Raw genomic sequence first — 217247 nt, forward strand, 5'->3', positions numbered from 1 at the left:
TTCGAGCTTCGCTGATCCCTCAGGAGTCGCAGCTCTCCGCTACAATCAACGGAATCTCCCAACTATCAAATGAGGTGATGGAAATGATGACGAAGAATCAAGTTAATGAACGGGAACAGATGGAAATGCTTACAATCGAACAGTTAGTTCCACAAGACCATCTGGTTCGTAAATTAGATGCAGCAATTGATTTTTTCTTTCATTTATCCATTGGTTGAAGATCTATATTCATTATTTGGGAGACCCAGCATAGATCCAGTTGTACTCATTAATATGACATTCATTCAATATACCTTTGGTATTCGCTCGATGCGTCAGACCATCAAAGAAATTGAAACCAATATGGCCTATCTCTGGTTTCTTAGATTCGGTTTTCACACAGAGGTTCCGCATTTCTCTACGTTCGGAAAAAACTACGTTCGCCGTTTTGCAGATACAGATCTATTCGAACAGATCTTTTATCGAGTACTAAAGGAAGTCGCAGATCGTGGGCTACTTAGCTCGGAACATGTTTTTATCGATTCGACACACGTGAAAGCAAGTGCAAACAAACGGAAGTTCCAAAAGAAAGTCGTCCGTAAAGAGAGCAGAGCCTAGGAGCAAAAGCTTCAAGAAGAGCTCAACATAGATCGTGAGAAGATCGGGAAGAAACCATTACCACCAGAGAAGTTTGAAAAGGACGAGCATAAAGAAATCAAGGAGTCTACAACGGATCCGGAAAGTGGCTACTATGTAAAAGATGAGCGAACAAAGCAGTTTGCTTATACCTTTCACGCAGCCACGGATGAAAGAGGATTTGTGCTCGCAAATATCATCACTCCCGGTAATGTCCACGATAGCAATATGCTTCAACCGCTGGTCCAGAAAATTATCGATAAGGTAAAACGTCCACTGGCTGTCACCGCTGACGCTGCCTATAAGACACCAGCTATTGCAAACTTTCTCCTAGAAAATCAGATATTGCCGGTACTTCCTTATAAACGGCCTATGACAAAGGAAGGCTTCCTCAAGAAAAATGAGTACGTTTATGATGATCGATTGTTATCTTTATCCAGAAGGACAAGTGCTCAATTATCGTACGACAACGAAGGAAGGGTATCGCCAATACGCATCGGCACCTTCCATTTGTGCATCTTGCCCAGTAATCGATCAGTGTACGAAAAGTAAAAATCAACAAAAGCTGATACAGCGTCATATCTGGCAAGACTATCTAGATGTAGCAGAAGACTTGAGACACCATTATGAAATCAAAGAAATATACGGGAAACGCAAAGAGACGGTTGAACGAGTCTTTGCCGATGCCAAAGAGAAGCATGGTATGCGATGGACAACCCTGAGGGGACTTAAAAAAATGTCTATGCAGGCGATGCTTACTTTCACTGCCCAAAATCTGAAGAAACTTGCCAACTGGACATGGATCCCACCTGTAAGGGGAAATGCACATACATATGGAATGTCCTGTGGGACATCGAGTTGATTGGAGAGCAGGGCGGCGACTCCTGGGGGATCAGCGCAGCGCGAAGACCCCGCAGGAGCAAAGCGACGAGGAGGCTGAGGGCAAGCCCCCTGGAAAGCGTCCGACCGGAACGGAGATCAACGGCTCTTGACCAGTTGCAGTTTTATACGAACAAAAATCAAAAGGGTTGGAAATCATTTCGATTTCCAACCCTTTTGTCTACAGTCTGAAGCGTCTTTCTCGTATGAGAAGGACGCTTTTTACTTATTTCTTATTTTCTTTTGTCCAGTCCTCCATCTTGTTAAAGAAAGAGATCATTGCTTGCTTGTCCGTCATATCTGGAACGGTAGCGAGTAATACATCTGGTGTTGGCATCGCTTGTTCTGATGGTTTTTGTAAAATCAGTAAACTTTTTGACTGAGCTGCATTCTTGAATAGTGTTTGTGGCAATTGTAAAATTCCACGAATAATCGTATGTTTTTTCAAATACGTGTGCAATTCACCCGATTGTGCAGACTCAAACAGTGAAGACGGAACAATGAAAATGCCATATCCTTCTGGCTTTAGATGATGAATCGTTTGTTCAATGAACAAATGATGAGCATATGCATGCCCTTCAGCAGGCATCATTTCGAAATTCAATGCATTTTCATCATCTGGATAATAGCCTACAGGTAAATCACATACTGCCAAGTCAACTGGATCCACAAGTAATGGACGCAGTGCATCTTGTACATAAATGCGAATGGTTTGTTCCATAAGATCTGCACCTGCAACGATCAATCTCGCTAATAACTCATCGATTTCCACAGCGACTGAAGAAGCTGGCACTTCCAGTGAATTCATAACGGTTAGCAGTAAATTGCCGGTACCCGCTGCTGGGTCTAGCAATTGCACCATTTCTTTTTGCGGTAGTAGGAAACTCGAGATACGCGCGATTAGCATCCCAATCGCATCTGGAGTCATCTGATGGTGAGGCTGCACGTTTTGTCTCATACCTTTTAAAATCGCAAGTTGTAATCCACGTCGGATCTCCTCTTTAGTGACATTCCCTTGTAGTTCAGGACTTGTCGTGCCTTCCGCCCAATTTTGACACGCTACGATGAGCTGCTCTAAGTAAAGTGACTCATCTTTACTAGCTGCTTCATCTAAATAAGTGAATATTTGTTCTGTATTTGTTTTCATCTCTAATCCCTCTACTTCCTTCTTTTCAATCCGTTATCCTACTCAACAGCCGCCATGAAAAACCCATCCGACAGCCGGATGGGTTTTCTGCAGGCAACAGTTACCTTACATTTACGCCTTCAATTTCTCCACAGCTTCCAAAGCCTCTTGGTAGTCCGGGTGATCAGTTACTTCACTCACGTACTCTGAGTAAGTAATTGTGTTATCTTTATCAATAACAAAAATCGAACGAGCAAGCAGACGAAGTTCTTGTATCGCCACTCCATACGCCTCTCCAAACGAAAGTTCTCGGTGATCCGATAGAATCTGGATATTTCCGATTTCTTCTGTAGAACGATAGCGAGCTTGAGCGAACGGGAGGTCAACGGAAATCGTCATTACTTCCACAGCGTCTCCAAACTTTCCAGCCTCCTCATTGAATCTATGTGTTTGTTTAGAACACACACCCGTATCAATTGAAGGAACAACGCTTATTAAACGGATTTTCCCTTTAGAATCATCAAGTGTCACAGGTTGAAGATCATTTGCTAATACTGTGAAGTTTGGAGCCTTGTCGCCCGCTTTCAACTGTTTCCCGACCAATGTAACAGGATTATTCTTGAATGTGATTGAAGTCATTAAGATTCTCCTTTCAGTATCCATCTATCTTACTAGATAGACTGATCGCCTTGCAACTGGCGACTCTCATCAATAGGTACTGTTTTAGCTGCATTCAGTTTTTCATAAATTTGCTCGTGAACGACTTCTGTATCCGCGAACAAGTCATGCAATGCTTCTTTACGGGGCATGAAGATGACAAGTAAATACGGAATCAGCAACGTTTTTGAAATATAACGACCGATGACTTCACGGAACAGAAGAGTTGCCCAACCAAGTGGCTCTCCAGATTTTTTGACGACTCGGATTCCCATAATCATTTTTCCTGCTGTTTGACTGAAATACTTTGTCATGAGCAAGAAGTACGCTAGAAATAATACTAGTAAAATGATTTTGTAAGGACTGTATAACAAAAAAATTGGATCTTTTATCGGGTAGTCGACAACCCGAAAGATTGGTTTTACTAACAAACCGCTGATTGCACCAACAATAATGATATCAATCAGATACGCCCAAAAACGGATCCAAAACCCCGCTAGTTTCTTCCTGTATTCTTGTTTTTGTGTCACTAAGGATCGTTGCTCTATCGGTTCTTGTTGCAATCGGGTTTCTTCTACTCGTTCTTCCGGCTGTTCCATTTGTTCAGACATTGTGTCAACACCTCCCCTTAACGTTCACCATACAAATACATCATGCGCGGTGCTTGATAGTCAGTCAGAAGTTTTTGGATCAACTCTGTCTCCGCATTCTTCTTAAACAATCCAGAGACACTCGTTCCAAATAAGGATGAAAAGCTATCAGTTGGAGTATATTCAAATACAGTAGGATTATTAAACCCTTGTTCTGTGATTAATGCATCGATGACATCCGGTAATTTCCCATAATCATCTGCAAGTCCCGCCTCAATCGCTTGTCGACCATTCATAATTCTTCCATCTGCTACTTTTTTGACATCATCCACTGACATACCACGGCCATCTGCTACGATACCCACAAACCGCTCATAGGAGTCGTTGATCATTTCTTGTAGCATATCTCGTTCTGCTTTTGTCATTTCACGGTTAGGGCTCATCATATCTTTGTACGGCCCTGTTTTGATCGTATTGAAGTCAATACCGATTTTGTCTGCAAGCTCCGCATAATTTAAACTTTCCATAATCACACCAATTGAACCTGTAATAGTCTCTGGGTGAACAAAGATTTTATCAGCAGGGGCTGAAATGTAATAGCCTCCAGAAGCTGCCATTGACCCCATCGATACGTAGATTGGAATATCTCGATTTTTCTGGATTGCAACAATTTCATCATAAATATCAGATGACTCCACAACACCTCCACCTGGAGAGTCTACGTGCAAAACAATTCCTTGTATTGTTTGATCTTCCTGAATATCAGCTAACTGATTCAAGAGACTCTGGTGATTGTATCCTGCTGCAGCAAACGGTGATGCAGGTCCTGTGTCTTGAATCACCCCACTTACATCCAATACTGCAATGCGTTCATTCGAATCACCTTGGTCCAATATCGTTTCCTCATAACTCGCTCCTGCCATTGCAAAGCTATCTTCAAAAAGAGCGTTAAAGTCTCTAGTGAATATGTACGATAGCGAGTTAACACCGATTGAAACAACGACTAAAGCTGCAGCCGAAATTAGTGCAATCCATCGTTTCGTTGACATTTCAAATTCCTCCTTTAGTTCATACTACGTGTACGTTCCACCAAACAGAATGTTTCATCCAATTTAAGATTGGTGTGAAGATTCCTGTTTTTGCAGACGCATCAACGCTCGTTTGTTTCTTACATAACGATGTATTTCAGGTACTGTGAACACTAATAGCGCCGTCCATATGAATGCAAAACTGAGCCATTCAAACTTACCGAACGATTCTCCGTAAATAGCAACTCCAATGATGAGCATCATTGTTGGAGCGATATATTGAAGGAAACCCGTGACGTAGAGCGGTATGGAAGGTACACCTTTCGCAAAAAATACTAACGGTAAAGCTGTTGCAATGCCTGTTAAAATGAGCAAAAAAATTGTCAATGGATCAGTATCCATTATAACAGCATCTCCTGTTGAAAAAATCCAGCCATATGCTAGAAGTGCGATTGGAACTGTAAACGCCGTTTCAATGGCAAGACCTCTTGTCGCATCTAGTTTAATATGTTTTTTAATCAGGCCATACAAAGCGAATGTAAATGCCAGTACAAATGCAATCCACGGGAAAACACCATAATGGATAGTCAGAATCGTAACTCCCACCGCCGCCAGAACGAAAGCCGCCTTTTGGTTGCGATTCAATACTTCTTTTAAGAATATAATTCCTAACAATACAGAAACTAATGGATTTATGTAATAACCAAGGCTCGCTTGCACGATAAAGTCATGATTCACTGCCCAAATATACGTAAACCAATTGATGGTAACGAGAAACGAAGCGGCACAGAGACTCCAAAATTGCTTTTGGGTCTTCCAAAGTTCTTGAAAGTCAATAATCAACTTTTTGCCTTGTCCCATAATTAGGATTGCCAGAACGGTTAAGAGGAATGCCCAGATGATTCGGTTCACTAAAATTTCTCCGCTACTCACGTGATACAGGCTTTTCCAGTAGATCGGCATGAATCCCCACAATACATATGCGGTGAACACCCAAAGTGCTCCTTGTTGTTGAGTTTTCAATTGTTTCACCCCTTTTGTCAGCATTTAGCTGCACGAAATATCTCTCAATTATACGGGGGCATGTTAGCAAGGTAAAGTCTTTAGCAAAGAAAAGGACTGAGATCATTAAAATCTCAGTCCTGATACTTACATCGTCTCTTGTTTTCGAAGTTGGACACGCATAATTTTCCCTGAAGCAGTCTTCGGTAGTTCATCGACAAATTCAATTTTCCGGGGATACTTGTATGGTGCAGTAAGTTGTTTTACATGATCTTGCAATTCCTTCACAAGTGCACTATCGTCTTTTTTAGAGGAATCCCTTAGGACGATGAAAGCTTTGACAACAGTTCCCCGAACCTCATCTGGACTTCCGATGACCGCACATTCCTTAACAGCAGGATGATTCGTAAGGGCGTCTTCGACTTCAAATGGACCGATTGTATAACCAGAACTAATAATGATGTCATCTCCACGGCCTTCAAACCAGAAATAACCATCCTCATCTTTCTTAGCTCGATCACCTGTAATGTAATAATCTCCTCGGAACTGCATGGAAGTACGTTCTGGATCTAGTAGATACTCTTTGAACAACGCAGGCGTTGAAACATGAACAGCGATATCTCCAACTTCTCCAACTTGAGCAAGTTCACCATCGTCATTAACGATTTCCACACGATTTCCTGGCGTTGGTTTCCCCATGGAGCCTGGTCTTGCCTCCATCCCGACCATTGTTCCAACTAGTAATGTGTTTTCTGTTTGTCCATAACCATCTCTTACTTGAAGAGAAAATACATGTTCAAAAGTATCGATGACTTCTTTGTTCAATGGTTCCCCTGCAGATACGGCACTACGTAATGAGGACATGTCATAACTGCTCAGGTCTTCTGCTTTCGCCATGAATCGGTATTCTGTAGGGGTACAACACAATACATTCACTTGATATGTCTTGATCATATCCATGTAAGTTTTCACGTCAAATTTGCCATTGTATACGAGTCCTGTTGCACCACTTCCTAGAACAGCAAGGAACGGTGTCCAAATCCACTTTTGCCAACCTGGCGCAGCTGTTGCCCACACCATATCCCCCTCTTGAATACCAAGCCAGTTCTCACCAGTCGTTCTAAGGTGAGCATAACCCCAACCGTGTGTATGAACAACACCTTTTGGTTTGCCTGTCGTTCCTGAAGTATACGATAAAAATGCCATATCACTGTCTTTTGTTGGTGCTGCCTCATATTGATCTGATACATTTTTCATTTCTTCCGTTAAGGAAATACTACCTTCTTTTGCTTTTCCTACTACAAACAAAGTAACGTCTTCGATACCACTCACTTCTGTCAACTGACTTGTAAATGCTTCATACGCAACAATCGCTTTGGCTCCGCTATGTTCTAGGCGATATTCAATGTCTGATGCGCGTAACATTTCTGAAGAAGGAATGACCGCAATTCCTGCTTTTAAAGCTCCAATATAGGCCACATACGCTTCAATTAGCCTTGGGACCATTACCAAAAGGATGTCACCCTTTTTTAACCCATTCGCTTCATAAACAGAAGCGGCACGATTTGCGTCTTCTATTAACTCCTCATATGTATAGTCTTTTTGATTTCCTTCTGAGTCGACGTAAATCAATGCTTTCTTATTCGTTCCATCTGCATACTTTTCAATCTCAGATACGATGTTATAACTATCTGGTGCTAACAATTCTTCTCTTTTCATGAAGGCTCCCCCTTTTTAACAGTATAGTCAGTATACATCTAAAATTTATTCAATTCAAAAATAAATAGTGAGTCATGATTAAAAAGTTTCTTCACATACTAAAAAAACTGTCCCCACTTTTGGGGACAGTCCAATCAGTTACTTATTTTTGGTAACCGTTCATTTGTTGTTGAGCTTGACGTACCAATCGCTTTGTAATTTCTCCGCCTACGGAACCGTTGGCACGCGATGAAGCGTCTGCTCCAAGCTGAACTCCAAATTCTGATGCGATTTCGTTTTTCATTTGGTCAAGCGCTTGTTGTACACCTGGTACAAGAAGTTGGTTTGAATTGCCGCTGTTTGTGTTTGCCATGTCGATGTCACCTCCCTTGTGAACATAGAATGTACCGTTTGGGAAAATTCATGCACAGAAAGGAATTGGTAACTTTTTCATATTTTGAAATGCTCTAATGGAGGTGTTGATTAGCGCTTCAGATCGGCACTTTCAAAGTATGATGCACAACATATAAGTCCGAAAAACCTTATTGAATATGAAGCGAGCATGGCCACTCGCTACTATTCAAAATCGTTGGTTAACTACTTGGACACACATTCAACCAAATTCATTTACAACAGGTCTCCAAACTCATCCGACTTTTCTTCAACGAAACAGTCAATAATTTTACGATTTTGAATCGCTTCAGTAATCATTGGTTCGAAGTCGATGAAGCTTTCGTAGTACTCGACTTTTTCTAGACGCGGTTTCGTTTTTGGACTAGATGGCGTGAAAACCGTACAGCAATCTTCAAAAGGTTGAATAGATGTTTCATACGTACCGATTTTTTTAGCCATTTCGATGATTTCTAATTTGTCCGTTGCAATTAGCGGACGGAGTATTGGTGTCGAAGTAACTGCGTTAATGGCTGTAAAACTTTCGAGTGTTTGACTAGCCACTTGTCCTAAGCTTTCTCCAGTTACGATAGCAAGTGCACCAATTTCTTTACGTAGCTGATCTGCAATACGTAGCATAATTCTTCTTGTAGACGTGATCGATACGTTCTCAGGGACTTGTTTGACAATCGCTTGTTGTATTTCAGTGAATGGAATGACGTGCAATTTTATCTTCCCGCCATATGCACTAATTTGGCGTCCTAGCTCAACTACTTTTTCTTGCGCTTGCTCACTTGTGAAAGGTGGGCTTGCGAAATGAATTGCTTCTATAGTGACGCCACGTTTCATCATTAAGTAACCAGCAACAGGACTGTCAATTCCACCAGACAACATAAGTAATGATTTTCCGTTGGAACCTACGGGCATACCACCTGCGCCTTTAAATACTTTAGAAGATAGGAACGAACCACCTTCCCTAATATCAATATGAAGCAAAATATCTGGTTTTTTTACATTCACCCTCAGATTAGAATGGGCTGTTAAAACTGTACCGCCGATTTCTCTCTGCAATTCACCTGTTACTAATGGAAATGATTTGTCTGTTCTTCGCACTTCGACTTTGAATGTTTTCTCATCAGTGTCCTCAGTTTCAAAAATCGCAAGCGCTGTTTGTTGAATTGCTTCAACAGTGGACTCACATTTTGCAATCGGACTATAAGATTGAATACCCGCAACATCGGATAACCGCTCTATCGCTTGTTTCAGGTCCTCACTTGTTGCATATAAAAACATGCGATCACGTTCCGCTTTTAGTTTAACCGATTGTAAATCGTGAAGCACTTGCTTAATATTCGTGGTCAGCTTTTGTATAAATATTTTTCGATTTCGCCCTTTTAGCGACATTTCTCCGTATCTTATGAGAAGTTCATTCCATATCATGATGTTTCATCCCTTTCTTAATCACCTTTAAAAATTCTTTAATCACTTGAATGAGTGTGTCTATTTCTTCTTCTGAATTCATTTTACCGAAGCTAATTCGAATAACACCTTTACGGTAGTCGTCCGGAACTTGGATGGCTTGGATAACGTGACTTACTTTGTTTGTTTTTGAAGAACATGCACTGGAAGTGGAAACCATGATACCTTGTGCTTGAAAATAATTAACAGCAACTTCGCCAGTGATCCCTCTAAATGCAACTGTAAAAATATGTGGAGCTCCTTTTACAGGTGAACAGATCCTAACAAGTTTTTCAGCATCCAAAAGGTTGCGCAACCGATTACTCCATCGTTTATAGTTAGGTAGGTTATTTTCTTCGATTACTATTCGAACCGCTTTAGCAAAAGCTACGGCTCCAGCTACATTAGCGGTCCCGCTTCGAAAACCTTTCTCCTGACCACCTCCAAAACTGATTGCTGCAGGCTCTTTAAATTTTTTCGTTACTAAGCAGCCAGTCCCTTTCAACCCATGGATTTTATGCGCAGAAAGTGTCACCGCATCCACCCATCCAGGATATGGTAATGGAAGTTTTCCAAGGCTTTGTACACAATCCGAATGGAATATTGCTCGGGAATTCTCGCGGATTACTTTCGAACATGCTTCAATAGGTTGGATGGTCCCAATTTCATTATTCACGTGCATGATGCTCACTAAAATGGTATCTTTTCTAATTTTCTGCTTCAGTTCTTCCAGAGATACCTCACCTGCTTCGTTGACAGAAAGGAAGTCAATTTCAAATCCTTCCTGTTGCAAATGAAGACATGCATTTCGCACTGAATCATGCTCAATTTCGGTTGTAATAATATGATTTCCACGGTGCTTAAGGCTGTTTGCAAATCCGATAACAGCCAAATTATTTGCTTCAGTACCGCCAGAAGTAAAAATTACAGAACTTTCAGAGTCTCCAGCAAGGGTGGCAATTTGCTTTCTGGCAGATTCTAAAAGCTGTTCAGCTTTGTTGCCAGCTTGATGAAGTGACGCCGGGTTCGCATAATACGTGCGGTTCACTTGAGTAAATGTCTGAAGAACTTCCTCTTCTGGTATCGTTGTCGCACTATTATCCAGATAAATCATCTTGAACTCGTCCTTTCATGCAACTTAAGCGCACAAAGCCACCTGCACTCAATGTGCGGGTGGCTGAAGGGTACGCTTACTGTACGTGTTCTTGTATTAACTCTTCAATTCGCTTCATTGCACCAGGTTCCACTTCTTCAACAGCCGTGGCTGCTTCTTCCAGAGCTTTTGCATACCGGAATTGTCTGAAAGCCATTTCCGCCTCCAACAATCTGGCATGCATGGCCGGATAAGATGCTCGATATCGGTTTCCATATTGAATGATTTGTTCAGTTAACAATGCATTCTCTAACATTTCATCAATTCTCGACACGACTTCATGAACTTCTTTTTCAGCGTTGTTTATATAGTCTTCAACAAGTGCCATGTTGAGCGGAACTTCTTCTAAACCATTTTTAACAATAAAGAGTTGTTCATCCGCTTCTTCTAAACGGACTTCGATATCATCTGGCACCCCAGGAATATTCGCTTTCAGAAGTTTTCGTTCAGCTTCTTGTAATGTCCTCGCGAGTTCTTCCAGGCGTGTTCTAACAGTTATTTCATCCGTACGCAGGCTCTTAATACGTTCCTGGAACGCAATTGTTTCCATTTCTACGCGATCTAACGTTTCAGCGACTGTGCGTAAGTCTAGTGCAAGTCCTGAGTAGGCCGACTCTCCATTCTCACCTTGACTAGTCAGCAGTTCAAACCGCTTCGTAGCTTCCGAGAGGTCAACGAGGAAGCCTTTAGGAATCGCCGCTTCTTTTTCGTCCAATCGGTAACTTTGTTGCACGAATAACGCCTCATCTGCAATTTCCTTAGAAAACGACTTGACTACCACTAGTCTGTTTGCAACTTCTTCATAAGTCTGTTCCATATACTGACGTTCTTTCACTTCTTCTTCGAGTGCATCATAGAAAGAATCAAAGCTTTCATCAAATTCAGCTAAACGTTTTTGAACGGGTTGAACATCAAGAATTTCCACCTTACCAAGCAATTCTTCTGATTCACGCTCTATTGCTGCTAAAGATGATTTTAAGTTTAAGTGTTCTAAATAGTAACCGTCATCCATCATTTCAGCTACACCATTTCGGAGTTCCCGAATTGTAGATGGAAGTTTACTTTGCAATTCATTTAGTAATGAAGGAATCTCTCGTATCAGTGGGAACAACTCATTCGCTTTGGATGCAACCGCAATTACATTTTCCCTCGCTTGCAAATAATTTCCATTATCCGTTAAGTCATCATATTCTTCAAACGCAGGTTGGAAATATTCAAGTTCTTTTTCTAATGCTGGAACGGTTCTTCCAAAAGAATGCTGATGGGCTAATACAGATTTCCGGGCTTCCCTGAATTCTTCTCTTAAGGATTCCATCTCTACTCTGTTTTTTTCTTCACTGCCTATCAGTTCATTCAATTCCTGTAAAATTGAATTTTTGCGTTCTTCACACACATTTAGTTGTTGTTCGATGTCTTTTTCAATTCCAGTTGCTTTTTTAAAGCGGAATCGATCGACCATTTCTTCGGTATCAAATAGTAAGGAATCGATTTTAGGAACGAGCACATCGACGACTTCCGTCCATTCGTTGCGCCACCGTTCAAATTTCTCCTCTGTTTGACCTGTCATATTCAGCTGTTTGACTTTTGTCATTTCCTCAAATATCGGTTCATGCTGGATTTGAAGCTTTTTATGCTCCAGCTTGCTGATTTCCTGGATATGCTTTCGTCTCAACAAAAACATTGCAACAGCCAGCACAATCACTATGATGATTGGAATGATGAAGTAGTTCACCATTGTCCATCCCCCTATTCCGCAACGACTCTACAATTGATAATACCTTATATAGTAACACGTTTAAAGGATTTTCGTGTTGAAAAAGGGCGAATCTTCGTCGAAAATTTGTTTACTTGTGTGAAACACCTCGAAAAATGTATGATTCTATTAGATATCCTACTTTTTTTTAGGAACTAAATACAAAGAAATGAGGGAGCTTTTATGTTTATGGGGATCGAGTATTCGAAGGATTCAACAGAAAGTTATCGCCAACTTGCTGATCAGCTCCAACTTTTGTTAGATGGGGAAAAAAATCGCATAGCAAATTTAAGTAACGCCTCTGCCTTATTAAGTAATTTCTTAGAGCGTACCAATTGGACCGGTTTTTATCTAATGGAAGAAGGAGAACTTGTCCTTGGACCGTTCCAAGGCCTTCCTGCTTGTATTCGAATTCCATTGGGAAGAGGCGTATGTGGAACTTCCGCAAAAAACAGAGAGACCCTAGTTGTAGAAGACGTACATGCATTTGAAGGACACATTGCGTGTGACTCCGCTTCTCAATCTGAAATTGTGCTACCACTCGTGAAGAATGATGAACTCATTGGAGTATTAGATATCGATAGCCCGGATATCAATCGCTTTTCTGAAGAGGATCGTGTTGGCCTTGAACAGTTTGTAGAAGTTCTTTTACGACATATCTAGGTTTGACCCATTTAAACAAAAAGCAGCTGAGTGTATTCACTTCGCTGCTTTTTGTTTGCCTTAACATTCTTAATTAGAATGAGTTTGCTGCTCTTTAGTCACTTGCAGAAACGCTTGCTCTAAGTCTGCAATGAGATCATCAGCATGCTCTAATCCTGCCGACAATCTTAGGAGACCGTCACTAATCCCCATTTTTTCACGATCCTCTTCCGGTACTCCTGAATGGGTCATTGTTGTCGGGTGTTGTATCAGAGTTTCTGCGTCTCCCAAGCTCACCGCAATTTTGATCAGTTTCAAATGATTCATGAATGCTTGAGCTACAGGTTTGCCTCCTTTTATGTTAAAGGAAACAAGTCCTCCACCTGCTGTCATTTGTTTTTTCGCAATTTCGGCTTGTGGATTGCTGTCATCGAATGGGTAAAAGACGGCTTCCACCAGGTCTTGTGTTTTCAAATACTCCATCAGTTGGGTTGCATTTTTGCTATGCCTTTGCATTCGTACAGAGAGCGTTTTCAGCCCACGGATAAGTAACCAGGCATCGAACGGCGAAATAATACCTCCGTAATCTTTTTGTACACTTCCACGAATTTTATCAATTTCCGTTTTATCCTTACCTACAAGTAATCCCGCGATGACATCACCGTGTCCATTAATGTACTTAGTTGCACTATGCAACACAAAATCTACACCAAAGTCGATTGGATTTTGTAAATAGGGAGATGCAAACGTATTATCGACAACGATTTTTAACTGATGTCGTTTCGCAACCGCTACGACCGCTCGCAGGTCCGCGAGTTCCATAGTCGGATTGATCGGTGATTCAATGTAGATACAGACTGTTTCAGGCGTTACAGCAGCTTCTATCTCTTCTTCTGTTCCCATTGGAGTAAGGGTATGGGTAATGTTGTATTTCTGTTCCATAATACTAAGTAGACCAAAAGTGCAACCATAAATCCCACGTGAACAAACGATGTGATCCCCTGTTTTCGTCAGATGAGTCAGGATGGCACTAACAGCCGCCATTCCGGAACCGAATGCAAGGGATCCGGCTCCATTTTCTAGCAACGTCATTCGTTCTTCCAACACTCGGACTGTCGGATTACCTAATCTCGAATAGATGCCGCCCTCTTCTTCTCCTGCAAATCGCCTGGCTCCTTGCTCTGCTGTGTCAAAAGCATACGTCGATGTTTGATATAAAGGAACTGCTAAACTCCCATGATGCGAACTACTGTCATAGCCTGTGTGAACCGTTGCCGTATCTTTATGAATTTTTTCATTCACCCTGAATCATCCACCTTCCACTTATGAAGTAAACGCTTACATTCATTGTATGCTTAACGGTTGTAAAACTCAAAGAAAATCGGTACTTGCGCATCAATCTGCAAGTACCGATTCACTAACGATTATTTGATTTTTCCCACCTGTTTTTGCTGAGTAAAGTGCTTCATCGGTATTTTGAAATAATTGCTGATATGTCTCTTGGCGTGTCGAAGGTGCCCATACGCTAACTCCGATCGAAACAGTTACGGGTGGATTAGTAATTTGAGGCATTTTGAGCAACAACTGCTTTGCAAGACGCTCACCTTCAACAAGTGTCGCACCAGACAAGTAGACTGCAAATTCTTCGCCTCCCCAGCGTCCAGCGATATCATATTCTGTTATGCTTTCCTTAAGAAGTTCAGCCGTTTGTTTAAGTACACGATCTCCCACAGTATGACCGAACTGATCATTTACTTGTTTGAAATCATCCACGTCTAATAGAAGGAAAGCCCCGCCGACGCCTTTTTTAAATGCTGAGGACATATGCCGATCTAAGTACCCTCTCGCATATAAACCAGTCATCTGATCTTTGTTCGCAAGGTCCTGTAATTTCTCACGGAGCGCAGAGTTGGAAAGTGCAAGAGACGAGTGGCTAATAATCGCCTTCACTAGTTTGAAGTCTTCAAAAGTAAAATGGTACTTCTCCGTGTGCATCAGCAATGTATACCCCGCAATTTTTTCAGAAATGACTATTGGAGCAATCATTAGTGATCGATACGGAGTGAATCCCTCAATGTCATCGTTCTTCAAATCTGCTATAAATACAGCGCCATTTTCTTTTCTCACACGGCTCTCGGCATATTCCAAATAACGGCTCCCAGCCTGTGTTAGAAAGTACGAGGTCGTTTCTTTCGATAAAACTGGAGCTTCCTGATCCCTAAAATAGACAATAGCTACCTCTTCAGGTTCAAAAGTTTCTTTTAGTCGATTGTAAATATACGTAATCATTTCCTCGAACGAAAGTCGTTCCGTGAGCTTTTTAGAAACTTCATTCACTAATTGCAATTCACGGATCAATCTGTGGGATTGGTCGTACAAACTCGTATTTTCGATTGCATGACCTGCACTTTCTGAAATATTACGGACGAATTCTTTTTGCATAGGAGTAAATGTATAATGACGAGGTGCAGAAAGCTGGAGAATCCCATATGTCCCTTGCATGCCTTTAACGGGTGCACTTAGAATTTCAGCATCATGTTCAGCATCTTTTCCAAGCGTCAATTCTCCAGAAAGAAAAGCTTCAACAGTTGATGGAAGTTCATTGGGATAGTCGAATAACCTATACGGACAAGAAGAGGCCAACTGTTCTTGGGAAAGTATGAGATCCACTTGAATCGGACCAAAATTTTTAGAAACTGTGGATACAAGTTGTGATTGAATTACTCCTAAATCCATAGTTGAGTTAAATGTTTTAGTTGCTTCGAGTAAGCTTTGATAATTTTGGGAATGTTTGTGGAGTGATTGATATCCTTTAATGGTTTCAATGAGCCTACCAAGCAAAAGTTGGAACTTCTTGAAGAACTCAGATGATGCGAACGCATGCCACTCATCTGTTGACTTCACAAGAACCATTGCAACCGGCTCCCGTTTCTCATTTCTAATCATTAGTGTATCATCGGCAAAGTCTAACGGATTGTCTGTATCGGAAAAAGTTCCAGTTAGCATAGGTGACGTTAAGGTTTCAAGTACGCCAACACTGCTTCTGCTATCTTCTTTAAGCAAAGATGCGGCAGGATAGAATTGGTTCTCTTCATATAGAAAGAACTCTATTTTCGTCACATTAAAGTGAGTTGTGAACAGCTCTTCAAAAAGGCAGATGAATTCACTTTCTTTTACGTTCTTTATCACACCTACCATAAAATCCAGTAAGTTACTCTTAATCGATTCATATATTTGCTCATTTGTTTTCATATAGACACCCTCTATCTTTCAGTAAAAGCATCGAATAACTTACCTTCATTTTATAGTATCAAGATCCAAAATGCAACTTTATGACTAGTACAATATATCCATTTCGAATGATTTATTCTAGAAGGACTGAAGTCTCTTTTGAAATCACTTGACGTGGTCGTCCAATATTGGTATGATAGTCGTTGTGTAAAATAATTGCAGCAGTTGCGTGTTCTCTATTGCTCAGTCTGTTCCTCATTTTGAGGTGTATCCTGTAACCCTTGGCTGCAGAGGTGAAGATACATGAAAACAGAATGTCGTAGGGATTGAATGCATCTGGTCTTATTTTACAACAAAATAAAACCAACAGAGGAGGAGTCATTCATGGCTCGTTATACAGGTCCATCTTGGAAACAATCTCGTCGTCTTGGTATTTCACTAAGCGGCACTGGTAAAGAAATCGAAAAGCGTCCTTACGCTCCAGGTCAACACGGCCCGAACCAGCGTAAAAAACTTTCTGAATACGGTCTTCAACAACAAGAGAAACAAAAACTTCGCTTCATGTACGGTGTGAATGAGCGTCAGTTCCGCACATTGTTCAACAAAGCAGGTAAAATGCAAGGTATCCACGGTGAGAACTTCATGATCCTTCTTGAAACTCGCTTGGACAACATCGTTTACCGTCTTGGTCTTGCTCGCACACGCCGTGCTGCACGCCAACTCGTTAACCACGGTCACATCCTTGTTGATGGTAAGCGCGTAGATATCCCATCTTACAGCGTGAAGCCAGGTCAAGAGATTTCTCTTCGTGAAAAATCACAAAACCTTGACATCGTTAACGAATCAATCGAAATCAACAGCTACGTACCTGAATTCGTATCATTCAACGCTGACACTAAAGTCGGTTCATTCGTACGTCTTCCAGAGCGCAGCGAACTTTCAGCTGAAATCAACGAAGCTCTTATCGTTGAATTCTACTCTCGTTAATAGCAAGTCCCATCCCTTCCGGATTTTCCGGAAGGGATTTTTTGTTTTGTGGGGAGGGTGCATATTTCTTTCTTGAGCGCGTAAACGTTGCTCTTCCGCGCACAATCTTCTCCCTCTCGCGCGCATTCTGGTCTGGCTCGCGCGTAATTTCCCTGTCGTGCGCTTCTCCAGTCCTTCCTCGCGTATACATCGCTCTCCCGCGCACATTTCGGCCTGGTTCGCGCGTAATTTCCCTCTCGCGCGTATCTCCAGTCCTTCCGCGCGTAAACATCGTTCTTCCGCGCACAACACTCTTCCTTTCGCGCGCATTACGGTCTGGCTCGCGCGCGATTTCCCTCTCGCGCATATCTCCAGTCCTTCCGCGCGTAAACATCGCTCTCCCGCACAATCCTCTACTTTTCGCGCGCATTCTGGTCTGGCTCGCGCGCAATTTTCCTCTCGCGCGTATACATCTCTCTCCCGCGCACATTCCTCCGCCTTTCGCGCGCAATTTCCCTATCGCGCTTCTTCTGTTCTTCCGCGCGTAAACACCGCTCTACCGCGCACAATCCTCTACCTTTCGCGCGCATTCCGGTCTGCTCCGCGCGGAATCTGCCTCCCAGCGCGCTTTCTAACGGCTCCACGAACAAATCCCATAAAAAAAACAGAGAGAAAGGTTTTAACCTTTCTCTCTGTTTGATCGTTCATCTTATTTAAACATTACCATTATATACTTCTTCTTACCACGACGAACAATCGTAAATGCATCTTCTAAACGGTCAGCCGCGTTAACATCGTGCGCTGTATCCGTTACTTTGTCGCCGTTCAACGAGATTGCACCGTTGGTCACATCCTCACGTGCTTGACGTTTAGAAGGTGAAATCCCAGCTTCCACTAGCAACTCAACAATATTGTGATCTTCTTTCGCCATCTCGAATGTCGGTACATCTTTGAAAGCATCTTTCATTTCAGATGTCGTTAATTTCTTCAAGTCTCCACTGAACAGTGCTGCTGAAATACGGATCGCTTGATCGAGTGACTCTTGACCGTGAATTAGGCGAGTCATTTCTTCAGCCAATGTCTTCTGCGCTTTGCGCAAGTGTGGTTCATCTGCAACCGAACGCTCCAGTTCTTCAATTTCAGAACGATCCAAGAATGTAAATATCTTCAGATAATGCACAACATCCGCATCTGCTGCGTTGATCCAGAATTGGTAGAACTCATAAGGAGACGTCTTTGTGGCATCCAACCAGACAGCGCCACCAGCAGTTTTACCAAACTTTGTGCCATCGGATTTCGTAACGAGTGGAATCGTGATTCCGAATGCCTTAGCTTCTTCCTCGTGAGTCTTGCGAATGATTTCGAGTCCCGTTGTAATGTTCCCCCACTGGTCAGATCCTCCGATTTGCACGCGGCATCCGTAGTGATCATACAAGTGATTAAAGTCGATTCCTTGAATAAGCATGTATGTGAATTCTGTAAACGAAAGTCCTGTTTCTAAACGGGATGCCACGTTTTCTTTTCCTAACATGTAGTTAATATTCAACAATTTACCGTAGTCACGCAAGAATCCAATTGCGCTCATCGGTCCCATCCAGTCTTTGTTGTTGACTAGGCGCGCTCCGTTTTCATCAGCAAAGTCGAATAACCGCTCAAGCTGAACTTTCAAGCCTTTTACGTTTTCATCCACTTGCGCTTCAGTTTGGAGTTGTCTTTCATCCGCACGGAATGATGGATCCCCGATCATCCCTGTCGCTCCTCCGATGAGTAAAATTGGACGATGCCCGTGCAGTTGGAATCGACGAAGTGTAAGAAGTGGAACGATGTGTCCAATGTGCATGCTGTCTGCTGTCGGATCGACACCACAATAGAGCGATACTTTTTGTTCGTCTAGTAGCTTTGCCATCCCTTCTTCATCCGTTTGCTGGTAAAGCAAGCCTCTCCATTTTAAATCCTCTAATAAGTTTGCTGCCATGTAACTTCCTCCTCCATTTTCGATTCACAAATACAAAAAATCCCTACACAATCTAAAAAGATCATGCAGGGACGCTAATTGTACATGTAAGCGCGGTACCACCCAGCTTGAGATAATTATCTCCGCTTTATTAGCAATAACGCCGCTATCCGCGCAACACTCCAAAGCTGTAATTCGTGAACAAGGTACCGAGCAGCTTCCACCAACCGCTGCCTCTCTATACGGATCGCCTGCCACTACTGCGGCTTCTTCACTGTGAAGAGTAACTAAATCATATTGTAGTCGAAAATGGAAATTTGTCAAATAAATTCAGTCCATTACTGTTAGAATATGCTATAATTAATTAGATTTTTAGGAGGGAACGAATTGACAAAACAGGACAAAAAACGTGTTGAAGAACTTGAAGATAAATTCGAAGCGATGAAGAAAACCAAATGGGCAAAAAATACCCGGATTACCTCAGGCGTCATCTGGAATCTCTTTTTGCTTTTCTTAGTGATCGGTTTGACGTTAACGGTTTTCGGCGCTTCCGTAGGGGCAGGTTATTTTGCCTCGCTTGTTGAAAAGGAACCACTTCGTTCTAAACAAGAAATGCGTAGTGAAATTTTAAGTTATGAAGAAACATCCGAAATCTATACGAACGGAAAGTACTTAAGAAAAGTGCGAGCGGACATTGACCGGAAAGAAGTCAAACTCGAGGATGTCTCCCCTTACGTCATCAATGCTGTTTACGCAACAGAAGATGAATATTTTAGCACACATAACGGGATTGTCCCGAAAGCAGTTTTCCGAGGACTGTTCCAAGATGTCACCAATTCTGACAGTCAAACTGGCGGATCTACTCTTACACAACAGCTAATTAAAAACCAAATTTTAACGAATGAAGTCTCTTATGAGCGTAAAGCGAAAGAACTCTTGCTTGCGATGCGGTTAGAGCATTTCATGACCAAGGATGAAATTTTGGAATCCTATTTAAATATCATTCCATACGGTCGTAATTCTAATGGTGGAAACATTGCTGGAATCGAAGCTGCTGCGGAAGGAATCTTCAATAAGACCGCGAAAGAGTTGAATCTCGCTCAATCTGCATACATCGCTGGTATTCCCCAAGCTCCTTTTGCATATACACCATTTTACAATGGCTCAAATGGTTTGAAAGATGAAAAAGGATTAAAGCCAGGCATCAATCGAATGAAGACTGTGTTATTCCGAATGAAAGAAACAGAATATATTACCGAGAAGCAATACAATGAAGCGATTGCCTACGACATTACAAAAGATTTCAGAACTGCGGCTCCGGCACCTAAAAGTAGAGATGAATTCTTAACGGATGAAATACAGCGCAGTACCATCGCCATTCTTGCCGATATGATTGCAGAAGAAGATGGAATTGATGCTGACCGATTAAAAGAAGATAAAAAACTTAATGAAAAATATAGTATTTTAGCAGAACGTTCCATGAGAAATGACGGTTTCCGAATTCATTCGACTGTTGACTTAGCACTGTATAACGCGATGAACGATGTTTCGGAAAACTTTTCACAATATGGATTCACTACCGCAGTGAACTCCACCAATAAACAAACTGGAGAGAAGGTAACAGAGAAGTTGCCAGTTCAAGTCGGTGCAACATTATTGGACAATAAGACTGGTAAGATTTTAGCATTTGTCGGTGGACGTGATCATGAATTGGAAGCAACAAATCACGCAACACAAACTACCAGACAGCCTGGTTCTACTATCAAGCCATTACTCGTTTATGCACCGGCCATTGAGTATGGTGTCATCGGTGCTGGTAGCCCGGTAGTAGATGTGAAATTTAGAAGAGGAAGTTATGCTCCAGCCAACTTCATACCAACTCAGGAGCTTGGTATTATTTCAGCTCGCCAAGCACTTACGACTTCACAAAACTTAGCTGCACTTCGTCTCTATAATCAGATTCTTGACCGACGACCAGCAGAATTTCTAGAAAAAATGGGTTATACAAGCCTAGTGGAATCTGATTACGAAAACCTTTCTGCTTCATTAGGTGGTTTGAGATATGGTGGTACGGTCCAGGAAAACACAAGTGCGTATTCTACACTTGCAAACGGTGGACAACATGTAGACCCTTATATTATCGAAAAAATAGAAGATAAAAACGGCAACGTCGTCTACCAACATAAAGTTGAGCCTGTACAAGTGTTCAGCCCGCAAACTGCATATATTGTGACAGATATGCTTCGTGATGTCGCAACTAGCGGTACTGCAAAAGTGATGAAGAGTAAACTGAATTTCAACGTAGACATTGCTGCAAAAAGTGGTACGACGAACTCATTCAGTGACGCTTGGCTACTTGGTTATAATCCTAACGTTTCCCTTGGTGTATGGCTTGGTTATAAGTACCAAACCAAATCTCTCGAAAGTAGTGGAAACGCACAATATGGAACCGCAAGTTCACGTACAAACGCTTTATATGCACAACTCATGAATGCCATCAACCAGGCACGACCTGAAACGGTTGGTCAAAATGTTCGTTTCCAACGACCTAATGGTGTTGTGAATCGCTCATTCTGTGGTATTTCTGGTCTTGCTCCATCAGCTGCATGTTCAGCTGCTGGATTAGTCCGTTCAGATTTATTTAATGCGAATGTCATGCTCCCTAACAAAGCGGATGACAGCATCATTTCATCCTCTTCTGTATCCGTTAAAGGAAAGAGATATGCAGCATTGCCTTCGACCCCTTCTGAATTCATTACCGCTGGGGGCGTCGGAGTCAATCAAGAATTCATCAAACGGATGCTTGGACCTCTTGGGGGAGATGCGTCCAAGTTGTTCCCAGCACGATCAGCCTTTGCATCTAATGTCGTATCCGGTGCAATCTTCCCTGCGGATAGTGTTGCGCCTGCAGGTGTGACCGCTTCACAAAATGGCTCAGTATTGACATGGAGTGCGTCTCCTTCAAACGACGTCATTGGCTATTATGTCTACAATGGTGGAAAGCGTGTAGGGACAATCATTGATGGTCAGTCGCTCTCCTTCCCTATTGGAAGTGGATCTTATACGGTACGTGCTGTGGATATCACAGGACTAACTTCCGCACCTTCAAACGCAGTTACGACCGAGGCAGAAGCACCTGAACCGGAGACTCCTGATGATTCAACTAATGGATCAGGTGACAGTGGTGGCGACGGGAAACCAAAGCCTCCTGGTAATGGTGGGGACGACGGGAAACCGAAGCCTCCTACTAATGGTGGGGATGACGGAAAACCGAAGCCTCCTACTAATGGTGGGGATGACGGAAAACCGAAGCCTCCTGGTAATGGTGGGGACGACGGGAAACCGAAGCCTCCTGGTAATGGTGGGGGCGATGGTGACGGAGATGGTGGTTCAGACGGTGAATGATCTTTGCCGTCTTTTACCTTCATTGAAAATCGACTAAAAGAAAAGGCTGGACAGCTCCCAATGTGGGTCACTGTCCAGCCTTTTTTTCGTTTTTAGTCTTCCATTGTTGACAGATCGCCCGTCGGCAAATCAAGTTCCCATGCTTTTAGCACACGTCTCATGATTTTACCGCTTCGTGTCTTCGGAAGTTTGTCCTTGAACTCAATTTCTCTAGGAGCTGCATGACCAGCAAGCTCTTTTTTCACAAATTGCCGGATCTCTTCTTTCAATTCATCGGTCGGTTCGTATCCATCGTGTAGCGCGATGAACGCCTTAATGATTTCCCCACGGACCGGATCAGGTTTTCCAATGACACCCGCTTCAACAATCGCTGGATGTTCAATTAATTTACTTTCAATTTCAAATGGACCGACGCGCTCTCCACTCGTCATGATGACATCGTCTACACGACCTTGGAAGAAGAAATAACCGTCCTCGTCCATATAGGCAGAGTCTCCGGATACGTACCATTCTCCATTCAAGAAGTACGAATCGTACTTTTCTGGGTTATTCCAGACGGCTCTCATCATCGCTGGCCATCCTTTTTTCAACGCTAAGTTCCCCATTCGATTTGGTGGCAATACATTCCCTTGATCATCGACAATGGCTGCTTCAATTCCTGGAACCGGCTTCCCCATCGAACCTGGCTTCAGTGGAAGTGAGCCAAAGTTACAAATCATCTGGGCACCTGTTTCTGTCATCCACCACGTATCATGAATTCGCATGTTGAATGTCTCCATTCCCCAACGAACAACTTCAGGGTTTAACGGCTCACCCACTGACAAGATATGACGGAGCGAAGAGAGATCATGCCCTTCCATAGCAGCGCTTCCTGCTCCCATCAGCATACGGAATGCAGTCGGTGCGCTGTACCAGACAGATACACCAAATTCTTCAATAGCCCCATACCAGCTATCCGTTGAGAAACGTCCACCGACAATCAGATTTGTTGTTCCCGCCAATAATGGGCCAAAAATTCCATAAGCTGTACCTGTTACCCAACCTGGATCAGCAGTACACCAAAATACATCGTCTTCTCGAAGATCCAGTACCCATTTTGTAGTTTGAAGTTGTTGGATCATGGCTTCCTGTACATGGAGTACACCTTTAGGTTTACCTGTAGAGCCAGATGTATAATGCAACAATGTAGGTGATTCACGTTCTAACCATTCCACATTAAAATCTTTGGAAGCTTTCTCAAAATGTTTACTAAAACTGATTATTTTTCCTTCTTCTGTTACATCGTCCCCCACGACGAAGACAGTTTCAAGATTTGGCAAACGGTCAACAGGAATACGGTCAACCAGTTCAGGTGTCGTCACTATGGCTTTCGCATCACTGTCATCCAATCGATCATATACCGCACCTTCCATGAATGCTTCGAAAAGCGGTCCTACTATAGCACCGATTTTCAAAGCTCCTAAAAGAGCAAAGTATAATTCTGGGGAACGCGGCATGAATACAAAGATTCGGTCCCCTTTCTCTAAAGTTGAACAATTTTTCAATACATTTGCAGCTTTGTTTGAGTTTTTCTTCAAATCTCCAAATGTATAAGTTTCGTTACGTGAACCGTCTTTATAGTAGAGTGCAACCTTGTTTTTGCGGAATGAATCGGCATGTCGATCTACCGCTTCGTGCGCAATATTCACTTTTCCCGTTTCATACCAGCTAAAGGCTTTTTCAGCTTCTTTCCAATCGAAAGTAGCCGCCAATTTGTCATAGTCTTGCATTTGATAATCAGACTGTTGAGCCGGAATTGTTTTTAAAACCATAACAGAACCCCCTTGAATATGTACCAACACTTTTATTCTACATGAATTCCTCTTGAATTAGCAAACAAATAATATTTTTCCGACAGTTCTTCATTTTGTAAGAAATTTCATCAAAACGTTCATAGCTTTCATGTATACTGTAAGCAGATGGATTATCAGCATAAGGCGGTGAAATGGTTGGAACATGTTAAAACCTATAATGCGTTAGAATTGAAGCATAAAAATGGAGATCTTATTATTGAAGGACCCATTCGGACGTCCGATCTTGAAAGTTATGCTTTCCATGAAGGATTAGTGGCGTTTAGAGCACCTGCACAACAACACCAAGCACTCATTGGCATATCAAAATTGCCTGAAGGGCGAATTATTGTTGCTAGAGAACGAGACCAAATCGTAGGCTACGTCACTTTTTTATATCCTGATCCACTTGAACGATGGTCTGAGGGTAATATTGAAAACTTGATTGAATTAGGTGCGATTGAGGTTATTGCAAAATATCGGGGAGGCGGTGTCGGTAAAGCGTTACTGGAAGTCTCCATGATGGATGATGCGATGGAAGACTATATTGTCATTACAACCGAATACTATTGGCATTGGGACTTGAAGGAGACAAAGCTGAATGTATGGGAATACCGAAAAGTCATGGAAAAAATGATGAAACATGGAGGACTCGAGTATTTTGCAACGGACGATCCTGAAATTTGTTCGCATCCGGCTAATTGTTTAATGGCCAGAATAGGTAAACGCATCAAGCAAGAAGATGTTCAACGATTTGATAGCTTACGATTTAAAAACAGATTTCTGTACTAAGAAAGAAGGGACACTATGTTAATAGAAGAAATCATGAAAACTGAAGTCATTACATTAACACCCGATCATACGGTAAAAGAAGCTGCAGATTTAATGAGGACTCACCATATAAGGCATCTCCCAATCGTGGTCCAGGACAATCAACTCGTAGGTATTGTTACTGATCGGGACCTAAAAGAAATCTTACCCTTTGGAGACCAGCAGACAGAGAATCTTTCTACTGTGTATGATATGCCACTTTCTGCATGCATGGTAAAAAATCCGATTACAGGACACCCCATGGATTTCGTAGAGGAATCCGCTTTAGTGTTTTATCATAATCAGATTGGTTGTCTGCCCATTGTTTCCAATCAGCAGCTCATCGGAATTATTACAGAAACTGATTTATTGTATAAATACATTGAACTGACGGGAGCTCATCAGCCTGGTTCACAAATTGAAGTTCGTGTGCCTAACATTCCCGGAATTCTACATGAAGTGACTAAAGTGTTCAATGAATTTCAAACAAACGTTCAGAGTGTCCTAGTCTATCCAGACAAAGAAAATGAGTCTAATAAAATTCTAGTGATCCGTATCAAGACGATGAATCCAATTCCAATTATTGAAGGTCTTAAGGGACGTGGATTTGACGTTCTTTGGCCGAACTTCCCTGGGACAGATGTATGAAAAAAGATGCCGTTTTCATTTTTTCGGAAGATCAGCTAGGATACTCATTTTCTGACACACATCCATTTAATCAAAAAAGAATTTTGTTAACACTAGATTTACTAAAAAACTCGCATGCGATTAGTGATGAAGATATCATCGCACCACGTATAGCAACGGATGAAGAATTACTGTTAGTCCATGAACCCAAGTTTGTTGAGATGGTAAAAAAGGCAGGAAAAGGTGAAGTCGGAACTGAAATCGGTAGTGTCTATGGGATAGGTACAGAAGATACGCCAATTTTCCCCAATATGCATGAAGCAAGTGCCATGCTTGTAGGGGGTACACTGACAGCTGTCGATGAAGTGATGAATAACCGCGCCTGCTATGCGCTAAATCTTGGAGGCGGACTCCATCACGGATTCCAAGGGAAAGCTTCGGGATTTTGTGTATACAATGATAGCTCTGTTGCCATTCGTTATTTACAGAAAAATTATGGCGCTCGAGTTCTTTATATCGATACAGATGCTCATCATGGCGACGGGGTTCAATGGACTTTCTACGATGACCCTGATGTATGCACTTTGTCTATCCATGAAACAGGACGTTATCTATTCCCTGGAACTGGCCACGTAACAGAACGTGGGAACGGTAAAGGCTACGGGACATCGTTCAACTTCCCAATCGATGCTTTCACAGAAGACGACTCTTTTTTAAAAGTCTATGAAACCGCTTTCCGCGAAGTAGTAGAATGGTTCAAACCAGACGTAATTCTGACTCAAAATGGCGCCGATGCTCACTTTTTTGACCCGTTAACACATTTGTATGGCACGATGGAGATTTATAAAGAGATTCCAAGGATTGCCCGTGAACTTGCTGATGAATATTGCGAAGGACGATGGATCGCGGTAGGTGGTGGTGGTTATGACATTTGGAGGGTCGTTCCGCGTGCATGGTCTCATATTTGGTATGCTATGAAAAAAATTCCTCACCCGAATGGACCGCTTCCAAAAGAATGGCTGAATCGCTGGCAGCCAGAGTCCCCAGTTCCGCTCATCGAAACGTGGGAAGACCCAAATCCGCTATACAAACCGATTCCGAGAAAAGCAGAAATTGAAGAAAAGAATGCACAAGTCATGGATCGTTCACTACATTACATACGAAGTGAGCAACAACCAAGGTAGTTTGGACAATTATTCGATTGAAAAAGCACAAAAAAGCAGAGAGCTTACGCTTCTCTGCTTTTTGCATTTGAAATTCACTTGTATTGAGGGTTATTTGCCTTTTACAGAATCCCGATACTCCAATTGATATGGAAGAATCACTTGTTGCTGATTAACTTCTTCGCCGTTCATCAACTTCGTTAAAAGTCGCATCGAAACGGCTCCTAAATCATATAACGGCACTCGAACTGCCGTTAACTGAGGACGGACCGCACGAGCAAGAATGGAGTGCTGGAAACATATCAGCTCCAAATCATCTGGAACAGTAAGACCTGCATCTCTAATTCCGTTCATGATTCCTACAGCAATTTCATCATTGCCCGCGAATATAGCTGTTGGTGGTTCTGGCAGCTTTTTTAAACGGTTCCATACTTCATATGCATCATCGTATGTATTATCCGTTTCCACAATATACCCATCAGGAATAGATAATTCCGCTTCTGACATCGCGTCTTCATAGCCTGTCTTTTTAGAGAGTCGATTGATATCCCTGCTGAAGGGGCCTGAAATGAATGCAATGCGCTTGTGATCGTTTTCGATCAACTCTTTCACTGCTGAATATGCAGCTTCTTTGTTTTCAATATTCACAGTTGGAAATTCTAGTTCGGAATCCAATGTTCCTGCCAACACGATAGGAATGTTTGCAGACTTCATTTCCTTACGAACATCATCGGAGATCGAATCGCTCATGAAAATCAGTCCATCCACTTGCTTCCCAAGATGATCTTCAATTAGTTCCATTTCTCGAAGAGGACGTTTGTCTGAATTGGACAAGATGATGTTATACTCATACATCGTCGCAACATCTGCAATTCCTCTGGAGAGTTCTGCGTAATAACTTTTAGAAATATCTGGAACGATCACACCTATAGTTGTCGTTTTTCTGCTGGCGAGGCCGCGTGCTACGGCATTTGGCCGATAGCCGAGCCGTTCAATGCATGCTGTTACCTTCTTACGCGTTGCTGGTTTCACGTTGGGGTTACCATTGACCACCCGTGATACAGTAGCCATTGAGACGTTCGCTTCTCGAGCCACGTCATAAATTGTTACCGCCATACTGACCTCCCCTTTCTCTGTCATTTTTTCTTTCTTTCTTAGTATACCAAAACGCCGGAGCAATGTAAGCTCCGGCGGGAAATTATACGATTTGATGTGTATTCATAAAACGTAGCATCTCTTCGTAGAATTCGTCAAATTGTTTGATGTTCATTTGTTGTGCTGAATCAGACAAGGCAACCGCCGGGTCTGGATGTACCTCAGCCATGACGCCATCTGCACCTACAGCGATTGCTGCTTTAGCAGTCGGAATCAAAAGGTCTTTTCTACCTGTTGAGTGCGTAACGTCAACAAATACAGGTAGGTGAGTTTCTTGCTTTAAAATTGGAACAGCAGAAATATCTAGTGTATTGCGAGTTGCACGTTCATACGTCCGAATGCCTCGCTCACAAAGCATAATCTGCGTATTTCCTTTTGACATGATGTATTCTGCCGCGTGAATGAATTCATCAATCGTTGCAGCCAATCCACGTTTTAACAACACTGGTTTGTTTGCTTTACCTGCTTCTTTGAGAAGCTCGAAGTTTTGCATATTACGCGCACCGATTTGAATGACATCTATATAGTCAAGTGCTTCTTCTAAGTGAGATGGTGTAATAATCTCGGTCACAATGGATAAGCCAGTCTCATCAGAAACACGCTTTAAAATCTTCAATCCTTCCAATCCTAACCCTTGGAAGTCATACGGTGACGTCCGTGGCTTATATGCACCGCCTCGCATCATCGTCAATCCTTTTGCCTTAATGGATTCGGCGACTGCCAACACTTGTTCATATGATTCGACAGCGCATGGTCCGAAGACGAATGATGGAGTTCCATTCCCTATTTTTTCACCGTTAATGTCGACGATTGTATCCTCTGCTTTTCGCTTACGTGAAACGAGCAGCGCCTTTTTCTGTTCGTCTTCTTGAATTTCAAGAGCGGACATGAAAATACCTTTAAATACTTGTTCAAGAATACCATTTGGAATGGGTCCCTTGTTCGCATCTTTCAAGAAATCCAGCATTTCTCTCTCTCGAACCGGATCATAACGATTAACACCTTGTTTTTCTTTTACTTTACCAATTTCTTGCACTACAGCCGTACGATCATTAATGAGATCTAAAATCTTTACGTTCAGTTCAGTTACCTGAGACCGAAGCTCTTCCAAATCATTCTGGCGCATAATCATTCTCCTCCCCATTCATAGCATTCCCTTTTCGCATCGGAGAATGTATGGTACATTTTATAATAATAGACCTAGTATAATGAACCTCAGTTGAAAAGTCACGCTATTTCGCTAAATCGTCATATATAATATATCGGAAAGTCTTAGGAGGTACTAATGTGACGCCTTTATTTGCACTGGACATTGGAACACGTTCCGTTGTTGGAATCATATTGGAAGAAGTCAATTCAGGGTATCACGTAGTCGATCTTGAAGTAATCGAGCACAAAGAGCGTTCCATGTTAGATGGACAAATACATAACATCGTCAGTGTAGCTTCAGTGATTGGGGAAATGAAAGCCTTACTTGAAGAACGCCACGGCCCATTGAAGAAAGTAAGCGTGGCAGCTGCTGGACGAGCATTAAAAACTGCCACTGGAAAAATGTCAGTGGACATCACAGAGCATGCATTGATCAATACAGAAGATATTAATCGTTTAGAACTCGGTGCAGTCCAAAAAGCCCAGCAAGAGTTGCTGTCTTCTGACTCTATTACTTCAGAGAATCCGTATTATTGTGTCGGTTACTCTGTACTCCACTACTTATTGGATGATGAAGAGATAGGTAGTTTGATAGACCAAACTGGACGATCTGCCAGTGTGAAAGTCATCTCTACTTTCTTGCCTCGCGTCGTTGTGGAGTCCTTGTTATCTGCACTCAAAAGAGCAGATCTTGAAATGGAAGCTCTCACCCTTGAGCCAATCGCTGCAATCAATGTCCTCATTCCACAATCGATGAGGCGTTTAAATGTAGCATTGGTGGATATTGGTGCCGGGACTTCGGATATAGCACTAACAAATAATAATACGGTTTCTGCTTTCGGTATGGTTCCTATTGCTGGCGATGAAATAACCGAAGCTCTAAGTTCCAGCTATTTACTAGACTTCCCTGAAGCAGAGCGCGTAAAACGATCACTTATCGGAGACGAATTCGTCGTCTTCAACGATATTCTGGGCTTTGAACAACAATTTCCTACACATGAAGTCGTAGAGACGATTCACTCAACGATTGACCGCCTTGCAGCCTCCATTGCTAATGAGATTTTACGCCTGAATAGCACTTCTCCGCAAGCTGTCATGTTGGTTGGTGGCGGTAGTTTAACCCCTGCTCTATCGAGTAAACTTAGCGAAGCTCTGGAACTTCCTTTGCAACGGGTTGCTGTACGTGGTCTAGATGCGCTCTCAGAGGTTACACTTGCCGAGCATATCCAATCTTCTCCTGCACTCGTTACACCCATTGGAATCGCAATTGCTGCAAAACGCGCACCAATACATTATATGTCCGTGACGGTGAATGAGAAAACAATCCGGCTCTTTGAGCTGAAAGAAATGACTGTCGGAGATGCTCTTTTAGCAGCTGGTATTAAGGCCAAACATTTATATGGTAAACCAGGTCTTGCTTTACGATTTTCACTCAATGGTCAAGAAATCACGTTACCCGGTAGCCACGGCACTCCTTCTGCAATTTATAAGAATGGGGAATCAGTCAGTACGAAAGATCCAATTCGGGATGGAGACTCCATCCAACTCGTATCAGGTGAAGACGGACGTTCAGCACAAGCCGTCATTGCAGATGTTACGGAACTGGATGCAGACTCTATTTCTGTGACGATTAACGAACGTCGAGTTGTCTTGAAAACAGAAGTGATAGTGAATAACGAACCTCAGGATATACAAACTACAATTCAAGATCGAGATGATATCAAAGTTCACCAAGCTAAGACACTGCGAGATGCCTTTACGGTACTGAATTCAGCTAGCAACAGTCAAAGTTCACTACAGTCGGTTATTCTTAATGGGAAGAGGGTTCATCTTAAACCCAAACCTACCGTTTACTTCCGAAATGGTCTTCCAATTTCACTAACTTCACTTTTAGAGGATGGAGATCACATTACTAGTGAACAAAATTCACTCACTACGGTTGCTGATATTGCCAATGAATTAGGTATTCAATTAACAGAGCAATTAACCGTTTCGTTCAACAGTACGCAAGTAACTATTACGAAACCCCGCTTTTTGGTCACGCTGAATAATAAATCTGTCGAACCCACAGTACTAGTTACTGAAGAAGACCAGTTGAAAGTTACACCTTTAACCGGGCAGCCCATTACATTTAGTGATGTTTTCGCGTTTGTCGATTATCAGCTTCCTACTGGTTCAGCAACTTCCTACAAACTACTTCGCAACAAACAGCCAATCCAATTTTACGATCAGCTGTTCGGAGGCGACGAATTAGAAATTTTAATTACTTAAAAATAGCCATTCAGCTCAAAGGCTGAATGGCTATTTTGGTTCAATTACTTTTAGGCTTTTCATCAGAAACTGCGTTTTGATTGATATTCTTGTCTTTTCCGATGTTTTCTGAATTGTCGTAGGCTACATCACTATTTTTTGTCGTCTGATTGCTTGCTTCTTTTTTCTCTTCGGACTTTTTAGAAGTACCTTTGTTTTCTTTGTTAACAATAGGCTCCTCACCTTCTGATGAAGCAGTGCCATCATCCATTGGTGCAGTCTTTTTTGAAGTCATCGATTTTACTTTTCCAGTTTGGTCCTGGACATTTTTCTTAAGGTCTTCAGACTTTTCCTTCGCCACTGCAGAAAGCTGTGTCGCTTTTTCTTTTGCGGTACTAGACAGATCAGCTGCTTTATCTTTAGCAGTTGCAGTTAGGTCAACTGCTTTATCTTTGGCTGTTGAGCTTAACTCGATGCTCTTGTTTTTAAATTGTACGGCTTGAGTAGAGAAATCATCTCGCATTTCTTTACCTGTTTTCGGTGCTAGGAAAAGTGCTGCAGCAGCTCCTATGACTCCACCTACTAATGCTCCTACTAAAAAGCTTCCAGAACCAGAACTATCCTCTTCATAGAAACGGTCTGTATCTGTAGGGAAATAATTATAGTTCATCGGTAATTGAGATGGCTCTCCGTAAGAGTTTTCATACATATCATCCGAGTTAAGTTCTTTAGTTTGGTTTAGGTTGTTATAGTTTTCGCTCATGCGATCTCCTCCTTAAAATAGTGTTACGTTTTGGTTTGTAATCCCTTGGCTTTTTACGTCTGTCGATACGGTTGGTTGGTAACTTCGCTGAACACTGACTTTCAACGACTCTCCGCTATGTACAACAGATGGAAGCAGTTCACTCCTCCCTGTCCACGTTGTTATGAGTACTTTTACCCTGTCACTCTAAAGGCTAAACTTTGTCCATCATTCCACTTTCGACAGCGAGTGAGTATTTCCTTTAAAATAAATCAAGATTTCATCAAAAAAAGAAAACAGCCTGATGAATTTCATCAGACTGTTTTCTGTTCAGCGATATGTTGCTGATAAGCGTTTAAATACTTTTGTACGTCTCCTGCACCCATAAACAAAAAGACTGCATCTTCATGTCCATCAAGTGCATCAATTGCATCTAGTGTTAAATGTCCAGACCCAGGAATTTTCTCTGCAAGATCATTCACTGTCAGCGTGCCTGATTTCTCACGCGCAGATCCAAATATATCACACAGATAAACTTGGTCAGCTTCTGAAAGACTTTCTGCGAATTCATCCATTAGTGCTGCTGTTCTTGAAAAGGTATGCGGTTGGAATACCGCGATGATTTCACGCTCAGGATACTTCTGTCTTGCCGACTGAAGCGTTGCGCGGATTTCAGTTGGATGATGGGCATAATCATCGATTAGAATTGCGCCATCTGCTTGTATTTCAGTGAACCTCCGTTTTACCCCGTTAAAACTCTTAAGTCGTTCTGCGATAACAGTTGGTTCCAATCCTTCGTACTGACAAAGCGCAATGACTGCCAATGCGTTTTTAATCGCATGGTCACCAGGCATCGGAATTGTAAACGAATGATAGAATTCGTTACGTACATATACATCAAAAGAAGTGCCTCCAGCGCTTTTTACGATATTAGAAGCACTAAAATCATTTCCTTCGCCTAGACCATAGAGGACAACTGGTACATTTGCTTGGATCGCTAAACAGTTCGGATCATCACCACATGCGATAATCGCTTTTTTAACATTCAAAGCCATTTCGCCAAACGCATTCAATACATCCGCCATATCTTTAAAATAATCAGGGTGATCGAAATCGATATTCGTAATGATTGCGTAATCTGGTTCGTACGCTAAGAAATGTCGCTTGTATTCGCATGACTCAAAAACAAAAAAGTCACTGTCTTGAACGCCTTTTCCTGTACCATCTCCAATTAAGTAAGAAATGGGTGCAAAGCCAGTCAGAACATGAGCAAGAAGCCCCGTCGTCGATGTCTTTCCATGAGTACCTGTTATTGCTATAGAAACGGATTGTTTCATGTATTCCGCCAAAAAGTCATGATAGCGAATTACGTCCAACCCTAGTTCTTTAGCTTTCACTAATTCTGGATGGGTATCCGGGAATGCATTACCTGCAATTATTGTAAGTCCTTCAGTAATATTGTCTGCACTGAAAGGTAGTACGGTTATAGAACGATCATGAAGAGGTTCCTCAGTGAAAAAGTGCTTCTCCACATCTGAGCCTTGAACTTCGTTTGATGAATCGTGAAGGATTTGAGCGAGTGAGCTCATTCCTGATCCTTTAATACCTGTAAAGTGAAATTTCGTCATTGTGCAACCTCCTGGGAGCAACCTGTTCCCTAATATCTCTCATTGATAATTCGTAATGTAAGTTCATATTCTTATTCTTATGCTTCATGATCAGGATTCAGAAATAACTCCAAGTCTGCTTCTGTTAAATACACATCCCGAGAACGACTTCCTCGTTGTTCTGATATGAAGCCATGCGCTTCCATGCGATCCATAATTTTCGCAGCACGATTGTATCCAATACTAAAGTGACGCTGCATAAGTGAAGTCGACGCGCTCCCCTGCTCAATGATGAAGGAGCAGGCTTGAGTGAACAGTGGATCTGATTCCTCTTCTTCAACAACAGCAGCAAGCAGATCTTCCTGACCGAATAAGTACTCTGGTGAGGCTTCACTTTTAACGTGGTCAATAATGCATTCAATTTCGTCATCTGTTACAAATGTGCCTTGTAAACGGATGGGTGATGATTGTCCGTTTCCGATATACAACATATCTCCCCTACCAAGAAGGCGTTCAGCTCCTGCACCGTCGATAATCGTACGGGAATCGATTTGAGAAGACACAGCAAATGCAATACGTGTTGGAATATTTGCCTTAATGATGCCAGTAATAACATCAACTGATGGGCGCTGCGTTGCAATAATCAGGTGAATACCACATGCTCTTGCTTTTTGAGCAATTCGACTAATCGATACTTCCACATCATTCGGTGCAACCATCATCAAATCTGCAAGCTCATCGATGACAATGAGTAAATATGGCATCTTTTGTGCAAATTGACGATTCGCTTCTGCCATCTGGTTATATCTCTCAATATTCCGAGCACCCGCATGCGCAAATAGCTCATAACGCCGCTCCATCTCATCGACTGCCCATTTTAAAGCGGCTGTCGCAGCCTTTACATCAGTGATAACAGGGCTAATAAGATGTGGAATGCCATTGAATGGCGCTAATTCCACCATTTTAGGGTCAATCAACATCATTTTAAGTTCTGTTGGCGAAGCTTTGTACAATAGACTCACGAGAATTGAGTTAATGCATACCGATTTCCCTGATCCTGTTGCACCTGCAATCATTCCGTGTGGCATTTTACGCAAGTCGATTGTTACCGGTTCCCCTGTTAAACTCAATCCAAGTACCGCTTCGAGTGGTGAATCCGAACTGGTGAACTTATCAGTATCAATGACTTCTGAAATTCGGACAGGACGTGTTGTCCGATTTGGTATTTCAATCCCGATCGAGCTTGTACCAGGGATAGGTGCCTGAATACGGATATCTTCTGCCGCAAGAGCTAATTTCAGATCATCTGTTAAATTACGGACTTTGCTAACTTTAGTTCCAAATCCGACTGTCAACTCAAAACGCGTAACTGTGGGTCCTTGAACAGCTTCTAATATGTCTGCTTCTACTGAAAAATGAGACAGCGCTTCGACTAGCTTCTCAGATTGTGAAGTTAGCCATTCCGTATCTTCTTGCTGCTCTTCAGCTGGTAGCAAATCTTCAATAGAAGGGAAAACATAATGAGGAAGCACTTGTTGCTCCTCCTCCGGTTCCTCTGATAACGTTGCTATGCTCGTAAGTGGTGCTGGTTGAACCAATTCAACCTGTTGACTGTTCTGCCTCATTCCAGGCTGAATCTGAGATACTGGCTTTGCTGGTTGAATCTCTTCGCTAACATCAGATAATTGCTCGTTTTTCATAGGCGTTGGAGCAGGTTCTTTGATTGCTTCAGCATTCGAAACGGCAAGCGTGCGTAACTGTTGCTTCTCTTTATCAGTTTTCAACATGACGACATTAAAAGGAACAATTTTTTCATGTTTGCTTCTATCTAGTTCAGGGGGTGTAGTGGATTCCTCTACAAATGGAACACTACTGCCCTCTTCATCATACAATTCTTTGGAATCCGCTTTTACAGGCTCAGTTGGTTCAGTAATCTCATCCTCTGCGGCCACTACGTCAAGTTTCTCAGGTAATTCATTTACTGACTCATCCTGCACCGAAATCACTTGATGGACTTCTTCAGGTTCATGCTCTAAAACTGCAATTTGCACACTCTCTTCAACTGTATCCTCTTCCATTTTTTCAATAGGTTCGGATTCAGAATTTATGTGATCCGTCGTTGAAGGAAGCGACACGCTTTCTTCCAACCTAACTAACTCTGATTCTGACTGATTCGATTCAGTCATAGAAGGTTCATGCATTTCATCCATTACTTCGTCAACTTCATTTTCGGTTTCGGAGTACTGGCTGGTTTTCTTAGTCCCATTAGAAAGTGATCCAATTTTTCTTCCAGAAGGTAATACTTCTTTCGGCAAGAAGAGATTCGACGGTCGATGCTCTCTCGTATTTGGTTCACTCCCATGACTAGAAGTGATCTCATGTTCAATTTTCGCATTGGTTCTTTTTGGTTGTGAAAATCCATATACAGGTGAAGGAACTTCCGTTGGTGTAAACGGTTTGTTAGTGCGTTGTTTCACAATTTCTGTTTTACGTTTAACTGTTTTTTCTAATTCAGGTTTTACGGTTCTATTTTTTTCTGTAAGTTCTTTATATTTCGCTCTATTACCTGCTCTATGGATTTTTCCTATAGGTGGTTCTGCAGGCCATCTGTTATTTTTGTATAACGGTATCGATTCAGATGGGTCATCTTTTTCTACTAAAGGTGCTACTTCTTGCTTTATTTGTACAGGTTCATCGGGATCTTCTTCCCATCCATAAATTTCAGCATCAGTAATCATAGGAAATCTAAATGCCGGCCGCTGCGGCGGGGTTGGTTCTTGCGGTTGTTCTAGCTCAGGTGATTCTGTGTTCAAGTCTTCAATTGTCTCATCAGATTGCGAGCCGAACATACGACCCATAGTTTTTTTAATCCAACTCACTCTATCACTCTTTTCATTTCAATCAACCTATTTTAACAGAAAAACAAGGATAAAATCAAATAGTCGTGTGCTAGGAAGGAAACGAAACGGTATCATAGGTCGCTTCAACTATCTTTTTTTGATAAAAACAACATACGGCTTGTTGAATTTTTCCTCAAAAAAACAGAGAACTAAACTAGCTTCTCTGTTAACAGAACTATTTTCAGTTTGTAAATGCACTTCCAACTTTTGCATCTGCAGATAATACAAGAATACCTTTTTCAGCTGGCGCATCCGGTAACGCTAATTCTTTTGCAGAACAAATCATTCCTGAAGACGGAACTCCACGTAGTTCTGCGTCGCGAATAATCATACCAGATGGCATCACAGCTCCCACTTTTGCAACTACTACTTTTTGGTCACTTTCAACGTTCGGTGCTCCACAGACGATTTGTAAAGTCTCTTCTCCTACGTTCACCTTACAAATATTAAGCTTGTCCGCATTTGGGTGCTTTTCTTTTGAAACAACGTGTCCTACAACGAATTTCGGACTGAAATCTACATTTAGCTCCAGTGAGACACTGTTCTTTTCAAGTGCTTCTTGAATCTTCGCAACGAGTTCAGGTGTCAATTCAATAGAACCATCCGCATGCTCACCTACGTATTGAGTTGCGTGAAATACGTTGAATGCTACCGGTTTACCTTCTTGCGCGGCTTTAATAAGTGTAATATCACCTTTTGATTCAATTTCTGTTTGCTCAGGACGCTCTGTTGTCAGTTGTACCATCAACACGTCACCTACACCATGCTGGTTAATAAAGACGTTCATTTCTTTTTCTCTCCTTTTTCTGCGACACGATTTTTGGCCATGATGAAAATAGGTTCCAGCTCCCCATCGTAATAGAGGAACGACAAAGACGTAATCGGCACTGTCCCTACAGTGAAGAAGTGCATCGTCATTTGAGCCAGGACATCATATCCTGTGTCATTTTGGATATCTCCGATGATCAATACATCTTGATGAGGCACAGAGACCGTCATATGACCGTCAATACGGGAAGACATCTCCTTTAAAAATGAAGCATTTAAAATACGGCTTGCATCATATCCATCATTTATGTTGAGGAAATAATAGTTATTGCCCGCTACTTCATCTACTTTAACATCTGTCGGCAGTTTTCGGGCATTAAATAATGCCGCTTCCGTAATTTCTTTCTCAGTCTTGCCAAGTGATGACAGCATACTTTCGTCTATCAAGCGATAAGTTTTCCCTTGGTCCAAAGCATAGTAGATTGCTGTTTCTGCCGTATGAGGTTTCACAAGGAATGGGCTACCCGCTTTAGATTCTTTCGGGAACGAAGTAGAACGGATCACAGGAAGAATGATGGCATTTTCATTGAATCCTTGTTGCTGTTCAGCTTCCATTGCATTAAATGTCTCTTGAATGGTGTAGACGACTTCTTCAATCGCTGCGTCTGATTTCAGTTCATATTTCGAAAGTATTTCAGGCAGGGAAATGTCCATCCCCCTATGTAGCCCTTTATGATCGAGACGTACTCGATCCGCTTTTTTATCAAACTTCCATTCAAAGTTTTGCGAAGGAAGGCGTTTTTTCAGTTCTTCCACTAATTGTTCTGATTTCAATGTTTTCACCTCTTTTAAAATGTTATAGCTTTACGAATCTATTTGTACAGAACTAGCGATTTCCATCATACGCTCGATTGCTGTAACAAGATCTTCTTTTTGCACAATAGCAGTCACTTGAACGGGACCAGATCCCGTCACAACTTCAACCGAAGAATCTCCATGGGCACTAATTGCAGCAAATCCGAAGACACCTGCATCGGAAAAAGTTTGTAGCTGGATGTATTTTTTACTTGAATCTGCCATTAATAACTCATAATACACTTGCGAGTCTTGCTTTGCATTCGGATCAAACTGTGCGGTATAAGTTTGAGTGCCTTTTGAAAGCTCCATTGTGCGCTCTGCTTTCATCACATCCGCTGTCCAGCCGATTGGCTTATAGAATTCGACTCCATCTATTGCTTCAGTTGGTTGTTTACGGTTCATCTCAAATGCATCTCGTGCTGATTGCATTGCTTCATCTGTTTGTTCTTCAACAGTTCGACCACATCCCGTAAGGACAAGTAATAAAACTGCCGCTGTTAATAAGTGGGTATATTTCCGAATCACATCTTCGCCTCCGCTTCAGTACAGTATGTATAGTTTAGCTGTCAGCACTTATCCGCGCAACCATCAGAACCGCAAGTCACTAGAATACACAATGAAAAGCAGTCGGTTACAGATTAAACTCTGTTACCGACTGCTTTTATATCGTTGCATCGCAATTGGAACTTAAACGTTTTGCTTAATTGTTTCAAGAGTTGTTTTGTCACAAGTTGTCACTAATTTAACAAGAAGTTCCTTCGCGGCCGCATAATCATCCGTATGAATGATCGATGAGGATGTGTGAATGTAACGGGAACAGATACCGATTATAGCGCTTGGTACACCATCGTTTGATATATGAACTTTACCTGCATCCGTTCCACCTTGGGAGACGAAATACTGGTAAGGAATGTTATTGGTTTCCGCCGTATCGAGGATGAATTCACGAAGCCCACGGTGAGTGATCATCGTTCTATCCAGAATGCGCAGTAGTGTTCCCTTACCGAGCTGACCAAATTCTGTCTTGCTACCGGACATATCATTTGCAGGACTTGCGTCAAGTCCGAAGAACAAATCAGGATCGATCATATTTGCAGCAGTTTGAGCACCGCGGAGTCCGACTTCTTCCATTACAGTCGCTCCAGAGAAAAGCTGGTTTGGAAGGTCTACGTCTTTTACTTCCTTCAGCAACTCTAGTGCAAGACCGCAACCATATCGGTTATCCCATGCTTTTGCCATAATCTTTTTTTCGTTTGCCATCGGAGTGAATGGGCAAACTGGCAAAGCCTGTTGACCGGGCCGAATTCCGATGCGCTTTGCATCTTCCAAATCATCAGCACCGATGTCAATCAGCATGTTTTTCACGTCCATAGGCTTAGCGCGTTGTTCGTCTGTCAAAAGATGTGGGGGAATGGATCCGATAACGCCTGGAATTACACCTTTATCCGTAATAATTTCCACACGTTGTGCAAGCATTACTTGGTTCCACCAGCCACCCAATGTTTGGAAACGGAGCATACCATTTTCCGTAATTCCAGAAATCATGAAACCGACTTCGTCCATATGTCCAGCTACCATTATTTTAGGGCTATTCTCGGGTCCTTTGCGAACACCAAAAATGCCTCCCAAATTGTCCTGAATCATTTCATCCGAATATTTTTCAAGTTCTCCCCGTAAATAATTTCGTACGGCATGCTCATTTCCGGGCGCACCTGGTAATTCTGTTAGCGTTTTAAACATTGCAAGAGTTTCGTTATTCATAAAAGGATTACCTCCACTTTAAATTATGTACATTAAGTATTGTAGAACAATTCAGTCGAAAATACCAATGGTCTAATTCGTGTCTCGAAAGAATAGAGTGAGGAGTCTCGCTTATTCAAATTGAAAGTGGTATGATACACTTATTAAAACGACTACTAAGGGGTGCTGTCCATATGAAGTTCAAAGAATTTGCTGCCGGCGTTCTTACCGGTGCAGCTGCAGGATTGGTCGTCAAAGAAGCCGTAGATCGTGCAAACTCTTCTGTTCCAGCTGAGCAAGTATTAAAGACAGTAAAAGATGCATTTAAAAAAGAAGGACCGATTGATGGTTCTTGGATTGTGATGAAAACCGAGCCGTTCACAAATAACGTAATTTCCATGAACGTATACAGAGGCGGAGTTTCCCGCATTAAAAATGGCATCTTGGAACAATATGAATTTGCAGCAGACGCTAAAACAGGAACTGTTGTCGAGCTTGTTAAAAATTAATCATTAAGCCTTATCCAACAATGAAAAAGGGACTGCCCCATGAGATCATGTGAAATGACTCCTTGGGTCAGTCCCTTTAAATCTGCTTAAAATAAATTAGAGCGTAAACAGTATTGACTTTCGTTAAAGGTGGATGCTTTGATCAGTGTCAATGATCTTTCACCGAAGCCTGCATCTGCTACGCCCATTCAACAGTATATCAACGAGTTCTCCCTATCGACTCGACTACGTTTTTACCAGTCTCGTCGAAACGAACGATCCGGTAAACGGCGTCGTGGTAGAAGAAGAAACGATGACCTTCTTGGCGAGCTTCTTTCATGAGCTTTTCTTTTGCGAAGATGGAATCCATTGGGTAGTCATCAAACGCTAGGACCCAAAGTGGATTGCTGTGTGCATGCGTCGGCATGATGTCCGCCATATGGATCATCGTCTCTCCGTTTTGCTCAAGACGGATAATGCTGTGACCATCGCTGTGACCACCTGTGTGAACCATCGTGACTCCATGCAAAGGTGAAAACTCTTTATCGAACGGCTTTACTTGGTCTTGTATCGGCTCCCAATTTTCCTTGAAATAGGTATTTCTTGAGCGGATGTTTGGATCACGCATTTCATCCCATTCAATTTGCGAGACATAAATCTCGGCATTCGAAAAAACAGAAACAAGTTTGTCTCCTTGCCATTCTGTTAGGCCAGCCGCATGATCATTATGCAAATGCGTCATGAGCACCATATCGATGTCTTCAACAGTTAAGTTAAGCTCTGAAAGACTCTCTGCAACTCGGGTTTCCGCACGGATTCCTAAGTTACGTTTTTTCTTTTCATCCAATTTTCCTTTACCAATACCAGAATCTATCAACAAATTCTCCCCTTGAAATTGAAGTAATATTGGATCAGTCCGCAATTCAATCAAGTTGTTCTCATCAGGTGCATACTTTTTAGCCCACATTGCTTTCGGAACAACGCCAAACATCGTTCCCCCATCCAAATAGTTGACGCCGCCGTCCAGCCATGTGAGTTTCATATCGTGAAAATTGTATGTATCCATTCAAACATCCCCTTTTGGTTGAATTATACTTTGCTCATGAACTTTGCTTCCAGACGGTAGATTGGTTGTCCTTTAGCTGAAAACTTCTCTTCATATTCTGTCATGACGTTATCTTCAGGCACTTGGGCATGCAAGTCCAGTGATACATCCAACAAACGCATTCCGTACTCAGACAACGATACGAGCGAGTACTCAAATAATCCGCGGTTATCTGTCTTAAAATGTATTTCTCCACCTTCAGGCATGACAGCCTGATATAAACTTAAAAACGTGCCATGAGTAAGTCGTCGTTTAGCATGTTTCGTTTTAGGCCAAGGATCCGAGAAGTTCAAATACACACGCGAGACTTCTCCTTTTTCAAAAATATCGGTAAGCTCTTTCCCATTGGCGCGAAGCAATCTCAGATTAGCTGGAACTCCTGAATCTACCACTTTTTCAACTGCAGATACAATAATGCTATCAAAATGCTCGATTCCGATGTAGTTGATGTCGGGATTTGCAAGTGCCATTCCAACAACAAACTGACCTTTCCCAGTACCTACTTCTACATGTACAGGGTTGTCATTCCCGAATATAGTGGACCACTTCCCACTTTTCGTTTCTGGCTCCTTTATGACAATACCCGCATGCTCATCTAAATAATCTTTCGCCCATGGTTTATGACGTAATCTCATCGTTCAACAACTCTCTTCTAAATTATTCTTATTTATTCTTGTTCGGTTTCTAATTGTTCTTCTTCTGTCTCAAACAGTCGGCTCGCAGCCGTAGTTTGACAAAGATCTAATAAGACTTGTGCAGCCCTAAACTGTTTGGATTTCATCGGAATACTAGACTTCTTCTCTTTTTCTAACCATTTAGGGTAATCTCTTCGATCAATGATTTGTATGTCATGTGCAACTCCTGGGAAGTCAATGTAGCTCTCTCTGGAAAGTAAGATTTTACGAATTGGAAAGTCCACTTCAGCAGACGTAAACAGGCTGGACACAATTTTCCCCATTCGGTTTAAGCCAATTGTTGGATTCAGTAATTTGGATTCTTTTTCACCCAGCTTTTTGGTCCAAAATCGTTCTCCACTTCCTACTAATACGGAACCTTCCTCTGCTTGTAGAATTGTCATACAAATACATTCCACGGGTGTCATAAGGACAACTTCCAATTCGACAGGTGCTTTTTTTATTTTCAAAACAGGATAATAGAAAAGTAAATAGCTATCTGGCAAGCTCTCTAAGAAATCATGAAGCAGCTTGTCCCTCATGAATTTCCCGTCTATTCGAGATCGTTCTGTCAGCGTAGAACTCGCCCATTTTAACTGAAAGTGAAAAAGCTGATCGATATACAACTTGCGTAACTGTTGGATCGAACGTGGGTCTTGGATAATATTTGGAGTGAACTGTAGCTCATCCACTTCTATAGAAGGTTCTGTACCAAGGGCTTCCATTTGTTCTTCTTTTCGAAAAGGAAGGAAGCGAGATAACGAGGAAAAACGTTTTTTCCCCACTTCCTCTTGAGTACCAATATCCTTTTCTGATTTCTTTTCTAACGTTTCCTCACCCGCAGCAATTTGCCAACTGGCTAAATCGACTCCGTTGTCCCACTGTCGCTTCATCCGATCCCATTGAGATCTTTTCAGGCGGATGAACTGGTTCGTATAACGAGACAAATCATGTTCATAACGCGAGACGTAATCGAGCATTTTGACAAGCTGGGCCATCTTTCGACTCACCTGCGCTTTCTGATTCAGTTAATTTTCATTTTTAGTTCGTGGATTGTTTCCTCAAAAACTTGCTGTAATCGTTCCGTCAATCTACCTGGTGCACCATCTCCGACAGATTTACCGTCAATGGAAACGATCGGTGTGATCTCTGATGTTGTAGAGGTAAGGAATAGTTCATCCATTTCATTGAATTGCTCTAGAGTGAATGGCTCTTCCATGACACCGATACTATGTTTCGCACATAATTTCAGCACGACTCTACGTGTAATCCCATTTAAGATCAAGTTAGTTGCAGGATGTGTGTAAAGGATCCCGTCTTTCACACCAAACATATTTGAAGAAGAACCTTCCGTAACAATTCCATCGCGCACAAATACCGCTTCTGCGCAACCCGCTTCGTGAGCTTCTTGTTTTGCCAATACATTTCCTAACAAATTCAAGCTCTTAATGTCACAGCGTAACCAACGGATATCATCTGTTGTTTTCACGGCTACCCCTTCTTTAATCTTAGAGAGCGGGCGTGGATTATGAATGGCATAAGCCGTAATCATCGGCTTGACATCTTCACCAGGGAAGTTATGCATCCGGGGAGCAGCACCACGAGTTGCTTGAATATAGACGTGTCCTTCTATTATACCATTATCAGTAGCTAATTTTTTTGCGATTTCCGTAAACTCCTCAATTGTATAAGGTAGGTCTAGACGGATTTTTTTTGCACTTTGCAAAAACCTAGTAAAGTGTTCCTGCGCGGTATAAAGCTTTCCTTCATATACTTTAATGACTTCATACACACCATCACCGAAATAGTAACCCCGATCATCAATTGATACCTTCATCGTTTCTTTATCTGCGTATACCCCGTTATTAAAGTAAATTGTCATCATTATGCTCCTCTCAGTTACAATTGAATTGTGGCTGTTTACATACAGTCTATGTGAGTTCAGTTAATTTGGCGAGCGTTTGTTTGCTGTCAAAACAGTTCTCTCCATTTTCCCATGTTCTTAAAAGAAAATAAAGAACTTTCCACTTGCTGTTGGAATGCTAGAATCACAAGCGATTTTAGCATACTTTTTCAACAATATACGTTATACTAGTATTGTCAGAACAAACAGTCTGACTAAATTTTGCTGGAGAGGATGTGCGGAGCAAAGGCGATTTCGAAGAGCTAACGTAACATTTCCACGTCTCAAACCAAGTCGATTGGAAATTGATGATGAAGGAGTGGTTCAAAGTTGAATCCTGCTACAGATCGAATGCTGACCCGTATTAAAGATGTCTATTTGTACATCTATGGTAATGGTACTGTCACCACAGAGAATGTAGTCCAAGAATTTAGCATCACGGCGCGTACCGCACAACGGGATTTAAATGTCCTGGAGTACAATGACCTCATTACGAGTCCGGTTCGTGGCCAATGGACAACGACAGCAAGAAAAGTGAAATTGCCTTCTTAACGCTTATCTATGGCCGCCCAGCCTCAAAAAAAGGGCTGAATTGCCTCAAGCAATTCAGCCCTTTTTTCGTGGATCTACTTCGTTCAACTCCTGTTGTGTCAGCTCCCTAAAATGTCCTAACGGAAGTGACTCATCCAGCAACAGATTGCCCATCGACACCCTTTTCAAATAGACCACTTTTTTATCGACCGCTTCAAACATCCTCTTTACTTGATGGAATTTTCCTTCCGTAATGGTCAGTTCAATTTCTGAGACAGAATCAGAAATGATTATGTTCAAAATTCCTGGTTTTGTGTGGAAACCATCTTCAAGCGTGACGCCTTTTGAAAAAGCAATCACATCCTCTTCCGTTACTCTCCCATCAATCTTCGCATAGTACGTTTTCGGTATATCCTTTTTCGGTGACAACAGCTCGTGTGTAAGCTTACCATCATTCGTAATGAGCAGTAGTCCTTCTGTATCTTTATCAAGACGCCCAACAGGAAATGGCTCGAAACGTTGTTCGTTCTCAGAAAGTAAGTCAATTACAGTTTGGTCCCATTTGTCCTCAGTTGCGGAAATGACTCCAGGTGGTTTGTTCATCATAATGTAGATGAATTCCTGGTGAATGACGGGCTCACCTAACACATCCACTGAATCCTTTTCGGGATCCACATGAGCGCCAGGATCTTTCGCAGTCACCCCATTCACACGGACTGTCCCTTTTCGTACGAGCTGTTTCACATCTTTCCGTGTACCAAAACCATTATTTCCAAGTAATTTGTCAAGTCTCAATTATGATCTCCCCAAGCCCAATTTCTTTGTAATTCGTGTGATTTTGTCTCCAAGTAACTTTTGTGCAAGTCCGCTTTTGAATGACAAGAAACCGTAAACGATCATTCCTACTCCACTACAAATCATTAGGTAAAATAACGCCTGTAGTTTTCCTTCAGGAACATGGATTGCATAGAGAACATACCGTGTCAGTAATACAGCAGCTAGCATGATTGCATTGAAGAATAGAATCAGGATTGTTCGACGAACGACAAGTTTTGATTGGTAGTTCAATTCTTTCTTGATGACAAAAATGTTTACACCGACAGCGATTGCATATCCGATAATAGTTGCAGCAATGGCACCATTCACTTCAAACATTTTGATAAGCGGTACATTTAAAATGAGTTTGAAAAGCAATCCAAGAAGGGATGTAAAGACAATCCACTTATGCTTATCTATTCCCTGCAAAATGGCCGCGGTTACTGTATATAAACCGAATAGGATTGCTGCAGGTGCATAACTTCTTAGCACATCAGCCCCAATCGCGTTTTGTTGATATAATATTTGATACGTTTCACTGGATAATGCCATAATGCCTACTACCATTGGAATCGTTAAGAACAACATGATCTGGTAGGTTTGATCGAGCGACCGGGTTATTCCTTTTTGGTCACCCTTTGCATAATACGTCGTCATCACTGGAATCAGCGCCATGGAAAATCCAGTTGCCACCATTACAGGAATCATAACGATTTTGTGAGTCAAGAAATTGAGCATCGTTAAATACATATCCGTCACTTTAGCTAAGCCGATAGAAGACATCGTGCCATTAAACGTAATCATATCTACAAACTGATACAGCGGGTTAATAACACCTACTAATACAAATGGTAAAATATACGTAATGACTTCTTTGTAGATGGTTGAAACAGGAATTTCTCCAGCTGGAGGGCTATTCTGTAGTAACCCATTCAATTCTGGCCTATACTTCTTCCAGTAAAGCAATAGAGTAGCCAAACTTGCAAGTGCGCCAATGAATGCAGCGAACACGGCAAATTTAACAGCGGTCTTAGGTGAACCACCAAGAACGTCAACTACGAGATATGCCCCAATTAAGACTACCGCTATCCGGACAATCTGCTCAACCAGTTGCGATACCGACGTTGGTTCGAACTTCTGGTATCCCTGTAAAAAACCACGGATCACACTCATTATTGGAACAGCCAATAACGCATAGCTGACCCAACGTATGACAGATGCAATATCTTGGACCGTGAACTGTTGCTCGTCATCTTTAATGACCATATGAGCAATCGGTTCCGCCATAAAGTAAAGTGCTAAAAAGGCTAGAACTCCCGTCAACGCCATAACGCCAATACTCGACTTCATTAACTTCCTACCTGTAGCGTAGTCCCCTAACGCATTGTACTTGGAGACAAATTTAGAAACCGCAAGTGGAGCACCGGAGATTGCAATAGAGAGTGCAATATTATAGGGAATATATGCGTACTGATAAAGACCCACATTTTTCTCTCCGACGATGCTGTAAAAAGGAATTACATACAACAGCCCGAGTGCTTTTGATAAAAATAGGCCGATCGTTAAAATCGCAGTGCCTTTAACAAGATTAGATGCCATTAAATTATTCCTTCCCATCTTTCAATTACACCTAGGCGACATAAAATACAGATTTTTCAAAATCCGTAACACTCGCTATAGGTTTTCACTGAGTTCAGTCAAACTACTTTACAGTTTACTCCGCAGGAACATATTTCACAATGTTTTATCCCCATTAGTGTTGTATACTGTAGAAAAACTGAAAGTGTGATTTATATGGTTGACGTAATTATTATTGGTGGCGGTCCTTCAGGATTGATGGCTTCAATTGCAGCTGCAGAATCCGGGAACCGCGTGCTCTTACTCGATAAAGGAAAAAAACTTGGTAATAAGCTAGCCATTTCAGGTGGCGGACGGTGTAACGTGACAAACCGACTATCTGTAGAAGAAATTGTAAAACACATCCCCGGCAACGGAAGATTTTTATATGGACCGTTTTCGGTCTTTAACAATGAAGACATTATTTCATTTTTCGAAGGTCTTGGTGTGGCGTTAAAAGAAGAGGATCATGGTCGCATGTTCCCTGTTTCAAACAAAGCAAAAGACGTGGTCAATGCGTTGCTAAGCGAAATGGCAAGATTGGGCGTTGAAATCAGGACGGAAACGAAAGTGAAAAAGTTGCTCATGAACGAAGACGAAATTCTCGGTGTCCGGTTATTGGACGGTGAAGAGATTCGCGCTAAATCCGTCGTCGTCGCAGTTGGTGGAAAAGCCGTCCCTCACACGGGCAGTACAGGAGATGGCTATCCGTGGGCTGAACAGGCAGGACATACCGTGACGACGTTGTATCCGACGGAGGTTCCCTTATTATCCAATGAAAAATTCATTGTGGCAAAAGAACTTCAGGGACTCGCGCTTCGCGACGCAGCAGTATCTGTGTTGAACGCAAAAGGCAAAATTCTTGTGACACATCAGATGGACATGCTGTTCACCCATTTCGGACTCAGTGGTCCAGCTATTTTACGATGCAGTCAATACGTCGTAAAAGAGCGTATGAAAAACGGTGATCAGCCTGTTGTCATTAAAATTGATGTATTGCCAGACGACAATGAAGAACAAGTTTTTCAGCAGCTAACAGCGACGTTGAAAGAAGATCCTAAAAAAGCTTTGAAGAATGCATTGAAAGGAATCGCGCCTGAGCGTTGGTTATTGTTCTTGTTCGAACAAGCCGACATGGATGCGAACGAACCTGCGAATACGTTCTCTTCGGAAAAGATCCGGAAACTCGCAAATCTGCTGAAGACCTTCCAAATGAAAGTGAACGGCACGCAACCAATTGAAAAAGCATTTGTTACAGGCGGCGGTGTGTCGGTGAAAGAAATCGAACCGAAAACGATGGCTTCACGTAAAAAAGATGGCTTGTATTTCTGCGGTGAGATCCTTGATATCCATGGTTATACAGGTGGTTATAATATTACGTCTGCACTTGTTACTGGTAGGCTCGCTGGCATGAATGCGAGTTTACGTGCTTCAGAAAAGATGATGGGATAACTAATTGGCCAAGACGTTTCGATTCGCGGAACGTTTTGGCTATTTTTTTTGATTGAGGAATCGATAGGGTGCGTCGTGGGAACGGGCGGTTTCCAATGCGAAACGAGCGGGTTGAACATGGGAACGGGTAGGGTCATGCCTCCACCTTTCCAACCCCACAAAAAAACACGGAAGAGAGATCAGCCCCTCTTCCGTGCCACATTAATTATCCAACCGCTACAATGTTAACCAAACGTCCTGGAATCGCGATGACTTTCTTCAACTCTTTGCCATCAATCCATTTTTGAACTTCTTCATTGGAAAGTGCTGCTTTTTCCAACTCTTCTTTTGAAATGTCTTTATCGACTTCTAACTTCGCACGAACTTTACCGTTAATTTGAACAGCGATTTCCACTGTATCATCCACTAACTTTTCCGCGTCATATGTTGGCCAAGGAACATAAGTGATTGATCCTTCATTGCCCAACTTCTCCCAAAGCTCTTCAGCCAAGTGAGGAGTAATTGGTGACATAAGCAATACAAAGCCTTTAGCATATTCAGTCGGCACGCGATCTGCTTTATAGCATTCATTGATAAATACCATAAGTTGCGAAATTGCCGTGTTATTGTGCATGCTTTCGAAGTCTTCCGTAACCTTTTTAACCGTCTGGTTGTACACTTTGTCGAGTGTTCCATCGGATTCTCCGCCGATTTTACTTCCAAGTGTACCGTCTTCATTGACGAACAAGCGCCAAATGCGATCGAGGAACTTCCGTGAACCGTCTAATCCATTGGTAGACCATTCTTTAGAAGCTTCCAACGGCCCCATGAACATTTCATAAATACGCAATGTATCCGCACCATGAGAGTGAACGATATCATCCGGATTAATAACGTTACCAAGTGATTTCGACATTTTCACGTTACCTTCACCGAGAATCATTCCTTGGTTGAACAACTTCTGGAATGGCTCTTTCGTTTTAACAACACCGATATCGTACAACACTTTGTGCCAGAAACGTGCATAGAGCAAGTGAAGAACTGCGTGTTCTGCTCCACCTACATAGATATCTACCGGCAACCAACGCTCCGCTAATTCAGGATCGATCAGCATCTCATCATTTTTCGGATCGATATAGCGCAAGTAATACCAGCAGCTACCCGCCCATTGTGGCATCGTATTCGTTTCACGACGACCTTTCATGCCTGTCTTCGGATCGACTACATCTACCCACTCCGTAATGTTCGCAAGTGGAGATTCACCTGTTCCACTTGGACGGATATCACCCGTTACAGGAAGTTCAAGAGGCAATTCTGATTCGTCAACAGCAGTCATCGTGCCATCTTCCCAATGGATAATTGGAATTGGCTCGCCCCAATAACGTTGGCGGGAGAACAACCAATCGCGCAAACGATACGTGATTTTCTTTTCGCCCTTACCTTCTTCAACAAGCCATGCAATTGACTTTTCAATTGCTTCGTCTTTCCCTAGACCATCTAGGAAACCTGAGTTCACGTGAGTACCTTCGCCTGTATAAGCTTCACTCTCGATATCTCCGCCAGCAACCACTTCTGTAATCGTCAAGCCGAATTCTTTCGCAAACTCGTAATCACGCTCATCGTGAGCTGGAACTGCCATGATTGCGCCTGTTCCGTATGAAACAAGGACATAATCTGCGATCCAGATTGGCATTTTCTCGCCACTAGCTGGGTTCACTGCATACGCACCAGTGAATACACCAGTTTTCTCTTTCGCAAGGTCTGTGCGCTCGAGATCACTCTTAAGTTTCACTTTATCCAAATACGCAGCAACCGCGTCTTTTTGCTCTGGAGTCGTAATCTTATCCACTAATTTGTGCTCAGGCGCAAGAACTGCATATGTTGCACCAAAAATCGTATCAGGACGTGTTGTGAAGACATCAAATGATTGCTCGCTGCCTTCAACAGTAAACGTCAACTGAGCGCCTTCAGAACGACCAATCCAGTTACGCTGCATGTCTTTCAGGCTTTCCGGCCAGTCGAGATCATCCAAGTCTTCAAGCAAACGATCCGCATATTCCGTAATACGAAGCACCCATTGGCGCATCGGACGACGTTCTACTGGATGTCCGCCACGTTCAGATTTTCCATCGATAACTTCCTCGTTCGCTAGTACTGTACCAAGCGCAGGACACCAGTTCACTGCCACTTCGTCCATATACGCAAGTCCGCGCTTATACAGTTGGATGAAAATCCATTGCGTCCACTTGTAATACTTTGGATCTGTTGTATTTACTTCACGATCCCAGTCATATGAGAATCCAAGCTCATCCATTTGGCGCTTGAATGTCGCAATGTTCTTCGCTGTAAACTCAGCTGGGTCATTACCTGTATCAAGTGCATATTGCTCAGCTGGAAGACCAAACGCATCCCAACCCATTGGGTGCAATACATTGTAGCCTTGCTTACGTTTGAACTGACTCAAAATATCTGTCGCAATATACCCTAGTGGGTGGCCGACGTGAAGTCCAGCACCTGATGGATATGGGAACATATCCAATGCATAGAATTTTGGTTTCGACGGATCGTCCGTCATTTTATACGTTTGGTTTTCTTTCCAATAGTCACGCCATTTTTGTTCAATCTCAAGGTGCTTGTAGCTCATAATTCAGTTCCTCCTATTCAAAATAAAAAAACTCCCGTCCCCACTAAACAAGGGACGAGAGTGAAGACAGGTTCCCGCGGTACCACCCAAATTGACGGCATACACCGCCCAACTTGACTCCTTAACGCGGAAATAACGGCACGATCGAACGCTCACTCACGTGCAGACTCAGGAAGTTGAGTTCACCAGGATTCCTTACTGACTCGCAGCCATCGTCAGCTCTCTGAAAAGGTCATTCCTGCCTACTACTCTCCGTCAACGTCAAACTCTATTGAAATTCATTTTACTGGAATGAAAGGGTAATGACAAGCTTTTCATGAGGAGACTCATGCGTTAACATCAATCTTCAAGTCCGCTCCTGTGGAATCTATGACGTCTTGGACAGTATAGCCTTCAAACACCTCTTTTAAAACCAGTCCGTCAGGTGTCACTTCAATTAGCCCACGCTCTGTTATGATCTTATTCACAACTTGTTTACCGGTCAACGGCAAATCACACTGTTTCTTTATTTTCGGCTCGCCTTTTTTAGACACGTGGTCCATAATCACGATGATTTTTTTAGCACCGTGCACAAGATCCATAGCTCCGCCCATCCCTTTAATCACTTTTCCTGGGATCATCCAGTTCGCAAGGTCTCCTTTTTCAGATACTTCCATCCCTCCAAGAATCGCAACATCAATATGTCCGCCTCGGATCATCGCAAACGATTCCGCACTGTCAAAGTAAGCTGCACCTATACTTGCAGTCACGGTCTCTTTTCCCGCGTTAATGAGATCAGGATCCACTTCGTCTTCAGTAGGAAACGGTCCGATTCCAAGTAATCCATTCTCTGACTGCAACACGACCGTCTTGTCGGGGGATATGTAATTTGCTACGAGAGTCGGCATGCCGATCCCGAGATTGACATAGTCTCCATTTGCTATTTCCTTTTCTGCTCGTCGTGCAATTAGTTCTCTGGAATTCGCTGTCGTCATTGTCTTTCGTCCCCTTCCCTTATCGTGTCGTCAATCGTTCAATTCGTTTTTCCTGCTCAGCTTGCAAAAGTCCTTGAACGTAAATGCTTGGTGTATGGATGAATCCCGGTTCAAGCTGTCCAACTTCTACAATTTCTTCAGCTTCAGCAAGCGTCACATTCCCTGCTGCGGCCATCATCGGGTTAAAGTTCATCGCCGTTTTGTTGTAAACCAAATTTCCGAATGTATCCGCTTTCAGCGCACGCACAAGTGAAAAGTCGGCAGTCAATGACTCTTCAAGTACATATTCTTTACCGTTAAATACTCGAATTTCTTTGCCTTCAGCAATTTCAGTTCCTACGCCAGCGGGTGTGAAGAATGCGGGAATACCTGCACCACCTGCTCTGATTTTCTCAGCGAGTGTTCCTTGAGGTGTCAACTCCACTTCTAGTTCGCCAGACAGCGCTTGACGTTCAAATTCTTTGTTCTCACCTACATAAGAAGCAATCATTTTCTTAATCTGCTTTTCTTTTAATAGAAGACCTAGTCCCCAATCATCGATCCCACAGTTATTTGAAATAATCGTTAAGTCTTTGACTCCCTTTTCAACGAGGGCTAAAATGAGTTGCTCCGGAATCCCGACAAGGCCGAATCCACCTACCATAAGTGTCATCCCATCTTGAATTGGCTCCACCGCTTCTTGTGCCGATTTGTAAATCGTTTTCATCTGACAGACCTCCTGTGCCCATGCAATTTTCCTACGAATACCTATCTTTATTTAATCAGACCATTTCGTATTTTGCAATTAAACAAATTAGAAAAACCGAAAAGCATCATCGGCTTTTCGGTTCATATCCACTACGTTTCAGTGGAGCGTCATATAGAAGTGTCGGGATGACTGCTAAACTCATCAGCCCCGTTAAAATCCAGAGAGCAATTTGGACGCCATATAAATCTGCAAGAATACCACCGGCAATTGGTCCTATCATTTTACCGATTGTCGCTGAAGAATTGACAATTCCTTGATAGAACCCTTCTTTCCCTCGAGGCGCTAGCTGATCTGCAAGCGTAGGGAAAGCCGGCCAAGCAATCATTTCACCAAATGTTAAAATGATCATTGCAACGATGAACACATTAAATGTATTGGCAAAGCTGACAACAAAGAACGAAACAAGCATGATTCCCAAACCAAATAACACTTGCATTTTCACTTTATTCTCTAAACGTGTTATGAGCGGTTTAATAAGTGGTTGTCCTACTACAATCAGCAAGCCATTAATTGTCCAAATGAAGCTATACTGTGTCAAAGTAATTCCAACAGATGTTGCATGAGTGGAAATCGTTGTTGCCCATTGCGAATATACGAGCCATGTTAACAGATACCCAATCATGACAATCAACAACGCTATGAATGGCGCTTTTTTCTTGATGCCAGTATTCTCTTTCAAAATCGACGTGTGAACTTCCGGAGCAATACTCATTTGTTTATAGAAGAAAAACGCAATAAAGAAAAATAGTACATAAAAAGCAAGGTTCGCGGTGAAGATCAGGTCAATATTGAACGATGCGACAAGTCCAGCAAGCGCGGGTCCAATCGCTACCCCTACGTTTTGTGCCAAGTAAATCGAGTTGAAGGAACGTCTTCCACCCTCTGGCCAAACGGTACCTACCATTGCGTAAAAACTCGGGAAAATAATTCCCCCACTAAATCCCAAAACAGTTAACAAAACGACATAAGGTCCCCACGAATGGTCAATAACTAATCCGATCAATGCAGCAATTGATATTAAAATCCCCGCCATGATCGACTTATAACCGCCAATTTTGTCAAAGAAAAAACCGCCAAGTAAATTACCAACGACTCCTGCTCCTGCATTCGCCATCAATACTAAACCCGCAACGGACAAAGACTTTCCTAAATAATCGTGCATATAGATTGTATTTAACGGCCACAAAAACGAGTTACCGATTACATTTACAAACATCCCAATGATTAAAAGCCATACTTTTCTAGGCAAAGAATACTCGCCTCCTATCTTACAAGCTCAGTATGATTTTATGCCTATCTTTGCTAAATGACAAGATGAAAAATGATGTTCAATTATTCAGATGACGTTTGTACGTAAAAAGATGGTACACTATCACTTTAAGGAGTGGTTTCAATGGAAGAAAACAACTATCCGTTTCCGTCTGACGGGACACGCTATCATACATGGTCACGTCATTTGAAAGACCGATTCGGTTTCAAAGTATTTAAGGTAGCTCTCGATGCTGGATTCGACTGTCCGAATCGTGATGGCACTGTTGCATTTGGCGGATGTACTTTTTGCAGTGCTGCTGGATCCGGTGATTTTGCTGGAGACCGCGTTGATCCAATTGATGTACAATTTGCAGAAATACGCGACCGTATGCATAAGAAATGGAAAAGCGGTAAGTATATGGCCTATTTCCAAGCTTATACGAATACGCATGCACCTCTTGAAAAGTTGAAAGAGAAATTCGAAGCAGCGCTAGCACAAGAAGGCGTTGTTGCCTTGTCCATCGCAACACGTCCAGATTGTCTTCCTGACGATGTCGTCGAATATTTAGCAGAACTGAATGAGCGCACGTACTTATGGGTCGAGCTTGGATTGCAAACGGTCCATGAGAAAACAGCAAAACTTGTCAATCGTGCCCATGACTTCGAACTTTATAAAGAAGGCGTCCAAAAGTTGCGCAACCATAATATCAACGTGTGCACACACATTATTAACGGACTGCCTGGTGAAGATTTGGATATGATGAAAGAAACTGCGAGTGAAGTGGCTAAACTGGATGTACAAGGCATTAAAATACACTTGCTTCATTTATTAAAAGGAACACCGATGGTCAAGCAGTATGAAAAAGGGATGCTCGAATTCCTGGACCAAGAGACTTATGTGAATTTGGTCGTGGATCAGCTTGAAATGCTGCCACCTGAAATGATTGTTCATCGCATCACTGGCGACGGCCCAATTGACTTACTTATTGGTCCGATGTGGAGTGTCACAAAGTGGGATGTATTGAACGACATCACACGTGAACTGGAACGTCGGGACAGCTGGCAAGGTAAGCATTACAAGAAAGCGGTCGCTCCCCTGTGAAGGGCGGCGGCTTCCGATTGCGGCGCATTTTGCCACACTCCAAACAGCTGCTGACGGAAGTGATTTCAGAAGGAGACATTGTGGTCGATGCCACAATGGGCAATGGCAATGATACGGTTTTTCTAGCGCAAGCCGTAGGTCCGACCGGCAAAGTATACGCATTCGATATTCAACAACAAGCTCTTGATGCAACAAAAGAACGTCTTGGCGATCTTTACAGCCGCGCTGAGTTAATCCTAGACAGCCATGCATGTATTCATAAATATGTCCATGATGGAATAACAGCTGCTGTATTCAACCTAGGGTTTTTACCTAACCAAAACGACCATGCCGTGATTACACATCCAGACACCACTGTACAAGCGCTTCAAGAAACACTGAAGTTGCTAAAGCCTGGAGGGATGATTACGATTGCGGTGTATGATGGTCACCCCGGCGGACCTGAAGAACGAGATGCTGTAGTAGGATTTGTTCAACAGCTGGATTCCAAACGCTATCAGGTCGTTCGGCACGAAGTCGTCAACCAACAAAATCATCCTCCGTTTCTACTAATCATCGAGAAAACGAGCCGCGGTATATAAATAAAAATACAACAAAAGACCATTCAGGAGTGAATGGTCTTTTTGTATATAAAGATTTCAAGTTTTATCTATAAAAGAGCTAGTCGTGTATAGAATATTCTCTTCCCTTGTAACTATTTTGAGGAATGACTTTTCCCATTAAAATAGTTTCACAATTCGATGCAAAATTTTGCGCTGATCCTTCTGTTTGCTTAATAGCTTTTCTAAAAGGTATTTTCTATGCTTTCAGCTTAGGTAAATTAAAGATTAGAATAGTCGCTGGCAACATGATGACAGCTAAATATCCTAAAACCGTATACTCAAAGTTTATTAAGTTAAGCGAATATATAGTTACTGGAAACATTACAGCGATTGTGATTAGGAAAGGGAATATCATCATAAAACGCAACCCAAGACCTTCTTTATATTTAAAAAGTCCGGTCCATTTTTCTTCATTCATAGTAAAAGTCTTTTTCATGACTCTAAACATCAAAAGTAAGAATCCAACGTATAGCGCTGAACTGACTATATTCAAAAAAATGTAAGATACAACAAACAAGATAATTCCCATAAGCGAACACCTCTGTTTTCTAGCATTGGCTCTTATGTATAATACGGTCGCCAGGTCTAATCAAAGAATACTCCTAATTGCAGGGCGGGAATTTTTCTTTTTTTGTAATATCCAAACAGATAAATTCCTTACTATACTTACACATAAAGTAAAAATAACATGAAAACAGCTTGTTCACATATATTATTTTTTCATTCAGACGATTTATCTGTTTGTTTTTGCTTTTTTTCCAAATACGCCGTACGAATTTTTTCAAGTTGCTGCTTTTTATCAAATTGGGCAGGCTTGAGTTTTTCATGATACTTTGACACTGCCTTCATCCCTTTGTAATCCAATTGATATTTCCCCACGTTATTCGCCTCCTTTTCTTATCTTTAAAGCGAATCTTTTTGGCACAATTGCGATATTGGAGCACTATGCCTTATTATAAAACACTTTTCTTATAAAGATAATAGCTAATAATCATTCTTAACGGATTTTTCAACATGTGTATTTTTAGTCTAATATTGATAAATTAATAATACACTAAAAAATATCAGGTTCACTAACACCCAGTCGAGGTAGCTGATATCCGCATTAAGTGCGGTAGGTCACTAAAAGACATACGGTGTTACAAGAAGTAACCACTCCGCTTGCTAGCAGTAGCGGAGTGGTTACTTCTTTCTATTGATAAATAGAGGAACCCTCGCCACAACGGCTGTTGCAGCGAGGATAAATCCAAATTAGAATAACATGTTTATTGCATCGTATGTCATGCAGACGTTGCCGCTGGACGCAACGTTCTTAGTATGCCTTACATATAAAGGGTGTGCCAAACCACCCATCCGCTAAAGTAGCTACTTTTTTAAGTATACCACTTTTATAGATTGATTACAGCAAGTACTAAAATATTGACTTCATCTCTAAATAACCAATACAATCAGAATCGCCTTTGTTAGTTAAATTCATTATAAATGTATTACAAACTCGATGCCTGTTGGCTTCACCCTAAAATGGTCACTATATTCTCTAAAAACTAAGTCCAGTCCTGAAAAATCGTCAGGTACCGGTGGAGAAACAATGTAGTCATATTTGAAATAACCTGTGGATCCGCTTCCACCATCTTGCCTAGAATCATACTGTTCTCCTAAAAATAACTCAAAATCACAGTGCTCGTGTAGGTGTGGCGAATCATTTGTACCATCCCAATCGACATTAAGATTTATAACGCTAGCATTCTCATACTGTCGTATAAATGTGATCGAGTATAAACGGTCATCTATTTCAACTGATTTTAAAACAGGTATATGCTTTCTAAATCCAATCGGTTCAACACGTGGTTTAAAAAAATCTTCCATTCTCAGTGTCCCGAAGAATGAACTTAAATAATCTTCATAAAGATCGTACTTTATAGCCCAGTTAGAGATCGTATCATCAGATGGAAAACCTGGATTGTTGTTTGAGAGATGCTTACGTTGTTTTAATAAAGCACAAATTTGTTCATCAATAGGTAAAAGATATTCATCATAATGGTTAGTTGAACGTTCAAAGGGCATTCGCTCCATGTTATGTCCTCCTCATTTTTTAAAACTCATTTGAAATTTTTACTATTGCAATATCAAGGTCGGATTACGTTATAGACAAGATCACTATTTATCGCAATTCCCCCCCGGTGGTGGCACAATCAAAATTCATTCCCTATTATTTCAGTAAATTAGTCACTGAGGTAACTTGCTTGCTAAGATGAATTCACGAACAAGCTGTAGCATCTTTTTCTGCATTTCCACATCATTCTTTTCTCTATCCAAAGAATAGCCTATATGATAAATGTGTCCGTTGTAGTATGCGTAGAATTCATTAGCTGCAGTCCCTATGGTAATTATTCCTTTTTCATTTTCTTCATAATAGGTATAGAGCAACGCACTATCCGTTGTAAGGACTTGCTGATAGATAGGCAGATTTTCTGTCAGCTGCTTCTTTATAAGTTTGTTTCCGACCGAGTCAAAATCATTAGTTATATCGTATGTTTCCAAAGGATTCTTATCGGCTTCGGTAACTGAGATGATTAAAAAATCATCAGTTTGTTTATACTCATCCTTGCCAAGATAGCTTAGCTGTACCTGGTTCTTTATTGCCCCATTTTTGTCTTTCGAAGTGACTAGATAGGCTTTCTCCTCGTCCACTTTGAATGGTAGCTTATCTGTGTTGATTGTATTCATAGTATTTTTGACTTGATCAGGCAAAAATGGTTCGACTTCATTTATTAGAAAAGGCTTGTAGAATGTCACGTTATCCCTCTCATCAAGACCATCATAAGCCTTAAAATACTCGCTATAAGTCAAGTCGGTACCTTTTACTTTTACAAGTTCCGATTTTTCAGTAGCACATCCCAATAATATGAAATTCATAAAGATCAGCGAGAATAATATGCTTGATAACTTTTTAGTTGCCACCATTAACTCTCCTTCATTCCAAAAAATGTTTCTCGAACTAGGTTCGCTAATATCTCATCTAACAAATTCCTGTTCTACGATTTGGCCAATTTACAGCACTGTCCTTATGCCACAACTGCCCCACTAATTTAACAAGCATTCCATTATGGTATTACCGAATGAACGAACATCAGCTAAATAATCGAATCCATTTGGAGATCCGAAGCTGTTAAACGCACGTACCGCAACAAGGTCAAATTGAGGTATAACTAATAGAGTAACTCCTGTATAACCCAAAATCTGAAATGCCCCTTTAGGCACAAGTTCTCCTATTTCTGTTTTACTTGCAGGTAATTCCTTAACAAACCATAAGCAACCATTTTGTGGTAATTCTTTATCTATGAGATCTGGACTTTGTAAGGATGTAGCCATGTTTATTATTTCACTTGAAACAATCATTTCATCATTTATATATCCTTGTTTGAGGTGAAGGTATCCCCACTTAGCCAATTCTCTTGCAGACACGTACATATTTCGTTCATTCCCAGAAACGCTTTTTCCATCGTACCAGCTCGAATTATCCGGATCTCTTATAACATCTACCAGATTTTCGTTCAACTCTGAATACCAGCCCGTTTCGGTAAAGCCCATTTTGTTAAATGCCTGTTCAGCTAGAATTTCTGCAATGCTCTTTCCCGTGGCATTTTCAATGACTTTTGTTAACGTATCAATGCCGATGCCCCGATAAGCCCAACTTTCTCCGGGCAAGAATTCTCTTTGGATTTCCTTCCCATTACTTTTTAATCCATGCGTATGCGTTAAGAGATGCCTAATGGTAATCCCTTCGAAAAGTGCAGATTCATTATCAGAATGGTATTCAGTGACCAAATCATCGATTGACTTTATAAACCCTTCATAAACAGCGTATGCAGCAGCAAAACCAATGTAGTTCTTTCTCACTGAAGCAATATGGAATTGGGTGTCTTCTTGAATATGTCTTGCACTAGAAGCTTTAGAATGTTTCCCCCAGTATTCCTCTGTTACGATTTCGTCATTTTGTATAATAAAAACCGCTGCACCAGAACAATCAACTATTTCAGAAGTGTTTTTGACATGAGATACTACCGCCTTAAAATCCTGATTTATCTTTTTGTTAATAATCATGTTTCTCCTGCTTTCCCGTTAAATCGTCTCCTCTATTGTAACGACTTCATTATTCATTCTTGTCCCACTTAAAACGCTAAGAAAACTTTGTAATTGAACTAAATGGCCAATTTGAAGAACAGATCTTATTAGTGAATTGCCCGCCGATAGTGAACTGTTCATTTAGTTTAGACTCACTAAATTCATTAAAATAATCTCAATACTGAAAGCTCAATATGTTATCTTATTTAATCTTGTTAACTAATTTTTCAATCTCATTGGCGTTTTTTACTGCTCCAGCAAAACCGTGGACAATAATTCCATCTTCATTAATTAAATACGTTGTGGGAAGACCAATCACTTTATATATTCACTCTATGTCCGCGTTACTATACAAAGTAAATCACTCTTTATTTCCGGGTATTTTATTTAATTATCTGGCCCGATTCTTCAAAACGGGGAGCAGATCCCTATTCAAGAATTGCTCCCGTTTATTTCGTTGCGACCTTCTCTAATATCTTAATATGGTACTTCATTTAACTTAATATTAGTGATTTTCCCTGATTGCCAATCGTCAAATATTGCACCATATAAGACAGTATCGGATACAGTATCACCTTCGTTTTCCCAACTATTTCTTAAGTAACCTTCTTTAACAAATCCTGCTTTAGTGAAACATTTTCTCATAGGATGATTGTCTGCTCTTGTATATCCCTCAATACGGATTTTCTTTCTTTTACCAAACAAATAATCTTGTAACCATTTGAGTGATTTCACTCCGTATCCTTTTCCTTGATATTTAGCATCTAAGCGAATATCGAAAAGGGGGATCGTGTCGTCTATATCTTCAATAACTATAATTCCAACTTTTTTATCAACATCTATCAACCAAAAAGTTTCTCGACCATCGGAATAATATCCATTTCCTATAGCTGCTTTCACTTTATCTCTTTGAGGAATACCACCTGAATGATAGTGCCATTCATTATTAGTTAATAAATCCAACAAATCCTGAACTTCATCTTTAAATAACTCGAATTGCATATTATTAACTCCTATCAGTATCCATTTTCTGTAATAACTATTTAGAATCCGCTTTAACAAAATGGCCTGATTGTTGTGTGATCCTTATGCATGAATAGCGCTGTTTTTGTATTAACAGGGCGCCTTTTCCCATTTAAAGTGACGCCCTTTTACCTAATAAAGTTAATTTAAACTGATGCGTTGCCTACTTTCCTTGTTAACTTTAAGCATGCAGTAATAATTAATGCAGCGATGGCTCCAGTGATTACAATTGCCAGAATGTTAGTAATAGCAGTTGGTTCACCTAAAACAGCAGTTAGAATCTTATCGAAAGTTGGAACTCCCGCCCATTTAAAGATCCCTGAAAACATCAGAGTCCAAGATAAGATACCAAGTAGAATATACACCCCATACATTTTCCTCATTTCCTTCACCTCCTTTGTATCAACGCGCCACGGAAGACTAATTATTCAGTTTGTTTTACCAATAAAACCCATCCAATACAAATAAAAAATTCATCTCAGTATTTTAAATTTATCATCGGGGAGCACAGCTATTATCTAATAGCTAGCCCCCATACCTATCCTTCACTCACATAATGGCCCAATTCTTGAACATTGTTGTACAGTTAAAGCCCCCGTTTATAGCACATTTTACGAGATGGTATCTAAGTTCATTGACTAACCAACAGTAGTTAAGGAATTGAAAGCTATAAGACCCAACACACCAAATAATTGAATGACTATCCCTACCACACTACAAATTAAACCTGCAGTCGCTAAACCTTTACCATTCTCATTTGTTTTAACTATTTCCTTTGTAGCACTTCTTGAGAATACAAGTCCTAGAACACCAAGAACTAAACCAATTAGCGGTACCAGGATTGAAAGGATACCAAGAGTTAGCGAAATAATTGATTTACTATTAGTCTCATTTTTCCCATTCATTTTTTCCCCTCCTAGCCTAAACAAAATAACCCTATTACTGAATAGGGTGCAGGTCCCTTCTACAAGAATCGCACCCGTTAGTTGAATGTCATCTGATCCTTTGTAACTTTATTTATCAACTCATCAATTGTCCCAGTTAATATTTCGACACCTGACAATTGATAAAATGTACTCGTTGTTTCAAAGTTATTTAAATCCTCATTTGGCGAGTAAAGATATATTTTTCTCCCTTGACCGAGTGCAATTCCAAATTCAATATGGCTTCCTTTTCCTGCTGGCAATATAACTATTATAAAATCAGCATCCAATACAGCATTTTTTTCTTGAAGTCCTATTTCTTTTAAATCTTCAATCGTTGATGCCCGTTCATTCCTTGTCCAGTCATACGTATGAACGAATCCACTCTCTGCTATTCGCATACTTACAAGGCGAACCATATCTATATTCTTAAAGCTAGAAGCTACATAAAATTTTTTAATTTGAATCCCTCCTAATGTCCGACAATCTGGTCCGATTCTAGAACACCGCTATGCCGCAATTGAGCCCTTTTTTGGAATATGGAGAAATGCAAAGGAAGCTAAAATGACTTCTCCGGAAATTTTACTAAAGTACCCGTTTTGCTTAAATAGTGGTTTTATATTTTAATTATATCTGTAAATAATAACCATCTACAAAGCCCAGAATTTACACTATAATATTAAAGGCAATACCTTATTAAACAAATGCACAAGCTGGGGGCCGTATTTATGAAAGCGTTAAAATCAATCGTATTTGGGTTATTCGGTATAATTACTGTGCTAATTTTATTCCTAGCCATTATGGCATTTATTTCATTTATCCAAGAAAAATTATTTGTTCTTGATAGTTCCCTTTTGTTGATTTTTAAATCTCCTGCATCAAAGTTTATTTTTATATATGAGCTTTACCTATTGTTTGCCCTTTTCCTTCTTCTTAATAAAGATTCAAGAAAATGGTTTTCTGGATTTTTTAAAAAACATCGAAGAATAGTATTTCCCATTTTCTGCATAGTTAACATTATGTTGTTTTATGCTATTGTCACGGATGTAGCGGTTGTTACTTAAAATAAAATTATTAACCATTCTTTCCTAGTACCTCAAGGAAAGCAATACAACTTCAATAATATTACTAAAATTACCACAGGCATTTATGGAAAAAAACAATTCTTTGGTCCCTCGAAAGGTGACTTTTATTACATCATAGAATTAGATAGTAGTACAAAAATTGATTTGGGAGATAACGGAGTAAGCCCAATTAATTTCAATGAAGATGATAACGATGAAGCAGACTCCCGGTTTATTCTTGCAAAGCTTGACCGGCAATGGGTTGACATGGGGATTCCGAAAAAAGCCAGTATGTCCAATTTCAAATATACCTTTGATTCTTTAGACGGAACCTATTCAAATAAAATTCGCAGTATTTTAGAGAATAACAAATAAATGTACATTTTTCACAAATTGAACCTACTACTAGAAGTACCAGGCGGCTTTGCCCTGTTTTTATTATTTTAGTTTAGTGAAACACTTTTATAGAAAGGAAAGTCGGTACTCATCTGTTCTTCAATTAAATGTCCCTTATATGTAATATGGGCGCTGGTTCTTACGCAAGAATCGGTCCATTAATAAAGTTAGACTAGAAAATCATTAATCAATTGATCTGTTGTAAGTACTGTAGCAAATTCATCATTTAATGTAGCTAGAGATACATTGTGTATAGTTTCAGCATCATAATATATATTATTTTGATCATTCAAGCCGAAAGCAGCTGTTGCATCAGAAATCAGATATGTTTCAAAACCTAAATTTCCACTCATTCTTGTAGTCGTTGATACACAATGTGGCGTAGTCAAACCAGTAATAACAACTTGTGATATTTCATTTACTCTTAAAAAGTCTTCTAAATTTGTACCAATAAAACTACTGTTTACTTTCTTTTCAATGACTACTTCTTCACCAATAGGTTCTACTATTTCTTTAATGGCAAAGCCTTCATTCTTCGGATAAAATACTGAGCTAGGATTATCGGAGGTGTGTTTTATATGTATCACCAACCAGCCCTTCTTCCTCCATAATTTTAGAATGCGACTGATATTTTCTTCCGCGTTGAGGTTATTACGTTCACCCCACTTTTGGTTCTCAAAAGCCTTTTGTACATCAACTATAATTAATGCCTTTTTCATTCCAACCATATGATCACTCCTGTATTTTTCCCGAAAATTTTGCCCGTTTCTTGAATGTATCCTTTATAAATCCTACTCTCCGTTGCTTGGAGCGGAAGACGGACGACTCTGAAGGGATCAGCGAAAGCCGTAACGAAGAACGGCTTTTGCGAACAATAGCAAAGCGTTGAGAGCATATCTTTGCACTCGCCTTGAGACCCACAGGGCGCAAGATTTTAGCGACCGAGGAGGCTCAAGCCACGCCCCTCGGAAAGCGTTCCGTCTGGAGCGCAAAGCAACAACTTACATGTTAGATAATGGCCCAATTCTTCAATACGGGGCGCAGATCCCTATTCAAGAATTGCGCCCGATTGCTGAAGATTGTTATTGAAGTAAACTGCTCTACATTACGGTTCGCAGAAGCATGCACTTTTTTGCACGGCTAATGTTGTGCTTTCTTTTCGCATTTTTGCTATTGACTTCGCATAGTTGGTCTTATGTACGATGCACTATTCAAATTGTTAGCTTTATAATCCGAGTCTGGCACCAACTTCTGCATACTCTATATCTTTTCTTTCTGCATTCCAATTACCCCCTGTTTGTCCGTCCCATATCGCTCCTGTTTCAACGAAACCGACAGACGCATACAACTTCCGGGCGGCTTCGTTTACCATCCAATATGATATAGAAACTGCATCGGCTTTTCCTTGTGGAAACGACTTTATATAATCAATAACTTTCATCATTGCTTGTTTGCCAAATCCTTTGCCTTGATGCTTTTTATCAATCATAAAGCGATTAAGTCCATAAGTAGATTTATCTCCATATTTTTCATGTAAAATTGAACTTTCCGCCAGTTTGTAAAATCCAATATCGACATATCCTATGACTTCATCATTGTTGCATATAGCGAAGATCATAGGAGGTTTTTCGTCGTTGAGTATCTTTACATAGGCTCTAGCCAAACAATATATGCTGGAATCCACATTTCCTTTCTGCTCGTCTGTTATGCTTAACTTCAACACTGCCTCAAAATTATCGTGGGTAATTTTTCTTAATTCAATCATTTTTCTTCCCTACTTCCGAAAAATTCTATTATTCGTCCTTTGTTATTCAAGTATCCTGACCCGTCTGAAGATCAATCCTAATTCATTAACTGACCACGATTGAGGAATTTCAATTTATATGCTATCCTCCAAATCCTCATAAAGCCATCAGCAACAGTGGTAAAGTTAAACTAATTATGAAGAGAATTATTACTGAAAATCCTAGATACTTAAGCTATCCCTTCTCTTCTCTCTTAATTGCCTAAACACCTAAAATAATTCCGCCTATCATAAGGACAATTCCAGATAGAAAAATATTCCAATAACAACCTTTTCTAAAAAAGTTGGATTTTCAGATTTAAGATAGCTCAACCTAAATACAATTACACCTACGATACTTAAAACAAGTGACCATTTACTGTTCTTTTGTGAAGCCAATATTTTCACCACTCATAGCCTTAAACTACATTTATACACAATAGAAACGGCCTGATTAAAGCCTGGATTTTTCGTAATAAACGCCATCAATTCTTAATCAAGAATCCCTATCCGTAAACTATTAATAAAACATCTACCTATAGTTAGCTATGTAATTCGTTTCTTCAAATATTTCCTTGGGATCTTTAATGGTCCATTCTTCAACTGGCATATCCGGATGCAACTCTAAGTAAGATCTGATCATTTTGTATCCTTCGCTGTATCCATAGGAATTCGGGATACCATTAGAGCCGCCTATTTTCATTTCTAGAATCTCCTGCCCAGCAGGACTTTCAAGATATGGTTCAATCTTACTCCAATGCTCTTTGTTAAAACTTTCATTCAATAAGGCATACATAGTATTTAAATTAGGATACACGAGAGTCTCAAACATCACAGCCTCCCCTTCCAATGTTAAATGATCTAATCCTGTCAGTAACTCGTTTTCCTCCAAATGTTTTTCGAGCCAGACACTATGATGATATTCATGGGACATGCCTGATTTAAAGTATTTATGAAACCTGTTGTAGTAGACGATGATTTTTCCTGCCCCAATTGTCGCCATATCGGAAGGGAAGTTTTCATTTTCAAGAAATATACATACAGTTGTTTCTTTATCTGTTGGGAGGACATCTGAGGATTTAACTAGCGATTCCTCAAATACTTCATTTAATTGATCTGTATTCATTTTATCAATTTGATTCTGTACACGTTCAAACTCGCTTCTTTTAGTTATCATCCCAGTTAGACTTATAGAATCCGCAAGCTCTGCATCTTCAAAACAGGCTTCCTGTACTGGCTTGATAATTTCCTGTTGAAATAACTTGGAAAGCGTTTCGTCTGGCTGATTTTTTACAGTTGCAAAATAATTTTCATATAACAAGTAAGCATGAATAATATTGAATTCTTGCCCCGTTTTAGGATTTTTAAAAGTATAAGATATATTTTGTTGTTCATTTTCCAAATTTACCTCTTCGTGAGATTGCTCGATTTGCTTACAGGCCGATAAAGTACAAATAAGAAGTATACAAATTAAAATAGAATATTTTTTTGCACTATTTATTGGATTCATCCCCTTAAAAGAATTGACCGTATTTTACAAAAATATAATACGCAAGATTGCAATTGCAACACACAATGTTCAACTTGACTTGGAGCTTTTGCGTGCATAATGCTTGAGTCAGAAATAAGTACTATCCAGGTCTAACTTTGCCTGCTGAGGCTATAATTCCATATACAGTTGCAACGCCAGGTTTGCTTGCATGCTATGTACTTTCAAATTGCACTATACATAAATGTTTTTTCGATTAAGCATACATACAATTAAATAAAATAATCATAGTAATAATAAATAGTCAAAAACAAACTTATTATCATAAACAAAACTAATCCTATAATGATTGGTGAAAAACGAAATTGAAACAGTTTTACTCCTCCTATGTCCGCACCCGTCATTCCTTTTACGTTAGCATTATATACATTCTGCTCATGATTCGAAAAAAATAAATAAAGCCAAGGGATTGCAAATATCAATAACCCTCCCAAGAAAATCGTCTCCATAAAATCCCACCCAATGAATATAGAAACAGCCCATAACAATACCGTTTCTATTAACATGGTTAGGATGACTACTAAAACCTTTTTCAATTAACTCCCCCCAGATACATTTATATTCGAATTATCCATCAGAGTTTTAAAATTAGCATGGACTTGGTCAAAACTAGAAATTTCTATGAAAAATAACAAGCATGGTAAGATACACAACAATTGCAGTTAAACGAAAGACATAAATATCTCATCCTGTTGTTTTGGACTTTTAAGACAAAATGGTTCTTTTGAAGAGCGGCTGTTATCCAGCTAATGCCACCGATTCAGCCACAATCCCTTAATTTAAATAATATTACTTTCTATAAATAATCCAGTTTTTTTAAATATAAAGCCAAAAGCTAAAATAAATATTTCCGTGCCATAAAGTCTAATTCCTTCTTCATTTTGAAAAAAAATAATGAGACTATCATTATTAAGATACCAAGTAAATTTATTTTTGCAGAACGCATTATTTCACTCATTCTAAGTTATATTAGTAATCTGCCCGTTTGCTGAAAGTTGTTGTATGCTTACAACATTACCTATAACTAATTTCAAAATAATAATCTAATGATTCAAATTTTGTATGATGAAACGAATACATTATCGATAAAGATTTTACAATGAATACTAAAAAACCCGCCCAGAGTTACTTTTATACTCTTCAATTCATTATTATTAGTTCTTAATTTCCCATTCAGCGTCCCTCTAAGAGCTTAGCCTATATTTTCATCCTGCAATTCTCCATCCACATACAACTTTTCGCCAGCAAACCACCTATTCTCGACTTGTATTCGATGACCATCATACATTGCTTCAAATACCTTCTTCATTTCGCTCCTCCTTATTTAAACAGCTATAATCCTATTCATTAATATGCTCAGAACATTTCTTTTGATGAAGTATGTAACTATTCTTCAAAGAAAATCAATGCCTGTTTTTATACGCATCTGGTAATAGCTGTATCTGCATCTTTATGTTTAATCAAAATATTATTCTTCTCATTTATCTGGTATTTAACTTCTTCACTTTCAAGACAATTAAACAAAGAAGCTCTGCTTTCCTCGCTTTGATGACCTTCTTATACTGCATTTTCTATGAACTATCTTAGCTTCAACAAGTAATCCTAGGTGAAAATGGGCATCCTCACCGCCTTCTAAAATCATATTTGTCTTTCCGTACATCCAACTCATGTCCATTGATAACTACTGTATGATTACCCTTCCAAGCGATTTCCGCTTTCTCTTCACGCGAGTCCCAGTAGATATTTTTGGTCTTGTTCTTTTTTTCATTGAATACCAATTCCCCGCGAACTGAATACGGCGTAGTGGCTCCCCCGTTAGTCACATATGCTTTTACCGTATACTCTCCATTAGGCGATCTCTCTTCCGTAAGAAACTCTCCTTCCGGCAAACGTTTCATATCAAAGAAAGCCCAATAGACTCCGTAACCTACTAATGCAACGATTAACAAACTAATTACTGCCAAGAAGTAAACAATAATCTTAATAACTCGCTTCCGCTCTGAAACCTCATATGCCTTTTGATAGCCCAAGATTATTGGACCCCCTTATTCTCAAAACATCCGCTATGTAAACTCACAGATCCCTTACTTTATTTTTAATTTTCCTCTATCAAAATAAGTTATCTCCCACCTGATCCAAGTATTGACTACAGAAATTTCAGAAATTCTCACTTTTATCCAACTATACCATATAACCAACTAATCCCAAATCACTTTTTCGCATTATTGTCGAACAAAAAAAGCATTGCTTTTCGCAATGCTCTTTCCATGTCACACATGTTCGTCCGATCCCTCAACTAAGTCGCGCAATCACTTCAGTTGACGTCAGATCCTCTTTCTCTATCCACTCAATTAGTAACTGTGCAGTCGCCTCTGCACTTCTCAACTTTCCTTCTTCTTTATAATTGATAAATTGCTCAAGCATCGGGAACCCATCTACATCGCTCGATCGAATCGTCTCTTGCATACCTGTATCGATAATTCCAGGTGCTATAGAGACAATTCCTACTGGATGCTCGACACGTCGTTGTTCTAACCGGACAACTTCTGAAAACCGATCAAGTCCCGCTTTCGTCGTACAATATATTCCCCATCCTTCATATGCATTACGGCCTGCACCTGAAGAGATATTTATGATTTGTTTTTTCGCCTTAGACTGACTCAATACACCAATGAATTCATTGGACAATTCAATTGGAGCTGTCAAATTCAATTCAATAGCTTGTTGTAGAGCATCTGTTGACAGCCCTCCAACTTTCCCAACTGGTTCTACTGTGCCTGCGTTATTAATGAGTGTAAATGATTTAGCTGTTGAAAGGTAAGGAGTCAACAAACGCCCCATCAGTCCTTTTCTTGCCTCTTGACTCGTTAAATCGCATTCTACAAAGTTTTCATAGCCTTTTGGGTTACTACGTGCAATCCCAATTACTAGTGAATCCGTTTTCCGAATTTGTTCATATAATTCTTCACCGATTCCTTTTGAAGCACCAGTTACGATATAAATATCCAAAATAATCACTCCTTCTATGATTGATAGTGTACCATTTGGGGAATATAAAAAACCAACCGATTAACCGGTTGGTTTGATTTTTTGAGGTTAGTTTAATACTTTCACACGTACATTTTTACGTCCCCACTGGACCGCTTTACTTTGTGATGGCATGAATACATCAATTTTGTTTCCTTTGATAGCTCCGCCAACGTCACCTGCAACTGCGTATCCATATCCTTCAACATGCACTTTAGAGCCTAGTGGAATCACTAAAGGATCTACTGCGATTACTTTCAATGAAGGATTCTTTTTCAAGTTAAGTCCTGTTTTTGTAATTCCAGAACACCCTTTACATGAAGCTGTGTATGCTGATGAGTTCGCCATGAACTCCTTTTTCACAGTGTCATCGTCTGAACGTGATGGCTTTTTAGCCGGTTTCTTTGAAGCAGTAGTTGAACCACCGCTTACTAATTTCAATGTTTGGTTCGGATAAATCACTGAGGATTTGATACCGTTCCATTTCATTAAGTTATTAACAGAAACATTGTGCATCCGTGAAATCTTATATAGTGTGTCGCCTTTTTTCACTTTGTACGTAGACGCTGCTGCTGAACTTTCATGTGTTCCACTGACCATTAGTGCCGTAGCTAAGATAAACGTGAAAATTAGTTTCTTCAAAAGCTCCGCTCCCTTGTTTTTAAGTCTGTGTATAGGTTAACAGCCCAACATTACAGTAATATTACAGCTAACCACCATTCCCGTTACAATTAAAAGATGATTATTACAGTTGTCGGAAAGATTCATCTCAAGTTGTTCACTCTAGCAGGAAAGTAATGTATAGTAGACTTAGAAAGTCAAATCAGGACGGTGAACGGAATGCCAATACCACAAAACCATACAAAACCAGCTCGTCAAACTGCAAAAGAAAGCGCATTCAACCAGCTCCAACAATGGATTATTGATGGAACGTTGAAGCCTGGAGAGAAATTAATCGATAGCGAACTAGCTCAGGCTCTTGGAGTTAGCCGAACACCTATACGCGAATCCCTTCAACTTTTGGAAGTTCAAGGGTTCGTTAAAATGTATCCCGGAAAAGCCACCCAAGTCACAGAAGTCGAACGGGATTCCATCAATGATTTGTTGCCACCTCTAGCTGCGATGCAAGCGCTTGCGGCTGAGTTAGCTGCACCTACCATCTCAAAAGAGACGATAGATGTGTTGAGTAGTCTAAACAAGGAATTTGCTGAAGCTGTACGAAGCGAAGACTATTTTACAGCTTTAAAAATTGACGAATCTTTCCACCAGGTCATCGTTGACGCTGCAGCAAACACGTATATCACATCGATTACGTCTTCACTTCAAGTGCACGTTAGACGACTTTTCTTCCATAACTCAATCATTTTGACAGAGCAGTCTATTGATGAGCATGAAGAAATTATCGATATGTTAAAACACAACCGTGCTGACCAAGCATCATCTATTATGCGAGGGAACTGGCTACGTGCCATTAACGAATTCCAATCGCTGAACAACTAAAAACCGGTCTCCCTAAAAATTAGGGGACCGGTTTTTAGTTCTACTATTAGTTTTTGTAGCACCATATTGTAGAAATTATTCTTCTGCGCTTAACGATTGCTTTGAATTCATGCCCATCACTCGAGCGATCACACCGAACACAACAATGACTATCAATGTAGGAATTAACCAACCTAGACCATTCTCATACAACGGAAGTATTTTTCCATAGAACGCTGTTATCGGCTCGATCAGTTTCCCTAACTGTCCGCCTGGCAGTGTATCTGCAAGTGCAGCCAACCCATCAACTACACTGATAAGCATCGCTACGATTGTTACCGCAACGTAAACAATACGAGCGTGACCGAAGAGTGGCGAAACAAATGTGAGGAGCATAAGCGTAATTGCAAGCGGATATAAAAATAGTAAAACTGGAACTGAATACGTAATGATGTTATTCAATCCGATATTTGAGACGATGAAACAGAATACCGTAAATGTGATGACAATCACTTTGTAAGACAATGCAGGAATGAGTGTGTGGAAATACTCTCCACATGCTGTCATCAAGCCAATACTTGTCGTTAAACACGCTAGTAAAATGACAACTCCCAGCAACACAAGACCAGCTTGTCCGAAATAATGAGTGGCAACAGATGTTAATACTGCTCCTCCTGAATCCAACATGCCAAGTGAACTAACACTACTTGCGCCAAGATACGCGATTCCTACATACAAGATTCCTAAGAATCCCGCAGCAACAATTCCCGTCTTAAAAGTAGCCCCGACAATCCCTTTTTTAGACTGCACACCCATTGAGCGGACAATCGTAATGACGATGATTCCGAAGACCAGTGATGCCAAGGCATCCATTGTATTGTAGCCTTCTGTAAACCCATTACCAAATGCACCTGAAAGGTATGTGCTGCTCGGTGCTTGGAATGACCCCATCGGTGAAAATAATGCGACAACTAACAAAACAAGTAACAAGATAATAATCGCTGGCGACAAAATCTTTCCGACCCGATCGGCAATCTTTTGTGGATTCAACGACAGCCAAATTGTAATTCCGAAAAACAACGCAGTAAATATTAGTCTCGGAATCAATGGATCAGCCCCATTCAAGAATGGAGCAATCCCGATATCAAACGCAACAGCTCCTGTTCGTGGTGCTGCGAAAAATGGTCCAATTGTTAAATAAAGCGCCGACGTGAACAAAATCGCATATAGGGGATGAATGCGACTTGCGAGATCCTGCAAGTTGGCACTACCAGAAAAACCGATTGCTAGAATTCCTAGAAAAGGTAATCCAACCCCTGTAATGAGAAACCCGATGACTGCTGGCCAAAAATTCGTACCTGCTTCCTGACCAAGCTGAGCAGGGAAAATCAGATTTCCTGCGCCAAAAAAAAGTGCGAATAACATCGTTCCAATGACGACTAAAGATGAAAACGGTAACTTCCGATCCATATTGAAATACCTCCTAAGATGACTGAAAACGTATGCGATATATTGCAGAACCTCATCATAAACCGCGACTCAAAAAAAAGCAAGTCGCGATTTGAACAAATGCTGAGGTTAACATGAGCGTTTAGTGGATTTCAATACGGGTATAACTGTGTCCTTCTTTCGTCTTTTCCACTCTCAAAACGGCCGAAAACGCTTCTTTCAATTCAGCAACGTGAGAAATAACACCAATCATCCGGCCGGCTTTTTGTAAACTGATAAGTGTATCAATCGCTTTTTGCAAGGATTCTTCATCCAATGAACCAAAGCCCTCGTCGATGAACATAGTGTCTACTGAAATCGAACCTTGGAAACTTTGAATCACATCAGCCATTCCAAGTGCTAGACTAAGTGATGCATTGAATTTCTCTCCACCAGAAAGAGTTTTCACATCACGATTCTGCCCTGTGTACTCATCGTATACGTCAATTCCTAAACCACTTTGGCGACCTCTACTTTCCTGACGATCACTTCGTAATAACTGGAATTGACCGTTAGACAATTCGCTTAACCTTCCATTTGCAGCATGTAAAATCCGTTCTAAGTATTCCGTTTGCAAATATCGCTCAAATGATAGTTTACGATCATTATTCCCACGGACTAAGTCATGAAGTTCAGTCAATCGTGCACACTTTTGTTCAAGTCCACTTTGTGCCCCTATTAAATCTTCCAATTTCAAGTGCAGTTCAGCTGCATTCTTTTCAAGTTCTGAAGCATAATGATACGCCGTTAGCGCTTGTTCGTAGGCATGCTTGTTTTGCTCAGTAAGATTGCGAAGTACTACTAGATCCGCTTTTTGTTTCCCTGCCACTTGCTCCTTCAATTCAGAAATCGCATGTTTTGTCGTCTCGATTTCAACGTCATATTCGTTGATTTTTCGAGTAAGTGCTGTCCGCTGTTCAGAAAGTAGCTTGCACTGTTGGTAATCTGTCTGATCTTCAAAAACTGACTCCTTAATAGCTGCATGAAATGAGCTTGTTGCTGTTTGTTGCTTAACCGTTGCATCTTCAGCGGATTTTGTCATGTAGGTTACAGCTGTTTGAGCATTAGAGACTGCTTCCATTGCGAACTGACGCTGCTCTCTAGCTTGTTCCCAGGCCCGTTCAAGCAACGTTTTATTTTTTTCTTCTTTTCTTATTTCCATTTGCAACGCCTGTATTGAGCGAAACTGTTCTGGAACTGTCTTCAAAGATTCATCAAGAATCGCTTTTCCTTGTTCAAGTTCTGCACGTGTGACATAGTCACTTTTTTCTTTTTCTGCAATTGCTTGTTCGTGTGCCAGCAGCTGGTCATTTGCCTCCGTGTATTGCTGTTTTAAAGTGGGCAAACGATCACGATTGCTCTTCAATTGAAGAAGCCTTTTCTCCAAATGTTGTACGTGCTGTTTACTGACGAGTAACGTATCAGGATTCGGTGTTCCCCCTAATTGCTGTTCAATTCTTGAAACTTCCGTACGTTCACTTGTCAAATGTAAATCAGTAGCTCTATATTGTTCGTACGCTTGTGTTGCGGTCTGTTTCTCGAACTCTAATTGTTCTTTAGTTAGCTGAAACTCTTGAGATTTCAGCTGAACTGCCGGGTGATGCACACTTCCGCAAACTGGACATGGCATCCCTTCTTCCAAGGTCGCTGCGAGAAGGGCAGCTTGATTTGCAATCCACTTAGTTTCAGTTTCAATTGCTTGGCTACGGGTAGTCTCCATTCGCTCCTTTTTCAGCTTCAACTCAGCTGTCAGTTGCTCGATTGTTTTAGTACGGTCACTATGACGCTTCAGTAAATCAGACTTATTGCGTGCATCTGTTAGTTCATCCAATACTTGTTCGTAGCCTTCAGATTCAGTTTCAAGTGTCTCTGTTTTCAACTTTAAGCTTTGGACATTGTCAATTTTTACTTTTACTGATGACTTCATATCCACAAGTTCCCTCTGTCCATCATCAACGCGCTTCTGTAGCGTGCAAATTTGCTTTTCTCTCTCATCTATTTGCATTACGGTCGGTAAGAAGTGTTGGAGGGTAAAAAGTCGTTCCGCGCTTTGTTGTCTTTCAGATTGTTTTTGCATTTCTTCATTAAAAATAGCTTCCACTTTAACAGCATCTTCCTTAGCTGTTTCAAGTGTTAACGTCGCTTGCTGTAATTCCTTTTGACGATTCTTCATATCATCAGTCGCTTCAACTGAACGTCTTTCACTTGGCTCTATCTGAACAGCTTGCTCTGCTTTTTGGAGTCGTGTTCGGTCGGCATTCAGTTCAGTTTCACGTGATGTCAGCAGTTGCATTGTGCTTATCTTTCGTTCTAAGTGTTCAAATTGAGTGTTGAGTGCAGTTCCATTAGAGAACGCTTGCTGAGCTTTTTCATGTGCTTCATATGCCCTTCGATATTGTGCATTGCTTTCATCAGCTGAAGTTTGGTAATGAATACGTTCTTGCTCTAGCCCTTCCATTAAACGTGTCGGATGGATGGAATCTGCCTGAAGTGTTTCAAATAGGGACGATTCTCGCTCCGGAAGACTCGAAGGCAACTGACGTATAATTTGTTCCATCGAAAGACGTGCCGTGTTCAGCTCACTCATCGCAAGATCTTTTCTCTTTTTTAAAATCTCCGCCATTTCTCGGTAATGTTCAGTTTTAAAAATTTTACGCAATATCGTTTCTTTGTTTTCCGTATCAGACGTTAAAAATTTCCTGAACTCACCTTGAGGCAACATTACGATTTGGCTAAATTGTGCTATCGTAAATCCGATAAGTTCTTCAATCTTTTTGTTCACTTCGGAAACGATTTGACGATCTACAGCTGGTATTTCACCTTCGTCTGTTTGCTGAAAAAATTCTGTACGACCGCTAGTTTCACTCTTATTCCCCTTTTTTGTATAAGGAACTTGGCGAAATACACGATACGTACGATCTTGAATAACGAATTCCAACTCGACTGCAGTCTGCAAATCGATTTGTGCAAAATCACTTCTCAGTGCGCGGATATCAGTTCGATCCTCGCCACTAGCCTGTCCATATAAGGCAAAACAAATTGCATCAAATATTGTGGTTTTCCCAGCTCCTGTTGCACCTGAAACCGCAAATAATCCATGCTCTTTAAGAATCGTAAAGTCAATTGTTTCTGTACCACGATAGGGTCCAAATGCCGTCATCGTCAATCGAGTCGGTCTCATAATGCTTCTCCCTTCTTTGTTAACAATTCCTGCAATACTTCATCCACGATTGTCCTCGTTTCCTGGTCAGGTGATGACCCGGTGATTTCTTCAAAAAATGCATTGAATAACGCGCGGTCATCCAACCGCTCGATATCGGAAACCCGAGATGTCGCTTGTTCAGGCAGTGAACGATTCACAACACGTTCCACGTGCATGGCATTTGGATACACCGAACGCACTTTTTCCATAGGAAATAACACCGGAGCATCATCTAACAGTTTTACGAATACATAATCTTCACTAGGTTCCTCTAGCAATAGTTCTGCCATTGTTGCTTTAACCGTTCTAATATCCCGATTTTGGACTAAAACCCTCTTTTCAACCTTTATTGCACCTTTTTCGTCCAGATCAATGACTAAAAATCCTTTATGATGATTTTCTTCAGATATTGAATACTTCATCGGCGATCCAGAATAACGGATTTGTTCTGTTCCCGTAAAGTGTGCTTGATGCAGATGTCCTAGCGCCGTGTAAGAAAAGTGTTTAAACAAATCAGCAGCTACATATTCAGCTCCGCCAATCGATAGCGGACGTTCAGAATCACTCGTATTTTCTTCCGGCTCCCCAAGAGGTGTAACGAATGCATGAGCAATTGCAACATGACGAATGGAAGGATCGAGCGCTCCATATTGCTGAATAACAGACTCCATCGCACGATGATGACTGTCAACTCCTTCATCTTTTGACAAGTTGCGGATAACAGACGGATCTGCAAAAGGAATCAGATGAAACTGGACGAGGCCAAACTCATCCTCAACTTGAACAGTAGTCCCTCCCCCACGTTCAGAAGGTTTCCCCACTATATGTAGACCGTTCGCTTGCATGAGACGACTTCCAAATTGTAGACGTGCTGGACTATCATGATTCCCCGCAATCGCAAGAACCGGTGTCTTATAGTCCACTGTTAACTTCCATAGCAATTCATCTAACAAACTCACAGCCTCTGCAGGTGGCACAGAGCGGTCATAGAGATCACCAGCTATAATGACGACGTCAGGCTTCTCCTCTTTAACGGCATCGGTGAACTGATTTAACACAAAACGCTGTTCTTCAATGAGCGATACACCTTGCAACACTTTTCCTAGATGCCAATCTGCTGTGTGGAATATTTTCATAGTTAGTTCGCCCCTCTTCAATTCATTCTTTCTCTAGTTTACCGGAGAATGGCCGTTCACTCCAACGCAAACAGGGCATCTCGAAGGAGATGCCCTGTCGCGGTAGGTTTTATCAATCAAACACTCAACAAAGTGCAGGACCACACTTTTTTTTGCAAAAATAGCAACCACTCGAAATAATCTGGGTTTTTACTCTTTACATGCTAGCACGCATAGAATATACTATAAAAAGTTGCACATGGGAAACTTAAAGTTGCACTAAGGAAACATATTGATGTATTCTACTATTAAGAACTCTTTCGAAACACTATGCATAATGTGAAAAAATAAGTAAACCCGCTTTCACTTTTTATAAAGTGAGGCAATACTACACAAAAAGTTGCACACGGGAAACTTTACTTTATCAGTTCAGGAGGAATTGGAATGACAGAATCGATCACTGCGAGTAATATCTCCGTTTCATATTCAGGAAAGCAAGTCGTTAGCAATGTTTCATTTACATTTGCACCCGGCAGTTTAATTGGGATTTTAGGTCCGAATGGAGCGGGTAAATCCACTCTTATGAAAGCAATGCTGGGTTTAATACGAAGAGACAGCGGAACTACACAAATCGGTTCGCAATCGATTGATAAGGTGCGGAAGCTAATTGCATACGTCCCACAACGTTCGAACATCGATTGGAACTTTCCTATTGTAGTAAAAGATACTGTACTTCTTGGTACGTATCCTAAGCTTGGACTATTTCACCGACCTAGCAAAGCGGATAAAGCTTGGGCTGAGGAATGTCTGAAACAAGTAGGCATGCAAGATTTTGCTGATCGTCAAATTGGTGAATTGTCAGGAGGTCAACAACAGCGAGTCTTTTTAGCGAGAGCCCTTGCTCAAAAAGCGGATTACTTTTTCCTAGATGAACCCTTTGTCGGAATTGATGTATCAAGCGAAGAAGTAATCATCGGCATTTTAAGAAAGCTTAAAGATGCAGGTAAAACCGTCCTAGTCGTACACCACGATTTGTCTAAGGTGAAAAGTTATTTTGATGAATTGATTTTGATGAATAACGTACTGATTGACGCAGGTCCAGTTGAGCAAGTATTCCGTGAAAAGAATATGACTCGTGCTTATGAACGGCCGATGACAATGTTTGACGATTTGGAGGTTCAAATGTAATGGAATTTTTTCATGATCTGATGAACTATGCATTTTTGCAAAAAGCATTTATCACTTCCGTAATGGTAGGTATCATTTGCGGTGCAATTGGCAGCTTCATTGTTTTACGAGGGATGGCACTAATGGGAGATGCGATTTCTCACGCAGTACTACCAGGTGTTGCGATATCCTATATGCTCAGCATCAATTACTTCTATGGTGCCGTGTTAACCGGTGTACTTACCGCATTTAGTATAGGTGCAATCAGTCAGAACAGTCGCATTAAGAGTGACTCTGCAATCGGAATCGTCTTCTCAGCATTCTTCGCACTCGGAATTATTTTAATCACTAAAGCCCGTAGTGCCACTGACTTGACCCAAATCCTATTCGGTAATGTATTGTCCGTCCGAGATTCCGATATGTGGATCACGCTCGTCATCGGAGCTATTGTAATCGCAACGGTCGCACTGTTTTTCAAAGAGCTCCTCATCTCCAGTTTCGATGAAACAATGGCAGCTGCTTATGGCTTGAATACAAGATTCATACACTATGCGATCATGTTTTTACTGACACTTGTAACAGTTGCATCCTTGCAAACGGTCGGTGTAATTCTTGTTGTTTCGATGCTTATCACACCAGCGTCAGCGGCATATTTGTTAACAAATCGACTATCTACGATGGTTGTGCTGGCATCTTTCTTTGGTGCATTATCATCAGTCATCGGCTTGTATTTCAGTTTCTTGTATAACATGCCATCTGGACCGGTGATCGCACTTGCAACAACGTCTATTTTCGTTTTAGCGTTCCTATTTTCACCGCAGCAAGGATTGATTACTCAGATGTTCAAATCCCACGGAAAACAAGACGCTGCAGCTTAACCAGAACACCGAGTACACTTCCCTCATTTCTTTAGGAGGATTACTATTTTATTTTTTTAACAAAAGGAGAAGATTTTGCTTATGAAAAAGTTTGTAACTTGGATGGGATTGTCATTGATGGCAGCATTCGTACTCGCAGCATGCGGAAGCGACAAAGATAATTCATCTGCACCTGACGGAAAGGAAAAGTTGAAAGTGGTAACCTCATTTACAATCATTGCAGACATGGCTCGCCAAATCGGCGGTGATTATATCGATGTCCATAACTTGGTACCTTCGGGAACAGATCCCCACGAATATGAGCCTCTCCCGAATGACATTAAAGCAGCTACAGACGCTGACGTTTTGTTCTATAACGGACTGAACTTAGAAGGCGGTGACAAAGGTTGGTTCAAAAAGATGACAGACTCTGTTCACCAGAAAGATGAAAACATCTTCAACTTGACAGAAAAAGTGACACCTAAATACTTAACTGACGAAGACGGTCGTGAAGAAGAAATCAACCCTCACGCCTTTATCGACCCAGCTGTAGGTGTCCTTATGGCAGAAAAGATTACAGAAGTGCTGATTGAAAAACACCCAACGGACAGCGAAAAAATCAGGCAGAGGGGTGAAGAGTACGTAAATCGCTTGAAAGAACTCGACAAAGAATATGAAGAGCGGATAAATGACATTCCTGAAGAAAACCGGACGCTTGTTACAAGTGAACGTGCTTTCCAGTATTTGAATGACCACTACGGCCTAAAGGAAGCATATATTTGGGAGATTGACACAGAAGAAAACGGTTCACCGAAACAGATTAAAGACTTGGTTCACTTCATCCAAGAACATAAAGTTCCTGTATTATTTGTAGAATCCAACGTCGATACGCGTCCAATGGAGACTGTTTCGAAGGAAACTGGGGTACCCATGGCAGAGAAGTTCATCTATTCCGATGAAATCGGTGATCCAGGTGAAGAAATCGATACCTACGTGAAATACTTGAACTATAATATCGATCTTATCTACGATGAACTGAGTAAGAAACGATAACCCTACATGAAAAAGGCGGAGTACGCGCTCAAGCAGCGTACTCCGTCTTTTTTTGTTGGATAACAACAGGCTGTGGAATGAATTGAATTGAATTGCATAAAATGATGCATTGAAGAAAGGATGATGTTTTGAAAAATGTACCTGTACTTATTACAACGCGCCAATTACCTAATCCTTCACCTTCCATCTCCATTGTTTATCCAGAAGTCCATCTTCCCCAACTTCCTGTCGTGCAACATAGTCTCAACACGCAAATCCGGAATGAGTTAAACCAGCTACTCATTGACCAAAATTACTATGATCCGAATCTTGTTGAACTCATCGTATATTTCGAGATTAAAACAAATGAACGAAACTTGTTGAGCCTCACACTCATTGCTTATTCCTTTACAGGCGGCGCACACGGAATGACTGTCGTGAAAGCGTTGACGTTTGATACTCAAACAGGTAAAAAATATTCCCTCTATGATCTATTAGGTCCTCAAGATTATGAAAAGCCTTTATCTGATCGAATCCGCAAAAAGATTGAGGAGTGGGATATAGATCTACTCGATCCACCGTTCACTGAAATCAGAAGAGACCAAGACTTTTACTTAGCGGATACGTCACTCGTTATCTATTTCCAATTGTACGAAATCACACCATACGTATGGGGATTCCCTTACTTCCCGATTGCTTTGAAGGACATTGAGAAGCTCATACCAGCTGCAAGCCCATTGCAACGCTTTATCCCTTTCTTATAATGGAATCTAGTTTCGTTTTTTACGAATGATCCAATATAGGATAAACAGAAAAACAATCGAACCTAAAATACTTGGTATGATCCATCTAGAATGACCATCCGCGAAAGAGCTTGGTTCTGCTTGGGTAAACTCCTTCTTCCCGACACCAAGTTCTTTTAAATCTTCCATTGCGCTCGCCTCGGCCGTTGTTCTACTACATATGTCGCTTGTCAGAAAACCATCATCTCTTCCCTCGCTCCGATCTGTTCCGTAAAACAGATAGCTTTCCCCACTCTCGATTGGAAGTCCACAATCTCCATCGTTAAAACCCGTGTAGATCTTGATTGTTTTAGTATCTACCCCTTTCCAGGCTTCCCGTACGTCGATTGTCGCTTCTCTTTGTATACCCACGTCCGTAATTTCTGTAATCGTGCCTAAAAACACAGCATCTGCCTGTTCTTTAGCTTCTGAAACAGAAGGAAGTTCCATACACGAACACGCACGTACCTCTCTTTCTAGAGGCATTGACCAAACAAGCAAGAATACAGTGAGCAATATTCCAATACTTTTCACACTCTTCGCCTCCCTATTTTAAAGAATCAGACGCCAACCTTATCAATTCGTTACAGATTATCTCAAATTGATTTATCGGAAAATGTGGCGTACTGTTAGTGTAGATATGCGTTGGAAAGGGAGAGAGATATGAAACGGACACTTGTCATTAGTGACATCCATGGTGAACTGGGTATGCTCACTGCATTATTAGAAATGGCCAACTACAATTCTAAAACAGATCGACTATTTTTACTTGGAGATTACATAGATAGAGGACCTGATTCAAAAGCAACGCTCGATAAAGTCATGGAGTTGGTCGAAGGAGGCGCAGTTGCTCTCAAAGGAAATCATGAGGATATGATGGTCAAATCCCTGATTGATGGCAATGAGCGCATTTGGAGAAATTGGACTGGTCGAAATGGTGGAGACGCGACATTGCAAAGCTATGGATTCAAACCGGAATCCTTTTTGTTTTCGGAAGAAGAAGAATTCCAAAAACCTCATCTCCACTCGGATCAGCTCAATCGTCACTTAGAGTTTGTCCGTAATCTTCCTTACTATATTGAAGAAGAAGAGACAATCTTCATTCATGCTGGAGTGAAGCCTGGAGTATCGTTGGAAGAAACAGATCCACATGAACTAATCTGGATACGAGATGAATTTCATTCTAACTATAATGGGCCAAAGACAGTAATTTTCGGACATACACCGACAAAGGGGCTTCGTAATGATGAGAGCGATAATAGCATCTACTACGGGTCGAATTCCATTATCGGAATAGATGGTGGTGCTGTATTTGGTGGGCAACTCAACTGTTTAGTCCTCCCGGAGAAGAAAGAAATCTGTGTTCAGGCAAATAAATAAAACAAGCAATCGAGTCAAAATACTGACTCGGTTGCTTGTTTTTTTATGGATTGAGCATGCTATCCTCAGCTCTTGTTCGTCTGTTTTTCTTTTCGTCGTTCTTTTTTCTTATTATACTCGGCTTCTATTCGTTCAAAGCGTCGTACATCTCTCGGCCTTACTGTAATCGGTTCTTTCTTCAGCATTTTCACCATAGAAAATACCATGATTATTAAAAATACACCGAATGGCAATGCAGATACTAAGGAAGCCGACTGGAGGGCTTCAAGACCACCTGCATACAGGAGAACTGCACCAATAGCCGCCATGAGCACGCCCCACGTCAATTTTACTGCTAAAGGTGGTAAAAGACTTCCTTTCGTTGTCATGCTTGCTAAAATGTATGTAGCGGAATCAGCAGATGTGACCAGGAAAGTGAAAATCAATATAATTGCCAAGAACGTTAACACTCCTGTTAACGGCATATGTTGGAACGTTGCGAATAGAGCAGATGTCACGTCTTGGTCGACTGCTTCAGCAATGTTTGTCCCATTTTTCAAATCACTATATAACGCTGTGCCGCCAAGAGTTGCTACCCACATACAAGCAAATACAGGAGGGATGACCATAACACCGACTATGAATTCTCGAATCGTTCTCCCTTTCGAAACTCTGGCGACAAAAGCTCCGACAAATGGTGACCAGGCAATCGTCCATGCCCAGTAAAAAATCGTCCATTTCTGAACCCATGTCCCTTCACCATAGGGCTGCAAACGCAAACTATATTGGATGAAATTCGTAATATAATCCCCGATTGCTAATGTAAAACTGTCCAATATGAATACCTTTGGACCGACGACAAAGAAGAAGGCGAGTAACGTGATCGCTAGTCCTAAGTTGAAATTCCCTAAATATCGAATTCCTTTCTCTAACCCTGTTGACGCAGAAATCATATAGGCTACGAAAACAACTGCAATGATTGAAAATTGAACGAGGTATGTATTATTGATGTCGAATGCATACTCCAGTCCTCCACTCATTTGAAGAACACCGAGGCCCAATGAAGTCGCAATCCCCATCACCGTTGCAATGACCGCTAACGAGTCAATGCCACCCTTCAAATACTTGTTTGAACCTACTACAGGTTCCAATGCAGTTGAAATAAGTCCATCTTTCTTCTTTCTAAACTGTAAAAATGCAATAACCAGACCAACTAAGCCAAAAATAGCCCACTGTGAAATCCCCCAATGGAAAAACGAATACCCCATAGCAACACGTGCCGCCTCTTCCGTGCCAGGCTCCACCCCTGAAACAGGTGCATTGATGTAATGGCTCATCGGTTCAGCTACACCATAAAAGACAAGACCGACACCAAAACCAGCTGAAAACAACATACCGATCCATGTAAAGAACGGAAAATCCGGTCGTTCATCATCTCCACCTAAACGTATGGCTCCATATTTACTAATGGCCAGTCCAATCAGAAACACGATCAATACAAATACAACAAGCAAGTAGAACCAGCCGAAACTTCTCGTGGTGAATTCATATAACTGATCTGCTATAACTCCAAACCTTTCGTTCATGACCGCACCAAGTACTACTAAAATGAAAATGACTGATGCGGATATCACAAATACTGGATTCTTCCAAAACTTCTTCTCCAACGGCAACGACTCCCATTTCTCTAGTTACTACCCCAATACCCTCATTTTTGTATGTATAACATGGAAATAGTAATGCTCCAGTTCTATATGTATTAGTTTTGACTAAATTCTTTTCAATTCGGATACAATTTGTATGAAAAGGAAGTGATCACATGACAAGTGCTGATGAATATGCGTTATCTATTTACATTCCCATTATTCTACTCCTAACAGTTATTGAAATAGTACTAGGCGCTTATGAAAGCTCTGATGGAATGTGGAACAAAAAGTTAGCTGCAGGAAAATTGCTACTCAACATGGCTTGGACAAGCACATTATTCCCCTTGCTGTTGGACATTCAGATATTCACTTTTATGATCGAGTCCTTGTATGAAGGTCGAAGAGATGTAGCCTCTCCTTTAAGTGGAAATGGCTTATTGTGGTTCTCCAACTCCCTCGTATTCTTTTTGTTACTTGTCAATACCATAGATGTTTATCAAAGTTTCCGTACCGCAGAAAGTTCTTTTCATGATGAAGAAGTTTCATAGTCTATTGATAACTTCTTTTGACTGAACTACTTTCGTATTCCATGAAACAATGAAACTAATCGTTAAACCGACACTACAGACTGTAATTAGAGAGAGGACAAGCGAAACCGTAGGCACAGATAGGCTTCCTACCGTTACAATGATGATGTCAAACAGCATGATAATCAGACCTGAATTCGTTCGTAGCCCTTTAGCTATGAGCTGAGCAAGTAAGTCTGTTCCTCCAATACTAATACCACGGCGCAACATGATTCCTGTACCGATTCCAATAAGGATACCTCCTGTTGCACTACTGACAACCGGCCCTAATTGAATGGCAATACCGCTTTCTTTAATCGGTGCAAACACATCGATGATAAGAGCGGAAATCAACATGCCGTGGATTCCATTATAGAAAAAGGGTCTGTACAAAAAGTAAGTCAACATAAAAATAGGAATACTTATTATTAGGAACGTCAGCCCTACTTTCGTCCCCGTGACATAATGGACAATGAGACTGATTCCAAGAGCGCCCCCCTCCATCAACCCATGAGGGATTAGAAATAAGTTCAAGCCTATTCCTAAAAAAACACTTCCTACAAGCAATGCAATTACCTTTCTAGCGCTTTCCATCTCCACTCACCACCTCATTGTGTTCTGTTACAACTATATGGCAACAAACGCCCAGACTTTCCTAATCTGGTGAGGTTAATAAAAAAAAGCGTCGTCCATATGAAATGGACGACGTTTTTTGTATCAAGTCTTTTATGAATTGACTGCTGATTCAATCGGTTTGATTTCTCTTTCTGATCCAGCTACAATGACCGCAGCTGACGCATCTCCAACGATATTAACAGACGTTCGCATCATGTCCAGCACCCGGTCAATACCTGCAATGAGAGCGATTCCTTCGAGTGGCATATTCACGGAGTTCAAAACCATTGCAAGCATAATCATGCCTGCACCTGGTACCCCGGCTGTACCAATAGATGCAAGAACAGTTGTCAAAACGACAGTTAGCAACTGTAGGAACGTCAGCTGAATATCGAAGAATTGTGCAATGAACACGACTGCAACCCCTTGATAGATTGCGGTTCCATCCATATTAATAGTAGCTCCTAGAGGCAGAACAAAACTTGCGATCCGTTTTGGCACGCCAAGATTCTCTGTTGTGTTCTTGATGGTAACAGGAAGTGTTCCTGCACTGCTTGCAGTACTAAATGCAACAAGTGCAGCTGGGAAGATGCCTTTAAAGAACGTAATCGGGCTAAGTTTACCCATTGTTTTCACAGCAATGGAGTATACGACAAGTGCATGCACAATACACGCAATGTATACGGCTAGCACTACTTTTAACAAAGGTAGCAATACAGATAATCCATATTCTCCAACGACTGGCGCCATTAATCCCAAAATACCAAATGGTGCGACACGCATAATGATCCCTGTAATTTTGTACATGATTTCCGCAAACCCTTCAAAGAAGGACAACACGGGCGCCGCCTTTTCACCAATCATCGTAATGGCAATTCCAATGAACAAGGCAAAGAAAATAATTTGTAGAATATTCCCCGTTGCAAGCGCCTCAAAAGGATTGGTAGGTACAATGTTCAAAAACGTATCAATCGCGCTTTGCGGTTCCGCGACAGCAGCCTCTGGTACACTTCCCTCATCTGTGGAAATGTTGACCCCCGTCCCTGGGTTGATCAAAAACGCTACTGACAAACCAATTATAATTGCGATTGCAGTTGTTGCTAAGTAGTACACAATTGTTTTGAGACCGATTCGACCTAGTTGTTTTGGGTCTGACATACTCGCAACTCCTACAACAAGAGTTGAAAGAACAAGCGGTGCAATTACAAATTTAATGAGTCGTAAGAACAAATCACCGAGCGGCTGCAGGAAATCAATTTTACTTCCGAATATACTTCCTAGAATAATAGCCAAAACAAAGGCAACAAAAATTTGAGTGACCAAGTTGAAACGTAATTTCAATTCCATTCCCTCCCCTTTTTCAATGGTAATCTACTGTATTCCAATGTATATGTATACATGCAAACGCTTTCACTCGGTACTATAAAAAAAGCCCTTCCCAGAGCATCTTCTCACGGGAAAGGTTTTCACGTGTGCATTTCTAAACATAATAACTTTTCTAATATAGAAACACAACTATTTTTTCTATTCAGTAAAATAATTAGAACCAACGTCCCACGATTGGATAATTGTATGGCTCATCTTGAAGCGTTTTAATAATCGCGATAATCGGAATCACAATTGTCATAATGATGAAACCAATCAGGAACGGTATTCCAATAATGATAACCGAAAAGATCGTTGACAAAATGATCAATGCTCCCATGACTAATTGGAACAAAAGCGCTTGAATCGCCAACCGTTTTATTTGTTCATCTAACTCCACGAAAAACGTCATGATGTATATCGCAACTGGCACCAAAAATGGGGCAAAGAATGCACTGGCATGTATGAGAATCTTTAAACCTTTTGTTTCCATAGGTTTCCACCCTTTCACTCGATCTTAGTAATTTTACGAATGAGGCGCGGAAAAGATTCATCTTATTTTGCTCCAAATGAAGCAGGCATGACAACTGCAACAACTTCTCCAGTTGCGCATAGTACACCATCTGCAAAAACTTCAACGGCTACTTTGAATTTCTTAGGATGTATTTCTTCAACGGTGCCGACAGCTTTCAAGGTAGTTCCTTCTGGAGTCGGTTTAACATAATTCACTAACAAGGAAGCGGTTACAAACCTCGGTGGAAGTTCCTCTTTATCTGGCTCAAATCCATTCTTGCGATGAAGAGCTAGTGAAGCGGAGCCAGTTCCATGGCAATCTATCAACGAGGCGATGATCCCTCCATAGACGAATCCTGGAATCGCCTTGTGATTAGAGTCTGGCTTATAGTATGTAACGGTTTGGTTTCCTTCCCAACCGGTTCTAAAATGGTGACCTTCTTTGTTTAATCGACCACATCCATAACACCAAGAAAAGTCATCCGGATAACGATCCTGAATCGCATGTTCAACTTTTTGTACCATTTGAATTCCTCCCTCACCTATTTGCTTATCAGTATATCATAACAATTCTGTGAATTATTATATTGACTCAAACATATACTAGCGTCGGAATACAATACCACCTGATCATGCGCATGCGTATACTACACTAACGAACGATACAAGGAGGCTATTTCTATGAAATTACGCGCGTTTCTACTAGTTTTACTACTCGCCGGAGGAGCTTATGCCATGATCCATTCCATTAACGAATTTTCTTCAAAGAAATTTTCAGAAGTGCTACAGTTGCCTGAAGAGCATGTAGTTCAGCTTATTTTCACAAAACCTTCAACAACAGGCATGACACCGCCCGCATGGGTTTCATCAGACAAAGAACAGATTGCCAATCTGCTAGAGTTTCTAGGTAGTTATGAGTTAAAGAAAAAAGATTCACAAGAAATTCTTGATGAATTGAATTTCAATCAATTCACAATCAGTATTGAAGATCACGATGAAAACCTTGTAACAATAATGGTGGAAGACAGTTTGATTGTTACTCAAAATGGAGAGCAATATACACTATTGGATGGGCCACTAGATACAGATTGGATGGTAGATTTCATACTCTCGAGCCATTCTCCATCTTAACTTACTCACTCTATAAATCTTTGTACATTTCAGTCTATTTGTTTTATACTAAAAGTAGTTCAGAATTCGAAATAAGGGAGAGAGTTCATTGGTTAAACAATTACCGCTAAGATCAGAAGTACCTCAAGAAGAAACGTGGAATTTGAAAGATCTATTCCCTTCGGAGGCTGCCTATGCCGAAGCTCTAGAAACATTGCAAACTGACGTTACAGCATTCGCAAAGAAGTTCCAAGCAAATATCCAAACCGCTGAAGATGTAGTAGCTGTACTGAAACAATTTGAAGCGATTTACATGCAGATTATTCCACTTGGTACGTACACAAGCTTAGCAGTGAGTGTTGACCAGACAAATGACGAAGCACAAATGCGCGATAGCCATTTCGGTTCAGTTTCAGCTAAAGTAGGAAGCCAACTCTCTTTTGTTACGAGCGAATTGCTAGAGCTGTCTGAGGACGTATTACAGCAAGCAATGGAGCAATCAGAAGAATATAGTCATTATTTGAAAGAATTGATCCGCGAGAAGCAGTATCGCCTACACCCGGAAGTTGAAAAGGCGCTTGCTGCTTATTCTTCTGCTTTCGATGCACCATATGGTTTGTATAACACGACTAAAATGGTCGATATGGATTTTCCCGATTTCGTTGTGGATGGAAATTCATATCCGCTCAGCTATGTCTCATTTGAAGGTGGTTGGGAGTCCGAGCCGGATACAAAAAAACGCCGTGCCGCATTCGAAGCATTTTCTGCAAAATTACGTGACTATCAGCATACGACTGCTAAAACGTATGATTCTCACTTGCAACTCGAGAAAATCACATCTGATTTACGTGGCTATGAGAGTATTACAGACTACTTATTATTCAATCAGGAAGTCGATCAGTCGATGTATCATCGCCAAATCGATTTGATCACCAAAGAATTGGCTCCACACATGCGCAAGTATGCTAACCTTCTAAAAGATGTACACGGACTCGACAAAATGACGTTCGCAGATTTGAAAATCCCTTTGGATGCAACGTACGAACCGACAATCACTGTAGAGGAATCCAAAAAATACATTAACGATGCTCTTGCAATTATGGGTCCTGACTATTTAGATATGGTAAAACGTTCGTATGATGAACGATGGACAGATTTCGCACAGAACAAAGGCAAGTCGACAGGTGCTTTTTGTTCAAGCCCTTACGGCACGCACCCGTATATCCTGATTTCTTGGACAGGTAGCATGGAAGACGTATTCGTCCTTGCTCACGAACTTGGACATGCTGGACATTTCTACAATGCTCATAAGAACCAGAACGTGTTCAACTCACGTCCGTCTACCTATTTCATTGAAGCTCCATCGACGATGAATGAAATGCTCGTAGCAAATCATCTTCTTTCAAATTCAGAAGATCTGAAGTTCAAACGCTGGGTCATTTCTTCCATTATTTCACGTACGTATTATCACAACTTTGTAACTCATTTACTAGAAGCCGCTTATCAGCGAAAAGTGTATGAAAAAATCGATGCAGGCGGCAGCGTCAATGCAACCATTTTAAACGAGCTAAAGCGTGGCGTTCTAGAAGAATTCTGGGGAGATACTGTGGAAATTAACGAAGGCGCAGAGCTTACGTGGATGCGTCAACCGCACTACTATATGGGTCTGTATCCATATACGTACAGTGCAGGGCTTACGATTTCAACAGAAATGGCAAAACGCGTGTTGAATGAAGGTCAGCCAGCAGTAGATGATTGGTTGAAAGTATTACAAGCAGGTGGAACACAAACACCAGCTGAACTTTCAAAAATGGCGGGCGTCGACATTACGACTGACGAACCGTTACGCAATACGATTGCTTATATTGGTGATCTTATTGACCAGCTCGTTCAGCTGACAGAGGAAATTAACGCTGAAGTACAACCTACTAAGTAATAACTAATTTAAAAAACAAGCAAAAGAGCAGCGGCTGTGTAGCCACTGCTCTTTTGCTTGTTTTTTCTTTGCGATATCTTCCTGTTTTGATATACATCTGAGACACCTATCAAATGCGCTGATGGACATGATGTCGAAGAATCAAAATAACAAAGGGATGAAAAATAAGTCGATCCACCCTATTGTCTACAGTCATGAGCTTTTTTTATAAAAAATTCATGTTCTTTATCTACTCCTACAATTAATTGTTCATCAAGAGTTATTTTCATCGGAAATATTTTAGATTTCTTCTCTGAGAACAACCATCTTCTATCTATGCTAGTTAAAATAATAAAAACGCCATTATTATGATCTTGCATAAAGTTTAAAGAGGATTTAATAGTTAATAACGAATAGAAATCACTTGAAATTAGCCTTTTCTTTTTTCTCAAAAATGGTATACACAATAGCAATCAAAATCGAAAAGGTAACAAACATAAAGTAAGTATTTAGATTAAAATACTGGTTGTTCACATGAATACTCAGTCCTGAAGTAATGCTTTGTAAATATTCCTCATCTGCAACGCCATCTATTTTTAGTAATGCCTCCTTTATGACTTGGCGATATTCAATAAATGCATATCTTTGATATATAAAGGCAGCAGATAAATGAACGAGAATAGCTAATATGCTGATCGTAAATGCAGTGTTGCCAAACGGATGCACATGAAAAATCCGAACCCATAAGAATACCATAAAGACAAACGCTGGAATTAGCAAAAATGCTATCAACAATGCTGGATTACCGTTTCCAGATGATGTTCCTGGATTCGGAGTCATTTGGTTTCCTAGCAGAAAGACTCCCAACAATAACAAACTAACAACGAATAGAGTAATCTTTGCAATTTTCACTGGTCACCCCTTCTTTTTTCTTTATACTCCTCTACTAATTTTCCTGATTGGAGTGAAGTTCCCGTGCCCTATTGCTTAATTATGGATGTTTCTGCTTGTAGACACGATGAAGTGAGAGCTAATGCCCAATAGTCCACCACCAATAACCGCCATTAAAGTTCCAGTTATTATCCATCCTATAGATAGAAGAGTTGCCACAAACATACCCACCATAAATAACACTAAGCCTATGGAAAATAATAAAATGCCTTTTTTCATAGTCCCACCTCAAGGTATATTTTGTAGTTTGGTTCGATTATCTTTGCACAAAACCGCCCGATCGGAGCGCACCCTTATTCATTAGTCGCGCCCATTACCGTAATCAGCATTCATGCTATGCTAAATGCGTAATTCAGTATATCTTGATATAGTCCATTCCAGTCACAGTAGTAATTTGTAACTTCTTTAGGGTCTATAAAAAGTCTTTCCGAAGACTCATACTCCCCTGTAAAACTATGCAATTTCTCAACATTCATACGATAAAACAACTGATACCCGATTTTTGGAAATAGGCTGTCTTCGTTCCAATTAGGGTTTTCAGTATGGTCAACTACAATATGGCCCTGTAAATGACATCCCCCTTCAACGTAACCTTCTTCCATAGCTTCACGTTTCAAACATTCCACTGGAGTTTCATTAAATTCAATGTGACCTCCTGGAAAGTCCCACCCTCTATGATTTAGATTAACTAATAGCAACTTATTCTTATAAAAGCAAAAACCATGAACGCTTGTAATTAAATTATATTGTGGAGATGGGCATTCAGGTTTCCAAGTTAGTTTTACTTTTGCATCTCCCCAATTTACATAGGCTGTTGTCATATTATACATTCACACCCTTACTAATTTTGGCCCGTTCCTGGCATATTCCATTTACCAGAACGGCCACCGAATCTGGAATAGCGTTAAACCCGTTGATTTGCCTTCCAGCCGGACGCTTTCGGGAGTCGTCGGCTTCCACTCCAATCAACTAAAGTGTCCTACTTTAACAAACAAGAGCCCCCGGTTTATCTAAGTATGGGTTCCTAAAAAATCCTTATCTATTTTTAGTGACTAAACGCCTTACTAGCCAAACGATTAGTATAAGTACAAGGGCAATTACAATTAAGCCTGGAATACCAACGTTACTATACAAAGCAAATCACACCTTATTTTTCAGATATTTTATTTAATTATTTGGCCCGATTGCAGTATAGCTTATAAACAAAAAATGGTTGTTAATGCTTAGATTTGCTTTTCAAAAAAACAAATTCCAGTCTGTTTTTTATATCCTAACTTTTGGTTAATATTCAGCATCGGAATATTATTTGAACTATTATGTGTTCGAACAAGCTTTGAGCCTTTTTGTTTTGCATAATCAATGGCCTTAAGCTTCACAGCAAGTGCAATTCCTTTTCCCCGATAACCCCGTTGAACCCCTGTTAATGAATTATAAAAGATTTCATTTGACTCATTGATAATCATCGACATTGCAATCCAACTATCCCCTTCATTTGCCAAGATGAATCCTTCCCTGTCAATCCCCCGGAATTGACTCTTTAGGACCTCAAAATCCGGTTTGGATTTCCCTTCCATTCCGGGAGCATCCTTAGCCAACTCCCACCAAAAATCAAAAAAACGTTGCAACCATTTATCGTCTTGGGGATACTCGGCAAAAGATTTGAACTCTACCCCATTCCATTTGACATTCTCAAAAACACTTTTATATTGACCTATATTGAACGACGATAAATCTAGTTGCGATTCGAAGGTATGAAATACTTTAGTAAAGCCCCTTTTTTCCAACCATGCAATATTTGTTAGTTCTGATTCCCTTACACCGCATTGCACCACGGTTCCACCATTGTTTTTTGCAAATCGTGTCACTTCTTCAAATAACAGACTCCCAAGCCCTTGATTTTTCCAATCCATATCCACAACAATCGAAATATCAAAATGGCCAGGTAAAATAATAGGATCCCAAGACCCAGTCACTCCCATTCCAAAGCCAACTATTTTTCCATCTGCTGTGGCAATCCCTAATCTGTGCATAATTGTATCTTCAGTAGCCTTTTTTTCATGGACTTTGAGGGTGTTTTCATTAATTACTTCGGAACTTAGTTTGTTCGACTTCTCAGTGAAGTCGCTAGACGACAACGGGATAATTTTTAAAACCATTTTCAATTGCCCCTCTCGTTAATTTAAATCTTCAATATATCTTTTTCTATAGTACCGAATTAATGTGTCCATAGAGGTGTTTATATAACTGCAAACTCACTACCTAATGCGTTTAATGGCCATGTTAGATGCATGGACGCTTTATTTCTAGTACTCTCTGTTGTTTGGAGCGGAAGACGGCCGACTCTTGAGGGATCAGCGTGCGCCTTGAGAACCCGCAGTGCGTATGTTTTTAGCGACCGTGGAGGCCAGCAGCGCAGAGCAACACTTTTCAGATTGCAAAATGGTCCGATCCTGACATAACGCTCTGCAATTATCGCCCCCGTTTCTGGAAGGTCTATCTAAAAAATCTATTTTCAAGACAGATAACTAAGAGGGTCACCGACCTCGAAAAGTTCACTTTCCTCAATGAATTTTGTAACAATAGATGAGTGCCCTACACCCACAATAAAGAGAACACGTTCATCCTCAGAATCAATAAGATTAGTTAAATTTGCAAACATGATGAGGTTTCTTTTATACCACCAACTTAACCAGTTCATCCCAACGTAATCAGTAACATCACCAATCCGTGCAATATTCAAATGAAGTTTATGCACCTTCTCAATTAAGGCAGGCGCGTTTAATTCTTTGTAGTAATCGATTACACTTTTGTCTTCTAACAATACAGGAGCCTCTAGTCCCTCATGTATTTCATTGAGAAGTTTCGGTTGATTTTCCTTTGCCCAACTCTCAACTTCCCCAAAACTCATATCTGCATCGCCCATCCAATCAGTCGCATAAATCTGTTCATGTTCCATCTTTAAACCTAACCGAAAGGCTACTTGATATATCTCATTCATTTTTAGTTTGTATGTACCTAGTTTATATTGATTAAATTCATCGTTATACGATTTACTATCTTCTGGTATCATTTCAACTGCAATTTTAGTTGGTTTAAACTTTTCTAGTTTCGAGACCAATTCCTCTATTTCTCTTTGTCTTTTTTCGGAATTCAGACCTTCATATTCAGACATATGAAAACTTCCAAGTACAAGAAATTTCGCCTTTTCTTGTTTCAATTAAATCCCCCCTTTTTAATATCCGTGCATTTACAGCATTGGAATATACTCTGTTAAATGGCCCTATTACGGTATTGGGCGATTACTTGTGAAGCAATCGCACCCGATTATTGTACATAGAATATCGGAAGCAAAACCAAGCCCAGTAGGAAAAGTACAGGAATTGAGGTAACAATTAAAGCCAAAACTTTCAACTTCCCTTTTTTGCTAATAAGTGCAGTTAGAAATGAGGTGATTATTAAAGAAATGACTACAATATCTCCAATTTCCGAGGTTCCGTTCACTTCAATTGGTGTAATAAAACCAAAAATAATAAACAAAGAAAATAATAACAATGAAATAATAGTTAAATATCTTCTTAACAAAATCACTTCACCTCCTCTGTTCTTTGGTCCGATTGTAGCTTATAGTAACACCTTTTTTAAGATTGAAAGATTTTCTCCAAGAAATGAAGCGTTCTTTTCAATTCCACGGCGTTTGCACCAGCCAATACTATTAAACGCATCAGTAAATTGATAAAAAGGCAACACAACTTCTAAATCAATTAATGGCCTTATGGTGTTATAACCTTCTTGATAGGACTGATACAAGCTAATGTCGAAGCTTAAAAAATCACGATTCAGTTTGGTGAAATCGATTTCTGTTGAGCCAAATCGTACACTTTCAAAATCTATCATACCTGATACTCTATCTTCATTAATAATTATATTTGCTGGACGAAAATCCATATGTATAAAGCTCGGGCCATCTGAAGGAGGGAGCTGTAGTTTCATATTTTCGAACTTTTCAATGGCCTGTCTGTATAAACTTTCATCCAAAACTTCCTTTACATCCTCTGCAAAGCTGTAAAATTGACGTTCCACAAAATTAGACCAGTCCGGAAATTCATCTTGTATGCCAGTTAACTGTATTGTTGTAGGCGGTTGAATTTGATGCATAGAGGCATGAAGGACCCCAACCTGAAAGGCTACTGTGGGTAAATCCTTATTTGTTAGCGGTTGCCCTTTTAATTCAGATAATAAGAACGCACCTGGACACTCTTCATCACCATGCCAATAATCCAACATTTTAGGTATTGAAACTTTATCTCTTAGGATTTCATAAGCTTCCAACTCTCGCTGACACTTCAATTTTGTGTAAGGTATTTTCAAAAAGATATTTTCCCCACTAAGCAATATGCATTTATAAACTGTGGAACTATGGGAATCGTCAACCTCGTTAATTGATAAAACATTCAACTCGAATTGTTTAATGACTCGTTCTAACATCCAACCCCTCCTTTTTCTTTAGAGTGTTTTGCCGCAGAATGGCACGTTTGCAGTACGGAACGTATTCGTTTATAGCCCACATTAAAGAGTTAAGAATAATCTGATTTTAATTACCAGAAATTTAATTTCATATAAATCATTTTTAATAAGACAAGCCCAAAACCAATTGCAATAAAACCTAGAGAACGTTTTAGATTCACTTTTTTCTGGAAAAAGATTATAACTGAAGCGTATCCTACTAGTAAAAACCACTGAATATTGTCTGATAGATGCAAAAGGCTAGTTACACTGACAATGCCTAGAATAACCATAATATGAATGCCATCAATTTCTTGAACGTCTTTTTTCTTCACTTCTCCATCCATAAAATCCTCCCCTTCAAAAACTCCGTTAAATGGACGCTTTATTTAAAGTACTCCCCGATGCTTGGAGCTGAAGACGGACCACTCCGTAAGGATCAGCGAAAGCCGTAACGAAGAACGGTTTTTGCGAACAAAGCAAAGCGTTGAGAGCATATCTTTGCACTCGCCTTGAGACCCCGCAGGGCGCATGTTTTTCTCGACCGAGTACTTTATGTTGTATTTGTTAGCAACTACTATTTTCTTGGTTATTCCAATTTTTTTAGAAGCTTCACATATTTACCATACTTGTCTTCCCCAATAAATAGTACGTCAGTAAAACCCCTCTTTTCATATAGATGACGTGCATGTATATTGTCAGTATCAACACCAAGCGCTATTTCCTGAAAACCAAGCTGCTGGGCATATTCAATTAAAAAATCAAGGATAATCCCGCCTATTCCACGATTGCGAAATTCTTCTTTAACTATCATACGAGATAGGTAAATGCGTCTATCTGGAATTGTATAATCTGGATCAGTGTTCTTAAAAACCAACGATCCTTCACCTATAAATTCATTATTTTCCAAATAAATAAATGTAACTCTGTTTCCACTTACTAGTTCGTCATAAAATATCTTTGCCATTTTTGGTTTTTGGTCCATATCCCAAATATTACTGCATTTATTATAGTCTTCGTGATTTAACTTTTTTATTTGATTCGAAGTCATAGCCCATTCCTCGCTTAGTTAAACTGTTTGGTAGTATAACAGTTCACCAATTATATTTTCCCTCGTTTGTTTCAATCACTTTCACCACGAAATTTAGCTATTACACAAACCAAGCGCAATACCTGGTTCTAGAATCAATCCCTTTAGTTAATAGGATTAGTTTCTCTGTTCCTTTGAAAAAGGGTTATCATAGCTACAGTTAATAATAGTGCTCCAACTATCTTCATAATTGTATTCCCTTGTTCTCCTAAACTATTAAAAGTGATGGAGAGCATAAATCCACCTATTGCCGTTAAAGAAACTATTAATAATTTCTCCAAAATAATAATCATCTCCTACCCCTTTACGTCGGCAGAACAATTAAAGCTTCCAATTTAGCAAAAATCCGCTGTTTCAAACGACTATCATCGTTTTCTAAGTAAATAAGGTACGGAAGATTTACTATCTATTAATCCCTTTGAATCGGTTATATGTATGTAATCCTCTGCTTTCTGAGAATCCATCCAAGTAATTTCTTCTATTTCTTCTGGCATTGAAATACTCATTTCTCCACCGATTATTTTCCCTCTAAAAGTAAAGAAAATGGCATGATGTCCTCTGTCTTCAAAAAATGCTTCACTTATAGAAAAAATACCATCTAGCTCAACATCTAATCCAGTCTCTTCCTTTGCTTCACGAACTGCAGCTTCTTCAAGTGTTTCCCCACTCTCTACTGCTCCTCCTGGAAGTGTATAATATGAAGAGTTCTCACCTTTATTTTTAACCATTAATACATTATCGCCTTGCTCATCAAAGATAAGTACATATGTGACATCTACTCGTTTCACCAAGTGAACCCCTCCATCTTATTTTGACATTTTTCCAATTAATATTTCTTCTCTTTAACACTAAACAAATTCGCCTACTTGTTTTATTAGTACTTATTGTTCCACTTAATATGAACGTACCGGTGAAATAAGATGAAGATAAAATGAATTATTTACAGGCTCTATTAAGATGGGTCTCATCGGACCCCCAAAACTTACTCTAATCTCTTCTTCTTGTATTACTTTTAATGCGTCCATTAAAAAACTTCCATCAAGTGAAATACTTAAGTTAGTATCGCCATCGATCGTATTAATAGTTTGAATTTCTTCTATTTTTCCTATTTCTGATGAATTTGAGGAAATCCTTATTTTGGAACCATCCTGAATTTCTAAAAATATGTTATTATTTTTCCATTCTCTTGCAAAAAGGCAAGCTCTATCGATTCCCTTTAATAGCTGATTTGTGTTTAGAGTAACTATGGTCTTCGAATGATTTGGCAATAGTGCGGAAATGTTAGGATAGTTACCTTCAATTAACCTTGAAAAAAGGGAAATTGAATTTGATTTAAATACCATATAGTTGTCTATTACTACTATTTGTACTACACCATGTTCATTATTTATCAATCTTACAAGTTCGTTTAAGCTTGTACCTGGTACAGTGAATGAACCTTCTAGATTTGTTTCTAACGCAAGCTCCCTTAATGCTAGACGTTGGGAATTTGTTGCGACACACGTAAGTTGATTTTCTTTGAATGACATATTGATTCCAGTCAAGACAGGTCTTGACTCACTATTCGAGACCGCAAATACAGTTTGTTTTATGATCTCAATCAACTCAATGTTGGAGATTTCAATATATTTTACTTCATCATTTTTAGGAAGTCTCGGGTACTCCTCCGCGTTAAATCCGGGTAAGGTGGTTAAGATTCCATCGGATTGAATGGTAACTAATCTTTCTTCGTTCACTTTTAAATGTATTTTGTCGTCTAATTTCTTTACAATCCCACTTAAATATTTTGCTGAAATAACAATGCTACCTACATGAAAGACTTCCAATACTTTAACTCCATCAATCACTAAAGGAATAACTTTTTCTATAATAATGTCAGAATTGCTTCCAACAAGGATTAAGCAATTATCATGAGCAGTTATCATAATACCTGTCAAAATAGGGAACGGTGTTTTTAAAGACACCGCTTTGTTAACATCTGAAATTGCTTTATTAAAGCATTCTTTGTCTATTAAAAATTCCATAAAAATATCCACCTCATTTCATTGCTAGTGAAAATAATTCAAAAAACACCTAAAACTTTGTTTCATCTTTAACTATATGGCTAGTTTAATGAATGGACGCTTTATTTATAGTACTTGCCGTTGCTTGGAGCTGAAGACGGCCGACTCCGGAGAGATCAGCGAAAGCCGTAACGAAGAACGGCTTTTGCGAACAAAAGCAAAGCGTTGAGTCCATATCTTTGCACTCGCCTTGAGACCCCGGTTTTCGCGACCTAGGAGGCTCAAGCCACGCCCCTCGGAAAGCGTTCCGTCTGGAGCGGAAGGAAACAGTCTTCATAGACAGTTGGGGAGCTTAGTAATTTAAGTTATCAATTAAATTGTACCAAACTTTTAACAAATTACCAGAATTCATTAATTATTATCAAAAATCATCATACCTCAACAAAACCCTCATTTTCCAAACAAAAAAGCTAATTGCTATGGGTTTTCCTACTCTACTTTCCTATCAGCACTTTTCAATTCACCATTGCCTGTGAAGCATATTTTTCAGAACAGGAAACCGGATTACGCAATAATGTCTCGATTGTAAGGTTTATGGAATGGCGATTATTAGAAAACTGTCCTGACTAATAGTATGGGACCAATTTTACATAAATCGAAAAAGCGAGCACATCATCCGTTTCTCTCGAATGATTTGCTCGCTTTTATATTTTAACGTTTACTTTGTTTTTAACTGTAAGGTGTGTGTGAAACAAACATGAATTTTTAAACAAACACGAAAATTTCTTGCGCATGCACCATTTTCTAATATTCGAAATAGAAAAGTGTTAAAAAATTGTCGGTACCATTCCTCCGTCCATACGGATTGGAGAACCTTTAAATGCTGATGCATAGGGACTACATACAAATGTAGTTAGTCTACCTATTTCAATTGGCCTGATAAATCGCTGAATTTCAGATTGGGGTAGATTTTTAGTCATAAAGTCTTTCTCTTTTTCCGAAAAAGTCATATCTTCGTTAGTGTACACCCCCTCTATTATTTGCTGCACATTTTCAGACAATGTTGGTCCTGGCATAATTGTATTGACTGTAACTTCTGTTCCTACTGTTAATTTAGATAAGCTTTTTGACAATGATAATAGCATTGACTTTGTCATACAATACTGAGGCATTTGTCCCGATGGCATAATTGCTTCTTCACTCGCAATAAAGATAATACGGCCATAATTATTGTTCATCATTTTAGGCAAATAAAATTTAGATAATCCATTTGCAGTAAGAACATTAGTATGAAAATATTTTATCCATACTTCATCGTCAACGTCCTCATATTGCATAATTTCATAAATCCCCATATTGTTAACTAAAATATCAATGTCGGGGTACTTTTTGAATAAATCTTCTCTTTGTTGAATATCCACCAAATTGGCTGTAGCATTTTGAGGAGAGGTACCGGGGAAATCAAACTTAATTTCATTTACAGTTCGTTCCACCTCTTCATAATTCCGTCCATTAATTAGCACATTAACTCCTTCTTTGGCAAGTTCAATGGCAATTGCTTTACCTATACCTTTTGTTGACCCTGTAACTAATGCTGTTTTATTGTTTAAACCCATATCCATTATATATTTCCCCTTTTAATTTAGTTTTTAAAACCTAATTTTAAGACAAAATTAAGTTATTGCGCTTGTACCTATTTGTTCGGTACGCCAGTTTGAAGGAGTGTCACCTTCCCAAAGATGGAAGGCGCGGTAGAATGAGTTCTGGTCTTCATATCCAATCAGAAAGGCCACTTCTTTAATATCTAGCGAGGCATCTTTCAAGTACTCTCGCGCCTGCTCATGTCGTGTTTGTGTCAACAGATATTTGAAACTCGCCCCTTCGTCGGTAAGCCGGCGCTGCAAGGTACGATTGCTCATCCCCATCTCGCTAGCGATAGTATGAATGTCTGGGCGCCCTCCTGACAGGCTATGTTTTATGATCCACTTGACCATCTCTGTGAATGAGTGGTTACGTTGTTGCTCACCTAACGATTGATCCAGTACGGGAGTCAGAATCTCCAGTAACTCTGCATTATACGAGACAAAAGGACAGTCCAAATCTCGTCGATGTAGCGTCAATCGGTCGCTATTTGACTCGATCCGGACAGGACAGCCAAAGTAATTTTCAAGTGTCTGTACATCGCCCATTGGGTGTGAAAATTCTACAAACTTCGCAGTCAAGGGTTGACCTGTGCCCCGGCGACCTAGCTCCAAAAGAAATGCCAGCGTGATACCGACCAGCATCGGCGGACCAGGTTGCTCGGTATACGACCATTTCAGTTCGATTGTACAGTGCTCGCCTTCCTCGGTAATGCGTAAGTTTTCAGGAGGACACAGTTGTTTGTACCGGGCCATTCGGTTTAGAGCATCGCGGTAGTCACGAGCATGGTAAGCCGTTAAAACGGTCGGTGGATAATGTGATGTTTCAAATACGGTCGCAAGCTTGATGATACCTTTGGACGTGTCATCCATGAGATCGGAATAAGCCTGCCAGATTGCGAAATATTGGGAGGTAGTGACAACTGGCTCTGTAATAATGGTTAGTGGTAGCCGTGCTTTTCGAACCACGTCTTGGGATTCAATACCTAATTGACGTAACCCTGTCCAAAATCCTATCGGTATTTTAATACGAGTATGGAACGTCATACATACTGCCTCCTTTAGCAATCTCACATTCACTAATTATGATCGTGTTTGGCCTTAATGACAGGGCAGTTATAATATTAACTTCCCATTGTCATTATGTAACTAGCAAAAGACGACACTTTTCTCGCTAAGCACGCCAAATAAGGCCATCAGTAAGAGTTTCCATTAACATAACTGCCACATCGTGGTGTAGTTGAAGGACGCTGATTCATAATCATCTTCACACTAAGATAAACTTCTGATTATTTATATAACCTTATGTATTCGTTACTTACAATTAAGGTTGAAAAAGAATTTTTTGATATTTATTCATATTGTACCACTCATATTTCAAAGAGTTCTGTCGTTCTTCAAAACCTCCTATTCAGTCCTTCCAGTTCTCGATGGTTTTACGAATCTCTTTTTCAACTTTTCTTTTCGCTCCGGCTGGAACAGATTTTCGTATCGAGATCTATACAGAAAGTCGTTTTCAACATGATTTTTGACAATAAGCAGACAGTGTATGAGGATTTAAGCGCATTTTTCAATGGATATGAAGGTGGCTTTGTACTGTACGATTTACAGGAGAAACAATACAATATCTATAATAAAGATAAAAGCACATTACGGGTTTCCCCCGATTCCACGTACAAACTTTACAGTGCATTATTTGCATTGGAATCCAAGGTCATTACACGAATTGACAACTCAATGAAGTGGAATGGGAACTCTTATCCTTACCAAGGCTGGAACCAGAGTCAAAATTTATTTACGCACTTGAAAATTCGGTAACTTGGTATTTCCAGAACATGGACAAAAAGGTGCAAATTAAAAACATCAAGACTTACCTTGATAAAATACAGTACGGTAATCAAAATCTGTCTGGTGGAATCGAAGACTATTGGCTCGAATCTTCCTTGAAAATTTCACCGATTGAACAGGTGCAGATACTTAAAGACTTTTATACAAACCAATTTGGATTTGATGGTAAGAACATTCAACTCATAAAAGATGCCATCAAACTGGAGACGACAGACAGTGCAACACTCTATGGTAAAACCGGCACAGGAACGGTAAACGGGGAAAATGTGAATGGGTGGTTCATTGGATATGTAGAAACGAGAAACCACACGTATTTTTTCGCAACAAATATCGAAAGCGACCATCATGCCAGTGGCAGTATAGCTGCTGAACTTACAAATTCCATTCTGCACGATAAAGGCATCTATTAAAGATAAAGGCAGGGATCCAAGTGACGAATAAAATACCCGCTATTTCAGAATCGGAATGGGAAATCTTGAAGGTGCTTTGGACAAAATTACCATAAACAGCAAATGAGATTATTTCATCCTTGCAGGCACAAACGAACTGGAAGCCGAAAACCGTACGTACCTTGTTGGAAAGGCTCACCAAAAAAGAAGTCGTTGGTGTCCATAAGAATCAGAGAGTTTATACATTCTATCCGCATTATTCCCAAGATGAATGCCAACGTGCCAAAGCAGACTCTTTTCTAAAACGATTCTATGACGGCACCTTAAAATCATTGCTCGTTCAATTCATTCAGGATGAAGACCTGTCTAAAGAAGATATTAAAGAACTAAGATCCATCTTGGATAAGAAGCAGGATAAAAAATAAGACCGTCCCGTCTTTAAAAGCTAATAGCATCCTTTGACTATATCTACTGGGTTAATCCAAAAAATTGTATTCACAATTATGCCCTTTTGATGATTAATGAACTAACGTTGTTCTTGTTTGGTAATTGGAGATTTTTGTTTTTGCCATTCAGTCGTTCCATCGCTTTCCTCAATGAGCTTCTGCCAGTACCTACCCGTTTTCTTATCAAATATGATTATGTTTCGTTCATTTGCTGAAATAAGTTCATATCTGTACTTAATTGTTTTTGCGTTATCTAGAGAATGAGATATTAAACCAGATCCTATGATTATGCATACTCCTAAAAAAACAATGGACATACTGTCACTCCTTCTCCATCAATTGGGGCCGGTTGAAACACAAACTCTATGCAAGAAAAGACCCCGATTGTTCTAGTGGTTCTCCTTTTTGAAAGACATAAAAATAAAAATAATTCCGATTATAAAAAATGCACCTATAAACAGATTTTTCAACAATGGCATTGTTTGTGGAACGGTATCCCATGTTCCAGTATTTATTTGAGCAAACAAATAAACATATGCAATCAGACGTTCCATGGTATAAATTAGACCACTTGTTAGAATAAATAGGGAACCTAAAACCAAACCTAACTTCTTATCCAATAAACTTCCTCCTCACTTTTCAACCTGACCCTATTACTGAAAAAAAGATGCAATTCCTATTCCAGAATTGTGCCCGTTAGTTGAAAAAGTTGTTTAATTTTTCAACGGAATTATCTTTTAAAGAATATATAGTGTTCGTATCTTCAACATTCATTATTGTTCCGTGTTCTTGACTTAACCATAGAAAATATGATTTTTCACCCAATATCACTTTATACTGTGGGTCTGCAATATCCACAATACCTGGTTGCTTTTTAGCACTACTAAAAGCTTTTTTAAATTGCTTAATCTCATTTTTTTCTTTGAATGTCACTAATGAGTCTTCTTTAACTTCAGAAAAGGATTCCATTTCAAAGACATTTACTTCGCTAATCTTTTTGATTCCATTACATCCGCTAAGAACAAATATAAATATAACAAGTGATAGGCTTAATATTAGAGTCTTTTTCATTTTGTCTCCCCCTTTTAAAGATTAGTCGTTACTATTAAGGAAAAGTTTCTATATACGAAATGGCCAGTTTGAAGCACAAATCTTGGACCGTTAAAGCCCCCGTTAAGGTTACATCCCCACTAATCCAGACATAATTAAAAATAATGTGCCCCCTCCGCAGAGCGATGCAAGAACAGTGTAAATCATAAAATTATGCTTTTCCTCTGAGATCGCGCGAACTGCAAAGATGGAGAAAAAAACCGTAAAGAATCCAAGTAATGAATATATGAAAAGCATTTCATGTCCTCTTTTCTAATGAAATTCAAGCAACAAAATGGCCCGATTCTGGCACAACTTTTATTCCGTTAATGCCTCGTTACTTGTTTATTTCTAATATCCTTACTTAATTATATTTGGTACAAAAATAGAATTGAAATAAGAAAACTATACTTCATTCGGAGTTATTACTACTTTTTACACTAAAGCTTAAGTATAGAGAATAAAAGGTTCCACCGAGAAAAAAGATTCTCCCTAGAAAATTCATAACACGGTTACCTTGCTCCCCCAAGCTACCTATTGTTACGGACATCATAAAAACACCAATAAGCATTAAAATTATCAAAGAAATTTTTTCACTACATAATCCTCATTTCTTAATAACTCCTGTATCAATACTTTTTCAGGTTAATCTTCAACAATTTTTTATTCTACCTCGTCATTTTCATCTCTAGTTACTCGAATCTAAAAAATGGCCCGTTTGCGATATTGGCGCGATTATTTGTGCAGCAATAGCGCCCCGATTCTGGTACAAAGCTATGCGACAAAATCCCCCTATTCTTGTCCAAACACTTCACTGTTCGCCTATGTACCTCTCCTTACTACTCAATTCCACAAAAAATGGATATAAAAGAAAAACGATAGCAGCGAAAACAGGAAGTAAGCTAAATAGGATAATTACTGGTATATCAAAGAAGATTTGGATCAGTAGTGGCACTAAAATAATTACAGTTAGAAAGCTGATCCTCTTTTTAGATTTCTGTGTTTGATATTGCTTTTCTCCGCAGCTAGGACAAGTCATTGCAGGGTCCAACGTTGTCGTTTTTTTTATTGTTTGTTTCCAATTCCACTCTTTATTACAATTCTGGCAAGTCGGCATTATATCCCTCCTCCCTAAATCCAACGTCCATAATTAAATGGCCCGGTTGATGAACGGACGCTTTATTTTTAGTATTCGTCATTGCTTGGAGCGGAAGACGGACGACTCCGAAGGGAACAACGAAAGTCGTAACGAAGAACGGCTTTTGCGAACAAAAGCAAAGCGTTGAGTCCATATCTTTGCACTCGTCTTGAGACCCCGCAGGGCGCGGTTTTTGCGACCGAGGAGGCTCAAGCCACGCCCCTCGGAAAGCGTTCCGTCTGGAGCGTATAGCAACAATTTGCATGCTAGATAATGGCCCGTTTGAAGAAGAAGCTATTTTATAAAATATGCTCTGTTGCTTGGAGCGTAAAGCAACAGTCTTTATAGACAGTTTGGGGAACTTAGTAATTCAACTTATCAATTAAATTGTACCAAACTTTCAACAAATTACCAGAATTCATTAATTATTATCAGAAGTTATCATACCTCAACAAAACTTTCACTTTCCAAACAAAAAAGCTAATGGCCATGGGTTTTCCTTCTCTTATTTCCCATTGGCTCTTTTCAAATCACCATTGACCCTGAAGCATTTTTTCAGAACAAGAAACTGGATTACTCTATACTGTCTCGATTGTAAGGTTTATGGATTGGAAATTATTAGAAAACTTTCCTAACTAATAGTATAGGACCAATTTTACATGGAACGAAAAAGCGAGCACATCATTCGTTTCTCTCGAATGATGTGCTCGCTTTTATATTTTCAACGTTTACTTTGTTTTTAAGGTTAAATCCTAAAGTGATTGGATTAGAATGCATTTGTTTTCATCTTCACCAAAATGATGGTTTGGCGACCATCAGGTAAAGCATAATTAGAAGTAATCCTATATACCGCCACGACGTGTTCATTAACTTCTTTAACAGTTCTTCACGATTTTCCGGTTCTTTAGGAAAGCGGTCCAAGACAACGGAAAAACCGCTAGCCAGAAATACAATCGATAACATCATAATGCCTAACGTGACAATCACCCATGAGGTATACCATGGCCATGGCCCAATCAAGATCAGAATCACTCCAGAAACTACAAGAACATGTCCCGAATGCATCACAAAGCGAATTGTCCATTTGAATAAGGAAAGAAGAATTGCTTCCTCACTCAAAACCGCTTTGCGGACGCGTGAAATAATCGGGAATAGCAGAAATAGCGGTCCAACTGAGACTACTGCTGATAACACATGGATGTAGACGATGGCTGTATATAAGAAGCCCATATCAAATCCATCAATTCTTTACGGGAGAAAACTCATGTACCCATACTTTCATAGTAGGAATCCATTTCATACCTTCATGCATATCAAGAATCGATTGCTTGTAAGCGTCTAAATTCTCAAAGCCTTCTTGGTGAGCGTGTTCTTCTGTTACTTCACCAAGTGTTTGTTGATAAAGTGAATCCACTTTGAATCCCTTACCATCTAATTCCATAATCTCACCAGGGTATGCGTAAACACCGTTTCTACGAGTTGAAGTCTTTTTACCTTCCAACACTTTTTCCACATCTGCTGGTACAGTAACAAGTCGTTCCACTGAGCATGTCTTTTTTGGATAATCCATTATAAATTCCCCATTTCAACTATTTTCTTCATTATATATGGTTCGCAATGAAATTTCGAATCGAACAGTCTATTATTTTGAAATAGTTATCTCATGAGTTTCATGCTCGTGCAATCCTTCCTCATTTTCAACATGAACAGTAACACTTGCTGTTCCAGCAGTTTCAAATGTCACGTCCCCTGCGTATTCTCCAGCCTTCTCTTCCGTTAACTTCACCCATTGTGCTTCATCCGTTTTATCATTTATAACAACTTCAAGTCGTACACGTGCTTTTTCAAGTGGCTTTTCATCTTGCTGTAAGTGGACACTCATCATTGCAGATTCATTCACCTTCACAGCTTCGGGTTCCATGAAGTGCATAGAAAAACCTTCTGTTCCATGATGATGCTCATGACTTTCTTCGCCTTCAGCTTCAGTACCTGCTTCACCTTCTACTGCCCCTGTACCAATTGTAATCTCTTTCATTGGCATCGTGTGCATATCTCGCGCTGTTACGTGGACTTGAACATGGTACAAGCCATCGTGTTCAAATTTAGCTTCTGCTTCGTAAAGACCATCCGTTTTTTGATTGGATTTGATCTTCCAACTATCTTCTTTCTTTCCATCTTCCCAAATTTCATATTCAACTTCACTTGCATCCTTTACCTTTTCATCACCTTGAGTGACCGCAGCTGCCAATTGAATCGCTTGCCCGGCTTCCCCTGTCTCAGGAACAGTTAGTTCTACCGTGATCGGTTCAACCACAACTTCTTCGTCTTCACTTGCATTTACATCCGTATCATTTTGCCCGCATCCTGTTGCTAACACTGCGATAAGTGCTGTACTAATTGCCAAATGTCTTTTTTTCAATAGAAACTCGCTCCTTTTTGCTTAACGGTTTGTCTGCTTTCAAGTATCATTAGCTTATGAGCATCATTGTACTAATTAAATTCGAAGTAACTATGAAGTCTTTAAACTTCATGGAATGTTCACCGTTTTTTGAGAAAATGAGTAGATTATTGATAGATGAAATGAGGAAACCAGATGATTTCGTATACAATTATGGTAATCGATGATGAAGCAGAAATGAGAAAACTAATCCGTACTTTTTTAGAAACTGAAGGGTATCACGTAGTAGAAGCAACAGATGGAGTACATGCTCTTTCTCTGCTGCACGAAGTTCGTGTAGACCTTTGTTTAGCAGATGTCATGATGCCTTATATGGATGGCTTCCTCTTCGCTCAAGAAGTGAAACGAACAATCGATCTTCCGATTATCTTCTTGTCGGCTAAAGGAGAAGAATGGGATAAAATCAAAGGTCTCAAGCATGGTGATGATTATATTGTGAAACCCTTTTTACCTGGTGAATTACTTGCAAGAGTTGCTTCAGTCTTACGTAGATCCTATCAACGTAAAGAGCTCCACAGCGCACTGTCATTTGGTCCACTTGAGATTGATAAAGAGGCACACCGTGCAACGTTAAATGGTAAGGCATTATCACTTACACTTAAGGAATTTGGAATTCTTTACGTCCTCGCGAAAAATGCTGGACGCGTTTACTCACGGGATGAGCTTCTCCAAATTGTTTGGGGAGACGATCACGACAGTAGCGTGCGTACCGTCGACACACATATTAAGACCTTGAGGTTGAAATTAGGGGAAGAAGGACAAAAGATAGAGACTGTCTGGGGAATCGGCTACAAGTTCGAGGTCTAAGGCAATGAAACTGACATTAAGTAAAAAAATCTTATCGTTATTTTTCTTAAGCCTTGCATTTACGATTTTGTTTTCTTTTTTCTTTATTCATTTTCTCTATTCAAAATTGTATTTGGAAAGCATTGAAGAGTCGATCGTCTATCAAGGTAAACGAACAGCTGCCCACTATCATTTCGGGGAACTGAGCGATGATATTATCGAAAAGATCCAATGGTATAACATCGTATCTGAATACGAAATCGTTGTCGTGGATCAGTTGGACGACTTATCTTCTTACTTTCCTTACCAAGTTAACTACGAAAATTTAGTGGACAGTTCAGACCGGAAATTACTTGAAAAAGGTTCATACGTTGTTAAAAAAGGATATGTGGAAGAATTCAATCGTGAAATTCTCGGGGCAATCTTCCCAATTCGAGGAAAAGATTCGTTGATTGGCTTTATTTACATCTACGTACCGTTAGCTGCAATCCAAGATGTGTTCAAAGAAAGTATTCCTTTACTGATAGCCGCAGGTTCAGGCTTTTTCTTAATTCTTTTCTTACTCATCAATCGTGTGTGGAGTTCCCTTTTCAGTCCCTTACGGAAATTAGAAGGACTGGCCGCCAACATTTCTCATGGTGACTATTCAGGCAGAGTAGAAACCGAGCGTTCGGATGAAATCGGACAGTTGGCACGCGCTTTCAATACAATGAGTTCGTCGCTCGAAGCACAAGAAGAACGTAAACGGGAATTCACAAGCAACCTTGCACACGAAATGCGAACACCACTCACCTACATTAGTGGGTATACGCATGCTTTAAAACAAATCACCGAGTCCGGAAGTCCAAATCAGGATTCAGAGAATTACTTGAACACCATTGAAAAAGAAACAGCACGACTTAGTAAATTGATCAATGATTTAACAGATCTAAACCACCTTCAAGAAGGTCTATTCACTGTCGAAGCCCAGCCAATCGTCGTTGCTCAAGTTTTAGTCGATACTGTGGAATTGTTCCGAATCCATTTAGCTGCTCGATCTATTCAACTTAAACTTGAGGTAGAAGAAGACTTGATCATCCTTGGTGATCCCGATCGAATTCAACAAGTTTTCTATAATACAATCGATAATGCGGTGAAGTATGTATCCGACGGTGGAATGATCCAGATTGGATTACATGAACATGGAAAAAACATTCGATATGAAGTCCAAAACGAAGGATTAACGATTTCAAAAGAAGACTTAAGTCGGATGGGAGAACGCTTCTTCCGCACTGACAAAGCAAGAACACGGACCACAGGTGGTACTGGACTTGGGCTGTCTATTGTCAAAGAAATCATTCGTCTGCATCACGGTACATTCAATATGGATAGTGACCCTTCGACAGGTACGACTGTTACGATTGATCTACCTTTGTTTACAGAGGAGGAGGCAACATGAATGCAACCCGATTCGTCCCTATTATGATTGTGGTTATTGTTTTACTATCTGCTTGTTCTTCCCCTAAAACTCCGGGAAGAGAAATCTCATCATTTACCTTTGTCGATCAGCAAGGTGAATCGTTCGGATTTAACCAATTGAAAGATACAGTTTGGATCGCGGATTTCATATTTACAAGTTGTGAAACAGTTTGTCCTCCAATGACATCTGAAATGGCAACATTGCAAAAAGAATTCAAGAAACATAACTTAGATGTACAATTCGTTTCATTCACAGTTGATCCAGAAGTTGATACTCCAGAAATATTAAAAGCATATGCCTCTCAGTACACAGATGATGAAAGCAATTGGCATTTTCTTACGGGCTATTCCGCTCAACAAATCACTACCTTTGCGAGAGAGAATTTCCAAACCATTATTCAAAAACCTGAAACATCTGATCAGGTCATCCATGGAACAAATTTCTACCTAATCGCAAAAGACGGTAAACTGGTCAGTGAATTTAATTATGTCGATGAAGATTATGTACATGATTTACTAAAAACAGTGAAAGACTATACGAAATAAGACGTTTTAGGAGGGGTTTTTTGGACTCAGAAGCAATTGCTACCTTGTCCTATAAAGTGCCACACAAGACAGTAGGTTGGATTGAGCAGACGGTAACTACAGCAATTTGCACACTATCGTTACATGAAAATAAAATTGTCTCTCAGCATAGTTCCTATCCGATCCATGCTGTGCATGATTGTTCCTATCGACCTTTCTCAGATGGAACTTGCTTGTTTTATCTTCATACAAATCAAGGCGTCCGGTCGTTCCATGTTAGTGTGGATCCCACCTTTTTCTTAAAGTCTTTCAGACGTCTACGAGGCGATCTATACCTTTAATTCATCTCTCCTCATTCGTTCTCTATTAAGTGTTTCCATCACGGATTTACAAATGGTTGTTTAACTTTCCATGAAAGATGGTATACAAACACTAGAGCGACAATGAAACAATTATTACTCTGTAGACGCAATTACTAATTGGAGGGATTCACAAATGGTTGAAAAATTTTATGTAGAAAACGCTGTACAAGCTAAGGCAAAAGTAGATGAACTTGAAGCGAAAGGTTACACTAATGACGAAATTTATGTTTTCGCACATGACAAGAAACGTGGAGATCATATTACAGACGCATTGGATACCGAAAAAGCTGGTATGAAAGAACAAGGCTTTCTCGATTCGATGAAAAATATGTTCACCTCTCGTGGAGATGAACTTCGCAGCAAGATGCACGGTGCTGGTCTTACTGAAGAAGACGCAGCTGCTGCAGAGAGCGAACTCGACAAAGGGAAACTTGTCGTTATTGCAAACAAATAAAAATTATTTAAATGCGCACAACCTCATTCGTTCACGAGGTTGTGCGCATTTTTTGTGCAGAGACATGCTATTTTCGGTATGATGGTGAATGGAAAGCAGGTGCTTTAGATGGAACGTCACTTAGGAAAAATTGGTTTATTTACTGGCTTAACCACGCTAGTACTCATGATCGTTGGGGTCCGCACAATTAGCGGAGTGGAATTGGGATGGAAAAACTATTTGGCTTTCTCAATATTCGGTTTGACAGTTGGCCTTATTGCATTATTGCTTTTGCATTATAAATTGCGCATCGCGTTTTGGTTCTTTATGATTGGAATGATTATTAGTTTTGAGGAATTTTTTCGCAGTATACTTACAATTGAAGGAGAACTTGGTCAATCAATTGGCATGCTTTCAGTCTATATCTTTTCCTCCTTCAGCCTTGGTGTAGGCTTAATAGTTCAATTCATTGTAATCCTAATAGGGAAGAATAAATAAAATAACAAAAAAGCAGAGTGGGAATATGTTTTCCCGTTCTGCTTTTTAGGTGTAGAATAAGTAATCAGATTGCTTTTTCTTTCTTAATTTGTTTACTACGTAACTGTCCACAAGCCGCATCAATATCGGTACCTTGTTCCATGCGCACGCCGCAAACAATCCCCCGCTTCCTAAGCGTCTCATAGAACTTCTTAATATTAGCAGGCTCACTCCTTGTATACTGATCGTGCTCATCTACAGGATTATAAGGAATCAAGTTAACGTATGACAAGTGACGTTTGTTGTACAGCAACTTCGCAAGTTGTTCTGCTTCAGCGACATGATCGTTAACATCATTCAACAAAATATATTCAAAAGTAATTCGACGATTTGTTGTTTCTAAGTAGTAATCAATAGCATCCATCAATTTTTCAATTGGATACGCTCGATTTATCTTCATAATGCGTGTACGAAGCTCGTTATTTGGAGCGTGCAACGATACTGCCAAGTTAACTTGGATGTTTTCGTTTGCAAAATCACGGATTTTCGGAGTCAGCCCACTCGTTGACACGGTAATGTGACGTGCACCGATCACCAAACCTTTTTGGTCATTGACAACTCGTAAGAAATTCATTAAGTTCTCATAGTTATCAAACGGTTCTCCAATTCCCATCACTACAATATGACTTACGCGGTCGTCATTACCTTTCGTATCCAAATGATGTTGCACATTCATAATTTGTTCCACAATCTCTCCAGATTCCAAATCACGGTTCTTTTTCAATAATCCACTTGCACAGAAACTGCATCCGATATTACAGCCAACTTGAGTGGTCACACAGACTGAATGTCCATATGGAAACTTCATCAAAACGGTTTCAATCAAATTCCCATCACGCATTTTGAAAAGGAACTTGATGGTACCATCTTCTGACTCTTGTTTCACTGTCTGTTCCAAAGATTGAATCACAAAGTTCTCTTCCAACAATTCCAAACAGTCACTATTGAGGTTCTTCATATCGGAAAATTGGGTAACTCGCTTTTTATACAACCAATCCCAAACCTGTACGGCACGATATTTCTTCTGCCCATTTTCTATTAGCCAATCCGTAAGTTGTTCAAATGTAAGACCATATATTAATTTTTTCATTAGACATCCTCATTTCAGATAATACATTTCATCCGTCCATTGTACAGGATTGTTTAATAAGACACAACAGCTATGTAAGATATTGGAGCTATGTAAGTTGAATATGAAGGGTATTAGGTCAACATATAAAGAAAAAAACAGCGCTCTACAGTAGAGTCGCTGTTAGTCACTTATTTTGGTTCACTTTCTTTTCGATATTTAGCTTCGCAACGAATGCCACAATATTTAGCAATGCAACGACTGCTAGCAAAATAGCGACGCCTGTATGACCATCTGCGTATCGATTCCACGCAAAGTAGCCGAGTAAGACTGCAAAAATGATATCTACTGTTTTAGAGTTAAATAGTTTCATCATCCCTTAACCCTTCTTCACAAATTCAGACTTGAGTTTCATCGCGCCGAATCCTGTAATTTTACAGTCAATGTTATGGTCTCCGTCTACAAGACGAATTCCTTTTACTTTCGTGCCTATTTTCAAAACAGATGAACTACCTTTTACTTTCAAGTCTTTGATGACGGTTACGGTATCTCCATCTTGAAGTGGATTTCCATTCGCATCTTTGACATCCAATTGTTCTGTTTGAAGTAGTTCTTCTCCCGCAGTCCACTCATACGCACACTCTGGACATACTAACTGTAATCCATCTTCATACGTATATGGTGATCCACATTGTGGACAATTTGGTAATTGTTCTGTCATCCTAATTCCCCCATTCTCTATCTGTCTCCACTATACCAAACAAAAGGAGTCTCGGGAGAACTATTTCAGACGGCAATGTGTCAATTTCAATCAGTCCACGCACTTACAAAGTCAAACAACTGTTGAAAGAACTTTCCCATTTCATCATCCGAACCTATTGTTACACGGAGCCATTCTTCTGTCTCTGGCTTGGAAAAATGACGGACAAGGATTTGTTTATCTTTTAAGCTTTTATGGAGTTGTTTAGCAGGAATACCTGGATGATGGACAAATAAGAAATTCGCAGTAGAAGGCAATACTTTGAACCCGACAGATTCGAACACTTTTCTCGATTGTTCACGTGTACGAATTATTGCCTGAACGGTCGTGTGAAAATAGTCCGAATCCTTAACAGAAGCAAAACCAGCTGCTAACGCTAACTGATCAATCGTGTAGGAATTGAACGAGTTTTTAATGCGATTCAGTGCATCAATCATCGTTGTGGAACCAATTGCATACCCGATTCGAAGTCCTGCTAACGAACGGGATTTTGACATTGTACGGGTTATCAGCAAGTTGTCGAAACGCTCGATTAAAGGAATCGCTGTTTTTCCGCCAAAATCGATATAAGCTTCATCTATAATCACGGTCCGTCCCTGATTTTCTCTAACAATCTTTTCAAGCGCTTCGAGCGATAATGCAATCCCTGTAGGTGCATTCGGATTCGGAAAGATTATTCCCCCTTCTGACTTGTAAAAAGCTTCTGCATTCAAACTAAAATCTTCCTTTAGAGGAATAGGTTCATATGGAATATCAAACAGTGCTGCGTATGTTGGATAAAATGAATACGTGATCGTAGGGAATCTAATCATTTTGCCAGGCGTAAAGAACGCCATGAACGTGAAAGCCAGTACTTCATCCGATCCATTTCCAATGAAAACCTGATCCGCAGACACGTCATGCAAGTCAGCAAGAGCGACTCGAAGCTTTTCTGGATCTGACTCCGGATATTTACGCAGATCCGATGTGAGTGCATGTTGCAATGCTTCAAACACCATTGGACTTGGCCGGTAAGGATTTTCATTGGTGTTCAACTTAATCCAACCTTCTCCATTCGCTTGTTCTCCTGGTGTATAAGGCTCAGTTCTTCGGACCATGTCGCTCCATAGCTCATTCACTGACTCCCCTCCTCCTCCATTCGTCGAGACTTCAAAACAGATTTTACATCTTCAATTGATAGTCCTAATTCTTCCATTAACACAAGAATGTGATAGGTCAAATCCGCAAGTTCGTTCGCCGTTTCGTTCAAGTCATTGTTCTTAGCTCCAATAACTACTTCTGTTGTTTCCTCTCCTACTTTTTTCAAGATTTTATCGATTCCTTCGCGGAAGAGATAGGTTGTATACGCACCTTCTTTAGGGTTGCTTTTTCTATTCTGTATTTGCTTCGCAACTTGTTGAATGATGGTTCTTCTGTTTCGGATGTCCTCAGAATCTTCTCTAGAAAAACACGAGTCAGTTCCTAAATGACAAGCGGGCCCCTGTGCCTCAACTTGGACTAAAATCGTATCTTGATCGCAATCGAAATCCAGCTGTTTCACAAATTGTCGATTGCCAGATGTTGCTCCTTTGTTCCATAGCTCTTTTCGTGACCGACTATAAAACCAGGTTTCCCCCGAATCCATCGTCTTTTGAAGAGATTCTTCATTCATATAGCCAAGCATCAGGACTGCGCCAGTCTGAGCGTCTTGAATGATAGCGGGAACTAAGCCTTCACTGTCATAAGTGATATTTTTACCGTTCACTCGAAACACTCCTCGCCTCTTCTTTCAAATCAGATAGCGATACGATATCAAAGTGCAAGATGGATGCAACTAATGCTGATTGTGCCTGAGTTTGTTCAAACACATCACGGATGTGATCAGCACTGCCAGCTCCCCCGCTTGCAACCACTGGGATCAATACAGAATCTGCAACAAGCTTAGTAAGTTCAAGGTTATAGCCAGTTCTCATCCCGTCTTCATCGATGCAGTTTAGTACAATCTCTCCAGCACCCAGCTGAGCTCCTTTTTTCGCCCATTCGATTGCATCTATTCCCGTATCTTCCATACCTGCTTTAGCAAAAACGGTCCATTGACCAGATTCGGATTGACTGACGTCCATGGACAACATGATGCGGCTGGAACCATAACGGTCAGATGCTTCACGAAGTAAATCAGGATTCTTCAACGCTCCACTGTTAATAGATACTTTGTCCGCTCCTGCTTCAATTGCCAGTTCCACATCCGAAAGGGTTTGAATCCCACCGCCAACGATGAATGGAATTTCAATGCTTTCACCAATTTGGCGAATCAAGTCTAAAAACATGCCGCGTTGTTGAACAGATGCAGAGATATCGTAAAATACTAATTCATCCGCACCTTCTGCTTCATACTTCTTCGCAAGCTCTATTGGATCTGCAAGTTCTTTTACATCTTGAAACTTCTTTCCTTTCACAACACGTCGATTATCAATATCTAGGCATGCAATTATTTTTCGTTCCGTCATTATAGGACCTCCATCATTTTTTGGAATCGAGTTTCGTTTTCATAGATTGCTTTTCCGACAATGGCTCCATATAGGGATTCTTGCTGAAGTTTCTCAATATCTCCTACAGTTGTAACTCCACCTGAGGCGATGATATCCATTTTCGTTTCTTTTTGTAATTTTTGAAGTTCTTCAAAATTAGGTCCAGCGAGCATCCCATCTTTCGCGATGTCTGTATAGATAACAGTTTGTACGCCCACTTGCTCTAATTTTTTAACTAATGAAGAGACATCCGTCGTTGCGTCTTCTGTCCATCCGGCGATTGTCGGAATACCATTTTTAGCATCAATTGAAACAGCGATTTGTTTACCAAATCTAGTAATCGCTTGTTTCAGCATGGAAGGATTATTAATAGCAGAAGTCCCAAGAATGACACGTTCAACACCATTTGTTAAATAATCTTCAATGGCTTCAATGGATCGAATCCCACCACCGACTTGGACTGGTAGTTGTAAGGAGTTTACAAGCTCAATAATTGCATCACGGTTGATGGATTTACCTGTTTTCGCTCCATCTAGATCCACGACGTGGAGCCATGTTGCACCTTGCGTTTGCCACTGCTTACCAATTTCAAGCGGGGAATCATGATAGACCGTCTCCTTATTGAAATCCCCTTGCACTAACCGAACACATTTCCCATTTTGAATATCAATGGCTGGAAATAAAATCATTACCTCTCACTCCTTTCATCTATTCGTTACAAACTACCTTTTGTCGAAGGAATTCCTTGTCGGTCATTTTTTGCAACTGCAATACGGATCGCGCGACCGAATCCTTTGAAGATGGATTCTAAAATATGATGACTGTTTTTCCCATACTGTAAATTGATATGTAACGTCACACCTGCATGGCGGGTAAATGCAAGAAAGAACTCTTCAGCGAGTTCAGTATCGAACACACCTATCTTTTCTTTTAAGCCTGGCACATTGTAAACAAGAAACGAACGTCCGCTAATATCTAGAGATACTGTAGCTAAAGATTCATCCATGGGAACTGTTTCAGATGCATAGCGTTCAATGCTCTCTTTGGTCCCAAGTGCTTCTTTAAATGCTGTTCCTAGAGCAATTCCCACATCCTCCACACTATGGTGTTGGTCCGTTTCTAGATCCCCCTTACACGTAATTTGTAAATCTAGGCCACCGTGCATAGTCGCAAGAACGAGCATGTGATCGAGAAACCCAACTCCTGTATCGATGTCACTCTTTCCTGCCCCATCTAACGCTAACTTCATTCTGATGTCTGTTTCAGCGGTTTTCCGTTCAATTGTCGAAGTCCTCATTCTGATTCCTCCTGTATCCGAACTTGAATGGCTGTTGCATGGCCATTAAGTTGCTCGGTTTTTGCAAGTTCGATAATTGCATCAGAGACTTGTTCAAGCGCTTCCTTCTTATAGCGGATAATACTCGTCTTTTTCATGAAATCATAAACTCCTAGCGGCGATGAAAACTTTGCAGTGCCACTCGTCGGTAGCGTATGGTTCGGTCCTGCCATATAATCGCCAAGTGCTTCCGGCGAATACGCCCCGAGGAAAATGGCGCCAGCATGCTCGATGTCATCAAGTCTTTTTTCAGGGTTTATTGTCATGATTTCTAAATGCTCGGGTGCAAGGTCATTAATCATTTCAATTGCTTCTTCTTCAGATTCCACAACCGCAATCCAGCCATTTGATTGGATGGACTTTTTCGCAATTTCTTTTCGATCCATACGCTCCAATTGTCTCGAAACTTCTATAGAAAGCGATTCAGCATACTTTAAAGATGGCACCAGACAACAAGCCGATGCGTCTTCATCGTGCTCAGCCTGAGCAAGTAAATCTGCAGCTACAAACGATAAATCGGATTGTTCGTCTGCCCAAATGCACACTTCACTTGGACCCGCAATCATATCAATTGAGACATCACCAAACACGAGTTTCTTAGCACACGCCACATATGCATTTCCAGGACCTGTGATTTTGAGTACAGGTTGAATCGATTCGGTACCGTATGCTAAAGCGGCGATCGCTTGTGCACCCCCGACTTTGTAAATCTCGTCGACTCCACATAGGTCCGCGGCAACAAGAACTGCAGCATTAACGGATCCGTTGGCTTGTGGCGGTGTTGTGAGGACAAGCCGCTTCACACCTGCTATTTTTGCTGGGATTGCGTTCATCAACACGGTAGAAGGATAAGATGCTTTGCCACCAGGAATGTAAATACCTGCAGATGCGAGGGGACGTACTTGCTGACCAAGATAGACACCCGCTTCCGGTTCAATCCGCCAACTTTCTTCCTTTTGCTGTTCGTGAAAACATTGAATACGTCCTCTGGCGTCTTTTAATGCCTGAAGTAATGATATTGAAACCTCGTTATAGGCTTCCTTGATTTCTTGTTCAGAAACTCGAAGAGCTTGTAAAGTGACGCCATCAAAACGTTTCGTTAACATTAGTAGTTCAGCATCTTTGAACCGTTTAACCCGGTCAATAATGTTCCTAACCTCTTGCTCAATAGTCAAAGTAGTCTTCTGTCGTGCGATCCGTTGTTTTATCTGTTCACGTGTTGTGAGTATTTGCACGACGCCCTTCAACTCCTTTCTCCAACAACTCCATACAGCGCTTTACTTCAGTTGTTTTCGTTGCATAACTCGCTTTGTTTACGATGACACGTGTACTCACTTTAGCGATTTCCCGTAAAATCACCAATCCATTATCCCGAAGTGTGGAGCCTGTTTCGACGATATCCACGATGACCTCTGAAAGCCCAACAATCGGTGCAAGTTCAATCGAGCCGCTCAATCGGCTAATTTCTGTGCGAATACCGGCTTTATCGAAATAGGCTTTTGCGATCGAGGGATACTTGGTTGCAACAGTCAGCGATTTCGTGTCTGCTGGGAAACTATTAGGAAAACCAGCAACAACTAGCTGACAGTTCCCGAATTCTAAATCTTGTAACTCATAGACATCCCTACCGTCTTCCATAATCGTGTCCTTTCCAACAATTCCAATGTCGGCTGCTCCTTTTTCAACATACGTCGGTACATCCGATGCTTTCACAAAAAGCAATTGATAGTCTTCGTCTTTACTCGTAATGACTAATTTTCTTTCATCTAATAAGGTGTCTGGAAATACAATACCCCCTCCAGTTAAAAACTCTCTCGCTTTTTCTGCAATCCTTCCTTTCGCAACTGCTATTTTCATTGGCACCACCGCGTTTCACTCCCTTCATTCAATCCGTCTTGGCTCTGTTGTTTTAACGGTAAAAATTGCTTCCACGTCACATGCAAAACCGACCGCTGGTAACTGCGCTTTAAAGTTCTGACTCACCTCGTCATAACGACCTCCCATCAGTAGGGGTTTGCCGATTGTACTGCTAAATCCTTGGAACTGAATTCCTGAATAATAGTCCATTTCATTGACCATCCCGAGATCTACTGTTACGTGATTTCCATAACCGGATGCCACAACAAGTTCATATACCGCTTCAATATGTTGAATAATAGTAGAAAGTTGGTTGTTCAGAGGATGTTCACGAAAACGGTTAAAAACAGAAGTTGCTTCACCGTATGAGAAGATGGTTTCTAGCAGTAAATCCTTCGTTTGATTTTTAATGTTATGTTGTTGCAGAAAACTGGCAAGCTCACTCCTATTCTTCATTTGAATATAAGATTTCACTTGAAGTTGTTCATCTGTCGTCAATTGAAGAATCCGATTCAGTTCATGTAAAATTCCAGCATGCCCAAGTTCAATCTTAAAATCATGGAGTCCTAATTCTGTAAGTGCAAGACAAGCGAGTCCTATCACTTCTGCATCATTTTCTGCTGATTGGTTGCTGAATAATTCAATTCCCGCTTGCCTGCGCTCAGTTGGAATGGTGAGGTCATCTGATTGCCGGAAAACAGATTGCACATACCAACAACGAACCTCTTCGCTTAAATTTTCATACGTAGTTGCAATCTCACGCATAAGGGGTATGGTCACATCGGGTCTTAATACAAGAATGTCTCCGGTATGATCGATTAGCTTTAGAAGACTTTTACGATTTTGAATGGTTTGGAGTGATTCATAGGTTTCATATCTCTCGAGTACTGGCAAATTGACTTCCCGATATCCTCTTCCTGAAAAGGAGTTTCTAAAGACTTCTCGGATTTCAAACTCTTCCTCTGCTGATTGAAATATATTTCTCAAACTAGCACCCCTTTGCTTTATCGCTTTACTATGATGAAGTTATCTAGTACTATAAATAGACAATTAAGAAATGTCAACCAAAAGGAGTTTGATAGTGATGTTCGATTATCATATGCACACATCATTTTCAGCGGATTGCGAAGCACAACCCAAGGAAATGGTGCGCTCTGCCATTCAAAAAGGACTTACTGAAATTTGTTTCACAGATCATGTCGACTATGAGTATCCCGATAAAAATTTTATCTTCGATTTTAATCAAGAAACTTACAAAGAGGCAATTGCACAATTACAATACCTTTACGGAAGTGAGATTCAAGTGAAGCGCGGTGTGGAAATTGGAGTTCAGCCTCATATACTCGATAAGTACACAAACCTAATTCAAGAAGAGGAGTTCGACTTTGTTATTTGTTCGCTTCATACTGTTGAACAACAAGATTTACACTTTGGAGCTATTTTTGAGAATCGAACGATTGACGATTCATATGACGCCTACTATCATGAGTTGCTTCAATGCATTCGTAAGTTTGATGCCTACAGTGTTCTGGGCCATGTGGATCTCATAAAACGATACGCAAAAAAAGCACCTGAACAGGATTTTCATGAGTGCTTGAGAGAAATCTTTTCTGAAATTATTCCTCGAGGGAAAGGGATAGAGATTAATACGTCTGGTGTACGCTATAGGCTATCCACTGCTATGCCAAGCACGGATATCCTTGAACTATACAAAGCCTGTGGTGGTGAAATCTTAACAATCGGTTCCGATGCGCACAGGCCGACCGATGTTGGGTTCGACATTCGAAAGAGCTTGCAACTTGCTTCACATATCGGATTCCGCTTCATTGCGACATATGAAAAAGGAGAACCTCAATTCCATTCAATTGAACATTTGCTTCGTTAAACAGAAAAGGACCTTCCGCTGAAAGAAGGTCCTCAGACTGTAGACAAAAGGGTTGGAAATCGAAATGATTTCCAACCCCTTTGATTTTTGTTCGTATAAATCTGCAACTGGTCAAGAGCCGTTGATCTCCGTTCGCAGAGAAAATCAACTTTTCATAGTTAATTCTATTATAAAAGAAAAAGACTGTAGGCAATCCCCATGTTTACTGGAGTTTGGCTACAGTCTGAAAGGTCCTTTCTATTATGCTCTAGTCTTAACGAGTTGCTTGTTCACAGCTGCATGGACTTCTGTTGGGAGTCCCCAGAGTTTGATGAATCCTACTGCTGCCGCTTGGTCGAACTCGTCATCAGATGTATACGTTGCAAGTTTTTCATCATAAAGAGAGTTATCCGATTTACGGCCCTCTACAATGGCATGCCCTTTAAATAGTTTCACACGCACTGTTCCGTTGACGACTTGTTGTGAGTCTTTAATGAACGCTTCCAAGGCACTTCGTAGTGGAGAGAACCAAAGACCGTTATAAATGAGCTCACTTAACTTTTGAGAAACAATGGGTTTAAAGTGTGCTGTCTCTTTTACGAGAGTAATATCTTCGAGTTCCTTATGCGCTTTGATAAGCGTCATAGCGCCTGGACATTCATATACTTCACGTGATTTTATGCCAACGAGACGGTTTTCAACGTGGTCAATACGACCAACTCCATGTTTACCGGCAAGCTCGTTCAAGTGAAGGATGAGAGCTTCTAACTCAAATGCCTTACCATCTAAGCTCACTGGAACACCTTGTTTAAACGTAATTTCAACAATATCTGCTTGATCAGGCGCTTTTTCAATAGACGAAGTGAGTCCATATGCATCTTCAGGTGGTGCAGCCCACGGATCTTCTAGAATCCCACATTCATTACTACGTCCCCATAGGTTCTGGTCAATTGAATAAGGACTATCCAACACGATAGGAACTGGAATGTTGTGCTCTTTGGCATAAGCAATTTCTTCTTCACGCGACCAGCTCCACTCACGTACAGGCGCGATCACTTCTAATGTCGGATCCAATGCTTTGATGCCTACTTCAAAACGAACTTGGTCGTTTCCTTTACCTGTACAACCATGAGCTACGGCAACCGCATTTTCCTTATGTGCCACTTCGACAAGTTTTTTTGCAATAAGTGGACGAGATAACGCAGAAATAAGAGGATACTTTTCTTCATACAGCGTACGAGCTTGAAGAGCTAGCAGTGCATAATCTTTAGCAAATTCCGCTTTTGCATCTATGACATAGCTTTCGACAGCACCCACTTGGAGTGCCTTCTGTTGGATGAAATCTAGATCTTTTCCTTCTCCTACATCTAAACAACATGCAACGACTGCATATCCCTGTTCTGTTAACCACTGAACTGCAACTGATGTATCAAGTCCTCCTGAATATGCCAATACCACTTTTTTCTTTGTCATTATAAAAACTCCTCTCACAAGTAGTGTATCTTTATACATTCTAAAGTATATTTATAATAACATGTTGGCTAGTAAATGCAAGAGAAATTACTGATTCTTTTAATAGACGGAATATTCGATTGACGAATCCTAAATACTATTGATTTTACTCAACAAAAAAAGCACACCCTAAAGGATGTGCTGAGTGGCCACTATTAACTTAACCCATGTGATGCCATTGCGTCTGCAACTTTCAAAAATCCCGCTACGTTAGCACCCATAATGAGATTTCCTGGTTTGCCAAAGCGATCTGCAGCATCAATACAACTTTCGTAGATCGAGCGCATGACAACTTTCAAACGCTCATCTACTTCTTCTGCAGTCCATCTGAGTCGCATGCTATTTTGGGACATTTCCATCGCTGAAACGGCTACGCCTCCTGCATTAGCAGCTTTTGCTGGCGCAAAAAGAATCCCATGGTCTTGGAATATTGTAAGTGCTTCGTTTGTACAAGGCATATTGGCGCCTTCGCCAATAGCTGTTACGCCATTTTTAATCAGAAGATGAGCGCTTTCTTCATCGAGCTCATTTTGAGTAGCACAAGGAAGGGCAATGTCACAAGGAACTGTCCAGACACGTGAGCAATCTTCAAAATAACGTGCCTCAGGATATATTTTCAAATAATCTTGTATCCTCTTGTTCTCAATTTCTTTCAATTGCTTTACACACCCTAAGTCAATGCCCTCTTCATCTACAATATAGCCTGAAGAATCACTGCATGCTATAACTTTTGCACCCAACTGCTGTGCTTTCTCCATCGCATAGATGGACACATTGCCTGAACCTGACACAATTACAGTTTTGTCATTAAACGACATGCCATACTCCTTAAGCATTTCTTCAACAAAGTAAACCGTTCCATAACCCGTAGCTTCTTTTCGACCAAGACTTCCACCATGGCTTGGATCTTTACCAGTTAAGACTCCCGCTTCATATCCACCTTTTAATCGCTTATATTGACCAAACAAATAGCCGATCTCACGTTTTCCAACTCCTATATCACCTGCAGGCACATCTATGTCCGGACCAATATGACGACTCAATTCCGTCATGAAACTTTGACAGAAACGCATGATTTCACGATCCGACTTCCCCTTCGGATCAAAATCTGAGCCACCTTTACCTGCACCGATCGGTTGGCCAGTCAATGCATTTTTAAAAATCTGTTCAAACGCAAGGAATTTCATAATGCTACTGTTCACCGAAGGATGAAAACGAAGTCCACCTTTATAAGGTCCTAGCTCACTGCTAAATTGAACTCGATACCCTCTGTTTACGTGCACTTTGCCAGCATCGTCTTCCCAAGCGACACGAAAGGTCACAATTCTTTCCGGTTCAGTCAGTCTTTCAAGAATTCCGCTCGTAATATATTCAGGATGCTGTGCGAATACGGGACGGAGTGAATCGAATATTTCACGTGTTGCCTGGAGAAATTCAGTTTCATTTGCATTTCTTCGTTTAACTTGCTCATAAACTTGATGCACATAATCATTTGAACGCCTTTGTACATCCACATGTTCTACATTTAATTTCGACATATTCTTCCCCCTTAATCCCGAATCTAACTTGTTGTATTTAATTAGTATACGCTAGAATTAATATTTTTGAAAATACATTTTAATCTGCAAACAAAAACAGAGGTTCTAATCACCTCTGTTTTGTGGGGGTATGATAAGTCAAAACTATTTTTTCACTATATTAAAATTATCCTCTAGGAGCAGCCAATTTTGAGGAAATGCTAACCCCAATTTCCAGTACATAATGCCACGCAAACTATATTTTTTCAATAAGTCAAACTTAGCTTGGATGCTTCTAGCGTCTTCAAACCAAACCTCGTGTTGAATACTATTTTGATCGATATAGTTGAAATATGGTGCTTGTGCAACATAGTCGTATGAAATGGCTTCGTTCTCCCGTATTGCAAGTTCTGTAGCTTGTTTTGGACTCAGTGCTCTAGCTGGTTCACCGCCTTGCGTAGGGTAAGGTTTCGACCAATCATAGCCGTACAAATTTTGACCTAAAAAGATTTTGTTTCTAGGAATTTCTTGAACCGCATATTTCACCACTCTCTCCACTTGCGGCAATGGACTCACGGCTTGTGGCTCACTATAAGTATAACCCCACTCGTAAGTCATAAGAGAAACGAAATCCACAATCTCTCCATGAGCTTTATAGTCATGTGCGCCGTAAATTCCTGTGGTAACATCACTTACTTTAGGTGCAAGTGCGGTGGAGAGTGTGAGGCCGGCTGGATGAAATCGGTCTCTAGCTCTTCTTAGGAATGCATTGTATAGTTGACGATCCTCAGGGTACAATAACTCAAAATCAAAGTGAATGTCTTTGTATCCTACTTGCTGTGCCACTTCCAAAATGTTCGTGAACAACAAATCTTGAACTCCTCGGCTCATAAATATGTCACGAGCAAGACCTGCACTAAATGCGAAATCCTCCAAGTTGCTAATCACCATGGCATTTAAGGCGCCAGCGTTCGCAGCAATTGTAGGTAAATTAGCAATTGAAGGGGCTTTTAGTGTACCGTCCCGTTGCACTTCATAACTGAACATGGCCAGATACGTTAATGCATCTACTCTTCTTTCTGTTTCGGTAATCATCGCCTGGGAAACCGGAGTTCTTGGCTCGACGTAAAGTAATGATTGAATCGGAGTTTTAGGAGTTGGAGGGATGTATAATCGCTGACCAACCGTCAGAGGTGCAGATAGAGAAATTTTGTTGATGTTCGCCAGCTCCGATATGGTCATCTTTTCTCGACGTGCGATCTCATATAGAGTATCCCCAGGTTGCACCCAATAATAACTCCCTGTTATTGGGATGACAAGTGCTTGACCAACAGCCAATTTCCCAGCATTCTCCAACTCATTTGCATCCGCAATTTCTTGCCATCCAATTCCATATTGTTTTCCAATTTCAAATAGACTTTGCCCTTTTTGAACAACGTGTATTTGCACTTTTATGCACACCTTTCCATACAAATTCGTAGTCCATTGTATGAAAGTAACTGTTCTGCTATTCATACAAAACATCCCACGGGATAGAAAGATACTTAAAGTACATACTATTCATGAACGAACACCATAATTTAGGGAGGACAACAATGACTACAAACCAAAACGGAACGACTCATCAGAACATGCACACAGGCACAGTTCCCCCGTCCATGAACCACGGAGGACATGAACTTTTTGATGTTCATGAAGTATTATCGAGCACAATAGGAGCCCTCAACCAGGCGATTTTACTTCGACCTCATGTGAAGGATCCCGAGTTGTTAGATATTCTCGATCGGCAGTATCGCTTTACGTTGGATGAATATAACATTACAGTAGAGAGTTTCAAATCCGGTCATGATCCATCTCATCCTACACAAAGCTATAAAATGAAAGAAGGAAATGATTTCATCTATGGTATGAAGGCGGGTCAACCCAAAAAGCCTATGATGAATGCTTCTGAAATTACGGATGAAATTATATCCGGTTTCTTATTAGGTTCCGCAAAAGCTGGAGCCTCCATGAAAACAATGGTTGCTTGTGAAGTGTGTAATCCTGTTGTCCGCAGAGTACTAGCTGATTCGGTTCCGAACTGTATTGAAATGGCGTATGAATTAGCCATTTACCAGAACAAGCATCATTACTATCAGGTACCTCAGCTGGCGTTACAAGATATGACCGAGTTGCTCAACGCATTTGCACCAGCACAAGGTCAACCTGGAATGCCCCCTTTACAGTAAAGACCTCATATGACTAAGTCGTTCACTTTGAACCCTCAAAAAATAACCGCGTGCGCCTTTTTGGCGCGCGCGGTTATTTTGATTTCTTATAGAAGGAGGACGGCGGATCTGATATGAACGTGTGTTGCTCCTTCGTTATAGGATGAATCATCGTTAACTTGGTTGCATGAAGCCCAAGTCGTTTAATAGGGTTTGTTGTGGCACCATATTTTTTATCGCCTACCACGGAGTGACCAATTTCCTCCATATGCACACGGATTTGGTTTTTCCGTCCTGTTTCTAATCTCAATTCGAGTAGTGAAAACTGTGCACTCGCTTGGAGTCTCCTATAACGTGTAATGGCTTTTTGGCCACCATTATCTGTTGGGTTGGAATAGACTTTAAATGTTCTAGTCTCTTTTAGCCAAGAAATAATTTCACCTGTTTCGTTTCGCACTTTGCCTTCAACTAGCGCGATATAACCTCGTTCTTGGACAGATTCTTCCCAGTTGTTCTGTAGGAGTTTTTTTACTTCCTCTGTTTTAGCAAAGAGCATAACCCCTGAAGTTTCTCGGTCTAGACGATGTACGATGAATACCCGATTGCTTCTATTCGCTTTTCTTACATATGTGGAAAGCTCACTAAACGCGGTCACTTCTTTTTTATCTTTCGCAGCCATTGATAATAACCCTGCTTCTTTGTCGATTACGATAATGGCATCATCTTCATACATTATAGAAAGTCCTGTAAGTTCACTGTCATTTCTCGCAGCTTGATTGGTCATAATTTCAACCTTATCTCCAACCTGCAATAATCGGTCATGTTGGGTAGTAGGCTCTCCATTAACAGACACTTGCCCACGGGAAAGAATGCCTTTCACTGCATTTCTACTTTTCTGGACAGTCTCTAGTAGAAAAGGGAGAAGGGGCTGTTCCTTTTTTACTGTATAACCTGTTGCTTGGGGTGTTGCTTGTTTTGAGTTATTTCGCATAGTCACGTCTCCTTATTCATTCATTATGCGCAACCTTTAACGAAATATCAAACGTGATTTAGGACAAGGCTTTTAAACCTATGACGCCAATGACAATCAATGCAAGACTGCCGATCCTGGCTAAACTTTTGGATTCACCAAAAAAGATCATATTCAGTATTACAGCACCTGCAGTTCCGATTCCAATCCATACTGCATATGCCGTGCTCACTTGTAAGTACTGAAATGATGTATATAAAAATACAAATGCTAAGCCAAAACCACCTAAAAATAAGATACCTGAAGGAATTGACTTCTTTTTACTATATTTGTTTAGTCCGATAACACCTGTAAATTCAAAACCCGCGGCTAGCGCTACAAATAACCATCCCATGTTAACGATTCCTTTCTGCTGCTAGTTTTTCGTCATGACCATCAGCAAGTTTCAAACCGATGACACCTGTCACTAAAATGACGATGAAGAAAATTTTCCCACCACTTAACGTTTGTCCGAAGAAAAATACATCCATCAATGCAGTTCCGATGGTTCCGATAGCTGCAAATATGGCATATACAGTTCCTGTTGGTAATGTCGCGCATGCTTTAGATAGAAAGTGGAAATCGACGAATATAAATAACACGATTGGAACCCAGTGCCACCATTCCGATGCTACGTTAAAACCGAAAATCCATACAAGTTCAAAAAAACTAGTCGCTGCTACATAAAGCCATTCTTTTCTCATGTAAATGCTCCTTCTCTTAGGTGACTGACTGTCATTCATTTTTCCGCATCCGAATGAACTGAAAATGTATACATCGACTGGCACTTAGTTATTGCCAGTCGATGTGGAATTCCTATTCCTCATCTGCTTATCTCAAATATCCTAGGGCGTACGATAAAAACAACAACGTTTCCCTCTTTTGTTCAGTAGCACGAATTTCTTGGTCAATTTCTTCATCGTATAAGTAAATCTGTTCTGCAGCGGACTCAGTCAACCCGATAATGAGCTTTGCTAACTGATCTGGATGACTGTCGATGCGAATAACTCCTTGCTTCTGCACCTTTTCAACAAGGGCGCTTACCCATTGGTAAATTGGAGCATAAACACTCTCCCACTCTTTCAAATGTTCAGTTGACGCTAAACCTGAATAGATCATCGCTTGAATCTCGTGATGTTCTTTATTAACCGCAAATATCGCCTCTACAAATTGCTTTAGTTGCTCGTCAAACGATGCAGAGTCTTCAACAGCCTCTATTACCGTTTTTAAGGTATGCTGTACCATCACTTCAGCAATTGCAGGCATGAGCGATAGTTTAGAGGGAAAGTATAAGTAAAACGTTCCTTGTGCAATCCCTGCAGCTTTAACAATATGTGAAACTGTTGTTTTTTCAACGCCTTTTTCAGTAAACACTTGAATCGCAGACTGAACAATTTTTTCTCTCTTGTTCATAACATCCCTCCACAAATGACTGACTGTCATTCATTATAATCCAATCCACTGAGAACTACAAGTTCCTCAGCTGAATCAATACTCATTTCCATTCAAACGGAGTTTGTTGGTAGACATAGTAATTTAGCCAATTCGAAAATAAAAGATGTGTATGGGAACGCCACGTGTTCAGCGGATTCGATGAGCTATTGTCATTTGGGAAGTAATTCTTAGGAATATCAATTTCAAGTCCTTTTGCTACATCACGCTCATATTCTTCTTGCAACGTTCCCGCATCGTACTCTAAGTGTCCCGTAATCATAATGTTTTTTGAATCGTTGGATATCACAATAAAGGGCCCTACTTCTTCCGAATATGCGAGTAGATTCAATGAGTTATGCTGTTCGATATCGTCTTGAGAAACTCCTGTATGCCTCGAGTGTGGTGCAGGAAATAGGTCATTAAATCCTCGTGCAAGATTGACAGTTGGATTGGTAACGAGATGTTCAAAAATGCCAAAACACTTAGAAGGCAGCTGGTGTTTGTTCACTCCATAGTAATGATAAAGTGCTGCCTGGGCTCCCCAACAGATGTGCATGGAAGATGTTACATTCGCTGATGCCCAATCTAAAATCTCCTGCATTTCTCCCCAATACTCAACCTGTTCGAATTCCATTTGCTCTACAGGTGCCCCCGTTACGATCATTCCATCGAATTTTTCGTCTTTCACTTGAGGGAATGTTTTGTAAAATGTATCTAAATGGTTTTTACTAACATTTTTTGATACGTACGTTTCTGTATGTAAAAAAGTTACATCCACTTGAAGAGGAGTATTACCTAACAAACGAAGAAGTTGCAGTTCCGTTTTTTCCTTTTGAGGCATTAAATTCACGACTAGTATACGAAGTGGTCTAATGTCTTGAGAGGTAGCGCGTTCTTCATCCATCACAAATATTTTTTCTTGCTTCAGTAGTTCTCCCGCGGGTAACGCTTTTGGTATTGTAATTGGCACAATTCTTCACTCCTATTCAGCCCACCAAAAAAACTTCCGCTTTCTACGAAAGAGAAAGTGGAAGCTAGTAGCCGTTCCTCTTATCTCTCAAGACAAAGTCTTGTGGAAGTAGCACCTTCCTGAATCTATCAGGGGTTGCTGAAACGTCATTGGGCCATTTCCCTCGGTTTCTCTCGATAAGCGTATTCAATTACTAAACAGTATACCATTTCTAAGTTATTTGTATAGTCTAACATTTAATCGAATCGAGTTTACTGACAGGCTAGCAACTACTCAATCGTCGTATTGGGCTCTGGAGAACCCTCTTCCTAGGATTTCAGATGCATTTAAGAAAATTACGAAAGATGTCGGCTCTTGCTCCTGAACAATTTTTTTAAAGTAAATTGCTTCTGACTGCTCAACGACACAAAGGATCATGGTTTTCTCCTGGTTCGAGTAGCCTCCCAAAGACTTCACTTTTGTTAACCCTCGATTGAGTTCGGTATTAATGAGTGTTTGTACTTTTTCTTCTTGTTCCGTAATGATTAGGATCAGCTTAGTAGGAGATGTTTGAAGCTGCACAAAATCGATTACCTTACTCGTCACATAGATTGCCATCATGGCATAAAGTGCGAGTTCCAAGTCAAAGACGAAAGCCGAGATGATGACGACAGCACCGTCAACAATTAGCTGAGCAAAACCACTGGAAAAGTTGGTATATTTCTTCAGAACTTGAGCAATTAGTGCAGTTCCTCCTGTCGAGCCATTCCCCCTATAAACAATTCCTAGACCGATCCCTAGCATAATCCCACCATAAATAGAACTTAATAACGGATTATGAATCGGGACATTAATATCAGTCGTTAAGAAAATGAAAAATGGCACAAAAAATGTCCCAACAATGGTTCTCCAACTAAAATCTTTTCCAACAAGGACAAGCCCTAAAATGAGGAGTGGTAAATTAATTAGCCACTGTACGTACGCAGGGTTAAATCCATATAGTTCATAAACAATCGTACTTATCCCTGAAACACCACCTGCAGCTATACGTGAAGGTAATAGGAAAATAGTAAATGCCAGTCCCACAAACGCCGAACCCACAATAATTTGTACATAGTCAAAAATCGCTGATTTCTTAAATTGAGTAAATGTCATCGTGTCCCTCCGTTCGTGCCAACTGTACTATTCTATCAAATTACACATCATTTGTGACTGTCTACAATGAAAAGATGGAGATGTTTTTTCATTCTAAATATTCGCCATTAATGAACTTTCGACAAAAAATCGACCATTTTTTTGCATTTTCCAATATAGAATTGTATGATTATAGAAGAATTCAGGTACCATTGAAGGAGGTTCTCTTATGAGGAGCTTAGGCGTTGTAAGAAAAGTTGATCATTTAGGGAGAATAGTTATCCCCATTGAATTGCGTGAGACAATGAAACTTCCCGAAGGACAACCACTTGAATTTTTCACGGAGGATGAGACCATTATCCTTAGAAGCTATAAAATCCGTGAAGCATGTATGATTACCGGAGAAATCACTTCCGATAATTTTGAACTGTCTAACGGCATGTTCGTCAGCCCTGCGGGTGCTAAAATTATTCTTGAAGAGGTAAAACAGGGTTTTAGTATGTAAAAGAAAGGGTTGCTGCCAGTGAAGTCTCTTCGACTTCTCAAGCAGCAACCCTTTCAATTTTCTTCTACGCTTCTGGATTATCCAGAAAAGCCGTAATCTCTTCACGCGTTTTTCTGTCCTTACTTACAAATCGTCCTTTTTCTACGCCCTTGCTGTAAACAAGAAAGCTTGGGATCCCAAAAATGTCGTGCTCTGCACAGATGTCTATGAACTGATCACGATCTACATATACAAATTCATACTCCGGGTAATCGGCTTCAATTCCTGGGAGTAATGGATCGATGACTCGACAATCCGGACACCAATCTGCGGAAAACAAAAACACCGTCCGTTCACCTTGTTTAAGTTCTTCAAATTGCTCTTGTGACTGTAACTTTTCCATTTAAATCTCCCCCTTATTAGACTAAGTATATCATGCTCTATGTAGTGAAGAGTCGATTTCGCTCGACTCTTCTATTATTGGCGCCTATATAAAAAAGCAGAGAAGAAAGCACCTTCTGCTCTTCCCTACTTTAACTTTTCTTGTGATTTACTCACCCAGTCCCACATTTTACTCTTTCGTCTGTTGCCCGCTCATGTGCATAGGTGGTGGTATGATCCATCCCTTTTCTTTATTCAGTTTCAATAACTTCGCACCAAACATGACCTTGTCTGCATGGAACTTAGCAAACATCGTGGCTATATCCTCACGCAAACATTGCCCCATCACTTGACTGCAGGATACTAGTGCCTGACCGATGTTAATAGAGATGGCACCGCTGATCTCAGGATCCATGAATCGTGCACCTGGAGGGATATCATCTGCAGAACAAGTTGGACGGTCTGGAAGTGTCGGCGGTGGCATAATACCATTTTCTTTCAACACTTCTTCGATCTGTTTGTCGTGGTCTTTCATCATATCTACCGCTTCATGTAGGAGTTTCTTAAGCCCTTCGTCTCCCGCATGATTAATAAAGGTCTGATAAGCGCTGATCAATCCTTTGTTCGCACCGACATAAGCCCAACATCCAATGACCTCTCCGTAATGCAATGGCTCATCTTTTGGATTTCCACTTAGAATTCCCATTCGTATCTCCTCATTTCTAGAAATGTAATCGTACAGTTCTAGGATGAGGAGAATTTGAAATGTTATTCATATGCATTGGAAATGGGTTATTTATAAATATCTCTTTCCCAAAAGCGTTGTTTTGCTAACGCTTTTATATATGCATGATTAAAATCGGTTTCATTTTTCTCAACAACGATTCCCGGTCCTTCGTGGACGGATGTCATAGGGATATACCGTGAACCCTCATTAGTAAAAGCGATTGGTTTGAAATGCTGCCACTGTTCCTCAATGTAATTTTGCATATTGCTGGCAAATTCCGCTGGATTACTAGATGTGCCGCCACCTATAACAACACTGTCATACAAAACAGGTGCCGCAGTTATAAATGTCTGATTCGCAATTGCATTTTTACCAGCGGTCCCTTTAACATTCCCTAGTGTTCCACTTACAATATCGACTGTGACTCCTGAATTACGAAGTGATTTAACTACATTGCCAATAACTGTGCCGTCAAATCCTTCACCGATTAATATCGCCACTTTTAGTGTTTCTGGTACGTAAACCGTATTCTTCATGCTCAGCGCAGGAGAAGACGCCGTAACATTAGATGGCGTGCATTCTGGACGCTTAACTCCTACCGCAGTTGCAATAGCCGCAGAGAGGCCGCTATCCACCTGACAAAACATATCTACAACTTGCTGACGTACAGACAGACTTTTCACCTTAGCGACTTCAAAACTGAATGCGTCAATGATATGTTGCTTCTCATAAGGAGACATACTGTTCCAAAATAGACGAGCTTGTGAGAAATGGTCATCAAACGATGGACTGCTAGCACGAATAACATGCCCTTCTACTTTTTCTTGGTAATGCTCATATCCACCTTTGTCGACAGGAGTAGGTGATGGTGTATTATCCGCAAGGGAGTTCTTATGATAGCTGACTTGCCCGACGTCGATACGTTGTCTGCTGAATCCATCTCGCTGGTTGTTGTGAAACGGACAGACGGGCCGATTAATCGGGATTTCAGCGAAATTCGGTCCACCTAAGCGAAGTAATTGTGTATCCAAGTATGAAAATAATCGGCCTTGCAATAATGGATCATTGGTAAAATCGATCCCAGGCACGACATTACCAGGATGAAATGCTACCTGTTCGGTCTCAGCAAATACATTATCGACATTTCGATTCAACGTCATCGTACCGATCAATTCAACTGGCACAATTTCTTCTGGCCATAGTTTTGTCGCGTCTAATATATCGAAGTCGAACATGAACTCATCTTCTTCTCTTATAATCTGAACACCTAGATTATATTCAGGGAAGCTTCCGGCATTGATTGTCTCCCACAAATCGCGACGGTGAAAGTCCGGATCCTTCCCACCAATTTTTTGGGCTTCATCCCACACAAGTGAATGTAAACCTAATTTAGGCTTCCAATGAAACTTTACGAAATGAGCTTTCCCTGCATCGTTGACGAGTCGGAATGTGTGCACACCAAATCCTTCCATCTTACGAAAACTTGTAGGTATCGCTCGATCAGACATGATCCACATAATCATATGAGCAGTTTCTTGGTTGTTTGCAACAAAATCCCAAAAAGTGTCATGCGCCGACGCTGCTTGCGGCATTTCATTGTGCGGTTCCGGTTTTACAGCGTGAATGAGATCTGGAAATTTAATAGCATCTTGTATAAAAAAAACAGGTATATTATTTCCAACCAAATCATAATTACCTTCTTCAGTATAAAACTTCACTGCGAACCCTCTAACGTCTCTGGCCGTGTCCATTGAACCTTTGCTTCCTACTACAGTAGAAAAGCGAGTGAATAACGGTGTGACTTTTCCTACTCCTTGAAGAAATTTAGCAGTCGTATATTTTTTCATGCACTTGTGCAAAACAAACTCACCATGAGCGGCATAACCCCGGGCATGAACAACTCGCTCTGGTATACGTTCATGATCAAAATGCGTGATCTTTTCTCTCAGATGAAAATCTTCCAACAAAGTTGGACCACGAACTCCAGCTTTTAAAGACTGTTCGTCTCCAGATACTTTAAGGCTCTGATTTGTTGTCAATGGTTTTCCAAAATTATTGACACGGTACTGCTCTAATTGGCGCTGCTTAGCATTTTGGTTCTGCATACCAGGTTGTTCGCCATTTGAATTTTTCACGCAATCCCCTTTCATCGATTCGTCTCTCGCTCCCTGATAGTGTATGCACCCCCACTAAGGCAGGTTACCCAGCACATAGCGACAATCGTTTCTTGCTATACTAAGAATCACAAAGGAGAGTTTTGCCATGACACATTATTTTGCAGCCATCCCTATCCCTTTTGAATTGGTCAACGAAAAACTTACAGCGACTAGTTTACATTATGATCTTCCATCACATTATAAGGTTATTCCGCACCCAGATGACCTACACGTTACATTGCTCTTTTTCGGTGGACTTAACAGTTCCCAACTTGCACTTGTAAAGCAAGAAATGCAGCTCGTCGCAACTAGCACAGATACGTTTTCGATAGCGTTAAACGGCATATCATTTTTTGGAAATCCTGCTGGTCCTCGTGTTGTGTACCTTTCTGTTCAACAAAATTGCCAGTTAAACGGACTTTACCAACATCTCTCTGATCGTCTGGAATCCATTTTACAAAAACCGGCTACATTAGGCTACACACCGCACGTTACAATCGCTAAAAAGAAAAAGGATGATCGCTCTGTTCCAATCGAACAAGAACAGTTTGAACCACTGGCTTTGGACGTATCAGAAGTAATTCTCTATTCAATTGCCCCAACAAAGTCTCCTAAGTATTCCCCTGAGTATACGTTTTCATTTGGCCATTCTTCGAGTATCGATGACTAAGTTCTGCACATACTGAAAAGGATGATACTTTATGAAAGGAGATTACAAATGGGACGCGATGAACATGCAAAGGGTGGAAAGAATGCTGCTTCTCTTCCGCAAACACCAAAAAACCAAAAACTCTCTGCTTCGGAAATGCGAGCAGAAATGGCACGTGAACTAGATAACATTGAGTCACTCGTGAAAGAGCGACAACAAAATAAGAAACGCACTTAAAAAACCGGCCTCCTGTTTAGATTACTGGAGGCCGGTTTTGTTATACCGTAAACTGATTCATATTTTGCTGCAACTTCTCTGCAAGTTCTGCGAGTAGTTGAGCACTTGTTGAAATCTCTTCATTGACTGCTAACTGTTCGTCTGAAGAAACTCGTGCAGATTCCGCTTCATCTGCAGCTTGTTGGGCTAACGATTCAATTGTAGTGGCATGGTCCACCACATTTTGAATCATAGACTTCATAATTCCAATTGAACTTGAAACCTTACTAACTCGTTCATCCACGTCAGATGCGGCCAGTTCAATTTCCTCAAATACTTCACTTGTTCGGCTCGTTACGACGAGTCCCTCTTGCATCTGATTCGCACTCACCTCTGTTTGTTCAACAGCATGTTTCACGTTTTCAATCATAACTGCAATAAGCTGGTCGATTTCAGCAGAGGAACGTTTTGACTGCTCTGCCAAGTTACGAACTTCCTCAGCTACAACTGCAAAGCCTTTTCCGTGTTCACCTGCGCGTGCTGCTTCAATCGCCGCGTTCAGTGCCAATAGATTAGTTTGATCCGCCAAACCTGTAATCATTGACGTCACTCCACGTATATTTTCCGAGTGCTCTGCCATTTCCGTAATAGTTTGAGATGAGTTCTTCAATAAAGTACTAATCGATGACATTTTGTTAGAGAAAGTCGTTAATGAGGTTGAGCCTTCTTGAACTAATTTCGTTACTTGTTCAGACGAACGTAGCATTTCTTCGTTATCAGAAGAAATCGTATCCACAGTGTTTAGAACCTCACTAATTGCTACATTCGATTCAGATACGAGTGATTGCTGGTCATTGCTCGCCTGCAGACTTTGCTTTGCGATACTCGCAACCGTTTCCGATGCTGCCAAGCTTTCTTCTGCACCTGCAGAAAGTTGCTCAGCTTGAGCCGCAAGCTGATGGGCAGAATCGCGTACATGTATAATAACAGATCGTAAATTACTCGACATTCCATTAAATGCAGCCGCCATATCACCAATTTCATCTTTGTTTTTAACTATCACTGGTTGTGCTGCTAAGTCTCCAGATGCGATTTGTTGAAATGCTTCTGTCATTTTGCCGACTGGCCGTGCAATCATCCTACTAATTACGCGCGCAATCACAATTCCCGCAACTAACGCTAGAACCGCCATCCCTATAATCAGCAGTTTCACTGTCTGTATGGATTTTTCTAAGTCTTTTTCCGCCTTCCCACGTGCTTTTTCTTGCGCAGTGATCAATTCGGATATTTGACCTGTCATCACGTCTTGATAGAGCGAAGCCTGCGAAGAAATTTCGACACCACGCTCTTTTGACTCGATTTGATAGCTTTTGATAGCTTTATCCGTTAGCTCATCGTAACTTATCGAGGAGCTAAGAATATCGGCCAGCAGTGCTTTGTTTTTCTTAGTATGCAACATCTTCTCTAGTGTTTCTGACTTCTCTTTAAATTCTTTAATAAGTGTTTCTCGGTTTTCTAGATAGGAAATTTGGTCAAAAATCATATAACCGCGTATTTCATTTGATTTTTGAGATTGTATGGCATTTAGTTGTTCCAGAAGCATAACTTTCTGGATACGATCATTGATAAGTTCTTTATACTCACGATCTAATGTAGAAAGTGCCCAAAAGCTTGCTGATCCCATTAACACCATAATGATTAATACAGCTAGAAACCCGAACCATAGCCTTTTTCCAACAGTCATTCTCACAAAATGCACCCACCTAACTATAGTCGAATAGATTTAGTATACCTCAACTAAAGATAGGTGCATAGGTCTATTTTCTAGAAATAAAATCATCACCATAGACCTAATTATTTCTTTTTTTATAAATTACCACAAATCCTTCATCATACTCATGAATAGAAGTGCCAATCCAACCTGCTTCTAAAAGTTCCTGCTGCTTAGCCGTCTCTCCCATTCCAACTTCAATAGAGTCACCATTCACAACAGACACGTCATCTACTAGATTTTTCATCATGATGTAGCGGGTGAGTGTCTCGTATTTCACACTAAGGGCAGCGATATGCATCCCCAATTCAAACTTGTCTTTAATGCTCGCAATATTAAAGGGTGCAACTGTCGCACAGACATACTTATACTGATCTGTATCGACATCCTCCATCACAATTTTTCCGAGCTGACGCTGTAACCCGTTCCCTTGAAATTCAGGATGTACATTTGTGATTTCCGAATACAGAACTGAACTCCACTGCTCTTTAGGAATGCCTGCATCTTCACCTAGGTGTTCAGGGTCTTCGCCCGGATCCATTAGCGCTCGAAAGGCTATGAGGTTCCCTTCAGCACGAACACCAACAAGCAATCCGTTTCCATCTAAGATGTATTCAAATTCCTCGTCTGTTAACGGTTGCAAAAAAGTTTTCACAGATAAATGCTCGATGACTTTCGTTTGCAACTGAATGATTTCAGGTAAATCACGCTTCGTTAACTTGATGACTGGTAGTGAAGTTCCATCTTTCAATGTCACCTTTTTCATACAGACACCACTTTTTCACTGAATACAGTCAGTTCGGTCAACACCGATTCGTCTATTTCAATACCGAGACCAGGCTTTTCGTTCAAACGAATGAATGGAACATCGTATTGGAGATTTCCAACATCTTTGCTGAATTTTAGTGGCCCCGTCAGTTCAACACTAGACATTGCTTTTTGAGAGAACGCTACGTGGAATCCTGCTGCTGATCCGATTGAAGACTCGACCATTGAGCCTACTTGACAATCGATTCCCGCCATTTCTGCCATGTGTGCGAGCTTCATAGCAGGATACATCCCACCACATTTCATGAGCTTAATATTCACTTTGTCTGCCGCACGTTTTGCAATGATTTCACGCATTTCACGTACTCCTCGTAGTCCCTCATCCGCCATCAAAGGCGTTGCGCTCTTCGATTTCACTTCGACCAATCCATCGATATCATCTGCTTTAACTGGCTGTTCTAGCCAGTCAAGATTGCAAGCTTCCAACTTCTTCATAGCTTGCAATGTGGTCGAACTATTGACCCAACCTTGGTTGACGTCCACTCGAATCGCGATACTTTCTCCAACGCGTTTACGAACCGCTTGTATGCGTCTCACGTCTTCAGCGGCATTTGTTCCGACTTTCATTTTAAACGATGTATATCCTGCCTCCATACGCTGGGCAGCCTCTTCTGCCATCGCTTCTGGTTCCCCAATGCTTAAGACGTGTGTAATTGGAAATTCACTATGATAACGGCCTCCCAGTAATTGATAGGCTGGTATCCCAAGACTTTTACCAACAGCATCGAAACATGCAATGTCAATGGCTGCTTTCGCAGTGGGTACCCCGTAAATTTCTTTGTCCATCGTTTCATGAAGTCGCTCAAATTCACTTGGATTCAGTCCGATAACAGCTGGAGCTAACGTATGGCGAAGTACTGAGAATGTCCCTTCCCAGCTCTCTCCTGTGACGTGATCATCCGCAACGGCTTCACCATATCCGACGATTCCAGTGTCAGTAGTAAGTTTTACGATGATCGAAGGCATGTCATCATACGTTGCATAACTAATGACGAATGGTTCGTGAAGTGGTAGTCTAATAGCAAAAATCTCAATTTCTTTAATTTTCATACAAATATCCCCTTCCTGCTTGGCAAGTTGTTATTTTCATTGTATCATTGTCGTTAAATAGTCGCTAATTAAAAAGGTGGTTGAACATGAGAACAAAAGTTGCGATATTCGGATCCAAGGAATTCTGTCAACGCGCAATACAATTCACCGAGCAACGCAGTGAAATCATTTTAGACTTGTATCCATATAACATCCCTAGTGAAGCACCTGAACTTTTGAAAAAGTTACTTCCTTGCGATGCGATTCTTTTTTCAGGATCCCTTCCATACGTCGCTTCGACGGAAGTATTGGCATCGATCCCCGTGCCATCCGTCTATCTAAAACAAGACGAGACCGAGATCACAACTACTCTACTGGCAATTTCATTAAAACAACCGTTGGAACTTGAAAAGATGTCCATTGATGTTCGTGAATGCACCGTCTTAGAAAGCGTATTAGCAGATATTAAGGCTGGTGAACAACGCCCCCTTATTTATCAATTAGAAGAAGACTATGTTTTAGACGATCTTGTTCAATTTCACACGTCAGCTTATGAAAAGAACCGCTTAAATGTCGCTGTTACTAGTGTTCATGCGGTTTATGATCGGTTAACTGAACTTGGAATCCCTGTTTTTAAAATGATCAGTGTAAAAAGCTCATTCCTAAAAGCGATTGACCGTGTTTGCCAAGAAGCACTCTTACAAAAAAGCGAGACATCTAAAATCGCTGCTGGTATTTTAGATGACTCTATCCTCACAACTGAGATGAAAGACAGCTCTAAAAAGCTCGCTCACTTATTGCACGCTCATTGCATCCATGCAGAAGAAGGCATCTTATTTTACACAACCCAAGGTGCTATTCAGTCAGCCTTGCTCACGCCCGAATTTCAACAACTCGCTACTCAAGTGAGCGGTCAGTTGGCTTTCGGAAGTGGTCGTACACTTACCTCAGCAAAGGAGAACGCTCTGAGTGCTCTCCGATATATGCAAACCGAACAGAACGCGGGTCCCTATTTGTTGGATGAAAAAAAAGAATTGCATACTCTTCTTCAACCCACGGGCAGCGCTATTGAATTGAGAGTAATTGAACCGGTCCTCGCAGAAATTGCTGAAAAAACAGCTCTAAGTCCAGCCGTGTTATCAAAGCTTGCCACATTCGGGCAAAGCCAACATTCCACTCAATTCACTGCAAATGATTTAGCGAGTCACCTAGGCGTTTCTCGCCGAACTGCAGAACGGACCATTAGAAAGTTACTTTCGAGCGAATATGCAAACACTGTAGGTGAAGAAATGACATATCGTCAAGGACGGCCACGAGCTGTTTATGAATTGAATTTTCCCGTGTACTAAAGAAAAGGCTGTCCAGCAAATCAGTTAACTCCTGATTTCCTGAACAGCCTCTTTTTTTACGAATGGACGGGCACTTGTTGTTCTTTTTGTTCTACTTCCAAAGAATCCCCTAGTAGTTTCTTTTCTTCTTCATCCACACGTTGTTTTTCCTCTGCTGTCATTTTCACAATAGAGAATCCAGTCAACGCGTAAATAATTGATAGAATCGGTACAACAAAGTTAATAATCGCGTAAGGTCCGTACTCTGTTACTCCAACACCTAGTGTTCCAAGGATGAAGACTCCACACGTATTCCACGGGATGAATACAGATGTTAACGTCCCCCCATCCTCTAGCGCACGAGACAGGTTTTTCGAACTGAGACCTTTTTCTTTATAGGCTTTACTGAACATGCGTGAAGGCACAACAATCGAAATATATTGTTCAGAACATGTTGCATTCGTCATAAAACAAGCACCGATTGTTGAGATGACGAGTGACGATGTTGACTTTACAACTTTCAATAGCTGATCCATGATCGCCTTCAGCATACCGGAATACTCTAAGATTCCACCGAACGTCATCGCAACTATTGTCATCGATACGGTATACATCATTGAGTCCAGTCCACCGCCGTCAAACAAGTTGTCTACGAGCGCATTCCCTGTTTTAATGGAGAACCCTTCTTGTAATGCAACTAACGCTTCTGTAACCGAGCCACCTTGAATGAAAATCTGGCTCAGGAACCCCATGACGATTCCGACAATAAGTGCTGGAACGGCTGGAACTTTTAGTGCGACCATGACAATTACAGCAAGTGGAACGAGTAATAGCCAAGGTGAGATAAGGAAACTCTCTTCCATAACTTTTGAAGTTTGAGCGATAGTATTCATATCCAGATTTCCATCTGCGAAACGTCTACCTAGCACGGTGAACACACCAAGAGCGATGACTAGCGCTGGAATCGTTGTATATAACATGTGTTTAATATGGTCAAATAGATCTGTACCAGTTAAACCGGAAGCTAAGTTTGTTGTGTCTGAAAGCGGTGACATTTTATCCCCAAAATAAGCACCTGAGATGACTGCTCCTGCAACCATACCAGCTGGGATTCCCATGCTTAGTCCGATTCCCATTCCTGCAACACCAATCGTCGCCATTGTTGACCACGAACTTCCGATTGCGAGTGAAACGATTGAACAAATGATCATGATCGCTACTAAGAACCAAGCAGGCGTTATTAGTTTTAGGCCGTAAAAAATCATCGTAGCGACAATTCCTCCACCCATCCAAGCACCGATCGTAAGCCCGACGAGCATGATGATTACGACTGCAGGAAGCGCTAGGCGAATCCCTTTATACATCATTTCCTCTATTTCTTTCCAGTTGAATCCATATTTCCAAGCGACCAGTGATGCAATTGAAGTTCCAACGATTAACGGCATATGAGGGCCCTGTTTAAGCCAGACCACAGTGACAAGCATGACGCCAATCATAATTACTAACGGCAAAATCGCCATCCAAAAATTTATCTCACGTTTCTCTCTAGTTTTTCTCTGTTCCATCTGGAACCACCCCCAGCAAAATGTCAGACTAGAACTAACTGTCGCTTAATAGTCGTTAATCGAATAATAAACTCGCTTTTCTGCATTGTCAATAGTTTTTCTGTAAACGGTTACAATGGTATACTAGGTAAGACAGAATGATTTTACACTTATTAGCTCCCTCCTTCCCAGATATTGATAATGTTTTGGGTACAATTCTATAGCACAAAGGTGGTTACTTCCTATGAAAAAGGAGCATAAAAAGGAGACATTCTGGCACTTGATACGTCGATATTTATTTATTGCGGTTGGTGCTGGGCTAGCAGCAGTTGCTTTGGAATTATTTTTAATACCAAACTCTGTCATCGACGGTGGGATTATCGGGATTTCACTGATCATCAATTATTTAAGCGACATCCCCTTCGGAATTTTGATTCTGATTTTCAACTTACCGTTTGTATTTTTTGGGTACAAGCATATCGGGAAAAACTTTTTCCTTTCTTCCACGTTCGCCATTGTATTTTTGGCTGTCATTGAATTTCCATTAAAAGCGGTTGGACCATTTGTGACAGACCCACTACTTGCGACAGCGTTTGGAGGCATACTTCTTGGAGCAGGTGTTGGGATTGTCATTCGAAATGGTGGCGCACTGGATGGAACTGAAATATTAGGGATTTTATTGACGAAAAAAATTCCTTATTCTGTTGGGGAATTCGTGATGTTCCTTAACATCTTCATCTTTGGTTGGGCAGGTTTTGTGCTCGGCCCTGAAAAAGCAATGTATTCCATTTTGACCTATTACATAGCGGCTAAAGCGATTGACGCGGTGATTCAAGGGTTTGACGAGACAAAAGCAGCGATTATTGTTTCGGATGAATTCGAAGAAATGGCAGCTGCAATTAGCAAGCGCTTAGGACGTTCCGTGACGAAGTTGCACGGTAAAGGTGGATATAGTGATAATGAAAAAGATGTTATTTATGTAGTCGTCACTCGTCTTGAGTTGACGAAGTTAAAAGAGATTGTTCATGATATCGATCCATCCGCATTTACGACAATTATGGATACACAAGAAACACACGGTTCACGGTTTAAATCAGCAATCCATTAACGACATAAAGGGCTGTCCCAAGAGGTCATATACATGACACAATGGGCAGCCCTTTGATTTACTTTTTAAAAAGGAACTCGTGAAATCATGAAATCCTTTAACCGATTTACTTTCGATTGATATGAAATAGTACATGTTTTTTTAATGCACTGTCCTCTTTAACTTTCGGATGATAAAATTCCCCAACAAAATCCATACCAATTTTTTTCATCACTTTTTTTGAAGGTTGATTGATATCTGCCGTAAAACTATAAATATCATTAAAATTTAATTCGGTGAATCCATATTCTAAACAGGCTGCCGCTCCCTCTGTTGCATATCCTTTTCCCCATGCTTCTTTTTTGAGTCGCCATCCAATTTCTATGCACGGTGTAAAATCCGCGTCAAATGTTGCCCTATGAAATCCTATGAGCCCAATAAACTCCTTATTTGTTTTTTCTTCCACGGCATATAGTCCAAATCCACATTCTTCAAATTCAGATATAATTGCTTTATAAAAAGCTTTTGTTTCTTCAGATGTTAAGCTCGCCGGAAAATATGTCATGACCTCTTCGTCTGCATTCATTCTCCGAAATGGTTCTAAGTCGGATTCTTTCCAATCCCGTAATTGCAATCTTTCAGTTTCTATATAAATCATTTTACACCTCTTTAGTTTTCACTCTATCTCTATTGTAGCGCAGCTTTCCCCCCTCAATTGCGGATGATTGCTTTAATAGCTATTTCAATCAGTTAAGGAGCAAATCCATAAAATATTAACGTGAAAATAAAGAGCGAAATAAAACTAATTGCTAGTAATAAAACCAACCATAATAGATACATGATGACTCTTAACCAAGTTTTAGCAAATAATCTTTTGGCTATCCTAAACGAAACGTAAGCAACAATTACAAGTGTAGGTACAATATACAAGAAAGAAAAGAACCCTACCCAATCATTAAGACTTTGAAAACCGCCATCCAATACAGGTCCATCATATAAGTGATACTTATCCGATATTTTGGAGATTCCTGATAAAAACACGATTGAAAGCAAAGTGAAATAAAGGAGAATCGTAACCCGGATCACTCTCTTTTCACGGAACAAAACAACATACATAAAAAGTAAAAACAGAATCAAGACAATTATTTTAAACACTGTTTCACCTCAATATAAAGAGTCATTCACCAAAAAACTTTTTAAAATCGCTTCAATTTCTTTACGCACCTATTGTTTGAAAATGGGTTTCCTCACCATTTTTAAATACTCTCCCGTATTCAAATTCCTCATTCAACTTGATTTTGTATAATTTATATTCGTCTTCTATACCCTCTACATCTGAACTTTCGTTTAAATATATGTTCCATGAATTATCATCGACCTTAATGTCCAAACTCCCAAAACCATTTTCGCCTTCCAAAAAGTCTTGAGTAAGATAGAGATAGCGAACTTTTTCCGAATCATTGAACATATATATGCCATTTCCTTTATCACTCTCGGAAGTTTCTATATGCATGATAAAATCTTTTACATCCTTTTTCACTTTATCAATACTGACTTCTGAAAAAGATACTTCCTCTTTCCCACATCCAGTTAAAATGCTCCCCATCACTAAGATTAGAATTAAAAATCTTCTCAACCTTCTAGACCCCCTTATAATCATTCTATTTAAACAATCCCATCGCGCTGTTGTGGCACATCTGTATTCCATTATCGCCCGCTATGGATGATTAATGAACTAACATTGTTCCTGTTTTGCAATTGGAGATTCATGTTTTTTCATTCAGAAATTCCATCGCTTTCCACAATAAAATTCTGCCAGTAACTACCCATTTCCTTATCAAATAGGATTATGCTTCGTTCATCTGCTGAAATTAACTCATACCTGTATTTAATTGTTTTTGCGTTATCTAGCGAGTGAGATATTAAACCAGATCTAAAAAATAGACATACTGTCACTTCTACGCCTTCAATTTGGTCTGGTTGAAACACAAACTCTATGCAAGAAAAGCCTCCGATTGATGAACGTTATAGCGATTTAATTATTTATTTCCAACCAAGTTGTGAGTTCGGAATCGTCTTCTAGATTAAAATAAGAACGGGCGAATCTTACGAATTCCTCAGTATTTACTTCTTTATACTTATAAAAATCGTAATAAGTTTTTAAAAATTTTTCTGCCTCTTCTAATCCACCTCTATCTTTAAATAATAGCCATAACATTGTTCTGGCTTTACCGTAGAAGTGTGAATTATTTTCATATTGGTCGAGTGGTAGGTTTACAGGTAATGAGGAATCTTTGATTAGTTCAATTCTACCTAGCATTTTCTCATAAGGGACTTCATCATCAGTTTGAGAGAAATGAAACATCTCTTCGGCAAATGAGGTAAAGCCCTCATCTAATCAGGCCTCATTATACGGATCATTATTGATAACCCCGTAAAACCACTGATGTGCGATTTCGTGAACAACCATATTTTTCACAGCCTCATCGCTTACTGGTTTGCTATAAATTGAATCTGCTGTAACAATACCGGGATATTCCATTCCGAGATTATCCAACACAATATCTAATTGAGTAAATGGATATGGCCCCAGTATCCCTTGAAAGTAGCGTAATGAATCAGAAGCAATTCCACTAATCTCCTTATACAAATCGTCTTTCTCTTCAAATCCGAATACCCTTATGTTTACATCCCCCACTTGTTTCTCGACAACAAGCGGATCTTTCAATATAGCTATAAAGATTTCCTTAACATCTTTTACATGAAATGTACCAGATCTTTGGCTGGGATAACTTTCATCTTCACTTGTAGAAACAAAGGTATACCTTTCCGGAATATCATAAGATACATCAAAATCACTGAATCCGGTGTGGTATGTTTCCCCTCTGAATCCATACTCCTCCTTATTCCACTTATGATCCCGATATGTAGCGAGCATGGGATAAAATTGAGCAAGATGATAGTTGTCCTTGGTCTTCGTAAAGCGTAATCCACCTACCGGCAAAGTGAATTGGTAAGAAAAATCCACTGCTACATTATCTCCAGGTTGGACCGGTGTATCCAACGGGATAACTAATGTGTCTTTATTCAAAGTGAATCCGGAAGATTTATCTTCTACTAAAACATCATGTATCTGTAAAGTTGCTGAAACATCCAAGGTGTTTCCCAACTGCTCTGAACTCTCTTTCGTAAATACGTTTGGAACAAAATAGAATACTAATTCTTGCCACGTATCTTTTGAAGTATTTTTAATTTCCACTTCAGTTTCTATTTGAAACTCCCCATCTGTATCCATTTTCAAGTGAATATCATAACGACTTTCATTACCGGATGGTAGCGTTTGAGGTGAAAAATCTTCTTTAAGCACGTTTTTTTCAACTAGAACTGTCTCTTTGTCTGTGTTTTTGGGGTTAGGTTTCAGAAGAACAAAAATCACCAAGATTAGAATTATAACAAGTATTATAAGCATTAATCTCTTTTTAACTGGACACGCCCCACTTCTGTATTTTTTACTTAATACATTTCTATTCTTGATAGGATTTGTAGATTACTTCAAAACTGTTAATCCCACGCAAAACCCAAAACCGATATTTATTTTAAACATAATGGCCCGATTGAAGCACAAACCTTATGCAAGAAATGCCCCCGTTTGAAGTACATCCATTTGTTTAGTTAACATAGGTTTAAAATCATTAATTAAATCCATCATATCGAATTTTTCTGGGATATTAAATTTGCCTTCAAAACGAATAATTGCTGTTTTAGGAATAGTTTCTATATCAAATTCTTCGTCTTCTGTCATATCAAAGTAGTTATCCTTACTATTTTTTTCAAGGAGTTCTTCAAATTCATTACAATCAAATATTGGGTTATCAACAATCCCCCCTCGACTTCATCGACATTAGCATAGTTTCCTGATGCAATAGGTATACCCCCACGGACAGATTTAGAAGTGTTTTTCCTCACCTTTCCAATGTTTACCTTTCTTTCTCCTTATATTAAGGCACTGTAACCTGCAACTTTTTGTGAATCAAAGTAAATTAGATTTTTAAACATTTATTTATTATCCCACCTTGCATTTTTGTTTTTTCTTCTCATAACTTTATCATCCTTCTACAACAAAATCGCCAGTCCCCGGAAGATCTATCTAAGAATTCTGTTTTTTAGACAGATAACTAAGAGGGTCAACGACCTCGAAAAGTTCACTTTCCTCAATGAACTTTGTAACAATAGATGAGTGCCCTACACCCACAATAAAGAGAACACGTTCATCCTCAGAATCAATAAGTTTAGTTAAATTTGCAAACATGATGAGGTTTCTTTTATACCACCAACTTAACCAGTTCATCCCAACGTAATCAGTAACATCACCAATCCGTGCAATATTCAAATGAAGTTTATTCACCTTCTCAATTAAGGCAGGCGCGTTTAATTCTTTGTAGTAATCGACTACACTTTTGTCTTCTAACAATACAGGAGCCTCTAGTCCCTCATGTATTTCATTTAGAAGTTTCGGTTGATTTTCCTTTGCCCAACTCTCAACTTCCCCAAAACTCATATCTGCATCGCCCATCCAATCAGTCGCATAAATCTGTTCATGTTCCATCTTTAAACCTAACCGAAAGGCTACTTGATATATCTCATTCATTTTTAGTTTGTATGTACCTAGTTTATATTGATTAAATTCATCGTTATACGATTCACTATCTTCTGGTACCATTTCAACTGCAATTTTAGTTGGTTTAAACTTTTCTAGTTTAGAGACCAATTCCTCTATTTCTCTTTGTCTTTTTTCGGAATTCAGACCTTCATATTCAGACATATGAAAACTTCCCAGTACAAGAACTTTCGCCTTTTCTTGTTTCAATTAAATTCCCCCTTTTTAATATCCATGCATTTACAGCATTGGAGCATACTCTGTTAAGTGGCCCTATTCATGAACAACCTTGTACGGTTGACGCCACCGTTTGAATATTACAAAAACAATACTCTTAAAAATAGGAACAGGAAGTATATAACCGGAATAAGTGTTATAACAATCCCCACAATCCTCATACGCTTCTTAAATTGTAATGAAAAGCCTATAACCCATAAAACAAATAGCAACAAAAAGTACCATCTGTAAGTTGGTGTTTCAGTCTCCGCAATTCCTGGACCACTCATCCACAGCGACAATAACAATACAAATACCCCTGAAATAGCATTCCATAAATGCCTTACCATTGTTTTCCCCATTTCCCCACTCCTTGCTTTGTTTGCTATCACCTTAATCATCCAACTGGCCCGATTAAAGCACAATCCTTATGCAATAAATGCACCTTTTTACATAATAAGGGATTAGCAGACCTTATATTTGAATCAAATGTTATTCTAGATTTATTAAGGTCTCCATTAGACTTAAATATATTTGTCTTTATCTATATTAATTTCGGACTTTTGCGATGTTTATTAGCTTGTTCAAAAGCATACGCCAATTGAATTAATATCCCTTCACTAAAGGCGCCACCTGCAAAAGTTATTCCAAATGGTCTTCCACTTGCTTTGTATCCAGCAGGTAGGGCTAACGATGGATACCCGGCTTTGGCAAAGATTGTTGAACCTATATACGAAGGGAAAAGAATTGCATCAAGATCATGCTTTTTCAAGATATAATCAATCCCAGTTTGGGAAAAATATAAATCCTCTAGTTTTGCATCTAAATAGTCCGGATTACTTAACGTATTGGGTAAATCCACAATTTCCTCCAACTTATTCTGTCCGTATTTCAATGCCTTATCTGCATTACGCTTATTAAACTGAATCAAATCAGTTATAGAATGTACAGGTAAATGCGAGGGGAGTTTGGAAAGATAATTTTCTAGGCTATGTTTCAATTCCGAATGAAGTACTACCCTTTTCCACTCTCTATGAAAAGAAGGAATGTCTATATCTTCGATGACCAAAGCACCCTCTTCATATAAGGTCTGTATGGCATCTTCAAACAATCCCGCGTCATATTCTTGAGATTCATAAAACCCTTTAGAAGCATTTTTGAACACGCCAATTTTAGCACCCTTCAAACCCAAAGAATCCAAATAAATTGAATAATCCTGTTGTACTCTTCCTTCGCTTTTATGGGTAGCAGGGTCAATCTTATCAACACCAACTAGTGCTCCTAATAAAATAGTCGCGTCCGTAACCGTTCTTGCCATTGGTCCTGCCGTATCTTGAGAATATGTGAAAGGGATTATACCAGTCCGGCTAATCAATCCAACAGTAGGTTTAATACCTACCACAGAATTTGTAACCGCAGGACTTAGAATAGAAGCATCTGTTTCAGTGCCTACAGACAATACTGTGAAATTTGCAGCAACTGCCACAGCTGAACCTGAACTTGATCCACCAACAAAAAGTTGAGCATCACCATAAGGATTTAATACTTGCCCCCCTCTGGAACTATAGCCTGCCCACATTGTATTTGACATCCCATTAGCTAGTTCTGTCATATTAGCCTTGCCCAAGATTACTGCACCCGCGTTACGGAGCTTTTCAACAAGGAATGCATCATTACTACTAATATGACTTTCTAATGCAAGTGTTCCTGCACTTGTATGCATTGAATCATTTGTTTCAATACTGTCTTTAAGAACAACGGGTATACCGTGTAACGGACCTCTAACGCCCTTCACCTTTCGTTCATGGTCTAATGCTTCAGCAATGAATATTGCATCAGGATTTATTTCAAGAATAGAATTTATTTTCGGACCGTCTTGGTCATACCTAGCTATTCTGTGAAGATAATACATAACCAACTCTTTGGAGGTTACTTCTTCGTTTTCTATGGCTTCTTGAATTTCATTAATAGTTAATTCTTCCTTAAAAAAATTATTAAACTCTATTTCCAATAGTATGCTCCTTTTTACTTCGTTTTTTATTCATAAGTAATTATTCAATATGATTTTGAATATACTTTTTCAATTAAATGGCCCTATTGCGACATAGTCGTGTTACTGAAATGCCCCCGATTTATGAAGATTTCCGTTTATTTACGATACCTATTCTTTGTCGTCTATGTACTTTCTAATCTCATCTATCTTTTTGTCCATTTCGTTTAATTTAGCTTTCGTATGTTTTATAAAATCAGCGACTTTTAAGATTAAGTAAATGATAATAATAAAGATTATAATATCTACTCCAAAATCAACAGCACTCATACCTTCCCACCTCTTTTTTTATAAGATTATTCTATGCAACTAGCTGGCCCGTTTCAGGCACAGTGCTTATTCCGCTACCTACCTTTTGTGTAATTATTCACTTTTTTCTACTAGCCTTTTCAACAGTTCTTTAATTTCTTTATTTTGTTGAGTCTCTTTTCTAAGTTGCGTGTCTATTGAAAGAAGAAAAATTATTGTAATAGTAAAACCTATAAGAAGACTCACTGTGATTCCCCCTTATCTACTTTTCCAATATAATCTGACCCTATCGCTGCACGGAAGTGTACCATTAACGCATCAGTTAATATAAAAAAATTATAATATAGTCCTAAGATCTTCCCATCCATATACAAGTTCGGAAAGTTTCTTACCACCAATCTCTACTTCAACAGTATCTATTTTTCTTCCCCCTAGTGACTCATAAAACTTACGAGAATTATTGTTTTCCAAAACAAGAACAAGCATTGAGTTCAGTCCAACTCCAATAATGTCATTGATGATTGGCTTAACAAGTGCTGTTCCAATTCCCTTTCCCTGATAATCTTGTAAAATATAGATGGCGTATAACTCCCCATCACAGCCCTTATAGTTACCGCTTCTTTCTTTACCTCCTTTGGCAAACCCAACTATTTCTCCACCGTTGTTTTCCGCTATATAAATACCCCCATGGGGAATGGCATTGGTCCACATCTGTTCACGACTTTCATACGAAAGGCTCGTTAAATATTCATCTGGCACTATGTTTGCATATGTTGTTTTCCAACTGTCGACGTGTACTTTAGCTATTCCGACAGCATCTGTAACAACTGCTTTTCTAATTTTATAAAGGTCGATATCCACTTATTTAATCCCCCTCCAAATTCCACAAAATGGCTTGTTTGAAGCTCAGCTGTTGTTACACAACCGCACCCTATAAACTAAAAGTGGACACAGTTGCTCATTAGCTCTTTGGATTGTCTACCTTTTTTACTGATTAAGGTTATCTATTTTCTTTTCAATTCTATCGAGTTGCTGTTTTCTCTTATTTTTAGAACGAACCAATAATACAATCAAAGCTATAATTATCACTGTAAAACCTAGTGAAACCAGAGTAAATACGATATCTCCTAAGTTAACCGTGCTATTAATAGAGTCTAAATTAATTTCCCTCTCCTCCTCTTCAACTTCTAATCATCTTGCTGGATTGAAACGTACTCTGTCTGCAACAACTACACCCCATAAACATCAATACAAATAATTTATTCTAGAATGCTTTTAACTTTTTCAAAAAGATATAATATTCCAATAACTATCAAAATAACCATAGCCACAATATAAAAACTTGATTGAAAGGTATGACTTAGAGATGTCATGCTGCTTACTACTACACTTCCTAAAACAAAAAATAATATTACCATGGACAATACTCTGTCCTTCATATTGATCCACCCCCATAACTTCCAATCTTATAGAATCAAAATGGACTTTATGCGAGATTTGCGCAAGAGATTATAAAGCAATCTCACCCTTTGCTGAAAGTCAAAAAAGAATTCAACTCACAACTCCAGAGTAATAAGTCAACATTTAATTTCAAACCATCCTGTTTCATCCAGAAAGTCTTCTCTTGACAATCTACAGCCAGAAATAAATTGACGATATGCAGTGATAGTACCATCGTGGGAAACTACATAAATTTTATGTATATTCAATAACTTCAACCTCTCAATAAATTCGTGCGCAATCTTATTGTATTCACTATCCGGCAGAGTATTAATACCTTCATCCCATAAATAGGAAGAAACATTTGTATCTAATTCTAGATCTGGATAATCTCTTTTTATTATTTCTAAATCAATAATTTCATCGCAAGGCAATGTCTTTCCATTTGTACGAGTAGGAAATATTCGTGGAGAAACCAATGGACTTACAACTTTACGACAGTCAATATTATTAGTCCAAATCAGCGCAGTTTCTAAGGTTCTTCTAATAGGGCTAATAAATATAATATCCTCATTCTTTAAAAAGAACTTTTTCCATAACAACTTCGCTTGATTTATTCCCTTTACTGTTAATGAGGGATTCTTTATGTGCAAGCTACTTGGTAAGTTTAACGTGTGTTCACCTTGGCCATGACGAATAAATATCAACTCCACTTGATCACCACCAATCATAGTTACAATTTAAAATAAATTATTCAAATCTTAGTTCAAGTTCCTTAATAGCCCCGTTTGCCGTATTTAAATTATCTACCTGCATACCCACCTTCAGATTTGATGACTTGACCTGTAATCCACTCGGACTCATCACTAGCTAAAAATTTTATTAATCTTGCGGCATCCTCCGGTTTTCCAACACGCCCTGTAGGGAAAAATTGTGATAATGAATCTTTTATTTCTTTATCCATCCAGCCTGAATCTGTTGGCCCCGGGTCAATTGAATTGACGGTAATTCCAATGGGAGCAAGTCCTACTGATAGTGGTTCCGTTATTGCGATTAGCATACCTTTCGAAGCAATATAGGCTAGATTATTGGGATCTGGCCCTTTTGAGACAAAATTAATGATTCTTCCACCACTTTTACCAGAAAAAGCCATCTCAAACCTTTTAGCAAATTCCGTGCTTAGTAAAATTGTTCCACTGTTGTTTATCTGATAATGTCTATCAAGAACTTCTGAGTTCATGGAACGGAAGTTAACTGATTTTTGATAGGTGGCATTGTTTATTAACACACTTGCCGTACCAAGAGTCTTTTCAGTACAATTTAAAATCTTTGTTGGTGCTTCTGGTTCTGACAAATCAGCCTCCATATGATGGCACCGTACTCCAAAACTTTTTATCTTGTTACTTAAAGCATAAGGATAATCTTCTTCTGCCCCAATGCCTTCATTTTTGTCATAATCGCTCCAATGGGTAAAAAAGATATCTGCACCTGCTTCTGCAAGCATTAAACAAATTGCAGAGCCAATACCTCGGGAACGACTTGCACCAGTAACAATTGCTATTTTCCCATTTAAAATGCCCATATTTTCCTCCCCATCATTGTTTCGAAAACTATTTTTCCCTTATACTCAAAAGCCACAGGTCCATTTTTCAGAATCACCGCAGATGATGGCGTAAAACTATTTTCACTGATTATATTTTTGCGGATTATTGAAAAAATCAACATAATTGTATCTTCCAATTAAGTCAAAAGTCTTCTCAGTTTCATTAAATTCAAGTACAATCACTTCTCCGCGCATGCCTGAGTCCAAAGCAGTATCAATAATAGCTATTCGATTTTCCCCCAGTTGATCAATTCTCTTTGTCAATTTTGCCCTATTTGCTGAAATTAGTATTTCGTCATATCCATTAAATTGTATCAAATTTCCACTTCTAATATTGCTCTTTTTTCAAAATAATCAATTTCCGTTATAAATGCTCAAAAAACCAATTTTAAACAACAACATAAACTGTGCTGCTATACCTTCCATGCGAAGGCTTTTTGAAGGATAGAATTTCTACCACTTGAATAGATGCCCTTTCTGATATGCATGCTGATAACTATGTATGTCAGAATGGAGAGTTATTATGCTGAAAAGCTCTGTTTCAGTTGTCACGACTCGATTGCTCTGGTTATTATTAGGCTTGTCTCTAGTTGACGCTTTAGCAACCGATTTCGGATTACGCTTTGAGCTGATTGAGGAAGCGAATCCAATGATGGATTACGTATATGAAAGTAGTGTTATTGGGTTTTACTTTGTAAAGCTCGTCCTTCCTATTAGCCTATTTACTCTTCAATCGGTAGTTGCACGTTCTAGATTCGTGCAAAGACTCCTCCAATTAACGATTGGTCTTTACGTCGTAATATCGGGGTTACACGTTTTTTGGTTTGTGCTTCAATTCTCATAAAGAATATCCCGTATTTCATCTAAAATCGTGTTGGTGCTATACTGTCAGTACAACGACTTTGGGAAATGGCGGGTACATAGATGAAACAAACAATAGGAATTCTCGCGCATGTGGACGCGGGGAAAACGACATTTTCAGAACAACTTCTTTTCTTGACGAAACAAATACGGGAACGTGGTCGTGTGGATCATCAGGATGCTTTTTTAGATAATCATTCGATTGAACGCGCTCGAGGAATTACTGTGTTTGCAGAACAGGCGGAGATTGAATATGAAGGAAGCTCATTTACACTAATCGATACTCCAGGTCATGCCGACTTCTCCCCCGAAATGGAAAGGGCAGTCCAAGTGATGGACGCAGCGATTGTATTGGTTAGTGCTGTCGATGGTGTCCAAGGGCATACGGAGCGGGTCTGGCAATTGCTGCGAGATGCGAAAGTTCCAACATTTTTGTTCATTAACAAAATGGATCGCGAAACAGCTGATGCGGCTTCTAGTATGAGCGAGCTTCAGGAGTCCTTGTCAGTAGATTGTTTTGACTTGAGCCAAATTGGAACCGATGGAACCATGTCAGAAGAATTGGCAGAGTGGCTTGCGGAGCGTGATGATACATTACTCAATCGCTATTTGGAGTCTGGTTATGATAAAGATTTTTGGATGGAAACGCTAAAGCTACTTGTACAGGACGGAAAAGTTTTTCCAAGTGGACACGGATCTGCATTGAAGGATATTGGCATTGAATCTTTCTTTGCTTCATTTGTACATCTCATAGAAAGAACGGAAACGGATAACGATAGTAGGCCATTTACTGCATCCGTTTATAAAATTCGCCATGATGAGAATGGACAACGCATCACGTTTTTAAAAATTTTAAGCGGTACTCTTCATGTACGTGATGAATTGACGGTCGGTGGTCAGGATGAAAAAGTTACACAAATCAGGATATATAGCGGTACTAAATTCAACCCAATCCCCGAAGCAACTGTTGGCGATTTAGTTGCTGTAACAGGTCTGACGAATGCATCTGCTGGAGACACGATTGGTCTCGCAGACGACCGTAATCCTTACAGTTCGAAACCTGCACTTAAAGCGGCTGTCCAGTATGATTCCACCTATTCCAGTAAAGACGTGTGGAATGTATTCAATATGCTCGATGCTGAAGATCCTACACTACATGCGGTTTGGAATGAGCATAGCCAGGAAATCGAAATTCGGGTCATGGGTGTGATCCAGCTTGAAGTACTTCACCATATTGTGTACGAACGGTTCAATATGAATGTTACTTTCGGAACTCCCACCATTCTTTATAAGGAAACGATTGCTTCGACAGTTACTGGATACGGCCATTTCGAACCGTTAAAACATTATGCCGAAGTGCACGTTAAAATGGAACCTGCTGAGCGTGGTTCAGGCATTCACTTTACGTCAAGTTGCCATACGGATGCCCTTTCTCCTGGTCATCAACGTGTCATTGAAAAGCATTTATTTGAACGCGATCATCATGGGATCTTAACGGGTTCCCCGCTTACCGATGTTTCCGTTACGTTACTAACAGGGCGTTCACATAACGAGCATACCTCTGGCGGTGATTTCAGAGAATCTCTGTTCCGCGCACTCCGACAGGGATTGGAGCAAGCGGAAAACCTACTTCTTGAGCCCTACTATGCATTTAAAATGAAAATCGATAGCGACCATATTGGACGAGCTTTGACGGACATACAAACGGCTCATGGAATTTTTCATGCTCCAGAAACCTCCGGGCACTATACGGTTGTCACTGGACGTGTCCCTGTTGCATCCTTCATGAATTACAGTACTGAATTTGCTTCTTACACAGGAGGCAAAGGAGTTCTCATTCTGACGTTGGATGGATATGGCCCATGTCACAATCCAGAACAAGTGATAGATCGGATTGGATACGACAAATCGGCTGATCCGGAATACTCGTCTTCATCGGTGTTTTGTGCAAAAGGCAAAGGGTACGTGGTCCCCTGGCAAGAAGCTAAGGCTGCCATGCATTGTGAAGTTGAGTAGAAAGGAAGAGTTTTCATGAAACGAGTAATTGTTACTGGCTATAAACCCCATGAACTTGGGATTTTTGACGCAAAGCACCCAGGAATTAATATCATAAAAAAAGCTTTGACAGACAGGCTTCAAGGACTTGTCGAGAATGGATTGGAATGGGTCATTATTAGTGGTCAGCCTGGGTGTGAAACTTGGGCGGGACAAGTCGTGGATGATTTGAGAGATACTTTTCCTAGTCTTCAACTCGCACTTATAACACCTTTTTTAGAGCAGGATAAAAACTGGAATGATGCGAAAAAGCAAGATTATGAAGAGCTCCAGCTTATAGCGGATTATCAAGTGAGTTTGACGAAACGCCCATATGAAGCACCCTGGCAATTCATCGAGCGAGATAAGTTCTTATTGAGGAATTCAGACGGCCTGCTTGTCGTTTACGACGAAGAAAACGATGGTTCACCGAAGTTTATGAAGCGGATGGCTGAAAAGTTTGCCGAGAAGCAGTCGTATGAAGTCTTAACGATTACTGCAGATGATTTACAACTGATTGCTGAAGACATCCAACGTGCGGAACAAGATTCCTTTATGGAATTTTGACAAGCAAGTTGTATCATTTTTAAACAGAGAAAAGGCAGAGCGCATATGCACTCTGCCTTTTCTTTGTTTAATTACAGAATTGAAGTAGTCATCAGGATCATGGACATGAAGAAAATGGTCATGTAATTCACGGAGTATAAGAACATCCATTGTGCCCACTTGTAATCATCTTTCACGAATAACCCTGCTAGTGCAAGAATGAAGAAACCGATGTTCATAGCCGTCGTTAACACGATGAACCCCGTGCCGAATGCCGCCAAGAAAAATGGTAGCGGCAATAGACAAACGGTATAGACGATTGACTGACGCTTGGTCATAGGAATTCCTTTAACCACCGGGAGCATCGCAACACCTGCAGCGCGATATTCATCCAATTTCTTAATGGCAATTGCAAATGTGTGAGGCATCTGCCATATGAACAACACGATTGCCAACATAATTGGTACCATGTGATAAGTCGGTCCTACTGCCGCCCATCCAATAAGTGGAGTGACCGCGCCTGATACACTACCGATCACTGTATTGAGTGTGTACTTCCGCTTTGACCACATCGTATAGAGGACGACATACGTAAACCAGCCTATAAACCCGTAGATTGCTGCGCTTGGTGCAGCAACATATAACAGAATTATACCTACTACAGACAACCCAATCCCGATTTTAAGGATGGTCGCCATAGAAATATTGCCAGTTACAGTAGGTCTTTTTTGAGTACGCGCCATTACTCGGTCCAGGTCAACTTCGTACCAGTTATTTAACGTAAGGGCACCAGCCATAAGCATCGTGCTACCTGCCATCGTTAAAAAGAAAAGTGACCTGTATTCCGCAAAGGCACCACCATAGAAATAAATACCAAGCCAGAATCCTGCAAAAACAGGAAGAATATTTGCAATTAACACAGGGCCTTTAAATAAATATTTTAAATCACTAGCAAGCGTAGACGCATGCTGTTCTTTTTCGAGCGTTCGCTCCATTGTTTTTTGCATAAGGTCGCATCCTTTAAAGAATGATAAGAAGTTAGAAGACATATTTCCTTCATACTACTATATCATCTTTTGGACAGAAACAGAAAGACATGAAATGAAGAAAATGTGACATTTCTCTATAACCCTGTATCTTTCAACGGTATGCAATATTTTCCATGTTTGTTTAGTTAACGAAAACTATACGTTACACTGACACTCGCTTGTATTTCTAATGTTCCCGGCTCAATTCGAGGAGCAGCGCTCATTTTTGCCATTTGAACTGCGAATGGTCTAGCTTCACTTTGTACACCTTCTTGAATAGTCACAGGTACATGATTAAGTACAACGTCTGCCGCTTGTGCAATCGCTTGAGCATGTGTTTGTGCATTTTCAACTGCTTTACTTAATGCCTGTTCATAAAGGTCGGATGAGTTTTCGATACCGAACTGAATTGAAGACACATCAGTTGCACCTGACTGTACCGCAGCGTCAATGACTTCCCCAACAGTCGAAATATTTTTCACAGTCACACGGAGCTGATGCTGGACCTCGTAATTCCGGAAACGTTGCTGTCCGTCGATGTAATCATATTGAGGAGAAACTGTATAAGATGACGTCTGAATATCGTTGTCCTGTAATCCTAATGTGGAAAGTCGATCAATTACTGACTGGGAGCGTTTGGTGTTTTCAGCTTGGGCATCAGCTAATTGTTCTGAATGCGTTGTAATTCCAATCTGAATCGTGACCAAATCAGGTTTTCCCGTTACATTTCCAGTTCCCGTGACACTCATTGTCTGACGTTGTTGCTCACTCATTTCTATTCATCCTTTCCATGTCTTTTCAAACCTGTTATCTTTGCTCCCCTATCCTATTCATATCCCGTCAAATCCGCTTCACCGATTAGATTCATGGAATAAGAAAAAACAATTGAAAGAAGTCGAAGGCGGTACGAGATTTTTCATCTAGCAGGATACGTTACCTTCATATTTGGGTATAGAACGCTTAAGACAACTGCACACATTATTGAAAACAAGGAGTTATGCTTATGAAATGGCGAGGACGAAGAGAAAGTACGAATGTAGAAGATCGACGTGGTAAAGGTGGAACAGCGATCATTGGTGGCGGAATCGGAACCGTTGTCATCGCACTCGTTGTGCTATTTCTAGGTGGTGATCCGTCTGAACTGCTCGGAACTCTCTCTGGTGAAGAGACGGATCAGACCCAACCTTATGAAGAAACTGCTGAAGAACGTGAGCTAGCAGATTTTGTCTCAGTCGTTCTTGCTGACACGGAAGATGTTTGGTCTGAAGTTTATGCTGAAGAAGGCATGACATACAAAGACCCAACACTCGTCATGTATACAGGAAGTGTCCAATCCGTTTGCGGGTCTGCAAGTTCAGCTGTTGGCCCTTTCTACTGCCCTGGTGACGAAAAACTCTATATCGATTTAAGTTTTTATGATGAACTTAAAACAAATTTCCAAGCCCCAGGTGACTTTGCGATGGCTTACGTCATTGCTCACGAAGTCGGACATCACGTTCAAAAACAGCTTGGGACAAGTGATAAAATGAATGCACTACGAAATCGTTTAAGTAAAGAAGACTACAACAAATACTCTGTAAGACTTGAATTGCAAGCTGATTACTTTGCTGGCGTCTGGGCAGGTCGTGCGAAACAAAAGAATTTGCTCGAAAAAGGTGATTTGCAAGAAGCACTGACTGCAGCGAGTGCTGTTGGTGATGATACAATTCAAAAACGTTCCCAAGGTTATGTTGTCCCCGAAAGCTTTACGCATGGAAGTTCCAAACAGCGTCAGGATTGGTTTTATAAAGGTTTTGAAACTGGAACTATTGAAGGCGGTAATACATTTGCAGGATTGAATTTCTAAAATCCTAACTAAAAACGTTCGAACCTGTCAATGTAGAGACAGATTCGAACGTTTTTTATCGACTGGGTTTGACGATGTGTGCATATGGATTATGAGTCCCGTCCAGTAAATCTTTAATGATTGAAGCACCTGCCATTGAATAACATGTCCCATTGCCTTCAAATCCAAGCAAGTAATAGACATTGTCTTGATGAGGCGCAGCTCCCATGAATGGTAATCCATCTTTAGATATACCAAATAACGAATTCCATGCCTCGTCAATTTCGACATCTAAGTTCGGAAACATTTCTTTTATCTCGTCTAATATTTCCTGACCTTTTTGTTGAATGAATTCTGGATCATCATACAAGTCATCCGATTTTTCGTCTAATCCCCCAGCAATTATTCTGCCTCCTGGGGCAGTTCGGAAATATAGGTATGGCTTTTTCGTTTCCCATACCATAACGTTATCTTTCCAAAGTTGCCCTTCTATCGATTTTGTCACAATTGCAAAGGTCTGTTTAATTTGCGCGTTACCGTTCAGCTCGCTGTATAGCTTGCTGTATCCGGTTGCGATAATAATTGAGTCGAATGAAATCTTAGCACCAGATTCAGTCATGACTGTATTTTCAACCAAGGAATCCAGATTGACTGATGTATGTTCAAAATACGTAACACCCATCTTCAAATTTTCAGCAGTCAACGCTTGTATGAATTGGTAAGGATTCACTTCAGCATCATGCCAAGTACGCAATGCTGCTGGTTTGTCAATTCCATATTCTTCAACCAACTTCTGATGATCTAAATACTCTGCTGGAAAGTCATACTTATTAAAATAGCTGTATTCTCTTTTCAATTTATCCACATCATTAGGCATGGACGCATAGAAAATACTGTCGCGCAAACGATACCCAGTAGATTTAGGCAATGTTGAAGCAATCTTTGTTAACTCATCCATCGATTCTAGACACATTTTGTAAAAGAGTACGGCGTCTTTTTCACCGATTCGATCTACAAATTCAGAAAGCATTGTGTCACTTGCGTATTGAAGAAGTCCCGTATTAGCAGAGCTACTTCCTCTTCCAACTTCGCAACGGTCTATAACTGTCACCTGTTTGCCTGAGGAAGCTAGCTTATACGCAGCTAGTGTTCCAGACATCCCCCCACCTATAATCACAATTTCTGCGTTGTAATCTTCTTCGAGTATCGGGAACTTCGAAGTAGGTTTTGCTGTTTTATCCCAATATGTTTGTCCTGTTGTCAGCTTCATAAATATCTCCCTCTAGTTTTCCGTTCAACTCTAACCACTATTCCCACTATTGAAGTGAACACAAACCTAGAAGCAAAAAGATTTTTACGGATGCTTACTATGTCTAAGGGATAGTTGTTCAATGACAATCGCTACAATCGTACCTGTTATTAATCCGTTAGATAATACAGAAGCAAGAACAGCTGGCAATTGAGCAAAACTTGCTGAAGGAACAAACATAATTCCTACTCCGGTCATCAGGCCAATTGCAACGGCTTTTCGTGCACGCTCTTTTTCAGGATCCTCATCCAGCTCTGAAAACGCCATTGACACCATCTTTGTGAAGATAGCAAACGTTACGGCATATGCAACAGGTGCAGGCAATGCTGCAAATACAGCCATTATAGCTGGGAAGAACGTAATTGCAACAATTAAGGCGCTCCCTACGATGAACGGCAAAATGGATGCCATTCCCGTTGTTCCAACAAATCCTGCAGCACCCGAAATTGGTACTGGACCTATTGCAGAAAATACACCTGAAAGTAAATGGTTAATACCTGAAACAAAAGAGCCTTGTCGAACACGATCTTCTACTTGCATGGAAAACTTCTGTTTAAGCAAATTTTCCATAACACGAATGGAAGCTAACATATTTGCGATCAACAACAGTGTTATGAAAACAGCTGTTACTGCAACGCCACCATCCCAAACAGGTGGTCCGTAGACAAACATTTTTGGCAGTTCAATGATTTGGTCGGAAACGAAACCCACGCTTGGAGCACGACCAAGAACTGCAAAAATCGCCCAACCAACACCAATGGAAAGCAATACAGCATATTTGGATACCCATTCTCTTTTGTTGCCCATCGCAACGAATGTGATAATCAGCACAAGTAAACTACCTAAGACCACACGCAAATCAATCACATCTTCTGGAGTTTCCACACCTACCATGCCTTTTATAAACGTTCCACTCAATTGCAGTATTAGCAACATCAAATACGTAAACGTGATAGCAGGTGTGAATAGTTTCTTCATCTTTGTGATGACGCCTGCTGCTGCGAGGATGATAAACAATACCCCACTATACAGCATGCCACTTTGGAGGGCCTGTAATGCATCATCGGGAGTGCTGTAAAACACACCAACCATCCCGGCATATACAACAAAGATCCCCCACCACAAACCAGCTGGCCCTTCATTAATCGGCAACTTATGGCCGATCAATGCTTGTAATAGACATGCAACTCCTAATACAAAAATAGTCCGTTGTAAAAACAGGGCGGTATCCCCTGAATCCATTCCAAATACGTGGGCAATTGCAATCGGTGCAGCGATAGAAGAAGCCATTAAAAATACTGCCCATTGTATGCCTCCTGCAAGTTGTTTCATATGCAATTCCTCCAATAAATCCGCTCAAATTTTTCGTTTCTCAGTATACCATGCAATTTGCCCTTGCGTTAGGTACACTTTAGATATGTATAGGCAGTTATCGCTTGAAGTGAAGCGGTTGTGGGTACAAAATAAGTATAGAACGATCGAGAGAGGATGTTTGCTCATGGAATCCCAATTTGACGAAATGCGTCAGCGACTTCAACACATTGGTAATTTGTCCAATTACATTGAAGAGCTTTTTACCAAACTTCCAGGTAATTTAATTTCCGAAAAACAACGGAAGAAAATGATGGAAATTATGATGAATGACGATGAACTACAAAATCTGTTGAAAGGACTAAAAAACCCTCGCCCCCCACGTTTTGTATTAGTCGGTAGGACAGGCGTCGGAAAAAGTAGTCTTATTAACGCACTGAGTGGACGGTATCTAGCTGAAGTGAGTGAAGTGGAGATTGGCACAAAAGAAGCAAAGCGCTATGCCTATGAGGCAGATGGACATGTTTACTTTGAAGTGATTGACACTCGTGGTATTGGAGAATCGGAAACATTCGATACAAAAGCTGAGGATACATTAAAAGACGTCATACACTCATTCGAGCCGGATGCGGTCCTATTTTTACAAAAAGCGACGGAACGGGCTCATATCGATAAAGATGTTGCTGTAACGAAAAAAATCATGAAAAAAGCAGCAGAAGGACTTCCACTGATTGCGGTCATTACACAAGTAGATGACTTGAATCCCTCTCGTGTGAAAGAACCTGAAAACTATCCTGCAGCAAAAACTCAATTGATAACCGAAAAAACCGAGCAGCTAAAACGGATTTTTGAACAGAATGATCTGGTAGCTTCCGCGTTTCTACCCGTTTCATCCTATATTGAATGGTCTGATGTAGAGGATGACAATCGCTCAATCGAATTTGATGGACGTTATGGAATCGAGGAACTTATCGATTTTTTAGAAGACAGCCTGGACATCCGGGCAGCCATACATCTGGGGTTATCGATTCGACTGAACACCATTTCTGAACGAATTGCATTGCGTTTCATAAAAGTCTTCACTGCGTTAGCTGGAACGGTCGCACTGAGTCCCCTAATTGCAACGGACATTGCTGTTTTGCTTGCGTTACAATCGATTTTGCTCATGATTATTGCCTATTTGTCGGGTCGCGAACTTGACTTTAAAACTGCCCGCGAAGTTCTCGTATCTCTAGGTGGTATTGGCGCAACAGGTTTTACATTGCGCATGATTGCCCAACAAGGGAGTAAATTTGCGAATCTCGTCATTCCAGGTGCTGGTTCTGCAATTAGTGCAAGTATCGCAAGCGGAGGTACGTATGCGATCGGAAAAGCCGCTGTTGCTTACTTTTTGCGTGGAGCTGACGAAAAAGAGTTAAAGGCCATCGTGAAAGATGCACGTCATGAATACGAAGAGGATATATAAAAAGGATGAGCTCAATGCTCATCCTTTTGTTTGTTAAAACGTGATTGTTTGAGGTTCTTCACCTTTTTTGTTCATCAATCTAATAGAATCCGGTACTACTTTTAAAATGACTAAGTCCGGATCTTCTGGACCAGTGAACCAAGGCTTCATATGTTCGTTCCATACTTTTTCCTTTAGTCGGTCTTCATCGGAAATCGTGACAGTCCCTGCTACCTCTAAAAAAGCATCCCCATATCCTTCGTCATTGTACCCAAGTAAAATATATGTGTTTGGATTTTTCTTAAGCTCATCCACTTTTTCAGTCTTTTTAGATGTCGCTGTGTACAGGGTAAAATCCTCATGATAAAACGTCATATATCTGCTAAAAGGCTTATTCGCCTCTACAGTTGACATCGTTCCGATATGACTGTTGTCCAAAATATTTTGTGCAGTTTCTTTTGCATTCATGCGTACTCTCTCCTTTTTGTTCAGTTATCCTTAGTCTTCCTTCATTAGACCAAAACTAAACATGGAGCGGTAGCATTTATTATCCTTTAGAAGGCGAAGCAAGAGTGATGACATAACCGATCCCAGCACCAATAATTGCTGGTAAAAGCCAGCCTATTTGTTGTTCATACAAAGGTAAATGCTGAAGAATGTTCACAACTGGTTCTACAACGATTCCGCCACCTGCAAGACCATCAAAAATACTAACCAGTGCCGTTCCAAATAAGGCAAGCATATAAACAATCGGCCTCCTGCCAAAAGCATTATCTACAAAGGATAACAGCATTAAAACGATAGCAAGTGGATAAATCATTAATAGAACCGGGATCGAAAGAGAAATCAATTGAGTCAACCCTACATTCGCAACCACAGCACTAAAGACTGCAAAAATTACGACAAATGTTTTATACGATAGAGCTGGTACTACTTGTGAGAAAAATTGAGCACAAGCAGAAACGAGACCCACTGAAGTGGTCAAGCAAGCAAAAAGAATTGTAATCGCTAAAATAACAGGACCAAATGAGCCATACAACAGTTCAGATGCAAGTGATAAAACGATGCCCCCGTTTTCTTGAACCCCAATTGCTTCGAGGCTCGTTGCCCCAATGTACCCTAAAGATATGTATACAAAGCTTAAGCCGATTGCAGCGACACTTCCAGCTACAATCATGGACTTCATAAGTCCTTTAGAGGTTTTTACACCTTCCGCATGAATGGCAGCCGTAATGACACTACCAAAAATAAGTGCCGCGATGACATCCATCGTCAAATATCCTTCAACAAAGCTTTTAAAGAATGGATGTGTGCCAAACGTTGCATCTGGACGATTAATGGAACCAATCGGATCTACAAAGCTCTTGACGGCAAGGAGTGCAATTACTAAAAACAATATAGGTGTTAAAAACTTACCAATACGGTCTACAAGTTTTGCGGGGTTTAATGCCAGCCCTATAGTAATTGCAAAAAACAGAATACTAAATACAAGGAGTGGCCATTGCGCAGTAGCTACTTCACCAGACAAAAATGGTGAAATACCAATTTCGTACGAAACGGTAGCTGTCCTCGGAATTCCAAAAAAAGGACCTATTGCCAAATACACAATCATAGTGAATATCAAACCAAAAGTTGGATGAACACGATCTGCGATTGAGCGTAAATCACCACCTGCGTGTGCTATTGCCAAAATCGCTAAAAGCGGTAGGCCAACGCCTGTAATTAAAAAACCAAACATTGCTAGCGCCAAATCGCTTCCTGCTAATTGACCTAGTTTTGGTGGAAAAATTATATTCCCAGCACCTAGGAACAACGCAAATAGCATGAGACCAATAATGAAATTCTTTTTAAACGTCAATACTGTTGCACCTCCACAAGAAACTCAACAAAAATAGATTAATCGATCTTTTCTCACTCTAGAGCGTAACAAACATTTAGCGAATTAGAAAGGATTTTGTCGAAATATTAATGAATATGGATAAAGTCGGACCAATTAGTTGCCTTCTAGAACCCGGCTGTTTAAAATGCTTTATTGGTAAAACTATTACGGAGGTTATTTAAAATGAACAAATTACTACTAGTAGGTGCGTTGTCAATCATGCTAGCGGGTTGTACGAGTAATGAGCCTGCACAAGAGCCTGATGCACCTGACGAAAACACAAATTCGTTGGAAGAGAACTCAGTCAACACTGCCCCAGAAGACAATAACGAAGCGGAAGAACAAGCTTCTGAAACAGATGCAAAGAATAGTGAGCTTGCAACCTACGAAGAGTACAGCAAGATTGCAGAAGTTGCGGATGTTGATGGTCTCAAGGGAATCGTAGAGTCAGATAACCCAGGAACACGCGTGATTCTCTTTGAGGATGAAAGTGGCCAAAAAAAGGTGAAAAGCGTCTATGTCAAAAAAGAAAATCGCTTGAAAGTGATTTCTTTAGACGACGACGGTTTGTTATATAATGACATCCTTAAATAACACAAAGGAAAGCCCATTCGCTCTTAATAGCGAATGGGCTTTTTAGCATCTTATTTCAAATACCGTCGAGCTCCTGAGAATTCGGTGCGATATGGCTCTGCATCTATCGATATGATTTCGACTGTTTTCTTCGGATTTGGTGAATGAATCATTTTACCATTTCCGATATACATTCCGACATGATGTACGGACCCTTTACCTTTATTGTAAGCAAAGAACAATAGATCACCTGGTTGAAGTTGACTCTTCTTCACAGCTGTTCCATGTGTAGCTTGAACACTCGCATCTCTAGGAATATCGATGCCATGCTGTCTATAGACTGAGTACGTGAACCCTGAACAATCCAGACCAAACCCTGAAGTACCAGCCCATAAGTATGGTAGTCCGTTAAATTTTTTCGCAGTTGTTACTATATCCTGTGATGTTGGTGCAGGAAGTTTACTACCTTTTAGAAGCACATTTACATCTTGTTTACGTACATATTTGGCCTCATCTGTTGCCGTCTGAACTTTTACCCAATCCCCTTTTTCTTCGAGAACTGGAAGAATCGTGTTAAAACTGATTTCCATGAACGGTCTAGCAGTGGTTTCATCGTGATATAAATTTGCAATCGGTGCTTTCACCATAGCAGTTGCACACTGTCCATAATCCGCATATGACTCTTTTATGTGAGACACAGGAACCCATCCTGGATAGCCGGCTTTGTTTTTAGGAGAAAACTGATCTTTTACAGCTATTTGCATCCATTTTCCTGAAGTCTTAAGTACAACTACCTCTTGTCCGTAAAGAGCTTGTGTTTCTGTTTTACCGACTAACCATTGTTTCTGTGGGATCGTCATCGTTTTCGTCCATTTTCGAATATCCGTTGGTGCAGAAACAGCTGGTCTGTCAATGAGTCTAGCTTCATTAGGTGCTTTCCATAGAGTCGTAACCGCCACATTTACATGATATGTCTTTTTCGCCACGGGGTTAAAACACGTTAATGCTTCTTGAAATTCCGGATTCAATATTCGCGCAAGGAAAATTCCGAAATGGGCACGTGTTAATGTCATCGTAGGTTTGAATGTATGATCCGGATAACCGAATGTGATGTTGTTGGCAAATAGAACACTGATTGATGGTGCAGCAAAGCTCTTTACATTCACATCTACAAACTGAAACTTCTTTGAGCTGTTAGGCTGTTGTAGATCGAAAGCACGCACAAGTATTGCTGCCATTTCAGCACGTGTTAACAAAGCATTTGGATTGAATTCCTTTTGCAAATTCCCAACCATAATGTTTTCGTCTACAACGGTTGCAATGATGTCATAACCAGCAGATCCTCTTTTTACATCTATTATCTGTGGGTCAGGACGATTTGTTGTGTCGAGTTTCAGAGCACGAACGAGCATTTCAGAAGCTTCTAATCTTGTAATGGATTGGTTGATGCCATAAGCAACAGAAGGACCTGTAGTGACAATATCTTGTTCAGCTAAAAATTCAAGTTCAGCTTTTGCTGCATATTGATCACCGACGTCACTGAACACCTTCCCTGCCGATGCTGGATTGGCAATTGAAAATATGAGTGCAACGATAAGAAATGGGACTAGGATTTTCTTGATCATTAGAAGCCTCCTGATAGGTTTTATACCTATACCGTACACGAACGAGAGGCTTCTGTATAGACATTTTTCAGAAAATAATCATTTCATTTTTCACTCTAAAATGGCAAGGAGACGATCCACTTCTCTTACTCCGATTTCCTGCCATCTTGATTTATCTGGAATTCTTCCGTCCTTATCAAGAGGCTCCTGAAATTGGTTAAATGTGGATGTCAAAAGAGAATTTTCTTCAGAGTCAAATCCGACATTGATGACATGCTTAATAATATAGGGTGTTTTAAATTGGATGGATGCATTATCTTGATCCAACATGCCGGCAATGACGTCAAACGGTGCACGGATATAAATGGTCTCCCCTTCTTCCCGGTTCAAAATCCTGTCAAAATATCCGGTGTGGTAATCCCAGTTCCCTCCGAGATGGTATCCGGATTCTTCGAGTCGGTTTTGCATGATACCAAATTGTGTTTTTCTACCTTCAAGCCCTGTCTTTAAACGTATCATAATGAGCACTCCTTTTTTCGCAAGTTACTCTTAGTGTCACCTTCTAAATTCGTTTCATACTCACGATGGAACTGTAAAAAGAAACTGTGCTATAATTATTTTGTGACCAGGTATTGATACTGACTGCTAACTAAAAAATATAATAGAACGATTTCAAGGGGGCCACTGAATCATGGAAGATTTGTTGAAACTTAAAGGGAAAAATATTGTCGTTATGGGTGTTGCGAACGAGCGCAGCCTTGCTTGGGGAATCGCGAAAACACTTTTTGATGTAGGTGCAAATGTCATTTTCACTTATCGTAAAGAGCGTTCTCTTGCGAAGCTTGAAAAGGCACTTGAGAAGAATGAATTGACGGCTCGTTTAGTTGCAGAGTGTGATGTGAACGAGGATGAGAGCATTCGCGCTGCGTTTGAAAAGATTGGTACAGAAGTTGGCGTCATTCATGGTGTCGTTCACTCTGTTGCATTTGCACACGCTGAAGATTTGCATAATGATTTTGTAGAAACTTCACGTGATGGTTATGCATTTGCTCAAGATACGAGTGCTTATTCATTAGTTGCGACTGCTCGTGAAGCGCGTCGCTATATGACTGAGGGTGGATCAATTATTACAATGAGCTATCTTGGAGCTGAAAGAGTTCTGGATGGTTATAATGTGATGGGTGTTGCAAAAGCGGCGCTTGAGTCATCTATGCGTTATTTAGCACACGATCTTGGAAAAGAGAACATTCGTGTGAATGCGGTGTCGGCTGGAGCGGTTCGTACGTTGTCTGCAAAAGGTGTTCCTTCGTTTAATACAATTCTTCACGAGATTGAAGAAAAGGCGCCGTTACGTAGAAACATTACGTTGGAAGAAGTGGCGAAGATGAGCATGGTGATGTTGAGTGATTTGTCTAGTGGTGTGACTGGCGAAGTGGTTTATGTGGATGCTGGTTATAACATTATGGGGTAATTTAGAGATTAAAAAGGCTGTTCAGATGTCAGTTTTACTGATTTCTGGACAGCCTTTTTGTTAAGCAAATTGATAGTAGACGGTGTTGATTTACTCTACAGACGGACGCTTTCCGAGGGGCTTGATCTCAGCCGCTTCCTTCGCTTTGCTCAGTCCAGGGTCTTCGATCTTCGCTGATCCCTCCGGAGTCGCCGTCTTTCGCTTCAATCAACGGGAATTTATAAGATTCTTCATATTCACTGCTACTTTTAAAAAACCATAAAATAATCTCACTTGCCTACTTTCATAAACTTCTTTGTGCCTTTGTTTAGGATTTCGTCGTAGTCGATGTAGGCGAAGATGTCTTCGTCTAGGGAGTTGCTGAAATTTTTTAGTTCTGCGATTGTTAGTTCTTCGATGCCTTTTTTCTGTTGTTCGCAATAGATGATGAGGCGGCCGACGATGCTGTGGGCGTCTCGGAATGGTGTGCCTTTGCTGACGAGGTAGTCGGCGACTTCTGTTGCGTTCAGGAATCCGGCTTTGACGGCGTTGCGCATTTGGTCGGCGTTGACTTGCATTGTGTCGATCATGCTGGACATGATGTCGATGCAATCGATAACGGTGTCCACTGCGTCAAAGAATTGTTCTTTGTCTTCTTGCATGTCTTTGTTGTATGCGAGTGGCAGTCCTTTTAGCGTTGTTAATAACGCGAATAGTGAGCCGTAGACGCGACCAGTTTTTCCTCGGATTAGTTCGGCAGCATCCGGATTTTTCTTCTGAGGCATGATGCTGCTGCCTGTTGAAAACGCATCGGACATCGTGACAAACTTAAATTCTTGGCTACTCCAAAGTATCAGCTCTTCACTTAAGCGGCTTAAGTGCATCATTATGATGGAGAAATCGGACATCAGTTCCAATAGATAGTCTCTGTCGCTTACACCGTCGATATAATTTTCAACTGGCTTTGCAAAGTGTAAGAGTGCTGTTGTTACATCACGGTCAATTTCATGTGTGGTTCCTGCCAACGCACCACAACCTAGTGGGTTTTCATCCATAAGTTCCGCAGCGTTTTCGATTCGTTTCTTATCACGTGAAAACATTTGGACATATGCACCAACGTGATGGCTGAACGTGATGACTTGTGCTCGCTGGAGATGTGTATATCCAGGCATAATGACATCATTTGCTTGTCCTTTTGCAGTTAAGGAATCCATCAGGTTTTGCAGCAGACCTGAGACTTCTTTCGCTTTAGCTTTTGCATACAGTCTCATATCGACTGCGACTTGGTCATTTCGGCTACGTGCGGTATGCAGTTTTTTCCCTGTTTCTCCGATTCGCTCTGTCAGTTGGACTTCGACGAACGAATGCACGTCTTCATAATCCCCTTCTACTAATAACTTTCCAGAAGAAATATCATTTTGAATCTCTTCTAATCCATTGAGGAGCAGTTCTCCCTCTTCAGGTGTCAACAAATCACAGTGGACAAGCATAGCCACATGGGCCAGACTCCCAGCGATATCCTGTTCAATTAATCGGTTGTCTACAGGCAAAGACGTATTAAATTGTTCCATGCGCTCATGTTCTTTAGAAGAAAATCTTCCACCCCAAAGTTTCATATAGATCAGCCTCCGTCAGTATGTATAATTATTACATTAGATGAATTATAATTCATAACTATCCTTTTTGCAATCTTCTCTACCCAGCTTCTCAGCTTGTATTGTGTTTGTCAAAGAGGTATACTTATTGGTACGCAACTAATGTGAAGCGAGTGATAACTATGTATACTATGCTGATTAATGACCAATCCTATAAATTTTCTATCCAAACCCCTGACAAAAATACGTCAGGGGTTTTTGTTTCCCCTCTGCAACTTTATAAATTGGAGGTTATCTGATTATGACAAACACGACACACTCATTGTCTTCCCTCATTGCAATCTGGGTGAGTCTAATTAGCAACATCTTCCTCACCATCATGAAAATCATTGTAGGCTATCTATTTCATAGTCCAGTTTTGTTAGCAGATGGCTTTCACAACGCGGGCGATGTGGTCGCCTCTGCTGCAGCGCTAACTTCGATGCGCTTTTCCAAACGTCCGCCAGATGAAGATCATCCTTATGGGCATGGTAAAGCAGAAGTTATCAGTTCCGCTCTCGTCGGACTCATTTTAGGAGCAGCTGCCATTTACATCGCTATAGAAGCTATTTTCGCATTTTTCGAAGAGCCTGCTAAAGCGAGTGTTCTTGCATTGATCACCGCAATCGTTTCTATGATTTGGAAGCAGGCACTCTATTTTTACACGATGCGAATCGGAAAACAAGAAAACAGTAAAGGTCTCATTGCTACAGCATACGATCATCTTGCGGATGTGTATGCTTCTCTAGCAGCTGTCATCGGAATTGGACTCGGACTAATCGGTTACCATTTTGACATTCCTGTTCTTTCATATGGAGATCCACTTGCTGGACTCATTGTTGCCATTCTGGTGCTACGACTCGCAATCCACATCGGAAAAGAAGCGCTCGATATTTTAATGGAAAAAACCGTGAGTGAAGAACGGCTGATGTTGTTCAAACAGTTAATAGAAGAATTCCCCCAAGTAAAACGGGTTGACCGTCTACGGGCGCGTGAGCATGGACATTATGTACTTGTGGATATTCGTATAAGTATTCCAGCGGAGCTCACGATTCAACAAGGACACGATGTGACAAGTGCTCTCAGGAATGCTATCAAGGACGCAAATCCCGATGTCGGTGAAGTCTTAATCCATGTTAATCCATGGTACGAAGAGATCGAGTGACTGTGAGTGTTCATATAAGGTATACTGAAGAGTATTGAAGGAGTTGGATTGAATGATAACTAAATGGATGAAAAATTATATCGCAGAACACGAGTCACAAGAGGGACTCCCGTTAAATCCACAGCAAAAGGAATTTCTAGAGAAGAAAGAGTTGCTTTCACCAGATATGAAAGTAATTGATGCTCCGGCCTTCTCACCGATGTATAGTCTATCGAACAAAGAAACAGATGAGCCACTAGAAACACCTGCAAATACAGGCAATCTCGCTGTATCATTAGTAAAGACTCAACCTACTTCTTATCTATTTGCCGAAGACCCATCATTTGCGACAATCGGGATCGATGGAGTTGTTCTTGAAATGGATGATGTCTTCGAAACCGTCACTGCGCTATTCGGACTCCAAGTTCAGAAAAAGCATGGAGAATGGCTTAAAAAGTATATCGATGCACAGCTTGGAACTGCACCAGGTACACGCAGTTTAATGTTCTCAGCTGATGATGGATTGTGGGACGTAAATATCGCACTAGATTATGTCGATGGTTTTTCTGTTTCAAACACATTCGATGAAACGCTTAAACTTGTATACGAATTTGTCTTTAAAATGCTTGTCGCATTAGAGGGTGAAGCGTGAATAAGGCAGCAGTCAATCATCTATACACGTATAGCCGACACACCGATGAAATAGAGTTGTGTCGACTTGAAATGCGCGCATTTTTCAATAAAGATACGCACGAGAATTTCATCTTCAGTGAAACCTGCATTGATCCAAGCCGAAGCCCTTTCATGAAAGAGCGGCTGGATGTGCTAGTTACGTGCAATTCCATTCAGGAAGTTGCAGACTATGTCTCTACGTTTACAGATGACGGACAACGTTTTCTTATTCGCTGCCTCAATACAATGACACTTGGTGAAACTGCTAAGATAGCTCATCCCGATCGGCGAAAAGTGGAACGTTCAATTGGAATGGTTATGCCGGGAGAAGCCGACTTGTTTCAACCTGATATTTTGTACGGGATCGTTCAGATTGGCCAGCAATTCCTGTTTGGCAATTTGACTGAGAGTATATCAGTATGGAGACAGCACGTTAAAAAGCCTGAAATGTATTCAACTGCACTTAGTACCCGTGTCGCACGCGCGGTTTCGAATATTGCCGTACCACATACTGAAGGCGTGAAAGCGATTGACCCATGTTGCGGTATCGGGAACGTGCTAGTTGAAGCATTATCAATGGGCATCGACATGGACGGACGGGACATCAATCCACTTGCGGTACTCGGTTCACGAAAAAATATTGAACACTTCGGTTTAGCAGGTGATGTGATGCATGGTCCCATCGAAGAAGCACCTGGTCATTATGATTCAGCGGTAATCGACATGCCATACAATTTGTACACACACGTCACGCGGGAGCAGCAAGCATCGATTTTACAGGCAGCCCGCACACTGACAGACAAACTGGTCATCGTCACGATAGAATCGATGGATGATTTACTGATAGATGCAGGTTTTGAAATAGTAGATCGTTGTATTGCTAAGAAAGCACACTTTGAACGGGAAATCGTAGTGTGTCGTTAAAAGGATAAACACAGATCTAATTATTGTGAAACAGCAAGACGAGCCCACCTGACTTTCCAGGAAGGCTCGTCTTTTGTTTTCCTAATAGTAAGGAGCATTAATTGCAGCGCAATCTTTTTTCTCAATATGAGGTGATAAAAATGATAGAACAGCCCTGTTCAGAGCTGTTCTTCATTTGCCACTTTGATAAAGAATAATTTTTCATTCCGAAATAATGAATACGCCACCACAATGAGAAATCGGATGAAATTCACACTGATACTTTAGTAGAGAACTAATTTCGTCATAAACAAAATAAAATTCATCATCATCCCAGTATTTAATACTTTCCTGACGACATTTATCCAATTCCACTCGAGTTTCAAAAGAAATGTCTCCGATGAATATTTTACCCTCTTTTTTAAGTAGAGGTATTAAGTTGGTTATAAATGATGCTTTTTCTTCATCTGTTAAGTGGTGCAATGTGTAAGTACTTATTATAGAATCATACTTATTTTCAAGAATCTCAGAAGGTAGACCTTTTGAAATGTCCCACTTGAACAAATTGGCATTAGGCATTTTAGATTGAGCAATGGAAATCATTTTTGATGAAAAGTCTAATCCATCAATTTGGTGTCCATTTTCATAAAGTTTACTTGTTAAGACACCTGTACCAAATCCTATATCTAGAACGTTAGAATTCTCCTTTTGCATCACTTCATTAAAGATCGTATTTAGTATTTTTTTGTATCCGGCAAAAGGATATAGATTATTTTCCTCACTGATTTGCACTGTTTGGTCATAGTTATCCGCCCATAAATTAAACCCTTGATTTGTTAACATGAATGCTCCTCCAATAATTATCAAATTTACGAGCATTCAATGAAATTCCCATGAATTACTCGTAATGACCTCCGCTAAAGTAATTTTCCATTTCAAAAGTATTCATATTTTCCATTGTAATCACACCTTTCAGTAATCTAATAAAATTTTAACACGAATATCTAAATATTACATCAACAATATCCTTAACCAATATCCTCTAGGTAAAATCTCTTTTTCTCAGATTTAAAAACTAAACCAACATATAAAACAGATGTTAAAAGCATCACAATTGCTAATGAAACAATGACAACTCGTAAGGACAAAACATCTCCTAAAATGCCTATTCCAAGAATAAATACAACCTGAAGAACACTTTGTATGAGCTGAAAGATACTGGTTACTCTTCCCATTACGGAAACTGGTACGTTATTTTGATAAAATGTCATAATCCCTGCATTTAAAAATACATTAAAGAATCCTAGTACTAAAAAACCAATCACTGTTGAAAGAAATGACCATGAGAACGCATAAATCACATAACCTATTGTCATCATAATTAGCCCTATAGAAATCATAAATCTCAAAGAAATTTTCGGTGAATAAATAGACAATACTATAGCACTGAGCACAGAACCTATCCCCGTGATACTGACAAGCAAGCTATAGTCGATTTCAGAAAGACCAATTACCCGTTGAGTAAAGACAACTTCTTGAGTATCCATTGTAAAAGAGAAGATCATAACTATGGTGAATCCAAGATAAATAGCAGATACATATCGATTCGCAACAAAAAAGTCTTTAACAACGATGAAATCACTCACTACTTGAGAAATCGTCAACGCAGGAACCTTATTTTTATCAATATATTCTTTCTCTGGGAGCAGGAGCAGCAACAATGCCGCTGCAACAAATAATACAGCGTTGATCCATAACGTAATTTCATATGATAACAAAAAAAGCAACGCGCCTCCTATGGCTGGACCTATAATGAAAGCGCCAGAACTTGCAAAAGAACGGATTGCATTAAACCGCTTCCTTTTTTCGATTGGCACCACAATCGTTAAATAGGTCGTAGAGGCTGGATGAAAGAAAGAGTTCGCTATACTGAGGACAATCAAGATTCCATATACAAATACCATATTTGAAGCAAAAGGAATGAGACTGATGAATACAGCTCGAATTACATATGTACTCATCATTATTTTTCTCTTGCTTCTATAATCTATAAAGCTCCCTGTCCAAAATTTAGTGACGATATTCGTAAGAGGACTAATAATCCAGAGTCCCGCAACAGCTGCTGCAGAACCCGTGAGTTGAAATACGATAATATTAATCGCTATTAGGTAAATAAAGTTACCAATATTGGAAATTGCTATGGACGACAACAAAATTCCGGGGTCTTTCCATTCCTTTAATGTATCCAACCCGAAACGACTCCTTCGTGCAGAAATCTAATCACTTTAGAGATTACTCTCTTCTTTCTAAGACTTTTTTTATAGTATCCAAAGAAACTGGACCCTTCTGCATTGGCCGAGGACATAATCGATTATATTTGTAGACTTTTTCGTTAATTTTCTCTATCCGATCTTCAAGATCTATCGTTATATCTGCCGCGTATAATTCAGCAAGAAGGTGAACATCCTCTCGAATCTCCTGTTGCAAATTCAGCCAGTGAGGTTTGTATCCAGCGTCCTTAGCAATTCGTTGAAAATGTTGAAACGTATCTCCTGAGAAATATTCTTGACTCATTGGTTTCCCTTTTCCAGATAAATTGTCCATGCCCCCTTCTTCTGCGTGCTTCTTAATGATGTCACCCATCAAGTCATTGTAGGGTTCTTGAAAATTGTTTTCTTTCATCTTTTCCCACTCCTTTCTTCAGACCTGTAATCATTTCTATCACTTTGTCAAAATGTCAACCTGTACATAAAGAAATGTCAAATATTCAACCATCGCTACTTCTAGCTACTCATACGCTGACGAACTTTTTCACTCGCAACGAATGCATGTTTTAAACAGATATTTGCTTGCTTATGAGCATGGAGTTTCTCGTAAAATCCTGCCCATAATGGAGCGTAGTACAATGTAAGTGAATAATATTCTTGCTGCTTGAAATAAGGGAAAACGAGTTCTTCGAGGTCTTTTAACTTCGTGATTGTGAAGTTCCCCTCACTAGCACATTTCAATAAAAGCAACTGATAGTGATGATGAGTCACATTAAATCGGTCTTTCGGGTATTCGATAAATAACTGATTAAGCGTTTCTTCATCACGTTCTTGATAACTTGCACGCATCCAATTAATAACGGTATGTAAATCCTCTCCAAAGTTATTCGCTTGTTCATAATAGGACATAGCTTCCTTAAAAGAGCCCTGACATTCGTAGCAGTAGGCAATGTTATTATAAAGAGAGCTCCACTGCCTGGGTGTTTGAATCGTTTCCACATTTCTCAATAAGTCCTGCCCTGCTTCAAACTCTATTAATGCTTCTTGAAATCTATATAGATCGTTCAGAATAACTCCCTTCATTGAATACAACTTTAATTGAAATAAGGGTTTAAATTGGTGAGTAAAAACTTGTGTCGCACTATTGATGTAATCTAGTGCTTGCTGGAATGAATAATAGCGATGATGAGCAAATGCCAAGTGATAAAAGTAATTTGCTTGTTCAAAATGATTGGCAGAATTCATATAGTTACTGACATGTTCCTGTTCTTCTCTTAAGATAATCTGTTGGAATTCCATGAAGGCTAAATGCACATTCGTTGTGATAGCAATGTACATTTGGGTGATTCTGTCCTGATGCCAGGTAATAAATGGTTCAATTTTTAATAGTAACTCCCGAGCTTTCTTTGACGAATCGATTGAAAACAAGTACCGACTATAAACCAGTCCAGCTAACAAATCGATCTCTTGTTGAAAAATCTCCGTATGATAAGATTCTAATTTCGTTAATTCGTTTTCCGTAAGGCTTTCATTTGATAATAATTTTGCATATATTGTTTCAAGGAAAGAATGCTTCATCTCCAAATTTTCTTTTTCTTGAGCTAGGTCAACCCCTAAGCTGGCTAATAACATTTCGTATACTTTTTGTTCAGCGATGACAACACCATTTTCTATACGGCTCAAGTAAGATGGTGTACAAATCCCCACTGATACATCCTCTTGCTTTAATCCTTGTTGCTGACGATGATACTTGATCAACCGTCCCCAGTTCTTTGCTTCTTGATCCGTCAATATTGTCACCTCTCTTTCTATTTTATCACAATATTTCGTTTGTTTATTGCGTATATGATGATAAACACCAGTATTCATCTATCGATTTCCATTGAACTTACACAAATAGAAAAAAACCATTATATTTGATCGTAGCTCGAACAAAATAATGGATGTTAAGTTAACTGAATAACCTTTGTCCTACAAGTGAAGGTATATACGCTTCATCATTAGGTACTGTTGTTGCCATAGTCTAATTTCCATAACCATACTAACTAATACTTTCAATAACATTTTTCCCCACAAAATAATAGAATGATTAGATATAGAGAATGGCTAACGTCCAATAGCATATTGGATTTGGTATTTCGGTATGGTTTTAAGAAGTCACAATAATATGGTAATGTAATTAGCTTGTTGATATAATGTGAATTATAGGAATCCTCTTTCATTCTTACTACCCTTCTTTTAGATAGCAATTCATGAGTTAAAGGTTTCTGTGTTTTTACGTAGGAAATTGTTCTAAATCAAAGGAGGAATAATACGAGTGTAAAACTACCCTGTACTATTAAATTTTAATTTTAATTTTAATTAAAAAGGGGTAGTAAGAATGAAAAATCCATCGTTTCGTTTTCTTTGGATCGGCCAATCACTGGCTAATCTAGGAGATGTTTTTTATATTGTTGGGATCATTTCTGTTTTATATACACTCACCGAGTCACCTTTTGCATTAGCATTGGTGCCTTTCATCAATATGTTTGGTCGTTTTATAAGTGGAATGATTTCTCCTTGGTTGCTGAATCGTTTTCCTTTAAAGACGTTGCTCGTTTACTCGCAAGTGTGTAAGACCGCACTGTTAGTTGTCCTATCGATTTTGTTAATCTTTGAAACAACTTCAGGGCTGTTCATCATTTTAATGTTTGTGGGTTTTATTGCCTTTCTAGATGGCTGGGCAGCCCCGGCAAGTCATGCTATGCTACCGCGATTGGTACCAAAAGAACAACTCGTGAAAGCGAACAGTTTCTTCTCGATTGTCTCAGAAACCGTGAATTTAGGAGGATGGGCACTTGGAGGGGTAGCCGTCGCATTGACGAGCGGGCAATTTGTTATTTTCGGTACAGTTGGGTTGTATATCATTGCAACGCTCATGATGTTCGGAATTTGTGATCCCACGCCATTCCGAAAAAAGGAAGCGCAAGGTAAACGAAGTAGTGAGCTAACAGAAGGATGGCAGATTATATGGAGAAACCCTCTTTTCAGGAGTCTACATGTGGTCATTGTTTTTGAGGCGATCGCCAATGTTGTATGGATTGCTTCTATCCTTTATATTTTCGTGTCAGAAGTTCTCGGTCAAACGGAAGCTTGGTGGGGGTACATTAATACAGCCTTCTTCTTAGGCATGATAATTGGTGGGGTCATCTGCTCTCGATTTGTAAGTGGGATTGAAAACAATCTAAAACGCTTGCTTATTCTGTTTTCATTCGGCATTAGCGTGGTCACTCTCCTTTTCGGAGTAACCTCCATTCCTTGGATTGCTATTCTACTTGTTATAGGTAATGGAATTGTTCAACAATTAAAAGGCATTGTTAGTGAGACAATGCTTCAAAAATCTGCAACTACTGAGGAGCTTCCTAAGATTTATGCCGTTCAAAGTGCTTTAATATCACTGTTATTCGGTATTTCCTCATTAAGTTTCGGAGCAATTGCAGAGCTTTGGGATGTTCGGATTACATTTATTATTGCAGCAATTTTGTTAGGACTCGGTGCACTTTTTGCAGTAATTCGCCGTCGTGATTTCAGCATTACAAGTGTATAATTTGCTTAAAAACCTTACCACATTAATGAGCTCACAAAGACTCTCCACAAAATGTTGATATATTTTCAGGGTGATGATCGTAAATGGAATCCAAGATAAAATCCAGATATTTAATCTATTGCGATAAAATGAAAAAGGACGGCAATTGCCGTCCTTTTGCTATCTCTACTCCTCTTTAATCGCCCTATTGAGATTTAGAGGAAATCACTTATAAATAATTGCCTAGGATTGCTTAATGTTTCTATAATCGTAAAGTCATCTTCCTACTGAGATTTTCCATTGCGAAACTTTCATAAAAAGTAATAGCTTTCTCATTAAACTCCCAAACATTTAACTCTAATGAGGATGCCCCCTTTTTTTCAGCCCATTCCACGCACGCTTTAAATAATTCACTTCCGATTCCTCTTCTTTGACAATTGCTTTTAACCCCAAAATCATTCATGTAGGCAAAAGTCCTTGTCGTCATAGACTGAAATGATGGTGACTCATTCAGTTCCATTACTGAATAACCAACTACTTCTACGCCTATTTTTGCGACCAAAATATCCGTTTTTGGATCTTCCAATAATTTGCGAAAGTAGCTTTCAGGCATTACTTGATCAACCTTTGTGAAAATATAGGGTAATGCTTCTGAATGTTCGTCCTGTCCATCTTTAACAATCAAGTTAATATCGTAGAATTCATCAATACTAGCTAGTGTTATATTAATTTCCATGCAAATCCCCTACCTTCCTACATGATTATAAATCTGCAATTCCCCTTTAAATTCACAACTTATTTTATGGGTATCCGCACCATGATTCTTATTGAAGAATTGCCCCCGTTAGTTAAATTTTTTTAGCGATACAAAACATTTCTGCAAAGTCATTGACAATTGTTTTATCCCTGTGAGTTTTCGCATCAAACTTCATTCTTTCTAACCCTTCTTCATAATCTTCATCATTAATTAAAGTAAGTACAGAAATATCCCTGTTTACAGCATAATCTAAGTAATCACTCACTCTAATATTTTCCATTCTATACTCAATTTTCAAGGTTACTTCTAATCCCCTTACTGTAAGCTCGTTAAAAATATCCTCTTTATTCCAATATCTTTTTAAATCTTCATGATAAGCTGTTGGGAAGTAGTGATAAATCCACCATTTAGGCATATCGTGGATAGCTATATTATGTAATTTATAAATACCACCTTTTTTTAATACACGATATATTTCATTTAATGCTTTTTCCTTATTGCTATAATGGTGAAATACATAATTGTTAGAAATAAAATCAAATACATCTGATTGGTACGGCATATTCTCAACATTAGCATTAGTAAATTCTACATTTCTCACTTTTTCATTAGACTTCTGTAGCATTTGGTCTGACAGGTCAAGTCCATTCCAGCTTATATTAACGTCATCAAAGTAATTAATTTGTTTTTCAAGATAAAGACCAGTTCCACAAGATAAATCTAATACGTTATATTCAGACTTCTCATTGTTCTTAAGATAATCTTTCAAATCATAGTCAAACCTTATCTCGTCAACTCTAAATTGGTTTTTATCGTATTTCTCTGCTATTTCTGAATAATTAGTTGTTTTCATATTTTTCCCCTCTATCAAATTTAATTCCCATCAATAATTTCACAAAAAAAGCCTGTTACCTTATTAGATATTTTGCTTCGTTAGTTGAAGCAGAAGTAAAGGTGTTGAGATTAATTAACACTTTTTTATATCTCCAAAAGTAATTTTCATGCTGGGTGCGTACGTAAAAGTGGAATCCATGTTAAAAACTTGTGAAAACAGTAGTTCAGCTTCAAATTGTTCCTGTGCTTCCTTAATTGTAACTCCTCGTTTGGTCAAACTTTCAATAAACTGATCTTCATTTATAGGTTCTCCACCTACTCCATCTTCTTTAAGTGAATTAAACAATTTTTTCTTATCTTGTTGATTCTTATCTGAATAGAGGAAGTTAACTTTATCACTGACTCTGCATTCAATGTTCTTTACGCCCAATTCAGATAGGTATTTAGGTACTTTCGCTCCAATATTTCCATCATTTGTGCTCTCTTCGAATAATTTCTGCAGAATTCCAAGTGGAACAATTTGTGATTGCTCATACCCTCCGAGTTCGTATGATGACATACCTGAAATCCAATGTGGTTCAAAACAAATTATTTTTCCATCGTTAACAATAGAATTCACCATTCTTTCAAGCATTTTTTTGGGTTCGGACATGTGTAATAAAAAAGCATGGCAAACAGCAATGTCGTACATACCCTCTAATTCAATCTCATTGGTATCTGCTACAAAGAATTCGGATTCATACGGAAGACCATGAAAATATTCTATCGCCATATTAATGAGTTGTTGTCCTTTATCTACCCCTGTATATTTAGAACCTTTCGGTAATAAAGGCAATAATTTGAGTCCTAAATACCCATATCCACAACCAAAATCAATAATATGTACAGGTTTAGAAATCTTCCAAACACTATTTACTAAAAAATCTAAATAGTCATCGTTATAATATAAATCTCTCGTTCTTTTGAGGTATTCCAGTTGAGTATCCCAATAATACTTCTCCAATTAAGTCCCTCCACTCTTTCTATTAAAGAAAATAGTCCATACAAATCATTCAATTCTTTCCTCAACTAAACTGCTTCGTTAGTTTAGTCTGCAATCTGAGCCGTTTCTGACATAACACTTTGCCATTAACACCCCCGGTTGCTTGATTTGTAAATTAAGTACCGGATATACCCAAAACTATTTTAATCGCTTTTCGTGCTTTTTTACTCCGTTTAAATCCCTCTCTTGAGTCTATAATCAAAACCGTTTTACCGATCCAGATCCTCAAATAGAGGGAATGATATTTTATTGGTCCAACTATTCCTTTTTCCTCATATTCTGTTCCATCTGCTAACTCTGTTTCAGTCCTAACCAACCACGTATTTCCTATCCCGAATTCAACAAACTTCAAAGAATCCACTCTCTTCATCTTCTCATCAAAATGGCAGAATGTAGCAAAGCCCCTATTTATTAAATGCACCGCATTACGGTAAATATTAGTTTCATTTTGAATTACTCAATTCCAACTTCTTCATTTCATAACTGATTAATTTTTTGTTCTTTATGGTACACGAATGATTATAGTAGCCCTCACCATTAATAATATTTTGCAAGTAATGAGGAATCATTTCTCCTACCCCGAAATTCTCATCCTCTAATAGCCAAGTGATTTTTTTCCAATCTAGGATTCCCTCGTCGGTTTTCTTAGGCGTTGGATAATCATAAGTGTCTTCAATTTCTACTAAATAAACATGTAGACCACCAACGTAAGAATCATCGACTTCCCACGAAATAACTCCTTTATCAATTACTTCATAGGCGCTAATGTCGATGTTTGTTTCCTCTCTCACCTCACGAACTATACATTCAGTAGGTGTTTCATTTTCTTCTATCTTCCCACCAACACCATTCCAAAGCCCTTGCATCGGATTATTTTCGCGATTCAACATTAATAATTCATCATTTCTTTTAACAAAACACAATGTTTGTTTATACATTTCTTCCCCCAGTGTTTTTGATTCATGGCCCGATTGCTATAGATGAAATCGCTTATTAAGCAATTGCCTTCAATTTCTGCAATATGTATCAAACGCCAAATCATATAATAAAAAAGTAGAACCAATTAATATAGCTTCCAATCCACCGCTAAAAGTTTTAGGTGAGCTGTTTATACCGCTCAATATCTCTGACTATATTTCTTACCGCACGTTGCCAAAATTCACTACTTGAAAGATCTATTTGGAAATTATTTTTAACCAACTGTTCTAAGGGCAGTCTTCCAGTTTCACCCAAGAACTCTTGAAACTTCCGTTTGAATTGCCTATCTTCTTTAGCCTCTTCCAAAAGTCCGAGACTAAATAAAAATCCAAATGAGTATGGATAATTGTAAACAGGAATAGTTGCTTGGTAGAACTGCTCATATTTTATCCATAAATAAGGCTCATATTTACTTAAACTGCTTCCATATGCTTTTTCCTGACACCTTAACGAAAGTTCTTCTATTTGTTTAACATCCAATGGGCTATCTTTTCGATATTTATAAAACTCGTTTTCAAATAAAAACGCTGCTCTTATCGACATCAAGTAATTAAGGCTGCGTTCAATCTTCTGTCCTAAAACCGCTCTTTCGACTGATGTTTCGGTGGTATTTTGTAGCATATGATTGATGAATACTGTTTCAAAAAATATAGAAGACGTTTCTGCCATTGTCATTTCCAATAGGTCATCTGTAAATCGCAGTGAAGGGGTATCTTTGATCTGTTTAAAGTGCCAAGCATGACCCAGTTCATGTGCAAGCCTTCTAGCACTATCCAAGGTGTTGTCATAACTTAATGAAATACGTGATTCACCCTCTTGAATAAAAGGCGCACAAAATCCCCCAGATGATTTTGTTTTGCTTGGCACTGCATCTACCCACCCTTTTTTAATGGCTTCTTTTACAAACTCGGACATATTGTCATCAATAGGTGCAAGTGAATTGATTATTTCATCAGTAGCATGTTGGAATGAAATCGAAAAAGAATCATTTTGAGATGACATCATCAAATCATGCCATGATATTTTTTGGGTTCCGACTTCTTTTTTCTTGATAAAATAACTTGAAAGTTCTTTCATATTAGTATCAACTGCCTCCCACATGGCATCAAGCGTTTGACTAGTTATACCATTAAAACCCAGGGATTCGTCAAGGTGATTCGTCTTCTTAATTTTATTTTCGTTAAGTCTGATTCCAACCATTTGATTATAGATTGAAGCAAAGATATTCGATTGCGTTTCTAAGGTTTTATTCAGTTCAGCAAACACATGAAGTCTTTCCTCCTTTTCCGGATGTGCTAAAGCTTGTTCCATCGCTTCCGAATAGGATACTTGAGTCCTTTCTTTGCCATGACCTATTTCTATTTTCAGGTTGTTTATAACTTGACTATAGAGGTCTTCAAGACTACATAACACTTCTCGAGAAAAGTTTGAAATCATCTTTTCCTTCTTACTGTCACTTTCTTGATAGTTTACTAACTCTGCAAGAAAATTCACCTGCTTAATACTATTCGACCACTCTGTAAGCTGTATTTCATTCATTTCGGTAAGTCTTTCTTCCAACCTAGAAATAATAGAATACACTTGGGATTTTAAGGTTGAGATGGTTCCGTTTATGGAGGTTAGTTGGGAAGGCTCAATATCTTCAATGGTTAAACAGTAATAAAAGGATTCAGCTGATTCAATTTGTTTGATTACTCGCCAAAGTGTTAGTAGTTGACTATCCTTTAAGACAGCTAAAGCTAACTCATTCTCGATTTTAATCAACTTTTTCTTAACTATGTCCAATTGGCTTTTAAAATTTTTCATATCAGTTTTATATTGAAGAGATTCTAAGTTCCACCGGGTAATTAAACTAGATGTTGCCAAATCAATTTCACCCCAAGTCTAAATTATAAGATAACTATAGAATTATCAGATTAACAATATATTCTTAAATTTAATTATATAACATATCAAAGGTTACTATGGATTATACTCAAACAAATAGAAAAACCATTATTTCATCGCTACATGAACAAAATAATAGTTTTTGAAAATTAACAAAGCGTTGTTTAATGTTTAAGGAATAGCGGATGTATTTATTATTGTATTAACTTGCCATCCCTGTTGCTGACAAAGGGCAACTCCTTTTTTTAGGTCAGATTGTGACTTGTAAATCAAACAAACGCCCCCGATTATGAAAAGATTATTTAATTAACAATCGGTCTATGAATGGGTAAACATACCCCAAGACAAACAAAACGATCGCAAAGTAAAAGACAGTTCCAGCTAATGGCAGATACCATTTTTTCTTCTTGGATTTATATTGGAGCCAATAATTAACTGCCCACAGGACGAACATAAAACCAATAGAAAAGTAGTGAAATACGCTATCATCTATGGGTGCGCTAACTAAAGAAGCTAAAACCCAAAAAAAATAAATAAATCCCAATAGGATCAAATTGACAACATGAACGGCAATATTGTAAAAATTGTTATTCATTCAATTTCCACTCCGATCATTTACAATTCACAATCTCAATCTTCTTCATCAAAATGGCCCGTTTGTCGATGTCCCTGATCTCAAGTTATATTTTTTGAAAACCCCGTACTTTTACCACATAGCCATTACTTTTGTAAAAAGTATGTGCCGCTTGACACTCTTCTCAATTACCGCTGTTTAAAGTTATAGCTACTGCACCTTGTTGAATTGCCCATTCTTCAAGATTTATATCTGACCCTTATGTAGTCGAGGGCAATCCCTATTATGCAATCGCCCACATTTGCAAAGTAAATACCTTTACAAAAGCTAGTGATTATTAGGGATTAGAGAGTAAAAGTACAAATTACTAACTTATCGACTTCCGCCTAAAAAATCATTCTGTTTACTATTTAACTTCTTTACCCATTCACTATCATTCCAAATATTAGGGTTGTCAATCGTTAGATTTTCTCCACGCACCATAAAATCATAACTATCTTTTCCACCAGTATACCAATCAACAATGACTAACTTGCCTTTCACATTACGTACTAGAAATTCAGCACCTTCACCATAACCACCTGTAAACTTTTTAATGTTCACAGGTATGTTTAAATAGAGATAACCTCCATACGCGTCATCAGTATATTCTACTTCCCAAGCGTCAATCTCAATATTTTTCACCTTACTATTCAAATTTCCAAACTGTTCATATTGGGATTGTATCTTCTTCTCCGTATACTTTTTAAGGTTATTGTTATCAAAAAATGTATGCAAATCAATGGCAGAGCCATTCCAGACTGCATAATAATAGTTAGTCAACGCTTGCACACACATCTCATAAGCCGTATCAAAATCCTCAGAAGATAGCTCGATTTCATTCTTAGCAACATATCCAGAGGAAACTTGTGCTATTTTCTGTTCTGTGCTTGATGTAATAACTGTTTTTGTAGCACTATCTGAGTTTATTATCGCCGAGAATAAAAGAGTATTTTTTTCGTTATTATCATTTGTTTCATCTTGACTACATCCAACTAATACAAGTCCAATTACGATAATTAACATAACCATTCTTCTCATGGCCGCACCTCTTCTTAATATAGACGCTATTACTCAATCGTAAGTTGTTATTATATTCTGAATCACCAACCTACTAATATCTCAACTTTTCTTTGAAACGTGATATGGCCCTATTATAGGACAGTTCTCATGCCAGAACTGCCCCCATTACTTGAATTTCTGGTAATGGTGAGTCAGGTGTAAAGCTATCAATTGCAACTTTAATAAGTAATATAGTCCATAGGATCATAATAATTATACTTCCAATTCTGATCAACTTAACTTGAACATCAGACAACTCAGGGATTTCTTTATATCTCCAGCGGTCTAAAAAGAAAAAACTATCTTCTGGTTCATAGAAGCTCCAAATACAAAACCCATAAACAGGTATTGAAAATACTATGAAGATAAATAACATGATTAGCCCCCATTAAGCTATCTATATTACTTACACGAAAATTCTAAATATAATTCCCAATCTTTATTCTTCTCTAAAGCAGTTAATATCCTTAAATCATAGTTAACTAATCCGGCCATATTGTTTCTCGGGCGCAAATCCTTGTTCAAGAATTGCCACGGTTTGTTCAACTTTCAATATTAATATATTTATTTACTTCGCACACGAAAAAGCTAGTATAATTGGTATTCGTTGTCTTCTAACAAATTCTTCTTCACTATTAAAATGTTCACGCTTCGGTGTACCCTCGCGTAGATCTAGAACTGAAAAGCCTGCTTGCTTAAGTGCTATAAAATAATTTTCGATTGTTCGATGATACTTAACCACTATTTGGTCAATCCAAGGCTCTTTTCTTTCTCCTTCATGGAAGTAGTCATCGACAATCCAATTACTACGTTTATCTCCAGATTGCTTACTAGCAAAAGACGAAGTTGTAAGTGGATGCTGGATACTAAAAGTAAATCTCCCGTTTTCTTTAAGTGTTTTATGAACATCTTGAAACAGGCGGTTAATGTCTGAAACATAATGGATTGCAAATCGAGATGTAACAAGATCAAATGCCTCTTTTGGATAATCATAAGATTCCATTGTTTCAAAGTGTATTGTCCCGTTTTGTTCAAGTATGTTAGAGCGTGCCACTTCCACCATTTGTTCCGAACCTTCTACTCCTGTATAGTTTTTTGCTCCTAAATGTAAGAGTTCTTTTCCGAAAGAAGCATCTCCACACCCTAAATCTAAGACACTACTATCTTGAAAGCTACCAATTAACTCATACATAATTGGGCCTTCTATGGCATTATTCGGACTATCGATTCTGTTTCTTCTAGTCATGTAGTTTTTTAAAAAATCCGTTTGATCATAAACACTAGGTCCTTTAAATTCCATCGAAACGTCTCCTCCTCTAAAATTTGAGATGTCGGGCGAATCATCGCCAAATGCTATACCAATGTTTATATTCTTCACTTGATCAACTTTTGCTTTTTATAGTGTTTTTCAGCAAATTGGCCCAATTGCACCCATTAACAGAGCAAAAAGATTTTAAGTCAAAGTTAGTTGAGGAAAACCAGCCCTACTCCATAACCATAATGGAATATGAATATCTATCGGTGCTAACTCACTGCCTTTTAATGCCTTTTCCCAGGCAAAAGCGACAGCCATACGATCATCTGCTCCACCATTAAGTACTTCCTCTGAACATAAACCTAGTTTTACAGTAGCTTTTAGAATATGCGTATCTGGAGCAATAGTGATTAGTTCTCGAGATTTCCAACTGATCTTCATATAAGTTTCTAAAACGTATAACCAATAATTAAATATCTTCGGTCCAGAAAGGTATGGAAAATCAGTCTTTCTTGATACTTGCATTGTCTCTTTTAAGATTGAAACATCGAAATTACCAGATTCAATTAATCCCAACACATCTCCTTGTTCTGAAGAATTCACAATCCCTTTGGCTACTCGACGCCAGATTTCGGAATGGCGATTTGGTTGTAATCCCACGCGATGTACTAGTAATGCCTCTCGAAGTTCATCTATTTCTTTGTTTGCAACAGTAATAGGGTCAAATATCCATTTTGTTTGCTCATCTTGATAGGTTTTAACAACGGATTCCCACAATGAATAAGAGTTTCTCTGATAATTTAAAGACATTCCTAATGTTAAAACGTCCATAAGCTTATCTTCTTCAACAATATTAACTAACACATCTTCAGGCATTACTTCTCCACCTAAAAGACCGTTAGCTTGCATTAGTATTAATGTATTTACGTTTTTTAACAAGCTATCATTATCCACTCAATATCCCCCAAAAGCTTATAGAATTAATTACGATGATAGTATTCTTTAACTGCCTAGTTCGATAGCTCAAAACTACTTACTCCACTAAATGGGCCTATTGCTTAACGGGCGCAAATCCTTGTTCCATAATCGCACTCACTGGTTCAGATCTTTTAAATCTATGCTTTGCCGATAATTGCAAAAACCTTATAAGGAATTTTGAAATAAGTAACAGCCCGTTTTCTTAAATAACTTTCAAGTCTGTCGCTAAATAATTCAATATCCTTTTCTTCTAAAGCACCACCAACTTCAGGACTGGCTTGAATTCTTCCAATCCAACTTTCAATGGTGTAATTTACGTTAACGTCAAATGAAAATGTTTCAACTTCTGAGAAACCAGCTTTATAAATGTCATCTACCCATTCGGGATAAATCATTGTGTCGTTGTTCTTTTTAGATGACTCATTGAATTCCTCAATTAAATTTTGTGTATGTAAGGCAATATCGCTTAGGGAGGGGACCCACTCATAATTAATAATCGCAAGTTTCCCGTTTTCTTGAAGAACACGTTTAACCTCTTTAGCCACTTTTAACTTATTAAACCAATGCCAACAATAAACTGCTGTAACAATTTCAAAGGATGAATCTTCAAATGGAAGACTTTCTGCATTTCCTACTAAATATTTTATTGGCATTTGATCTCTTTCGTTAATCTGTTGTGCTTGTTCTATTAATTCAGTAGACAAATCAATTCCAGTTACCATACAGCCCTGATTAGCTAAGTCCCTTGCAAATAAACCATTAGATGTTCCGATGTCGAGAACATTTTGATTCTTTATACCAATCCCGAATTCCTTTAATTTCTTAAGCAGCTCAGGTGGATATCCGTGCCTATACTTTCCATATTGTTCTAGAGTCCCATTCAAATTTAAAATTTGAGGAACCCTTTTCAAATTCCCAATAGGAGTTTCCGTAATCCCCGCCATTTCCCTCACCCCTAATTGATTATGTTTTATTCAACGATGTGGTCCTATTACTGAATGGGCGTAGATCCTTATACCAAAATCTCCCCCCGATTACCGAAAAGACGAAAGTTATTATTACTTTGCTATAACCACAATTTTTGTCATTACGTTTGTCATTACAAAAGCAGCTAGTGCAAAAGCAACTAAAAATAGAGCAAGAATTAAATACGCTGCTACTTCAAATCCTCTAACAGTTACAAAACCAATGTAAAATAGCATTTTTGTAGCTATTACTGTAGGGACTCCCGGTAGATTTCATAAAAGTAAAGAAATACCTTTTTTTGTTAAGCTCCATGTGATCAACAGTACAATGCTTCCCGATAAAATAGTCACAAGTAATGGTGCTAAAATCATCATTCTAATCAATCCCTCCATTTACTTAAAATTGATTATTTTCTAATCCACTCCAGATAATTGCCTGATTTTAGAACAAAATCTATCACCATCGTACCATAATCAACCAATTCGGAGTAATTAAAAAACACCTTATAAAAGGTGTTTTTACAACACGTTATGGTCCAAATGCGACATAAAAAAGCCAACAAATAGTATGTTGACTTCAGTATTCCTTATTAAACTAAAGCACCACGTACGCACAATTAAATAACGAAGCTTTTTACTACAAATCGGAGTGTAGCATTCCATATACAATACTATCTGTCCATTCATTTTTATTCCAATAATTTTGAACGAAATGGGCTTCCTTTCTCATGCCTATTCGTTCACATAATTTTTGTGATGCTGTATTCCTTGCATCCAAAATAGCTTGTATACGATGTACATTAAACTCATCAAATAATTTATTGACCAAACTATTTACTGCTTCTGTTGCCAATCCTCTTCCTGCTACTTCATTTGAAAAACTATAACCAATCTCGACAGTGTCTTTCATATCTGTGTACCATACGGATAAATCACCAACCACTTTAGAATTATATAGAACTGCTAAACTTAACATTGATTCCTTTTTGAGTATACTGTTTGCTTGCTTCTTATTAAATTTTTTCTGCATATCTTCATTAGTCCACTTATCATGTAAAAGAAATTTACACGAGTCATCATTATTATAAATGGCAAATACATCATGTAAATCAGTATTCTTAAAAGGTCTAATTTTTAATCTTTCTGTTGTGATTTCCAAGTTAGCTCTCCTCCGTTAAGTACCTTCAACAAAATATTTTTAAAAATAAAATAATTATACATGATTAGAATTGGTTAAAAGTGACGAAACAGGTGAAGCATATTGCCTCCCCTGTTTTACCATTTAGAATAAAACTATGCTATTTGATTCCAAATAGTTTTTTCAAAGCGTCGTTTGATAATCTTTCATAAAAGAATGTTATTCAATAATATGACCCAATTGTTGAAGATCGTTACTAACGTAAAGCACATTACTTTAAATTCAATTCGTCACAATTTTAACATTTTACTACAAGAATGCTGCCTTGCTAGTAGCATAAATAGAAGGGATCTTTTCTTTGTGAAAAACTCCCTTTGGCTTTAGTTTATTCCAAATAACCGATACTAGATTCATACTAAGTAATAGTTACTAGCTAAAATTTGTTTTTTGTTTCCATCTGAACCACCACATTAGCAAATAGTATGGCTGGAATAATTACTGACATATCATTTTTTAAGCTTTCTTCTTTAGCCATGTTCCTTCAGCTAATTTTTCATCGATAAATTCCAAAACAGTCTGTAATTGAGCAATTTGACTTTTAACTTTTTCCTTCTGCTGGAGCATACCTGATATCATTTCAGGAGTCATATTACTTGTTTCAGCAATATCAAGATATAATTTCACTTCTTCTAAACTAAGACTTGCCTTCTTCATACAGAGGATCAGTAGCAACCGTTCAATATCGGGTGGTGAAAAGACCCGATGTCCATTCGGAAGCCGGTTAATATTTGGAAGCAATCCAGCTTTTTCATAATATCTGATTGTATCAATGCTCAACCTGGTAAGAGTGCTAGCCTGTTTGATGGTATACATACGTATGCCTCCTTCTTATCTATAAATTATAAAACATGAAGTCAACTCCAGGTCAAGTTGATTCTTTTCTATTGACCTGAAGTTAGCTCCATGTTTTATACTTCAGTCATTCACTAATAGGAGGTAAATAAAATGTTAAAGTCAAAAAGAAAAACAGCACTTGTTACAGGAGCGAACAGCGGAATAGGACTGGAACTTACGAAAAAATTAATCGAGAACGGGTGGGAGGTTGTTGCTTTAATTCGCTCTATATTTCCAGAGGAAGAGCTAACGCTCCAACAAAAAATCCGTCAAGGAGATATCCGTATTTATAATGCCGATTTATCTGATTTTACGCAACTTAAATCTGCCTTGATGCAAATAAAGGAGAAAGAAACTAAGTTGGATGCTCTCTTCAATAATGCTGGAGGCAGTTTCTCGAACCTACGTTTTTCACCACAAGGACGTGAGCTGCATTATGAAATTCAGACAGTGGTTCCCTTTATCATCACAATGGAACTGCTTGATCTTGTAAAAAGGGGAAATCCGGCTATCGTTATCCAAACTAGTTCAGATGCGTTTAATTTTAAAAAATCTTTCGTGCCGGAAGATTTGGCAAACCCTCCTAAATTTCAGAAACTGATTGGCCCCTATGCATCGACGAAGTTGGCAATCACTTTGTGGACACATGCATTGGCACAAGAACTAAAGCGAGAGGGTGTGACAATTATCAGCATTGATCCAGGAAATAACAATACAATGCGAAAGGGCAGAAATGGAGGTTTGCCATTGATCATGCAGCCGTTCATCCGTTTGTTTGGTCCGCATCCTAGTGTAGGGGCAAGCCGTTTGTTTGATGGGTTAGAGAAGTCCTCGAATGAAGCTGGATTGTATATCTCAAAAGGAAAGCCTGCTGAGGTCAAATTTAAGCAGCATGCACCCAAAGTTTTATTACAAGTACAATCTATATATGAAAAAGAATTTTTGCCACTATAATTGAGACAAGCAGGCTGTCGAAACTTTCTCGACAGCCTTTTTATTATAGTTAATTTCTTTTTAGATTAGAGAAAGCGTCCAGGAAGAGTTCAAACATTCGTCTACCACTAGTTAGACACGAATAATCCTTCTTCCACTAAACTGCCAGTTAGTTTAAGTGAAAATAATTCTTCACAATCTGAGGTATTATTCTACATGAATACGTAATAACGTTACTCACAATATTGACCCGATTCTTGTATGTTCACATATGCATATACGCTCCGTTGCTTTGGAGTCTAGGCGTCGACTCCTACGGAACCCGAAGCCCCTGGACGAAACGAAGGAAGCGACTGAGACCGTACCCGCGGAAAGCGTGCACCGTAACGGAAAGCAACTGTTCAAGCTAGCTCGTTACCTTAGCTCGTTTGAAGAAGCTATTCATATTAATTTGCTCTGTTGCTTGGAGTGAAAGACGGCCGACTCCGTAGGGATCAGCGAAAGCCGTAACGAAGAACGGCTTTTGCGAACAAAAGCAAAGCGTTGAGAGCATATCTTTGCACTCGCCTTGAGACCCCGCAGGGAGAGTTTTTTGCGACCGAGGAGGCTCAAGCCACGCCCGTCGGAAAGCGTGCCGTCTGGAGCGGAAAGCAACAGTTTGTATACTTCATAATGGCCCGATTCTTGAAAACCCTTTACACTTCCTATTATTCCCCTGATTTTCTCATGATCTTCTTAATCAATCTAATTTGGCCACGGTGGTTCAATTCATCCTCCATGACATGGAACCACTTGAAATAGTTGTTTGTGAGCTCTCCGTCCCAAAATGGCCGTTGTTCAAACAACCATGTATCGGGCAATGTCTGGAATGTCTCAATCGTCTTTTCTCTCGTATGTTCCAGTTGTTCCAAGTAGAATTCAACCGGATTCCCTTTAATTTGTTCCCTTGCTGTAGTACCAAGCTCCAATCCTGGATTGAGTATCTGAATATCTTCGTCCGTATAATCACGTTTCTCAAATGTATTGATTTGATATGCTTTTTCAACAGAATTCATATGATCCAGAAGCATACCGATGGAGTTTGCTTCATCATTGATAAGAAAGTCCAGTTGTTCAATTGTTAAATCTTTCACTTCAGCTAATGTTGTTACTCTTGTATATTCCATCATGGACAATAACTTACCAAATTCCCATTCCACGCCTTCTTTTTTATCTATTACATATAACTCCTGTTTTCTCAATGTGATTTCCCCCTATTGGTTTCTATTTAGTTCCAATCTTACTGACTCAAATGACTTGAAACTTCACCATTTAAAAATCCATTTCAAATTGACAGTATTATTGTAACATTTTCAACAATGGTTTATTAGCTAATATTCCCATTCCTTCTCAAATATTATAAAAATACTTACTATAGAAGAGTCATAACTCAACTTATCGAACTCATGCGTCTCTTCAAGTTACGTTCAGTTCTTCTGGAAAATTTATTTACCGCAACTATCTAAAGCACTTTTACAAGAGACATATTAAAAGAGTTCTGTACTCAAAGTTAGACTATCTTAGATTCCCCACTTGCTCCACTGATCACAACGAAAAACGCATTGCTGAATGAGCAATGCGCTTTTGGTGTATCTAGTTGCAATTTCTATCTTCATGTCACCTATTCATTTACTATTTAAAAACACTAATAAGTCATCACTTAATACTACTGGATATGAACATGGAGGCATCTTGTTTCATGAAAATACGACTTCCATGATGGAATGTTCTAATTTCAGCTGTCTTAAATCCAACTTCTTTCAATTTGTTTTTCAACTCTTCATGTGAAAAGCCGTTGTGAACTTTCGGATGATCGATTTGTTCGTTTTTATCAAAATCTATAATAATTAGCTTACCATCGTTATTTAGAATATTAAATATTTCTGTTAATATCTTTTTAGTATCCGGAATATGAAGTAGAACTAGTGACATGATTACTATATCTGCATTAAGTTTAGGAGTATCTTCAGTAAAATCCGAGTGAAGTACTTTTGAATTTGGAATTCCTTTTTGCGAAATTTTCGCTTCCGCTATCTCCAACATTTGTTTAGATGAATCTATTAACAAAATAGAATCGACTAAATCGGATAACTCTAAACTGATTAGACCTGTACCACTTCCATAGTCGATTAAAGATTTTGTTTCACTATTTCGTAATTCCTTTTTTACTTCCTTAACGATGATTTTAGCTAATTCCATTCTATCTTCTGTATCGTATCTTTTTGCCATTTCTTCAAACACATTCGTATCCATGTTTCACTCTCCTATTATAATAAGTCCGCCTATCATAACAGAAATCATAACCAATGGGACAGATTCACGATTGCCTCTCTTGTAATAATATCTTTTCCTTCAACTTGGAGCGATGAAAAAACGCACTGCTGAGAGCAATGCGTTTTGGTCCTTCATTCCATTATTCTTACTTAGAAATCTCCGCCACGTAATCCGCCAACAAACGTGCGCCATAACCCGTTGCTGTCTTTGGATAATAGCCCGAGTTTGATGCCTTTTGCATCATACCTGCCATATCCACGTGCAACCAGCGTGTATCTTTGGATACGAAACGGCGTAAGAAGAGCGCTGCTGTAATCGAACCTGCAAAGCTGAGTGAACTGATATTATTGAAATCTGCATAATCACTTTGCAAGGTTTCATCGTACGCATCGATTAACGGCATTGGCCATACCGCATCTCCATTTTTCGCACCAATCTCTTTCATCTTGATAGCAAGTTCATCATCACCAAACACACCAGCGATATCAGATCCTAGTGCATTTTCGATTGATCCAGTTAATGTTGCGATGTCCACTACATAAGCTGCGTTCAGTTCGCCAGCTCGAAGCAATCCATCCGCTAAAATCAAACGGCCTTCTGCATCCGTATTACCGACTTGGACCGTATAACCGTTTTTGTATTGGATGACTTCTCCTGGCAACACAGCTGTATTATCTGGAGTATTTTCAACCATTGGTATCAATGCAACAACGTTGACATCAGCTTTACTTTCTACAAGTAGTTTCATAGCTCCTGCAACTGCAGCCGATCCACCCATGTCCATCCTCATATCACTTAAATCTTTCCCGCTCTTCAAGCTGATTCCGCCTGTATCGAATGTGACGCCTTTACCTACAAGTGCAACCAAAGGTTTGGAAGGATTTTTGCAATAAGAGACTTCTACAAACGATGGAGCATATCGGCTTCCTCTGCCGACAGTAAGAACGCCGTTCATCTTCATCTCTTCTAGCTTCGCTTTGTCATGAACAATGACTTTTGCATCGGTATCTTGGAACACTTCTTTCAGACGCTCTGGATAAGATTCTGGGTTCAATACATCCGATAATTCATTCATCAGATCACGTGAATACGAGACCGCTTCAGCACGTTGTTCTCCAGTTTGAACAGCTTTTTCAGATGCACCTTCAATCGTTAATTTAGTACTGAACGGTTCTGCATTCGATTTGTACGTTAGGAACTGATAAGCTCCCAAATGCCAGCCTTCTACAAATGCCGTGATTACTTGTTCTGTTTCTACATCTAAAAATTGCTTGCCGAGTGCATTAACTTCTATTGTTGCTGAAGATACTTTCGCACGGCTCAATTCTCTAGCCGCAGTTCCCGCCATCGCACGAACGGTTTCCAGGCAACCTGTTTTCCCGTCTTTTACTGACATTACATACCATTGTTGCCCTTCTGAAAAGACTGTACTTCCTGATCCAGCCTTTAATTGGTTAACAAACGTTTTTAGCCCCTCATTCTGTTGAATTCGCGTGTCTTGTGAAAATAGCAACTTCACTTCAGTCATTATCGTTATCCCCATTCTTCAATAGATTCGTTATGTAACTAATAATCCTACACTAGTGTACCATGTGAAAACAGAGGATTCTAATTATTGATAGCATACAAAAAACCATCCCGAGTAAAGGAATGGTTTAGCTATTAATAGAGCCCATCGCTCCTGTATTCTGAACGTTGTCAAAATTTCCAGCACCCGTACGTTTCTTAATCTCTTCATCCGAAAGGGGAGGTGTCACTTTTCCTTCTTCCACAGGAGTTTCATCCAGATAATGAGTTTTCTCTAAAGCGCGGTTTTTAGCGTCCATCTGCCGTCCATATTCTTCCGCTTCTCCCACAGTCATTTGACTATTCTCAGGTGTATTCAACAAAATCTCTCCCTTCTGATCACTTACTTTTTCTTAAGTATTCCCTATGGAGTTTGATAAAAAACATTCGAAAGACTGAAAAAATGATTTTTTATAGGTTGCTGTGATACGCTCTAACTAAGTGGGGTGAAGAAAGATGAAAATATTAGTCGATGCCGATGGATGTCCTGTTGTTGACATCACCATTAGCACTGCAAAGGCCCATCAAATTCCTTGTTTGCTGATTTGCGACACCGCTCACGAAATGGTTCGCGATGGTGCTGAAACAATCGTTGTTTCAAAAGGAGCGGATGCGGTAGACTTTGTTCTTGTGAACCGTATTCAGCCCAAAGACATTGTCGTCACCCAAGATTATGGTCTTGCTGCCATGGCGCTAGCTAAAGGAGGGCGTCCGATTGACCAAAACGGAAGATGGTACACGGACACAAACATTGATCAGCTGTTGTATTCCCGGCACTTTGCTCAAAAAGTTCGCCAAGCAGGAGGTCGCTTAAAAGGACCTAAAAAACGCTCCGTTGAACAAAACGAAGCGTTCCAAAGTAGCCTTACGAAGCTTATTTCACAGTAAACAATCATGCGTTTCGTTCAGGCTTGTACTCATAATCCTTTAACTCTCTGCATACCATTATTTCGTTAAGGTGTAATTTGAAGAACACAAATATCCGAATCGGTCTCTGCGAACAAACTATGTTTCTCGTTAGGGACCATGTGAAGGATATTTTCCTCTGATACCGTAACTGGAGTGCCTTCAACCGTAAAACGGACTTTCCCTTTTCTAACGATGATTAGAACTTCTCTGTCTGAATCATGCTCAGACACTTCTTCTCCTGCACGTAGCTGGATATTTAATACGTTGGCATTTGGAACCACACATACTTGTTCTACAGATTTCGCTTTACTGTCAAGTTGCCTTGGTGTTTCAATCAGCTTCAACATAATACTCTCCTTTTGTTGGTTTATGCTAGACGATAAATAGCCAATTATTTTTCTTCCATAGTTACTTGTATTTTGCTTTGTTCTATTTAGGGTACAAGACTCCTCATAGCTTTCTCATTTATTGTTTAATAACGTTTACACGACCTTGTTTTAGGAAATTAGTGAACTAAAGACAATAGGAGGTCCACACATGCCCCAAATCGTATCCGTGAGCACACATTTACCACCTAATCTTATTAAACAGGAAAAAGCCGTTGAATTATCACGTTCGGTTTTCAGTGGACGTTTCAAAGATATTGAACGGCTGTTAACTGTGTTTCAAAACGGTGATATTGAACAGCGTAATGTCTGCATGCCGCTCGAGTGGTATGGGCAAGCCCATGATTTCGAAGAGCGTAACGAGTTGTACATATCACATGCGATTGAATATGGCACAGCTGCAGTCACTGCGTGCCTCGAATCCAGTATGCTAGATCAGAAAGTAGACTACAAAGATATTGATGCCATCATTTTTGTTTCGAGTACAGGCATTGCCACCCCTAGTATCGATGCACGCATTATGAATAATCTACCCTTCCGCGATGATGTAAAACGTATTCCTCTATGGGGGCTTGGCTGCGCAGGTGGCGCTTCAGGACTAAGTCGTGCCAATGAATTCTGCATGGCATATCCAGAAGCGAATGTGCTCGTCCTTGCAATTGAATTGTGCAGTCTAACGTTCCAGAAAGACGATTATTCAAAGAGTAATCTCGTCGGTGTCTCGTTATTTTCAGACGGAGTCGCTTGTGCACTTATTACTGGTGATCAATCCAAGTTACGTTCGAAGCAAGTCCGCCCTTCGATTGTTGCTACGACGTCCAAGCTGATGCCTGATTCTGAAGACGTCATGGGATGGGATGTAAAAAATAGCGGATTATACGTCGTCTTCTCCAAAAGTATTCCTGTCATCATCAGTGACTGGCTTGGACCGTTTGTTCATCAATTTTTAAACAAGTATAACCTCACAGACAAAGACATTTCCCATTTCGTCGCCCACCCTGGAGGAAAAAAAGTGTTAGAAGCGTACGAAGAGGCGCTCAACTTCAATAGTTCAATGACTGAGATATCAAGGAATGTATTACGGATGAATGGAAACATGTCGTCCCCCACGGTTCTTTACGTATTGAAGGAATTCATGGAAGCAAAGCCTGCACAAGGTGAATACGGTGTGCTCGCTGCCCTCGGTCCAGGATTTTGTGGGGAACTTCAACTGCTGAAATGGGAATGAGGTGGATACATTGTTCTTCTGGATTGTAATTTCAATCGTCATTCTTCAACGACTCGCTGAATTAGTCATCGCTAAAAACAACGAGAAACGAATGAAAGCTCAAGGGGCATACGAAGTGGGTGCGAGTCATTACCCTGCTATTGTTATTCTTCATACTGCCTTTTTTGTTTCCTTACTAGTAGAAGTACTCATCCGAAAACCAGAATTATCTCCAATCTGGGGTATTTTATTGACGATATTCTTGTTGACACAGGTGTTGCGGGTTTGGTGTCTTTCTTCACTCGGAAAGTATTGGAACACTAAAATCATCATCCTTCCAGGTGCAGATGTTGTCATGAAGGGACCTTATAAATTCATCAGACACCCTAACTATGTCATCGTTGCGACAGAAATCCTTGTCTTGCCAATGATATTCGGTGCTTATTTCACAGCAATTGCATTCACCTTATTGAATACCTGGATGATGTCCGTCCGCATCCCACAAGAAGAAAAAGCCTTGAAAGATGCGACCAACTACAAAGAAAAGTTCTCCTTGGAATGAACAAAAGCAGTGGCTCAAGTTTTGAGCCCACTGCTTTTTGTATATTATGAATGGGATTCTTTTGACGAATCTTCATACGTTAATGTTTTGCCAAACACACTGAACAAAACGGTCAAAATCGGTGAGAATAGACAGAAGAACGCAAATCCGAAATAATCGCCTACAGGCACGCCTAGGACATCTGCAATGAATATCCCGCACACACTCCATGGGACAAGAGGGTTGACGACGGTCCCTGCATCTTCCATCACACGGCTTAAGTTTTTACTCGCAAGACCTAACTTTTTATATTGGCCTTGAAATGCTTGCCCTGTTAGTAAAATTGATAAATATTGTTCACCAATCAGTACGTTGATACTGATTGCCGTTAACGCAGACGCCCCAATTACAGAACTTGCAGAGCGTAAAGATTGCTCCACTGTTGCAAGTAATGTTTGGACGATTCCTAGCTTAAACAACAATCCGCCCATAGTAAGTGCTAAGATAACTAGCGTTATCGTAAAGAACATGCTACTGATGCCGCCTCGAGTTAGTAAACTGTCTACCGCTTCGACACCAGTTTCGGATTGAAATCCTTTATAAAGGATTTCAAAAACCTGTGAAGCGCTATAAGCGTTTAACGTACATCCAATCACGACTGCTGAAACTGTACTTGCCGCCAACGTTAAAAGTGCCGGGACTTTCATCAACGTCAAAACAATAAGTACTACTAATGGCAAGAATGATACCCAGTGAACGAGCCCGGTTTCCGCTAGTGCCTCCTGAAACGACCGGATCGTATCCAATTTAGTATCTCCTGCTGAGGGTGAAAGAATCGCAAATATCCCAAACGATAGGACAAATGCCGGAACGGTCGTCCACATCATATTGCGAATATGGGCGAACAAGTCGACTCCGACGATCGATGAAGCTAAGTTGGTCGTATCAGATAAAGGAGACATTTTATCCCCAAAGAATGCACCTGAGACAATCGCTCCTGCAGCAATCGCAGGTGATAGACCGAGTACGCCTGACATACTGAGCAACGCTACACCAACTGTTGCCACAGTTGTCAATGAGCTACCGATTGATATACCTATAATTGCAGTTACCGTAAATGCAATCGCGTAAAAATAAGAGGGGGTAATGAGTTGAAAACCAGCATTGATCAAACTTGGTATCGTCCCACTCATCATCCAACTACTAATGAGCATCCCAATGAAGAAGAACAAAAATACTGCACCCATACCAGCTCCAGATCCTTCTGTCATCCCATCTTGGAGATCACGGTAAGAAATTTTCTTGAGGATTCCATATCCAATTAAAAGTAAAATAGACGCTAAAATCGGCAAATGCGGAATCGATTCGAACTTAATAATACTTATGCTGATCATTCCAATGATCAACAAGATGAGTGTTACGGACTCTTTGAATGTGGGCTTCTGTAATGGTTGAATGTGAAACATGACGATGTCCTCCTCGGTTTTTGCGTACAAAAAAACTCCATTCGTTCCCTATAACAGGGACGAAGGAGTTCTCCGCGGTACCACCCATGTTGACAAGCTGACATCGCTTATCCACTTCATTGGATTCAAAGATTGCTTGTTGACGTAATTCATGAACGAAGTGCCTGGACTTACACCGCCTATCCAGTCTCTGGTTGCTGCTTGCTTCGTTCACTACTGCATCATCACTTTGAATGACTATTTACTTTTCGGTTTGAATGATTATTGAAATCTTACCATGACTTTTAAGTTTGTCAAGTTATACAATATTAAATCATAAAATCAATATTTCACACTGCCGTTGTTTTCCGCTTCAGGTGGACGCTTTCCGAGGGGCTCGATTTAGGCCACCTCGTTCGCTTCGCTCACTGTGGGGTCTTCAATCTTCGCTGATCCCTCCGGAGTCGCCACCTTCCGCTTCAAACAACTAATGTAAAGTTTACATATAGTGAACTAACCATCAGATAAAAACTTTATCTAGGTTCACAAGCCATACCATCTTTGTCTCCATCCATTCTTTCGCTATAAGCGGAATGGCCTTTTTTCACGCCAGTTGGATAAACCTTCCTAAGTTCTGTACAATTTGCAAACTGTTCCGTAGGTTGAGTTGAGGGCTTTTTCGAATCAGGTTTAGAAGATGAGTCACCTTTAACAGGATAGGTGTCACTGTCGAATCCACGATCAGTTGCATAATCTTCTAACGTCCAAATTCCAATCCCTTTTTTCTTCGCTTCGTTTTGAACTTTTTCATATTCATCAAGATGACGCGTATTTGGTGGATATACATAAGCAACTCGTGCAAGTCCTTCCTCCAGTAACTTCTCTTGAACGCTTTCTCCGTCTATGTAAATATAGGCAAGTAATCTACCATATTTATCGTACTTCTGCCCAATATCGAACTCGATCTCCAGCTTTCCACTATTCATTAATTCTTGGTTACGTCGTTTCGCTTCTTCTCCGAAAGGTTGTTTCCCTAGTCTTGGATGGTTCGTCTCTGGTGTATCGATGAGTAAATAACGGACATTCGTTTCTTTTCCCTCATACATAATCTTTATCGTATCCCCGTCAATCGTTTTGACTAACTCAACAGGAATCAATCCGTCACGTGTAGGTGTTGCCTCTTCTTCTTGAAAGAAAAAATAATAGGCGCCTGCCAGTAATACAGCCACAATCAGTGCGGATAGACTCCCTTTTCCTTTACTTTTTTTACTCTTTCGTTGTGCCATATTTATTCAGTCCCCACTCGTTTGTTCATTCTTCCTAGTTTACCAGGTTGTCAAACGAAAGAAAAGCAGCTGCCATGAGGACAGCTGCTCAATCAAATAATTCAATACTCACTTCTTAATTCATTCAAAGGTTTCATAGTCTTTATATAATTCGTATAAGGATATGAGCCAAATCTAGCTAAGTACTTTTTGATAATGTATTTATTATAATTTCACAAAATTTCCCCTATCTATATTTCCTCTGGTGCATGACCAAAGGGAGCTATGTGTTAGCCTATTCTTCAGCTTAAATATCAATATGATTTTAGTTCATCATTAGCACACTTCTTTAACAGCTTCCATTTGTTGTGCTGCAGCAAGTCTTGTCCTTATTTGTATATTCTAGGTTTATACTGCACACACCGGTCTCGGGCAAGTCTAGTTCCACATTCTTCGCGGATTCAAAATCTCCTGTCAGATAGGCTACAACTGATCGTACTTGTTCATAACCAGTCGCCATTAGGAAGGTTGGAGCACGTCCATAGCTTTTCATGCCAACGATGTATAGATTTTTCTCTGGTTGTCTCAACTCCTCTTCACCATGTGGACGAACCGTACCACAACTGTGAAGGTTTGGATCAATTAGTGGAGCAAGCGTGCTAATACTCTCAGTTGCTGAATCAATATTTAGCCTTACTTCACTTAAGAAAGAAAAGTCAGGGCGACTCCCCGTATTGACGATCAGCTCATCAAGTCCTTCAATTGAAAAGCTTTCTCCCTTTAAGTCTCCATTTAGTTTCAAAGAGATTTCATTTTTCTCTACACTATGGATTCTAAAAGGTGTGTACACCTGAACACGTCCTGAATTAACTAATTGATGAATGCGCGATCCAAGTTCCCCCCGTGCCTGAAGGGCATCCTTCTCTTCGCCACCATATGCTTCTTCCACACTATTTTTACGAAGAATCCATGTTATTTTTAGATCAGAATGTTTTTCATTCAACTCGGATAACTCCAGAATCGTATTGATAGCGGAATGTCCCCCCCCAATGACAGCCACTCTTTTTCCAATAAACCTTTCATACTCATTACCATTAATGTTTGGAATGCCATAAAATATCTGGTTCTCAAAAGACTTCTCTTCCTTCGTCCAAATACCTGTAGAGTTCATGGGGTTCGGTTGTCCCCATGTTCCTGAAGCATCTATGATCGCTTTCGCTTCAATCTGCTCTGTTTGACCCTGAGTTTCAATATGCAGTACAAAAGGAATGTCCTCCCTATTGGCTGATTTCATCTTATCAAAGCCTTTTCTACTAGTAGAAATCACCCTAGTATTCAGCCGGATTGAGGGACTGATTTGTGGTAATTCAGCTACTTGTCGTAGGTAATTTTCCACTAACTCTTTTCCAGTTGGGAGCACATCAGGAGAGGGTGCTTCCCATCCATTTTCTTCAAGTAATTCTCTGGCTACCTTATCGATATTATATTGCCATGGCGAAAACAAACGAACGTGCCCCCACGACAAAACATGATGTCCTACACGCGGACCAGATTCTAAAACGATGAAATTCTCTCCTGCCTTTGCTAGATGGGCTGCTGCAGCTAATCCAATTGGACCAGCTCCGATGATGGCAATTGGCAGCGAAGAGTTTTCTTTTTTCTTATTTTTAATAATGATTGGTAATTCTCCATTTGAACAACATGCAGTTTGATTTTTCATGATAATACCTCCACGTATTATGTAATAGTTTAAATTTTGTGTTTGAATTCGGGTAGAACAGGTATTCCCAACCATTTCTACACCTTCATTACTAAAATATGTAAAAGTAACAGAAAACGATCTATTTAATTGTTTGTTCTAAAATTTCACTTTCAATTTCATTCAATATCTGTCATAAGTATATAAACATAAGCTTATATACCGTACGCAAGGAAAACCGATACAAGTCTCCATGGACTGTTAGTTATTCCCCTGTTTTAGCGAACAGTTCAATCCTTGTGTCTATTTCATCTCGTACAAGCCGGAAGACTGCCCACTTCTCTTCATCTGTTCCTTCTGCTTTTGCAGGATCATCAAACCCCAATGCTCACGTTGTAACTGAGGTGATGTCATTGGGCATTTGTCAGCAGAATCCCCACAAAGAGTGACGATAAAATCTACACTATTTAAGAGCTGTGGATCAATAATATCCGAAGATTGACTTGAAATGTCCACTCTTTCTTTTTTCATATTAGACTACCAATAGCCACAAATAGAGACCCATTAATGTAACAAATAGAGTAGGGATTGTTAAAATGATACCGATTTTGAAATAAGTTCCCCAACTAATTTTAATACCTTTTTGTGAAAGGACATACAACCATAAAAGAGTTGCGAGTGATCCGATTGGTGTGATTTTCGGACCAAGGTCAGCTCCAATCACATTCGCGTAAATTAAAGCTTCTCGTATTGGACCAGAAGTCGTTGTTTCCGCAATCGCCAAAGCATCGATCAAGACAGTGGGCAAATTATTCATGATGGAGGAAAGGAATGCTGCTATAAACCCCATAGACATCGTTGCGGTAAATAAGCCTTGGTCGGCAGCCCATTGAATCACATCCGCCAATACACTCGTCAAGCCAGCATTTTTCAAGCCGTACACAACGACATACATGCCTATAGAGAAGAATACAATCGCCCAGGGTGCCCCTTTCAACACTTGTTTCGTCTGAACCGCTGAACTCTTTTTTGCCATGTACAAGAAGAAAAGGGCTACGATTCCTGCAACAAATGAGACAGGGACCCCGATAAATTCACTTGTGAAGTAACCGATTAGTAAAATGCTAAGAACCACCCAAGATAGTCGAAACATCTTGTGATCTTTTATCGCTTCACTCGGTGTTTTTAGTGCAGAAACTTCATAGTCGCCTGGAATACTTTTACTGAAGAATAGATACAACACTATAATGCTCGCTACTAAAGCAAACAGATTCGGAACGATCATCTTAGATGCATACTCTACAAATCCGATATCAAAAAAGTCAGCGGACACGATATTAACCAAGTTACTCACAACAAACGGCAAAGAGGTCGTATCTGCTATGAATCCACTAGCGATTATAAACGGAAATATCATTTTCTCACTGAAATTCAAGTTCCGGACCATCGCTAGAACAATCGGTGTCAGTATTAATGCAGCGCCATCATTTGCAAATAATGCCGCTACGATAGCACCTAGAATACTAACGTAAACAAACATACGGACTCCGCTTCCTTTAGCGAATCGTGCCATATGAAGAGCAGACCATTCGAAGAAACCGATCTCATCCAATATTAAAGAAATTATGATAATAGCAATAAAAGCAAGCGTTGCATTCCATACAATACCCGTCACATCGGCAACATCTCCAAAATCGACTACACCCAGGAGTAAAGCGATCAGAGCACCAATACAGGCAGACCAACCAATAGACAAATTTTTCGGCTGCCAAATTACAAATATGAGTGTCACAGCAAATATCAATGATGCGGTAAAAACTGAAAACAATGTACTTTCCTCCTTAATTGCAAGAAATACGCAATCCTTGCGCTTCCAAGTCAACAACCAATCCATTTTGTTCAGGTAGATGATTCAAGATACTTTGAACAAAAGGATAGTCTTCGTGCTCGTTGTTTATCGAGTAAAAGATCCATTGTCCTCTACGTTCTTCTTTCACCAATCCAACATCTCTTAGTTTCCTTAGGTGCTGGCTGATAGCAGGTTGACTCATCTTAAAGATTTCAACAAATTCACACACGCAACAATCATGTGTTTGGAGCAGCTTCATCATTGTTAAACGAGTTTTGTCTCCAAGCAACTTTAAAATTTGTGATGCTTTATGCAATTCTACTACCTCTGATTCGTTCACCTATCATCCCTCCATGTCTTTTCTACACTATATAATCATATGCTTATATAAGCAAGTGTATGGTTTTAAAACCACAAAAAAGGACCGCTACATGGCAGCCCTGAATAATCCAATATCTGTAACTTTAGAATGTCTTCTGGACTGTGAAGCGACAGAAAAGCAGCTGCCCTATGGACAGCTGCCTTTTCGTATTTTATCGATCCCAGTGACGATGCTCAGCCACTGCATTCACAAACAGTTGTGCAAAATTATCATTCTTAGACGAGATAACCCCCGCTGTCATTTCTACGCTGGAATTGTCTACAAATTCTTGACCTTTTGAAAGAATCCCAATCGGTTTAAAATGCTTATACGTTTCGTTCAGGAAGTCGATCGTATCCATTTTAAACTTTTGAGGATTTTCAGCATCTCCACCTGCAACAACGATTGCGTCATACAGAACAGCATGCATGGTCAAGAACGTCTCGTCCACCTCTGCTTCTAATCCATTTACGCCAGTTACCATACCATATTTTTCGCCAATCAAATCAACATTCATGCCTGCATTTAAACAAGCTTCTACAATGGTTTCCACTTCAGAATCATCGAATTGGTTGCCAATTAGGACGCCTACTTTACGTGTATTCGGCAACTTCGCTTTGTTCACTTGGCTTAGTGCAGGCGAACTTTTCGTGATCGTGCTCTCCTCGCCAGCATTTGGCGCATGTACACCTACTGCATGAGCAACAGCAGAAGCCAATCCATTATCTACATGACCAAACATATCCACGACTTGTTGGCGTATGTCTTTGTTTTTCACTTTTCCTACTTCAAAACTAAACGCATCGATAATATGCTTTTTCTCCACAATAGACATACTGTTCCAGAACAATTTCGCTTGAGAGAAATGATCTTTGAACGAATCACTACGGGCTGCAATTTTGCGTCCGTCCACTTTTTCCTGATAGTGAACGAAACCTCCCTCTTCTTCCTTAGAGGTCGATGGTGTATTGTCTGCTAGCGAATTCTTATGATAGGCCACCTGACCGGTATTAATCGTTTGCCGGCCATAACCATCTCGCTGATTATTATGGAAGGGACAAACCGGTCGATTGATGGGCAACTCATGGAAATTCGGTCCACCTAAACGAATCAGTTGCGTATCTGTGTACGAGAACAAACGGCCTTGCAACAACGGGTCATTCGAGAAGTCAATTCCTGGTACTACGTGTCCTGGATGGAAAGCAACTTGCTCCGTTTCCGCAAATACATTATCAACATTCCGATTCAACGTCATTTTCCCGATGATTTTGACGGGGACATCTTCTTCTGGCCAGAGTTTGGTAGGATCCAAAATATCGAAATCGAAATCGAATTCCTGTGAGTCCTCAATAAGCTGAACGCCAAGTTCCCATTCAGCAAAATCACCGTTATCGATAGCTTCCCATAAGTCTCTTCTGTGGAAGTCCGGGTCTTTCCCGCTAATTTTCTGGGCTTCATCCCAAACAAGTGAATTTACACCTAGTTTCGGTTTCCAGTGGAACTTGACGAAGTGGGATTTGCCTTCCGCATTCACGAAACGATACGTATGTACACCGAATCCTTCCATCATGCGCAAACTACGGGGAATCGCTCTGTCTGACATATGCCACATGACCATATGGGCAGACTCTTGGTTATTCGCAACAAAATCCCAAAATGTATCGTGTGCAGACGCAGCTTGAGGCATCTCATTATGAGGCTCCGGCTTTACAGCATGTATTAAGTCTGGGAATTTAATAGCATCCTGTATAAAGAAAACCGGCATGTTGTTTCCAACAAGATCATAGTTTCCTACGTCTGTGTAAAACTTCACAGCAAATCCACGAACATCCCGAACCGTTTCTGCAGATCCCCTGCTACCCGCCACTGTTGAAAAGCGTGTGAAAACAGGTGTTTTCTTTCCTGGAGTTTGTAAGAAATCCGCTTTTGTATACTCACTCATCGATTCGTACAATTCAAATTCTCCGTGAGCTGCATACCCTCTCGCATGGACAATCCTTTCTGGAATCCGTTCATGGTCAAAATGGGTCATCTTTTCACGGAAATGGAAGTCTTCCATGAGTGTTGGTCCTCGTTCTCCTGCTTTCAGGGAGTGTTCATCCTCCGACACTTTCAAGCCTTGGTTTGTTGTAAGTGATTTGTTTTTGTCGTCTGTTCGAAAAGTCTCGAGTTGACGGTGTTTTTTGTTCTGTTCTTCATTTTGTTTTTGCAAGCTTGTCCGCCTCCGTTCAAGAATATCAGTCACAAGTCTATTCCCGAACGGTGGTTTCCTAAACTGTTACTCTAGAAAAAAGTACCACCAATATATCCCACATAGACAAATGCAATTCCTAAAATGATAGAACCCATCAGATAACCCATTGACTTTCCAAATTCTCGAAAACGCGCCATAGCTAATATTTCTTTCACCCAAGTGGAAAATGTCGTCAATGCCCCTGCTACGCCAGTTGCGAGAAAAAACGTTAATGATGGAGAAAGTTGCAGCCCAACTACAAGCCCGATGAGGAGGCAACCAAGCAAATTGACTAGAAGTGTCCCATATGGAATAAGTGAATTTATATTCAATTTTTTTGATACAAAATAGCGAATGATTGCACCTATGAATCCCCCTGCCGCAACAGCTACTAAATCTACCCACGTCATCCTTGCTGTCTCCTTCCGCCAAGTTGAATTCCGAGTGCACCCGCGAACAATCCGAATAGTAGACTACAAGCCACATATAACAATGCGATTTCAACGTGAGATTGCATCAACGTCAACGTCTCATAACTAAAAGCCGAGAATGTTGTAAACGAACCTAAAAAACCGACTGTGATGGCATCATATGTCGTTTTGTTCACCAACGTCCAATGCAGTGTTTTTTCAACTAGAAAACAAAGAATGAAAGTCCCAACAATGTTCGCAACAAACGTTCCTACAGGAAATCCATTTGTCGTTGGAACGAGCATTCCGATGAGAGTCCGTGCTAACGCTCCTATTGCGCCAGCTGCTCCGATTGCTAGTATCGTTCTCATAGGTCAGCCGTCTCTAACATTCGCTTTTCCAGTACGGGTTGTAGTGCTAATCGCTTCGTTGCTGTAGCAAACCTAATTTCGATGGACTCCGCACTTACTTCTATGATTTCCCCTTTACCAAAAACTCGGTGTTTGACAAGTGTACCCGATTCTAACAGCTTGAGATCTCCAATTCCATTCGGATTAACCGCAACAGATTTTGGTGCTGACTTCGCCAAGCTACTCGTTTGTTTCGTGGAATCAGTGCGTTTCGGCAACAAAATCCCTCGAACTTCATTCACAAACTTCGAGTCTTCTTTCGACTTCCCGTCTTCCGAAGAGTAAGACAACATTTCTAGGCGTTCTTTCGCTCGGGTCATGCCCACATAAAATAAGCGCCGTGCTTCTTCTAGCAATTGTGTATCTGTTAGGTCTTCCTCCGACGGTATGGTGCCTTTAACAAGGTCAATCATAAACACTCGTTTAAACTCCAACCCTTTGGCACTATGGAAAGTCGATAGCGTCACTGCTTGTCCAACAGGTTCTTTTTTTGCTTCCTGTACGGCTTCTTCAAGCGTTTTCAGCTGTTCTGCAAACTCGACCATCGTCCTCGTCTGTTCTGCAATTCCTTCTAACGTATCTAATATCCCTTTTAAACTGTCCGCACGGTATCCAAACTTCGTCGACATACTCACTAGGCTTTCTTCGTAGCTGAGTTCGTAGCGGATCATGCGAATGATTTGTGCAGGTCTCATATCCGGTATCTTTTTGTACACATCTTTATATGCATCGAGTTTCCTCACCTGGCTGTCTTTTAAAACCGCCATCTCTTGAAATGCTTCGAACACATTCCCCTCGATTGTACTTCGTTCAAACTGCTGTAACGTCGACTTCGATACAAATAACTGCATTTTCCCAGCGATCTTTGCAAAAATATCTTTTCGTTCCAGGTTAAAACTAAGCCGCATGAAGTTGAGAATATCTTGTACAACCCAATGGGAGAAAAACTTATCGTCCGCATCTTTCATATAAAACGGGATGCCTCGACGGTGGAGTTCATTAACAAATGGAGTAGAGGACGCGTTATTTCGGAACAGGATTGCCACTTCACTTAACTCCTCCTCTGCAAGGAGTTCATACGTGACATATTCCAGTTGTTGCTTCGGATTATTCAAACGTCGTAGCTGAATTGCTCCTCTTGAACCGTTTTCCGTATGCATCTTTTTATCCCAACGCTTTTTATTGCGTTTGATGAATGCAGCGGATGTTGTCACGACTTCAGAAGAAGATCGATAGTTTTGTTCCATATATAAAAGCTTAGCTTCCGGATACACGAGCTTGAAGTCCATTAAATAATCAGGATCCGCGCCTCTCCATGCATAGATCGATTGGTCATCATCAGCAACAACGCACAGATTCCCATGCATTGCTGTCAGGTGTTCCACAATTTTATGCTGGACGAGTGAGGTATCCTGACTCTCATCGGTAAGGATATAGTCATATTTCGATTGAAATTCTGCACCGAGATTTTCATCCATACGCATAGCTTGTTCAGCTGTTAATAAAAGATCATCGAAGTCGAGCAATGTGGTTTCGACAGACGCATTCTTTACCGTTTCATATTGACGTGCTATTTTCGCTGCTTGCTCAAATGGCTCATCCTTTTCCGTCCACTTTTCTGTAGGGACCATTTGGTTCTTCATTAAACTAATATAGGTTGATAAAGAGTTCAGCTGATCTTCTGTCCCATTTTCCTTCAGCACAAAACGGCATGCCGCTTTCAAAGCATTTTGTTTAGGATACCCTTCCAGCAGTGTGAATTGTCGCCCTTGCTTTGCTAGCCACTTTTTAGAAATCGTAAATGCTAAACTGTGGATTGTGGAAAAGTCTGCAGCAGGTAATTCCGGAAACAATGCGGAGAACCGTTTCAGCATATCCCTCGCAGATGCTTTGCTGAACGTGATTGCTTTTATACGCTTTGGTTTAACCCCAAGTTCTTCTATTAAGTAGCCGATGCGCATAATGATGGTCGTCGTTTTTCCGGAGCCTGGACAAGCCAGAAGAAGTAGCGGCCCTTCCGTTGTCAGAACCGCTTGTTTTTGCACATCGTTCAATTCGATATTCAGTTGTCTTTTTTTCCGTTCAAAAAATTCTTCCATGCACATCAGATCTCCCTTAATAATACGTTCCTTTAAATTTATCACAAAACGTGATTCATGAAGACTAGAACGAAGTAAAAAAACCTCCGCATAATTCTGCAGAGGTTTAGTAGATACTTAGTAGTAAAGTTAAAAGCCACCTGTTTCCAGACGATCGTTTTGCAAATCGACCTTCTTTTTAGCACTTCCTGTGTAAGCAGTCGACGCGACTTCGTCGGTTCGTAGCTGACCGTCTGTGTATTCCGTTCCAGCCATGCTACCTGTCTGTTGTTTTGCTCGACTCTCTTTGCCTGTTTGCTTTTCAGTCAATGCCGCCACTCCTATTCTAAGGTGTCTAACATTAGCATGTCTCAAAAGCATTTGGCTTAGTCAGGTGAAATTTTCCTTTTCAGAATAAGTGATTACTTTGGATTCCCAATTTCATTGAATGGATAAAAGCGGAATTTCACTTTACCAACTACAGATTCTTCATCTATACTACCGAAGATTCGGCTATCCATACTATTTACTCGATTATCTCCCATCACAAACAATTGACCTTCAGGGACGTTTACCTCGAAGTCCTGTGTCAGCTTCTGCCCTTCTGGAAGTGCTGCTTTGTTTGAATCCAAGTAAGGTTCTTTATACTGTTTCCCATTAATCGAAAGCACATCATTTTCCATTTTCACCGTATCACCTGGCAACCCGATTACCCGCTTAATGAAGTCCTCTTCGGCATTTGGCGCATGGAATACGATCTTATCAAAGTGCTCAAGTGATGATATTTTTGAAATGACCACCCGATTATGATCGTGATACGTCGGCTCCATCGATTCTCCTGAAACAATGACCGGCGTAAATAAGAATTGTCTTACGATGAATGCTACAAGTACTGCGACAATCAGGGACTTCCCCCATGACCAAAATTCTTTCTTTGACTCTGCTTCCATAGTTGAACCTCCGTTTATCAATTTTCAATCACGTATCCAAGCGACCGTAAAACATTGTCAATGAACGACATTGTATATAATAAGACCTCTTCACGTTCCGGTTCATGATAGACGTCATGATATAAATGACGCCATTCCTTATACTGGAATTCACTAAGATTTTGTCGTTTCATCCACTTCTTCGACTCAGCAGTATCTGTCATCCGATCCTCTCCACCAGTGTGTAGGAGCAACGGTACATCTTGTATCGATTTTTCTGTCTGAAGAGTGCCTTTCATGAACGACGTGAGTTCTTTGTACCAACCACCCGTCATAACCGATCTCACGTCGGAAGCATGGCGGGTTTTCGGACGCTCTTCAGGGTTTTTTGTGAGCATGTCATATGTGACACCATGATCCAACTTCATGGAAGATGCTAAACGTGTCAGCATCGATGAAAACTTAGGTGGGTGATGAATCAGCGATAGCCAAGGTGAACTGATGATAAGCCCTGCGCATTCAATCCGTTTCCTCTGTAGTAAATGTATCATGACTGTTGCGCCTAAACCATGTGCTAAGACAATGACAGGAACACTTTCTTTTAATCCTGCATCTATCATTTTTTTCACAAAATCCACATACGAATCGAATGTCTCATCGTGTGGTATACCTTTCTCATCAGGACCATGTCCAGGTAAATCACCTGTAATTACGTCAAATCCTGAAATTCGTAATCTTTGAATCAGCCATGCATATCGTTGATGGTCTTCGTACGCGTTATGTACAATGACAATGACTGCTTTTGCTTGTCCGTCTGCTTCCCATTTCCACATAGCGCTTCCCTCCATTTATTCCAATACTTTAAACTCCTTTTTGTACAAGGTCCTAAAACTTTGATAGGATTATTATACATCAATGTACAACAAGGAGGGCATTTTCATGATTGTTCCGTATAAGGATGTTTGGCCAGACATCGATGAAACCGTTTTTGTAGCCGATTTTGCTGTAATTAGTGGAGATGTCACAATTGGTGCTGATTCTTCTGTTTGGTTCAGTACCGTGATTCGAGGAGACGTTGCACCGACTCGGATTGGTAAACGTGTCAGCATTCAAGACTTATCTTGTCTACATCAAAGTCCTAACAACCCGTTAGTCATAGAAGATGACGTCACAATCGGTCATAAAGTTACGTTACATAGTTGTACGATTAAAAAAGGGGCACTTGTGGGGATGGGTTCAATCATACTCGATGGTGCCGTAGTCGGAGAAGGTGCATTTGTAGGTGCAGGCAGTATCGTTCCTCCAGGTAAAGTCATTCCACCTGGTATGTTAGCACTCGGTTCCCCTGCAAAAGTAGTTCGTGAAGTAACAGACGAAGACCGGGCAGATATGGAAAGAATCGTTGAGAGCTACGTAGAAAAAGGTCAGCATTACAAACAACTTCAAAACTAAGCTGTAAATAAGAAAAGCAAGGGCGCTTAAATCGGCTCCCTTGCTTTTTTGTACTTATCCTTTAAGTTGAGTAACTTCTTCTTTCAATGCAGAAGCCTTGTCTGTACGCTCCCAAGGTAGATCAATGTCCGTTCTACCGAAGTGACCATAAGCTGCTGTCTGCTTATAAATCGGGCGACGCAGGTCGAGCATCTTGATAATCCCAGCTGGGCGAAGATCGAAATGATTTCTGACAAGCTCAACAAGATGACTCTCAGAAATATCACTTGTCCCGAATGTATCTACAGAAATCGAAACAGGCTTAGCGACACCGATTGCGTACGCTAACTGCACTTCACAGCGATCCGCTAATCCTGCAGCGACAAGGTTCTTCGCTACGTAACGTGCAGCGTATGATGCCGAGCGATCGACTTTAGTCGCATCTTTTCCAGAAAACGCTCCGCCACCATGACGCGCATAACCGCCATACGTGTCAACGATAATTTTACGTCCTGTAAGACCTGCATCCCCTTGAGGACCACCGATGACAAAGCGTCCTGATGGGTTGATGAAATACTTTGTTTCATCATCCAGCAAGTTCTTTGGAACGACAGTGTCAATGACGTGTTGTTTCACTTCACGCTGTAATTGCTCAAGTGTCACTTCAGGATGGTGCTGTGTAGAAATAACAATCGTATCGACACGGATTGGTTCGTTCTTTTCGTTATATTCAATCGTTACTTGTGTTTTTCCATCTGGACGTAAGTAGTCGAGTGTCTCTTCTTTCCGTACTTTCGTCAGTTGACGGGAAAGTTTGTGAGCTAGGCTAATTGGTAGTGGCATCAATTCTTCTGTTTCGTTGCAAGCATACCCAAACATGAGTCCTTGGTCTCCAGCACCAATTGCTTCTAATTCTTCGTCATCCATAGAGCCTTCACGTGCTTCAAGTGCACGATCGACACTTGCTGCGATGTCAGGTGATTGTTCATCAATAGATGTTAGTACGGAAGACGTTTCGTAATCGAATCCGTATTTCGCGCGTGTGTAGCCAATTTCCTTTACAGTTTCTCGAACCACTTTCGGAATATCGACATACGTAGTCGTCGTAATTTCTCCAATCACGAGAACTAATCCTGTTGTAATTGTCGTTTCACACGCTACGCGAGCGTTCGGGTCTTCCTCGATAATCGCATCCAGAATCGCATCTGAAATTTGGTCGCACATCTTATCAGGATGGCCTTCTGTTACCGACTCAGATGTAAACAGTCGTCGATTTGTCATATGATTTCCTCCTTCAGCCGCAAGTTTCCTTACAGCGAACTCGTGATACGGTACTCTCGTTTTCCCAGTTTTCGTCCCGCGCCTGAAGAGAAGCGACGTTCAACGTTCACAAGGATAAAGGCAAACATATAGAAAAAGCCCTCCACTCACGTATTGCATACATGAGGAAAGGCATGAGTTTCATAAGCACCTTTCACTCTTATCGTCCAGGGTTTCCCCCTGCTTCAGGTTTGGCACCTTTTCATAGACAAGGACGTCCATGCAGGTTGCCGGGCATCATAGGGCCTGTCCCTCCGCCGACTCGGGATAAGAGTATCCGTTCATCTATCTATGCTACGAGAAAACGCAGTTCTTGTCAATTTTTTTGTAGCTCTCACTTGAGTTTTGAATTAGTATAGTTTATTATTCTTAATGTGTTATACTAATTCAAAATAAGACAGCCCTAACAAGGGCAATAATGAAAAGGACGGTATCTACCTATGATTTCAGCGAAAATAGATAATGGACTCAAAGAACTTCTTTCTGGTACTAATATTACATTACAGCCATCTGTACCTGTATTAGTCGAAAAAGCAGTTTCCCGAGGTGAGGCTACGCTTTCAGCAGATGGAGCCGTTACAGCGCAAACCGGGAAGTATACCGGCCGTTCCCCTAAAGACCGTTACATAACTGAAGAAGCGACTTCAAAAGATAAGATTGACTGGGGTTCTGTCAATCGTCCAATTTCAGAAGATCACTTCGACAACCTATATAAAAAGGTGTTAAACCACCTTCAAGCAAAAGAGGAACTATTTGTATTTAAAGGATTTGCAGGAGCTGACAAAGCTTCACAACTTTCGATTCAAGTTATCAACGAATTTGCTTGGCAAAACCTTTTCGTTCATCAGCTATTCATCCGACCTACTGAAGAAGAATTGAAGATGCACGAAGCACAGTTCACAATCCTTGCTGCACCATCATTCAAAGCTGATCCTGCTGTTGACGGCACGGATACAGAAACATTCGTCATCATTTCACTTGAAAAACGTATCGTGCTAATCGGCGGTACTGAATATGCCGGAGAAATGAAGAAATCGATTTTCTCTGTTATGAACTACTTGCTTCCTGAAAATGGGATACTATCTATGCACTGTTCAGCAAACGTTGGTGAAAAAGGCGATGCTGCACTCTTCTTCGGATTATCAGGTACTGGTAAAACAACACTATCTGCTGATGCAAACCGCAAACTGATTGGTGACGATGAGCATGGTTGGTCTGACCACGGAATCTTCAACATTGAAGGTGGATGTTACGCGAAGTGCATCAACTTATCACCAGAAAAAGAACCTGAGATCTTCGGTGCCATTCAATTCGGTACAGTTCTAGAAAACGTAGTACTCGATACTGAGTCACGCGTTGCTGATTATGATGATACTACATTAACTGAAAACACACGCGCAGCATATCCGATTGAGAATATCGACAACATCGTTCTTCCATCAGTTGCTGGACACCCGGAAACCATCATCTTCCTAACTGCTGATGCGTTCGGCGTGTTGCCTCCAATCTCGAAATTGTCGAAAGAGCAAGCAATGTATCACTTCCTAAGTGGATTCACATCGAAACTTGCTGGTACTGAGCGCGGAATTACCTCACCAGAAGCTACATTCTCTACATGCTTCGGTTCACCATTCCTACCACTACCTGCAACAGTTTATGCAGATATGCTTGGTAAAAAGATCGACGAGCATGGATCTCGCGTATTCCTCGTGAATACTGGCTGGACTGGCGGCGTCTACGGCGTTGGTAAGCGTATGGACTTGAAACACACACGTACAATGGTCCGCGCAGCACTATCCGGAGCATTGGATAACGTAGAAACCGAAACTTCAGCGACATTCGGACTTCAGATTCCGAAACAAATCGATGGTGTTCCTAGTGAAGTATTGAACCCACGTAACGCTTGGAGCGATGCATCTGAGTATGATGCTAAGGCGAAAGAACTTTCTCAACTATTCAAAGACAACTTCAAAAAGTTCGACCAAGTTTCTGAAGAGATCATTCAAAAAGGCGGTCCGATTATTTAATAGCATCAAAAAGAACCTTCCAGACAGGAAGGTTCCAGACTGTAGACAAACTCCTGAAATCATGGGTTTCCTACAGTCTTTTTTCTTTTCAATAGTGTTAATAGTGAAAAGTTGATTTTCGCTGC

General features: G+C 40.1%; 218 protein-coding genes, 2 pseudogenes, 2 riboswitches and 2 other annotated features. Of the genes and pseudogenes, 56 read left to right on the forward strand and 164 right to left on the reverse strand.

Translation table 11 applies throughout. The features are described 5' to 3' along the window. Positions 1 to 83: 83 nt before the first annotated feature. A pseudogene (locus N693_RS20065) lies at positions 84 to 1477 on the forward strand (IS1182 family transposase). Between the two features lie 243 nt (positions 1478 to 1720). On the opposite strand, the gene N693_RS0117285 reads toward N693_RS20065, so the two are convergent. The 10 genes from N693_RS0117285 to ezrA all read right to left on the reverse strand — a co-directional run bounded on the left by N693_RS0117285 (position 1721) and on the right by ezrA (position 12331). Then, complete coding sequence (locus tag N693_RS0117285) at positions 1721 to 2641, reverse strand: class I SAM-dependent methyltransferase (protein ID WP_025786083.1); 921 nt, start codon at positions 2639 to 2641, stop codon at positions 1721 to 1723. Between the two features lie 111 nt (positions 2642 to 2752). Then, the gene (tpx, locus tag N693_RS0117290; protein ID WP_025786084.1) at positions 2753 to 3259 is read right to left on the reverse strand and encodes a thiol peroxidase; all 507 of its coding nucleotides are present in this window, start codon (positions 3257 to 3259) and stop codon (positions 2753 to 2755) included. A 32-nt stretch (positions 3260 to 3291) separates the two neighbouring features. Then, complete coding sequence (locus tag N693_RS0117295) at positions 3292 to 3888, reverse strand: RDD family protein (protein ID WP_253271221.1); 597 nt, start codon at positions 3886 to 3888, stop codon at positions 3292 to 3294. 17 nt (positions 3889 to 3905) lie between these two features. Continuing rightward, on the reverse strand, positions 3906 to 4916 hold the full coding sequence (gene sppA, locus N693_RS0117300; protein ID WP_025786086.1) for a signal peptide peptidase SppA: 1011 nt from the start codon (positions 4914 to 4916) through the stop codon (positions 3906 to 3908). A gap of 63 nt (positions 4917 to 4979) precedes the next feature. Further along, positions 4980 to 5918, reverse strand: coding sequence for an EamA family transporter RarD (rarD, locus tag N693_RS0117305; protein ID WP_025786087.1), 939 nt, complete (start codon positions 5916 to 5918; stop codon positions 4980 to 4982). 126 nt (positions 5919 to 6044) lie between these two features. Further along, the gene (gene mbcS, locus N693_RS0117310) at positions 6045 to 7616 is read right to left on the reverse strand and encodes an acyl-CoA synthetase MbcS (protein WP_025786088.1); all 1572 of its coding nucleotides are present in this window, start codon (positions 7614 to 7616) and stop codon (positions 6045 to 6047) included. Between the two features lie 142 nt (positions 7617 to 7758). After that, positions 7759 to 7968: an alpha/beta-type small acid-soluble spore protein gene (locus N693_RS0117315; protein WP_025786089.1), complete on the reverse strand. Its 210-nt coding sequence runs from the start codon at positions 7966 to 7968 to the stop codon at positions 7759 to 7761. A gap of 254 nt (positions 7969 to 8222) precedes the next feature. Continuing rightward, on the reverse strand, positions 8223 to 9425 hold the full coding sequence (gene thiI / locus N693_RS0117320) for a tRNA uracil 4-sulfurtransferase ThiI (RefSeq protein WP_025786090.1): 1203 nt from the start codon (positions 9423 to 9425) through the stop codon (positions 8223 to 8225). Continuing rightward, on the reverse strand, positions 9412 to 10557 hold the full coding sequence (locus N693_RS0117325) for a cysteine desulfurase family protein (RefSeq protein ID WP_025786091.1): 1146 nt from the start codon (positions 10555 to 10557) through the stop codon (positions 9412 to 9414). Before N693_RS0117325 ends, thiI begins: the two co-directional genes overlap by 14 nt. 76 nt (positions 10558 to 10633) lie before the next feature. Beyond that, positions 10634 to 12331 (reverse strand): septation ring formation regulator EzrA, encoded by a 1698-nt coding sequence (gene ezrA / locus N693_RS0117330; RefSeq protein ID WP_037593637.1) that lies wholly within the window; start codon positions 12329 to 12331, stop codon positions 10634 to 10636. A 201-nt stretch (positions 12332 to 12532) separates the two neighbouring features. Between ezrA and N693_RS0117335 the strand changes: the two genes are divergently transcribed. Further along, positions 12533 to 13012 (forward strand): GAF domain-containing protein, encoded by a 480-nt coding sequence (locus N693_RS0117335; RefSeq protein WP_025786093.1) that lies wholly within the window; start codon positions 12533 to 12535, stop codon positions 13010 to 13012. 69 nt (positions 13013 to 13081) lie between these two features. Here the strand turns inward: N693_RS0117335 and megL are convergent, their stop codons facing one another. The 3 genes from megL to N693_RS20740 form a co-directional block, all read right to left on the reverse strand. Continuing rightward, on the reverse strand, positions 13082 to 14293 hold the full coding sequence (gene megL / locus N693_RS0117340) for a methionine gamma-lyase (RefSeq protein ID WP_025786094.1): 1212 nt from the start codon (positions 14291 to 14293) through the stop codon (positions 13082 to 13084). Between the two features lie 93 nt (positions 14294 to 14386). Then, positions 14387 to 16243 carry a sensor domain-containing diguanylate cyclase gene (locus N693_RS0117345; RefSeq protein ID WP_025786095.1) on the reverse strand — a complete coding sequence of 619 codons (1857 nt, stop codon included), beginning with the start codon at positions 16241 to 16243 and terminating at the stop codon, positions 14387 to 14389. A gap of 112 nt (positions 16244 to 16355) precedes the next feature. Next, positions 16356 to 16481 carry a hypothetical protein gene (locus tag N693_RS20740; RefSeq protein WP_256378147.1) on the reverse strand — a complete coding sequence of 42 codons (126 nt, stop codon included), beginning with the start codon at positions 16479 to 16481 and terminating at the stop codon, positions 16356 to 16358. A gap of 125 nt (positions 16482 to 16606) precedes the next feature. Here N693_RS20740 and rpsD point away from each other — a divergent pair, with 125 nt between their 5' ends. Continuing rightward, positions 16607 to 17209 (forward strand): 30S ribosomal protein S4, encoded by a 603-nt coding sequence (gene rpsD / locus N693_RS0117350; RefSeq protein ID WP_025786096.1) that lies wholly within the window; start codon positions 16607 to 16609, stop codon positions 17207 to 17209. Here the strand turns inward: rpsD and N693_RS0117355 are convergent. Together N693_RS0117355 and tyrS are read right to left on the reverse strand one after the other, a co-directional pair. Beyond that, positions 17184 to 17555, reverse strand: coding sequence for a hypothetical protein (locus N693_RS0117355; RefSeq protein ID WP_025786097.1), 372 nt, complete (start codon positions 17553 to 17555; stop codon positions 17184 to 17186). The genes rpsD and N693_RS0117355 overlap by 26 nt on opposite strands. A gap of 342 nt (positions 17556 to 17897) precedes the next feature. Continuing rightward, positions 17898 to 19163 carry a tyrosine--tRNA ligase gene (tyrS, locus tag N693_RS0117365; protein ID WP_025786099.1) on the reverse strand — a complete coding sequence of 422 codons (1266 nt, stop codon included), beginning with the start codon at positions 19161 to 19163 and terminating at the stop codon, positions 17898 to 17900. 64 nt (positions 19164 to 19227) lie between these two features. Further along, positions 19228 to 19426: a binding site (T-box leader), on the reverse strand. Between the two features lie 157 nt (positions 19427 to 19583). Between tyrS and N693_RS0117370 the strand changes: the two genes are divergently transcribed. After that, positions 19584 to 22547 carry a transglycosylase domain-containing protein gene (locus N693_RS0117370; protein ID WP_051508786.1) on the forward strand — a complete coding sequence of 988 codons (2964 nt, stop codon included), beginning with the start codon at positions 19584 to 19586 and terminating at the stop codon, positions 22545 to 22547. 92 nt (positions 22548 to 22639) lie between these two features. On the opposite strand, the gene acsA is transcribed toward N693_RS0117370, so the two are convergent. After that, complete coding sequence (gene acsA, locus N693_RS0117375) at positions 22640 to 24358, reverse strand: acetate--CoA ligase (RefSeq protein ID WP_025786101.1); 1719 nt, start codon at positions 24356 to 24358, stop codon at positions 22640 to 22642. Positions 24359 to 24535: 177 nt separating this feature from the next. On the opposite strand from acsA, the gene N693_RS0117380 reads away from it, so the two are divergent. Genes N693_RS0117380 through N693_RS0117390 form a run of 3 tightly spaced genes read left to right on the forward strand, consistent with a single transcriptional unit; the run spans position 24536 to position 26997 of the window. Continuing rightward, positions 24536 to 25168: a GNAT family N-acetyltransferase gene (locus tag N693_RS0117380; RefSeq protein ID WP_025786102.1), complete on the forward strand. Its 633-nt coding sequence runs from the start codon at positions 24536 to 24538 to the stop codon at positions 25166 to 25168. Between the two features lie 15 nt (positions 25169 to 25183). After that, on the forward strand, positions 25184 to 25834 hold the full coding sequence (locus N693_RS0117385) for an acetoin utilization AcuB family protein (RefSeq protein ID WP_025786103.1): 651 nt from the start codon (positions 25184 to 25186) through the stop codon (positions 25832 to 25834). Then, positions 25831 to 26997 carry an acetoin utilization protein AcuC gene (locus N693_RS0117390; RefSeq protein WP_025786104.1) on the forward strand — a complete coding sequence of 389 codons (1167 nt, stop codon included), beginning with the start codon at positions 25831 to 25833 and terminating at the stop codon, positions 26995 to 26997. Before N693_RS0117385 ends, N693_RS0117390 begins: the two co-directional genes overlap by 4 nt. A 90-nt stretch (positions 26998 to 27087) precedes the next feature. Here the strand turns inward: N693_RS0117390 and ccpA are convergent, their stop codons facing one another. Both ccpA and N693_RS0117400 read right to left on the reverse strand, forming a co-directional pair. After that, entirely contained in the window at positions 27088 to 28092 is a 1005-nt protein-coding gene (ccpA, locus tag N693_RS0117395; RefSeq protein ID WP_025786105.1) for a catabolite control protein A, read from the reverse strand. Positions 28093 to 28174: 82 nt separating this feature from the next. Beyond that, positions 28175 to 29257, reverse strand: a complete 1083-nt coding sequence (locus N693_RS0117400) for a bifunctional 3-deoxy-7-phosphoheptulonate synthase/chorismate mutase (protein ID WP_025786106.1) — start codon at positions 29255 to 29257, stop codon at positions 28175 to 28177. Positions 29258 to 29418: 161 nt separating this feature from the next. On the opposite strand from N693_RS0117400, the gene N693_RS0117405 reads away from it, so the two are divergent. Beyond that, positions 29419 to 31551 carry a cell division protein FtsA gene (locus N693_RS0117405; RefSeq protein ID WP_025786107.1) on the forward strand — a complete coding sequence of 711 codons (2133 nt, stop codon included), beginning with the start codon at positions 29419 to 29421 and terminating at the stop codon, positions 31549 to 31551. A gap of 40 nt (positions 31552 to 31591) precedes the next feature. Here N693_RS0117405 and N693_RS19770 read toward each other — a convergent pair whose 3' ends face one another. The 7 genes from N693_RS19770 to N693_RS0117440 all read right to left on the reverse strand — a co-directional run bounded on the left by N693_RS19770 (position 31592) and on the right by N693_RS0117440 (position 40166). Continuing rightward, positions 31592 to 32293, reverse strand: coding sequence for a YtxH domain-containing protein (locus N693_RS19770; RefSeq protein ID WP_025786108.1), 702 nt, complete (start codon positions 32291 to 32293; stop codon positions 31592 to 31594). Positions 32294 to 32586: 293 nt separating this feature from the next. Next, positions 32587 to 33900: a UDP-N-acetylmuramate--L-alanine ligase gene (murC, locus tag N693_RS0117415; protein WP_025786109.1), complete on the reverse strand. Its 1314-nt coding sequence runs from the start codon at positions 33898 to 33900 to the stop codon at positions 32587 to 32589. Between the two features lie 77 nt (positions 33901 to 33977). Further along, positions 33978 to 36758 carry a DNA translocase FtsK gene (locus N693_RS19775; protein ID WP_025786110.1) on the reverse strand — a complete coding sequence of 927 codons (2781 nt, stop codon included), beginning with the start codon at positions 36756 to 36758 and terminating at the stop codon, positions 33978 to 33980. A gap of 202 nt (positions 36759 to 36960) precedes the next feature. Next, entirely contained in the window at positions 36961 to 37566 is a 606-nt protein-coding gene (gene ytpR, locus N693_RS0117425) for a YtpR family tRNA-binding protein (RefSeq protein ID WP_025786111.1), read from the reverse strand. Further along, the gene (locus N693_RS0117430; RefSeq protein WP_025786112.1) at positions 37563 to 38381 is read right to left on the reverse strand and encodes a DUF1444 domain-containing protein; all 819 of its coding nucleotides are present in this window, start codon (positions 38379 to 38381) and stop codon (positions 37563 to 37565) included. Before N693_RS0117430 ends, ytpR begins: the two co-directional genes overlap by 4 nt. 30 nt (positions 38382 to 38411) lie before the next feature. Beyond that, positions 38412 to 38930, reverse strand: coding sequence for a hypothetical protein (locus N693_RS0117435; RefSeq protein WP_025786113.1), 519 nt, complete (start codon positions 38928 to 38930; stop codon positions 38412 to 38414). Between the two features lie 162 nt (positions 38931 to 39092). Further along, positions 39093 to 40166 carry a M42 family metallopeptidase gene (locus N693_RS0117440; protein WP_025786114.1) on the reverse strand — a complete coding sequence of 358 codons (1074 nt, stop codon included), beginning with the start codon at positions 40164 to 40166 and terminating at the stop codon, positions 39093 to 39095. A 173-nt stretch (positions 40167 to 40339) separates the two neighbouring features. Between N693_RS0117440 and N693_RS0117445 the strand changes: the two genes are divergently transcribed. Continuing rightward, the gene (locus tag N693_RS0117445; RefSeq protein ID WP_025786115.1) at positions 40340 to 40654 is read left to right on the forward strand and encodes a PepSY domain-containing protein; all 315 of its coding nucleotides are present in this window, start codon (positions 40340 to 40342) and stop codon (positions 40652 to 40654) included. A 199-nt stretch (positions 40655 to 40853) separates the two neighbouring features. Here the strand turns inward: N693_RS0117445 and N693_RS0117450 are convergent, their stop codons facing one another. From N693_RS0117450 to dat, 4 genes are read right to left on the reverse strand one after another with little or no spacing between them, the layout of a single operon-like run. Next, a complete protein-coding gene (locus N693_RS0117450; protein ID WP_025786116.1) occupies positions 40854 to 41699 on the reverse strand; it encodes an MBL fold metallo-hydrolase in 846 nt (281 codons plus the stop codon). 23 nt (positions 41700 to 41722) lie between these two features. After that, positions 41723 to 42373: a tRNA (guanosine(46)-N7)-methyltransferase TrmB gene (gene trmB / locus N693_RS0117455; RefSeq protein ID WP_025786117.1), complete on the reverse strand. Its 651-nt coding sequence runs from the start codon at positions 42371 to 42373 to the stop codon at positions 41723 to 41725. A gap of 32 nt (positions 42374 to 42405) precedes the next feature. Further along, positions 42406 to 43410 (reverse strand): hypothetical protein, encoded by a 1005-nt coding sequence (locus N693_RS0117460; RefSeq protein WP_025786118.1) that lies wholly within the window; start codon positions 43408 to 43410, stop codon positions 42406 to 42408. A gap of 26 nt (positions 43411 to 43436) precedes the next feature. Further along, positions 43437 to 44294 carry a D-amino-acid transaminase gene (gene dat / locus N693_RS0117465; RefSeq protein WP_025786119.1) on the reverse strand — a complete coding sequence of 286 codons (858 nt, stop codon included), beginning with the start codon at positions 44292 to 44294 and terminating at the stop codon, positions 43437 to 43439. Between the two features lie 351 nt (positions 44295 to 44645). On the opposite strand from dat, the gene N693_RS0117470 reads away from it, so the two are divergent. Continuing rightward, the gene (locus tag N693_RS0117470) at positions 44646 to 44867 is read left to right on the forward strand and encodes a DeoR family transcriptional regulator (RefSeq protein WP_025786120.1); all 222 of its coding nucleotides are present in this window, start codon (positions 44646 to 44648) and stop codon (positions 44865 to 44867) included. Between the two features lie 54 nt (positions 44868 to 44921). Here N693_RS0117470 and N693_RS0117475 read toward each other — a convergent pair whose 3' ends face one another. Both N693_RS0117475 and N693_RS0117480 read right to left on the reverse strand, forming a co-directional pair. Then, a complete protein-coding gene (locus tag N693_RS0117475; protein ID WP_025786121.1) occupies positions 44922 to 45641 on the reverse strand; it encodes a pseudouridine synthase in 720 nt (239 codons plus the stop codon). Continuing rightward, positions 45642 to 47261: a polysaccharide biosynthesis protein gene (locus tag N693_RS0117480; RefSeq protein ID WP_025786122.1), complete on the reverse strand. Its 1620-nt coding sequence runs from the start codon at positions 47259 to 47261 to the stop codon at positions 45642 to 45644. A 195-nt stretch (positions 47262 to 47456) separates the two neighbouring features. Here N693_RS0117480 and N693_RS0117485 point away from each other — a divergent pair, with 195 nt between their 5' ends. After that, positions 47457 to 48731 carry an NAD(P)/FAD-dependent oxidoreductase gene (locus N693_RS0117485; RefSeq protein ID WP_025786123.1) on the forward strand — a complete coding sequence of 425 codons (1275 nt, stop codon included), beginning with the start codon at positions 47457 to 47459 and terminating at the stop codon, positions 48729 to 48731. 205 nt (positions 48732 to 48936) lie between these two features. Here N693_RS0117485 and leuS read toward each other — a convergent pair whose 3' ends face one another. The 4 genes from leuS to N693_RS0117505 all read right to left on the reverse strand — a co-directional run bounded on the left by leuS (position 48937) and on the right by N693_RS0117505 (position 54325). Next, positions 48937 to 51354, reverse strand: a complete 2418-nt coding sequence (gene leuS / locus N693_RS0117490; protein ID WP_025786124.1) for a leucine--tRNA ligase — start codon at positions 51352 to 51354, stop codon at positions 48937 to 48939. A gap of 47 nt (positions 51355 to 51401) precedes the next feature. Then, positions 51402 to 51622: a binding site (T-box leader), on the reverse strand. 58 nt (positions 51623 to 51680) lie between these two features. Then, the gene (locus N693_RS0117495; protein ID WP_025786125.1) at positions 51681 to 52328 is read right to left on the reverse strand and encodes a 3-oxoacid CoA-transferase subunit B; all 648 of its coding nucleotides are present in this window, start codon (positions 52326 to 52328) and stop codon (positions 51681 to 51683) included. Between the two features lie 19 nt (positions 52329 to 52347). Next, a complete protein-coding gene (locus N693_RS0117500) occupies positions 52348 to 53034 on the reverse strand; it encodes a CoA transferase subunit A (protein ID WP_025786126.1) in 687 nt (228 codons plus the stop codon). A 106-nt stretch (positions 53035 to 53140) separates the two neighbouring features. Next, positions 53141 to 54325, reverse strand: coding sequence for an MFS transporter (locus N693_RS0117505; protein WP_025786127.1), 1185 nt, complete (start codon positions 54323 to 54325; stop codon positions 53141 to 53143). Positions 54326 to 54469: 144 nt separating this feature from the next. Here N693_RS0117505 and N693_RS0117510 point away from each other — a divergent pair, with 144 nt between their 5' ends. Continuing rightward, positions 54470 to 55429 carry a TIGR01212 family radical SAM protein gene (locus tag N693_RS0117510; protein WP_025786128.1) on the forward strand — a complete coding sequence of 320 codons (960 nt, stop codon included), beginning with the start codon at positions 54470 to 54472 and terminating at the stop codon, positions 55427 to 55429. 17 nt (positions 55430 to 55446) lie between these two features. Beyond that, positions 55447 to 56010 (forward strand): class I SAM-dependent methyltransferase, encoded by a 564-nt coding sequence (locus tag N693_RS0117515; RefSeq protein ID WP_253271223.1) that lies wholly within the window; start codon positions 55447 to 55449, stop codon positions 56008 to 56010. Positions 56011 to 56751: 741 nt separating this feature from the next. Here N693_RS0117515 and N693_RS20415 read toward each other — a convergent pair. The 8 genes from N693_RS20415 to N693_RS0117565 form a co-directional block, all read right to left on the reverse strand. Beyond that, a complete protein-coding gene (locus tag N693_RS20415) occupies positions 56752 to 56910 on the reverse strand; it encodes a hypothetical protein (protein WP_025786131.1) in 159 nt (52 codons plus the stop codon). Positions 56911 to 57507: 597 nt separating this feature from the next. Next, positions 57508 to 58104, reverse strand: coding sequence for a hypothetical protein (locus N693_RS0117530; protein ID WP_025786132.1), 597 nt, complete (start codon positions 58102 to 58104; stop codon positions 57508 to 57510). A gap of 153 nt (positions 58105 to 58257) precedes the next feature. Beyond that, the gene (locus N693_RS0117535; protein ID WP_025786133.1) at positions 58258 to 58992 is read right to left on the reverse strand and encodes a hypothetical protein; all 735 of its coding nucleotides are present in this window, start codon (positions 58990 to 58992) and stop codon (positions 58258 to 58260) included. 123 nt (positions 58993 to 59115) lie between these two features. Next, entirely contained in the window at positions 59116 to 60135 is a 1020-nt protein-coding gene (locus N693_RS0117540; protein WP_025786134.1) for a serine hydrolase, read from the reverse strand. Between the two features lie 498 nt (positions 60136 to 60633). After that, positions 60634 to 61158 (reverse strand): GNAT family N-acetyltransferase, encoded by a 525-nt coding sequence (locus N693_RS0117550; RefSeq protein ID WP_025786135.1) that lies wholly within the window; start codon positions 61156 to 61158, stop codon positions 60634 to 60636. A gap of 167 nt (positions 61159 to 61325) precedes the next feature. Then, positions 61326 to 61562, reverse strand: coding sequence for a hypothetical protein (locus N693_RS0117555; protein WP_025786136.1), 237 nt, complete (start codon positions 61560 to 61562; stop codon positions 61326 to 61328). Between the two features lie 255 nt (positions 61563 to 61817). Beyond that, entirely contained in the window at positions 61818 to 62084 is a 267-nt protein-coding gene (locus N693_RS0117560) for a DUF4190 domain-containing protein (RefSeq protein WP_025786137.1), read from the reverse strand. Between the two features lie 77 nt (positions 62085 to 62161). Then, on the reverse strand, positions 62162 to 62521 hold the full coding sequence (locus tag N693_RS0117565) for a hypothetical protein (protein WP_051508781.1): 360 nt from the start codon (positions 62519 to 62521) through the stop codon (positions 62162 to 62164). Positions 62522 to 62830: 309 nt separating this feature from the next. Here N693_RS0117565 and N693_RS0117570 point away from each other — a divergent pair, with 309 nt between their 5' ends. After that, entirely contained in the window at positions 62831 to 63166 is a 336-nt protein-coding gene (locus N693_RS0117570; RefSeq protein WP_025786139.1) for a hypothetical protein, read from the forward strand. Between the two features lie 563 nt (positions 63167 to 63729). On the opposite strand, the gene N693_RS0117580 is transcribed toward N693_RS0117570, so the two are convergent. From N693_RS0117580 to N693_RS0117620, 7 genes are all read right to left on the reverse strand, one after another. Further along, positions 63730 to 64290, reverse strand: coding sequence for a cysteine hydrolase family protein (locus tag N693_RS0117580; protein ID WP_025786141.1), 561 nt, complete (start codon positions 64288 to 64290; stop codon positions 63730 to 63732). Positions 64291 to 64787: 497 nt separating this feature from the next. Then, positions 64788 to 65327: a GNAT family N-acetyltransferase gene (locus tag N693_RS0117590; protein WP_025786143.1), complete on the reverse strand. Its 540-nt coding sequence runs from the start codon at positions 65325 to 65327 to the stop codon at positions 64788 to 64790. A gap of 550 nt (positions 65328 to 65877) precedes the next feature. After that, on the reverse strand, positions 65878 to 66747 hold the full coding sequence (locus N693_RS0117595) for a DUF2268 domain-containing putative Zn-dependent protease (RefSeq protein WP_051508782.1): 870 nt from the start codon (positions 66745 to 66747) through the stop codon (positions 65878 to 65880). Between the two features lie 359 nt (positions 66748 to 67106). Beyond that, a complete protein-coding gene (locus N693_RS0117600; RefSeq protein ID WP_025786145.1) occupies positions 67107 to 67430 on the reverse strand; it encodes a hypothetical protein in 324 nt (107 codons plus the stop codon). 1086 nt (positions 67431 to 68516) lie between these two features. Continuing rightward, complete coding sequence (locus N693_RS0117610) at positions 68517 to 68924, reverse strand: DUF5412 domain-containing protein (RefSeq protein ID WP_025786146.1); 408 nt, start codon at positions 68922 to 68924, stop codon at positions 68517 to 68519. A 262-nt stretch (positions 68925 to 69186) separates the two neighbouring features. Continuing rightward, positions 69187 to 69903 carry an SDR family NAD(P)-dependent oxidoreductase gene (locus tag N693_RS0117615; protein ID WP_025786147.1) on the reverse strand — a complete coding sequence of 239 codons (717 nt, stop codon included), beginning with the start codon at positions 69901 to 69903 and terminating at the stop codon, positions 69187 to 69189. Positions 69904 to 69990: 87 nt separating this feature from the next. Next, the gene (locus N693_RS0117620) at positions 69991 to 70563 is read right to left on the reverse strand and encodes a 3D domain-containing protein (RefSeq protein WP_025786148.1); all 573 of its coding nucleotides are present in this window, start codon (positions 70561 to 70563) and stop codon (positions 69991 to 69993) included. A 198-nt stretch (positions 70564 to 70761) separates the two neighbouring features. Between N693_RS0117620 and N693_RS0117625 the strand changes: the two genes are divergently transcribed. Continuing rightward, on the forward strand, positions 70762 to 71421 hold the full coding sequence (locus tag N693_RS0117625; RefSeq protein WP_025786149.1) for a GntR family transcriptional regulator: 660 nt from the start codon (positions 70762 to 70764) through the stop codon (positions 71419 to 71421). 75 nt (positions 71422 to 71496) lie between these two features. Here the strand turns inward: N693_RS0117625 and brnQ (N693_RS0117630) are convergent, their stop codons facing one another. From brnQ (N693_RS0117630) to N693_RS0117640, 3 genes are all read right to left on the reverse strand, one after another. Then, positions 71497 to 72870 carry a branched-chain amino acid transport system II carrier protein gene (gene brnQ / locus N693_RS0117630; protein WP_025786150.1) on the reverse strand — a complete coding sequence of 458 codons (1374 nt, stop codon included), beginning with the start codon at positions 72868 to 72870 and terminating at the stop codon, positions 71497 to 71499. Between the two features lie 121 nt (positions 72871 to 72991). Continuing rightward, complete coding sequence (locus N693_RS0117635) at positions 72992 to 76069, reverse strand: AAA family ATPase (protein ID WP_025786151.1); 3078 nt, start codon at positions 76067 to 76069, stop codon at positions 72992 to 72994. Further along, positions 76066 to 77226 carry an exonuclease SbcCD subunit D gene (locus N693_RS0117640; protein ID WP_025786152.1) on the reverse strand — a complete coding sequence of 387 codons (1161 nt, stop codon included), beginning with the start codon at positions 77224 to 77226 and terminating at the stop codon, positions 76066 to 76068. Before N693_RS0117640 ends, N693_RS0117635 begins: the two co-directional genes overlap by 4 nt. A 423-nt stretch (positions 77227 to 77649) precedes the next feature. Between N693_RS0117640 and N693_RS0117645 the strand changes: the two genes are divergently transcribed. The 4 genes from N693_RS0117645 to N693_RS0117660 all read left to right on the forward strand — a co-directional run bounded on the left by N693_RS0117645 (position 77650) and on the right by N693_RS0117660 (position 81025). Beyond that, positions 77650 to 78393: a metal ABC transporter ATP-binding protein gene (locus N693_RS0117645; protein WP_025786153.1), complete on the forward strand. Its 744-nt coding sequence runs from the start codon at positions 77650 to 77652 to the stop codon at positions 78391 to 78393. Beyond that, on the forward strand, positions 78393 to 79250 hold the full coding sequence (locus tag N693_RS0117650) for a metal ABC transporter permease (RefSeq protein WP_025786154.1): 858 nt from the start codon (positions 78393 to 78395) through the stop codon (positions 79248 to 79250). Before N693_RS0117645 ends, N693_RS0117650 begins: the two co-directional genes overlap by 1 nt. 81 nt (positions 79251 to 79331) lie before the next feature. Beyond that, positions 79332 to 80282 (forward strand): metal ABC transporter solute-binding protein, Zn/Mn family, encoded by a 951-nt coding sequence (locus N693_RS0117655; protein ID WP_025786155.1) that lies wholly within the window; start codon positions 79332 to 79334, stop codon positions 80280 to 80282. 128 nt (positions 80283 to 80410) lie between these two features. Beyond that, a complete protein-coding gene (locus N693_RS0117660) occupies positions 80411 to 81025 on the forward strand; it encodes a DUF3298 and DUF4163 domain-containing protein (RefSeq protein ID WP_025786157.1) in 615 nt (204 codons plus the stop codon). Positions 81026 to 81031: 6 nt separating this feature from the next. Here N693_RS0117660 and N693_RS0117665 read toward each other — a convergent pair whose 3' ends face one another. Beyond that, complete coding sequence (locus N693_RS0117665) at positions 81032 to 81577, reverse strand: hypothetical protein (protein WP_025786159.1); 546 nt, start codon at positions 81575 to 81577, stop codon at positions 81032 to 81034. A gap of 129 nt (positions 81578 to 81706) precedes the next feature. Here N693_RS0117665 and N693_RS0117670 point away from each other — a divergent pair, with 129 nt between their 5' ends. After that, a complete protein-coding gene (locus N693_RS0117670) occupies positions 81707 to 82423 on the forward strand; it encodes a metallophosphoesterase family protein (RefSeq protein ID WP_025786161.1) in 717 nt (238 codons plus the stop codon). A gap of 65 nt (positions 82424 to 82488) precedes the next feature. On the opposite strand, the gene N693_RS0117675 is transcribed toward N693_RS0117670, so the two are convergent. Then, positions 82489 to 84069, reverse strand: coding sequence for a BCCT family transporter (locus tag N693_RS0117675; RefSeq protein WP_025786163.1), 1581 nt, complete (start codon positions 84067 to 84069; stop codon positions 82489 to 82491). Between the two features lie 152 nt (positions 84070 to 84221). Here N693_RS0117675 and N693_RS0117680 point away from each other — a divergent pair, with 152 nt between their 5' ends. Beyond that, positions 84222 to 84596, forward strand: coding sequence for a hypothetical protein (locus tag N693_RS0117680; RefSeq protein ID WP_025786165.1), 375 nt, complete (start codon positions 84222 to 84224; stop codon positions 84594 to 84596). Here the strand turns inward: N693_RS0117680 and N693_RS0117685 are convergent. The 4 genes from N693_RS0117685 to N693_RS0117700 form a co-directional block, all read right to left on the reverse strand. Beyond that, complete coding sequence (locus N693_RS0117685; RefSeq protein ID WP_025786167.1) at positions 84591 to 85208, reverse strand: YitT family protein; 618 nt, start codon at positions 85206 to 85208, stop codon at positions 84591 to 84593. The two genes, N693_RS0117680 and N693_RS0117685, sit on opposite strands and share 6 nt — an antisense overlap. 132 nt (positions 85209 to 85340) lie before the next feature. After that, positions 85341 to 86576, reverse strand: coding sequence for a dicarboxylate/amino acid:cation symporter (locus N693_RS0117690; protein WP_025786169.1), 1236 nt, complete (start codon positions 86574 to 86576; stop codon positions 85341 to 85343). Positions 86577 to 86769: 193 nt separating this feature from the next. Next, a complete protein-coding gene (locus N693_RS0117695) occupies positions 86770 to 87087 on the reverse strand; it encodes a DUF4870 domain-containing protein (RefSeq protein ID WP_025786171.1) in 318 nt (105 codons plus the stop codon). A gap of 62 nt (positions 87088 to 87149) precedes the next feature. Further along, positions 87150 to 87632 (reverse strand): PaaI family thioesterase, encoded by a 483-nt coding sequence (locus N693_RS0117700; RefSeq protein ID WP_025786173.1) that lies wholly within the window; start codon positions 87630 to 87632, stop codon positions 87150 to 87152. Positions 87633 to 87788: 156 nt separating this feature from the next. On the opposite strand from N693_RS0117700, the gene N693_RS0117705 reads away from it, so the two are divergent. Together N693_RS0117705 and pepF are read left to right on the forward strand one after the other, a co-directional pair. Next, positions 87789 to 88238, forward strand: coding sequence for a hypothetical protein (locus N693_RS0117705; protein WP_025786175.1), 450 nt, complete (start codon positions 87789 to 87791; stop codon positions 88236 to 88238). 88 nt (positions 88239 to 88326) lie between these two features. After that, on the forward strand, positions 88327 to 90153 hold the full coding sequence (gene pepF, locus N693_RS0117710) for an oligoendopeptidase F (protein ID WP_025786177.1): 1827 nt from the start codon (positions 88327 to 88329) through the stop codon (positions 90151 to 90153). 399 nt (positions 90154 to 90552) lie between these two features. On the opposite strand, the gene N693_RS0117715 is transcribed toward pepF, so the two are convergent. The 14 genes from N693_RS0117715 to N693_RS0117785 form a co-directional block, all read right to left on the reverse strand. Then, complete coding sequence (locus N693_RS0117715; protein WP_025786179.1) at positions 90553 to 91044, reverse strand: hypothetical protein; 492 nt, start codon at positions 91042 to 91044, stop codon at positions 90553 to 90555. A 75-nt stretch (positions 91045 to 91119) separates the two neighbouring features. Further along, positions 91120 to 91302 (reverse strand): hypothetical protein, encoded by a 183-nt coding sequence (locus N693_RS0117720; protein ID WP_025786180.1) that lies wholly within the window; start codon positions 91300 to 91302, stop codon positions 91120 to 91122. Between the two features lie 110 nt (positions 91303 to 91412). Next, entirely contained in the window at positions 91413 to 91904 is a 492-nt protein-coding gene (locus N693_RS0117725; RefSeq protein ID WP_025786181.1) for an NUDIX hydrolase, read from the reverse strand. A 402-nt stretch (positions 91905 to 92306) separates the two neighbouring features. Continuing rightward, a complete protein-coding gene (locus tag N693_RS0117735; RefSeq protein WP_025786182.1) occupies positions 92307 to 93239 on the reverse strand; it encodes a GNAT family N-acetyltransferase in 933 nt (310 codons plus the stop codon). A 356-nt stretch (positions 93240 to 93595) separates the two neighbouring features. Further along, positions 93596 to 94300 (reverse strand): DUF5694 domain-containing protein, encoded by a 705-nt coding sequence (locus N693_RS0117740; RefSeq protein ID WP_025786183.1) that lies wholly within the window; start codon positions 94298 to 94300, stop codon positions 93596 to 93598. Between the two features lie 107 nt (positions 94301 to 94407). Further along, positions 94408 to 94665, reverse strand: a complete 258-nt coding sequence (locus N693_RS0117745) for a hypothetical protein (protein WP_025786186.1) — start codon at positions 94663 to 94665, stop codon at positions 94408 to 94410. Between the two features lie 39 nt (positions 94666 to 94704). Continuing rightward, the gene (locus N693_RS0117750; RefSeq protein ID WP_025786188.1) at positions 94705 to 95568 is read right to left on the reverse strand and encodes an aminoglycoside phosphotransferase family protein; all 864 of its coding nucleotides are present in this window, start codon (positions 95566 to 95568) and stop codon (positions 94705 to 94707) included. A 110-nt stretch (positions 95569 to 95678) separates the two neighbouring features. Further along, on the reverse strand, positions 95679 to 95933 hold the full coding sequence (locus N693_RS0117755; RefSeq protein ID WP_025786190.1) for a hypothetical protein: 255 nt from the start codon (positions 95931 to 95933) through the stop codon (positions 95679 to 95681). Positions 95934 to 96175: 242 nt separating this feature from the next. After that, positions 96176 to 96637: a GNAT family N-acetyltransferase gene (locus tag N693_RS0117760; RefSeq protein WP_025786192.1), complete on the reverse strand. Its 462-nt coding sequence runs from the start codon at positions 96635 to 96637 to the stop codon at positions 96176 to 96178. A gap of 143 nt (positions 96638 to 96780) precedes the next feature. Next, positions 96781 to 96957, reverse strand: coding sequence for an LPXTG cell wall anchor domain-containing protein (locus N693_RS0117765; RefSeq protein WP_172643608.1), 177 nt, complete (start codon positions 96955 to 96957; stop codon positions 96781 to 96783). A gap of 84 nt (positions 96958 to 97041) precedes the next feature. After that, positions 97042 to 97464, reverse strand: a complete 423-nt coding sequence (locus N693_RS0117770) for an NUDIX hydrolase (protein ID WP_025786196.1) — start codon at positions 97462 to 97464, stop codon at positions 97042 to 97044. 105 nt (positions 97465 to 97569) lie between these two features. Further along, positions 97570 to 98700: a DNA polymerase III subunit beta gene (dnaN, locus tag N693_RS0117775; RefSeq protein ID WP_025786198.1), complete on the reverse strand. Its 1131-nt coding sequence runs from the start codon at positions 98698 to 98700 to the stop codon at positions 97570 to 97572. Positions 98701 to 99506: 806 nt separating this feature from the next. Beyond that, positions 99507 to 100301, reverse strand: coding sequence for an SDR family NAD(P)-dependent oxidoreductase (locus tag N693_RS0117780; RefSeq protein ID WP_025786200.1), 795 nt, complete (start codon positions 100299 to 100301; stop codon positions 99507 to 99509). Between the two features lie 51 nt (positions 100302 to 100352). Next, on the reverse strand, positions 100353 to 101366 hold the full coding sequence (locus tag N693_RS0117785) for an AraC family transcriptional regulator (RefSeq protein ID WP_025786202.1): 1014 nt from the start codon (positions 101364 to 101366) through the stop codon (positions 100353 to 100355). A gap of 474 nt (positions 101367 to 101840) precedes the next feature. Between N693_RS0117785 and N693_RS20700 the strand changes: the two genes are divergently transcribed. The 3 genes from N693_RS20700 to N693_RS19515 all read left to right on the forward strand — a co-directional run bounded on the left by N693_RS20700 (position 101841) and on the right by N693_RS19515 (position 102981). Beyond that, positions 101841 to 102137 (forward strand): penicillin-binding transpeptidase domain-containing protein, encoded by a 297-nt coding sequence (locus N693_RS20700; protein ID WP_025786204.1) that lies wholly within the window; start codon positions 101841 to 101843, stop codon positions 102135 to 102137. 17 nt (positions 102138 to 102154) lie between these two features. After that, a complete protein-coding gene (locus N693_RS20705) occupies positions 102155 to 102577 on the forward strand; it encodes a penicillin-binding transpeptidase domain-containing protein (protein WP_025786206.1) in 423 nt (140 codons plus the stop codon). A gap of 107 nt (positions 102578 to 102684) precedes the next feature. After that, positions 102685 to 102981, forward strand: coding sequence for a BlaI/MecI/CopY family transcriptional regulator (locus tag N693_RS19515; RefSeq protein ID WP_253271226.1), 297 nt, complete (start codon positions 102685 to 102687; stop codon positions 102979 to 102981). Positions 102982 to 103082: 101 nt separating this feature from the next. Here N693_RS19515 and N693_RS0117805 read toward each other — a convergent pair whose 3' ends face one another. From N693_RS0117805 to N693_RS0117840, 7 genes are all read right to left on the reverse strand, one after another. After that, a complete protein-coding gene (locus N693_RS0117805) occupies positions 103083 to 103319 on the reverse strand; it encodes a hypothetical protein (protein WP_025786208.1) in 237 nt (78 codons plus the stop codon). Between the two features lie 72 nt (positions 103320 to 103391). Then, the gene (locus N693_RS0117810) at positions 103392 to 103622 is read right to left on the reverse strand and encodes a hypothetical protein (RefSeq protein WP_025786210.1); all 231 of its coding nucleotides are present in this window, start codon (positions 103620 to 103622) and stop codon (positions 103392 to 103394) included. 76 nt (positions 103623 to 103698) lie between these two features. Then, a complete protein-coding gene (locus tag N693_RS0117815) occupies positions 103699 to 104073 on the reverse strand; it encodes a hypothetical protein (protein ID WP_025786212.1) in 375 nt (124 codons plus the stop codon). Positions 104074 to 104902: 829 nt separating this feature from the next. Continuing rightward, positions 104903 to 105208, reverse strand: coding sequence for a TIGR04104 family putative zinc finger protein (locus N693_RS0117825; RefSeq protein ID WP_025786213.1), 306 nt, complete (start codon positions 105206 to 105208; stop codon positions 104903 to 104905). An 810-nt stretch (positions 105209 to 106018) separates the two neighbouring features. Next, positions 106019 to 106459: a hypothetical protein gene (locus tag N693_RS0117830; protein WP_025786214.1), complete on the reverse strand. Its 441-nt coding sequence runs from the start codon at positions 106457 to 106459 to the stop codon at positions 106019 to 106021. A gap of 10 nt (positions 106460 to 106469) precedes the next feature. After that, positions 106470 to 106799, reverse strand: a complete 330-nt coding sequence (locus N693_RS0117835; RefSeq protein WP_025786215.1) for an ASCH domain-containing protein — start codon at positions 106797 to 106799, stop codon at positions 106470 to 106472. Between the two features lie 72 nt (positions 106800 to 106871). Continuing rightward, positions 106872 to 107648: a FixH family protein gene (locus N693_RS0117840; RefSeq protein ID WP_025786216.1), complete on the reverse strand. Its 777-nt coding sequence runs from the start codon at positions 107646 to 107648 to the stop codon at positions 106872 to 106874. A gap of 174 nt (positions 107649 to 107822) precedes the next feature. On the opposite strand from N693_RS0117840, the gene N693_RS0117845 reads away from it, so the two are divergent. From N693_RS0117845 to N693_RS0117865, 6 genes are all read left to right on the forward strand, one after another. Then, positions 107823 to 108494, forward strand: a complete 672-nt coding sequence (locus tag N693_RS0117845) for a response regulator transcription factor (RefSeq protein ID WP_025786217.1) — start codon at positions 107823 to 107825, stop codon at positions 108492 to 108494. A 4-nt stretch (positions 108495 to 108498) separates the two neighbouring features. After that, positions 108499 to 109911, forward strand: a complete 1413-nt coding sequence (locus N693_RS0117850; protein ID WP_025786219.1) for a cell wall metabolism sensor histidine kinase WalK — start codon at positions 108499 to 108501, stop codon at positions 109909 to 109911. After that, positions 109908 to 110477: an SCO family protein gene (locus N693_RS0117855; protein WP_025786221.1), complete on the forward strand. Its 570-nt coding sequence runs from the start codon at positions 109908 to 109910 to the stop codon at positions 110475 to 110477. The genes N693_RS0117850 and N693_RS0117855 overlap by 4 nt, the downstream gene beginning before the upstream one ends. A 20-nt stretch (positions 110478 to 110497) precedes the next feature. Next, positions 110498 to 110797, forward strand: coding sequence for a hypothetical protein (locus N693_RS20330; protein ID WP_156028962.1), 300 nt, complete (start codon positions 110498 to 110500; stop codon positions 110795 to 110797). Between the two features lie 154 nt (positions 110798 to 110951). After that, on the forward strand, positions 110952 to 111272 hold the full coding sequence (locus N693_RS0117860) for a general stress protein (protein WP_025786223.1): 321 nt from the start codon (positions 110952 to 110954) through the stop codon (positions 111270 to 111272). 108 nt (positions 111273 to 111380) lie between these two features. Further along, on the forward strand, positions 111381 to 111749 hold the full coding sequence (locus N693_RS0117865; RefSeq protein WP_025786225.1) for a hypothetical protein: 369 nt from the start codon (positions 111381 to 111383) through the stop codon (positions 111747 to 111749). A 64-nt stretch (positions 111750 to 111813) separates the two neighbouring features. Here N693_RS0117865 and rlmN read toward each other — a convergent pair whose 3' ends face one another. The 11 genes from rlmN to N693_RS0117920 all read right to left on the reverse strand — a co-directional run bounded on the left by rlmN (position 111814) and on the right by N693_RS0117920 (position 120304). Next, the gene (gene rlmN, locus N693_RS0117870) at positions 111814 to 112878 is read right to left on the reverse strand and encodes a 23S rRNA (adenine(2503)-C(2))-methyltransferase RlmN (RefSeq protein ID WP_025786226.1); all 1065 of its coding nucleotides are present in this window, start codon (positions 112876 to 112878) and stop codon (positions 111814 to 111816) included. Positions 112879 to 113044: 166 nt separating this feature from the next. After that, positions 113045 to 113233: a hypothetical protein gene (locus N693_RS0117875; protein ID WP_025786227.1), complete on the reverse strand. Its 189-nt coding sequence runs from the start codon at positions 113231 to 113233 to the stop codon at positions 113045 to 113047. Positions 113234 to 113236: 3 nt separating this feature from the next. Next, entirely contained in the window at positions 113237 to 113578 is a 342-nt protein-coding gene (locus N693_RS0117880) for a zinc ribbon domain-containing protein YjdM (protein ID WP_025786229.1), read from the reverse strand. An 86-nt stretch (positions 113579 to 113664) separates the two neighbouring features. Next, the gene (gene hisC, locus N693_RS0117885; protein WP_025786231.1) at positions 113665 to 114735 is read right to left on the reverse strand and encodes a histidinol-phosphate transaminase; all 1071 of its coding nucleotides are present in this window, start codon (positions 114733 to 114735) and stop codon (positions 113665 to 113667) included. Continuing rightward, positions 114732 to 115361: a bifunctional phosphoribosyl-AMP cyclohydrolase/phosphoribosyl-ATP diphosphatase HisIE gene (gene hisIE / locus N693_RS0117890; RefSeq protein ID WP_025786233.1), complete on the reverse strand. Its 630-nt coding sequence runs from the start codon at positions 115359 to 115361 to the stop codon at positions 114732 to 114734. Before hisIE ends, hisC begins: the two co-directional genes overlap by 4 nt. Then, positions 115351 to 116103: an imidazole glycerol phosphate synthase subunit HisF gene (hisF, locus tag N693_RS0117895; RefSeq protein WP_025786235.1), complete on the reverse strand. Its 753-nt coding sequence runs from the start codon at positions 116101 to 116103 to the stop codon at positions 115351 to 115353. The genes hisIE and hisF overlap by 11 nt, the downstream gene beginning before the upstream one ends. After that, positions 116103 to 116813 (reverse strand): 1-(5-phosphoribosyl)-5-[(5-phosphoribosylamino)methylideneamino]imidazole-4-carboxamide isomerase, encoded by a 711-nt coding sequence (gene hisA / locus N693_RS0117900; protein ID WP_025786236.1) that lies wholly within the window; start codon positions 116811 to 116813, stop codon positions 116103 to 116105. Before hisA ends, hisF begins: the two co-directional genes overlap by 1 nt. A gap of 26 nt (positions 116814 to 116839) precedes the next feature. Next, positions 116840 to 117421 (reverse strand): imidazoleglycerol-phosphate dehydratase HisB, encoded by a 582-nt coding sequence (hisB, locus tag N693_RS0117905; RefSeq protein WP_025786238.1) that lies wholly within the window; start codon positions 117419 to 117421, stop codon positions 116840 to 116842. Then, on the reverse strand, positions 117418 to 118695 hold the full coding sequence (hisD, locus tag N693_RS0117910) for a histidinol dehydrogenase (protein WP_025786240.1): 1278 nt from the start codon (positions 118693 to 118695) through the stop codon (positions 117418 to 117420). Before hisD ends, hisB begins: the two co-directional genes overlap by 4 nt. Further along, on the reverse strand, positions 118673 to 119317 hold the full coding sequence (hisG, locus tag N693_RS0117915) for an ATP phosphoribosyltransferase (RefSeq protein WP_037593663.1): 645 nt from the start codon (positions 119315 to 119317) through the stop codon (positions 118673 to 118675). The genes hisD and hisG overlap by 23 nt, the downstream gene beginning before the upstream one ends. A 24-nt stretch (positions 119318 to 119341) precedes the next feature. Beyond that, complete coding sequence (locus N693_RS0117920) at positions 119342 to 120304, reverse strand: ATP phosphoribosyltransferase regulatory subunit (protein WP_025786243.1); 963 nt, start codon at positions 120302 to 120304, stop codon at positions 119342 to 119344. Between the two features lie 97 nt (positions 120305 to 120401). On the opposite strand from N693_RS0117920, the gene N693_RS0117925 reads away from it, so the two are divergent. Continuing rightward, a complete protein-coding gene (locus tag N693_RS0117925; RefSeq protein ID WP_025786245.1) occupies positions 120402 to 121202 on the forward strand; it encodes a histidinol-phosphatase HisJ family protein in 801 nt (266 codons plus the stop codon). 240 nt (positions 121203 to 121442) lie between these two features. Here N693_RS0117925 and N693_RS0117930 read toward each other — a convergent pair whose 3' ends face one another. From N693_RS0117930 to N693_RS0117940, 3 genes are all read right to left on the reverse strand, one after another. Continuing rightward, entirely contained in the window at positions 121443 to 122657 is a 1215-nt protein-coding gene (locus tag N693_RS0117930; RefSeq protein WP_305809386.1) for an argininosuccinate synthase, read from the reverse strand. A 191-nt stretch (positions 122658 to 122848) separates the two neighbouring features. Beyond that, entirely contained in the window at positions 122849 to 124231 is a 1383-nt protein-coding gene (gene gdhA / locus N693_RS0117935; RefSeq protein ID WP_025786248.1) for an NADP-specific glutamate dehydrogenase, read from the reverse strand. A gap of 144 nt (positions 124232 to 124375) precedes the next feature. After that, positions 124376 to 125659 carry a glycoside hydrolase family 18 protein gene (locus N693_RS0117940; RefSeq protein ID WP_025786249.1) on the reverse strand — a complete coding sequence of 428 codons (1284 nt, stop codon included), beginning with the start codon at positions 125657 to 125659 and terminating at the stop codon, positions 124376 to 124378. A gap of 146 nt (positions 125660 to 125805) precedes the next feature. Between N693_RS0117940 and N693_RS0117945 the strand changes: the two genes are divergently transcribed. Further along, positions 125806 to 126438: a spore coat protein gene (locus tag N693_RS0117945; RefSeq protein ID WP_025786250.1), complete on the forward strand. Its 633-nt coding sequence runs from the start codon at positions 125806 to 125808 to the stop codon at positions 126436 to 126438. A 73-nt stretch (positions 126439 to 126511) separates the two neighbouring features. Here N693_RS0117945 and N693_RS0117950 read toward each other — a convergent pair whose 3' ends face one another. The 6 genes from N693_RS0117950 to N693_RS0117975 all read right to left on the reverse strand — a co-directional run bounded on the left by N693_RS0117950 (position 126512) and on the right by N693_RS0117975 (position 130964). Further along, positions 126512 to 127408 carry an RluA family pseudouridine synthase gene (locus N693_RS0117950; RefSeq protein WP_025786251.1) on the reverse strand — a complete coding sequence of 299 codons (897 nt, stop codon included), beginning with the start codon at positions 127406 to 127408 and terminating at the stop codon, positions 126512 to 126514. Between the two features lie 58 nt (positions 127409 to 127466). Further along, positions 127467 to 127781, reverse strand: coding sequence for a multidrug efflux SMR transporter (locus N693_RS0117955; protein ID WP_025786252.1), 315 nt, complete (start codon positions 127779 to 127781; stop codon positions 127467 to 127469). 1 nt (position 127782) lies between these two features. Next, complete coding sequence (locus N693_RS0117960) at positions 127783 to 128130, reverse strand: multidrug efflux SMR transporter (RefSeq protein WP_025786253.1); 348 nt, start codon at positions 128128 to 128130, stop codon at positions 127783 to 127785. Between the two features lie 127 nt (positions 128131 to 128257). Next, entirely contained in the window at positions 128258 to 128839 is a 582-nt protein-coding gene (locus N693_RS0117965) for a TetR family transcriptional regulator (RefSeq protein ID WP_025786254.1), read from the reverse strand. An 82-nt stretch (positions 128840 to 128921) separates the two neighbouring features. Further along, a complete protein-coding gene (gene metA / locus N693_RS0117970) occupies positions 128922 to 129830 on the reverse strand; it encodes a homoserine O-succinyltransferase (protein WP_025786255.1) in 909 nt (302 codons plus the stop codon). A gap of 77 nt (positions 129831 to 129907) precedes the next feature. Next, positions 129908 to 130013, reverse strand: a riboswitch (SAM riboswitch). A 90-nt stretch (positions 130014 to 130103) separates the two neighbouring features. Continuing rightward, positions 130104 to 130964: a YitT family protein gene (locus tag N693_RS0117975; protein ID WP_025786256.1), complete on the reverse strand. Its 861-nt coding sequence runs from the start codon at positions 130962 to 130964 to the stop codon at positions 130104 to 130106. Between the two features lie 208 nt (positions 130965 to 131172). Between N693_RS0117975 and N693_RS0117985 the strand changes: the two genes are divergently transcribed. Further along, positions 131173 to 131448, forward strand: a complete 276-nt coding sequence (locus N693_RS0117985) for an AbrB/MazE/SpoVT family DNA-binding domain-containing protein (protein WP_025786257.1) — start codon at positions 131173 to 131175, stop codon at positions 131446 to 131448. Positions 131449 to 131512: 64 nt separating this feature from the next. On the opposite strand, the gene N693_RS0117990 is transcribed toward N693_RS0117985, so the two are convergent. The 3 genes from N693_RS0117990 to N693_RS0118000 form a co-directional block, all read right to left on the reverse strand. Beyond that, positions 131513 to 131830, reverse strand: a complete 318-nt coding sequence (locus N693_RS0117990; RefSeq protein ID WP_025786258.1) for a thioredoxin family protein — start codon at positions 131828 to 131830, stop codon at positions 131513 to 131515. Positions 131831 to 131998: 168 nt separating this feature from the next. Then, complete coding sequence (locus N693_RS0117995) at positions 131999 to 132514, reverse strand: DUF3231 family protein (RefSeq protein WP_025786259.1); 516 nt, start codon at positions 132512 to 132514, stop codon at positions 131999 to 132001. A gap of 86 nt (positions 132515 to 132600) precedes the next feature. After that, on the reverse strand, positions 132601 to 134685 hold the full coding sequence (locus N693_RS0118000; protein ID WP_025786260.1) for a catalase: 2085 nt from the start codon (positions 134683 to 134685) through the stop codon (positions 132601 to 132603). A gap of 112 nt (positions 134686 to 134797) precedes the next feature. Here N693_RS0118000 and thpR point away from each other — a divergent pair, with 112 nt between their 5' ends. Continuing rightward, on the forward strand, positions 134798 to 135361 hold the full coding sequence (gene thpR / locus N693_RS0118005; protein ID WP_025786261.1) for an RNA 2',3'-cyclic phosphodiesterase: 564 nt from the start codon (positions 134798 to 134800) through the stop codon (positions 135359 to 135361). Between the two features lie 48 nt (positions 135362 to 135409). Continuing rightward, complete coding sequence (locus N693_RS20420; RefSeq protein WP_172643609.1) at positions 135410 to 135577, forward strand: hypothetical protein; 168 nt, start codon at positions 135410 to 135412, stop codon at positions 135575 to 135577. A gap of 40 nt (positions 135578 to 135617) precedes the next feature. Here N693_RS20420 and N693_RS0118015 read toward each other — a convergent pair whose 3' ends face one another. The 3 genes from N693_RS0118015 to N693_RS0118025 form a co-directional block, all read right to left on the reverse strand. Continuing rightward, a complete protein-coding gene (locus N693_RS0118015) occupies positions 135618 to 137300 on the reverse strand; it encodes a methyl-accepting chemotaxis protein (protein ID WP_253271227.1) in 1683 nt (560 codons plus the stop codon). Between the two features lie 106 nt (positions 137301 to 137406). Next, positions 137407 to 138093, reverse strand: coding sequence for a hypothetical protein (locus tag N693_RS0118020; RefSeq protein WP_025786263.1), 687 nt, complete (start codon positions 138091 to 138093; stop codon positions 137407 to 137409). Next, positions 138090 to 139205 carry a mandelate racemase/muconate lactonizing enzyme family protein gene (locus N693_RS0118025; RefSeq protein WP_025786264.1) on the reverse strand — a complete coding sequence of 372 codons (1116 nt, stop codon included), beginning with the start codon at positions 139203 to 139205 and terminating at the stop codon, positions 138090 to 138092. The genes N693_RS0118020 and N693_RS0118025 overlap by 4 nt, the downstream gene beginning before the upstream one ends. A gap of 86 nt (positions 139206 to 139291) precedes the next feature. On the opposite strand from N693_RS0118025, the gene N693_RS0118030 reads away from it, so the two are divergent. After that, positions 139292 to 140533, forward strand: coding sequence for an HTH domain-containing protein (locus tag N693_RS0118030; RefSeq protein ID WP_025786265.1), 1242 nt, complete (start codon positions 139292 to 139294; stop codon positions 140531 to 140533). A gap of 56 nt (positions 140534 to 140589) precedes the next feature. Here N693_RS0118030 and nhaC (N693_RS0118035) read toward each other — a convergent pair whose 3' ends face one another. Beyond that, positions 140590 to 142077, reverse strand: a complete 1488-nt coding sequence (gene nhaC / locus N693_RS0118035; protein ID WP_025786266.1) for a Na+/H+ antiporter NhaC — start codon at positions 142075 to 142077, stop codon at positions 140590 to 140592. Positions 142078 to 142300: 223 nt separating this feature from the next. Between nhaC (N693_RS0118035) and N693_RS0118040 the strand changes: the two genes are divergently transcribed. After that, complete coding sequence (locus N693_RS0118040; RefSeq protein WP_025786267.1) at positions 142301 to 143164, forward strand: YitT family protein; 864 nt, start codon at positions 142301 to 142303, stop codon at positions 143162 to 143164. A gap of 106 nt (positions 143165 to 143270) precedes the next feature. On the opposite strand, the gene N693_RS0118045 is transcribed toward N693_RS0118040, so the two are convergent. The 12 genes from N693_RS0118045 to N693_RS0118125 all read right to left on the reverse strand — a co-directional run bounded on the left by N693_RS0118045 (position 143271) and on the right by N693_RS0118125 (position 153676). Continuing rightward, positions 143271 to 143801: a GNAT family N-acetyltransferase gene (locus tag N693_RS0118045; RefSeq protein WP_025786268.1), complete on the reverse strand. Its 531-nt coding sequence runs from the start codon at positions 143799 to 143801 to the stop codon at positions 143271 to 143273. A 558-nt stretch (positions 143802 to 144359) separates the two neighbouring features. Further along, positions 144360 to 144779, reverse strand: a complete 420-nt coding sequence (locus tag N693_RS0118055) for a hypothetical protein (protein WP_025786270.1) — start codon at positions 144777 to 144779, stop codon at positions 144360 to 144362. A gap of 762 nt (positions 144780 to 145541) precedes the next feature. Next, on the reverse strand, positions 145542 to 146612 hold the full coding sequence (locus tag N693_RS0118070; protein ID WP_156028963.1) for a hypothetical protein: 1071 nt from the start codon (positions 146610 to 146612) through the stop codon (positions 145542 to 145544). Positions 146613 to 146771: 159 nt separating this feature from the next. Further along, positions 146772 to 146945 carry a hypothetical protein gene (locus N693_RS20335; RefSeq protein WP_156028964.1) on the reverse strand — a complete coding sequence of 58 codons (174 nt, stop codon included), beginning with the start codon at positions 146943 to 146945 and terminating at the stop codon, positions 146772 to 146774. 345 nt (positions 146946 to 147290) lie between these two features. Then, a complete protein-coding gene (locus N693_RS0118080) occupies positions 147291 to 148010 on the reverse strand; it encodes a DUF5694 domain-containing protein (RefSeq protein WP_025786274.1) in 720 nt (239 codons plus the stop codon). 107 nt (positions 148011 to 148117) lie between these two features. Beyond that, a complete protein-coding gene (locus N693_RS0118085) occupies positions 148118 to 148378 on the reverse strand; it encodes a hypothetical protein (RefSeq protein ID WP_025786275.1) in 261 nt (86 codons plus the stop codon). A 182-nt stretch (positions 148379 to 148560) separates the two neighbouring features. Then, a complete protein-coding gene (locus N693_RS0118090; RefSeq protein ID WP_025786276.1) occupies positions 148561 to 150027 on the reverse strand; it encodes an amidase family protein in 1467 nt (488 codons plus the stop codon). Positions 150028 to 150177: 150 nt separating this feature from the next. After that, entirely contained in the window at positions 150178 to 150336 is a 159-nt protein-coding gene (locus N693_RS20340; RefSeq protein WP_156028965.1) for a hypothetical protein, read from the reverse strand. Positions 150337 to 150651: 315 nt separating this feature from the next. Then, positions 150652 to 151176, reverse strand: coding sequence for a GNAT family N-acetyltransferase (locus N693_RS0118105; RefSeq protein ID WP_025786277.1), 525 nt, complete (start codon positions 151174 to 151176; stop codon positions 150652 to 150654). A 716-nt stretch (positions 151177 to 151892) separates the two neighbouring features. Next, positions 151893 to 152468, reverse strand: coding sequence for a histidine phosphatase family protein (locus tag N693_RS0118115; protein ID WP_025786279.1), 576 nt, complete (start codon positions 152466 to 152468; stop codon positions 151893 to 151895). 89 nt (positions 152469 to 152557) lie between these two features. Then, positions 152558 to 153337 (reverse strand): SDR family oxidoreductase, encoded by a 780-nt coding sequence (locus tag N693_RS0118120; RefSeq protein WP_025786280.1) that lies wholly within the window; start codon positions 153335 to 153337, stop codon positions 152558 to 152560. 102 nt (positions 153338 to 153439) lie between these two features. Continuing rightward, the gene (locus tag N693_RS0118125) at positions 153440 to 153676 is read right to left on the reverse strand and encodes a hypothetical protein (RefSeq protein WP_025786281.1); all 237 of its coding nucleotides are present in this window, start codon (positions 153674 to 153676) and stop codon (positions 153440 to 153442) included. A 205-nt stretch (positions 153677 to 153881) separates the two neighbouring features. Here N693_RS0118125 and N693_RS0118130 point away from each other — a divergent pair, with 205 nt between their 5' ends. The 3 genes from N693_RS0118130 to N693_RS0118140 all read left to right on the forward strand — a co-directional run bounded on the left by N693_RS0118130 (position 153882) and on the right by N693_RS0118140 (position 156820). Further along, complete coding sequence (locus tag N693_RS0118130; RefSeq protein ID WP_025786282.1) at positions 153882 to 154202, forward strand: DUF5658 family protein; 321 nt, start codon at positions 153882 to 153884, stop codon at positions 154200 to 154202. An 80-nt stretch (positions 154203 to 154282) separates the two neighbouring features. Continuing rightward, the gene (locus N693_RS0118135; RefSeq protein ID WP_025786283.1) at positions 154283 to 156235 is read left to right on the forward strand and encodes a translation factor GTPase family protein; all 1953 of its coding nucleotides are present in this window, start codon (positions 154283 to 154285) and stop codon (positions 156233 to 156235) included. 15 nt (positions 156236 to 156250) lie between these two features. After that, the gene (locus tag N693_RS0118140; protein ID WP_025786284.1) at positions 156251 to 156820 is read left to right on the forward strand and encodes an SLOG family protein; all 570 of its coding nucleotides are present in this window, start codon (positions 156251 to 156253) and stop codon (positions 156818 to 156820) included. A 71-nt stretch (positions 156821 to 156891) separates the two neighbouring features. Here N693_RS0118140 and cyoE read toward each other — a convergent pair whose 3' ends face one another. After that, positions 156892 to 157806 (reverse strand): heme o synthase, encoded by a 915-nt coding sequence (cyoE, locus tag N693_RS0118145; protein ID WP_025786285.1) that lies wholly within the window; start codon positions 157804 to 157806, stop codon positions 156892 to 156894. Positions 157807 to 157973: 167 nt separating this feature from the next. Next, positions 157974 to 158600: an SIMPL domain-containing protein gene (locus N693_RS0118150; RefSeq protein ID WP_025786286.1), complete on the reverse strand. Its 627-nt coding sequence runs from the start codon at positions 158598 to 158600 to the stop codon at positions 157974 to 157976. A 230-nt stretch (positions 158601 to 158830) separates the two neighbouring features. Here N693_RS0118150 and N693_RS0118155 point away from each other — a divergent pair, with 230 nt between their 5' ends. Further along, positions 158831 to 159673, forward strand: coding sequence for a neutral zinc metallopeptidase (locus N693_RS0118155; protein WP_025786287.1), 843 nt, complete (start codon positions 158831 to 158833; stop codon positions 159671 to 159673). Positions 159674 to 159728: 55 nt separating this feature from the next. Here N693_RS0118155 and N693_RS0118160 read toward each other — a convergent pair whose 3' ends face one another. Both N693_RS0118160 and N693_RS0118165 read right to left on the reverse strand, forming a co-directional pair. Then, on the reverse strand, positions 159729 to 160922 hold the full coding sequence (locus N693_RS0118160) for an FAD-binding oxidoreductase (RefSeq protein ID WP_025786288.1): 1194 nt from the start codon (positions 160920 to 160922) through the stop codon (positions 159729 to 159731). 84 nt (positions 160923 to 161006) lie between these two features. Then, positions 161007 to 162293: a purine/pyrimidine permease gene (locus tag N693_RS0118165; protein WP_025786289.1), complete on the reverse strand. Its 1287-nt coding sequence runs from the start codon at positions 162291 to 162293 to the stop codon at positions 161007 to 161009. Positions 162294 to 162459: 166 nt separating this feature from the next. Between N693_RS0118165 and N693_RS0118170 the strand changes: the two genes are divergently transcribed. Further along, complete coding sequence (locus N693_RS0118170) at positions 162460 to 163737, forward strand: GTPase (RefSeq protein ID WP_025786290.1); 1278 nt, start codon at positions 162460 to 162462, stop codon at positions 163735 to 163737. 33 nt (positions 163738 to 163770) lie between these two features. Here the strand turns inward: N693_RS0118170 and N693_RS0118175 are convergent, their stop codons facing one another. Beyond that, positions 163771 to 164184, reverse strand: coding sequence for a pyridoxamine 5'-phosphate oxidase family protein (locus N693_RS0118175; RefSeq protein ID WP_025786291.1), 414 nt, complete (start codon positions 164182 to 164184; stop codon positions 163771 to 163773). Between the two features lie 79 nt (positions 164185 to 164263). Further along, entirely contained in the window at positions 164264 to 165574 is a 1311-nt protein-coding gene (gene brnQ / locus N693_RS0118180; protein WP_025786292.1) for a branched-chain amino acid transport system II carrier protein, read from the reverse strand. Between the two features lie 204 nt (positions 165575 to 165778). Here brnQ (N693_RS0118180) and N693_RS19790 point away from each other — a divergent pair, with 204 nt between their 5' ends. Then, the gene (locus N693_RS19790; RefSeq protein WP_025786293.1) at positions 165779 to 166189 is read left to right on the forward strand and encodes a hypothetical protein; all 411 of its coding nucleotides are present in this window, start codon (positions 165779 to 165781) and stop codon (positions 166187 to 166189) included. Between the two features lie 50 nt (positions 166190 to 166239). On the opposite strand, the gene N693_RS20075 is transcribed toward N693_RS19790, so the two are convergent. After that, on the reverse strand, positions 166240 to 167793 hold the full coding sequence (locus N693_RS20075) for an NlpC/P60 family protein (protein WP_025786294.1): 1554 nt from the start codon (positions 167791 to 167793) through the stop codon (positions 166240 to 166242). 90 nt (positions 167794 to 167883) lie between these two features. Further along, entirely contained in the window at positions 167884 to 168291 is a 408-nt protein-coding gene (locus N693_RS0118195) for a YugN family protein (RefSeq protein WP_025786295.1), read from the reverse strand. 172 nt (positions 168292 to 168463) lie between these two features. Here N693_RS0118195 and N693_RS0118200 point away from each other — a divergent pair, with 172 nt between their 5' ends. Further along, positions 168464 to 169243, forward strand: coding sequence for an enoyl-ACP reductase (locus N693_RS0118200; protein WP_025786296.1), 780 nt, complete (start codon positions 168464 to 168466; stop codon positions 169241 to 169243). Between the two features lie 269 nt (positions 169244 to 169512). Here N693_RS0118200 and argH read toward each other — a convergent pair whose 3' ends face one another. Then, positions 169513 to 170838 carry an argininosuccinate lyase gene (argH, locus tag N693_RS0118205; RefSeq protein WP_025786297.1) on the reverse strand — a complete coding sequence of 442 codons (1326 nt, stop codon included), beginning with the start codon at positions 170836 to 170838 and terminating at the stop codon, positions 169513 to 169515. A gap of 280 nt (positions 170839 to 171118) precedes the next feature. Here argH and N693_RS0118210 point away from each other — a divergent pair, with 280 nt between their 5' ends. From N693_RS0118210 to N693_RS0118220, 3 genes are read left to right on the forward strand one after another with little or no spacing between them, the layout of a single operon-like run. Then, complete coding sequence (locus N693_RS0118210) at positions 171119 to 172021, forward strand: cation diffusion facilitator family transporter (protein ID WP_025786298.1); 903 nt, start codon at positions 171119 to 171121, stop codon at positions 172019 to 172021. Positions 172022 to 172073: 52 nt separating this feature from the next. Then, positions 172074 to 172652, forward strand: coding sequence for a hypothetical protein (locus N693_RS19800; RefSeq protein ID WP_025786299.1), 579 nt, complete (start codon positions 172074 to 172076; stop codon positions 172650 to 172652). Further along, positions 172649 to 173596, forward strand: coding sequence for a TRM11 family methyltransferase (locus tag N693_RS0118220; RefSeq protein WP_025786300.1), 948 nt, complete (start codon positions 172649 to 172651; stop codon positions 173594 to 173596). Before N693_RS19800 ends, N693_RS0118220 begins: the two co-directional genes overlap by 4 nt. Positions 173597 to 173797: 201 nt before the next feature. Here the strand turns inward: N693_RS0118220 and N693_RS0118225 are convergent, their stop codons facing one another. From N693_RS0118225 to N693_RS0118240, 4 genes are all read right to left on the reverse strand, one after another. Further along, a complete protein-coding gene (locus N693_RS0118225; protein WP_025786301.1) occupies positions 173798 to 174418 on the reverse strand; it encodes a class I SAM-dependent methyltransferase in 621 nt (206 codons plus the stop codon). 185 nt (positions 174419 to 174603) lie between these two features. After that, positions 174604 to 175824: an MFS transporter gene (locus tag N693_RS0118230; RefSeq protein ID WP_025786302.1), complete on the reverse strand. Its 1221-nt coding sequence runs from the start codon at positions 175822 to 175824 to the stop codon at positions 174604 to 174606. A 43-nt stretch (positions 175825 to 175867) separates the two neighbouring features. Continuing rightward, on the reverse strand, positions 175868 to 176257 hold the full coding sequence (locus tag N693_RS0118235; protein ID WP_025786303.1) for a DnaJ family domain-containing protein: 390 nt from the start codon (positions 176255 to 176257) through the stop codon (positions 175868 to 175870). 101 nt (positions 176258 to 176358) lie between these two features. Next, positions 176359 to 177633, reverse strand: a complete 1275-nt coding sequence (locus N693_RS0118240; protein ID WP_025786304.1) for a helix-turn-helix transcriptional regulator — start codon at positions 177631 to 177633, stop codon at positions 176359 to 176361. A 589-nt stretch (positions 177634 to 178222) separates the two neighbouring features. Between N693_RS0118240 and N693_RS0118245 the strand changes: the two genes are divergently transcribed. After that, positions 178223 to 179428, forward strand: coding sequence for an MFS transporter (locus N693_RS0118245; protein WP_025786305.1), 1206 nt, complete (start codon positions 178223 to 178225; stop codon positions 179426 to 179428). A gap of 241 nt (positions 179429 to 179669) precedes the next feature. On the opposite strand, the gene N693_RS0118250 is transcribed toward N693_RS0118245, so the two are convergent. The 13 genes from N693_RS0118250 to N693_RS0118320 form a co-directional block, all read right to left on the reverse strand. Next, positions 179670 to 180143, reverse strand: coding sequence for a GNAT family N-acetyltransferase (locus N693_RS0118250; protein ID WP_025786306.1), 474 nt, complete (start codon positions 180141 to 180143; stop codon positions 179670 to 179672). Between the two features lie 112 nt (positions 180144 to 180255). Further along, positions 180256 to 181017, reverse strand: coding sequence for a class I SAM-dependent methyltransferase (locus N693_RS0118255; RefSeq protein ID WP_025786307.1), 762 nt, complete (start codon positions 181015 to 181017; stop codon positions 180256 to 180258). A 114-nt stretch (positions 181018 to 181131) separates the two neighbouring features. Next, a complete protein-coding gene (locus tag N693_RS0118260; RefSeq protein ID WP_025786308.1) occupies positions 181132 to 182001 on the reverse strand; it encodes a methyltransferase in 870 nt (289 codons plus the stop codon). 154 nt (positions 182002 to 182155) lie between these two features. Next, on the reverse strand, positions 182156 to 182392 hold the full coding sequence (locus N693_RS0118265) for a DUF3977 family protein (RefSeq protein ID WP_025786309.1): 237 nt from the start codon (positions 182390 to 182392) through the stop codon (positions 182156 to 182158). A gap of 91 nt (positions 182393 to 182483) precedes the next feature. Then, complete coding sequence (locus tag N693_RS0118270; RefSeq protein WP_025786310.1) at positions 182484 to 182978, reverse strand: 8-oxo-dGTP diphosphatase; 495 nt, start codon at positions 182976 to 182978, stop codon at positions 182484 to 182486. A 157-nt stretch (positions 182979 to 183135) separates the two neighbouring features. Next, complete coding sequence (locus N693_RS0118275; protein WP_025786311.1) at positions 183136 to 184884, reverse strand: M3 family metallopeptidase; 1749 nt, start codon at positions 184882 to 184884, stop codon at positions 183136 to 183138. A gap of 967 nt (positions 184885 to 185851) precedes the next feature. Next, entirely contained in the window at positions 185852 to 186559 is a 708-nt protein-coding gene (locus tag N693_RS0118285; RefSeq protein WP_025786313.1) for a hypothetical protein, read from the reverse strand. A 127-nt stretch (positions 186560 to 186686) separates the two neighbouring features. Then, the gene (locus tag N693_RS19535) at positions 186687 to 186956 is read right to left on the reverse strand and encodes a hypothetical protein (protein WP_025786314.1); all 270 of its coding nucleotides are present in this window, start codon (positions 186954 to 186956) and stop codon (positions 186687 to 186689) included. 192 nt (positions 186957 to 187148) lie between these two features. Continuing rightward, positions 187149 to 187880 carry a class I SAM-dependent methyltransferase gene (locus N693_RS0118295; protein ID WP_025786315.1) on the reverse strand — a complete coding sequence of 244 codons (732 nt, stop codon included), beginning with the start codon at positions 187878 to 187880 and terminating at the stop codon, positions 187149 to 187151. 153 nt (positions 187881 to 188033) lie between these two features. Continuing rightward, positions 188034 to 188789, reverse strand: coding sequence for a hypothetical protein (locus N693_RS0118300; protein WP_025786316.1), 756 nt, complete (start codon positions 188787 to 188789; stop codon positions 188034 to 188036). Between the two features lie 161 nt (positions 188790 to 188950). Further along, positions 188951 to 189757 carry a class I SAM-dependent methyltransferase gene (locus N693_RS0118305; RefSeq protein ID WP_025786317.1) on the reverse strand — a complete coding sequence of 269 codons (807 nt, stop codon included), beginning with the start codon at positions 189755 to 189757 and terminating at the stop codon, positions 188951 to 188953. Between the two features lie 658 nt (positions 189758 to 190415). Further along, positions 190416 to 190937, reverse strand: coding sequence for a GNAT family N-acetyltransferase (locus N693_RS0118315; RefSeq protein WP_025786318.1), 522 nt, complete (start codon positions 190935 to 190937; stop codon positions 190416 to 190418). Positions 190938 to 191429: 492 nt separating this feature from the next. Then, on the reverse strand, positions 191430 to 191789 hold the full coding sequence (locus N693_RS0118320; RefSeq protein ID WP_025786319.1) for a MerR family transcriptional regulator: 360 nt from the start codon (positions 191787 to 191789) through the stop codon (positions 191430 to 191432). Positions 191790 to 191921: 132 nt separating this feature from the next. On the opposite strand from N693_RS0118320, the gene N693_RS0118325 reads away from it, so the two are divergent. Next, positions 191922 to 192764, forward strand: a complete 843-nt coding sequence (locus N693_RS0118325) for an SDR family NAD(P)-dependent oxidoreductase (protein ID WP_025786320.1) — start codon at positions 191922 to 191924, stop codon at positions 192762 to 192764. A 686-nt stretch (positions 192765 to 193450) separates the two neighbouring features. On the opposite strand, the gene N693_RS0118330 is transcribed toward N693_RS0118325, so the two are convergent. From N693_RS0118330 to N693_RS0118345, 4 genes are all read right to left on the reverse strand, one after another. Continuing rightward, complete coding sequence (locus N693_RS0118330; RefSeq protein ID WP_051508790.1) at positions 193451 to 193912, reverse strand: DinB family protein; 462 nt, start codon at positions 193910 to 193912, stop codon at positions 193451 to 193453. Between the two features lie 526 nt (positions 193913 to 194438). Continuing rightward, on the reverse strand, positions 194439 to 195035 hold the full coding sequence (locus N693_RS0118335; protein ID WP_025786322.1) for a class I SAM-dependent methyltransferase: 597 nt from the start codon (positions 195033 to 195035) through the stop codon (positions 194439 to 194441). A 166-nt stretch (positions 195036 to 195201) separates the two neighbouring features. Beyond that, positions 195202 to 196584, reverse strand: a complete 1383-nt coding sequence (locus N693_RS0118340) for a M17 family metallopeptidase (protein WP_037593647.1) — start codon at positions 196582 to 196584, stop codon at positions 195202 to 195204. A gap of 127 nt (positions 196585 to 196711) precedes the next feature. Next, entirely contained in the window at positions 196712 to 196942 is a 231-nt protein-coding gene (locus N693_RS0118345; protein ID WP_156028966.1) for a hypothetical protein, read from the reverse strand. 136 nt (positions 196943 to 197078) lie between these two features. On the opposite strand from N693_RS0118345, the gene N693_RS19545 reads away from it, so the two are divergent. Further along, positions 197079 to 197510, forward strand: a complete 432-nt coding sequence (locus tag N693_RS19545; protein ID WP_037593649.1) for a YaiI/YqxD family protein — start codon at positions 197079 to 197081, stop codon at positions 197508 to 197510. A 65-nt stretch (positions 197511 to 197575) separates the two neighbouring features. On the opposite strand, the gene N693_RS0118355 is transcribed toward N693_RS19545, so the two are convergent. Next, entirely contained in the window at positions 197576 to 197878 is a 303-nt protein-coding gene (locus tag N693_RS0118355) for a cupin domain-containing protein (RefSeq protein WP_037593650.1), read from the reverse strand. A 190-nt stretch (positions 197879 to 198068) separates the two neighbouring features. Here N693_RS0118355 and N693_RS0118360 point away from each other — a divergent pair, with 190 nt between their 5' ends. Both N693_RS0118360 and N693_RS0118365 read left to right on the forward strand, forming a co-directional pair. Continuing rightward, on the forward strand, positions 198069 to 199145 hold the full coding sequence (locus N693_RS0118360; RefSeq protein WP_025786326.1) for a type III polyketide synthase: 1077 nt from the start codon (positions 198069 to 198071) through the stop codon (positions 199143 to 199145). A gap of 10 nt (positions 199146 to 199155) precedes the next feature. Further along, a complete protein-coding gene (locus tag N693_RS0118365; protein ID WP_025786327.1) occupies positions 199156 to 199686 on the forward strand; it encodes an isoprenylcysteine carboxyl methyltransferase family protein in 531 nt (176 codons plus the stop codon). A gap of 44 nt (positions 199687 to 199730) precedes the next feature. On the opposite strand, the gene nhaC (N693_RS0118370) is transcribed toward N693_RS0118365, so the two are convergent. The 13 genes and pseudogenes from nhaC (N693_RS0118370) to N693_RS0118430 all read right to left on the reverse strand — a co-directional run bounded on the left by nhaC (N693_RS0118370) (position 199731) and on the right by N693_RS0118430 (position 213177). Further along, complete coding sequence (gene nhaC / locus N693_RS0118370; protein ID WP_025786328.1) at positions 199731 to 201131, reverse strand: Na+/H+ antiporter NhaC; 1401 nt, start codon at positions 201129 to 201131, stop codon at positions 199731 to 199733. Between the two features lie 512 nt (positions 201132 to 201643). Further along, complete coding sequence (locus N693_RS0118375; RefSeq protein ID WP_025786329.1) at positions 201644 to 202396, reverse strand: thermonuclease family protein; 753 nt, start codon at positions 202394 to 202396, stop codon at positions 201644 to 201646. A 328-nt stretch (positions 202397 to 202724) separates the two neighbouring features. Then, positions 202725 to 204095, reverse strand: a complete 1371-nt coding sequence (locus tag N693_RS0118380) for an FAD-dependent oxidoreductase (RefSeq protein ID WP_025786330.1) — start codon at positions 204093 to 204095, stop codon at positions 202725 to 202727. 244 nt (positions 204096 to 204339) lie between these two features. Beyond that, a pseudogene (locus N693_RS19550) lies at positions 204340 to 204605 on the reverse strand (arsenate reductase); the annotation flags it as partial. A 1-nt stretch (position 204606) separates the two neighbouring features. Then, positions 204607 to 205902 (reverse strand): arsenic transporter, encoded by a 1296-nt coding sequence (locus N693_RS0118390; protein WP_025786331.1) that lies wholly within the window; start codon positions 205900 to 205902, stop codon positions 204607 to 204609. A 13-nt stretch (positions 205903 to 205915) separates the two neighbouring features. Next, positions 205916 to 206263: a metalloregulator ArsR/SmtB family transcription factor gene (locus N693_RS0118395; RefSeq protein ID WP_025786332.1), complete on the reverse strand. Its 348-nt coding sequence runs from the start codon at positions 206261 to 206263 to the stop codon at positions 205916 to 205918. 193 nt (positions 206264 to 206456) lie between these two features. Next, complete coding sequence (locus N693_RS0118400) at positions 206457 to 208496, reverse strand: catalase (protein ID WP_025786333.1); 2040 nt, start codon at positions 208494 to 208496, stop codon at positions 206457 to 206459. Between the two features lie 71 nt (positions 208497 to 208567). Further along, a complete protein-coding gene (locus N693_RS0118405) occupies positions 208568 to 208927 on the reverse strand; it encodes a CrcB family protein (protein ID WP_025786334.1) in 360 nt (119 codons plus the stop codon). Continuing rightward, positions 208924 to 209298, reverse strand: coding sequence for a CrcB family protein (locus N693_RS0118410; protein WP_025786335.1), 375 nt, complete (start codon positions 209296 to 209298; stop codon positions 208924 to 208926). The genes N693_RS0118405 and N693_RS0118410 overlap by 4 nt, the downstream gene beginning before the upstream one ends. Then, on the reverse strand, positions 209295 to 211436 hold the full coding sequence (locus tag N693_RS0118415) for an ATP-dependent helicase (RefSeq protein WP_025786336.1): 2142 nt from the start codon (positions 211434 to 211436) through the stop codon (positions 209295 to 209297). The genes N693_RS0118410 and N693_RS0118415 overlap by 4 nt, the downstream gene beginning before the upstream one ends. A gap of 129 nt (positions 211437 to 211565) precedes the next feature. Beyond that, positions 211566 to 211745, reverse strand: a complete 180-nt coding sequence (locus N693_RS0118420; protein WP_025786337.1) for a hypothetical protein — start codon at positions 211743 to 211745, stop codon at positions 211566 to 211568. A gap of 92 nt (positions 211746 to 211837) precedes the next feature. Next, positions 211838 to 212365, reverse strand: a complete 528-nt coding sequence (gene lepB, locus N693_RS0118425; RefSeq protein ID WP_025786338.1) for a signal peptidase I — start codon at positions 212363 to 212365, stop codon at positions 211838 to 211840. A 17-nt stretch (positions 212366 to 212382) separates the two neighbouring features. Then, a complete protein-coding gene (locus tag N693_RS0118430) occupies positions 212383 to 213177 on the reverse strand; it encodes an alpha/beta hydrolase (protein ID WP_025786339.1) in 795 nt (264 codons plus the stop codon). Positions 213178 to 213283: 106 nt separating this feature from the next. Between N693_RS0118430 and N693_RS0118435 the strand changes: the two genes are divergently transcribed. Then, positions 213284 to 213796 (forward strand): gamma carbonic anhydrase family protein, encoded by a 513-nt coding sequence (locus N693_RS0118435; RefSeq protein ID WP_025786340.1) that lies wholly within the window; start codon positions 213284 to 213286, stop codon positions 213794 to 213796. Between the two features lie 54 nt (positions 213797 to 213850). Here the strand turns inward: N693_RS0118435 and metK are convergent, their stop codons facing one another. Next, the gene (gene metK, locus N693_RS0118440) at positions 213851 to 215056 is read right to left on the reverse strand and encodes a methionine adenosyltransferase (RefSeq protein WP_025786341.1); all 1206 of its coding nucleotides are present in this window, start codon (positions 215054 to 215056) and stop codon (positions 213851 to 213853) included. A gap of 196 nt (positions 215057 to 215252) precedes the next feature. Next, a riboswitch (SAM riboswitch) is annotated at positions 215253 to 215369 on the reverse strand. Between the two features lie 166 nt (positions 215370 to 215535). Between metK and pckA the strand changes: the two genes are divergently transcribed. Beyond that, positions 215536 to 217122, forward strand: a complete 1587-nt coding sequence (gene pckA / locus N693_RS0118445; protein ID WP_025786342.1) for a phosphoenolpyruvate carboxykinase (ATP) — start codon at positions 215536 to 215538, stop codon at positions 217120 to 217122. Positions 217123 to 217247: the final 125 nt, after the last annotated feature.

Origin of the sequence: Sporosarcina sp. D27 (assembly GCF_000586555.1) — a bacterium.
Lineage (GTDB): Bacteria > Bacillota > Bacilli > Bacillales_A > Planococcaceae > Sporosarcina.

What these genes read in the sequence shown, in the direction of transcription:
- N693_RS0117480 (WP_025786122.1), bottom strand. Translation starts at nt 47,261, where the DNA reads ATGGCATCTAATCTTGTTAAAGGCACTGCGATTTTAACGATCGGCCTA.
- N693_RS0117780 (WP_025786200.1), bottom strand. Translation starts at nt 100,301, where the DNA reads ATGGATATGGGTTTAAACAATAAAACAGCATTAGTTACAGGGTCAACA.
- N693_RS0117965 (WP_025786254.1), bottom strand. Translation starts at nt 128,839, where the DNA reads ATGAACAAGAGAGAAAAAATTGTTCAGTCTGCGATTCAAGTGTTTACT.
- N693_RS0117460 (WP_025786118.1), bottom strand. Translation starts at nt 43,410, where the DNA reads ATGGCCCAGCTTGTCAAAATGCTCGATTACGTCTCGCGTTATGAACAT.
- nhaC (WP_025786266.1), bottom strand. Translation starts at nt 142,077, where the DNA reads ATGGAACAGAGAAAAACTAGAGAGAAACGTGAGATAAATTTTTGGATG.
- N693_RS0117835 (WP_025786215.1), bottom strand. Translation starts at nt 106,799, where the DNA reads ATGGATTATCCAAAAAAGACATGCTCAGTGGAACGACTTGTTACTGTA.
- N693_RS0117530 (WP_025786132.1), bottom strand. Translation starts at nt 58,104, where the DNA reads ATGGAGCGAATGCCCTTTGAACGTTCAACTAACCATTATGATGAATAT.
- N693_RS0118020 (WP_025786263.1), bottom strand. Translation starts at nt 138,093, where the DNA reads ATGAAAAAGGTGACATTGAAAGATGGAACTTCACTACCAGTCATCAAG.
- N693_RS0117645 (WP_025786153.1), top strand. Translation starts at nt 77,650, where the DNA reads ATGACAGAATCGATCACTGCGAGTAATATCTCCGTTTCATATTCAGGA.
- N693_RS0117445 (WP_025786115.1), top strand. Translation starts at nt 40,340, where the DNA reads ATGAAGTTCAAAGAATTTGCTGCCGGCGTTCTTACCGGTGCAGCTGCA.
- N693_RS0118140 (WP_025786284.1), top strand. Translation starts at nt 156,251, where the DNA reads ATGAAACGAGTAATTGTTACTGGCTATAAACCCCATGAACTTGGGATT.
- N693_RS0117860 (WP_025786223.1), top strand. Translation starts at nt 110,952, where the DNA reads ATGGTTGAAAAATTTTATGTAGAAAACGCTGTACAAGCTAAGGCAAAA.
- lepB (WP_025786338.1), bottom strand. Translation starts at nt 212,365, where the DNA reads ATGGAAGCAGAGTCAAAGAAAGAATTTTGGTCATGGGGGAAGTCCCTG.
- N693_RS0117450 (WP_025786116.1), bottom strand. Translation starts at nt 41,699, where the DNA reads ATGGATACATACAATTTTCACGATATGAAACTCACATGGCTGGACGGC.
- N693_RS0117875 (WP_025786227.1), bottom strand. Translation starts at nt 113,233, where the DNA reads ATGATGAAACTATTTAACTCTAAAACAGTAGATATCATTTTTGCAGTC.
- N693_RS0117720 (WP_025786180.1), bottom strand. Translation starts at nt 91,302, where the DNA reads ATGAAAAAAGGCATTTTATTATTTTCCATAGGCTTAGTGTTATTTATG.
- N693_RS0118405 (WP_025786334.1), bottom strand. Translation starts at nt 208,927, where the DNA reads ATGACGTGGGTAGATTTAGTAGCTGTTGCGGCAGGGGGATTCATAGGT.
- thpR (WP_025786261.1), top strand. Translation starts at nt 134,798, where the DNA reads ATGACACATTATTTTGCAGCCATCCCTATCCCTTTTGAATTGGTCAAC.
- ccpA (WP_025786105.1), bottom strand. Translation starts at nt 28,092, where the DNA reads ATGGCGGTAACAATTTATGACGTGGCTCGAGAAGCGAACGTCTCAATG.
- N693_RS0117735 (WP_025786182.1), bottom strand. Translation starts at nt 93,239, where the DNA reads ATGGTTTTAAAAATTATCCCGTTGTCGTCTAGCGACTTCACTGAGAAG.
- N693_RS0118045 (WP_025786268.1), bottom strand. Translation starts at nt 143,801, where the DNA reads ATGATTTATATAGAAACTGAAAGATTGCAATTACGGGATTGGAAAGAA.
- N693_RS0117760 (WP_025786192.1), bottom strand. Translation starts at nt 96,637, where the DNA reads ATGACTTCGAATCAAATAAAAAAGTTAAATCACGAAGACTATAATAAA.
- N693_RS0117685 (WP_025786167.1), bottom strand. Translation starts at nt 85,208, where the DNA reads ATGGAAAGCGCTAGAAAGGTAATTGCATTGCTTGTAGGAAGTGTTTTT.
- N693_RS0117755 (WP_025786190.1), bottom strand. Translation starts at nt 95,933, where the DNA reads ATGGATGGAGAAGTGAAGAAAAAAGACGTTCAAGAAATTGATGGCATT.
- mbcS (WP_025786088.1), bottom strand. Translation starts at nt 7,616, where the DNA reads ATGAAAAGAGAAGAATTGTTAGCACCAGATAGTTATAACATCGTATCT.
- N693_RS0118320 (WP_025786319.1), bottom strand. Translation starts at nt 191,789, where the DNA reads ATGTATACCATCAAACAGGCTAGCACTCTTACCAGGTTGAGCATTGAT.
- N693_RS0118335 (WP_025786322.1), bottom strand. Translation starts at nt 195,035, where the DNA reads ATGGATACGAATGTGTTTGAAGAAATGGCAAAAAGATACGATACAGAA.
- N693_RS0117700 (WP_025786173.1), bottom strand. Translation starts at nt 87,632, where the DNA reads ATGGTACAAAAAGTTGAACATGCGATTCAGGATCGTTATCCGGATGAC.
- brnQ (WP_025786150.1), bottom strand. Translation starts at nt 72,870, where the DNA reads ATGGATCGGAAGTTACCGTTTTCATCTTTAGTCGTCATTGGAACGATG.
- leuS (WP_025786124.1), bottom strand. Translation starts at nt 51,354, where the DNA reads ATGAGCTACAAGCACCTTGAGATTGAACAAAAATGGCGTGACTATTGG.
- N693_RS20700 (WP_025786204.1), top strand. Translation starts at nt 101,841, where the DNA reads ATGATTTTTGACAATAAGCAGACAGTGTATGAGGATTTAAGCGCATTT.
- hisA (WP_025786236.1), bottom strand. Translation starts at nt 116,813, where the DNA reads ATGATTTTATTTCCAGCCATTGATATTCAAAATGGGAAATGTGTTCGG.
- N693_RS0118165 (WP_025786289.1), bottom strand. Translation starts at nt 162,293, where the DNA reads ATGAAACAACTTGCAGGAGGCATACAATGGGCAGTATTTTTAATGGCT.
- N693_RS0117485 (WP_025786123.1), top strand. Translation starts at nt 47,457, where the DNA reads ATGGTTGACGTAATTATTATTGGTGGCGGTCCTTCAGGATTGATGGCT.
- N693_RS0117670 (WP_025786161.1), top strand. Translation starts at nt 81,707, where the DNA reads ATGAAACGGACACTTGTCATTAGTGACATCCATGGTGAACTGGGTATG.
- N693_RS0117570 (WP_025786139.1), top strand. Translation starts at nt 62,831, where the DNA reads ATGAAAGCGTTAAAATCAATCGTATTTGGGTTATTCGGTATAATTACT.
- N693_RS0117850 (WP_025786219.1), top strand. Translation starts at nt 108,499, where the DNA reads ATGAAACTGACATTAAGTAAAAAAATCTTATCGTTATTTTTCTTAAGC.
- N693_RS0117690 (WP_025786169.1), bottom strand. Translation starts at nt 86,576, where the DNA reads ATGGAATTGAAATTACGTTTCAACTTGGTCACTCAAATTTTTGTTGCC.
- N693_RS0118245 (WP_025786305.1), top strand. Translation starts at nt 178,223, where the DNA reads ATGAAAAATCCATCGTTTCGTTTTCTTTGGATCGGCCAATCACTGGCT.
- N693_RS0117550 (WP_025786135.1), bottom strand. Translation starts at nt 61,158, where the DNA reads ATGCAATTCGAGTTATTTAAAGATGAAGTTCAGGATTTGTTGGATTTA.
- N693_RS0118380 (WP_025786330.1), bottom strand. Translation starts at nt 204,095, where the DNA reads ATGAAAAATCAAACTGCATGTTGTTCAAATGGAGAATTACCAATCATT.
- N693_RS0117865 (WP_025786225.1), top strand. Translation starts at nt 111,381, where the DNA reads ATGGAACGTCACTTAGGAAAAATTGGTTTATTTACTGGCTTAACCACG.
- N693_RS0118160 (WP_025786288.1), bottom strand. Translation starts at nt 160,922, where the DNA reads ATGAAGCTGACAACAGGACAAACATATTGGGATAAAACAGCAAAACCT.
- N693_RS20420 (WP_172643609.1), top strand. Translation starts at nt 135,410, where the DNA reads ATGGGACGCGATGAACATGCAAAGGGTGGAAAGAATGCTGCTTCTCTT.
- N693_RS0117985 (WP_025786257.1), top strand. Translation starts at nt 131,173, where the DNA reads ATGAGGAGCTTAGGCGTTGTAAGAAAAGTTGATCATTTAGGGAGAATA.
- dnaN (WP_025786198.1), bottom strand. Translation starts at nt 98,700, where the DNA reads ATGGAATTTTTAATAGACAAAGAATGCTTTAATAAAGCAATTTCAGAT.
- N693_RS0118130 (WP_025786282.1), top strand. Translation starts at nt 153,882, where the DNA reads ATGCTGAAAAGCTCTGTTTCAGTTGTCACGACTCGATTGCTCTGGTTA.
- ytpR (WP_025786111.1), bottom strand. Translation starts at nt 37,566, where the DNA reads ATGAACGTCTTTATTAACCAGCATGGTGTAGGTGACGTGTTGATGGTA.
- N693_RS0117640 (WP_025786152.1), bottom strand. Translation starts at nt 77,226, where the DNA reads ATGAAAATATTCCACACAGCAGATTGGCATCTAGGAAAAGTGTTGCAA.
- N693_RS0117590 (WP_025786143.1), bottom strand. Translation starts at nt 65,327, where the DNA reads ATGATTGAATTAAGAAAAATTACCCACGATAATTTTGAGGCAGTGTTG.
- N693_RS0117650 (WP_025786154.1), top strand. Translation starts at nt 78,393, where the DNA reads ATGGAATTTTTTCATGATCTGATGAACTATGCATTTTTGCAAAAAGCA.
- N693_RS0118285 (WP_025786313.1), bottom strand. Translation starts at nt 186,559, where the DNA reads ATGAGAAGAATGGTTATGTTAATTATCGTAATTGGACTTGTATTAGTT.
- N693_RS0118150 (WP_025786286.1), bottom strand. Translation starts at nt 158,600, where the DNA reads ATGAGTGAGCAACAACGTCAGACAATGAGTGTCACGGGAACTGGAAAT.
- N693_RS0117285 (WP_025786083.1), bottom strand. Translation starts at nt 2,641, where the DNA reads ATGAAAACAAATACAGAACAAATATTCACTTATTTAGATGAAGCAGCT.
- N693_RS19800 (WP_025786299.1), top strand. Translation starts at nt 172,074, where the DNA reads ATGATAACTAAATGGATGAAAAATTATATCGCAGAACACGAGTCACAA.
- metK (WP_025786341.1), bottom strand. Translation starts at nt 215,056, where the DNA reads ATGACAAATCGACGACTGTTTACATCTGAGTCGGTAACAGAAGGCCAT.
- N693_RS0118430 (WP_025786339.1), bottom strand. Translation starts at nt 213,177, where the DNA reads ATGTGGAAATGGGAAGCAGACGGACAAGCAAAAGCAGTCATTGTCATT.
- N693_RS0118135 (WP_025786283.1), top strand. Translation starts at nt 154,283, where the DNA reads ATGAAACAAACAATAGGAATTCTCGCGCATGTGGACGCGGGGAAAACG.
- N693_RS19770 (WP_025786108.1), bottom strand. Translation starts at nt 32,293, where the DNA reads ATGAGCGAAAACTATAACAACCTAAACCAAACTAAAGAACTTAACTCG.
- N693_RS19545 (WP_037593649.1), top strand. Translation starts at nt 197,079, where the DNA reads ATGAAAATATTAGTCGATGCCGATGGATGTCCTGTTGTTGACATCACC.
- N693_RS0117705 (WP_025786175.1), top strand. Translation starts at nt 87,789, where the DNA reads ATGAAATTACGCGCGTTTCTACTAGTTTTACTACTCGCCGGAGGAGCT.
- N693_RS0118170 (WP_025786290.1), top strand. Translation starts at nt 162,460, where the DNA reads ATGGAATCCCAATTTGACGAAATGCGTCAGCGACTTCAACACATTGGT.
- N693_RS0117390 (WP_025786104.1), top strand. Translation starts at nt 25,831, where the DNA reads ATGAAAAAAGATGCCGTTTTCATTTTTTCGGAAGATCAGCTAGGATAC.
- N693_RS0117370 (WP_051508786.1), top strand. Translation starts at nt 19,584, where the DNA reads ATGAAGAAAACCAAATGGGCAAAAAATACCCGGATTACCTCAGGCGTC.
- sppA (WP_025786086.1), bottom strand. Translation starts at nt 4,916, where the DNA reads ATGTCAACGAAACGATGGATTGCACTAATTTCGGCTGCAGCTTTAGTC.
- N693_RS0117845 (WP_025786217.1), top strand. Translation starts at nt 107,823, where the DNA reads ATGATTTCGTATACAATTATGGTAATCGATGATGAAGCAGAAATGAGA.
- N693_RS0117975 (WP_025786256.1), bottom strand. Translation starts at nt 130,964, where the DNA reads ATGACATTTACTCAATTTAAGAAATCAGCGATTTTTGACTATGTACAA.
- N693_RS0118415 (WP_025786336.1), bottom strand. Translation starts at nt 211,436, where the DNA reads ATGGAAGAATTTTTTGAACGGAAAAAAAGACAACTGAATATCGAATTG.
- argH (WP_025786297.1), bottom strand. Translation starts at nt 170,838, where the DNA reads ATGAAACTTTGGGGTGGAAGATTTTCTTCTAAAGAACATGAGCGCATG.
- cyoE (WP_025786285.1), bottom strand. Translation starts at nt 157,806, where the DNA reads ATGCAAAAAACAATGGAGCGAACGCTCGAAAAAGAACAGCATGCGTCT.
- N693_RS0118070 (WP_156028963.1), bottom strand. Translation starts at nt 146,612, where the DNA reads ATGCTTATAATACTTGTTATAATTCTAATCTTGGTGATTTTTGTTCTT.
- N693_RS0117540 (WP_025786134.1), bottom strand. Translation starts at nt 60,135, where the DNA reads ATGATTATTAACAAAAAGATAAATCAGGATTTTAAGGCGGTAGTATCT.
- N693_RS0117625 (WP_025786149.1), top strand. Translation starts at nt 70,762, where the DNA reads ATGCCAATACCACAAAACCATACAAAACCAGCTCGTCAAACTGCAAAA.
- N693_RS20335 (WP_156028964.1), bottom strand. Translation starts at nt 146,945, where the DNA reads ATGACAGAAGACGAAGAATTTGATATAGAAACTATTCCTAAAACAGCA.
- acsA (WP_025786101.1), bottom strand. Translation starts at nt 24,358, where the DNA reads ATGGTTTTAAAAACAATTCCGGCTCAACAGTCTGATTATCAAATGCAA.
- N693_RS0117825 (WP_025786213.1), bottom strand. Translation starts at nt 105,208, where the DNA reads ATGCCGACTTGCCAGAATTGTAATAAAGAGTGGAATTGGAAACAAACA.
- gdhA (WP_025786248.1), bottom strand. Translation starts at nt 124,231, where the DNA reads ATGTCGAAATTAAATGTAGAACATGTGGATGTACAAAGGCGTTCAAAT.
- N693_RS0118015 (WP_253271227.1), bottom strand. Translation starts at nt 137,300, where the DNA reads ATGACTGTTGGAAAAAGGCTATGGTTCGGGTTTCTAGCTGTATTAATC.
- N693_RS0117565 (WP_051508781.1), bottom strand. Translation starts at nt 62,521, where the DNA reads ATGGTTCGCCTTGTAAGTATGCGAATAGCAGAGAGTGGATTCGTTCAT.
- N693_RS0117950 (WP_025786251.1), bottom strand. Translation starts at nt 127,408, where the DNA reads ATGCGAAATAACTCAAAACAAGCAACACCCCAAGCAACAGGTTATACA.
- N693_RS0117785 (WP_025786202.1), bottom strand. Translation starts at nt 101,366, where the DNA reads ATGACGTTCCATACTCGTATTAAAATACCGATAGGATTTTGGACAGGG.
- N693_RS0118200 (WP_025786296.1), top strand. Translation starts at nt 168,464, where the DNA reads ATGGAAGATTTGTTGAAACTTAAAGGGAAAAATATTGTCGTTATGGGT.
- N693_RS0117580 (WP_025786141.1), bottom strand. Translation starts at nt 64,290, where the DNA reads ATGGTTGGAATGAAAAAGGCATTAATTATAGTTGATGTACAAAAGGCT.
- N693_RS0117815 (WP_025786212.1), bottom strand. Translation starts at nt 104,073, where the DNA reads ATGAAAAAGACTCTAATATTAAGCCTATCACTTGTTATATTTATATTT.
- N693_RS0117385 (WP_025786103.1), top strand. Translation starts at nt 25,184, where the DNA reads ATGTTAATAGAAGAAATCATGAAAACTGAAGTCATTACATTAACACCC.
- N693_RS0117400 (WP_025786106.1), bottom strand. Translation starts at nt 29,257, where the DNA reads ATGCGCCAGAATGATTTGGAAGAGCTTCGGTCTCAGGTAACTGAACTG.
- N693_RS0118250 (WP_025786306.1), bottom strand. Translation starts at nt 180,143, where the DNA reads ATGGAAATTAATATAACACTAGCTAGTATTGATGAATTCTACGATATT.
- pckA (WP_025786342.1), top strand. Translation starts at nt 215,536, where the DNA reads ATGATTTCAGCGAAAATAGATAATGGACTCAAAGAACTTCTTTCTGGT.
- tyrS (WP_025786099.1), bottom strand. Translation starts at nt 19,163, where the DNA reads ATGGCAGCAAACTTATTAGAGGATTTAAAATGGAGAGGCTTGCTTTAC.
- murC (WP_025786109.1), bottom strand. Translation starts at nt 33,900, where the DNA reads ATGACGAAATTTCACTTTACAGGTATTAAAGGATCAGGAATGAGCTCA.
- thiI (WP_025786090.1), bottom strand. Translation starts at nt 9,425, where the DNA reads ATGATATGGAATGAACTTCTCATAAGATACGGAGAAATGTCGCTAAAA.
- N693_RS0117335 (WP_025786093.1), top strand. Translation starts at nt 12,533, where the DNA reads ATGTTTATGGGGATCGAGTATTCGAAGGATTCAACAGAAAGTTATCGC.
- hisF (WP_025786235.1), bottom strand. Translation starts at nt 116,103, where the DNA reads ATGACGGAACGAAAAATAATTGCATGCCTAGATATTGATAATCGACGT.
- N693_RS0117750 (WP_025786188.1), bottom strand. Translation starts at nt 95,568, where the DNA reads ATGTTAGAACGAGTCATTAAACAATTCGAGTTGAATGTTTTATCAATT.
- N693_RS0117695 (WP_025786171.1), bottom strand. Translation starts at nt 87,087, where the DNA reads ATGGAAACAAAAGGTTTAAAGATTCTCATACATGCCAGTGCATTCTTT.
- N693_RS0117680 (WP_025786165.1), top strand. Translation starts at nt 84,222, where the DNA reads ATGACAAGTGCTGATGAATATGCGTTATCTATTTACATTCCCATTATT.
- N693_RS0117560 (WP_025786137.1), bottom strand. Translation starts at nt 62,084, where the DNA reads ATGAATGGGAAAAATGAGACTAATAGTAAATCAATTATTTCGCTAACT.
- nhaC (WP_025786328.1), bottom strand. Translation starts at nt 201,131, where the DNA reads ATGTTTCACATTCAACCATTACAGAAGCCCACATTCAAAGAGTCCGTA.
- N693_RS0117995 (WP_025786259.1), bottom strand. Translation starts at nt 132,514, where the DNA reads ATGGGAATTCTAAGTGGAAATCCAAAAGATGAGCCATTGCATTACGGA.
- N693_RS0117925 (WP_025786245.1), top strand. Translation starts at nt 120,402, where the DNA reads ATGTTCGATTATCATATGCACACATCATTTTCAGCGGATTGCGAAGCA.
- trmB (WP_025786117.1), bottom strand. Translation starts at nt 42,373, where the DNA reads ATGAGATTACGTCATAAACCATGGGCGAAAGATTATTTAGATGAGCAT.
- N693_RS20340 (WP_156028965.1), bottom strand. Translation starts at nt 150,336, where the DNA reads ATGAGTGCTGTTGATTTTGGAGTAGATATTATAATCTTTATTATTATC.
- N693_RS0118325 (WP_025786320.1), top strand. Translation starts at nt 191,922, where the DNA reads ATGTTAAAGTCAAAAAGAAAAACAGCACTTGTTACAGGAGCGAACAGC.
- N693_RS19790 (WP_025786293.1), top strand. Translation starts at nt 165,779, where the DNA reads ATGAACAAATTACTACTAGTAGGTGCGTTGTCAATCATGCTAGCGGGT.
- N693_RS0117725 (WP_025786181.1), bottom strand. Translation starts at nt 91,904, where the DNA reads ATGACAACAGCCTATGTAAATTGGGGAGATGCAAAAGTAAAACTAACT.
- N693_RS0118030 (WP_025786265.1), top strand. Translation starts at nt 139,292, where the DNA reads ATGAGAACAAAAGTTGCGATATTCGGATCCAAGGAATTCTGTCAACGC.
- N693_RS0117805 (WP_025786208.1), bottom strand. Translation starts at nt 103,319, where the DNA reads ATGTCCATTGTTTTTTTAGGAGTATGCATAATCATAGGATCTGGTTTA.
- N693_RS0118085 (WP_025786275.1), bottom strand. Translation starts at nt 148,378, where the DNA reads ATGGGGAAAACAATGGTAAGGCATTTATGGAATGCTATTTCAGGGGTA.
- N693_RS0117355 (WP_025786097.1), bottom strand. Translation starts at nt 17,555, where the DNA reads ATGCGCGAGAGGGAAATCGCGCGCGAGCCAGACCGTAATGCGCGCGAA.
- N693_RS0117855 (WP_025786221.1), top strand. Translation starts at nt 109,908, where the DNA reads ATGAATGCAACCCGATTCGTCCCTATTATGATTGTGGTTATTGTTTTA.
- N693_RS0117440 (WP_025786114.1), bottom strand. Translation starts at nt 40,166, where the DNA reads ATGAATAACGAAACTCTTGCAATGTTTAAAACGCTAACAGAATTACCA.
- N693_RS0118000 (WP_025786260.1), bottom strand. Translation starts at nt 134,685, where the DNA reads ATGAAAGGGGATTGCGTGAAAAATTCAAATGGCGAACAACCTGGTATG.
- N693_RS0117315 (WP_025786089.1), bottom strand. Translation starts at nt 7,968, where the DNA reads ATGGCAAACACAAACAGCGGCAATTCAAACCAACTTCTTGTACCAGGT.
- rpsD (WP_025786096.1), top strand. Translation starts at nt 16,607, where the DNA reads ATGGCTCGTTATACAGGTCCATCTTGGAAACAATCTCGTCGTCTTGGT.
- N693_RS0117325 (WP_025786091.1), bottom strand. Translation starts at nt 10,557, where the DNA reads ATGATTTATCTGGATAATAGTGCGACAACGATACCAGAAGAGGAAGTT.
- N693_RS0118435 (WP_025786340.1), top strand. Translation starts at nt 213,284, where the DNA reads ATGATTGTTCCGTATAAGGATGTTTGGCCAGACATCGATGAAACCGTT.
- N693_RS0117635 (WP_025786151.1), bottom strand. Translation starts at nt 76,069, where the DNA reads ATGAGACCGACTCGATTGACGATGACGGCATTTGGACCCTATCGTGGT.
- N693_RS0118120 (WP_025786280.1), bottom strand. Translation starts at nt 153,337, where the DNA reads ATGGGCATTTTAAATGGGAAAATAGCAATTGTTACTGGTGCAAGTCGT.
- tpx (WP_025786084.1), bottom strand. Translation starts at nt 3,259, where the DNA reads ATGACTTCAATCACATTCAAGAATAATCCTGTTACATTGGTCGGGAAA.
- N693_RS0117495 (WP_025786125.1), bottom strand. Translation starts at nt 52,328, where the DNA reads ATGACGACAGCGAATTCCAGAGAACTAATTGCACGACGAGCAGAAAAG.
- N693_RS0117955 (WP_025786252.1), bottom strand. Translation starts at nt 127,781, where the DNA reads ATGGGATGGTTATTTGTAGCGCTAGCCGCGGGTTTTGAATTTACAGGT.
- N693_RS20740 (WP_256378147.1), bottom strand. Translation starts at nt 16,481, where the DNA reads ATGAGGAACAGACTGAGCAATAGAGAACACGCAACTGCTGCAATTATT.
- N693_RS0118270 (WP_025786310.1), bottom strand. Translation starts at nt 182,978, where the DNA reads ATGTATAAACAAACATTGTGTTTTGTTAAAAGAAATGATGAATTATTA.
- N693_RS20075 (WP_025786294.1), bottom strand. Translation starts at nt 167,793, where the DNA reads ATGATCAAGAAAATCCTAGTCCCATTTCTTATCGTTGCACTCATATTT.
- N693_RS0117510 (WP_025786128.1), top strand. Translation starts at nt 54,470, where the DNA reads ATGGAAGAAAACAACTATCCGTTTCCGTCTGACGGGACACGCTATCAT.
- N693_RS0118355 (WP_037593650.1), bottom strand. Translation starts at nt 197,878, where the DNA reads ATGTTGAAGCTGATTGAAACACCAAGGCAACTTGACAGTAAAGCGAAA.
- N693_RS0117990 (WP_025786258.1), bottom strand. Translation starts at nt 131,830, where the DNA reads ATGGAAAAGTTACAGTCACAAGAGCAATTTGAAGAACTTAAACAAGGT.
- N693_RS0117945 (WP_025786250.1), top strand. Translation starts at nt 125,806, where the DNA reads ATGACTACAAACCAAAACGGAACGACTCATCAGAACATGCACACAGGC.
- N693_RS19535 (WP_025786314.1), bottom strand. Translation starts at nt 186,956, where the DNA reads ATGTTATTTATCTTCATAGTATTTTCAATACCTGTTTATGGGTTTTGT.
- ezrA (WP_037593637.1), bottom strand. Translation starts at nt 12,331, where the DNA reads ATGGTGAACTACTTCATCATTCCAATCATCATAGTGATTGTGCTGGCT.
- N693_RS0118195 (WP_025786295.1), bottom strand. Translation starts at nt 168,291, where the DNA reads ATGATACGTTTAAAGACAGGGCTTGAAGGTAGAAAAACACAATTTGGT.
- dat (WP_025786119.1), bottom strand. Translation starts at nt 44,294, where the DNA reads ATGACAATTTACTTTAATAACGGGGTATACGCAGATAAAGAAACGATG.
- N693_RS0118410 (WP_025786335.1), bottom strand. Translation starts at nt 209,298, where the DNA reads ATGAGAACGATACTAGCAATCGGAGCAGCTGGCGCAATAGGAGCGTTA.
- N693_RS0117830 (WP_025786214.1), bottom strand. Translation starts at nt 106,459, where the DNA reads ATGGGCTTCTTATATACAGCCATCGTCTACATCCATGTGTTATCAGCA.
- N693_RS0118225 (WP_025786301.1), bottom strand. Translation starts at nt 174,418, where the DNA reads ATGTTAACAAATCAAGGGTTTAATTTATGGGCGGATAACTATGACCAA.
- N693_RS0117295 (WP_253271221.1), bottom strand. Translation starts at nt 3,888, where the DNA reads ATGTCTGAACAAATGGAACAGCCGGAAGAACGAGTAGAAGAAACCCGA.
- N693_RS0117960 (WP_025786253.1), bottom strand. Translation starts at nt 128,130, where the DNA reads ATGAGAAAAGAATGGCTTTATGTAGCAGCGACTAGTTTTTTTGAACTT.
- hisG (WP_037593663.1), bottom strand. Translation starts at nt 119,317, where the DNA reads ATGAAAATAGCAGTTGCGAAAGGAAGGATTGCAGAAAAAGCGAGAGAG.
- N693_RS0118340 (WP_037593647.1), bottom strand. Translation starts at nt 196,584, where the DNA reads ATGACTGAAGTGAAGTTGCTATTTTCACAAGACACGCGAATTCAACAG.
- N693_RS0118235 (WP_025786303.1), bottom strand. Translation starts at nt 176,257, where the DNA reads ATGAAAGAAAACAATTTTCAAGAACCCTACAATGACTTGATGGGTGAC.
- hisB (WP_025786238.1), bottom strand. Translation starts at nt 117,421, where the DNA reads ATGAGGACTTCGACAATTGAACGGAAAACCGCTGAAACAGACATCAGA.
- N693_RS0118330 (WP_051508790.1), bottom strand. Translation starts at nt 193,912, where the DNA reads ATGATGGAATATACAAGAGTAACAACATTAGCTGAAGTGAAAGATTTA.
- N693_RS0118375 (WP_025786329.1), bottom strand. Translation starts at nt 202,396, where the DNA reads ATGGCACAACGAAAGAGTAAAAAAAGTAAAGGAAAAGGGAGTCTATCC.
- rlmN (WP_025786226.1), bottom strand. Translation starts at nt 112,878, where the DNA reads ATGAAAAAATTAATATATGGTCTTACATTTGAACAACTTACGGATTGG.
- N693_RS0118040 (WP_025786267.1), top strand. Translation starts at nt 142,301, where the DNA reads ATGAAAAAGGAGCATAAAAAGGAGACATTCTGGCACTTGATACGTCGA.
- N693_RS0118305 (WP_025786317.1), bottom strand. Translation starts at nt 189,757, where the DNA reads ATGGCGGGGATTACGGAAACTCCTATTGGGAATTTGAAAAGGGTTCCT.
- N693_RS20705 (WP_025786206.1), top strand. Translation starts at nt 102,155, where the DNA reads ATGGACAAAAAGGTGCAAATTAAAAACATCAAGACTTACCTTGATAAA.
- N693_RS0118295 (WP_025786315.1), bottom strand. Translation starts at nt 187,880, where the DNA reads ATGGAATTTAAAGGACCTAGTGTTTATGATCAAACGGATTTTTTAAAA.
- N693_RS0117500 (WP_025786126.1), bottom strand. Translation starts at nt 53,034, where the DNA reads ATGAAAACGATTTACAAATCGGCACAAGAAGCGGTGGAGCCAATTCAA.
- N693_RS0118255 (WP_025786307.1), bottom strand. Translation starts at nt 181,017, where the DNA reads ATGAAAACAACTAATTATTCAGAAATAGCAGAGAAATACGATAAAAAC.
- N693_RS0118360 (WP_025786326.1), top strand. Translation starts at nt 198,069, where the DNA reads ATGCCCCAAATCGTATCCGTGAGCACACATTTACCACCTAATCTTATT.
- N693_RS0118210 (WP_025786298.1), top strand. Translation starts at nt 171,119, where the DNA reads ATGACAAACACGACACACTCATTGTCTTCCCTCATTGCAATCTGGGTG.
- N693_RS0118175 (WP_025786291.1), bottom strand. Translation starts at nt 164,184, where the DNA reads ATGAATGCAAAAGAAACTGCACAAAATATTTTGGACAACAGTCATATC.
- N693_RS0117880 (WP_025786229.1), bottom strand. Translation starts at nt 113,578, where the DNA reads ATGACAGAACAATTACCAAATTGTCCACAATGTGGATCACCATATACG.
- N693_RS0118155 (WP_025786287.1), top strand. Translation starts at nt 158,831, where the DNA reads ATGAAATGGCGAGGACGAAGAGAAAGTACGAATGTAGAAGATCGACGT.
- N693_RS0117555 (WP_025786136.1), bottom strand. Translation starts at nt 61,562, where the DNA reads ATGAGGAAAATGTATGGGGTGTATATTCTACTTGGTATCTTATCTTGG.
- N693_RS0117655 (WP_025786155.1), top strand. Translation starts at nt 79,332, where the DNA reads ATGAAAAAGTTTGTAACTTGGATGGGATTGTCATTGATGGCAGCATTC.
- N693_RS0118025 (WP_025786264.1), bottom strand. Translation starts at nt 139,205, where the DNA reads ATGAAAATTAAAGAAATTGAGATTTTTGCTATTAGACTACCACTTCAC.
- N693_RS0117345 (WP_025786095.1), bottom strand. Translation starts at nt 16,243, where the DNA reads ATGAAAACAAATGAGCAAATATATGAATCGATTAAGAGTAACTTACTG.